The sequence below is a fragment of the Variovorax sp. LjRoot84 genome (genome assembly GCF_964254305.1).
GTDB lineage: Bacteria > Pseudomonadota > Gammaproteobacteria > Burkholderiales > Burkholderiaceae_C > Variovorax.
In genome coordinates, this window is sequence record NZ_CAXUTE020000001.1 from 4,508,504 (window position 1) to 4,729,797 (window position 221,294).

Genomic DNA, 221,294 nt, shown 5'->3' on the forward strand with positions numbered 1-221,294 from the left:
CCGGCGTCACGGTGCAGCAAGACGCGCAGGTATGGGCGGCGTTCTCGCCGCAGCAGGTCGGCGCGCTGATCGACGGGCACGCGACCGTCATCGGCTGCAGGCAGCTCGTGATCGCACCCGGCGCCTACGAGCGCCCGGTGCCTTTTCCCGGCTGGACGCTGCCGGGCGTGATGAGCACCGGCGCCGCCCAGACGCTGGCGCGGGCCTACCGCGTGGCGCCGGGCCAGCGGGTGGTGATTGCGGGCAACGGGCCGCTCAACCTGCAGCTGGCCGCGGAGTTGCTGGCCGGCGGCGCCGAGGTCGCCGCGGTGCTCGAATCGGCCCGCCCTTCCCTGGCCCAATGGCGGCAACTGTGGACGGCCGCGCGCACCGCACCCGATCTGCTGCGCGATGGCTGGCGCTACATGCGACAACTGCGCGCCCATCGCGTTCCATTGTTGTGGGGCCACGCGGTGGTCTCAGCCGAAGGCGAGGACGAACTGCGCGCCGTGCAGGCCGCGGCGATCGACGGGCAATCGGCGACGCTGCGCTTCGAGGCCGACACGCTGTGCCTGGGCTACGGCTTCATTCCCTCCACCGAGCTCGCACGCATGCTGGGCTGCGAACACCGCGCGGTGGATCGCCATCTCGGCTACCTCGCCACGGTGACGCGCGAAGACGGCGCCACCAGCCTGCCCGGCGTGTTCGTCGTGGGCGACGGCGCCGACATGGGCGGCTCACGCGTCGCTCTGGCACGCGGCACCCTGGCCGGCACGGCGGCAGCACGCAACCTCAACCTGCCCGCGCCTGAGCCGCGCAAGGAGCTCGGCCAATTGCGGAAGGCCGAGCGCTTCCAGCAGGCGCTGTGGTCGCTCTACCAAGCACCACCGGTCTCGCTGTCCACGACACCCGACGACACGCTGCTGTGCCGCTGCGAGGAAATCACTTTCGGCTCGGTGCGCGAACAAATCCGCGCCGGCCGCGACACACTGGCCGCACTCAAGCGCAACACGCGCCTGGGCATGGGCCGCTGCCAGGGCCGCTACTGCGCAGTGACCGCCGCGAAGCTCGTGAGCGAGCTGACGGGGCGGCCGCCCGAGGTCGAGCAGTACTTCGCGCCACGCCCGCCGGCCAAGCCGGTGCCGGCCGGTGCGCTGGGCTTCGAGAAGCCCGAATGGGGCGGCCATAAGCCTGCCATCACCCCCAACCTCGCCCGGCCCGTGGAGCACGCGCCATTCGCGCCGCTGCACACCGAGGTGCTGGTGATCGGCGCCGGCGTGCTCGGATCGTGCCTCGGCTACTACCTGTCGAAGGCCGGCCGGGACGTGACGGTGGTGGAGCGCGACGACATCAACCTGCAGGCCTCCGGCGCCAACGCGGGCAGCCTGCACGTGCAGCTGCTGTCCTTCGACTTCGGCGCCAAGGCACAGGAAGGCGGCGGCCCGGCCGCGGCCACGTTGCCGCTCGGGCCGATGTCGGTGCGCCTCTGGCAGCAGATCGAGGCCGACTGCGGCGAGGACCTCGAGATCAAGATCACCGGCGGCCTGATGGTGGCCGACAGCGTGGCCGGCATGCGCTTCATCGAGGCCAAGGCCGCGCTGGAGCGCAGCCATGGCATCGATGCGCAGGTGATCGACGACGCCGAACTGCGGCGGCTCTCGCCCGCGCTTTCGGAACAGCTGCTGGGTGCGGAACTGTGCCCGATGGAAGGCAAGATCAACCCGCTGCGCGCGACCTATGCGGTGGCGACGCGCGCGCAACAGCAAGGCGCGCGCATGCTGCGCGGCTGCAACGTGCAGGACATCGAGCGGCTGCCCGGCGATGGCGCCGGCTTCACGGTCCACACCTCGCGCGGCACCATTCATGCGGGCCGCATCGTCAACGCGAGCGGCGCCTGGTCGAGCACCGTCGGCGACATGCTGGGCGTGAAGATCCCCGTCAAGGGCGCGCCGCTGCAGATGATCGTCACCGAGCCGGCGCCGCCGCTGGTGGACCACCTGATCGCGCATGCCGACCGGCACCTGAGCCTCAAGCAGGCGGCCAGCGGCGGACTCATCATCGGCGGCGGCTGGACCGCTGCCTTCCACGAAGGCATGCGCCTGAACCGCGCCGAGCGCGCCAGCATCGAGGGCAGCCTGTGGGTGGCGCGCCGGGTGCTGCCCGCCGTGAGCGGTCTGCACATGGTGCGCTGCTGGGCCGGCATGAACGTCAACATCGACGGCGCGCCGATCCTCGGCGAGGTGCCCGGCGTGCCCGGCTTCTACAACGCCGTCAGCTCCAACGGCTACACGCTGGCGCCCGTCGTTGCGCGCCTCGTCACCGAGCTGATCGTGCACGGCCGCACCGAGATCGACATCACCCCGTTTCGCATCGACCGTTTTCTCTGACCTCCCCACCATGACCGACTCTTCTTCCGCGCGCGACACACTGCGCCAGTTCATCGACACGCATTTCGACGGGCAGGTGCGCACGCTCGCGCAACTGGTGCAATGCCCTTCCGACAATCCGCCCGGCGACTGCGCGCCGCATGCGGAGCTCACGGCCCGCCTGCTCGAGGCCATGGATTTCGATGTCGAAAGGCATGCGGTGCCGGCCGAATTCGCAGCGGCGCACGGCGTGCGAAGCATCACCAACCTGATCGTGCGCGAACGCTTCGGCGACGGTCCCGTGGTGGCGCTCAACGCCCACGGCGACGTCGTGCCGCCGGGCTCGGGCTGGAGCGTCGACCCTTATGGCGGCGAAGTGCGGGACGGCTGGCTCTACGGCCGCGGTGCAGCGGTATCGAAGTCCGACTTCACGACCTATGCCTTTGCCCTGCGCGCGCTGAAGCAGCTGCACGCATCCGGCATGCCGCTGGCCGGCACGGTCGAACTGCACTTCACCTACGACGAGGAAACCGGCGGCATGACCGGGCCGGGCTGGATTCTTTCGCAAGGCCTGAGTCGTCCCGACTACGTGCTCTCGGCAGCCTTCTCGCACCACGTGGTGGTGGCCCACAACGGCTGCCTGCACCTCGAGGTGACGGTGCGCGGCAAGTCGGCCCATGCCGCGCGCCCCGACACCGGCCACGATGCCATCGAGGCCGCGGCGACGCTCCTGCCCGCGCTCTACCGCTACCGCGATGCACTCGCCGGCCGGCCTTCGCAAACACCCGGCATCACGCATCCGACGATGGTGGTCGGCCTCATCGACGGCGGCATCAACACCAACGTGGTCGCCGACACGCTGAGCTTGCGAATCGACCGGCGCATCGTTCCGGAGGAAGTGCCCGAAGCCGCGGAGGCCGAGCTGCGCAGCGTGATCGAGGACGCCTGCCGCGCGCTGCCGGGCATCTCGGTCGAGATCAGGCAGATCCTGCTGGCCCGGCCGTTCGCACCGGCGCCCGGCGCCCAGGCGCTGGCCGATCTCGTGTGCCGCGAGGCCGCCGCCGTGATGGGCAAGCCGGTGACGCCGATCGGCGTGCCGCTCTATACCGATGCGCGCCTCTACAGCGAGGCTGGCATCCCCACCGTGATGTACGGCGCCGGCCCGCAGACGCTGCTCGAAGCCAACGGCCACCGCGCCGACGAGCGCGTTCCGCTGGACGAACTGCACAAGGCGACGCTGGTGGTCGCCAACACCCTGCTGCGGCTGCTGGCCCCCTGAATTTCAGTGCTGCGTGGTCGGCCGCCCGGCCTCCACCCAGGCTTCGAGTCCGCCGGCCAGCGGCCGCGCGCGCACGAAGCCGCGCGCCATCAAGGCCTGCGCGGCCAACGCGGCCGACACCTCGTTGGGGCAGCTGCAGTACAGGATGATCTCGCGCCCCCTGTCCTCGAAGGGCAGGTCCGCTCGCCGCTGCTGCAGCGCCTTCAGCGGGATCGGCAGCGCGCCCGGGATGCGTCGCGGATCGACCTGGACGCCGGCCTCGCCGCGCACGTCGACCACGATCGGCGGCGCCTCGCCTTCCATCAGGGCAAACAGCTCGTCGATGGTGGCGCGCGGCATGCTGGTGATGCGCAGCATGGCGCGACGGCGCCACCAGCGCAGCGCCAGCATGGCGGCCAGCACGATCACCAGCGCCGCGGTCGCGACGCTGCCGGCATTGGCCAGGGCATCGAGCACCGCCTGGATCTGCTCGCGAAACAGCCAGCCCAGGCCCAGGAACACGCCGGCCCACAGCAGCGCGGCCGCCGTCTCGAAGGCGAGGAAGCGCGGCGTCGACATGCCCAGCGCACCCGCCATCGGCGGCGCCACCACCGAGACGCCGGGCACGAACTTGGCAGCCACCAGCGACATGCCACCCCAGCGGCCGATCAGCGTTTCGCTGCGCCGCACGCAGGAGTCCGGCGAGATCGAGATCTTGCAGAGCAGGCGCATGAAGCGGTAGCCGTAGGTGCGGCCGGTATAGAACCAGACGCCGTCGCCCAGCACGTTGGCGAGCACCGCGGCCAGCACCATGGTTGCGAGGAGGGCCGGCTCCGCCACGGCCGCCAATCCGCCGGCCACCACCAGCACCGGCGCTGCCGGCACCGGCAGCCCGACGCGGGCCGCGAAGCTCACGAGGAACACCACGGCGATCGCGTGGTCGACCATCAGAGCTATCAATTCCTGCATGCCCGGAGCGTACCGCCAACGGGCGCGGCCGGCCCGCGGGCGCACTCAGATCGCGACCAGCTGGCGCACGCCCTGCGCTTCCATGTCCTTGCCGAGACCGCGCGCGATCACTTCACCGCGCTCCATCACGAGGTAGTCGTCGGCCAGGTCCTGCGCGAAGTCGTAGTACTGCTCGCACAGCACGATGGCCATGTCGCCGCGCTCGGCCAGCATGCGGATCACGCGGCCGATGTCCTTGATGATGCTGGGCTGAATGCCCTCGGTCGGCTCATCGAGGATCAGGAGCTTCGGGTTGGGCGCGAGCGCGCGCGCGATCGCGAGCTGCTGCTGCTGCCCGCCCGAGAGATCGCCGCCGCGGCGGTTGAGCATCTGCTTGAGCACCGGGAAGACTTCGTAGAGTTCGGGCGGCACCGGCGTCGAGCCCGGCCTGTAGGCCAGGCCCATGCGCAGGTTCTCCTCGACCGTGAGCCGCGCGAAGATCTCGCGGCCCTGCGGCACGAAGCCCATGCCGGCACGGGCGCGGTCGTAGGGCGTCTTCTTGTGGATAGGCGCGCCGTCGAACTCGATGCTGCCGCTCTTGATCGGGACCAGGCCCATCAGCGACTTGAGCAGCGTGGTCTTGCCGACGCCGTTGCGGCCGAGCAGCACGGTGACCTTGCCGGCGTGGGCTTCGAAGCTCACGTCGCGAAGGATGTGGGAGCCGCCGTAGTACTGGTGGATGTTCTTGACTGAAAGCATAGTCACCTTCCCAGATAGACCTCAATGACGCGCTCGTCCGCCTGCACCTCGTCCAGCGTCCCCTGCGCCAGCACCGACCCATCGCACAGCACCGTCACGATCTCGGAGATGGTGCGGATGAAGCTCATGTCGTGCTCCACCACCATCAGCGAGTGCTGGCCCTTGAGCTTGAGGAAGAGCTCGGCGGTGCGCGCGGTCTCCTCGTCGGTCATGCCCGCCACCGGCTCATCCAGCAGCAGCAGCTTCGGATCCTGCATCAGCAGCATGCCGATCTCGAGCCACTGCTTCTGCCCGTGGCTCAGGTTGCCCGCCAGGCGCAGCACGCTGCCTTCGAGATGGATGGTGTGCAGCACCTCGGCCAGCCGGTCGCTCTGCGCCGAATCGAGCTTGAACAGCATCGAGGCCTTCACGCCCTTGTCGGTCTTGAGCGCAAGCTCGAGGTTCTCGAACACGGTGAGGTGTTCGAACACGGTCGGCTTCTGGAACTTGCGGCCGATGCCGAGCTGCGCGATCTCGGCTTCCTTGTGGCGCAGCAGGTCGATGGTGCTGCCGAAGAAGACGGTGCCTTCGTCGGGCCGGGTCTTGCCGGTGACGATGTCCATCATCGTGGTCTTGCCGGCGCCGTTGGGGCCGATGATGCAGCGCAGCTCGCCCGGCGCGATGTCGAGCGAGAGCTTGTTGATGGCCTTGAAGCCGTCGAAGCTCACGCTCACGTCCTCGAGGTAGAGGATGCGGCCGTGCGTGGTGTCGACCTCGCCCGCCGTCGCATGGCGACCGTAGCCGGCTTCGCGGCCGCCCGATTCGGTCAGGCTGGCACGGTCGCCGTGGCCGTGCCGCGCGATGCGCTCCGCGCCCGCTTCCATCAGATCGGGCGTCATGCGCGGGCTCCCTTCGCTTCCACCACCAGCGGCGCGAGCGCAGAGGGCTCGACGCCCTGCTCCGCAGCCATGGCACGTTGCGCCTCGCGCCGGCCTTCGCTCGCCGGCGCCTTCTCCCTGGCCGCCCATTTCTTGACCAAGCCCACGATGCCGTTCGGCAGGAACAGCGTGACAGCAATGAAAAGTGCACCCAGGAAGTAGAGCCAGTACTCCGGGTAGGCCACCGTGAGCCAGCTCTTGGCGCCGTTGACGATGAAGGCGCCGAGGATCGGGCCGATCAGCGTGGCGCGGCCGCCGACCGCGGCCCAGATCGCGATCTCGATCGAGTTGGCGGCGCTCATTTCGCCGGGATTGATGATGCCCACCTGCGGCACATAGAGCGCACCGGCCACGCCGCACATGATGGCCGAGATGACCCAGATCGTGAGCTTGTAGGGCAGCGGGTTGTAGCCCGAGAACATCACGCGCGACTCGGCATCGCGAATCGCCTGCAGCACGCGGCCGAACTTGCTGCCGATCAGCCACCTGGCGAACAGGAAGAAGCCGAGCAGCGTGAGGCCGGTGAGCGCGAAGAGCGTCATGCGCATCTCCTGCGTCGCGATAGGCACGCCGAGGATGCGCTTGAAATCGGTGAAGCCGTTGTTGCCGCCGAAGCCGGTCTCGTTGCGGAAGAACAGCAGCATCGCCGCGAAAGTCATGGCCTGCGTGATGATCGAGAAGTACACGCCCTTGATGCGCGAGCGGAAGGCGAAGAAGCCGAACACGAAGGCGATCAGGCCCGGCACCGCGACGATCAGGATCAGCGTGGCGACGAAGCTGTCGCTCAAGCTCCAGTGCCAGGGCAGCGTCTTCCAGTCGAGGAAGACCATGAAGTCCGGCAGCTCGCTCTTGTAGTTGCCGTCGCGGCCGATCTGGCGCATGAGGTACATGCCCATCATGTAGCCGCCCAATGCGAAGAAAAGGCCGTGGCCCAGCGAGAGGATGCCGGTGTAGCCCCAGATCAGGTCCATGGCCAGCGCACAGATGGCGTAGCACATGATCTTGCCGACCAGCGCCACCGCGTAGTCGCTCATGTGCAGCGGGCTGCCCGCGGGCACCAGCAGGTTGAGCACCGGCGCCAGCGCGCAGACGGCGATCAATGCGATGAAAAAGGCGGTCCAGCCCTTGCCGCTCAGGAGCGGGCCCTTGGAAGGAAGTGCGACTCGGGTCATGCCTCGGCGCTCCGGCCTTTGACTGCGAAGATGCCCTGCGGCCGCTTCTGGATGAAGATGATGATGAAGACCAGCACCGCGATCTTCGCGAGCACCGCGCCGGCCCAGCCTTCGATGAACTTGTTGAGCACGCCCAGCCCCATGGCCGCATACACGGTGCCGGCGAGCTGGCCGACGCCGCCCATCACCACCACCATGAAGGAATCGACGATGTAGCTCTGGCCGAGGTCGGGGCCGACGTTGCCGATCTGCGAGAGCGCGCAACCCGCGAGCCCCGCGATGCCGGAGCCGAGCGCGAAGGCATAGGTATCGATGCGCGCCGTGTTCACGCCCATGCAGGAGGCGATCGGCCGGTTCTGGGTGACGCCGCGCACGAAGAGGCCCAGGCGCGTCTTGCCGATGAGCCAGCCCATCGCCAGCAGCACCAGCCCCGCGAAGATGACGATGCAGATACGGTTCCACGGCAGCGTGACGTTGCTCAGCATCGTGAAGCCGCCGCTCATCCAGGCCGGGTTCTCGACACCGACGTTCTGGGCGCCGAAGAGCGAGCGCACCAGCTGCTGCAGCATCAGGCTGATGCCCCAGGTGGCGAGCAGGGTCTCGAGCGGCCGGCCGTAGAGGAAGCGGATCACGCCGCGTTCCAGCACCGCGCCGACCAGCGCCGAGGCGACAAAGGCGACCGGAATCGCAGCCACCAGGTACCAGCCGAAGGCCGCCTCGGGCATGTAGCGCTGGAAGATGCCCTGCATCACGTAGGTGGCGTAGGCGCCGATCATCATCAGCTCGCCGTGCGCCATGTTGATCACGCCCATCAGCCCGTAGGTGATGGCGAGGCCCAGCGCGGCGAGCAGCAGCACCGAACCGAGGCTGATGCCGCTGAAGATCGCGTTGATGCGGTCGCCCCAGACCAGCGCGCCGTCGATGCTGCGGATGGACGCGTCGATGACGGCCTTGACCTCGGGGTCGGTCTCGTCGGCAAGGCGCTGGTTGAGCAGCAGCTTGGTGTCGGGATTGCGGCTCTCGCCGAGCGCCTTGGCCGCGGCGATGCGCTTGGCCTTGTCGGCGCTGCTCAGCATGCTGGCGGCGCGCACCAGTTCGAGCTGGGCCTTGATCTTGGCGTTGGTCTCGGCGGCCAGCGCCTTCTCGACCAATGGGAGGCGCGACTCGTCGGGCTCCTTGAAGAGGGCCTGCGCCGCTTCGGCACGCACCGCTTCGTCCTTGCTGGTGAGCTTGAGTGCGGCCTGCGCGGCATCGAGCGCGCCGCGCATCAGGTTGTTGTTGACCACGTCCTCGGCGTTGTCGGGCAGCTTCTGCTCGGCGCCGGTGACAGGGTCGAAGGCCTTGTCGTCCCTGATGAGGAACACGCGGTCTTCGGTGTACTTGACCGCATCGTCGGCCATGGCCTGAATGAAGGCCGAAGTCTTCTCGTCGGCCGTGGCGACGGCCTTGTTGAGCGCGGCAATGCGGTTTTCGGAATCGCCCGAAGCGATGGCCTTCGCCTCGTCGGCGGTCAGCGCGTGGGCAGGAGCGGCGGCGAGCAGCGCGAGCGCCGCCGCGCAGCAGTAGATGGAGCGCAAGAATGTGTACACGGCGTTCTCTGTTCCAGGAACACCGCGGATCCGGCTCCGCCGGTCCGCTGGTGTTGCCCCCTGCAAGGGGGTTGGCGTAGCGACACGAAGTGCGCGCAGCCTGAGGGTGTTACAAAGATTTCCCTGCCGGCTGGTCCGGCTTTTTGTCGTTGCCTTCGATGTACGGGCTCCACGGCTTGGCCTTGACCGGACCCGGCGTCTTCCACACCACGCCGAACTGGCCGTCGGCCTTGATCTCGCCGATGAACACGCTCTTGTGCAGGTGGTGGTTCTTCTCGTCCATCTTCGAGACGATGCCCGAAGGCGCGGTGAAGGTCTGGCCGGCCATCGCCGCGATCACCTTGTCGGTGTCGGTGCTCTTGGCCTTCTCGACCGCCTGCTTCCACATGTGGATGCCGATGTAGGTGGCTTCCATCGGGTCGTTGGTGAGCGGCTTGTCCTTGTGGCCGGCGATGTTCTTGGCCTTGGCGTAGTCGCTCCACTGCTTGATGAAGGCGGTGTTGGTCGGGTTCTTGATCGACATGAAGTAGTTCCATGCGGCCAGGTGGCCGACCAGCGGCTTGGTGTCGACGCCGCGCAGCTCTTCCTCGCCGACGGAGAAGGCGACCACCGGCACGTCCTTGGCCTTCAGGCCGGCGTTGCCGAGTTCCTTGTAGAAGGGCACGTTGGAGTCGCCGTTGATGGTCGACACCACGGCCGTCTTGCCGCCGGAAGAAAACTTCTTGATGTCGGCCACGATGGTCTGGTAGTCGCTGTGGCCGAAGGGCGTGTACTTCTCGTCGATGTCGGTGTCCTTCACGCCCTTGCTCTTCAGGTAGGCGCGCAGGATCTTGTTGGTGGTGCGCGGATAGACGTAGTCGGTGCCCAGCAGCACCCAGCGCTTGGCGCCGCCGCCGTCCTTGCTCATCAGGTAGTCGACCGCGGGAATGGCCTGCTGGTTGGGCGCGGCGCCGGTATAGAACACGTTCTTGCTGAGCTCTTCACCCTCGTACTGCACGGGGTAGAACAGGAGGCCGTTCATTTCCTCGACCACCGGCAGCACCGACTTGCGCGACACCGAGGTCCAGCAGCCGAAGATCACCGAGACCTTGTCCTGGCCGAGCAGCTGCTTGGTCTTCTCGGCGAAGAGCGGCCAGTTGGAGGCCGGATCGACCACCACGGGCTCGAGCTTCTTGCCGAGCACGCCGCCCTTGGCGTTGATCTCGTCGATCGCCATGAGCACGGTGTCCTTGAGCACGGTTTCCGAGATCGCCATCGTGCCCGACAGCGAGTGCAGCACGCCGACCTTGATGGTGTCGGCGGCGAAGGCCGGCACGGCGGACAGGCTGGCAAGCGCCACGGCGGCGGTGAGCGCCTTGAGGGTGAAACGACGTTGTTGCATGAAGACTCCTTCTCCTGGTGGTTTGAACGATGGAGGGGAGTCTGCGGAATCGGTCACGGAGCGGGAATACGCCGGGTGGCGTACGAGGCCTCAGCGGCGCAGAAGATCCGGATGATTTCTTTTCGGATGCTTCTTCAGGGACACCATCTCAAGTGCGGTGGCGACGTGCGCCTTGAGCCTTCCGATGCTCAACACTCTCGGCCCAATGTCGCCTGGGCTTCGGTCAAGGCCAACGCGACATCCGCGAATCGTGCGCTTCCCAGCACCATCACGTCGACGTCGCTGCGTGGGCTCTCCGTGCCCGAGGCCATCGAACCGTAGACGAAGGCCAGCGACACGGATTCGCCTAGAGGAAAAAGTGCGTCACGCAGTACGGGCGACCCCGGCCGTCTTCCGAAGCAAACCGGCGAGGTCATTGAACACCGGGCTTTGCGTGTTCGCCTGGTAGTGAACCTGGCGGCCGACCTCGCTGCGCAGTAACAGCCCGGCGTCGCTCAGGCCGCGCAACTCTCGATGCAGCGAGCCGGCCGATGCGCCTGTCAGGCGTGCCAGCTCTCGTACGTGCAGCGCCTTCTCCGGGTGCAGTAACAGGGCGGCCAACACGCGCGAGCGTGTCTGGCCCAGCAGATATTCGGCAATACCGGGCATGTTCTCAATTTTGCTTCAATTGTAGCAATTATGAGAACGAATTTTCCTGCATCACGCGAAGAACGCTCTCGCATAGTTGATCGGCGCATGATCCGCCAGGTCGCGCAGCAGCACGGCGCCGCGGCGCCATGCATGGTCGATCACGTAGCGGGTGCGGCCCTGGGTGCGGTCGGCCTCGATGAAGCTGGCGTCGGGGTTGTGCAGGCACTCGCCGGCGCAGGTGATATAGCTGGTGGCCCCCGCATGCGCATAGAGCGAGAAGGCAGGCGGCAGCTGCGTCACGAGATCGCAGCCGTCGACCAGGCGCACGATCTCGATCCCGGCGAGGGCCGCGACGAACTCGGTGTTGCCCACGCGCGGCGAGCCCAGCGTGACCAGCAGGGTCGGCGGCAGGAGGGTCGCGATCAGCATCGCGAGCGCGCCGCCGAGGCTGTGGCCGGTCATGATCAAGGCGCTGCGGCCGGCGGCCTCGCCTTCCGCCCACTCGCGCACCGCGGGCCACAGGGCGCGCGCCGAACGCGCGAAGCCCGCGTGCACACGGCCGCCGGCTTCGGCCCAGTCGACCTGGTGCGCCTGCAGGTTGGTCGCGTGATCGCGAATCTCGTCGGGCTGCGTGCCGCGGAATGCGAGCAGCGCGCTGCCGTCGGCATGCAGGGCGGCAAAGGCGAAGCCGTGGGTCTCGGCGTGCGCGATGAGCTTCGGCGCGCCGAAGCCGGCGTGGCGCAGCGCCTCGGTCAAACGCAGCCGCTCGGCCTCCGAAGTCTCGGCGCGGTAGTAGGCCAGCCGTGCGGCCTCGACGGCCCACTGCGCGGGCGTGTAGCTCTGGCCGGGCTCGAACAGCGTCTCGTGCCGCTCGGGCGAGTAGAGCGCGGTGCGACTGGGGTCGTACGGAACGCCGGGCATGGCCTCAGACCGCCGCGGCCACCTTGAACTGCTTGGCCGCGAAGGCCCAGATCAGGCGCGTGGCGCTCGGCCCGGCTGCATCGCTGAAGGGCAGCCGCGGCGCCCCGCCGCTCCATGCATGGCCCAGGCCGGCCACTTCGCACAGCATCACGAAGGTGCGGCCGCCGCGCTTGAATTCGGTCACGCGCATCGCATGCCGCTTGCCGCGCTGCAGCGTACGCTCCGCGCCGGGCTTGGCGCCGGTGGCCGTGGCCCAGACCTCCGCCGTGCTGCCCGCATTGCTGGCCGAGACCACGACGTCGGCATCGCCGTGCAGCACCAGCAGGGGCGGCAGCGTGGTGAAGACGGCGGCGGCGCCCATGGCCTTGCCGACGGCGGTCGCCGGCATGGGCGGCACGTGGCGCCCGCGCATGGCGCCCAGCGCGGTGGCCGGCGATCTGGCGGCGCCGGGCGCCACGCCGGAGTGCATGGCTACCGCCTTGAAGCGCACCGGGTAGCGCGTGGCCAGCAAGGCGGCCATGCTGGCGCCGGCGGAGAGGCCGGCCACGGCGACACGCTCGCGGTCCACCGGATAGAGCGTGCAGGCCTGGTCGAGCGCGGACATCAGGGTCGCGGCTTCGGCGTCGGCCTTGCCGGAACGCCGGTCGTACCAGTTCCAGCAGCCCTGCGGATGAGCGAGCCGGTCCTGCTCGGGGTAGAGCACGAAGAAGCGCTCGCGCGCCGCGAGCAGGTTCATGCGCGTGCTGACCGCGAAGTCGCGCCCGGTCTGCCCGCAGCCGTGCAGCATCACCAGCAGCGGCAGGCGTTCACCGGGCTGGATATCAGGCGGCCGGTACAGGTGATAGCGGCGCGCGCCACCGGGGCCGATGGCCATGCCGGACAGCCAGTCGCCGGGGCCGCGCGGCGGCTTGAGCTGCTTGGCGGCGGCGCGCGTCACCTCGCCCGCGATGCGCGTGCCGCTGCGCAGCGTGGCATTGGTGAGCGCTTTCAGGCTGCGCTGGTAGGCGCGCGTGAATGCCGAAGCGGCGAAGGTCGGGGGACGACGGGCCATGGTGAATGCGTGGGCCGGATTCACCGGCCCGGTACACCTTAGCAGCTTCCGCGCCCGGCCTGGGCTAGTACACCTCGGGCACGTACATCGACTCCGGCACCGGCTGGCGCAGGTAGTCGGCATTGCGCACCCGAGCCGGCAGTTCGATGGGCGGGTGCGGCACCTCGTGGTAGGGCAGCTGGCCCAGCAGGTGGCTGATGCAGTTCAGGCGCGCCTTTTTCTTGTCGACGGCCTGCACCACCCACCAAGGCGCCTCCTCGATATGGGTGCGCTCGAGCATGGTTTCCTTGGCCTTGGTGTATTCCTCCCAGCGGCGGCGGGATTCCAGGTCCATCGGGCTCAGTTTCCACTGCTTGAGCGGGTCGTGGATGCGGCCCAGGAAGCGCATGTGCTGCTCTTCGTCGGTGATCGAGAACCAGTACTTGATGAGCTTGATGCCCGAGCGCACCAGCATGCGCTCGAAGTCCGGGACGGTGCGGAAGAACTCCTCGTACTCGTCGTCGGTGCAGAAGCCCATCACGCGCTCGACGCCGGCGCGGTTGTACCAGCTGCGGTCGAACAGCACGATCTCGCCCGCGGCCGGCAGATGGGCCACATAGCGCTGGAAGTACCACTGCGTGCGCTCGCGGTCGTTGGGCGCCGGCAGCGCCGCCACGCGGGCCACGCGCGGATTGAGCCGCTGGGTGATGCGCTTGATCACGCCGCCCTTGCCCGCCGCGTCGCGGCCCTCGAACAGGATCACCACCTTCTGCCGGCTGTGCTGCACCCAGTCCTGCAGCTTGACCAGTTCGCCCTGCAGGCGGAAGAGCTCCTTGAAATAGGCTTGGCGCGCGGCCTTGTCGGCGGTGCGGCCCGATTCGAGCTCCTCGAGATTGCGATCCTCGATCTCGAGCTCGAACTCCTCGTCGTAGCTGTCGACCAGGTCGCGCGCGATGCGCTCCATCAGGTCGTTGTGGTCGCTGAGGGTGCTGGGCAGCGTCATGGTCGGCTCGAATCAGGGGAAAAGACCATGCTGCCCCGCCTGCATGACGAACACGTGACAGAAAAGGCGCTTTCGGCGTGTCGTCACGATACTGACATATGAGACGCACAGCATTGGCGGGATTCGCCTGCCTTCCGACCCCCTGACGTTCTGAACCGCTCCGCCTTGCCCTCACCCCGGGATATCGCCACCGCATCGTATGGCGGGGACGAAGCAGGCCTGATCTGCGGCTACCTCTTCGACGCAGCGGCCGAAGAGCCGGCGAGCGCCATCGATTCCGCCGCTGCGGCCGATTGGCTGCAGCAGGCCGAGCCGCCGGCCGGCGCCTTCCTGTGGCTGCACTTCAACCTGAGCCACGCGCAGGCCGAGCGCTGGCTGCAGCGGCATGCGGACCTGTCCGACACCTTCTTCGAGACGCTGAAGGAAGGCCTGCATTCGACCCGCATCGAGCGCGCCGACGATTCGCTGATCGCGGTCATCAACGACGTGCATTTCGAGTTCAGCTTCGAGCCCTCGGACATCTCCACCCTGTGGATCAGCGTCGGCCCGCGCCTGGTGGTGACGGCGCGCGCCAAGCCGCTGCGCTCGGTCGACGCGCTGCGCACGGCGGTGAAGGCCGGCGATGCGCCGCGCTCCACCACCGAGCTGCTCGAACACCTGCTGCGCGCGCAGGCCGAGGTGCTGGTGAACATCGTGCGCGGCGTGACGGCGCGCATCGACACGATCGAGGACGAACTCCTGGCCGGCCGACTCGACCACAAGCGCGCCCGGCTCGGCGCGATGCGCCGCCTGCTGGTGCGGCTGCAGCGCCTGCTGGCGCCCGAACCGGCGGCGCTGTTCCGGCTGCTGCAGCGCCCGCCCTCCTGGATGGCCGAAGCCGATGCCCAGGAACTGCGCGGCTCGACCGAGGAGTTCTCGGTGGTGCTGCGCGACATGGGTGCGCTGCAGGAGCGCATCAAGCTGCTGCAGGAAGAGATCGCGGCCAACGTCAACGAGGACAACAACCGCAGCCTGTTCGTGCTGACGGTGGTGACCGTGCTGGCGCTGCCGATCAACATCCTGGCCGGCCTGTTCGGCATGAACGTGGGCGGCATCCCGCTGGCCGAGGACAAGCACGGCTTCTGGGTGGTGGTGGCGATCGTGCTGAGCTTCACCGCGATCGCGGCCTGGGCGGCATTCCGCAAGAAACGCTGAAAAGACGAAAAGAATAAGATCGTGGCGTGTCTTCCATCCTCAATGCAGACCTGCACTGTCACTCCGTGGTGTCCGACGGCACCCTGACCCCCGAAGAGCTGGCCGCCCGGGCCGCCGCCAACGGCGTCGAACTCTGGGCCCTGACCGACCATGACGAAATCGGCGGCCAGCACCGCGCAGCCGCGGCGGCCCGCGAGCAGGGCATGAAGTACCTCACGGGCACCGAGATCTCGGTCACTTTCGCCAATGAAACGGTGCACATCGTGGGCCTGGGCTTCGACCCCGAGGACGCGGCGATAACCGAGGGCCTCTACGACACGCGCGGCGGCCGCGGCAAACGCGCCATAGCGATGTCCGAAGGCCTGGCCAAGGTCGGCATCCATGGCGCCTACGAAGGTGCGCTCAAGTTCGTCGGCAATCCCGAGCTCATCTCGCGCACGCATTTCGCACGCTTCCTGGTCGAGCAGGGCCACTGCCGCGACACCAACGAGGTGTTCCGCAAGTTCCTCACCGAAGGCAAGCCCGGCTACGTGCCGCACCGCTGGGCCACGCTGAAGGACGCGGTGCGATGGATTACCGGCGCCAAGGGGCTGGCCGTGATCGCGCACCCCGGCCGCTACCGGTTCACTGCCAACGAGGAGTACGCCCTGTTCCTCGAATTCAAGGAGCACGGCGGCCGGGCGATCGAGGTCGTCACCGGCAGCCACTCGCCGGCCGAATACGAAGAGTACGCCGACAAGGCGCTGGAGTTCGGCTTCGCCGCCTCGCGCGGCAGCGACTTCCACAGCCCCGACGAGAGTCACTGCGACCTGGGCAAACTTCCCTGGCTCCCCGGCAAACTGACGCCGGTGTGGGAGCTGCTGGAGCACCGCATCCAGTGACCGGGCCGTCGACGAGCGGCGGCCTGGCCGTCCGGAAGAGCACGCGCGACATCGCATCCGAGCGCATCCTGGCCGGCATCGGCCTGGTGCTCTTGGCCGTCGCCTGCTTCGCAACGCTGGACACCGCCACCAAGCTCTCGACCGCCGGCGTGCCGATCCTGATGGGCGTGTGGTTCCGCTATGCCTTCCAGGCGGTCGCGACCACGGTCGTGCTGCTGCCCAAGCACGGCCCCGCGCTGCTGCGCACCCAGCATCCCAAGTACCAGCTGCTGCGCGGCGCCCTGCTGCTCGCGTCGAGCACGCTGGCCTTCCTCAGCCTGCGCTACATGCCGCTGGCCGAGTTCACCTCGGTGGTACTGATCGCGCCGCTGGTCATCACGCTCCTGGCCGCGACCACGCTCAAGGAACAGGTGTCGCCACTGCGCTGGGCGCTGGTGGCGGGCGGCTTCGCCGGCACGCTGGTCATCCTGCGCCCGGGTGGCGAAGCCTTCAGCTGGGCGGTGCTGCTGCCGATCGGACTGGTGCTCACCAACGCCTGGTTCCAGGTGCTGACCAGCAAGCTGGCGCAGACCGAGAACCCGCTCACGATGCACTTCTATACCGGCTGGGTCGGCACGCTGATCGCCTCCCTCACCCTGCCCTTCGCGTGGGCAGCACTGCCGGGCTGGCACTGGTGGGCCTTGCTGTGCCTGATGGGCTTCATGGGCACGGTCGGCCATTTCATCCTGATCCTGGCCTACCAGCGCGCGCCAGCCTCCACCCTCACGCCCTACCTCTACGCGCAGATCGCCTTTGCGATGCTGGGCGGCTGGCTCATGTTCTCGCAGGTGCCGGACCGGCTCTCGCTGATCGGCATCGCGACGATCGCGATCTGCGGCGCGGCCGGCGCCTGGCTCACGGTGCGCGAGCGCCGCGTGCCGATCGAGCCGGCCGAATCCTAGGCAGAATGCGCAAGGCCATGGCCCAGTACTTCGAACTCCACCCCGACAACCCGCAGCAGCGCCTTCTCAAGCAGGCCGCCGCCCTGCTGGCGCGCGGCGAGATCGTCGCGGTGCCGACCGATTCGAGCTATGCGCTGGCCTGTCACCTGGACGACAAGGATGCGGTGGACCAACTGCGCCGCATCCGCCAGGTCGACGAGAAGCACCACCTGACGCTGATCTGCCGCGACCTGAGCGAGCTCGCCGCCTATGCGCGGGTCGACAACAAGCAGTACCGGCTGCTCAAGGCGGCCACGCCCGGGCCCTACACCTTCCTGCTCGAAGCCACCAAGGAAGTGCCGCGGCGCGTCAGCCATCCGCAGCGCAAGACCATCGGCCTGCGCGTGCCCGACCACAGGGTGCTGGGTGAACTGCTCATGCTGCACGGCGAGCCGCTCCTGGCCACCACACTGATCCCGCCCGGCGAGACCGAGGCGCTCAACGATGCGCAGCTGATCCGCGAACGCTTCGAAAAGCAGATCGGCGCCGTGATCGACGCCGGCGCCTGCCCTTCGGAGCCGACCACGGTGGTCGACCTCACGCCGATGGGCATGGGCGGCGATCCGGTCCTGGTGCGGCAGGGCCGCGGCGCGCTGGCGGTGCTCGGCCTTTGAGCCCGGCCTCCCTGGCCGGTCTGAGACAATGGGTTGGTGGATATTTCAAACCTGATTCAAACCGTGCTGATCTACGCACTGCCCGTGGTCTTCGCGATCACGGTGCACGAGGCGGCCCACGGTTACGTGGCACGCTACCTCGGCGACAACACGGCCTACGTGCTGGGGCGCGTGACGCTCAACCCGGTCAAGCACATCGACCCCATCGGCACCATCCTGATGCCGCTCCTGCTGTACTTCGCGACCTCCGGCGCCTTCCTGTTCGGCTATGCCAAGCCGGTGCCGGTCAATTTCGGCCAGTTGCGCAATCCGAAACGCGACATGATCTGGGTGGCGCTGGCGGGGCCGGTCTCGAATTTCATCCAGGCCATCCTGTGGGCGCTCTTGCTGGTCGGCCTGGTCGCCGCGGGCGTCGACGAAACCTTTTTCATCAAGATGGCCCAAGGCGGCGTGCTGGTCAATCTCGTGATGTGGGCCTTCAATCTGTTTCCGCTGCCCCCGCTCGACGGCGGCCGGGTGCTGGCCGGCCTCCTGCCGCGCGGCGGCGCGCAGGAGTTCCTCGCGCGCATCGAACCCTACGGCTTCTTCATCGTGATGGGCCTGGTCATCGCCGGCATCGTCAGCACCTGGTGGCTGCGCCCGCTGATGAGCTTCGGCTACCAGGCGATCAACCTGCTGATCTCCCCCCTCACGGCCCTGCTGCGCTGAGTTTTCCCCCATGGCAACGTCCTCCACCGCTCCCGTCCGCTTCCTCACCGGCATCACCACCAGCGGCACGCCGCATCTGGGCAACTACGTCGGCTCGGTGCGGCATTCGGTGCGCTTCAGCCGCCAGGCCCATGTGCAGAGCTTCTACTTCCTGGCCGACTACCACGCGCTGATCAAGGTCGACGAGCCGGCGCGCATCCAGCGCTCGACCCTCGAGATCGCCGCCACCTGGCTGGCCTGCGGGCTCGATCCGGAGCGCGTCACCTTCTACCGCCAGTCCGACATTGTCGAGATTCCCGAACTCACCTGGCTCCTGACCTGCGTCACCGGCAAGGGCATGCTGAACCGCGCCCATGCCTACAAGGCGCAGATGGACAAGAACATCGCGCGCGGCGAGGACCCGGACGCCGACGTGAGCGCCGGCCTCTTCATGTACCCGGTGCTGATGGGCGCTGACATCCTGTTGTTCAACGCCCACAAGGTGCCGGTGGGCCGCGACCAGGTGCAGCACATCGAGATGGCGCGCGACATGGCGCAGCGCTTCAACCATCTCTATGGCGAGCACTTCACGCTGCCCGAGGCCGAGATCGACGACGCGGTGGCCACGCTGCCGGGCCTCGACGGCCGCAAGATGAGCAAGAGCTACGACAACACGATCCCGCTCTTCACCCCGCGCGCCCAGCTGCAGAAGCTGATTGCCGGCATCGTGACCGACTCGCGCGCACCCGGCGAGCCCAAGGACACCGAGGGCTCGGCGCTGTTCCAGATCTACCAGGCCTTCGCCGACGGCGAGGAAACCGAAGCGTTGCGCAAAGCCTACGCCGACGGCATCGGCTGGGGCGATGCCAAGCAGATCCTGTTCGAGCGCATCGACCGCGAGGTCGCGCCGATGCGCGAACACTACGATGCCCTGCTCAATGACCCGGCGCAGATCGAGAAGATCCTCCTGGCCGGCGCCGACAAGGCGCGAGCGCTCTCCCGCCCCTTCATGGCCGAGCTGCGCCATGCCGTCGGCCTGCGCAATCTGGGGGCCGGGAGCCAGGGCACGGCCCGCAAGGCAGCCAAGGCCGCGCGTCCGAGTTTCAAGCAATACCGCGAAAAAGACGGGCTTTTTTATTTCAAGCTGCTCGACGCGAACGGTGCACAACTGATACAAAGTCTAGGTTTCGCGTCGCCGCAGGAGGCGGGCCGGGCCATCGCCACGCTGCGCGAGCAGCGCGGCGCCGGACTGACCCTGATCGCCGCGCAACTCGAACCCATCGACAATGCCGGCATGCGTACGGCAACGGACGCATTGGAGGCGCTTGCAGGGACTGCAAACGAAAAGAACTAGGGAAGATTCCGCGCGACAACGGCCGGCACCGCCGGCCAGCGCGCACACAGTGAGAAAAAAGTTATGAGTATTTATGTCATCGACGATCACCCCTTGATGCGCGACGCCATCGTGATGGTGCTGCGGCGCCTGCGGCCGGCCGAGAACATCGTGGAGCTGGAACGGCTCGACAAGCTGGCCAGCGCCGTCAAGCAGCATGGCGCGCCGGGCCTGTTCTGCCTCGACCTGAAACTGCCCGATGTGACAGGCGTTTCAGGCGTGATCGCGGTGAAGCAGATCTACCCCGACGTTCCGGTTGCGGTCTACTCGGCCTCGCCGGCAGCCGATATGGAAGAGGCCTGCATCGAGGCCGGTGCCGACACCTACATCGAGAAGTCGGCCAGTTCCGCCGAACTCACCGCCGCGCTGCGCGGCCTCCTGATGGCCGACACCGACGCCGAGGAGCCGGTGGCCGCCGCCAACAGCAAGCTGTCGAAGCGCCAGACCCAGCTGATCGCCATGCTCGACCAGGGCATGAGCAACCGCGACATCGCGACCGAGCTCGACATCAGCGAGCACACGGTGAAAGTGCACCTGTGGCGCCTGTTCCGGCGCCTCGGCGTGAAGAGCCGGACGCAGGCGCTGCACCACGCCCGCACGAACGGATTGCTCTCCAGCAACCCCTAAAAAAACCGGGCTCGTGGCCCGGTTTTTTTATCCTACGGCGCCCGAAATACGCGTCTGCGCCTGGGATTCGTCGGCGTCGTGCAAGGCGACTCGGAACACGCTCCCCCGGCCCAGCCTGGAGCGCACGCTGACCGGATGCCCGAGCGCATGCGACAGCCGCGCCACGATCGCCAGGCCCAGGCCGAAGCCATCGGACGTGCCGGCATGGTCGGCCACCTTGTAGAACTCCAGGAACACGTCGCGCAAGTGCTCGCGCGCGATGCCGATGCCGGTGTCCCACACCTCCACGCGCAGGCCGTCGCGCGTGTGCCGCGAGGCCAGCAGGACGCCGCCCTCGGCGGTGTACTTGATCGCGTTGGCCAGCAGGTTGCCGATCATGCGGCGCACGCGGATCGGGTCGGTCAGCACGGTGCCGGAGCTCACGTGCATGCGAAAGGTCAATCCCTTGGCCTCGGCCACCGGCCGGTACTGCAGTTCGAGATCGTGCAGCAGCTGGGCGACATCCACCCGCTCGATGTGCAGCCGCACCTGGCCGGAATCGATGCGCGCGAGGTCGAACAGCGAGTCGAACAGCGCATTGACTGCATGCGTCGCGCGCACGATCTTCGGCGCGATCTCGGCCACCAGCTCGGGCTCGTTGCGCAGCCAGTCGGCGTAGAGCGAGAGCGCCAGCACGGGCTGGCGCATGTCGTGCGCGGCACTGGCGAGAAAGCGGTTCTTCATGGCCACCGCCGACACCGCCGCCTGCCGTTGCTGCGTAAGCGAGTTGATCAGGATGTGGTTATGGAACAGCAGTTCGAAGCTGTTGCGCGCCGTCTCGTGGATGCGCCGCCCCGCGCGCAGCAGCAGCCACCAGTGCAGCCCCGGCAAGAGCAGGAAACCGTAGTGGAAATGCGGCCGTTCAAACTTGAGTTCGATCACGCGGAAGACGACCGCCAGCAGCATGGTGACGAACAGCGTGTTGACGTAGCGCTTGAGCAGCGGCGGATGCAGCGCCAGCCCGTTGAGCGGAAAGGTCGCCACGCCGGCGACGATCAGCCAGCTCATGAACTGGTTCACCAGCGGCGTGCGCTCGAAGAAGATCAGGATCGACAGGCCCCAGGCGAAGGCGCTGGCGCTCCAGAGAAAGCGGTAGCGCTCGACGAAGTACTGCTGGGCGGCCGAGTCGCGGTCGGCGTAGTGCCGGCCGTAGAGCTGCTCGCCCCAGATGCGGCAGGCGGTGGCGCCGATGCCGATGGCGAGCCAGGCGAACAGCTGCCAGGGCGGCACATGGCCCCAGCTCAGGCCGACCATGGCCGGCATCAGCGCCGCGGCCAGCAGGTAGGAGCCGCGGGACACCCGCATCAGGCTGCGGATCAACTCGCCGCGCACCCACGGTTCGGCCTCGTCGGCGGATGCCGGTGCCGGCGTGAGGCTCGCGAATGACGAGTTGCCCAACCCTGCGAATGACGAATTACCCATCATGGCTCACTGCCCTCTCCCACTGTCAGTTCGGCCATTAAAAAGCCCCTCGCGAGGGGCCCGGCATCCCACCGCCTGCGGCGGTCGGCGGTGACAAGCGATCTTAACTGCGCACGAAGGAGGATCCGCTATTCGCCGCCGAAGTAGCGCAGCGCCGTGCGACCGAGCGGCGTGACCGCGTTGACGACCGCGGCCGCCCCGTCGTCCATCGGGATGTCCGCCTTGACATAGCCCGCGTCGCGCAGGATGCGCAGGTGTTCGATGTCCTCCGCGTGCGTGACCGTCATCGGCAGCCCGCCCGCGATGATCCTCCTCAGCAGCTCGTACGCCATCTCTCCTCCTTACCCGCTGTTGTTTCTCTTCTTGACGGGATTGTGCGGCATCGGAATGCGTGAAGCGGCAAGCGGCGATCGGGCCTTACCCTGATCGTCAGGCCGGGTGGCAAGGCCAGTCGAGGACCACCGACGTGCCGCCGTCGGCACCCGCTTCGATTTGCAGCGTGGCACCGATCGCCATCGCTCGCGCCCGCATGTTCGCCGTGCCGTGACCCGTGGCGCCGAGCATTGCCGGCGCGTCCTGGATGCCCACGCCGTTGTCCGTGAGCACGATGCGCACGCGGGGCGGCGCGCCGTCGCGCCAGCTCGCATGCATGAAGATCCGCGAGGCCCGCGCGTGCTTCAGCACGTTGGTGAAGGCTTCCAGCAGAATGCGCTGGAACTGAAGCGCCACCTGGGCCGTGAACGAGGCGACCGGTGGAATCGCCGCGACATCCCAGTCCAGTGCAATGCCAGCCGCGTCGAGGCGGGGCTGCAACCGGTAGCGCAACGTGGCCAGCATCGTCGCGAGGTCGTCGTGCGTGGGTTGCAGGGAATCGACGGCCATGCGCATCTCGTCCAGCGCCAGCTTCACGTGCTCCTCCAGCACCGCCGTGCTGGAGCCGCGCTGCGTCACCATGTTGAGCAGGCCGACCAGTTGCGAGCCGACGCCGTCGTGGATCTCCCGCATGATGCGCTGCCGCTCGATCAACACCGCCTGCTCCTGCTGCTGCGCACGCAGCTCGTCGAACGCACCCCGCAACTGCTGCTCGCGCTCGGCCACGCGTTCCGCCAGGTTGGCGTTCAGCGCCCGGTAGTCGGTCACGGAGCGGCTGTAGCGCTCGATCACCACGCCAGCCAGGATCAGCACGAAGAAGAACATGGCGTGCGAGGTCAGCGTGAATTCGGCGCCACCGAAGAGGCCGATGCGCACGGCGAGCAGATCGTGGGCACCCGCCGTGACGGCCAGGGTGCCGGCCGCCACCAGCACCCACGCGATGCGCCGGCGCGCGACGAAGGCCTCGCGCAGCACCAGCGGCAGACAGGCCATGCTGGTGAGCTGGAGCAGGATGAGGCTGGCGGTCCAGAGGGCCGGCCGCGCGAGCCCGAAGGAAGCGCAGGCCAGCACGACGGCGGTGCCCAGCACCGTGTGGATGGTCCTGACGAGCCAGGGCGGATTGCGGTCCAGGACCAGCAGCACGAAGCGGGCGATGAAGCCGATGTGGCACGCATAGCCCACCGCCACCATCGCGCCCCAGAGCGGCCAAGGCACGGGAACGTCGAGCCAGGCGCGATCGAGGTTGCGGATCACGCCCGAGAAGGCCGCCAGGCTGAAGCAGCCGTAGAGTGCATCGCGCTGCCGCCACCAGAGGCCCGCCGCCAGCCCGCCCATGAGCAGCAGGCTCACGGCGTAGACGATGGACGAGGTGTGCCGCCATCGCCGCTGCGCCGCCTCGAGGGGCTCGATCGCGGCTTCGGAGCCGTACCTGACCGCGCTCAGCCCGGCGCCCCGCTGGCGCTGTACCGTCGCCTCGATCAGCAACTCGTCGGGCTGGCCGGCATGCAGCAGCGCCGCGGGAATCCGGATCAGGTGGCTCGCCTTGGAGGCGTCGTACCCGCGCTCGCCGAGGATGCCGAGGCGGGCGACGACGGTCCCGTTCAGGGAGATGGCAGCCTGGTTGCCGACACCGGACAGCAGCAGTGCCAGCGGCCCGCCGTCCAGCGTGGCGCCGGGAGGCAGCGTGATCCGGTAGCTGACCGTTCCACCGCGCCCCGGGTATTCGCGGTCCCAGCGAAACGGAAGCTCGACCTCCCGGCTGGCGGACGGCAGTCCCTCGGGCCGGAGGGTCGCCGTGGCCGCGCCCACGCTGTGGATCTCGGCGGCGGCGGGGCCGGCAGCGACCGCCGTCAGCGCGGCGATCGCCAAGGCGAGGCAGCGCGTCACGGCGCGGATGGCGCCCTGCATGGCGCCGCGGCTACGGAAGCCAGCCCAGGCTTCGCGCCTCGAACACTGCTTCCGACTTGTTGTGGACATCCAGCTTTCCATAGATGTTGCGGATGTGGGTCTGCACGGTGGAGACCGATACGCCCATGCGCACCGCCACTTCCGCATAGGGAAAGCCTCGGGACACCAGGTCGAGCACCTCGAACTCCCGCGGCGACAGGCGCTCGTGCGGAGAGGAGGCTGCGGCGGCCTGGGGCGCGACGGCCGCCGGCGGCTCCTGCTGCTGATGGGCCTGCCAGCGGCGCAGCAGCTGCCGCGCGATGACGGGCGACATCGGCGATCCGCCGGCGCGCAGGTTGCGGATGTGGGTGGCAAGATCGGCTTCGGTGCCGTCCTTCAGCAGGTAGCCGCTCGCGCCGGCCTCGAAGGCCTGAACCATGTTGCCCTCGTCGCCGAAGATCGAGACCACCATCACCGCGCAAGCGGGCTGCGTGCGCCGGCAGTCGCGGATCACGTCGAGGCCGGATCGATCCGGAAGGCCCAGGTCCACCAGCAGCACGTCGACCGGATTCTCGGCCAACCATTCGAGGATCTCCCGTGCCGTGCCGGCACTGTGGGCCAGCTCGAGGGACGGGTCGGCCCTGACCACGCGCGCAATGCGCTCGCGCATGCTGAAGTCGTCTTCGACGAGGGCAATTCGTGTCTGGGGCATGGTGGGCGGAACGCTCGATGCGGCGGATTGTTGCATCAGAAATGGCATGACACCCGTACGCCGGCACGGGGCGGCAAGACTAGGTCCACGTGGCGCGGTCGATGCTGCCGGCGTACTGAGTCACGCCCGATTTGAAGATCTCGATGCCCACCCGATTCGCGTCGACGTTCAGCAAGCCCCAGTTGCGCTGCTCGGCGCCGACGGTGACGGCCGTGCACACCGCGGCGCCCGACGAGGTGGCCTCGAACAGGAACCGCCCGTTGGTCAGGCGATAGGAGGCCAGGTTGTTGTCGTGAATGTCGCCGCTCAGGATGAGGATGCGATGGTTCATGGCCAGCGCCTGCATCCGCCCGTACTCGTCCTTGCAGTCGAGCCAGGTTTCGCCATTGCGCGCATCGAACACGATGCCCGATGCGATGAGGTGAACGGTGGACGGATCGGCGGCGTTGCAGGCCGCCTCGATCGCACTCATCTGGGCGGCACCCAGCAAGGCCTTGCGGCCGCGCCGCGTCTTGTAGCTGCGTCCGTCGGTGAGGTGCAGCAGCACGTTTTGGCCGAGCGCGACATTGCTGTAGCCGGGCTCGGGGGTCGTGGCATCCCATATGAATGGCGCGGGCGGGAAGCTGCCCGGGGCCAGGCGCGCCGCCAGCGCCTTGCGGTAGGCCGCGAACACGGCCCGGCTCGGCGGGATCAGGTGGCTGAGGTGCGGCTGGCCGGCGATCTCGGCGCCGCAGGCGCCGTTCCAGAGAAAGTCGTGGTCGTCCCAGATCGCGTGGGTCGTGAGCTGGGGTTGGGCAACGAGCGCCTGAAAGCTGGGCCGCGCGATCTGCCGCGCGAGCCGCCCATGAGCGTGCACGGCGAAATCGTGCGCGCTCATGCTCTTCACCTGCGACATGCTGGCGCCGTCGGCATCGTAGTAGGCGGAGTCGCCCAGGAGCACCAGCACGTCCGGCTGGCGCGCCGCGATCTCGTCCCATGCAGATTGATCGGGGAAGCGGAAAGAAGTCATGCAGGAGGCGAAGGCGATGCGCATGGATGCTCCTTGGATGGGGCCGGCGGTCGAAGCTTAGGCCGCCGACACGATGGCTGCCATCCTGCGTTTGGGGGACCCCCTCGCCTGGCGTGCCCTGCTATCCCAGCGCCCGCAGCTCCCGCAACGCCACCGCCAGCATCGCCGCATCGGGCGCCGCCACGGCGCGCAGTTCGCCCAGCAGCTGCGCCGCGCGCTCGAGCGTGCGCCCGTTGCTGGCCCGCCAGGCCTCGACCAGCGCCGCCGGCGACTCGCCCTCGCCGCCGCCGGCCAGCACCGCGCCGGTGATCGAGCGCTGCAGTCCCGACAGATCGTCCTGCATCGCGCCCTTGGCCAAGGCCTGCCAGTGCTGGTCGCCCGGGAGCGCCGCAATCCGGTCGCGCAGCCAGGGCATGCCCAACCGGTTGGCAAGATCGAAGTAGATCGCCGCCACCAGTTCCACCGGCCAGCGCGCGCTGCCGGCGATCTCGGCGATGTCGAGCGTGGCGTAGAGCGTGCCGAAGGTGACCACGCGCTCGGCCAGTTCGCGCGGCACGCCCTTGGCAACGTAGTGCGCCATCGCCGCATCGACGCGGCTGCGTTCGTCGGCGTCGAGCAGCTGCGGCAGCCGCGCCGACAGCGCCTCGACGTTGGGCTTGAAGTGCTCGATGGTCGCGGACATGTCCTCGGCCAGGCGCCGCGAGCGCAGGAACCACATGGTGCCGCGTTCGAGCTGCCGGCTGGTGTCGATCAGCATGCTCGACTGCACCTCGTCGTCGACCTGGTTGTCCAGCGCCTCGATCGCCAGCCACAGCGGCACCATGCCGAAGATCTCGCGGTTCATCAGGTAGGCGCGCACGATCTCGAAGGCGCGCGCGCCGGTGGTCTCGGCCAGCCGGTGCACGAAGGTGCTGCCGACGCGGTTGACCGTGCTGTTGGTCACGTGGGTGGCGATGATCTCGCGCTTGAGCGGATGGCGCGGCATGTAGCCGGCGAACTTGGTCGCCAGCAGCGCCGGGAAGTAGCGTTCGAGTGCCGTCGCGACCCAGGGGTCGTCGGGCAGCGTCGAGGCCAGCAGCTCGTCGTAGAGCCAGATCTTGCTGTAGGCCAGCAGCACCGCGCGCTCGGGGCTGGTCAGGCCCTGGCCTTGGGCGCGGCGCTCGGCCAGTTCCTCGTCGGAGGGCAGGTACTCGATCGCGCGGTTCAAGCGCCCGCCCTTCTCGAGGTACTGCATGAAACGCGTCTGCGCATCGAGCAGCTGCGGCGCGATGCGGCCGGTGACCGACAGCACCTGGGTCTGGAAGATGTTGTCGCGCAGCACCAGCGCGGCGACATCGTCGGTCATCTCCGGCAACAGCGTGTTGCGCTGCTTCTCGGTGAGCTCGCCCTCGGTGACCGGCAGGCCGAGCAGGATCTTGATGTTGACCTCGTGGTCGGAGGTGTCGACGCCGGCCGAGTTGTCGATCGCGTCGGTGTTGATGCGTCCGCCGGCAAGCGCGTAGTCGATGCGCCCCAACTGCGTGCAGCCGAGGTTGCCGCCCTCGGCGAAGACCTTGCAGCGCAGCTCGCGGCCGTTGACGCGCAGCGCGTCGTTGGCACGGTCGCCGACCTGCGCGTGGCTCTCGCTCGTCGCCTTCACGTAGGTGCCGATGCCGCCGTTGTAGATCAGCGCCACCGGCGCCTTGAGGATCGCGTTGACGAGCTCGGTGGGCGTGAGCGCATCGGCCGTGATGCCGAGCACCTGTTTCACCTCGCGCGTGATCGGAATCGACTTGGCGCTGCGCGCATGGATGCCGCCGCCCTCGGAGATCAGCTTGGCGTCGTAGTCGGCCCACGAAGAGCGCGGCAGCTTGAACAGGCGCTCGCGCTCGGCGAAGCTCTTGGCCGCGTCGGGGCTCGGGTCGAGAAAGATGTGCCGGTGGTCGAAAGCCGCCACCAGCAGGATGTGCGGCGACAGCAGCATGCCGTTGCCGAACACGTCGCCCGACATGTCGCCGATGCCGGCGACCGTGAACTCGGTCGATTGCGTGTCGATGCCCATCTCGCGGAAGTGCCGCTTCACCGACTCCCAGGCGCCGCGCGCGGTGATGCCCATGACCTTGTGGTCGTAGCCCACCGAGCCGCCGGAGGCGAAGGCGTCGCCGAGCCAGAAGCCGTATTCCTTGCTGATGCCGTTGGCGTAGTCGCTGAAGGTGGCCGTGCCCTTGTCGGCCGCGACCACGAGGTAGGGGTCGTCCTCGTCGTGCCGGCGCACCTGCGGCGGCGGCACGATCGCGTCGCCGACCCGGTTGTCGGTGATGTCGAGCAGGCCGCGCAGGTAGTCCTGGTAGCAGGCCACGCCTTCGCGCATGAAGGCATCGCGGTCGCCCGCAGCGGGCGCGCGCTTGAGAACGAAGCCGCCCTTGGAGCCCACCGGCACGATCACCGTGTTCTTGACCATCTGCGCCTTGACCAGGCCCAGCACCTCGGTGCGGAAGTCTTCCAGCCGGTCCGACCAGCGCAGCCCGCCGCGCGCGACGCGGCCGCCGCGCAGATGCACGCCTTCGAAGCGCGTCGAGTAGACGAAGATCTCGAACATGGGCTTCGGCGCCGGCAGGTCGGGCACCTTCGACGAATCGAACTTGAACGAGACGAAGCTGCGCCGCTTCCCTGCCGCATCGCGGCGCCAGAAGTTGGTGCGCGTGGTGGCCAGCATCAGCGCCAGGTACTGGCGCAGCACCCGGTCTTCCGAGAGGTTGGCCACCTGCTCGAGCGCGGCCTCGATCTCGCGCACCTTGTCGTCGGCGCCGTCGGCCTGCGCCGGATCGAAGCGCAGCTTGAACAGCTCGACCAGCGCGCGCGCGATCGGCCCATTGGCGACCAGCGTGCCTTCGATGAAGGACTGCGAGAGCGCGAAGCCGATCTGCCGCATGTACTTGGCATAGGCGCGCAGCACCACGATCTCGTGCGCCGGCAGACGCGCCGCGAGCACCAGGCGGTTGAAATCGTCGTTCTCGACCTCGCCGCCCAGCACCGCGCCGAAGGCTTCCTCGAACACCGGGCGCAGCGCGTCGATCTCGATGTCGGCATCACCGATCGTGCTCTGCAGGCCGAAATCGTGGATCCAGATCGGCGCTGCGCCCTGCGGCGCGAGCCGGTGCGGATGCTCGTCGAGCACCTTCATGCCCAGGTGCTCGAGCATCGGCAGGCTGGCCGAGAGCGTGAGCGGCTCGCCGCGCCGCAGCAGCTTGAAACGCAGCGTGCCGGGCGGCGCCTCGAGCGGCCGGTAGAGGTTCATGCCGAGCGGCTGCGCGTCGCTCAGCTGCGCCATCAGCTCGATGTCGTACACCGCGGCGCGCGCCGCGAACTCGTCGCGGTAGCCGGCGGGGAAGGCGCCGCCGAAGCGGCGCAGCAATTCGTTGCCGCGCGCCTCGCCGGCCGATTCGATCAAGGCCGACTTCAGGTCGTCGTCCCAGCGCCGCGCCGCTGCCACCAGGCGCTGCTCGACCTCGCGCACATCGAAGGGCGGGATGCTGCCGGGCTTGGTGCGCACGGTGATGTGGATGCGCGCCAGCACCGACTCGGACAAGTGCACGTTGAACTCGGAGCCGATGCCGTTGAACTCGCGCATCAGGATGTCCTGCCACTTCTGGCGCAGCTCGGTGGTGTAGTTCTCGCGCGGCGCGTAGATCAGGCAGGAGAGGAAGCGCTCGAAGGGATCGCGCCGCACGAACAGCCGGAAGCGCTGGCGCTCGCCCAGGTGCAGGATGCCGGTCGCGGTGTGCAGCAAATCGTCGTCGCTGGTCTGGAACAGCTCGTCGCGCGGATAGGTCTCGAGGATATTGATCAGCGCCTTGCCCGAGTGGCTGCCCGCGGCCAGGCCGGCGCGCTCGACCACGTCGGCGACCTTGCGCCGCAAGAGCGGAATCTCGGCCGGGTTGGCGCTGTAGGCGGTGGAGGTGAAGAGGCCCAGGAAGCGGTCTTCGCCGCACACCTGGCCCGCGTCGTCGAAGCGCTTGACGGCCACGTAGTCGAGGTGGCCGGGGCGATGCACGGTGGAGCGCGAGGTGGATTTGGTCACCACCAGCAGGTCGGGACGGCGCGCATGGGCGCGCACCTCGGGCGGCAGCGCGGCGAAGGCGGCGTTGGCGCTCGGCGTCGGGCCGTCGCGCAGGATGCCCAGGCTCGAATCGGGCACGATCTTCAGCACGTCCTCGCCATCGATCTTGTCCAGCTCATGGCTGCGGCAGCCGAGAAAGGTGAAGTGGTTGTCGGCCAGCCAGCGCAGGAAGGCCTGGCCTTCGGCAAGCTCCTGCGGCGGAATCGGCGGCGCGCGCTCGTCGAGGCCGCGGACGATGTCCAGCACGCGCTCCTGCATCTTCTTCCAGTCGACCACGGCCAGGCGAACGTCGCCGAGCACGCGCGCCAGGTCGGCGGCCAGCGCCTCGAGCCGGGCCGGCTCGGGCACGCGGTCGACCTCGACATGGATGAAGGATTCGCGCCGCGCATCGGGCGAAGCGCCCTCGCCCGCCAGCCCCTGAAGCGTACCGTCGCTGCCGCGGTTCACGGCCACCAGCGGATGAATGATCAGGTGCAGCGTCAGCCCGTTTCGGTTGACTTCCATCGTCACCGAATCGACGAGAAAAGGCATGTCGTCGTTGACGATCTCGATGATGGTGTGCGTGGACTGCCACCCATGCTCCGCGATCGTCGGGTTGAACACCCGAAGCTTCGCGCGCCCCGGCTCGCGCTTTCGCGCGAAGCTCCAATGCGAGAGCGCCGCGCCGTACAAATCGGCCACCTGGCGCTCGGCCAGGTCCTCGGGATCGACCTGGCCGAAGTACTGGCGCGCGAAGGCGGCGAGTTCGTCCGCCGCCTCGGCCGGGACCTTGGCCCGAATCAGTTGCACCACTTCTTCGAGGCGCTCGTCCCTGCGCCCTGATTCGACTGTCTGGGTGGTCATCAGCATGCTTGTCTCCGGGTTGGCGTCGTAAATCTACATCGCAATGCGGGCAAAAGAATGACTTGCGCTGCCGCGGCCGGCGTTGGAGACTGGAAAACTCGAACGGAGGGCCACGCCATGAGCACCGAACTTCAAGCCACTGTGGACGCGCTGGTTCAGAAGGGCAAGGGCATTCTTGCCGCCGACGAAAGCGGGCCGACGATCGCCAAGCGCTTCAAGGCGATCGGCGTCGAGTCGACGGAGGAGAACCGGCGCGCCTGGCGCAGCCTGATCCTGGCGGCGCCGGGGCTGGGCCAGTACATCAGCGGCGTCATCCTCTACGAAGAGACGCTGACCCAGCGCAGCGGCGAAGGCGAAGCGCTGCCGCAGCTGGCCGCCCGGCAAGGGATCGTGCCGGGCATCAAGGTCGATGCCGGCAAGATTCCATTGGCGCTGGCGCCGGGCGACGAGATCACGCAGGGCCTGGACGGGCTCGCGCAGCGCCTCGACGGCTACAAGCAGCACGGCGCGCGCTTCGCCAAATGGCGCGCGGTCTACAACGTCTCCGACGTGCTGCCGAGCCGGGCGGCGATCGAGGCCAATGCCGAAGCGCTCGCGCGCTACGCGGCGATCTGCCAGGCCCAGGACGTGGTCCCGATCGTCGAACCCGAAGTGCTGATCGACGGCGATCACACGCTGGCGCGCTGCGCCGAGGTTACGCAGGCCGTGCTGCTCGAGGTCTTCCACGCGCTCTACCGCCACCGGGTGGCGCTCGAGCACATGCTGCTGAAGCCGAGCATGGTGGTGCCGGGCAAGGCCCATGCGCAGCAGGCTGCGCCGGATGAAGTTGCGGCCGAGACGCTCCGCGTCCTGCGGCGCACGGTGCCGGCGGCGGTGCCGGGCATCAACTTTCTTTCCGGGGGCCAGTCGCCGGCCGAAGCGACGGCCAACCTGGACGCGATGAACCGCATGGGCGCCCAGCCTTGGCATCTGAGCTTCTCATACGGACGTGCATTGCAGGACACCGCGATGCAGGCCTGGCAAGGACAGCCGGCCAACGAACGCCGGGCTCAGGATGCGCTGCAGAAGCGCGCGCGATTGAACGCCGCGGCATCCATGGGAAAGTACAGCGCTTCGATGGAAAGCACCGACTAGGGCTTGCGCCAAACGCTCGCCAGCCACGGCTGCTGTTCGAGCGGCAGGCCGGCGGGACGGTAGTAGTGAGCGACTTCGGCGAATCCGGCGACCGACATGTGGCTACGCCACGCCTCCAGATCATGAAAGGCGCTGTAGCGCGCACCGCTCCAGCCTTCCTCGCCAACGCCGCGCGGGTTCGAGCTGAACAGCACGCCGCCCGGCTTCAGCGTCGCGTGCAACTCCCGCAGCACGCGCGGCAACTCCTGCGTGGGGACATGGAACAGCGCTGCATTCGCGAACACGCCGTCGAAGCGGCCTGGCGGCAAATCCAGCGCAAGAAAATTCTGCTGCAGCACCTCGCAGCCGCTGTAGGCGCGTGCCATCTCCGCCAACCGCGGCGCTCCCTCCAGCCCGGTCGCGAGATGCCCGAGCCGCTTGAAGGCCAGCAGATCGCGCCCAGGCCCGCAGCCGAAGTCGAGTATCTCGAACGGCGGCGGCGCCTCGATCGCCCCGAGCAGCGCCGCGATGTTCTGGCTCACGTCGTGATCGTGCGTGGCGGCCCAGAAATCTTCGGCCCGCCGGTCGTAGTGCGAGAGCGTCGACGCGGCGATCCGTTCGAGGTCTTCGGCCGTCAGGGTCACAGCGTCGCAACGCGGCCGGAGATCAGGCGCGCTCCCCGGTGATGTAGTGCTGCAGCTGTTCGATGATGAACTTCTGCTCCGAGATGATGCCCTTCACCAGGTCGCCGATCGAGATCAGGCCGGCAAGCTTGCCCTCGTCGATGACCGGCAGGTGGCGCACACGGCTCTGGGTCATCAGGGCCATGCACTCCTCGCTGGTCTGGTCGGGGCGCACGTAGATGACCGAGGTCGTCATGATCTCGCGCAGCGGCGTGTCCTTGGACGAGCGCGCCATCAGCACGACCTTGCGCGCATAGTCGCGCTCGGTCAGCATGCCGACGATGCGGCCCTGCTCCAGGACCAGCAGCGCCCCGATGTTCTTCTGCGCCATCCGCTCGACGGCTTCGAACACCGAGGCCGTGGGTTCGATGGTGTGAACCGTCCGGTCGCCTTTTTCCTTGAGGATTTCTGCCACGGTCTTCATAGGTCATTTCTCCGCAAAGGGCGTTGCGCCTCAGACTACTCCAAGCTCGAAATCAATGCACGGAGGCTTCATGGATCTTCAATTGAACGGCAAGCATGTACGCATCACCGGCGGCGGCCGCGGCATCGGCCTGGCCTGCGCGCGCGAGTTCCTTCGCGAGGGTGCGAAGGTCAGCCTGGTCGGCCGCACCGCGGCCCATCTGGACGACGCGGTGGCCCAGCTGCGAACGGAAGGGCACACCGAGGTTCGCGGCCACAGCGCGAATCCGAGCGACGCAGACGCTGCGCTGGCCATGCTCGACGCTGCGGAAGCGGAGCTCGGCCCGATGGATGGCGCTGCGACGCCGATGGTGGTTTGAAGGAAGAGCCGAGGCGGCTAACGCAACCCCTGGAACGATCCGGCGTCCTTGGTCGCGGGCCGTGTTTCGATGAGCCAGTCGACCGGTTCGCCGGCCTTGCGCGTGTCTGCGAAATCAGCCATCGGCACCGCCGGCCATCCGGGGCTCCGACTCATCAGACGACGGTGCTCGAACATGGAGAGCAGGTACTTGACGCGTGCCGCGCCCAGATAGGGGAATCGCATGTGTATCTCCGTCCTGGCTTTTCGACGCTTGCGTACACGACAACCCGGTGAGGCGGGCTGCGGGACTGGGATCTCCCTGGCGAGGCGCAACAATAGCGGAACGCGGCCCGAACGCCAAGTCGGAAGATGTGACTAATTGGAGAGCCGCCCTTCATCTGCCGGAGAGGTGGCCGTGAAGGTCGTGCAAGTGGCCGACGGTCCGGGAGGCCCTGCCACCCGGCCAATTGGCGACGCGCGCCGCGGCCAGCCTGTCGATCCGGTCCTGCCGCTTCAGCGCGCACTCGATTGCGGCCCGCGTGCGCTCTCTTCGAATTTCGAGCCAAGCCAGCGGCGTCGCGATGACGAGGCCCGCGAAGGACGCGAGCGCCGCCACCAGCGCGGCAACCACCACCAGCAGTTGCAGGTCGTGCAGGTCGAAAGCGCTGGGATTCACGGTCCCCGCCGGAACAGCGGCCGGAACAGGCGGGGGCGGGAAGGCAAGCTCTACCCAGAACATGCCAAGCGCCAGCATCGTCGCGAACACGAACGTCCAGGCGAAAAATCGCTGGTATCTCTTGCGCACCACCACGGCTGAATCCATTGCGCGCTCTCCGGGCTCGACGGAAGCTCGATGGTGCGAGGTGGCGAGGCGGATGCTGTCAGACAAAGTAAGCACCAACCGCCGGACCGTGTCGAATCACAATATCGCGATAGTCGCCGGCATCGCGCGGCGGCTCTGCTAGAATCCCGCCTCCCCGAAACGCCCTGGCCTCTTTCGGGATCGCCTGCGCAGGCAACGCCGAATCTCACGGCGGCACGTCGAACCAGAGCCACCACGACGAAAAAAACAAACGGTGACTCCTGCATGTGAATGTGCCGTAACGTGGGCCGCGTAAGTGCCCACGGCCAACATCCAAAGCCCGCCTCCGCGCGGGCTTTTTCATGCCCTGAGAACAGGCCGCCGCTCGGACCGTGCGCGCACACGCCGCATGTACTACGAAATGTGTACAACTTTGCCGCGCGTTGTGTTGGTTGCGTCAAAACCGAGTGGAAGATTCTCCACCGCGGCAGTGGACAAGACTGTGGAAAAGGATGTGCGCATCGCTGCAGACCGTTGCCACGCGGGCGTCACGATGCTGTGCCTGCAAAAGCGACACCTGGCCCTTGGCCTTTCTCCCAAATTACTCCCAACTCGGGGCCTACATTGACACCTGTCAGCCCTGGTTCCTCCAAACCCTCCTTTCATCTGTGAAGGGCTGACCTTGGCCCGCTTCGGCGGGCCTTTTTTTGCCCCAGCGCCAACCGACTCGGCTGCAGGCATGTGAAATATTCACATTTCTTAACCACTTCTTGTATATTGATACGCCGCTGTACGCCAAAGCCATTAAGGAGCCACGCGATGGACTCGGATTTTCATCTTCGCAAGGTACAAACGCTCAGCCCCAAGGCAGCAAAGATCGCATTGCGGATACTGGACGCTGACCCCAACATTCCTGCCGAATCAATCCTGGCGCTGCGCCCTGCCCTGGTTGAGCGATGCAGCGAATCGCAGTCTTTCGGAACCACCGACTGGATGACGATCGCTGCGATCGAGCGCCCCGCCATCCGTCGCTTCACCGAACGCTTCGAAAGCCGCGAGCAACGCCATGCTCGACTTTGGGTGACGAGTCTTCGCCAGGAGTCGCGGAAAGCCCCTCGTCCGTCGCTTGCCGACAGCGCCTACGGCTCACTTTGACGGGGTTTGTTCACGCACTCTCGGCTGGGCGTTCAACTCACTGAAGAAGGTGAGGTCTTGCATTCGGCGGTGTCGGCTGGCTTCAGCCAGATGGAGACGGCGCTGCGCGAGATCAGGCGCCGCCGTGCAGATCGGGGCACTGTCACGCTGTCGTTGTCAAGCGCGTTCATCTCCCACTGGTTGATGCCGCGGTACGCACGTTTTCAACAGGCCGTCCCGCACATCAACCTGCGCTTCGAGGTGATCAGCGGCGTTCTCCGTGGCGATGTCGACGAGGTGGACCTGGGATTGCGCTTGTACGACCCCACGAGGAAGTGGCAGAGCTGGGAGTTCTTTCCGGAAGTGGTGCTCCCGGTCTGCAGCCCGGAATACCTGCATCGGGTGGGTGCCGTCGGTGAATCTGCCGATGTGAGCCAGCACACCCTGATCCATCTGACCACGACGACCATGGATTGGGAAGAATACGGGGCTCGCACCGGCCTGGACTGCCGCCGCCCCGGCAACTCCCTCAGCTTCTCCGATTCGGCACTCGTGCTGCAGGCCGCCTTGCTCGGTCAAGGGATTGCGCTCGGTTGGGTGTCGGCGGTATCCGGTGCGCTGCGCGAGGGCCTTCTGGTGCCGGCCTCCAGCCGCCTGATCCGCACCGAAAAGGAGTACCGGCTGGTGGCAAGGCCCGGGTCGATTCGACAAGAAGTGCGCCGCGTGCTGGATTGGCTCGTCAGCGAAATGCGCGAAGACGTTGCGGCCATCACGCAGCAGTACGCATTGTTCCGGGACACTTGACCGACGTGTGCATCGCCCCCCACTGCTGCCTGCCAGCAGGTGTCGAATGTGACCTAACGCCAGTCTTCGGCCCTTCGAAGCGGCACCTGTACTTCGGCTGCGCGCGCCCTCAACTGACCGCACCCGCCGTCGACATCCTGGCCAGCCGAATAGCGCAGTTTCGTCAGAATGCCCCGCTGGTGCAGCGTGCGAGCAATCTGTTCGCAGCGCTCCCACGACGGGCGACTGAACGCCACGCCATCCACCGCGTTGAAGGGGATCATGTTCAGCACGCCGTACCTGCCGGAGAGCAGTCTGACGATGCCTTCAATCTCCTCTTCCCCGTCGTTCACACCTTCCAGCAGCGTCCACTGGTATTGAATCGGGTAGCCGGTGGCCCGGGCATAGCGTTCGGATGCGGTGACCAGTTCCTCGGGAGTCATATTCGGCGCGCGCGGAAGGAGTTTTCTGCGCAGCTCAGCCTTGGTCGTGTGCAACGAGAGTGCCAGCGCAGGTCTGACGCTTCCCTGGTGCAGCCTCTCGAACACGCGTGGATCGCCCACGGTGGAGAACACCAGGTTCTTGTGTCCGATGTTGCCCGCCGTGCCGAGCAGGTCGATCGCCTCCATCACGTTGTCCAGGTTATGGGCCGGTTCGCCCATGCCCATGAACACGACCTTGCGTACCGGCCGGCGCAGGCGCGCGAGGGCGACCTGGGCAATGATCTCGGCGCTTCCCAGTTGGCGCAGCAATCCGTCGCGACCCGTCATGCAGAACTGGCACCCGACGGCGCACCCGACCTGCGACGAGATGCACAGACCGTCCCGAGGCAGCAACACGCTCTCCACCGTCTGACCATCCGCGAGGGCAACGAGCAACCGCTCGGAACCATCGGCACCGGGATGGACCGCGTGGATGCGCGCCAGTCCCGCAAGCTCAGCTTCAATAGACGGCAGCGCAGCCAGCAGCGACGACGGAAAGAAGCTCTCTGGTCGACGCTTGCCGCTGTTTCGGGGTAGAGCATGGGACCACAGCCGCAAGATCCGGTGCTCGTGGATGGGGCCCGCTCCGGCTTCCCGCAGTCGCCGTTTTAGTTCGTGGATTCGCATGCACTGCCTAGGGCAAATGGACTCCTGGACACATCAGTGATCCAGTCGTGCTGGCGTCCAGGACGTACAGAGAGTGATGGTCGACATGCGACAGATTGTGCACGGCAGCTCGAGTGGGGTTCATGCGGCGCGGGTCGCCCGCGTCGCGCTCAGCAGCAATAGGAATCCGGCCACGGCGGCCAGCCCATGGACGACGACAAGCCACTTCGACAGCGGCAACTGCTTCCAGTGGTAGTTCAGGTTGAGGACGGCACCCCCCCGCTGCCGCCAGGAGAAAGAGAACAAGCGCGCCGAGGGCGGTCGCAGGCAAGCCTACGGTCGCTGCCGCGTAGAGCAGCAAGGTCACGGCCGCGGCGGCCAAGAACCTACTCTGACCCACCGTTGAAACGAAAAAGCCCTGGCTGTTTCCAGTCAGGGCAAGAAGGTCGGTGGTCGACCTTGGAGAACGGTATCTCCCTTAGGCTTTCAAATTGAGCCCAAGTTCCCAACGTCTCCCTGGCCGGACGCTTGTTGCTCGACGCCATGGCCCTGGCAAGTCTGCAGAACGAAGAAGCGAAAGTCGAAGGTTCTTCATGGTGACCAGCTGGCCACACCTGGACCGGGAGTTCGATTGTGCAGCGACAATCCGCGGATGGCCCAAGGCAAGCGCATCTCGGCAGACATTGGTGGCGACGCCCTGCAGGCGATCAAGGACATGGGTGCCGCGGCCAAGCTGGCCCGCACCAGTGCCGGCGACGGCCAAGCCGCCGCTGCCGCCCGATTGGGCGTTCACGTCCAGACGATCGCCCGGATTGAATCAGGTGAACCAGGCGTCGCGATCGGGCACGTGCTGGGCATGCTTGCGCTCTACGGCATCGCAACGAAGTTGCAGCCGCCAGACAGCGGCCAGCTCGCATCCTGAGTTGTTCCAACTGCTGAGCGAGGGTACGTAACGTCTGCGGGCCTCTCTCGCGGCCCTCAACCTCGCAGCGCGCCAGTTGCCCCCATGGAAGACGTGCGAACGCCCCGACCATAATCGGGCAAAGCTTCCTTCGATGTCCTCCGCATCCCACTCCCTTTGGTCCCCGTTGCGCCTGCCCGCATTCCGGGGCCTGTGGACCGGCAGCGCCATCTATTTCACCGGAAACGCCATGCAGGTCATGGCGGCTTCGTGGCTCATGGTGGAGCTCACGGGCTCCTCTTTCCTCGCAGCGTTGGTGCAGACCGCCGTGTTCCTGCCAATGTTCCTGCTGGCACTGCCGGCCGGCGTGCTGGCCGACACCACGGACCGGCGGCGGCTGATCCTGAATGCGCTGGCCGTTCAGGTGGCCGTCGTCGTTGTCCTGTCCCTGCTCGCATTGGGGGGGTGGGCGGGACCGGCGACCTTGCTGCTGTTCACCTTTGCCGCCGGCTGCTGCACGGCGCTGCTGTCACCAGCCTGGAACACCAGCGTGGCGGACACGGTGCCGCGCGAAGACATGCCACAGGCCATCACGGCGATGTCGATCGCCTGGAACAGCGCGCGGGCATTGGGGCCGTCAGTCGCGGGCTTCGTGTTCGCATGGCTCGGTGCAGGCTGGGTCTTCGTGGTCGCAGTGGTGAGCGCACTGCTGATGATGCAAGCGGTGCGGCGCTGGCCCCCTGCCCCACATGCGAAGTCGCCCCTGCCGGCGGAGCGCCTCTGGAGCGGCACCGTCGCGGGCCTGCGCTATGCAAGGCACTCGCCGATGATCCTGGCTCAGTTACTGCGCACCGTCGCCTACAGCGGCGCGGGCTCGGCGCTGTGGGCGCTGTTGCCGGCCATCGCGGCGCAACAACTGAAGTTGGGCGCCGCCGGATTCGGTTTTCTCATGGGATGCCTGGGCACAGGCGCGGTTGCTGCGGGCCTGGTACTGGGCAAGTTGCGTGCGCACCTGGGGCTTGAGCGCCTCGTCGCCCTGGGGTGCATGGTCTTCGCCGCTGTGATGCTTATCGCTGCGTTCGTGCGCATTCCCACCGTGGTATTCGTGGCGCTTGCCATCGGCGGCGCCGCCTGGATGGCGGTCATGGCCACCTTCAACACGGCCACGCAGTCGAGCGCCCCGCCCTGGGTCCGTTCGCGCGCCGTGGCACTGCACACGGTCAGCGCGCTGGGCTCGTTCGCCATCGGCTCGGCATTTTGGGGCGCGGTTTCCGGCATCACCGGGCTGCCGATTGCTTTGAGCATCGCAGCCCTCACCATGACAGGAGGCATCTTTCTCGCCCGCTGGCTGCCGCTGCGGATGGGCGCTTCGCCGGAGGTCACGCCCGTCGCGCTCTGGGAAGATCTTTTCATCAAGGATCAGCCGCTTCCGGACGATGGCCCGGTGTCGGTGGAGATCGGCTATCGCATTCGCGTTGGCGAAGCCGAGGAGTTCTTGAACGCCGTGACCCAGCTGCGCGCCTCGCGGCGCCGCGACGGCGCCACCCTATGGCGCGTCTATCGAGACCTCGGCGATCCATCGCGCTATGTCGAGCGATTCATCGTCGCCTCCTGGGCCGACTACCTGCACCAGCGCGCCCGGGCCACGCTGGCCGACCAGGAGGTGGAGGCTCGTGTACGGGTATTCTTGCGCGACGGCGAGGCGGTGACGACCCAGCACTACATCGCTGAGCGGTGAAATCGCATTCTCGAGCGGCTGGCTTGCAGCGTGAGCGGACATTTTCCAGGCTCGCACCCAGCTGATCTCTCGGATCGGGCGAAAGATGGGTCGCCGGAAGCGTGGCCCGGGACTAATATTCAATCGTCCGACGCGCGGCTTGACACGAGGCTGCCGCGGGCTAATTGCTCACTCGTTCAAGGAGAGTAGTGATGGCAAGCCCGATGAATGTCACCAAGCTCCAGACGAAATCCCATGACGAACCGGATGAGGTTCGGGAGCCGGAAAAGACTCGGGTCGAAGTGGTCCGCCTCGAGGGGTACACGCTTGGACGCTTCAAGTTTCAGCCCGGGTGGCGCTGGTCGAAGTGCATCAAGCCGGTCGTCGGCACGGATAGTTGCCAAGTAGCTCACGTTGGGTACGCGGTTTCCGGTCGAATCACCGTGCAAATGAATGACGGCTCGAAGACCGCAATTGAGGAAGGCATGTCGTACACCATTCCTCCGGGCCACGACGCATGGGTCGAAGGCAACGACCCGTTCGTTGGCTTCGAGATGATGAGCGCAGAGGAATACGCAAAGCCCAAGAGCTGACCCCGACTGGTCTGACCCCCTTCAGTGATGAGCGGATGGAGCCGCGAGCCACTTGAGCCGGCGGCGGCTCGCACGGCTACTGGGCCTGACAAGCCGGTCCCAACCCTGAACTGAAGGCATCGAAGGTCCAGCCGCGTCATAGATCCGGAACGCCCGCATGTGCGCACGTCCTTCAGGCGAAGCCAGGGCTGCCCAATCGAGCCGCTAATTGCCCGCGAGAAGCGTAATATGCACCGGCCATCCTTCCCCTATGGAGTCGGCGCAGGTGAACTCGGCTGATCTCAGGCAGCACTTGGTGGCGATCCTCGCAGCGGACGCCGCGGGCTATTCGCGCCTGATGGCCGTAGACGACCGTGCTACCGTGGCCGCCCTCGACGCGGCTCGTGCCGTGTTCCGCAGCCGCATCGAGGCCAATCATGGCCGCGTGATCGACATGGCCGGGGACTCGGTACTCGCCATATTCGGAGCGGCGACCGGCGCGGTGGCGGCGGCGATCGTCGTCCAGCGGGAGCTGGGCGCGTCCATCGACGTCCTGCCGCAGGACCGGCGAATGCTCTTTCGCATCGGCATCCACATGGGCGACGTGATCGAGAAGGCGGACGGCACGGTGTACGGCGATGGCGTGAACATCGCCTCCCGGCTGTGCGGCGTGGCCGAGCCGGGCGGCATCTTCGTGTCCGACGCGGTGTACGGCGCCGTGCGGGACAGGATCGGCGCGAGCTTCGTCGACCAGGGCGAGCAGCCGATGAAGAACATTTCGCACCCGGTCCACGCCTTCAAGCTGACGCCCGCCGCGCCGTTGTCCTCGCGAACGCCGGCGCTGCGCTTGCCGGATCGGCCTTCGCTGGCGGTGCTGCCGTTCACCAACATGAGTGGAGACCCAGAGCAGGAGTACTTCGCGGACGGCATCACCGAGGACATCATCACCGACTGCTCCAAGATTTCGGGCCTGTTCGTGATCGCGCGCAACTCGACATTTACCTTCAAGAAGCAGAACGTCGACATCCAGGAGGTCGGGCGCAGGTTGGGCGTGCGGCACGTGCTTGAGGGCAGCGTGCGGCGCGCCGGCATGAGAGTGCGCATCAACGTGCAGCTCATCGATGCCGAATCCGGCGGGCATGTCTGGGCCGACCGCTATGACCGCGAGCTCGAGGACATCTTCCTGGTACAGGACGAGGTCACTCGCAAGATCGTGGAGACGCTCGAGGTAAGGCTCACCGGCAACGAGGAGGAGCGCCGGCAGGAACGCGGCAAGGTCAACGGCGAGGCCTACGACTATCTAATTCGCGCGAAGAGCTGCATCGTGCAATTCACGGCGCCAGCCCTGACCGAGACACGCGAGATGCTGGAGCGCGCACTGGCGATCGATCCGGGCATGGCGCTGGCCTATGCCTACCTGGCGATCGCCCGCGGCGTCGAGTACGCCAACGCCTGGAACGGCCGGACAGCCGACGATCTGCAAGAGAACCTGGCGTTGGCGCGCAAGGCGTGCGAGTGCGACCCTCTTGAGCCCATGGCACACCATGCGCTTTCCAACGCGCTGATGTGGCTACGCAGGCTGGACGATGCCGAGCGCGCCGCACGGCGCTCGGTCGCGCTCGACCCGAATTCCTCCCAGAGCTATGGGACGCTGGGCATCATCCTGGATTTCGCCGGGCGCCACGAGGAGGCGATCGAATCGCTCTCGAAGGCGTTGCGCCTCGACCCGCAATTCAGCCTGTGGCGGCATGCGCAGGGGCGGGCCCAATTCGTCCTCGCACGCTATGCAGAGGCCGAAGCGAGCTTTAAGCGTCGCCTCATCCACATGCCGGGTTCGGACGTCACGCGCGCCTACCTGGCCTCGCTCTACGGTCATACCGGTCGCCATGAGGAGGCGCGCCAAATCTGGAGCGAGCTGATGGACATCCATCCCGAATATGCAATCGAACTCACGCTGCGCGTTCTGCCCTACAGCAGCCCGGCGCCTCTTGAGCAGTTCGTGGCGGGCCTGCGCAAGGCCGGGTTGGCGGCCTGAACGCACGACCCCCCGCTCCTCTGTCGCTGCCACCTCTCCCGAGGGGTTTCACCCAGGACCTTCGCCACCGGCCCTCGTCGGCACAAAGCGTTGAATGTGGCTGGTTGCGGATCCAAGCGCGGCCAAATCTTCACGCATGGCAGCCCCGCCTGCGTCGCAGGCGGAGGCGACCGCCCTCGTCTTTCACTACGAGTCCCGGGCTACCGCGGCAAGGATCGCTTCGAGGACATCTTCGGGCGCCTTTCCGCTTGTATCCACCACATGATCGCGAACTCCTCGCTCATTGCAGGACCGTCTCTTCAGCAGCGAACGCCGTCTTTGCCGGCAGAATGCTGAACTTCACCAATCGCGCCCAGTAGCAATGCGGAGGTTCCCAATGAACGGCGATCGGCTTTCGCACGGCCTGTGGGAGGCCTCGGCGCCGCTGGCGCCGAGGATGCAACCGCTGACGCAGCGGATAACGGTCGACGTCGCGATCATCGGCGGGGGGTATACCGGATCATCGGCGGCACTTCACCTCGCCGAGGGCGGCGCGAGCGCCGCGGTGCTCGAGGCGTTCGACATCGGCTTTGGCGCCTCCGGCAGGAACGTGGGCCTCGTGAATGCCGGCATGTGGGTCATGCCATCCGTGCTGCTGGGTGAGCTCGGCAAGTCGCACGGCCAGCGCCTGCTGGACATCCTGGGCAATGGGCCTTCCATCGTTTTCGATCTGATTGCCCGCCATGGCATCGAGTGCGAGGCCGTCCACAACGGAACGTTGCATTGCGCAGCGGGTAAACGCGGCGTCGCCGAGATTGCCGAGCGCGCGCGCCAGTGGCTGGAACTCGGCGCCCCGGTGGAAGTCCTCGATGCGCAGCGGACCCTGGAACTCACCGGAACTCGGGCCTATCCGGCTTCGTTGCTGGACCGCCGGGCCGGCACCGTCCAACCGCTCGCCTATGTGCGAGGCCTGGCCGATGCCGCACTGCGTGCGGGTGCGCGCATCCACACGCAGACGCGCGTGACAGCGGCCGAGCGCGTCGGGTCCCGGTGGCAATTGGCAACGGGCAGCGGCGGAATGGTGTCCGCGAGATGGGTCATCGTCGCCACCGATGCTTACACCGAGAGCGACGGGCTGTGGCCCGGCATCCAGGCAGAGCAGGTGCGATTGCCCTATTTCAACTTCGCCACGGCGCCGCTGCCGCGGGCAAGCGCAGAAAGCATCCTGCCCGAACGCCAAGGCGCATGGGATACACGCCAGGTTCTGTCCTCGTTCCGTCTCGACGCCGCGGGGCGGCTCGTCTTCGGCAGCGTCGGCGCTTTGCGGGGGATGGGACGGGAGATCCACCACGACTGGGCGCGACGCGCGCTCGCCAGGATCTTTCCGCAGCTGAAGGACGTGCCGTTCGAGCATGAGTGGTATGGAACGATCGGCATGACGAGCAACGCCCTCCCCCGATTTCACGAGCTTGACCACAACGTGGTTTCGTTCAACGGTTTCAATGGCCGGGGTATCGCACCGGGAACGGTGTTCGGCAGGGAACTCGCGAAGCTCGTGCTGGGCGCGGTCCGCCGCGATGACCTGCCGTTGCCGGTGACACAAGTGGCCCCCACGCTGTGGCGCAACGCGAAGGCGCTGGGCTATGAAGCGGGCGCCCGCGCATTCCACTTGGTAGACGCGCGGATCTAAGGATCACCCAGGAGTTCGTGCAGGCTGCCGTTGAGACGGGCTAGGCCGCCTGCACGGCAGCGAGCCAGAGCTGCGCTCCTTGCTGCGGCGTCGAAGCCCAGGTCACGTTGTAGGTACCGGCCACACTCACCTGCCTGACGGCAACGGCGCACTGCACCAATGCACCAGAAGCCAGTACCGAATCGACCACCGTGAAGCCGCTGTCGGGCACGGCCGTCTTGTCCAGGTCGACACCTGCATCGCCCCACCACCATGCGACGAGCAGCGCAGGGCCGGTGGTGGTGACACTGGCGCTGGTCAAGGGCTGGCCAGACAGCACCTCGCGCCACTGCACATCGCGCACGAAGCCGCCTCCGGTGATCTCGACAACGCTCAGGGTCGTTTCGTCGGTGACTTTAGGCTTCACCACGGTGACCGCGTGGCCGACCATGCCCCGGGCCTGCTCGCAGGCATACAAGGCCGTCCCTGAGTTTGGCCAGAGGGTGTAGGTGTGCGCCACATCGAGCTGAACGAAGGCATTGCCCACGTTGTCTGTCGGCGCGATGGCAGAAAGCAAACCCCGCCCGACGCAGGCCAACAGGGTGCTTCCGGTCGTGCGCGTGGACATGCCGGAAGTGGACAGCGATGAGGACGACACGCCGTCACGGTTGAAGTCGAGCGCGTGGGCGCCGAGGGCGGGCGCCGTTGGAGCAGGTGCAGGTGCAGGTGCAGGTGCGGGTGCAGCGGCAGGGGCAGGAGCGGCTGCAATTGCAGCTGCAGCTACTGTTGTCTGGGCGCCGGAGCCTCCGCCGCAGGCCGTGAGCGCCGCACTTCCAGATGCCATGCTGACCATCGCAAGCGCCCACATACGGCGCAACAGGTCGCGGCGCTCGTTCAGCAGTGCAAGTGCCTCACTGTCGGAGGGTTCATTCATGGAGGCACCCCGTTCTCTTTGGCCTCCGATTGTGAAACACCGCGGTCTGCGAACCAACCTACATCCGCCGCCCAGGTGTTACCGACAGTCAGTTGCCGACGAATTCGAACCTGAGCTTCTCAAGCTTCGCGTCCCTTCAGGCGAATGCCCTGTGCCTGGCGTTCGATGTATTGGTCGCTGGAGCGCGTGCTTGCTGGCGAGGTTGAGCTGAGCGGCGCGCGTTCACTTCAGCAGGTGGCCGAGAGGCCGCGGAGTTTGGTGGGCAACGCCGCGGTGCGCTTCCTATGGGCACTTGGGCGCACACACGAGATGGTTCTTGCCGAGAAAGCGCCGCGAAGTCATCCCGGTGCGAAGAACGAACTTCCCGCACTTGAAGCAGGACATCATGGCTTCGGCGCGCGGCGTGGTGATGATGGAGCCTGGCGCCTTCTTGACGTAGCGCAGGCCATCCTGCGTGAGTTGGGTGTTGGACATGCGGCATTTTACCCGGACGCAATTTGACACAGGTGCCTTGAGAGCACCAGGCTTCCCCCGGAAAAGGAGCCTTCACCAGTCGCCACGACAGGCGGAGAAGGACATGGTGAACTTCGGAAGGCGTTATGCCGCATCGCGGATCTTGAAGAGCCTGATCATGAACAAGGTGCTGGTGCCGGAGTTCTCTCAGCGTGCTGCGGCGAACCATCCCCAGATGGTGGTCTTCTCGTCGGACCTGATCGGCCAGGGCATCAATATGTACGGCTACTGGGAGTTTGAGGAACTCGAGGTCCTCGCGCAGTGGCTCAAGGCGAACGGCCACGTAGGCGGTGTGATGCTCAGACGTCGGCGCGAACATCGGCAACCACAGCATCTTCATGTCGCGGTACTTCGAAGCCGTTCACGCGATCGAGCCGAACCCCAGGTCGTACGAGGTCCTTGCCCTCAACTCAAACTTGGCAGAGAACATTCACTGCCACCAGGTTGCAGCATCGGACACAAACGGGACGCTGCGCTTCGAGCAGGAGGCGGGAAATATTGGAGGCACGTACGTGCTTCCAGAGGGCTGGCAGCCAGGCGTGCGAGTTGATCCTAGTGAGACTGTCACCCTTAACCATCAGTTAAGACCGACTAAACAAGATGCGAATTGTGGGCGTGCCTCCGAATCGTGAGGATGCAAGGCGCCGACGCCGTCGGACCACCACAAAAAGCAGGAGACAGCATGCACCCCAGAAGCCTGATCGGGCGTCAGTCACGCCTGCGCTGGCTCGCGGCGGCGGCCAGCACGGCGATCGTTGCTGCCGCGCCGGCCGACGCCCGCGTCACTCGCATCGTGATCGACAGTGTCACGCCACTCACGGGGCAGGCGATCCTGTACGAGCAAATCCGCGGCCGCGCCTTCGGCGAGCTCGACCCGAACGATCCGCACAACAGCGTCATCACCGACATCAAGCTGGGAACGGACGCCGATGGCAAGGTGCGCTACGAGACCACATTCAATCTGGTGAAGCCGGTCGACATGAACCGCTCCAGTGGTTTCCTCTGGCATGACGTGGCCAACCGTGGCGGCGCCGGCACCATCGTCGTCGACGAACGCGAGCTGGGCGATATCGGCTTGCGCAGCGGCTGGCAGGCGGACAACGCCGGCAATACAGGCATTGCCGCCAATCGCGCGGCGGGTACCAATCACTGGGTGGCAGTGCCCATCGCGAAGATCGACGGCACGGCGGTCACCGGCAACGTCTTCGCGCGCATCGTCAACCAGAGCGGTGCGGACTCCAAGCCGCTGACGGTGCAATCGAACCCTATGCCCTACCTTCCAGCAACGCTGGACACGACCAAGGCGACACTGAAGACGCACACCAAGGAAACCGTCGACGGCGTCATCACCGAGGGTCCGAGCATCGCCGCGGGCGACTGGGCGTTCGCGAAATGCGACGCCAGCAATCCGTTCCCCGGTACTCCGATCGACAACAACCCCGCCAACGCGCCCGGCAATCTGCCCGTGCACATCTGTTTGCGGAACGGCTTCGATCCCAACCTGCTGTACCAGGTGGTGTACCCGGCGCAAAACGCTTACATCCTGGGCGTGGGTATGGCCGCATTCCGCGACGTCGGGACCTTCTTCCGCTACGAGACCGCCGACGACTTCGGCACGCGCAATCCGATCGCCGGCTTCGTCAAGGGCACGGCCGTGCGGGGCGTGTCGCAGTCCGGAAACATGGTGCGGCAGTTCATCTTCATGGGCCTGAACCAGGACGAACGCAACCGCAAGGTCTACGACGGGGCCTGGCCGATCATCGCGGGCCGCCGGGTGGCCGCCAACTCGCGCTGGGCCCAGCCGGACGGCGTGCTGGAGCTCTACCAGCAGGGCAGCGAAGGCCCGCAGTGGTGGGCGGACTGGGCGGACCCGGTGCGCAAGCAGCCCACCGGCAGCATCTTCTCGCGTTGCAACACGAACGACACCTGCCCCAAGGTGATCGAGCATTTCGGGTCGGCCGAGGTGTACGCGCTGAAGCTGACACCCGAGTGGATCGGCACGGCCGGCGACGCGGACATCCCGCTTCCTGGCAACGTGCGCCGCTACTACGTGCCGAGCAGCCATCACGGCGGCGGCGCGGGCGGCTTCACGCACATTCCGGCGACCCCCACCGGCCCCACCTGTCCCGGCAACAGCTTCGGCCGCGGCACGTTGGCGGCGAACCCGGTACCGCACACGGAGATCACCAATGTGCTGCGCCTGGCCCTGCGCGACTGGGTGCTGAAGGGGACGCCACCGCCGCCAAGCCGGTGGCCCACCCTCACCGACAAGACGTTGGTCGACGCGAACAAGGCGTCGATGGGCTTTCCGAGCGGCGTGCCCGGCATCCCGGATTCGATCTTCCTGCCTGAGAACTTTGCGTTTCCGGTGTTCGACTACGACTGGGGCCCGCAATTCAACCACGCGGAAGCTTCCGGCGTGCCCACCAACGTGCCGCCGCCCATCAAGAAGGTCATCCCGATGAAGGTGCCGAAGGTCGATGCCGACGGCAACGAGATCGGGGGCGTACCCACCGTGCTCGTGATGGCTCCGCTGGGCACCTACCTGGGCTTCAACATCACCGCCGCGGGCTTCCATCAAGGTCAGGTGTGCAACTATGTGGGTGGCTACGTGCCGTTCGCACGGACGCGTGCCGAGCGGATCGCCCGTGGCGACCCGCGCCTGTCGCTCGAGGAGCGCTATGGCAGCCACGAGGGCTACGTCGCCGCGGTGCGAGCCGCCGCCGAGAAGGCCTCCGCCGAGGGCTTCCTTCTCCCGGCGGACCGTGAGCGCCTCATCCGGCAGGCGTCCGACAGCGCCGTGCTTCGCTGACGAGGAGAGCAATGCGCTGCCAGCATCGCCCTGCACGATTCAAGAAGTGCTGGTGGAGACGCTGCTGAGCGAAGCCGCGCTTTCGATCATTTCCACGAGCGCGGCTGCGGACGTCGACAGTTCCGAGCGGCTGCGCATTGCCAGCAGCAGCACGCGTTCCGTTTCGATGCCCTCGAGGTCGATCTGCACGAGATTGAGGGCTTCCGCATAGAGAGCGGCAGCCGCGCGTGGCAGGATCGCCAGGCCGAGCCCGCATGCAACCATGCGGCACATCGAATCGAAGCTGCGCACCTGCACCCGGATGCGGGGTGTGCGCTTCACCGCGTCGGCCGCCGCCATCACCTTGCGCGTGAGCGATGCGCTTCGCGCCAGAGTGACCAGGTCATAGTCGAACACGTTCACTGTGGAGGCGTTCTGCTGACTGCCCAGCGCGTGACCTGCCGGCACGAGCAGGACCAGCTGGTCGACATTGCAGACGATTGTCTCAAGGCCTTCGTGCGGCACGTTGTCGCCAATGACGGCAAGCTCCGCCAAGCCTTTCTGCACGGCGCGGATACCGTCCTCGCTCAGGGCATCTTCCATGTCGATCACGACATGGGGGTAGCGGCGAGCGTACTCTGCCAGCACGCTTGGCAGGAAGCCTCCGAAAGCGGAAGGATTGGCGCACAACCGCAGGTGACCGGTGGCACCCGAGCGGAAATCGTCGACGGCCTGCACGAGCTGTTCCAGGCGCGCGATCACCTCGATCGCGTGTCGGTGCAGGGCCTGTCCCTCCGGCGTAGCGGTCACGCCGCGCTGCCCCCGCTGGAGCAGGGCGATGCCGCAATGCCGTTCGAGATCGGCGATGCGCTTGCTGGCCGCTGGGAGCGAAACGCCGAAGCGATCTGCGCCCGCGGTCAGGCTTCCTGCATCGACGACCGCGACGAAAAGGCGCAGGGAGACGAGATCGAAACGATTCAGGTTGATCATGACGAGTGGATTTGACCACTGCGCCGAGTGAGAGATGCAGTACACCGCCCGTGCGCAGCATCTAGGGTTGTGGGCCGATAGGGAGCCCCTGGCGCCGTGGGAACGGCGGAAGGTACAGCGCGGCGGCTGACGCTGGTGATGTTGGGCAGTGGAGGTGTCTGTACCATCATGAGCGCAGCCCAATACATATGTCCATCCAAGCCCCCTTAACCTCTGAAGAACAGGCGGTTCGCGACGAGGCGATTCAATGGGCGAGGGCTAACCGAACCAAGTTCGCCGCCGACTTCACCAATATCGAAAAATACCCGGGTGAAATAGCGCCTGTCGCGCTGTTCATGGCTGGCTCCCCGGGCGCTGGCAAGACTGAAGCCTCCAAGGCTTTGGCGGAAGAGGTCGGCTCGTTCCTGCGGATAGATCCCGATGATTTCCGGGCATTTGTCCCTGGATACGACGGACAGAACTCGTGGCTGGTCCAGGATGCGGTCACGATGCTCGTAGAGAGGGTGCTAGACCGAGCTTTCAAGCAAAAGCAGAGTTTCCTGCTCGACGGAACGCTCTCGAGCCTGGCTGTTGCCGATAGGAACGTTGGTCGTTGTGTGGATCGGGGCCGGTCGGTACAGATAATCTACGTCTATCAGGAGCCGGCGTTGGCTTGGAACTTCGTAAATGCCCGCGAGCTTAAAGAAGGGCGGCGCATCCCGCCCGAGCGGTTCGTCCACCAGTTTTTCGCCTCGCGTGACGTGGTTAACGCTTTGAAGGTAAAGTTCGGGCAGTCCATCAAGATTGATGTGATCATCAAGGACATTGACGGAACTCACCGACGCTACCATGCGAACGTAAGTGACTTGAATCACGTCGCTCCGCTGCAATATTCCAAGGAAGAAGTCGAAAAAATCGTTCGCTCCTAGACTTGAGGCTGCAATGTTTAACCTATTTCGTCACTCACGTCTTCTCGAGGCTACCTCTCTCTCCCGTTTCGTCCGAGACACGTCGTCGGCGGAGAAGAAGCGCATCTATGCGAACGTGATCTCGAAAGCCTCTTTGGAGCAGCGCCTCCTGATGGAGTCGGTAGCGGCGAACAAAGGGGATCATGAGTCCAAGCAAGGTACTAGTACCCACGGCGCAGCGTAACTCGCCCGCTGCCCGACAGACGGCCCGCTTCGGCGGGCTTTTTCATGCCTGTCTGGTAGTGCACATGTATGCACGCCACCCAGGCTCGCCAAGTCGCCAAGTGAGCGTTTCGCGTTCTTGCAGGCGGTGTCGGTGAGCGGCATCTGGGGGCATTTTCGAGGGGCACCACTCGGATCGCGGTTTATGCCCCCAATTGCGCCCTCGTTTTGGCTCGGCTGTCAAAGCACTTTGGCGGACAACATAGGCAACAAAAAAGCCCTAGAGCGTTGATTCTCAAGGGCTTTTCGGTCGTCCGTGGCGCTTGTCGGCGCTACTTCTGGAGGAGAGGGAGGGATTCGAACCCTCGGTCCGTTCGCACGGACGCCTGATTTCGAGTCAGGTACATTCGACCACTCTGCCACCTCTCCGGTGTCTGTCGAGCCCGCGATTCTAGCAGAGGCTTTGGGCGCTTTTCAGGCCCGCAGCACGCCCAATCCGCCCAGATAGGGTCGAAGCGCCTCCGGCACGGTGATCGAGCCATCCGCGTTCTGGTGGTTCTCCAGCACCGCAACCAGCGTGCGGCCGACCGCCAGGCCCGAGCCGTTGAGGGTGTGCACCAGCTCGTTCTTGCCTTGTGCGTTCTTGAAGCGGGCCTGCAGGCGGCGGGCCTGAAAGGCCTCGCAGTTCGAGACCGAGCTGATCTCGCGGTAGGTGTTCTGCGCCGGCAGCCAGACCTCGAGGTCGTAGGTCTTGGTGGAACCGAAACCCATGTCGCCGGTGCACAGCAGCACCACCCGATAGGGCAGTTCCAGCGCCTGCAGCACGGCCTCGGCATGGCCGGTCATGGTTTCGAGCGCCTCGTAGCTTTTTTCGGGATGCGTGATCTGCACCATCTCGACCTTGTCGAACTGGTGCTGGCGGATCATGCCGCGCGTGTCGCGGCCCGCGCTGCCGGCCTCGGAGCGAAAGCACGGCGTGTGCGCGGTGAGCTTGATGGGCAGTTGCGACTCGGCCACGATCTCGTCGCGCACGAAATTCGTGAGCGGCACTTCGCTGGTCGGGATGAGATAGAGCGCCGAATGATCGGGCGCCGGCTCGCCGTCCTGCCCGCCCTTCTTGGCGGCGAACAGGTCGCCTTCGAACTTGGGCAGCTGGCCGGTGCCGCGCAGCGTTTCGGCGTTGACGATGTAGGGCACGTAGCACTCGGTGTAGCCGTGCTGCTCGGTCTGGATGTCGAGCATGAACTGGGCGAGCGCCCGGTGCAGGCGCGCGATCGGCCCCTTCATCACGGTGAAGCGCGAACCTGCGAGCTTGACGCCGGTCTCGAAGTCCAGTCCCAGCGGCGTGCCGAGATCCACATGGTCCCTGGCCTCGAAGCCGAGCGCGGGTGCATCGGCGCCGTTGCCGCCCTTCGGGCTCCAGCGCCGGACCTCGAGATTCGCCGTTTCGTCATCTCCGACCGGCACACTCGGATGCGGCAGATTCGGGACCGCGAGCAGCAGAGCCTGAAGTTCGGGCTGAATGGCGTCGAGCCGCACCGCCGACGACTCCTGTTCGGCCTTGAGCGCATTGACCTCGGTCATCAGCGCATCAACCGATTCGCCCTTGGCCTTCAGGGGCCCGATCTGCTTGTTGAGCGCGTTGCGGCGCGCCTGCAGTTCCTCGGTGCGGGTCTGCAGGGTCTTGCGCTCGGCCTCGAGTGCGCTGAAGCTGGCCACGTCGAGAAAGGTCTGGTTCTTCTTGCGGGTTTCGAGGCGGGCAACGACCGAGGCGAGGTCCTTGCGTAACAGAGTGATATCGAGCATCGGGCGATTTTAGGCGGGGCGTAGGATCGCTCTCCCCCTTTCAACTGACTCAAGGAGATTCGATGGAAGCCTATCTGTCCTTCAACGGAAATGCGGCCGAGGCACTGGCCTTCTACGCCAAGAGCCTGGGCGGAAAGATCCTCTTCAGCATGAGCTTCGGCGAAAGCCCGATGGGCGCCGAAACGCCGGCCGACCACAAGAACAAGATCATGCATGCCACCCTCGAAGCCCGCGGCAAGCAGATCATGGCCTCGGACTTGCCGCCCGGCATGGCCTTCGACGGCTACAAGGGCTTTTCGCTCTCGGTGCAGGCCAAGGATGTGAAAGAAGGCGAACAGCTCTTCAAGGCGCTGTCCGAGGGCGGGAAAGTCACCATGCCCTACGCCGCCACTTTCTGGTCCCCCGGCTTCGGCATGCTGGAAGACAAGTTCGGCGTGCCGTGGATGGTCAACGTCGACCAGCCGCCGGCCTGAGGGCCTGTTCAGTCCCTAAGCCAGGCTCGCCGGGTCCACGTTCGCGCCGCAGACGATCAGGCAGAGCTTCTCGCCTTCGCGCGGTACATAGGCGCCGCTTTGCAGCGCGGCCAGCGGCAAGGCGGCCGCCGGCTCGACGGCCAGCTTGAGCTCCTTCCAGAGCCACAGCTGCGCCGCGCGGATCGCCTCGTCGGGCAGGAGCAGCGCATCGCGCACATGGCGCTGCGTGATGTCCCAGGCGATCGCGCCGATGCGCCTTGCGCCGAGCGAATCGGCCGCGACGCCGCCGACCTCGACATCGACCGGCTCGCCCGCTTCGCGCGCCCGATACAGCGTCGGCGCGCGCTCCGGCTCGAGCGCGACCACGCGGCTGCGCTGCTCGAACCAGGCCGCCAGCCCGCCGATCAGCCCGCCGCCGCCGACGCTGACCAGCACCGCGTCCGGCAGGCCGCCCTGCTGCTCGATCTCGCGACCGAGCGTACCGGCGCCGGCCACCACCTCGGGCTGGTCGTAGGCATGGGTGAGCAGCGCACCGCTTTCGCGCTGCCGTTCGAGGCAGGCGGCCAGCGCATCGCCGTACATCTCGCCGCCCACCACCACCGTCGCGCCAAGCGCACGCAGGCGCGCGCGCTTGGCTTCGGGCGACACCGTGGGCAGGAACACCTCGCAATGCACGCCGAGCGCGTGCGCGGCCGCCGCTGTGGCAATGCCGGCATTGCCGCCAGAAGCCACGATCGCGCCGCTTTCCGGAATCTCGTTGGCCAGCAAACGATTCATCATGCCGCGCGCCTTGAAGCTGCCGCTGGCCTGCAGATGCTCGAGCTTGAGCCAGACTTCGACGCCCGGCACTTCCACACCCAGCGCACGGCCCGACAGCTTCCACAGCGGCGTCTCGCGCAAAAAATGCGGCGCGCGCTCGTGCAGGCGGCGGGCGGCGGCCTCGATGTCGCGGCGCCAGTCGATGGTTGCGGCGCCGCTCACGAGATATGACCCGGTGCGGGAATGTCGTCGAGCTTCAGGCCCTTGGGCAGCGGGAACTTGAGCGTCTCCTCGATGCCGTCCATCTTGCGCACCGACACCGCCCCCAGCGCCTTGACGCGCTCGATCACCTCGCGCACCAGCACCTCGGGCGCCGAAGCGCCGGCCGTCAAGCCGACACGGCTCTTGCCCTCGAACCATTCGGGCTGGAGCTCAGCGGCCGAATCGACCATGTAGCTCTCGGTGCCCAGCCGTTGCGCCAGCTCGCGCAGCCGGTTGCTGTTGGAGCTGGTCGGGCTGCCCACCACGATCACCAGGTCGACCTGCGGGCTCAGCAGCTTCACGGCGTCCTGCCGGTTCTGGGTGGCATAGCAGATGTCCTGCTGCTTGGGCTCGCGCACGTTCGGAAAACGCGCGCGCACCGCGGCCGAGATCTCGGCCGCATCGTCGACCGACAGCGTGGTCTGCGTGACGACGGCCAGCTTGTCGGTCTGCGCGGGCGATACGTGCGCGACGTCATCCACGTCTTCCACCAGGTGGATGCCGCTCGACAGCTGCCCCATCGTGCCTTCGACCTCGGGGTGGCCCTTGTGGCCGATCATGATGAACTCGTAGCCTTCCTTCGCGAGCTTGGCGACCTCGACGTGCACCTTGGTCACCAGCGGGCAGGTGGCATCGAAGACCTCGAAGCCGCGCTCGCGCGCCTCGGCCTGCACCGCCTTGCTGACGCCGTGCGCGCTGAACACCAGCGTAGAGCCCGGCGGCACCTCGGCCAGGTCCTCGATGAAGATCGCGCCCTTGGCCTTGAGCTCGTTGACCACGTAGGTGTTGTGCACGATCTCGTGGCGCACGTAGATCGGCGCGCCGAACTTGGCGAGCGCGCGCTCGACGATCTCGATCGCGCGGTCGACGCCGGCGCAGAAGCCGCGCGGTTCGGCCAGGATGACCTCTTGCACGCCGGTTGAACTGACCCCCACGCTCGGCACTGGCGTGTCCTCGCTGCCCCCCGAGGGGGCCTTCGCACCTTGGGGCGGCCCGGCGGTGCTCACAACACGCCGATCAGTCGGACCTCGAAGGTCACGGGCTGACCTGCGAGCGGATGGTTGAAGTCGAAGCGCACCGCGGTCTCGTTCGACTCGATCACCGCGCCGGCGTAGCTGCCGCTGCCATCGGGCGTGGGGAACTGCACCACGTCGCCGACCGCGTACTGCTCGTCGGGGTCGCCCATCTGAGCGAGCAGCTTGCGCGCCACCCACTGCTGCATCTCGGGGTTGCGCTCGCCGAAGGCGTCGCCGGCCGGCAGCTCGAAGGTGGCGTGCGTGCCTTCTTCCAGCCCCAGCAGCCGCTGCTCGACCGCGGGCGAGAGCTCGCCGGTGCCCAGCGACAGCGTGGCGGGCTTGTCGTTGAAGGTGTTGATGATGTCGCCCGCCGGCCCGGCCAGCCGGTAGTGCAGCGTGAGAAAGGAGCCGGGCGTGACGACGGCGGTGGTGGTGGAGGACAAGATGGGGGATCGCTATAGACTGGGCCTGTATTTTAGGGAGGGGCCCTTGAGCCCGCATAAATCATGTCTTTCAAGGATCTGCCGGCCGGGGCGCGCGCCCGCGCGAAAAGCTCATCGCGCAGGGCGCCGCTGCGCTCGGCGATGCCGAGTTGCTGGCCCTGCTGCTGCGCACCGGCGTGGCGGGCAAGAACGTGCTGCAGCTCGCCCAGGAGCTGCGCGACAGCTTCGGCGGGCTGGCCGGGCTCCTCCATGCCGGGCTCGACGACCTCAAACGCATCAAGGGCCTGGGCCCGTGGCCAGACCCTGTCGATGGCCGAGCGCGGCCTGGTCTGAGCAAGAGACGACGAAGCCTTATCCTGAGCTCCATGCCTCTCCCACCCAAAGCCATCAAGAGTCTCGCCGACCTGAAAACGCTGCAGCACACGCTGGCCGAACAGCGCGAGCGCGAAGCCGCCGCGGCCGCTGCGCGCGCGGCCGCCGAGAAGAAGCGCCTGGCCGAACAGGACCTGTTCGCGCGCGCGATCGGCGCCACCCAGCCGCTGCGCCGCAAGGCCGCCGTGCCGCTGGCGCCCGAGCCGCCGGCGCCGATCCCGGTGCAGCATCAACTGGACGAAGAGCGCGTGCTGCGCGAATCGCTGTCCGACGAGTTCGACGTCACCACGCTGCTCGATGCCGACGATGCGATGAGCTTCCGCCGCCCGGGCATCCACACCGACGTGACGCGCAAATTGCGCGCGGGCGAATGGTCGATCCAGCGCCAGATCGACCTGCACGGCATGCGCAGCGACGAGGCCCGCGAGGCGCTCGGTGCCTTCATCCGCGATGCCTACAAGCAGGGCCTGCGCTGCGTGCGCGTGGTGCACGGCAAGGGGCTGGGCTCGCCGGGACGCCAGCCGGTCCTCAAGGCCAAAGTGCAGCGCTGGCTGATCCAGAAGAGCGAGACGCTGGCTTTCGTGCAGGCCAAGCCGGCCGCGGGTGGAGCCGGCGCGCTGCTGGTGCTGCTGGCGCCGGCGCGGCGCTAGCCGCTTCTGTTTCGCATCCAGTCGGCGGTCTGGAAGAAAGAGTCACGAAGCCGGGCACGCAAGGCTTCCGGCACCCCTGTCTCCCCCATCGCCTGGTCCATGCAGGCCAGCCACTGGTCGCGCTCCTTGATGCCGATCGAGTGGCCGCCGATGCTCTGCGGCAGGTGCCGCGCACGCAGCATCGGGTGGCCGAAGCGATCGGTGTAGTGCTGCGGGCCGCCGAGCCAGCCGCAGAGAAACCAGAACAGCCGCTGGCGCGCGTTGTCGAGCGTCGTGCCGTGCACGGCGCGCAGTTGCGCATAGGCCGGTTCCAGCTCCATCAGGTCGTAGAAGCGCTCGACCAGCGCGTGGACCTTGGCTTCGCCGCCGATCCATTCGAAGGGCGTGTCGAAGGGCGGCTTGTCTTGAATCTGCATGCCGGCAGTATGCATATGTGAAAGAGCTATTTCTCGGCGCAGGCTTTTGTTGCTATGGTGCGGGCCGACTTCCGCTGGAGATAACAACATGCGTTTCCGAATCGCCGCTTCCGCCTTCGCCGCGGCCGCCCTGCTCCTGGGCACCGCCGTCCATGCCGACCAACTCGACGATATCAAGAAAAAGGGCCAACTGGTCGTCGGCGTGCTCGGCACCGACGAGCCCGCCACCTTCATCGATCCCAAGACGCGCGAGATCATCGGCTACGAGGTCGATCTGGTGAACGCGATCGCCAAGAAGATCGGCGTCAAGCCGGTGCTGAAGCAGATCGCCGTCGCGGCGCGCATTCCCGAGCTGCAGCAGGGCCATGTCGACCTGGTGGCCGCCGGCCTCACGCACAACAAGGAGCGCGAGGCGCAGATCGACTTCTCGCTCACCACCTTCGTCACCGGCCAGAAGGCCATCGTCAAGAAGGACAGCGGCATCACCGGGGTGCCGCAGCTCTCGGGCAAGAAGGTGCTGACCATCCGCGGCGGCACGCAGGAGCCCAACATCAAGAAGGCCGTGCCCGGCGCCGAAGTCGTGACCTTCGACACCAGCCAGCAGGCCTTCCAGGCGCTGCAGCAGGGCAAGGGCGTGGGCTATGTCGACGACGAGGCCGCGCTGCTCAACAGCTACGCCAAGCTCGGCCCGCAGAAGGCCCAGTACGTGGTGCTGCCGCAGAACCTCAGCACCGAGGCGCTCGCCATCGGCATCAGGAAGGGCGAGACCGGCCTCAAGGCGGTGGTCGACGAGACGCTGCGCGAGCTCGAGAAATCGGGCGAGGCCGAGAAGATCTTCTTCAAGTGGTACGGCCCGAAGACCAAGTCGGGCTTCGACAAGCGCAGCTTCAAGATCGAGACCGACAAGATCGACAGCTGAGCCCGCGCCGGGCATCCGCGGCGCCGGATGCGTAGGATGTGCCCCGCGCCCGTACGACGCGGGCGCCGACGTATCCGTTCATGCTGCCCTTCGACTACTCCCTGCTCATCACGGGGAAGTACCACGACATGCTCGTCGCGGGCTTCCTGCTGTCGCTGCAACTGCTGGCCGCCTCACTGATGCTTGCGCTGCCCATCGCGCTGGTGGTGGCGCTGCTGCGCCTGGCGCCGGCCGCGCCGCTGCGCTGGCTGGGCTTCGCCTATGTCGAGTCGATCCGCAACATCCCGCTGCTCGCGCATATGCTCTTCTGGTACTTCGGCGCGCCGGAGCTGCTGCCCGAAGACATCAAGCAGCGCCTCTACGCCGGCCGCATCGAGGCGATGAGCGCGGTGGTCGCGCTGGGCCTCTACACCGCGGCCTACATGGCCGAAGACATCCGCAGCGGCATCCGCGCGATCCCCGCGGTGCAGATGGAAGCCGGCCGGGCGCTCGGCTTCGGCTTTCTCGCGACCATGCGCCGCATCATCCTGCCGCAGGCGCTGCGCGTCACGATCCCGCCCCTGATCTCGCAGACGCTCAATCTCTGGAAGGGCACCAGCATCGCGACCGTGATCGGCGTGGCCGAGCTCATGTACCAGGCCGGGCAGGTCGAGAGCGCGACCTTCCGCAGCGCCGAATCCTTCGCCTTCGCCACGGCGGCCTATCTCACGGTGTCGATGATCATCACCGGCGCGGCCAGCTGGTACCAGCACCGCTTTCCGCCGAGGGCCGCATGATCGAGCTGGTCCAGACCTACTGGGTCTACTTCCTGATCGGCCAGTACCCCAACGGCCCGCTGGGCGGCCTCGCGCTCACGGTGCTGCTGGCCGCGCTGGGGCTGGTGCTCGCCCTGCCCTTCGGCCTGCTGCTGGGCCTGGCGCGCGTCGCCCCCTGGCGCTGGCTGCGATGGCCGGTCACCACCGTGGCCTTCGTGGTGCGCGGCACGCCGCTGCTCATGGTGGTGTTCTGGGCCTACTTCTTCCTGCCCAGCGTGACCGGCGTCAAGACCGACCAGTTCAGCACCATGCTGATCGCGCTGGTGGTGTTCGACGGCATCTACATCGGCGAGATCGTGCGCGCCGGCATCCTGGGCGTGCCGCGCGGCCAGGTCGAGAGCGCGCGTTCGCTGGGCCTGGGCTACGGCCGCGCGATGCGCTTCGTGGTGCTGCCGCAGGCGCTGCGCAGCATGCTGCCATCGCTGGTGAACCAGTTCGTCTCCACCATCAAGGAGACCTCGCTGGGCTACATCATCGGGCTGGCGGAGGTGTCCTTCATCGCCTCGCAGATCAACACCCAGGTCTTCACCAAGCCGGTACAGGTCTACCTGGTGCTCGGCTTCACGTACTTCGTCATGTGCTTCGGCCTCTCGCGCTTCGCCTACTGGCTGGAGGCGCGCACCAGCCGGCGCACGCTCGTCCGCTCTGCACCGAAAGCACCCGCATGATCCAGTTCGACAACGTCAACAAGTGGTACGGCGACTACCAGGCGCTGGTCGAGGTGAACGAGACCATCGCCCGCGGCGAGGTCGTGGTGGTCTGCGGGCCTTCGGGCTCGGGCAAGTCCACGCTGATCCGCACCATCAACCGGCTCGAGCCGATCCAGTCGGGCCACATCACGGTCGATGGCCGCGACATCCATGCGCGCGGCATCGACCTCAACGACTTCCGCTCGCACATCGGCTTCGTGTTCCAGCAGTTCAACCTGTTCCCGCATCTCACGGTGCTCGGCAACTGCACGCTGGCGCCGATCCAGCTGCGCGGCCTTTCGCGCGCCGAGGCGACGGAACGCGCGATGGCCCTGCTCGATCGCGTCGGCCTGGCCCACAAGGCGAGCGCCTTTCCGTCCGAACTCTCGGGCGGCCAGCAGCAGCGCGTGGCGATCGCACGCGCGCTGGCCATGCAGCCGCCGCTGATGCTCTTCGACGAGCCCACCAGCGCGCTCGACCCCGAGATGGTCGGCGAAGTGCTGCTGGTGATGCGCGACCTCACGCGCGAAGGCATGACCATGGTGGTCGTGACGCACGAGATGGGCTTCGCGCGCGACGTGGCCGATCGCGTGCTCTTCATGGACGCCGGCCGCGTGCTCGAACGCGCGACGCCCGACGACTTCTTCAACCGGCCGCAACACCCGCGCGCCCAGCAGTTTCTTGCCGACATCCGCACGCCCTTCGCGCATGCCGTTTGATACCCTGGACATCGCCATGACTTCGCTGCCCCTGATCGACATCGCGCCGCTCACCGCATCGACGCGCGAGCGCGCCGCGGTCGCCGCGCAGATCGGTGAGGCCTGCCGCGCGCACGGCTTCTTCTACATCGCCGGCCACGGCATCGACCCCGCGCTGACGCAGCGGCTCGAAGACCTGAGCCGCGCCTTCTTCGCGCAGGACGAAGCGACCAAGATGCAATGGCGCATGGAACTCGGCGGCCGTGCCTGGCGCGGCTACTTTCCAGTCGCGGGAGAACTCACCTCGGGCCGGCCCGACTGGAAGGAAGGGCTCTACCTCGGCACCGAGCTGCCCGACGACGATCCGCTGGTGCTGGCGCGCACGCCGGTGCACGGGCGCAACCTGTTCCCCGACCTGCCCGGCTTCAAGACCGCGATCCTCGACTACATGCAGGCTGCCACGCGGCTCGGCCACACGCTGATGGAAGGCATCGCGTTGAGCCTGGACCTGCCGGCCTCCTACTTCGCCGAGCGCTACACGGCCGACCCGCTGATCCTGTTCCGCATCTTCAACTACCCGACGCAGCCGGTGCCCGCGAACCTCGACGTGCAATGGGGCGTGGGCGAGCACACCGACTACGGCCTGCTCACCATCCTGCGGCAGGACGACATCGGCGGACTGCAGGTGCGCACGGGCCAGGGCTGGATCGATGCCGCGCCGGTGCCCGATGCCTTCGTCATCAACATCGGCGACATGCTCGACCGCATGACCGGCGGCCTCTACCGCTCGACGCCGCATCGCGTGATCCGCAACACCTCGGGACGCGACCGGCTTTCGTTCCCGCTCTTCTTCGACCCCAACTTCCATGCGCGCGTGCGGCCGATCGAAGGCCTGCCGAAGCCCGCCGTGGTCGACGACAGCGCCACGCGCTGGGACCGCGCCAACGTGCATGCCTTCAACGGCATCTATGGCGACTACCTGCTCGACAAGGTGTCGAAGGTGTTCCCGCAACTGCGCAGCGCGGTGCTGTAGGCGCGCGGCAGCCCGGACTCAGATCTTCGCCAGCGCCTGCTGCAGATCGGTGCGCAGATCGTCCAGGTCTTCCACGCCCACCGACAGCCGCACCAGCCCATCGCCGATACCCAGCCGCGCGCGCGTCTCGGCTGGAATGGTGGCGTGGGTCATGATGGCCGGGTGCTCGATCAGGCTCTCGACGCCGCCCAGGCTTTCGGCCAGCGAGAAGACCTGCACCGCCTCGAGAAAGCGCCGCGTGCCGGCAAGGTCGCAGCGCAGGTCGATCGAGATCATGCCGCCGAAGCCCTCCATCTGGCGCCGGGCCAGCTCGTGCTGCGGATGCGAAGGCAGGCCCGGGTAGTGCACCCGCGCGACCTGCGGCTGGCGTTCGAGCCACTGCGCGAGCACCAGCGCGCTGCTGCAATGCCGCTCCATGCGCAGCGCCAGCGTCTTCACGCCGCGCAGCGTGAGGAAGCTGTCGAAGGGCCCGGCGATCGCACCCACCGAGTTCTGCAGGAAGCCCAGGCGCTCGCGCAGCGCCTCGTGCCGCGCTTCCCGGCCGACGATGGCGACGCCGCCGATCACATCCGAATGGCCGTTGAGGTACTTGGTGGTCGAGTGCACCACGACGTCGAAGCCCGCCTCCAGCGGACGCTGCACCCACGGGCTCGCGAAGGTGTTGTCGGCCACGCTCAAGATCCCGCGTTCGCGGCAGATCTCGGCGATGGCGCGCAGGTCGGCCAGGCGCAAGAGCGGGTTGGTCGGCGTTTCGACCCAGACCATGCGCGTGTCCGGCCGCAGCGCGGCGACGAGCCTGGCGGGATCGGTGAGGTCGACGAAGCTGAAGCGATGCCCCGCGCTGCGCGCCCGTACGCGCTCGAACAGGCGAAAGGTGCCGCCGTAGACGTCGTCGCCCGAGACGATGTGCGAATTGGCGTCCAGCAATTCGAGCGTGGTCGAGATCGCGGCCAGGCCGGAGGCGAAGGCGAAGCCCGCCGAGCCGCCCTCGAGGTCGGCGATGCAGCGCTCCAGCGCCCAGCGCGTGGGGTTGTGCGAGCGGCCGTAGTCCAGCCCCTTGTGCACGCCGGGGCTCTGCTGCACATAGGTCGAGGTCGCATAGATGGGCGGCATGATCGCGCCCGTCGAGGGGTCGGGCGACTGGCCGGCATGGATCACGCGGGTGGCGAAACCCTTCTTCGGGGTGTTGGGGGGGTCCTGGGTCATTTCAAGCTTCTCCGCAGGTGATTCAACAGGTCGACGCGGGTGATGAGGCCGTGGAATCCGGACTCGTCCGCGATCATCGCCACCAGGCCGCGGTCGAGCACGGCCTCGAGCTCGGCCAGGCTGGCGCCGGCCGGCAGAGTCTCGGGCACGTCGGTCATCGCGCTCTTCACGCTCGAACGGAAGCGGCCGGCGTCCGCATGCACGGCCAGCAGCAGATCGGATTCGTCGATCACGCCGACCAGTTGCGCGCCTTCGAGCACCGGCAGCTGCGACACGTCGGCCAGCCGCATGCGCTGGAAGGCGGTGAGCAGCGTGTCCTCGGGGCCGACGCTGATCACGCTGCCGTCCTCGAAGCGGCGCGAGACCACGTCGCGCAGATCGCCATGGCGCTCGCGCACGAGCAGGCCCTGGTCGAGCATCCACTGGTCGTTGTAGACCTTCGAGAGATAGCGCGTGCCGGTGTCGCAGACGAAGGTGACGACGCGCAGCGGCCGCGTCTGCGCGCGGCAGAAGCGCAGCGCTGCAGCCAGCAGCGTGCCGGTGGAGGAGCCGGCGAGGATGCCCTCGGCACGCAGCAGCTCGCGCGCGGTGCCGAAGCTTTCCAGGTCGGTGATCGAATACGCATGCTTCACGCCCGACAGATCGGCGATGCCCGGGATGAAGTCCTCGCCGATGCCCTCGACCGCCCACGATCCGGCTTCGCCCACCGTGCCGCTTCGCGTGTACTCCGCGACCACCGAGCCCGCCGGATCGGCCAGCACGAAGAAGAGCTGCGGCTGCAGTTCGCGGAAGTAGCGCGTGAGCCCGGTGATGGTGCCACCCGAGCCGACGCCGACCACGATCGCATCCACGTCGTGCCCGCATTGCTGCCAGATCTCGGGGCCGGTGCTGGACTGGTGCGCGAGCGGGTTGTCGGGGTTGTTGAACTGGTCGGCGAAGAAGGCGCCGGGGATCTCCTTCGCGAGCCGCGCGGCGAAGTCCTGGTAGTAGTCGGGATGGCCCTTGCCCACGTCCGAGCGCGTGGTGTGCACCTCGGCGCCGAGCGCCTTGAGGTGCAGCACCTTCTCGGTCGACATCTTGTCGGGCACCACCAGCACCACGCGATAGCCCTTGGCGCGCGCCACCAGCGCCAGGCCCAGGCCGGTGTTGCCGGCCGTCGCCTCGACCACGGTGCCGCCGGGTTGGAGGCGACCGTCGCGCTCGGCCGCATCGATCATCGAGAGGCCGACGCGGTCCTTGATCGAGCCGCCGGGATTCTGCGACTCGAGCTTGAGGAACAGCGTGCAGGGGCCGGTGTCCAGCCGCGTGACCTGCACCAGCGGCGTGTTGCCGATCAGGTCCAGCACCGCGGGTCGGGTTTCAGTCGTCATGTCGTCCACCTTGTGCAGTCGACATGATCGTAGTCGCCCTGCGCCTACTCCGCTGCCCGCCGCAGCGTGTCGACCACCGGCCGGCGCAGCACTTCGCGCAGGCCCCACCAGCCGGCCGCGAGCGCGAGCACGGCGCCGGCCAGCGAGCCGGCGATGGGCACCAGCGGCGAAGCGGTCCAGGTGAAGTCGAACACATAGCGCGCCAGGCCCCAGCCGATCAGCGAGGCGACGATGCTCGCGAGGAAGCCGGCCAGCAGGCCCACGCCCACGAGTTCGGCGCGCTGCACCTGGCGCAGCAGGCTGCCGCGCGCGCCGACTGCGCGCATCACGGCGAATTCGCGCGCGCGCTCCTCGCGCGTGGCGGTGACGGCCGCGAACAGCACCACGAGGCCGGCCGCGAGCGTGAAGCCGAACAGGAACTCCACCGCGCGGATCACCTGGTCGAGCACGCGCTGCACCTGGCCGATGGTGGCGCTCATGTCGACGTTGGTCACGTTGGGGTAGCTGCGCACCAGCGCGTTGTCGAAGCCCTTCACGTCCGGCGCGCGGAACGCGCCCATGTAGGTGACGGGCACCTCGGGCAGCGCATCCACGGTATACATGACGAAGAAGTTGGCATGCAGCGAACCCCAGTCGACCTTGCGCAGGGAGGTGATGCGCGCATCGTTCTGCATGCCGCCGATGTCGAAGCGCAGGCTGTCGCCGAGCTTCATCCCCAGGGTCTCGGCCAGCCCTTCCTCGACGCTCAGCTCGCCGGCGGCGCCGGGCTTCCATGCGCCGGCCGTGACGACGTTGTGCGCCGGCGCCTCGGCGCTGGTGCTCAGGTTGAACTCGCGGTCGACCAGCCGCTTCGCGCGGTCGTCCGCGTAGTCGTCGGGCGAGACCGACTTGCCGTTGATGGCGACGAGGCGCCCGCGGATCATGGGATACCAGTCGAACTTCCTCACGCCGTTGTCGCGCAGGGTCTTCTGGAAGCCCTCGCTCTGGTCGGGCATGACGTTGATCACGAAGCGGTTCGGCGCGTCGGGCGGCGTGGCCTTGCGCCAGCTGGCCACGAGATCGGTGCGCAGCAGCACCAGCAGCACCAGCGCCAGCAGGCCCACCGCCAGCGCGCTGACCTGCACCACCGCATAGGCCGGCCGCGCCGAGATCTGGCGCGTCGCCAGCACCAGCCAGCGCGGCGCCGTCGTTTCGTTGACGCTGCGGCGCAAGAGCAGCACCGCGATCCAGCTCAGGAGCGCGAACACCGCCACCGCCGCCGCGAAGCCGCCGACCGCGATCAGCCCCAGCTTCAGGTCGCTGCTGGCCGCCACCAGCAAGGCGGCAAAGCCGGCCACGCCGAGCGCCAGCACCGCGATCGAGGCCGGCTTCAGGTTGCCGACGTCGCGCCGGATCACGCGCAGCGGCGGCACCTGCGCGAGCTGCAGCACCGGCGGCAGCCCGAAGGCGAACAGCAGCGTGAGTCCCATGCCGAGGCCGAAGGCGACGGGCCAGAGGGTGGCCGCGGGCAATGCGGTCTCGACCAGGCCCGCGAGCAGCAGCACGAAGACATAGTGCACGCTGTAGCCGATGGCCACGCCGAGCGCGCTGGCGAAGAGGCCGATGGCGGCGAACTCGAAGGCATAGGCCTGCGCGATGGTGCGCTGGCTCTGGCCCAGCACGCGCAGCATGGCGCAATCGTCCAGGTGGCTGGCCGCGAAGCCGCGCGCGGCCAGCGCCACCGCCACGGCCGACAGCAGCGCCGCCAGCAGCGCCACCAGGTTGAGGAACTTCTCGGCCCGGTCCAGCGTCTGGCGCATCTCGGGGCGGCCGCTTTCGAAGGAGTCGAGGCGCAGGCCACGCAGCTCGCCCTTCTTGATCGCCGCGTCGGCCCAGTCGCTGAAGGTCTTGACGGCGCGCGCCTCGCCGGCCACGGCAAAGCGATAGCTGACGCGGCTGGCCGGTTGCACGAGGCCGGTGCGCGGCACGTCGGCCTGGTTGAGCATCACGCGCGGCGCGAAGCTCATGAAGCCGGCGCCGCGGTCGGGCTCGAGCGTGATCACGCGCGCGATGCGCAGGCCGGCGTCGCCCAGGAGCAGCGTGTCGCCCACCTTGAGCGCCAGCGATTCGAGCAGCGACGCATCGACCCAGGCGTCGCCCGGCGCCGGCACGTCCCGCGTCGGCCGGCCCGGCACGCCAGGCTCGGTGCTCACCTGCAGGCTGCCGCGCAGCGGATAGCCGTCCTCCACCGCCTTGAGCGCGACCAGCTTGCTGGCGCCGCCCTGCTCCTCGCTGGCGCGTGCCATGGTCGGAAAACCGTAGGTGCTCGCGTCCTGCAGCCCGAGCGCACGTGCACGCTCGACGAAAGCCTTCGGCGTCGGGTTGTCGCTCGCGAGCACCGCATCGCCGCCGAGCAGCTGGCGCGCATCGCGCTGCAGTCCGCCCTTGAGCCGATCGGCGAAGAAACCGACCGCGGTGAGCGCCGCCACGGCAAGCAGCACGGCCACGATGAGGAGCCGCAGTTCGCCGGCGCGCAAGTCGCGCCAGAGGGTGCGCCAGCCTAGGCGAAGGGAAGCGTTCATGGGCCAGACGATAGCCGAGCCGCAAGGCCCGGCCAAACCGAAGGGCTTAGGCGGCGCTCGTGACGCGGGCGCCCGCGAGCTCAGGCTGCAACACCAGCCGCTCGGCGCCGGCATAACAGACGAAGCGCTTGTTGGTCGCGCGCCCGATCGCGCACAAGCCCACGCGCATCGCGACCTCATGACCCATCTGCGTGATGCCGCTGCGCGAGACCACGATGGCCACGCCCATCTGGGCCGACTTGATCACCATCTCGCTCGTGAGGCGCCCGGTGGTGTAGAACACGCGGCCGCCCGTAAGCCTTTCTGCGGGCTGCATCGCGATCCAGCCGGCGATGGTGTCGATCGCGTTGTGGCGCCCCACGTCCTCGACGAAGCACTGCATGTGCGCTTCATCACCGTGGCCGAGCGTGAACAGCGCGCAGCCATGCACCGAGCCGGCCGACTTGTAGGTGCTCTCCTGGAGCCGGATGACGTTGACGAGCGCATAGAGCTGCGCCTGCCGCATGCGCGTGCCGGGCAGCTCGAGCTTGTCGATGCCGGCCATCAGCTCGCCGAACACGCTGCCCTGGCCGCAGCCCGTGGTCACCACCTTCTTGGCGGTGCGCTCCTCGATGCGGTCGATGCCGGCATGGGTCTTCACAGCGGCCGCACCCACCTCCCAGTCGACCGTGATCGATTCGACGTCGGCCGCGGACTCGATGAGCCGCTGGTTCAGCAGGTAGCCCAGCACCAGCAGCTCGGGCTGGGCGCCGAGCGTCATCAGCGTGACCAGTTCGCGGCGGTCGACGTAGACCGTCAGGTCGCGTTCGGCCGGGATCGAGACGACGCCGCGTTCGCCGTGCTCGTCGACGATCTCCACTTCGCGCGTGAGTTCGGCGCGGGCCGAAGTCAGGCGCGGAAGCGGCAAGGCAGTCGTCACTGTTTCGGCGTGGGATTCGTCGCCGCCGCTGGCTGGGCGGTGCTCGGCGGCGCAGCTGCCGTGGCGGCCGGCGAATGGGCACCCGCGGCCTCGATCGGCTTCTGCTCGGCCGGCGGCACGAAGGCGAAGGGGCCGGGGTCGGTGCAGGCGGGCGTCGCCGGCGCCGGTGGCAACTGCTTGCCGGCCGCTGCCGCGCTGGCGCGGTATTTGGCCGTCACCTTGTCCTGCGCCTGGCAGAGCTGGTAGGCATCGACCTTGCCTGTCCATGCGGTCTTGGCCGCGGTCTCCGCGGCCTTGAGCTTGGCCTCGGGCGTGGAAGGCGGCGCCGGCAGCTTGGCGAAAGCGGTGGAGGCCAGGCCCAGGGCCAGGCCGCAGACGATCAGCATCTTCTTCATGAGGGGCTTCCTTCGACCCGGACGGTCTTCGCGGGCGCGGCGCCCGAGACCTCGGCGCTGCGCTGGACGGGAATCTTGCCGGCAGCGATGTCGTCGTACCAGAGCTCGTGATGTTCGCGGGCCCAGGTCTCGTCGACATAGCCGTGGCGCATGGCGCTGAAGGCGCCCTTCATGCCCAGCGTGCCGATGTAGATGTGACCCATGATCATCGCCATCATGAGCAGCGTGGCCACCGCGTGGACCATGTGCGCGATCTGCATCTCGCCGCGCGTGTAGACGAAGCCCGGCAGCAGCTTGTCGAGGAACAGGCCCGAGCCGGCCACGATGCTGCCGAGCACGAGGATGCCGCCCCAGAACACCACCTTCTCGCCGGCGTTGAAGCGGTGCGAAGGCACTTCCTTGCCGCCGAACAAGCCGCCGAAGTGGGCTAGCCACTTGAGGTCCATCCTCGTCGGGAAGTTGTCGCGCACGAAGGTGATGAACATCAGGATGAGCGTGACGACGAACAGCGGGCCGACGAAGTTGTGCACGGTCTTCAGCGCATAGGTCAGCCAGCCGAACAACGCGGCGCCGATGATGGGCAGCAGCAAGAACTTGCCGAAGGCCATCACCAGGCCCGAGACGGCCAGCGTGACGAAGGCGATCGCGTTCGACCAGTGGGTGGCGCGCTCGAAGGGCGTGAAGCGCTCGATCTTGCGGCCGGTTTCGGTGCCGTGCAGGCCGATCGCGCCGCGCGTGAAATAGAAGATCGCGATCGCCAGCAGCATCACGAAGAGCAGCGCCGCGCCGTAGGGAATGATCCAGTCGTTGCGCACCTGGCGCCAGGCTTCGCCGGCGTTGGTGTAGCGCGAACCCGGGTACTGCACGAAGCGCTGGATCAGGTTGCCGGCTTCGGGCGCCTGCGCACGCGGCAGGCTGCTGTAGCCTGTCACGCCTTCGCCCACCTGCCGCCACATCGGCGCGTTGTTGCCGGGCTGCACCTTCGCGCGCTCGGCATTGCTTTGCTGCAGGTAGTTGGGATCGGCGCTCGCCTCGGGCTTGACCTCGAAGATGTTCTGGCTTTTGATGCCGCCGGCCTGCTGCTGCGGCGCCGCAGCGGCGGCAGGCGCCTCGGCGACCGCGCCGCCGGCAGCCGGGTTCGGCGCCTGGGCCAGGGCCGGGCCGGCGGCCAGCGCGGCGATGAGCACCAGGGCGTTCAGAAGAGCCTTGTTCATGCAGCCTTCCTTCCGCTCAGTTGTCTCTGACGTAGTCGTTCTGGCCGTTCTGCGCGCGCGTCTTGAGCTGCTGCTGCCAGGCGTTCTTGTCGCCGACCTGCCAACCCGACGCGGTGAATGCCGTGCCCGCGTTCTGCTGCGTACCGGTGCCGGTCCAGGGCGCGGCATCGAGCTTGACGCCCTCGGCGTTGGTCTGCGGCTTCTCGCCGCAGGCCGCCAGCAGCAGCGCGGCCGAGCCGAGCGCCATCGTCAATGCCAGTGCGCGCCTCATTTCGTGCCTCCGCTGGTCGGCGTGCCGGCCTGCTTCGAGCCGTAGGCCGTGCCCCAGCCCCAGACTTCGGCGCCCTTGCCGCGATGCAGCACGCGGGTGCGGAAGATGTCGGCCACCACGTCGCCGTCGCCGGCCAGCAGCGCCTTGGTCGAGCACATCTCGGCGCAGGCCGGAAGCTTCCCTTCGGCCAGGCGGTTGCGGCCGTACTTCTCGAACTCGGCCTGCGAGCCGTTGGCCTCGGGGCCGCCGGCGCAGAAAGTGCACTTGTCCATCTTGCCGCGCGCACCGAAGGTGCCTTGCGAGGGGAACTGCGGCGCGCCGAAGGGGCAGGCGTAGGAGCAGTAGCCGCAGCCGATGCAGACATCCTTGTCGTGCAGCACCACGCCTTCTTCGGTGCGGTAGAAGCATTGCACCGGGCAAACCGCCATGCAGGGCGCGTCGGAGCAGTGCATGCAGGCCACCGAGATCGACTTCTCGCCCGGCACGCCGTCGTTGAGCGTCACCACGCGGCGGCGGTTCACGCCCCACGGCACCTCGTTCTCGTTCTTGCAGGCCGTGACGCAACCGTTGCACTCGATGCAGCGCTCGGAATCGCAGACGAACTTCATTCTTGCCATATCGATTCCTCTTTATGCTTTCTCGATGTTGCAGACCGTGGTCTTGGTCTCTTGCATCATGGTCACGCTGTCGTAGCCGTAGGTGGTCGAGGTGTTGATCGCCTCGCCGCGCACCACCGGCGCCGCGCCCTTGGGGTAGTAGGCGAGCATGTCCGCCCCCTGCCAGTGGCCGGAGAAGTGGAAGGGCATGAACACGGTGTCGGGACCCACGCGCTCGGTGACCAGCGCCTGCACGTTGAGCTTGGCGCCGGTGGGCGTGTGCACCCAGGCGCGCTCGCCGTTGCGGATGTTCTTCTCGGCCGCTACCTTGGGGTTGATCTCGATGAACATCTCCTGCTGCAGCTCGGCGAGCCAGGGGTTGGAGCGGGTTTCCTCGCCGCCGCCCTCGTACTCGACCAGCCGGCCCGAGGTCATGATGAAGGGGAACTTCTCGGCCACCTTGTCGGCGATGTTCTTCTGCTGCACGCTCTTGTAGAGCGTGGGCAGGCGCCAGAAGGCCATCTTGTCGTCGTGCGTCGGGTACTTGGCCATCAGGTCCGGCCGCGTGCCATAGAGCGGCTCGCGGTGCTGCGGGATGGCATCGGGGAAGTTCCACACCAGCGCGCGCGCCTTGGCGTTGCCGAAGGGATGGCAGCCGTGGTTCTTCATGAACACGCGGATCATGCCGCCCGAGCTGTCGGTCTTCCAGTTCTTGCCCTCGGCCTTGGGCTTCTCGGCCGCGGTGAGCTCGTCCCACCAGCCGAGCTTCTTGAGCAGCAGGTGGTCGAGCTCCGGATAGCCGGTGGTGATCTCGGCGCCCAGCGAATGCGAGCCGTCCTCGGCCAGCAGGTTCTTGCCGTTGCGCTCGACGCCGAAGTTCGCGCGGAAGTTGCCGCCGCCGTCCATCACGTGCCGCGTGGTGTCGTAGAGGTTCGCGCTGCCCGGATGCTTGAGCTCGGGGGTGCCATAGCAGGGCCACGGCAGCCCGAAGTAGTCGCCCGAGAGGTCGTAGCCGTTGACCTTGTCCTTGCCCGACTTGGCCCTGAGCGTGCGCACGTCGAAGGCGCCCATGTTGCGCATGTGGGCCTGCAGCCGCTCGGGGCTCTGCCCGGTGTAGCCGATGGTCCAGACGCACTTGTTGATCTCGCGCAGGATGTCGTCCGGCACGGGCTCGTCCATGCCCTTGACCTTCTGCATCTTGTAGTTCTTGCTGAGCTCCTTGCCGAAGCCGAGCCGGTCGGCGAACTGCTGCATGATCATGTGGTCGCTGCGGCTTTCCCACAGCGGCTCGATCACCTTCTCGCGCCATTGCAGCGAGCGGTTCGAGGCGGTGACGGAGCCGCTGGTTTCGAACTGCGTGCAGGCCGGCAGCAGATACACCGCGCGATTCGGATTCAGGTCTTCCGAGCGGCCCGGCATCGCCGCCATCGCCGCAGTGGCCGAGGGGTACGGGTCCACCACCACCAGCAGGTCCAGCTTGTCCATGGCCCGCTTCATCTCGAGGCCGCGGGTCTGCGAATTGGGCGCATGGCCCCAGTAGAAGACGCCGCGCAGATTCGAATCCTGGTCGATCAGCTCGTTCTTCTCGAGCACGCCGTCGATCCAGCGCGAGACCGTGAGGCCCGGCTTGGCCATCATCGCGGGCGAAGCGAAGCGGCCCTTGATCCACTCGAAGTCCACGCCCCAGGTGGCGGCGAAATGCTTCCACGAGCCTTCGGCCAGGCCGTAGTAACCGGGCAGCGAATCGGGGTTAGGGCCGACGTCGGTGGCGCCCTGCACGTTGTCGTGGCCGCGGAAGATGTTGGTGCCGCCGCCCGACTTGCCCACGTTGCCCAGCGCCAGCTGCAGGATGCAGGAGGCGCGCACGATCGCGTTGCCGATGGTGTGCTGGGTCTGGCCCATGCACCAGACGATGGTGCCGGGGCGGTTCTCGTTGAGCCAGGTCGCGACCTTCAGCACCTGGGCTTCCTTGACGCCGCAGGCTTCCTCGACCTTGTCGGGCGTCCATTTGGCCATCACGTCGGCGCGCACCTCGTCCATGCCGAAGACGCGGTCGTTGATGTACTTCTTGTCTTCCCAGCCGTTTTTGAAGATGTGGTACAGGATGCCGAAGAGGAAGGGAATATCCGAACCCGAACGGATGCGCACGTACTCGTCGGCCTTGGCCGCGGTGCGGGTGAAGCGCGGGTCGACCACGATCATCTTGCAGCCGTTTTCCTTGGCATGCAGCATGTGCAGCATGCTCACCGGATGGGCCTCGGCCGCGTTCGAGCCGATGTAGAGCGCAACCTTCGAATTGCGCATGTCGTTGTACGAGTTCGTCATGGCGCCGTAGCCCCATGTGTTCGCCACGCCGGCGACCGTGGTCGAGTGGCAGATGCGCGCCTGGTGGTCGCAGTTGTTGCTGCCGAAGAAGCTCACGAACTTGCGCAGCAGATAGGCCTGCTCGTTGTTGTGCTTGCTGGAGCCGATCCAGTAGATCGAATCGGGGCCGCTGGCCTTGGTCAGTTCCTTGAGCTTGGCGGTGATCTCGTCGAGCGCCGTGTCCCAGCTGATGCGTTCGTACTTGCCGTTCACCAGCTTCATCGGATAGCGCAGCCGGTACTCGCCGTGGCCGTGCTCGCGCAGCGCCGCGCCCTTGGCGCAGTGCGCACCCAGGTTGAGCGGCGAATCGAACACCGGCTCCTGCCGCACCCAGACGCCGTTCTCGACCACCGCGTCCGAGGCGCAGCCGACCGAGCAGTGCGTGCAGACCGTGCGCTTGATCTCGATCTTGCCGGCGCCGACCGCAGCCGGCTTGCCATCCCCGGCGGCTTCGGCCTTGCGCATCAGCGTGAGCTGGCCCGCAGCCAGACCCACGCCGACACCCAGCCCGGAGCGCCGCAGGAAGGCGCGCCGGTCCATGGTCGGCAACGCATTGGCGAGGCCGCGCCGCAGGCTGTGGACGAAGGGCGAGGAGGAGGAAGAAGAGGAACGGGAAGAGGCACTGTCGAGCGCAGCGCCGGTCGCTTTCCGGGTCAACAACATGGTGGTGTTCGTCCTCAGGCCGAAGTGGTCTTGTAGTAGTGCTTGACGTGCTCGCTCAGCGTGTAGCCGCCGCCCTTCTCGGGCGCAGGCTTCGGAACGGGTGTGGCGGCGGAAACGGGCTCCGGCGCGACTTTGGGCAGCACCGTGACGGCTGCTGCAGCTGCGCCGACCGAGGCGGCACCGAAAAAGAACCCGCGGCGGGACGCCGGCTTGGGACCGGCGGATTGGCTGTCCTGCATTAACAACTCCAGGAGTGGCTGGGTGGAACTAGATATGAAACCAGTTACATATATTTGGATACTAGTCGAGACCCTGATATTTCGTAAATCTATTTCCCTCAGACTCAGTTCAGCATGTCGAAACCCTGCGCTTCGACCTCTGCGAATGCGCGCGTCAGCACCGCCAGCGCGGCATAGAAGTTCGCCTTCGGATGCTGCGCCACCGCATCGCACATGGCGGGCAGCCAAGACTGAACATGGGTCGAGAAGAAGGTCTGCTGCTGCGTGAGATTGGCGACCGCGACGTCCTCGCCCGCGATCAGGTAGCGCATCACTTCGAACAGGCAGGCGATGTGGTCCTCGGTCTCGGAGACCGCCTGCTCGCGCGCCAGGCCGAGCCGGTCGAGGTCGGTACGCAGCTGGGCCAGCGGCTTGTCGTTGAGAAAGCCGCTCAGGTAGTGCGAGCCGAACAGGTAGACCTCGGGCTTGCCGATGCCGCCGAAGAGCGCGTCGTACTCGCTCTTCGCCGCGGCGGCGTCGATGCCGCGCGCCACGCCCACGAGCTGGCGCCAGGGCTCTTCGAGAAAGGCGCCCGCGGCCGGCGCCTCGGTCGGCGCGACCTGGAAGGCGCCGAGCAACTCGGCATCGGGCGCCGCATACCAGAGCCGCGCCAGCAGGCCGTAGAGCTCGGCGCGCGCAAGCTCCTCGTCGAGCGCGGAGGAAACCGGAAAACTATCGCTCATAACTGCGTGATCTTCATTTCGTTCTGCGCGCTGTACAGGTCGATGACCCGGCAGTCGCTGCACATCTTGAGCCGCTCGAGCGCCTCGCCCTGGAACATCGCGTGGCCCGCGAGCTTGCCGAGCATGGACTCGATCGCCTTCTGCGTGCCGAAGGGCTTGCCGCAGCGGATGCAGCTCCAAGGCTTGGCTTCGTTGAGCACCACCGGCTGCTTGCGCTCGGCCGCGACCAGCAGCCGCGGCACCAGCGAGATCGCGTCCTCGGGGCAGGTGGTTTCGCAAAGACCGCACTGCACGCAGTTCTTCTCGACGAAGCGCAGCTGCGGCGCGTTCGGGTTGTCCTGCAGCGCACTGGCCGGGCAGGCGCTGACGCAGGCCAGGCACATCGTGCACTTGTTCTTGTCGACCTCGATCGTGCCGAAGGGCGAGCCTGCCGGCAGCGGAATCGCGAGTGGCGCTTCGGGCGCCGCCTTCAGCGCCGGCGCCGCGTCGATCAGGTGGTCGAGCGCGAGTTCGAGCGTGCTGCGTTTCTCGGTGCCGACCGCGAAGCGCGCCGCCGTGGCCGGCCGCTGCTGGCGCGTGTCGCGCAAGGCGGCCAGCGCGGCATCCAGGGCCGCGGGCGTCGCCGCCTCGATCAACCGGAAGTGAGTGCCCGTGTAGCCCAGTCCCAGCAGCAGCGCCTGCGCGATCGCCATCTGCTTGCGCAGCGCATCGAGGTAGGCCGGCGCCTCCTCACCGGTCGCGAGCACGGCCACCTGCGAAGCGCCGAAGGCGACCGCGCTGAGCCAGAGGTCGATGCCGGTGCTTGCGGCATGCCAGAGGCCGACCGGGATCACGTTTGCGGGCACGCCCTGCGCGCGGCCGAGCTGCGCGTCGCGCCCGAGCCGTTCGACCAGCGCCTGCCCGCCTTCCTGGCTGTGCAGCAGCAGCACGGCATCGCGCCCGCCCGCGCCTGCATAGGTGGAAAGCAGCGTGCGCAGCTTCAGGCCTTGGTCGGGCGTGCGCGGATAGGTGTAGCCGAGCGCTCCGGTCGGGCAGACGGTGGTGCAGGCGCCGCAGCCGACGCAGAGGTTCGGGTTGACGACGATGCGCTGGCGTTCCTTGTCGCTCGTCACCGCATGCGCGGAGCAGACCTCGATGCAGGCATTGCAGCCGACCACTTCGTTGCGGCTGTGCGCGCAAAGCTTCTGCTTGTAGTCGAAGAACTTCGGCTTCTCGAACTCGCCGACCAGCTCGCGCAAGCGCAGCAGGGTTTGCAGGCCCTGCGCATGCGCGAGGCCGCCGGCCAGGTGGAAATAGCCCTGCGGCGGCGCATGCCAGTCGATGAGCGGCGCGGCGCCGAGATCGAGCACCAGGTCGAAGGCGCCGTCGAGTTGCGCGGGCGCGCGGCTGAAATCGATCGCGCCGGCCACCGTGCAGGCGCGTTCGCAGTCGCGGTGCGAGGTGCACTTGGCGTTGTCGATCTGGTAGTCGAAGCCGATGGCCTGTTCCGGGCAGACGGCGAGGCAGGCGTTGCAGCGCGTGCAGAGATCGAGGTCGATCGCGTTGTCGCGCGTCCACTGCAGCTTGAAGGCGCCGAGCCAGCCGGCGAGCGCATCGATGCGGCCCGCGATCACCGGCCAGCGGCGCTCCTGCGCACCGCCGAGCATGCCGGGGCCCTGCGAAAAGATCGTGACGTCCAGCGCGTCGCCCACCAGCGCAGCCGCCTTCTCCGCTTCGTCGAGCGCACCGACGATCAGCAAGCGGCCCTGGCTCGCATAGCTGACCGTCGACACGGGATCAGGCTCGGGCAGGCTGGCGGCGGCGAGCAGCGCGGCGATCTTCGGCATCGCGCTCTTCGCGTCGCGGCTCCAGCCGCCGGTTTCGCGGATGTTGACGAAGCGGATCGGAGACACCGCATCCGGGGTCTGTTGCGCGAGCTCGCCGAACAAGCGCTTCTCCTGCGTGCAGGCCACCACCACCTCGTCGCCGGACTGGATCGCGCGCTGGAAGGCCGGCGCCTCGCGCCGGCACAGTGCCGAATGGAGAGGCAGGTTCTCAGCCAGTGCCGTCCCGAGCGTCTTCGGCTCGAGGGGCATCGTCTTGTTGCAGTCGCAGATCAGCGTGGTGGTCATCGGTCTCTTGGCTGGCGGGTTGCGCATCGGCAACCGGCGGGCTGGGAACTTCCTCGGGAGGCATCGACTGTGCCACGTCCGGGGGTGTGTGGGCCTCAGGGTCTTCTTTCGATTCTTCTTCCTCGAACAGGTTCAGGAACTTCGCGCTCGCCATCTGGCGCAGCACGCTCTCGGGCACCGGGGTCGACTGGGAGTAGTCGTCGATGTAGGTGTCCAGCCCGTCCATCACATTGAAATGCGGATCGGCGAACAGCTTCTTGAAGGCCGCGTTCTTGACCTCCGGCGCGACGTTCTTCGCGACGAAGGGCTTGAAGTCGGAGTCGATGGTGAGCGCTTCAGCATCAGCCAGCGTAGGCGGCGGCGGTGGCATCTCTCCTTCCCCCTCAGGGGGAAGGTTGGGATGGGGGCCAGGCGTCTCCACAAGCGCAGGCGCCACAACCGGCACGGCCGCCACCGGCTCAGGCGGCGGCACCTCCCCTTCCCGCACCTGCTGCTTGCGCCGCGACCAGCGATCGAAGAAGCCCTCAGACATCGCCCGCTCCCCGGCCGCGCTTCTTCTCGGTCGACACGCTGGCCGCATTGCCGAAGCGGTCGACCAGCGGCTTGAAGCTCTCCGGCCGCTTGCGGCGCTTGGGCTCGAGCACATAGTGTTCTTCGACGAAGGCGCGCAGCCACGCCACCACTTCTTCGGGTGCCGGCACCTGCTCGACGTTCTCCTGCGCATCGAGCCAGCGGCCCGCTTCGTTGTAGCTCAGCGTCACCGTCAGCGGCCGCGCGATCGGCTCCGGCGCGAGGGTCGCCTCTTCTTCCATGCGCCACATCACGAACCAGCAGGGCGCGGGCGTTGTTGCGTTGAGCTGGTAACCCTCTGCTTCATCGCGAAACAATTCGACCTGGAAGCCCGGGTGCAGCCAGCGCTGCGCGCCCTCGTCGTCGCGCAAGAGCCGCGGCGCGTCGCCGAAGCCCGGCTCGTCGGGCACCACCTCGTCGAGCGTCCAGCGCCAGGGCTGCCAATGGCTCGACGGGCCGTGGAGCCGCTCGCGCCGCATCACGACCGCCACGGCGAGACAAGGGTGTGCGCCCTCGGATGGGGTTTCGGATGGGACCATGCGGCGGACGATAGCCGATGCGCCGCCGGCGACATGCAAGCGGGGTTTCGCGCCGGCGCAGCCGCTTCCCAAGCTCAAAGGCGAACCTTGCCGTCCTGCGTCAGCATCGACAGATCGACGTAGCTCGATGCCGCGTGATTGCGGGCACTGAAGTCGACGCGGAAGCCGCCGAAGTCGGCGTTCTGGATCGACTCCAGGCCGGCGACCAGCGCATCGCGCGTCGGCGCCCGGCCCGCGCGGCGAAGTCCCTCGGCCAGCACCTTGGCGGCCACGTAGCCTTCCATGCTCGAATAGTTGGGCTTGGCCTCAGGGCCGGCCTTGCGCGTGGCCTCCAGGTACTCGCGCGAGATCGGCGTGTTGGTCGAGAACGGCGAAGGCATCACCTGGCTGACCATGATGCCGCGGGCGTCCTTGCCGAGCTCGTCGCCCAGCGCCTCGGTGCCGACGAAGGACACGTTGAAGAAGGTGCCGCCGTAGCCGGCCTTGCGCGCTTCGCGGATGAAGGCCGCGCAGGCCTTGTAGGCGCCGATCTGCACCACGGCCGTGGGGGCCGCGGCCGTGATGTCCTTCACCGCCTGCGCCACGTCGACCGAATTGCGCTCGACCTTGCCCACGGCCACCGGCTCCAGGCTCGACGGCTTGAGCGCACGCTTCACGCCCTCCAGCCCGGCCTGGCCGTAGGCATCGTTCTGGTGGAACACCGCGATCTTCCGCAGGCCCAGCGAGGTGAGCTGCTTCACGATCAGCGCGGTCTCGTCGTAGTACGAGGCACGGACGTGGAACACCGTCTTGCGGAACGGCTCGCGCAGGGCCTCGGCGCCGGTGAACGGGCCGAAGAACGGAATCTTCGCCGCATCGACCAGCGGCATCGCCGCCAGGCAGGTGGGCGTGCCCACGTAGCCGAAGAGCGCGAAGACCTCGTCCTTGATGAGCTTGTCGGTGTTGGTCTTGCAGCGCTCGGGCTCGTAGCCGTCATCGAGCGTGCGCAGTTCGACGCTGCGGCCGTTGATGCCGCCCGAGGCATTGAGCGCATCGAAGAAGATGCGCGCGCCCTTGTTCATCTGAATGCCCAGCTGCTCGGCCGGGCCGCTGAATGCGGCCGATTGCCCGAGCACGATGCGCGCCGGCTGGGCCCAAGCCGGAAGTGCCAGCGCGGCGCTCGCGGCGGCAAGGCGTTGGATCGCGTGCCGGCGTTGAATCGGTTTTTCCATCGAGTAAGTGAGTCAGGCGCTCATGTAACTAGTAGTCACTTACTGTAACTTAAAATCGATGAGACCCAGGGTTAACCCTAGATCAACGGCAGGCATCGTCCGACGCCTCAGGCCGCGAGCGCCGCGATCTCAGCTGCGCTCAACGCGCCGCTGTAGATACGAAGGTCCTGCATGCGCCCGTTGAAGCAAGGGTCGGCCGGGTACTGCGAGCGGCCGAGCCAGTTCTGGGTGGTGTCGCCGAGCTGGAAGGGCGCGAGCGCAATCGCGTTGTTGCTGCCGGCGGCCACGCCGTCGACGTACAGCGTGCCGGTGGTGCCCGACAGGGTGACCGCCAGGTGCACCCAGCGGCCGGTGGGCAACGCGCTCGCCACGATGCTCTGCTCGCCGTACCAGGTGGTGCCGGTCACCGTGAAGCGCATCGAGCCGCCGGCATCGCGCGGCAGCAGTGCGAGGTAGGCGATGTCGCTGGAGCCGAAGTCGAACACGCGTGTGTTGGTGACGGCGGCATTCCAGTACACCCACAGCGCGATCGTGAAGTCGCCCAGGCTGGAGAGCACACCGGTGGGCAGCGCGAGGTGGCCGCTGCTGCCGTCGAGCGCCAGCGCGCGGCCGCCGCTGCGGCCTTCGCCCCAGCTGGCGCCGCCCTGCAGCGTGCCGTTTTGGCCGTTGCCGCTGCCATCGGCGGCCGTGGTTCCGCTGGCCGCATCCAGCGGCAGTTGCGCGCGCAGCTCGCTGGGCAAGGCCACGCGCGCCACGTTGGAGACGCTGCTCTCGCCGCTTGCGCTCACCGTGGTGACGACGTAGTGCCAGACGCCGTTGCCCGGCGTGTCGGTGTAGGTGCGAGGGTCGGTGACGCTGGCGACGGTGGCGAAAGGCCCGTTCGCCGAAGTGCCGCGCTTGACCTTGTAGCTCGTCGCGCCTGCACTGCCCCACCACGACAGCAGTACCTGGCCAGCGGTGACGTAGGCCGTGAGGCCGCTCGGCGGCGTGCCCGCGGCTGCGGGATCGCGGCTGTAGGTCAGCGTGCCGAAGCTCGGCTGGTCGCCGCCCCATTCGCTGCGCTCGGGGCGTAGCTGGGCGGCGATGGTTGCCACCCAGGGCGCCGCAAGCCCCTTGCGATTGACGTAGTGGTTGTAGATCGACTCCCAGCACGGGCGCAGATTGGGCTGCCCGGCCGTCGACACCACGGTGAAAGTCCCCTGCCTGTTGACGTAGGTCGAGAACGGCGGCGAGTAGTACTGGCCGTTGCCGTCCTGCAGGTTCGACATGGCCACGTACTCGGCGGCGGCGAGGAAGCGGTTGTTGCCGTAGCCGTAGAGGTCCTCGCCCTGGCTCCAGGCCATTTCGCACAGCAGGCCGGTCAACGCCATGCCGAGCGTGGCGTGTCCCTGGTCCCGGCCGCTTTCCTGCCATTGCCCCAGGTAGCCGGGGTGGAGCATGTAGACGTTGTGTGCCGCCGCCCCGTTGCCGCGGCCGGTCTTGTAGTAGGCGATGGCCTCGTCATAGAGGTCGGTGCGATCGCAGAAGACGCCGATGGCCAGGATGGCGCAGATGGCGCACAGATCCCAGTTGGCCCAGTAGTTGGTGATGTTCGCGTCGTTGTGCTTGATCAGGAAACTGTGGCTGAGCGGATAGAACACCTCCAGCAGCAGCTTCTGGAAGCGCGCGACGCCTTCGGACGACCAGCCCGGATAGCTGCGCATCATCTCGGCCGCATTGGCCCATTGGTAGCCGTAGATGCCGGCGGCCAGGAAGCGGTCGGAGTTGCCGTTGAGTGCCGTCATCGTCGACGACCATGCGTCGAGGTATTGCACCGCCAGGTCCGCGTAGGCGGTGTTGCCGGAGACCTTCCAGCGCAGCGCGAACTGGTAGGCGCGCTCCATGTCCTCGACCATGGTGCGGTGGTTCTCGCCGTCGCCGCCGCGCACCACCGTTGCCAGCGGCACGGGCGCGCGGCCGAGCTGGGCACGGCTGCTGGAGGTGAGCGCGTTCCAGCCGTCGACCCAGGGCTGGGCGCCAGCCGCGATCTTGGTTCGCATGCGCTCGAAATCGGCCTCGGTGTGCAGCAGACCGGGATGCGTGAACTTTCGCGCTTGCGACGTCAAGGTGGAGTTGGTGACAGGCTCGGTCGCAGCGACTTCGGTGGACGTGGCCGTCGAAGTCGCCGCATTCTGTTGCGTGCTGCCGAGCGCGCCGGCGCTGCCGAAGCCGCTGCTTCCACCGTCTCCGCAGGCCGCGGTTCCCAGGGCTGCGAAGCTCACTGCGCCCACGCAGAAGAGGCGGCGATCCAATGAAATGTCGTTGTCGTTTTTTGGCTGGTCCACGTTTGACTTGGCGTTGTTATGTGCTGGATAAGTTACGGCCAGCAACATATATGCCAGTCACTCGAGCCAAGGTCCTCGCGCAGGGCCGCGCCTGGCATGCGTGCCCGCGGTGCGACGTCCGGCGTCAGAAAGACGCTCGATATGCCAAAAATGTCACATCACGATGCCGCTTTTCAATGCGCCGTCGCCGTTTCCACCGTTGCCACCGCCCCGGTTCCATAGCCCGCGGCCGCCACCGGCACGCCGCCGCGCAGCACCTGCACCGCGCAGTACTTGAACTCCGGGATCTTGCCCATGGGATCGAGCGCCGCATTGGTCATCAGGTTGGCTGCCGCCTCGTAGTAGGCGAAGGGCACGAACACCGCGCCGTTCGGCGTGCCGTCGTCGCGGCGCACGTGGATCGCCACCTCGCCGCGGCGCGAGCGGATCGTGACCACGTCGCCCGCCTGCAGGCCCAGGGTCTCCAGGTCGCTCTGGTTCATCGACGCCGTGGCCATCGGCTCCAGCGCATCGAGCACGGTGGCGCGGCGCGTCATGCTGCCGGTGTGCCAGTGCTCGAGCTGGCGCCCGGTGATCAGCACGAAGGGGTACTTGGCATCGGGCCGCTCGTCGGCCGGGATGATGTCGGCCGGCACCAGCTTCACGCGGCCGTCGGCGGTCGGGAAGTCGTCGATGAAGACAGTCGGCTGGCCCGGATCGTCCGCGTCCAGGCAGGGATAGGTCACGCTGGATTCGCGCTGCAGCCGCTCCCAGGTGATGCCACTGATGGCCGCATGCATGGCCTGGCGCATCTCTTCGTAGACGGCGGCCACGCCGGACTCCTCGCCCTCGTAGTTCCAGGCCAAGCCCATGCGTTTTGCGATCTGCTGGATGATCCAGAGATCGGGCTTCGCCTCGCCGGGCGGGTTGAGCGCCTTCTTGCCAAGCTGCACCATGCGATCGGTGTTGCTCACGGTGCCGGTCTTCTCGGGCCAGGCAGTGGCCGGCAGCACCACGTCGGCCAGCCACGCGGTCTCGGTCATGAAGATGTCCTGCACCACCAGGTGTTCCAGGCTCGCGAGCGCATGGCGCGCATGGTTGAGGTCCGGGTCGCTCATCGCGGGGTTCTCGCCCATGATGTACATGCCGCGGATCTTGTGCGGATCGCTATCCGGCGCCAGCGCCTTGTGCATGATCTCGACCACCGTGTAGCCCGGCTTCTCGTCGAGCGGCATGCCCCAGAAGTTCTCGAACCAAGCGTGCACGCCCGGGTTGTCGACGCGCTGGTAGTTGGGGAACATCATCGGGATCAGCCCCGCATCGCTCGCGCCCTGCACGTTGTTCTGGCCGCGCAGCGGATGCAGGCCCGAGCCGGGCTTGCCGATCTGGCCGGTGACCGTGACCAGCGCGATCAGGCAGCGCGCGTTGTCGGTGCCGTGCACGTGCTGGCTGATGCCCATGCCCCACAACACCATCGCGCCCTTGGCCTTGGCGAAGGCCCGCGCCACTTCGCGCAGCATCTCGGCCGGAATGCCGCAGATCGGCGCCATCGCCTCGGGGCTGTAGCCCTTGACGTTCTCGCGCAGCGCCTCGAAGTTGCTGGCGCGGTCGCGCACGAAGGCCTCGTCGACCAGGCCCTCGTCGATCACCGCGTGGATCAGCGCATTGAGCATCGCGACGTCGGTGTCGGCCTTGAACTGCAACGTGCGCCAGGCGTGCCGGCCGATGTCGGTGACGCGCGGGTCGGCCAGCACGATCTTCGCGCCGCGCTTGGCGGCGTTCTTCATCCAGGTGGCGGCCACCGGATGGTTGGCGGTCGGGTTGGAGCCGATGATGAAGATCAGGTCCGCATGCTCCACGTCGTTGACCTGGTTGCTCACCGCGCCCGAACCCACGCCTTCGAGCAGCGCCGCCACGCTGGAGGCATGGCACAGCCGCGTGCAATGGTCGACGTTGTTGCTGCCGAAGCCGGTGCGCACCAGCTTCTGGAACAGGTAGGCCTCTTCGTTGCTGCCCTTGGCCGAGCCGAAGCCGGCCAGCGCCTTCTTGCCGTGCGTGTCGCGCAGGCTCTTGAGCTTGCCCGCGGTGAGCGCGAGCGCCTCTTCCCAGCTGGCCTCGCGGAAGGCGTCGTGCCAGTCGCCGGGCCGCGGTGCGTCGTTGAAGTCCTTGGGCACGCCGGGCTTGCGGATCAGCGGCTTGGTCAGGCGCTGCGGATGGTGCGCATAGTCGAAGCCGAAGCGGCCCTTGACGCAGAGCCGGCTGTGGTTGGCCGGGCCGTCGCGGCCGTCGACGCTGACGATCTTCTCGTCCTTGACGTTGTAGGTGATCAGGCAACCCACGCCGCAGAAGGGGCAGACCGAATCGACCTTGCGGTCGACCTGCTGCGAGCCGATCTGGCTCTTGGGCATCAAGGCGCCGGTCGGGCAGGCCTGCACGCATTCGCCGCAGGCCACGCAGGTGCTGTCGCCCATCGGGTCGTCGAGGTCGAACACGATCTTCGAATCCCCGCCGCGCATCGCGTAGCCGATCACGTCGTTGACCTGCTCCTCGCGGCAGGCGCGCACGCAGCGGTTGCACTGGATGCAGGCATCGAGGTTGACGGCCATCGCGGGATGCGAGACATCGGCCTTGGGTTGCTCGCGGCGCAGGGCCTTGAGTTCGGGGCGAACGGAGATTCCGAGGCGTTCGGCCCATTCGCTGAGCTCGCCGTGCTGGCCGACGGGGAAGCCCCCACCCCCGCCCTCCCCCAGAGGGGGACGGAGCAACTCCGGACTCGCCCCCTCCCCCTTTGAGGGAGGGTTGGGGTGGGGGCTCGCAGCCTTCGCCCCCGCCTCGTCGTTCCACTTGTACCCGCGGTCCGGCATATCGGACAGGAGCATCTCGACCACCATCTTCTGGCTCTTCAGCGCCCGCTCGCTGCTGGCCTGCACCTCCATGCCCGCCGTCGCATTGCGGCAGCAGCTCGGCGCGAGCGTGCGCTCGCCCTTCACTTCGACCACGCAGGCGCGGCAGTTGCCGTCGGGGCGCAGGCCCTCCTTGTAGCAAAGGTGCGGGATGTCGACGCCGTGGCGCTGCGCGGCCTGAAGAATGGTCTCGCCTTCGAAGGCCTGGACGGCGCGGCCGTCGAGCTTGAACTCGATGGTCTGCGGAATCACTTCGGCAAGTCGTGTGGGAGCGTTCACGCGATCTCCTCGGGGAAGTACTTCTGGATGCAGCGGATCGGATTGGGCGCGGCCTGCCCCAGCCCGCAGATCGATGCATCTCCCATGACCTGCGCGAGGTCTTCCAGCGTGGCGTTGTCCCACACCGGCGCCTGCATCAGCGCCGCCGCCTTGGCGGTGCCGACGCGGCAGGGCGTGCACTGGCCGCAGCTCTCGTGTTCGAAGAAGCGCATCATGTTCAGCGCCGCATCGCGCGCGCGATCGTGCTGGCTCAGCACCATCACGGCGGCCGAGCCGATGAAGCAGCCGTAAGGCTGCAGCGTGTCGAAATCCAGCGGGATGTCGATCATGCGCGCCGGCAGGATGCCGCCCGAGGCGCCGCCGGGCAGATAGCCGTAAAGCGTGTGGCCGTGCAGCATGCCACCGCAGTATTCGTCGATCAGCTCCTGCACCGTGATGCCCGCCGGCGCGAGCTTGACGCCGGGGTTCTTGACGCGCCCGCTCACGCTGAAGCTGCGCAGCCCCTTGCGCCCGTGGCGGCCGAAGCCGCTGAACCACTGCGGGCCTTTCTCGACGATGTCGCGCACCCAGTAGAGCGTCTCGAAGTTGTGCTCCAGCGTCGGCCGGCCGAACAGGCCGACCTGTGCGATGTAGGGCGGGCGCATGCGCGGCTCACCGCGCTTGCCTTCGATGCTCTCGATCATCGCGGACTCCTCGCCGCAGATGTAGGCGCCGGCGCCGCGCCGCAGCTCGATGCGCGGCAGCGTGCAGGGGGGGGCGGCCTTGAGCTTGGCCAGCTCGGCCTCGAGCAGCCGGCGGCAGTCGTGGTATTCGTCGCGCAGGTAGATGTAGCAGGCCTCGGTGCCCACGACCTGCGCGGCCACCAGCAGCCCTTCGAGGAAGCGATGCGGATCGCGCTCGAGGTAGGTACGGTCCTTGAAGGTACCGGGCTCGCCCTCGTCGATGTTCACCGCCATGAGTTTCGGCGCCGGCTGCTCGCGCACGATGCGCCACTTGCGCCCGGCCGGAAAGCCCGCGCCGCCGAGGCCGCGCAGGCCCGAGTCTTCCATCGCGCGGAGCACGGCCTCGGCGTCCTCTTCGCCGTTGACCAGCGCGGCCGCGAGCGCATAGCCGCCGTTGGCGCGGTAGGTGGCGTAGTCCGTGAAGGCGGGGATCTCCGCGATCCCTTCGGGCGGTGGCGAGACGCTTTTCTCGGCCAGCGCCGCCGGCACGAAGTTGAAGGTCTCCGGCGCTGACGGCCTGGCGTCCAGCGCCTGCAGCAGCCGGTCGGTGGTCGCCAGCGGCACGGCGCGCTGGTGCACCGCCGCGGCCGGCGCCTGCTCGCAGCGGCCGATGCAGGGCGCGGAGATCACGCGCACGTCGTCGCGTCCCGCCGCGCCCAGCAGCGCAGGCAGCCGCGCGAGCAGGTCCTGTGCGCCGGCCAGCTCGCAGGCCAGGCCATCGCACACGCGGATCGTGAGCCCGGGTGCCTGCTCGTCGCCGCGCAGCACTTCGAAGTGGTGATAGAAGGTCGCAACCTCGTAGACCTCGGCCATCGGAACGTTGATGAGCGAGGCCAGCGCCACCAGGTGGCGGTCGTGCAGCCCGCCGTGCGCATCGTTGAGCAGGTGCAGCTGCTCGATCAGCAGGTCGCGCCGCCAGCCGTCATCGGGCCGCGGGCCGATGAGCGCGCGCACCTCCGCCAGCGCCTCGGTCTCGGGCTGCCGGCCCTTGAGCTTGCTCTTGCGGCGGATGCGCTCGCGCAGTTGATCGGGGGTCGCGAGCGGGATCGCCTGGACGGCGTTCTGGGTGCCTGGGTAGTTCATTGCCTCGGCCGTTGTTGCGGACTGTCCGGCCGCGCGAAGGCACGGCTTGCCCGACTGTCGCCCCGCTTGCGGTTTTCGGCAAATTGAATCCGCACATGGGGCGATTCAATAAAGAAATGATGCGGCACACCTAACTAACTAGCCGCGCAGCGCTCCGCTGTGCGCCGCGACTTCCTGCTGCCAGGCCGGGCTCTGGACCAGCGCCAGCGCCGCATCGAGGGCGCGCGAGGGCCGCACGGCCGTCTGCGTCATGAAGCCGATCGGCGTGCGCACCTCCGGCGCCACCAGGGGCAGCGCCTCGAGTTCGCCGTGGCTGCGCACGGCATCGACCATGCCGCCGGGCAGCACGGCGCAAACGTCCCCGGCGCTCACGCTGAGCGCCAGCGTCAGCACCGAATTGGTCTCGATGGCCGGCTTCACCGAGACGCCGGCATCGGCGAAGGCCTGGTCGACGATGGAGCGGTTGTGCATTTCCGGCGTCAGCAGGCACAGGGGCAGACGCCCCGCTTCTGCCCAGGCGATGGGCGCGCCGAACTGCAGCGCCGGCTTGCCGGCGCTCGCCGACCGGCGCACCAGGTAATAGTGCTCGATGCTCTGCGGCCAGGCCGTGAGCTTGACCTCGCCGCTTCGCATGCGCTCGGTGTAGCCGAGGGCCAGGTCGAGCGACAGGTTCTCCAGCCCGGTTTCGAGCTCGAGCGAACTCATCGACAGCACCGTCGGCACGATGCCCGGATGGCGCGCCCGCAGCCGTCCCGCGAAGCGCGCCAGCATCGGCATCGCGGTCGGCACCGCGGCCATGCGCAGGTTGCCGCGCGGACGGTCTTCTTCGCTCTTGAGCAGCTGCTGCAGCACCTCGTTCTCGTGCAGCATGCGGTGGGCCGCGGCCAGCACGGCCTCGCCCTCGTGCGTCAGCCCGGAATAGGTGCGCCCGCGCTTGACGATGACGACGCCGAACTCGGCCTCCAGCGCACGCAGCGCGTTCGACAAGGCCGGCTGCGTGATGTGGCAGGCCTGCGCGGCGCGGCCGAAGTGGCGGTGCTCGTGCAGCGCGCTGAGGTAGCGCATGGACGCGAGCAGGTTCATGAGCGCTTGATCAGGTGTTCTTGCTGACCGTGATGGTCGGGAACTTGGCCGAGAAATCCTTCGCCTTTTCGGCAATGCCGACCGCCACGCGGCGCGCCACCGACTTGTAGATGCCCGCCACCTCGCCGTCGGGATCGGCCACCACCGTCGGCTTGCCGCTGTCGGCCTGCAGGCGGATGTTGATGTCCAGCGGCAGCGCACCGAGGTACTCCATGTTGTATTGCGCGGCCATCTTCTTCCCGCCCTCGGCGCCGAAGATGTGCTCGACGTGGCCGCAGTTCGAGCACACGTGCACCGCCATGTTCTCGACGATGCCGAGGATCGGCACGCCGACCTTCTCGAACATCTTGATGCCCTTCTTGGCGTCGAGCAGCGCGATGTCCTGCGGCGTGGTCACGATCACTGCGCCGGTCATCGGCACGCGCTGCGAGAGCGTCAGCTGGATGTCGCCGGTGCCGGGCGGTAGGTCGACGATCAGGTAGTCGAGCTCTTTCCAGTTGGTCTGGCGCAGGAGCTGCTCCAGCGCCTGGGTGGCCATCGGGCCGCGCCAGATCATGGCCTCGTCCTGGTCGACCAGGAAGCCGATCGACATCACCTGCACGCCGTGGTTTTCCAGCGGCTCCATGGTCTTGCCGTCCTCGCTCTCGGGACGGCGGTCGATGCCCAGCATCATGGGCAGGCTCGGGCCGTAGATGTCGGCATCGAGCAGGCCGACGCTGGCCCCTTCGGCCGCCAGCGCCAGCGCCAGGTTGGCCGCGGTGGTGCTCTTGCCCACGCCGCCCTTGCCCGAAGCCACGGCGATGATGTTCTTGACGTTGGGCATCAGCTGCACGCCGCGCTGCACGGCATGGCTGATGACCTTGGTCGCGATGTTGACCGACACGTTCTCCACGCCGGACACGCCCTTGGCCGCGGCCACCAGCGCCTTGCGCATCGCCGGCACCTGGCTCTTGGCCGGGTAGCCGAGCTCGATGTCGAAGGAGACGTCGCACTCGTGGATCTGCAGGTTTTTCAGCGCCTTGGTGCTGACGAAGTCCTTGCCCGTGTTGGGGTCGAGGACGGTCTTGAGCGCTTCGGTGAGCGCCGCCTGGGTAACTGCCATTGGTAACTCCTAATGACAGATAGTCTAGTCCGCCGCGTCGCGGCGCCTATTCAGAGCACACGAAAGCCGTGCGTGCCGTCGGACTCCAGCTGCGCCACCAGGCCGAACTCCCAGTCGAGGTAGGCCTGCATCGCCTCGGGCGGCGCGTCGGTGCCTTCGTAGGGCCGGCGGTAGCGGCCGGTCGCAGGCGTCGCGGCCTTGGCCGGTGCCGGACCCTTGTCACTGCGCGCCGACGCGGCCTGCGGCGCCAGCACATGCACCTCCCACCCCATCTGCGCCAGCCACGAGGCCGTCATCGGCGCCCGCACGCCGTCGTCATCGGCCAGCACGATGCGCGCGCCGCGCACCGGCACGTGGTGATCGGTCTCCTGCACCAGCTGCCCGCCCGGCGCGCTCGCGAAGCCGGGCAGGTGGCCGGCCTCGTACTCCTCGGGCGTGCGCACGTCGAAGCGGTAGAGCGTGCGGCCAGGCGCTTCGAGGGTGGCGAGCGCGTGGAGATCGACCCAACGCACGCCGGCACGCCGTGCCACGTCTTCCGCCGAAGCCCGCGCCGCGGCACGGTTCGCTTCACCTGCTTCGGGCGCCCGGCGCGTGGCGCCGTGGTCGAGCACCTGCCCCGCCAGCTTCCAGCCAATCGTCCCGTTGCGCAGCGCCGCCACCGGATTGGGGATGCCCGCATTCACCAGCGACTGGGTGCCGATGATGCTGCGCGTGCGGCCCGCGCAGTTGACGATCACGCGCGTGGCCGGATCGGGGGCGAGCTCGCGCACGCGCAGCACCAGCTCGGCGCCGGGCACGCTGGTCGCGGTGGGGATGCTCATGGTCTGGTATTCGTCGAAGCGGCGCGCGTCCAGCACCACCACGTCGGCCTTGGCATCGATCAGCGCCTTCACCTCCTCGGCCGCGAGCGAGGGCGTATGGCGCTCATGCTCGACCAGTTCGCCGAAGGCCTTGCTCGGCACGTTGACGTCGCGGAACAGCTCGCCGCCGGCTTGGCGCCAACCCTCGAGCCCGCCTTCGAGCAAATGCACGCGCGTGTAGCCGAGCGCTTGCAGTCGCTCGTCCGCGAGCGGCGCGAGGTCGATGCCCTCGTGCTCGCCATAGACCACGATCAGCGTGTCGCGGCGCGGAATGCGGCGCCGGGCATCGAGCTCGATGCGCGACAGCGGCAGGTTCGCGGCCCACAGCGGATGGGCCTGTGCGAAGGGGTCTTCCTCGCGCACGTCGAACAAGGCGATCTCGTCGCCCGCAAGCAGGTGGGCGCGCACGGCGACAAAGGACAGCGTGGCAGTCATGGATGGTGATGTTCGGCGGATCGGTCCCAGAGATTGGGCAGTTGCGTATTCGAGTAGCCGGAGACGAAGGGCTTGCGCCCGCCGCCCGCAGGGTAAGTATGGCGCCGCACCGCACCGATGTTGGCGCCGTAGACATGGATGCTGATCGACACGCGGTCGTCGTAGGCGTTGTGCACGCGGTGCACGTCGGCGATGCGAGGCGACACGGCCTCCACGTCGCCCGGCGCAAGCCACGAGGGCTCGCCCTCGGGGCGCAGCTCGCCATGCCGCTCGCGGTAGGCCTGGCTGTACTCGGCCCCGCGCAGCATGCCGATCAGCCCCCACACCGTGTGGTCGTGCACCGGCGTGGCCTGGCCCGGGCCCCAGACGAAGCTGACGACCGAGAAGCGCTCGGTCGAGTCGGCATGCAGCAGGAACTGCTGGTAGCGCTCGGGGTGCGGCCGGGCATAGGCATCGGGCAGCCAGTCGTCGCGCGCCACCAGCCGGCGCAGCAGCGCACCGCCCTCCTCCAGGATGCGCGGTTCGCCGGGATGCGTATCGAGCAGGCGGCCGAAATCGACCACGAACTCGCGCAGCGGCGCCAGCGCGCTCACGCTGCCGGCTTCCAGACCCGCGTGTCGGTGATGGCCCGCACGTCCACGCGCAGCGGCAGGATGCCGTCGCGCGCCGAGCGGTCGGCCACGGCCTGCAGCGCGACGATGTCGGCCTCGCTGACGGGCCGGCCCGTCACGGCCGCGCGCGCGGTGATGGTGCGCGAGGTCTCGAGCGGCAGCCGCGTGAGTTCCGCATAGACCTTGGCATAGGCCTCGGCGTTGGCCTTGGCCCATTCGCCGGCGCGGCCCAGCCGCTGCAGGAAATCGGCGATGGCCGCGCGCTTGGCGGCGTCGGCCAGCGCCGACTCGCTCGCGGTGATGAAGGCCAGCGCGGTGTTGATGCCGCGGCCGTCGCGCAGGATGCGCCCGCCCTGCTGCAGCGCGATCGCGTAGTAGGGATCGAAGATGGCCCAGGCGTCGATCTGGCGCGAGGCGAAGGCGGCCGCCGCATCGGTCGGCAGCACGAAGCGCAGGTTGACCTCCTCGCGCTTCACGCCCGCCTCTTCGAGTGCGCCGTAGAGCTGGTACTGCGAGATGCTGCCGCGCGCGGACGACACCACCACGCTCTGGCCGCGCAGGTCGGCCACGCGGCGCAGCGGCGAGTCGGGCTGCACCACGATCCCCAGCGCCTCGGGCTTGCCGACGCGCGTGGCGACGATCTTGAGCGGCGTCCTGCCCACAGCCGCGGCGAGCACCGGCAGGTCGCCCGCGACCGCCGTGTCGACGGCCGCGCTGCGCTGGGCTTCGAACAGCGGCGCGGCGCCCTGGAAGTTGGCCCAGCGGTACTGGAAGGGTGCGCCTTCGAGTGCACGCGAAGCTTCGAACAAGGCACGCAGGCCGCCGGCCTGGTCGCCGAGCACCAGGGTCGTGGGCGCGCGGCCTTGCGCCAGCGCGCTCAGCGGGCCGGCCAGCGAGAGTGCGGCGCCCTGCTTGAGCAAGTGACGGCGCGAGCTCATGAACGCACTCCCAGCGCCGCCTTGCCCGCGCCCCCCAGGATCGCATCGTTCTGCGGCGTATGGATGCGGCTGCACAGCACGTCGCGGTAGTGGCGCTCCAGCGGGTTCTGCCGCGCCAGGCCGTGGTTGCCGGTGAGCTGCAGCGCCAGCTCGACGGCGCGGATGGCGTTGTTCGTGACCGTGTACTTCAAGAGGCCGCTGTCGGTGGCGGCCGGCGCATGGCCGGCGTCGACCTCGGCGGTGGCCTGATCAAGCAGCACGCGGTTGCCGCGCAGCAGGGCCTCGATCTCGCCCACGTGTTCCTGCACGCGCGGCAGGCTGGCGAGCGAGGCGCCCAGCGAGCTCGGCGCGCGCCGGTTCAGGAAGCCGACGAGCCAGTCGCGCGCGGCACGCGCCGCGGCGTCGTAGAGCGTGCCCAAGAGCACCACCATCCAGGCGTGCTGCGTGGCATGAGCGTCGATATCGGTCTGGCTGCCGGCATCGGGCGCCCACTCGGCCGGCGCGCGCAGATCGACCGCGTGATCGAGCGGGATCGCGACCTCCTCGAACAGCACCTCGTGGCTGCCCGAGGCGCGCAGGCCCAGGTGGTCCCAGCTGGCCACCACGCGAATGCCGGGCGCGCCGCGCGGCACCAGGAAGAAGCCGGTGCGCGGCGCCGCCTCGTCGTCGGTGCGGGCCCAGACGGCGAGCCACGTCAGCCCTTCGATGCCGGTGGTGTAGAGCTTGTGGCCGTTGATCTTCCACTGGGCGCCTTCGCGCCGCGCCGTGGTGGCGGGCAGGCCGCCGCGTGCCGGCGACCCGAGTACAGGCTCCACGCGCAAGGCATTGATCAGCGCGCCCTCACGCACCGCATCGCGCAGCACGCGCTCGCGCAGGTGGGCCGGCCAGCGGCTGTCGGTGCGGCCGATCGCATGCTGCTGCAGCCAGCTCATGGTGAGGATCAGCGCGGTCGCGGGCTCGCCCCAGGCCACGGCCGCGAGCACGCGGCGCGCCGCCGCCAGCGAGGCACCGCCGCCGCCATGCGCCTGCGGCGCGACCAGGCCGATCAGCCCCTGCGCCTGCAGCTCGGCGAAGTTCTCGCGCGGGAAGGCGCCGCTCCTATCGTGGTCGGCCGCGGTCTCGGCAAACAGGGCGGACAGGCGGGCCAGCAGCGCGGCGTCCGTTGCGGGGTCGGCCGGCAGGCGGCGCAGGACTTGAGAACTCATGGTGCGGCACCTTAAAGGCCGCACCGGGTGCGGGGAACGACGAATCCCGCATATCCAAACTCGCATTTCTGCGTTCTCTTCGGCCGCGGCGCGCATTACGGTCACGCCTCCCCAAGGTCCACGAGAAGAGCGCTTTCCATGACATCCATCCTTTCTGCCTGGTCGCGCCGGCAATGGCTGCAAGCCGCCGGCACGGCCGCGGCCTTCGGCGCCGCCGGCCCGTGGGCACAGGCCGCCGCGCCCACCGATCTCTCCGGCCTCACGCTGCGCATCGGCACCTACAAGGGCCTGTGGCGCCCGCTGCTCGAGGCATCGGGCCAGGGCAAGACGCCCTACAGGATCGACTGGCGCGAACTCAACAACGGCGTGCTCCACATCGAGGCCATCCAGGGCGATGCGCTGGATCTTGGCTCGGGCAGCGAGATCCCGGCCACCTTCGCGGCGCGCCAGAAGGCCAAGGTGCGCTTCGTCGCCGTGATCCATGAAGACCTGAACAACCAGGCGACGCTGGCGCGCAAGGACGCACCGATCAAGACCATCGCCGACTTCAAGGGCAAGCGCGTCGGCTACGTGCGCGCCACCACCGCGCACTACTACCTGAGCAAACAGCTGGCCGAGGTCGGGCTCAGCTTCAACGACATCCAGCCCATCAACCTGAGTCCGGCGGACGGCCTCTCGGCCTTCGCGCGCGGCGACCTCGATGCCTGGGCCATCTACGGCTACAACGGGCAGCTGGCCCGCATCCAGTACGGCGCGCGCACCATCAAGACCGGCAAGGGCTATCTCTCGGGCAACTTCCCGGTCTATGCCAATCCGCGCGCGGTGGACGAGCCGCTGCGCCATGCCGCCATCACCGACTTCCTGCTGCGCCTGCAGCGCGCCTACGCCTGGGCCAACGGCAACTACCTCGAGTACGCGCAGGCGCAGTCGGCAGAGACGCGGGTGCCGGTGGGCGACCTGATCGAGCTCTTCAACGGCCGCAGCAACGACTACGCGCTGGGCCCGGTCACCAACGCCGCGGTGCGCAGCCACCAGGAGGTGGCCGACACCTTCCAGAAGCTCGGCGTGCTCGACGGCCCGGCCGAGGTGGCGCCGCTGTGGGACCGCAGCTTCGGCGCCGCCCTCTCGCGCAACAGCAACCCGGCCTGACCACTTTTTGCATCGAAGGAAGAAACACCCATGAGCGACAGCATCGAATTCATCGGCATGATCCAGGCCCAGAAGGTCTCGGAAATCCATCCCGCGCGCGGCCCGGCGATCGACCGCGACTACGTGCGCGCCTTCGCGCAGGCGCACGAAGCGGCCGGCTTCGACCGCGTGCTGGTGCCGCACCACTCGACCAGCCCCGACGCCACGCTGACCGTGGCCTATGCGGCCTCGGTCACCGAGCGTATCCACTTCATGCTGGCGCACCGCCCCGGCTTCGTGGCGCCGACGCTGGCGGCGCGCCAGTTCGCCTCGCTCGACCAGTTCAGCGGCGGACGGCTTGGCGTGCACTACATCTCGGGCGGCTCCGACGAAGAGCAGAAGCGCGACGGCGACTGGCTCGACCACGACCAGCGCTATGCGCGCACCGACGAGTACCTCGAGGTGCTGCGCAAGGTGTGGACCAGCGACAAGCCTTTCGACCATGAGGGCGCGCACTACCGCTTCAAGGATGCGTTCTCCGAAGTGAAGCCGGTGCAGACACTGAACGGCCGGCCGCACGTGCCGGTGTATTTCGGCGGCGCCTCGGAAGCCGCGATCCCGGTGGCCGGCAAGCATGCCGACGTCTATGCGCTGTGGGGCGAATCGCTGGCCCAGGCGGCCGAACTTACGGGCCGCGTGCGCGCCGAGGCCGCGAAGCAGGGGCGCAACGTGCGCTTCTCGGTCTCGTTCCGGCCGATCCTGGCCGAGACCGAAGCCAAGGCCTGGGAGCGCGCCGACAACATCCTGACCGAAACCCGGCGGCTTCGCGTGGTGCAGGGCTTCGGCCGCGGCGGTCCGCAGCAGAGCGAGGGTGCGAAGCGCCTCTTGGCCGCGGCCGAGCATGGCACGCGGCTCGACAAGCGGCTGTGGACCGCGGTCGCGCAGGAGATCGGCGGACGCTCGAACAGCACCGCGCTGGTCGGCACGCCGGAGCAGGTGGCCGATGCGCTGCTCGACTATCACGCGCTCGGCGTCACCACCTTCCTGATCCGCGGCTTCGATCCGCTCGAGGACGCGATCGACTACGGCCGCGAACTGATTCCGCGCACGCGCGAACTGGTGGCGCAGCGTGTGGCCGCGCAGCGCAAGGCGGCCTGAGCCATGAGCGCCGTTCTTTCCATCGACCGCCCGGCCGCCAGATCGCAGCAACTTCAACTCAATCCGAACCCGCAGCAGAAATACTGGTTCGATCCGCCTGCGCAACGCCCCAGCATCGAAGCCGAGCGCCGCCATCGCCAGGAGCGGCTGGCCGGCGCCTTCCGCCTGTTCGCGCGCTTCGGCTTTGCGCAGGGGCTGGCAGGCCACATCACGGCACGCGACCCGGAGCTCACGGACCATTTCTGGGTCAACCCGCTGGGCGTGCACTTCTCGCGCATCAAGGTGTCGGACCTGCTGCTGGTCAATTCGAAGGGCGAGACAGTGATCGGCGAGCGCCCGCTCAACAAGGCGGCCTTCGCGATCCATGCGGCGATCCACGAATACAACCCGAAGATCATCGCGGCCGCGCACACGCATTCGACCTACGGCAAGGCCTGGTCGACGCTGGGCCGCAAGCTGGACACGCTGACGCAGGACAGTTGCGTCTTCCATGACGACCACGCGCTCTTCGACGATTTCACCGGCATGGTGGTCGACGAGAGCGAGGGGCTGCGCATCGCGAAGGCGCTGGGCGATCGCAAGGGCGCGATCCTCAAGAACCACGGCATCCTGACGGCCGGCCCGACCGTCGAGGCCGCGGCCTGGTGGTACATCGCGCTCGACAACGCCTGCCACACGCAGCTCCTGGCCGAGGCCGCCGGCACGCCGCATCCCATCGACGAAGCGGTCGCGCGCCACACGCACGGCCAGATCGGCGGGCCCGAAGGCGCGCTGCATGCCTTCGAAAGCCTCTACGAAGGGCTGGTCGAGGCCGAGCCTGAACTTCTTCTTTGATCCGAGGCCCTTCGCCATGAACACATCCTTTTCGCGCCGCCGCGTGCTGCGCGCCGGCGGCGCCGCTGCCGTCATCGCATCCAGCGGCCTGCTCGCCTCGCGCGCCTGGTCGCAGCCGCGCAAGCTCAGCTTCGCCTGGAACGCCACCGCCTTCTGCCTCTCGCCGGTGGTGGTGGCGCAGGAGCGCGGCTTCTTCGAGAAGAACGGCCTGCAGGTGGACCTGGTCAACTACACCGGCTCCACCGACCAGCTGCTCGAATCGCTCGCCACCGCCAAGGCCGACGCCGCGGTGGGCATGATCCATCGCTGGCTGAAGCCGCTCGAATCGGGCTTCGACGTCAAGATCGTCGGCAGCTCGCACGGCGGCTGCGTGCGCCTGGTGGGCGTCAAGGAAGCCGGCATCACCGACCTGCAGAAGCTCAAGGGCAAGACCATCGGCGTCTCGGACATCGCGAGCCCGGGCAAGAACTTCTTCTCGATCCTGCTGAAGAAGAACGGCATCGATGCGGACCGCGATGTGACCTGGCGCCAGTACCCGGCCGACCTGCTCGACATCGCGGTCAACAAGGGCGAGATCCAGGCGATCGCCGACGGCGACCCGACGCTCTACCTGATCGAGAAGCGCAACAAGGACCGCTACGTCCAGCTGGCCTCCAACCTCTCGGGCGAATACAAGGACAAGGTCTGCTGCATCGTCGGCGCGCGCGGCGAGCTGGTGCGCAAGGAGAAGCCGGTGGTCGCGGCATTGGTGCGTGCGATCGTGCAGGCCTCGGACTTCGTGGCCGAGAACCCGAACGAGTCGGCCAAGCTCTTCGCCAAGTACTCGCCCAAGGTGCCGGTCGAGGATCTGCAGGCGTTGCTGGGGACGCTGACGCATGGGCACCACCCCGTCGGCAAAAGCCTGCGCGACGAGGTCGAGTTCTATGCGCGCGACTTCCGCTCGGTCGGCGTGCTGAAGCAGAACACCGATCCGGCGCGGCTCGCGAACCACGTGTCGGTGGATGTGCTCGCATGACCACGGCCGAGCAGGTACTGGACGCGCCGCCGGCGCAGCTGCTTGCGCTGCGCGAACCGGTACTCGCCGGCGTTTGGCGCGCCGGCACCGTCGCGGCGGCCGCGTGGCTCGCGCTCGGTGCAGTCACGCTGATCTGGCCCAACAAGGAGGTCGGCTTCAGCGACTGGAATTTCACCACCGAATTCGGCGGCGCCGCGATCGCGGTGGCGCTGCTGCTGCTCGCGATCGCGCTGCTCGGCGCGCGCGCCGGCCGCATCGGACGCGTGCTTCGCCCGGCCGGCCAGTGGCTGGTCGCGGCCCCGCTGCTGCTCGCGCTGTGGGAGGTGGCGACCGCCAAGCTGGGCCTGCTGCCACCGCCCTTCTTCGCCCCGCCGCAAAGCCTGATCGACGTCGCCTACGAGGACTGGCGCCGGCTCGGCCTCTCGACCGCGCATTCGGCGCGCCTGCTGGCGCACGGCTTCGTGCTCGGCGCGGGGGTCGGCTTCGCGACCGGCGTGTGGATCGGCTGGTCGCGCATCGCCGGCTACTGGGTGCATCCGCTGCTGCGCTTTCTCGGGCCGGTGCCGGCCTCGGCGCTGCTGCCGCTGGCCTTCTTCTTCGCGCCCTCGAGCTATGCGGCCGCGGTGTTCCTGATCGGGCTCGCGACCTTCTTCCCGGTGGCGGTGCTGAGCTGGTCGGGCGTGGCCTCGGTCAACAAGAACTACTACGACGTGGCGCGCACGCTGGGCGCGCCCGAATGGTTCCTGGTGCTGCGCGTGGCGGTGCCGGCTGCCCTGCCGCAGGTCTTCGTCGGCCTCTTCATGGGGCTCGGTGCTTCGTTCTCGGTGCTGGTCACGGCCGAGATGATGGGCGTGAAGGCCGGCCTCGGCTGGTACCTGCAGTGGGCCCAGGGCTGGGCCGCCTACGCCAACATGTATGCGGCGCTGCTGGTGATGGCGGTGCTGTGCTCGGGCCTCATCACGCTGCTGTTCGCGGTGCGTGACCGCGCGCTCTCGTGGCAGAAGGGGACGGTCAAGTGGTAGCCGCAGCGACGACAACCGCCGGCGCACGCATCGAGGTGCGCAACGTCGGCCACTGGTTCCAGCTGTCGGCCGGCGTGCTGCAGGTGCTAGACGGCATCGACCTCACGGTGCAGCCGGGCGAGTTCGTCGCGCTGCTGGGGCCCAGCGGCTGCGGCAAGTCGACGCTGCTGCGGCTGGTGGCCGGGCTGGAGCCAGCCACCACCGGCAGCATCACGCAGGACGGCGAGCGCATCGCGCGACCCGGTCCCTCGCGCATCGTGGTGTTCCAAGACCCGACGCTCTATCCGTGGCGCAACGTGTGGGACAACGTGGCGCTCGGGCTGCAGGCGCGCGGCCTGCTGAAGACGCAGCGTTCGCGCGTCGACGATGCGCTCAGGCTCGTGGGCCTTGCCGACTTCGCGAAGAGCTTTCCCCATCAGCTCTCGGGGGGCATGGCGCAACGCGTCGCGCTGGCGCGGGCGCTGGTCAACGATCCGCAGCTGCTGGTGCTCGACGAGCCGCTGGGCAAGCTCGACTCGCTGACGCGCATCGCGATGCAGAGCGAGCTGGTCAACCTGTGGCAGCGGACGGGCTTCTCGGCGCTGCTGGTCACGCACGATGTCGAAGAGGCGTTGTTCCTCGCCAATCGGGTGATCGTGCTGAGTGACCGGCCGGCGCGCATCACGGCACAGCTCGAAGTCGACCTGCCCTACCCGCGTCATCGCGGCCATCCGAGGCTGGCCGAACTCCGGCACGAAGCACTGCGTCATCTAGGTTTGGATGCGACCTGGTAGATCCCGATGACACCGCTGGCCGAGGCCGATGGGCTCAACGCGTTGATCGGTTTTCTGCAGGCTGCGCAACTCGGCCTGCTGCGGCTGCTCGCGTGGCTCGGACTCGCGGGCACCAGCCATGGCCAGCCGGCTTGGCCATGGGCGTTGCGCCTGTCGGGCGAGAACCTGTTGATCGATCTCGGCCAGGCACGGCGGCTCGCGCTCACGCTGCTGGTGCTCGCGGCTGCGCTGCTTGCCTTGTTGCTCGCGCTGGTCTGGCGCCGGCGGCGGATCGTGCTCGTCGCGATGGTTCCGCTGCTGCTGGCCGTCGCACCCTGGCCCGAGGCCCATGTGGTACTGGTGCCGGCCTATCCCGCGAGCTTCCATCGCTCGCCCACCGGCTTCAGCGCGGCCTCCATCGCACAGGGACGCGCGCTCTATGCGCAGCACTGCATCGGCTGCCATGGCGCGGACGGGCGCGGCCAAGGTCCGCTGGCAGCCGCACAGCCCGTGTGGCCGCCGAACCTCAGCGGCCCGCTCCTGTGGCGGCGCGCCGATGGCGACCTGCTGTGGCGCGTGCTCCACGGCATGCAGGACCGGCACGGCGCGCCCACCATGCCGGCCTTCGACGGGCTGTTCGGTGCGCGCGAGGCCTGGGCGCTGATCGATTTCATGAAGGCCCAGGGCGCGGGCCAGAGCCTGCGCGCGACCGGCCTCTGGGCCCAGCCCATCGGCCTGCCCGATGTCGCCGTGCGCTGCGAAGGCCGCACACCACGCACGCTCGCGAGCTGGCGCGGCCAGCGCCTGCGCATCGTGGCTTCGGCCGCGGCGGCGCCTTTGCTCGAAGACCCGCGGTTGGTGACCGTGCTGTTGCGACCTCCGGGCGACACCTCCTCGCAGTCCGGCATCGACTGCATCGCCGACCCAAATGCCTGGGACGCCTTTGCACTGGTCGCAGGCACGGAACAACTGGCCGGCACGCAACTGCTGGCGGACCGCGGCGGCTGGCTGCGCGCCCGCAGCGCGCCGGGCCAGGCCGGCTGGTCGGAGGACGACCTGCTGTGCCGCACCGAGGCGGTGCCGCGTGACGCGCAAGACGCTTCGCTCACCGACGGCCTCGGCGCCCTGATCGCGCGCATGGACGCCGAGCCGGTGCGCTTCGTCAAGGGCGGCTTCGTGCACTGAGCCCGCCCTCTTTCATCACATTCAAGGAGTCTTCTTCATGACCCAAGCATCCCGCCGTCGCTTCATCACCCACACGCTCGCCGGCGCCACCAGCCTCGCGCTGCCGGCCCCCGCGCTGCATGCGCAATCGCGCCCCGTGCTCAAGGCCGGCGACCAGAAAGGCGGCCTGCGCGCGCTGCTCGAAGCGGCCGGCAGCCTCGAAGGCCTGAGCTACGACATCCAGTGGTCCGAGTTCCCGGCCGCCGCGCCGCTGGCCGAAGCGCTCAATGCAGAAGCCGTGGACTCGGGCCCGATCGGCGATGCGCCGCTGATCTTCGCGCTCGCGGCCGGCACGCGCGTCAAGGCGATCGGCGCCAACCGTTCCGATGCCTACGGCACGGCCGTGCTGGTGCGGCCCGACTCGCAGCTGAAGACCGCCGCCGACCTCAAGGGCAAGAGCATCGCGACCAACCGCGGCTCGATCGGCCACTACATCACGCTGAAGGCCATCACGACGGCCGGCCTCAAGCCGGAGGACGTGAACCTGCGCTTCCTCGCCCCGGCCGATGCCAAGCTCGCGCTGACGCAGGCCTCGGTCGATGCCTGGGCCACCTGGGAGCCCTACACCGCGCTGGCCGAAACCAGCGGGCATGCGCGGGTGCTGGCGAGCGGCCGCGGCCTGCTGCCGGGCCTGAGCTACCTGGCCGCCACCGATGCAGCGATCGCCGCCAAGCGGCCGGTGCTGCAGGACTTCCTGCAGCGCGTGGTGCGCGCGCAGCGCTGGTCGTACCGCAATGTCGATGCCTTCTCGGCCACGCTGGCACGCATCATCGGCATCCCGGCCGACGCCGCGAAGCTGCAGTTCGAGCGTCGCCAGCAGAAATGGGTGGCCATCGATGCGCGGGTGATTGCCGACCAGCAGGGCACCGCCGATTTCTACAGCCAGGTCGGACTCATCAAGCAGCCGCTGGATGTGCGTTCCACCTTCGACCTGTCCTTCTCTGCGAACGGTTAGATGAGTTGATTATTTGGAATCAACGAATCGGTCGTTCCCAGATCCGAGGCCTCTGCGGACAATGGCGCGCCACGCCCCTTGCGGCGCCGTTCTCCGTTCGAGCCCTATGAATTTCCAACAACTGCGCTCGGTGCGCGAAGCCGTGCGCTGCGGCTTCAACCTCACCGAAGTCGCCCACACGCTCCACACCTCCCAGCCCGGCGTGAGCCGGCAGATCCGCGAACTCGAGGAAGAGCTTGGCATCGAGCTCTTCGTGCGCGCCGGCAAGCGCCTGACCGGCCTGACCGAACCCGGCGGCCATGTGCTGCCGATCATCGAGCGCATGCTGATGGAGAGCAGCAACCTGCGGCATGCGGGGCAGGAATTCGTCGCGCGGCAAAGCGGCCTGCTCTCCATCGCAGCCACGCATTCGCAGGCGCGCTATGCGCTGCCGGTGGCGGTGCAGGAGTTCCGCAGCCACTTCCCCGACGTCAAGCTCCATCTGCACCAGGGCTCGCCCAAGCAGATCGCGCAAATGCTGATCGACGGCGAGGCGGACGTCGGCATCGCGACCGAGGCGCTGGGCGACTATCCACAGCTGGTCGCGCTGCCCTGCTACCGCTGGACGCATTCGGTGATCGTGCCGCCGGGCCATGCGCTGCTCGATGCAGCGCTCACGCTGGAGGCGCTGGCCCGCTATCCGCTGATCACCTACGACACCGGCTTCACCGGCCGCACGAAGATCGACCGCGCCTTCGAGGATGAAGGCCTCGCGCCCGGCATCGTGCTGACCGCGATGGACGCCGACGTGATCAAGACCTATGTGCAGCTCGGCATGGGCGTGGGCATCGTCGCCGGCGTCGCCTACGAGGCCGAGCGCGACACGCAGCTGCGCGCGCTCGACGCCGGCCCGCTGTTCGGCATCAACCTCACCAAGCTCGCGGTGCGGCGCGGCAGCTACCTGCGCGGCTATGTGCATGCCTTCATCGAATCCTTTGCGCCGACGCTGACGCGCGAGGTGGTGGAGCAGGCGCTGGCTGCGGATTCGCCGGTGCACGACGAAGCCTAGCAGGGTGCTGAAATACCTCTCCCGCCGGTCGGCGTGTGACGGCCCTCAAGCGTTGGAAGTTGATCCCCCGACAGTTGCAAGACAAGACCCCAGACGATGCGCGGAGCCGACACCTTCACCGAGAGCTTGTTCACGATGCGCCGCCTGGAGGACTTCGTACCCGCGAATCATCCTCTGCGCCCGATCCGCGCGATGGTCAATGAAGCGCTGCTCAAGATGGACAACCTATTCGCCGGCATGTATGAGGCCGACATCAAGGGCGGGCGTCCCAGCATCGCACCAGAGAAGCTGCTGCGCGCGATGCTCTTGCAGATCTTCTTCAGCGTCCGCTCGGAGCGTCAACTCATGGAGCAGACCCAGTACAACCTCTTGTATCGCTGGTTCATTGGCTTGGCCATGGACGATGCGGTCTGGGTGCCCAGCGTCTTCACCAAGAACCGCGAACGGCTGATCGCGCACGACGCGATCATCGAACTGTTCAACCACATCGTCGAAACCGCGGATCGCAAGGGCTGGCTGTCGGGCGAGCACTTCAGCGTCGATGGCACCCTTATTCAGGCGTGGGCCAGCCACAGGAGCTTTGTGCGCAAGGACGGCGGCGACGATGATGCGGGCAACAACACAACGGGTAGCACCAGCTTCAAAGGCCAGAGCCGCAGCAACGACACTCACGCCTCGCGCACCGATGGCGATGCGCGTCTGTACCGCAAGGGCAAGACCGCCAGCGAGTTGCGCTACATGGGTCATACCCTATCGGACAACCGCCATGGCCTGATCGCCAACGCGATGGTCACACAGGCTGACGGCTTTGCCGAGCGCGAAGCGGCCAAGGTCATGATCAAGGATGCCCGTCAAGCGGCCGCGAGTCCGGATACCGAGGTCACACTCGGTGCAGACAAGGGCTACGACGCGCAGGAGTTCGTCCAGGCATGTCAGGACATGGGCGTGATACCGCACGTAGCCCAGAACACTTCGGGGCGGCGCTCCGCGGTGCCCGATGCCATCGCTGCGAGCGAAGGCTATGCGCTGTCACAGCGCAAACGAAAACTCATCGAGCAGGGCTTCGGCTGGGCCAAGACGGTGGGCGGAATTCGTCAGGTGATGGTGCGTGGACTCAAGCGCGTGGACCACCTGTTCGTGCTGACGATGACGGCCTACAACTTGACGCGCATGCGTTCGCTGGGACAAATCCGTCCGCAGGGGCTCTGAGGCAACCAGAGGCGCGCAAAACATCCTCAAATCAGAGAAAACGGCTCGCAAAACCCTGCCTGACGCACCATGTGAAAAGCGAACCCTCGGCCGGCAGGGAGGACTCGCTTTGAAGGGGAGTATTTCCGCACCCTGCTAGGGCCGGAGCGGGTACGCTTGGGCGCCCTTCATGCCCTCGCCAGCCCCCGCTCCCTTGCCCGCCACCGGCCTGCTGCTGACCGGCGGCGGCGCCCGCGCCGCCTACCAGGTCGGCGTGCTCGAAGCCATTGCCGACCTGCGGCTCGCTGCGGGTGCTGGGACACAGGGCAATCCCTTCGCCGTGATCACCGGCACCTCGGCCGGCGCCATCAACGCCGCGGCGCTGGCCTGCGGCAGCGACGACTTCGATGCCACCGTGCGGCGCATCGCCGACGTGTGGCAGGGCTTTCGCACCGAGCAGGTGTACCGCGCCGATTCGCTGGCCATGCTCGATGCCGGCGCGCGCTGGCGCCTGCTGCTGGGCGTGGGCCAGTTGCTGCGCAAGTGGCTGCGCCTCGCACCGCGCTCGCTGCTGGACAACGCGCCGCTGGCCGAGCTGCTCGAGCGCATGGTGCCGCTGGACCGCCTTCCGCAACTGATGCGCGACGGCCACCTGCAGGCACTGGCCGTGACCGCATCGAGCTACAGCTCGGGCGAGCACGTCACCTTCTTCGATGCGGCCGCACCGATGGAACCCTGGGTGCGCTCGCAGCGCATCGCGGTGCCGGGGCACATCACGCATGCGCATCTGCTGGCCTCCTCGGCCATTCCCTTCGTATTCCCGTCCACCGGCCTGGACCTGGGCGGCCATACCGAGTACTTCGGCGACGGCTCGATGCGCCAGTCGGCGCCGATCGCGGCCGCCATCCACCTGGGCGCGCAGCGCATCCTCGCCGTGGGCGCCGGCCGCATGAGCGAGCCGCGCGAAGCGCCCGCACCCAACACCTTCACCGGCTATCCGACCATGGCGCAGATCGCGGGCCATGCACTGTCGAGCATCTTCCTTGATGCGCTGGCGGTCGACGTCGAGCGCCTGCGGCGCATCAACCAGACGCTCGCGCTGATCCCGCCCGATGCGCGGCAGAACACGAGCCTGCGGCCGGTCGAGCTGCTGCTGATCTCGCCCTCGGAGCGCATCGACGCAATCGCCGCGCGCCATGTGGGCGCCTTGCCCGGCGCGGTGCGCCGCCTGTTCGGCGGCCGCGACGCGCTCTCGGGCCACAACGAGGTCAAGGGTGCGGCGCTCGCGAGCTACCTGCTCTTCGATCAGGGCTTCACGCGCGAGCTGATGGCGCTCGGGCGGGCCGATACGCTGAAGCAGCGCGACGAAGTGCGTCGCTTCTTCGGCTGGGCGCCGGCCTGATCAGCCGTCGTTGGCGATGCCGAGCTCGGAGCAGATCCGCGCCGTCAGGGTCTTGAGCGCGGCAACCTCCGCCTCGAGCCGCGCCACGTTGAGTTTCAGCGCCGCCACTTCACCGAGCGAGGCATCCTGAGGACCGCTCGCGGTGCGGGTCTCCGGCGTGCTCTCGGGCGGCTCGCCGGCGAGCAGATGGGCCCAGCGGCTCTCGCGTGCTCCGGGCAGGCGCGACATCTTCAGCACCAGCGCGCCGGCCGGCCGCGCCGCCAGCTCGTCGAGGAAAGCCTCGACCGAGGAGATGTCGGCGAAGTTGTGCATGCGCTCGCAGGCGATGCGCAGTTCGCCGGCGGTCTGCGGGCCGCGCAGCATCAGCACCGTCAGCAGGATGGCCGACTGCGAGGGCACGCGCAGCACCCGCTCGATGTTGTGCTCGTAGCGCGAGACGCGCCCGCCGCTCGTCTCCATCACCAGGCTGTAGCCCTTGAGGCTGTCGAGCGCGGCCTGCACGTCGGTGTCCGAGGTCTCCATCAGCGGGTTGCGGCTGGTCTTCTGGTTGCAGCCGGCCACCAGCGCATTCAAGGTCAGCGGATAGCTGTCGGGCACGGTGCGCTGCTTCTCGGCCAGCACGCCGAGCACGCGGGTTTCGATCAGGGAGAGGGTGGGGAGGGTCGGAGTCATGACCGAGTCAACTCGCGGAGCTGGGACGCCGCTTGCGCGCGGCGGCGCGCGGCGAGGGAGTGGTGCGTTCGGGCTGCTCTGCCAGGCGGCCCGTGACGTACTTGTGAAGCACGCTGGCAATCAAGGTTTGATAGGGCATGCCTTCTTCGAGGGCCTTGACCTGGATGTCGTTCAAGTCGCCGGAGGAAAGGCGGATATTGACGCGCCGATCCTTGATGGCGGTGGCCCGCGCCACCGCCTTGAACTTGGCAAGCTCGCTCTTGGTGGCGACCGACTTGAGTTTTCCCTTGTCGTAGGCGCTGGAAATTTCGCTTTCGTTGTCGTCAATGTTCTGCATCTGATTCACCCGCATTCAAATAGTCGCGTGTCGCTTTGCGGCTCGGGATGACGGTCTTCAAGAAGAAATAGTCTTCCTCTTCGACAAACGGCACCAAATACGCATAGCCGTCATAAGCCACGACGAGTACTCGCTGCCTCGGATATTTCACCTGATTGGGGTGGGCCAGGATATCCAGCAAGCCGCCCGATTCGATAGCGACAACAATGCTCTCGAAAGAGACTCCTCGATCTGCCCTGAGCATGTCGTTTTTCTCCGGGCTCCACCGAAAAGACTTCATGCCGGCATCCTAACCTGCTGTGTGCCTTTTGTCACCACACCGCACCCAAGGTTGGTTTGCTAGGCGGCTCAGCAATGCTTCTCGACCAGCCGCACGACCGTGTTCCAGGCCCGCGTGCTCGCCGGTGCGCCCAGCAGCTTTTCGAGGAAGGCGTTCGGGCTGCCCGGCGTGTTGCCGACGACGCGGCTGATGCTGAAGGCCTCGCCCTCGGTGGCGTGAAGGACTTCGACGTCCTGGCGCTTCGAGACCAGCGGCAGCGCGGGCAGCGCCCCGCGCCTGGCGCCGAGGAAGGACACGCAGACTTCGTAGACGCTGCCGCGATCGACGGCTGCGAAGGGATCGAGAGCCACGAGCTCGGCCAGATGGTCCACGCTGCGCAGGAAGGCCGGCTCGCGCAATCCGCACTCGGCCGCAAGCGCTTCGCAGGCCTGCGCCAGCACCTTGCGCGCCTCGGTCTTGTTTCGCGCTTCGAAGACCAGCGTGCCGTTGGTGAGGAAGGAAAAAGCCGACCCGGCACCGGCCGCCAGGAAGGCGGCCTCGAACTGCGCCCGGGTCGGGCAGTTCGGCCGGCCCAGGTTGAGGTTGCGGAAGAAGGCGGCGTGCTTCATGTCCCGCGGAATCTATCAGCAGCGCCCGGCCGCCTAAAATGCCCCTCCCGCCGGCTCCTCCGTTCCCCCAGAAAGCGCCTCCCCGATGTCCCAGCGCAAGCTTTTCGTCACCACCGCCCTGCCGTATGCCAACGGCAAGTTCCACGTCGGCCACATCATGGAATACATCCAGGCCGACATCTGGGTGCGGTTCCAACGCATGCAGGGCCACATGGTGCACTTCGTGGGCGCCGACGACGCGCATGGCGCGCCGATCATGATCGCGGCCGAAAAGGCCGGCAAGACGCCGCAGGAATTCGTCGGCGAGATCGCCGCGGGCCGCAAGGAATACCTCGACGGCTTCCACATCCGCTTCGACAACTGGCACTCGACCGACAGCGCCGAGAACACCGAGCTGGCGCAGGGCATCTACAGGAAGCTCAAGGCGGGCGGCATGATCGCCACGCGCACCATCGAGCAGTTCTACGACCCGGTGAAGGGCATGTTCCTGCCCGATCGCTACATCAAGGGCGAATGCCCGGTGTGCCACGCCAAGGACCAGTACGGCGACGCCTGCGAGGTCTGCAGCAGCGTCTATGCACCGACCGAGCTGATCAACCCCTATTCGACGCTCACCGGCGCAACGCCCGAGCTGCGCAGCTCCGAGCACTTCTTCTTCAAGCTCTCCGACCCGAAGGTGGTCGACTTCCTGAAGAAGTGGACGCAGGACGGCAAGCTGCAGCCCGAGATGGCGAAGAAGGCCAGCGAGTGGTTCGAGGCCGGCATGGCCGATTGGGACATCTCGCGCGAGGCGCCCTACTTCGGCATCGAGATTCCCGATGCGCCGGGCAAGTACTTCTACGTCTGGCTCGATGCGCCCGTGGGCTACCTCGCGAGCCTGAAGAACCACTTCGACAAGGGCCAGGCCGCCGCCCACTGGCACGAGGCTTCGCGCACATCGCAAAGCTTCGACGAGTTCGTCGCCGATCCGGCGGTGGAGCAGGTGCACTTCATCGGCAAGGACATCGTCTACTTCCACACGCTCTTCTGGCCCGCGATGCTGCAGTTCAGCGGCCGCAAGACGCCGAGCCAGGTCAACGTGCACGGCTTCATCACGGTCTCGGGCGAGAAGATGAGCAAGAGCCGCGGCACCGGCATCGACCCGCTCAAGTACCTCTCGATCGGCATGAACCCCGAATGGCTGCGCTACTACATCGCGGCCAAGCTCAACGCCAAGGTGGAAGACGTCGACTTCAATCCCGACGACTTCATCGCACGCGTGAACGCCGACCTGATCGGCAAGTACATCAACATCGCGAGCCGTGCAGCCGGCTTCGTCGCCAAGCGCTTCGGCGGCCATCTGGGGCAGGTCAGCAGCGACGGCCTGCATGTGCTGGAGGTGCTGCGCCTCGAAGCGGAGAACATCCGCGCCCTCTACGACAGCCGCGACTTCGCGCGCGCGCTGCGCGAGATCATGGCGCTGGCCGACCATGTGAATGCGTACGTCGACGCCAACAAGCCGTGGGAGCTCGCGAAGCAGGCAGGCCAGGAGGCGCGGCTGCACGACGTATGCTCGGCCTGCATCGAGGCCTTCCGGCTGCTGACGCTCTACCTGAAGCCCGTCTTGCCGACGCTCGCAAGCAAGGTCGAAGAATTCCTGAAGATCGATCCGCTGGCGTGGAGCGACGTCCATGCGCCATTGCGCACGGGTCACCCGATCGGCGAATACAAGCACCTGATGCAGCGCGTCGACGCCAAGCAGCTCGACCAGCTGTTCGAGCCGCCCGAGCCGGCCCCGGAAGCCGCTCCCGCCACGGCCCTCCCCGGCGGCGAAGGCATCGCCCCGACCATCACCATCGACGACTTCGCAAAGATCGACCTGCGCATCGCGAAGATCGTGGCCTGCCAGAAGGTCGAAGGCTCGACCAAGCTGCTGCACCTGACGCTCGATGCCGGCGAGGGCAAGACCCGCAACGTCTTCTCCGGCATCGCCTCGGCCTACGAGCCCGAGCAGCTGGTCGGCAAGCTCACGGTGCTGGTCGCCAACCTGGCGCCGCGCAAGATGAAGTTCGGCATCTCCGAAGGCATGGTGCTGGCCGCCAGCCATGCCGACGAGAAGGCCGAGCCCGGCATCTACGTGCTCGAGCCGACGAGTGGCGCAACGCCCGGCATGCGGGTACGCTAGCGCCGCTCATGAACCGCTTCTTCCCGATCGCCGCGCTGATCCTGGCTTTCTGCCTGCCCTTGGGCGGCTGCGCAGTGGTCAGCGTCGCCAGCACGGTGGTGAGCGTGGGCGCCGGCGCGGTCGGCCTGGCGGCCGATGCGGCGATCGGCACCGCCCGCATCACGGGCAAGGCAGTAGGCGCCGCGGCCGATGCCGTGCTGCCCGACAGCGAAGACCGTTGAGCGAAAAAGGCGCATCCACAATAGCGTCATGACCTCGCCATTGAAGCTTGCGCCCTTCCGCCCCCGACTGATCGACGCGCTGGCCGGCTACGACAGGGAACGCTTCTTCAAGGACCTCGGCGCCGGCGCCACGGTGGGCATCGTGGCGCTGCCGCTCGCGATGGCCTTCGCGATCGCCTCCGGCCTCAAGCCCGAGGCCGGCATCTGGACCGCGATCATCGCCGGCTTCCTGATCTCGGCCCTGGGCGGCTCGGCGGTGCAGATCGGCGGGCCGGCGGGCGCCTTCATTGTGATCGTCTACGGCATCGTCGAGCGCTACGGCGTGGCGAACCTGTTGATCGCCACCGCTTGCGCGGGCCTGCTGCTGCTGCTGATGGGGCTGTTCCGGCTCGGCAACCTGATCCGCTACGTGCCGGTGTCGATCGTGATCGGCTTCACCAACGGCATCGCGGCGCTGATCCTGATCTCGCAGCTCAAGGACTGGCTCGGCCTCTCGATCGCCAAGATGCCGGCCGACATGTTCTCCCAGCTGCACACGCTGGCCAAGAACCTCGGCAGCTTCAATCCCTACGCCTTCGGGCTCGGCCTGGTCTGCCTCATCGGCCTGTTCGCCTGGCCGAAGCTCCTGCACGACAAGACGCGCTTCGGCTACGCGGTGCACCTGGTGCTGGGCCGCATGACCGAGCTGCGCGCCGTGCGCGCCGGTTCGCGCATGCCGGGGCCGATCGTCGCGCTGGTCACGCTGACGCTGGTGTCCTGGGGCTTCAGCCTGCCGGTGGAGACCATCGGCACGCGCTTCGGCGGCATTCCCGAAGGCGTACCGGGCTTCGCACTGCCCGATTTCTCATGGGAAACCGTCAAGCAGTTGGTGACGCCCACGATCACCATCGCGCTGCTCGGCGCGATCGAGTCGCTGCTGTGCGCGCGCGTGGCCGACCAGGCCAGCGGCCAGCCGCGCCACGATCCCAACCAGGAACTGATGGCGCAGGGCATCGCCAACCTGGTCACGCCTTTCTTCGGCGGCATGCCGGCCACCGGCACCATCGCGCGCACCGTGACCAACGTGCGCGCCGGCGCCAGCTCGCCCATCGCCGGCATCGTGCACGCGCTCACGCTGCTGGTGGTGGTGCTGGTGGCAGCGCCGCTCGCGCAGCACGTGCCGCTGGCGGTGCTGGCCGGCATCCTGGTCTTCGTGGCCTGGAACATGGGCGAATGGCACGAGTTCTCCCCCTACATGCTGCGCCGCTTCAGCCAGCATTACCGGTTCCTGATGCTCGGCACCTTCTTCCTCACCGTGGTGTTCGACCTCACGGTGGCGGTGCAGGTGGGCATCGTGCTGGCCTGTGCCTTGTTCATCCGGCGCATGAGCACGCTGTTCAGCATCGAGATGGTGTCGCTGCAGCCGCCGGTGCTGACCTTCAGGCTCTACGGTGCGCTGTTCTTCGGCGCCGCAGCCAAGCTGGACCCGACCGTGCAGGCCGTCGAGCGGGCGCCGCGCGGGATGACGGTGGTGCTCGATGCGATGCAGCTGATTTCGCTCGACGCCACCGGCCTGGACGCGCTGCGCCAGCTGCACAAGGCAGTGCTGGCGCGCGACGGCGTGCTGCGCATCGAGTCGCTGCAGCCGCAACCGCTCGAAGTGATCGTGCGCTCGGGCTTCGCGGACGAGATCACCTCGGGCGCGCCGGGCCAGGCCGCGCACTAGTTCGAATTGGCTTCGGTGCTGCGGTCGGGCGAAGAACCGGTGCGCACCACGCGCTGGTCGTCATTGAGCGTGGCGACGAACACCATCGGCGAATTCGGCGGCTGGAGCCAGCGCCATTCCCAGGCGGTCTCGTTCCTGAGCGGGTACGGCGTACGCCGCGCCGGCTTGCCCAGCAGCCGGCGCAGTTCTTCCATCGCCATGCCGGGCTGCACCCGGGCGAAGTTCTCGGGCGTGAGCACCTGGCGCAGCGCGCTCATCTTGCCGTCGGGGCCGATAGTGATCATGTAGTTCTTCTGGCCCTGGGGCTGGCGGTTGTACTCGAAGACACGGCCGCCCGGCGCGTCCCAGATGTTTTCCGGCTGGCCGAAGCGGGTCCGCACATCGGCCTCGGTCGAGACGCCTTCTTCAAGCTCACTGATGCGCTGTCGATCGCAGCCCCCCAGGCACAGCACCGCCGCCAAAGCGGCGAAGTGGGCAAGCCTGGGGGTGAGCCTCATTTATTGTGCGAAGCAATACATCAAGCCGCCGCCGCCGGTTGACTTGAGAGCGTCCAGGCTGCAGCCGCTGGTGGGGTGCGAGGAGTTCCAGGACTTCGCGGGCGCACTGTCGTCCAGCCCCCTGCGGTCGTGGTGACCCACGATGGCCGATCCCTCGCCACCCTTGGTCCAGTTGCCGCAGGTGTTGTCCTTGCCGTCGCTCACGGCACGGCCGTCGGGCGAGGAGCCGGTCAGGATGTCATGCAGGGTGACCGCGTCGCCGCTTCCGCTGATGGTTTCGCCCTTTTCCGTCAGCGCCGTCTGCTTGCTGAGCTTGTTGTCGGGACCGTGCAGCCCGTCGACATTGCTGGCGATCTGCTCGCCCTTGGCATTGAGCCAGGGGCCGTTCCCGATGCGGTCGCGCGCATTCACCGCCGGGCTGCCGGCCGCGGCGCTCGTGCTCAGGTAGGCGCGCCAGGTCCGGCCGCCGGCGCCCGCGCTCGCCGCCAGGCTCTGGCAGTAGCGGTCGGCGCCCGCGAGGCCGCCGAAGTCGGCGCCCTTGCCGGGGTTCGTGCTGGTCAGGAAGAAGCTCATCTTGCTTTGCGGTGCACGGCTCATGCCGCTGCAGGCGCCCAGTGCAATGGCCGCCGCGGCCGTCGAAGCGAGGTACAGCGAAAGTCGGCGCATGAGCAGTCTCCTTGTGGTGTTGGGGAGCCGCCACGCTAGCGCACGGCGACCCCTCCAACAATGAGGAATCCACCGGTGCCGGATGGCCGGGATTGAGCCCCGGTAAAATTCGCCGCAAAGGTCCAAACCCCCATGTCCATCTTCGCCCGCCCTCACTACACCTCCGAGATCACGAACTTCATCGAAGAGATGAAGGAAAAGAAGCCGACGCTCGAAGCCGAACAGCGCGCCGGCCGCGCACTCCTGTGGGACAAGCACCTCGACCGCGACGCGCTCGAGGAGTACGGCCAGGCCAATGTGCCGCAGCAGCCCTACGTCTACCAGACGCGCGTGAAGTAACAAGTGCCCATCCGGCCTGTAGCGCACTCCCGGGCCACCATGGCGGGCGACGATGCCCGTGCCGTGGAGGCAGAGGACGTCGTCGACGACGACGCGCCGCCGATCGCCGCGATGCCCGAGGTGATCGACCAGGTCGCGCTCGCGCGGCTCTACGGCGAGCCGCTGTTCGCGCTGCCCAACGACCTCTACATCCCGCCCGAGGCGCTGCAGGTCTTCCTCGAGGCCTTCGAAGGGCCGCTGGACCTGCTGCTCTACCTGATCCGCAAGCAGAACTTCAACATCCTCGACATCCCGATGGCGGGACTGACGCGGCAGTACCTGACCTATGTGGACCAGGTGCGCCAGACCAACCTCGAGCTCGCGGCCGAGTACCTGCTGATGGCCGCGATGCTGATCGAGATCAAGTCGCGCATGCTGCTGCCACCCAAGAAGACGGCCGAGGGCGAGGAGGTCGAGGACCCGCGCGCGGAACTGGTGCGCCGCCTGCTCGAGTACGAGCAGGCCAAGCTGCAGGCCGCTTCGATCAGCGCGATGCCGCAGGCCGGGCGCGATTTCTGGAAGGCGCAGGTCTACATCGAGCAGTCGCTCAAGCCGCGCTTTCCCGACGTGAACGTGGTCGACCTGCGCGAGGCCTGGGCCGACATCCTGAAGCGCGCCAAGCTCGTGCAGCACCACAAGATCTCGCGCGAGGAGCTCAGCGTGCGCGAGCACATGAGCATCGTGCTGCGCCACCTGCAGGGGCGGCAGTTCGTCGAGTTCGAGAAGCTGTTCGACGTGACGCGCGGCGTGCCGGTGCTGATCGTCACCTTCATCGCGATGCTCGAACTCGCGAAGGAAACGCTGATCGACATCACGCAGGCCGAGGCCTTCGCGCCGATCTACGTGCGGCTGGCCTACGCCCCGGCATGATGTTGCTCTATTCAGCGCGCCGGCCGGCCGTTGCCCGACGCGTGGTCATCAATTCGAGGCCGGCGAAGCCAGGCCCATTCGGGAGACACCGCGGAACCGGCTTCGCCGGGCCGCTGGTGTCGCCCCCGGTGAGGGCGGTGGCGGCCACACGAAGTGGGCAAGCCTGGGGGTGAGCGATATATGCATGAGTTCGACGTCCTCATCGTCGGCAGCGGTCTGGCCGGCCTCAGTGCCGCGCTGCACCTGGCGCCCACGCACCGCGTGGCCGTGCTCACCAAGCGCGCGCTGAACGACGGTTCCAGCCAGTGGGCGCAGGGCGGGATCGCGGCGGTGCTGGGCGAAGACGACAGCCTGCAGTCCCACGTGGACGACACGCTGGTCGCCGGCGCCGGGCTCTGCGACCTGGCCGCCACCCGCTTCGTGGTCGAGCACGCGCCCGAGGCCATCGCCTGGCTGCGCGAACTCGGCGTGCCCTTCTCGCTCGAGAACGGCGAACTGCACCTGACGCGCGAAGGCGGCCACAGCCAGCGCCGCATCGTGCACGTGACCGACGCCACCGGCGCCGCGGTGCAGCGCACGCTGATCGAGGTCGTGCGCCGCACGCCCGGCATCACACTGTTCGAAGAACACACGCTGGTCGACGTCATCACGGGCCGCAAGCTCGGACTGGCCGACCCGGCCTGCCTGGGCCTCTATGCGCTGAACGCAGTGACCGACGAGGTGGTCACCTTCCGCGCACCCCACACCATCCTGGCCACCGGCGGCGCCGGCAAGGTCTATCTCTACACCACCAACCCCGACACGGCCACCGGCGACGGCATCGCCGCGGCCTGGCGCGCGGGCTGCCAGGTGGCGAACATGGAGTTCATCCAGTTCCACCCAACCTGCCTCTACCACCCGCATGCCAAGTCCTTCCTCATCAGCGAGGCGGTGCGCGGCGAGGGCGGACTGCTCAAGCTGCCCGACGGGACCCGCTTCATGCCCGCGCACGATGCGCGCGCCGAGCTGGCGCCGCGCGACGTGGTGGCGCGCGCCATCGACTTCGAGATGAAGAAGCACGGGCTGGACTGCGTGCACCTGGACATCTCGCACCAGAGCCCGGCCTTCCTGCAGGAACACTTTCCCAACATCCTCGCGCGCTGCGCCGAACTGGGCATCGACATCACGCGCGAGCCCATTCCCGTGGTGCCGGCCGCGCACTACACCTGCGGCGGCGTGCTGAGCGACCTCGCCGGCCGCACCGACGTGCCGGGCCTCTACGCCATCGGCGAGACCGCCTGCACCGGCCTGCACGGCGCCAACCGGCTGGCCAGCAACTCATTGGTCGAATGCATGGTGTTCGCACGCGCGGCCGCACAGGCCATCGCCGAGGCGCCGGCGCACGCCGGCGCCGAGCTGCCGCCCTGGGACGACAGCCGCGTCACCGATGCCGACGAGACCGTGGTCATCTCGCACAACTGGGACGAGCTGCGCCGCTTCATGTGGGACTACGTGGGCATCGTGCGCACCAACAAGCGGCTGGAGCGCGCGGCTCACCGTATCGCGCTGCTGGACAGCGAGATCCAGGAGTTCTACGCCCACTTCCACGTCACGCGCGACCTGCTGGAGCTGCGCAACCTGGTGCAGGTGGCCGAGCTCATCGTGCGCTCGGCGCAGGCGCGGCGCGAGAGCCGCGGCCTGCATTTCAGCCGCGACTATCCATCGCTCGCCGCACCCGCGGCACCGACCATCCTGGTACCGCCGGCCGCCTGAGGCGCCGCCCGGTTCGAACCTACGGCGCGCTGCGCCACTGTTGAAGAAGCCCACCATGTCGAACGCCGCCGGCTCCGCCACCCCCTACGGCACCCTGCCGCCCGCCTCCCCGCCCTCGCTGCGCAAGCCGCTCAGCCTGCCGCGCCTGGCGGACCTGCATGCGCGCGGCGAGAAGATCACCATGCTGACCGCCTACGACGCCACCTTCGCCGCCATGGCCGATGCGGCGGGCGTCGAATGCCTGCTGGTCGGCGACTCCGTGGGCATGGTCTGCCAGGGCCTTCACAGCACCGTGGGCGTGACGTTGGACACGATGCGCTACCACACCGAGAGCGTCTTTCGGGGGCTGCGCCGCGCGCAGGGCACGGCCTGGCTGGTCGCCGACCTGCCCTTCGGCAGCTACCAGGAATCGCGCGAACAGGCGCTCGCCAGCGCCACGGTGCTGATGCAGGCCGGCGCCCACATGGTCAAGCTCGAAGGCGGCGGCTGGACCACCGAGACCGTGCGCTTCCTGGTCGAGCGCGGGATCCCGGTGTGCGCCCACCTCGGCCTCACGCCGCAGACGGTGCACGCGCTGGGCGGCTACCGCGTGCAGGGCAAGGGCGAGCAAGCGGCAGCCCTGCTGAAACAGCAGGCCCATGCGCTGCAGGACGCGGGCGCGGCGATGCTGGTGCTGGAGATGGTGCCGGCCGCGCTGGCCGCCGAGCTCACCGGCGAGCTGAAGCACTGCGCCACCATCGGCATCGGCGCCGGCCGCGGCACCGCCGGCCAGGTGCTGGTGTTGCACGACATGCTGGGCATCAACCTCGGCAAGATGCCGAAGTTCGTGCGCAACTTCATGGCCGATGCGCCCGGCATCGCAGAGGCTCTTGCGGCCTATGTGCGCGCGGTGAAGGACGGCAGCTTCCCCGACGACCAACTCCACGCCTGGTAGGCAGATCACCACCATGCACATCGCCCGCACCCTCCCCGAACTGCGCGAATACCTGAGCCGCTTCCAGCGCCCGGCCTTCGTTCCCACCATGGGCAACCTGCACGAGGGCCACCTGGCCCTGGTGCGCCAGGCCAAGCCGCTGGGCGACGTCACGGTGGCCAGCATCTTCGTCAACCGGCTGCAGTTCCTGCCGCACGAGGACTTCGACACCTATCCGCGCACCTGGGACAGCGACTGCGAGAAGCTGCGCTCGGCCGGCTGCGACCTCCTGTTCGCGCCCGACGAAAAGGCGCTCTACCCCGAGCCGCAGACCTGCAAGGTGCATCCGGGTCCGGCACTGGCCGACATCCTCGAAGGCCATTTCCGGCCCGGCTTCTTCGTCGGCGTCTGCACCGTGGTGATGAAGCTCTTCAGCTGCGTGCAGCCGCGCGTCGCGGTGTTCGGCAAGAAGGACTATCAGCAGCTGATGGTCATCCGCCACATGGTGCGGCAGTTCGCGCTGCCGATCGAGATCGTGGGCAGCGAGACCCGGCGCGCCGAAGACGGCCTCGCGCTGTCCTCGCGCAACGGCTACCTGAGCGAGGCCGAGCGCGCGGAAGCGGTGCAGCTGTCGAAGGCGTTGCAAGCCATGGACAGCGCGCTGCGTTCAGGCGAACGCGACTTGGCTGCGATCGAAGCGCGCGCGATGCAGTCATTGAAAGAGCGCGGCTGGCAGCCCGACTACCTGGTACTGCGCCGCCGCGCCGACCTGCAGGCGCCGGCGGCGCCCGGCGAGCCGCTGGTTGCGCTGGCCGCGGCGCGCCTGGGTGCCACGCGGCTGATCGACAACCTGGAAATCGACCTCTGAGTCTTCATGAGTTACAGCGTCAAGGAAATCTTCTACACCCTGCAAGGCGAAGGCGCCCAGGCCGGCATGCCGGCCGTGTTCTGCCGCTTTGCCGGCTGCAACCTGTGGAGCGGCCGCGAGAGCGACCGCGAGAGCGCCATCTGCCGCTTCTGCGACACCGATTTCGTCGGCACCGACGGCACGCTGGGCGGCAAGTTCGCCAACGCCGAGCTGCTTGCCGACACCATCGCCGCGCAATGGCCGGCCGGCGACGCCGAGCACCGGATGGTCGTGCTCACCGGCGGCGAACCGCTGCTGCAAGTGGACGCGGCGCTCATCGCCGCGCTGCATGCGCGCCGCTTCCGGATCGCGGTGGAAAGCAACGGCACCGTCCTTGCGCCCGAAGGCATCGACTGGCTTTGCATCAGCCCGAAGGCCGGCGCGCCCTGGGTCCAGCGCACGGGGCAGGAGCTCAAGGTGGTGTGGCCGCAGCCCGGCCTCGACCTGGACGCGCTGCAGGCCGACAGCCACTTCGCGCACCGCTTCCTGCAGCCGATGGACGGTCCGGCACAGGCCGAGAACACGGCCCTGTGCATCGACACCTGCATGCACCGCCCCGGCTGGCGGCTCAGCCTGCAGACCCACAAACTGACCGGGATCCGCTGAAATTTAGCTCTCCCCCAGGCTCCCCCACTTCGTGTGGTCCGCCAACCCCCTCTCCGGGGGCAACACCAGCGGCCCGGCAAGCCGGTTCCGCGGTGTTCCCCGACTGACGCCAATGTCCACCCAACTCACCATCAGCCAGCGCTTCTTTTTCGACGCTGCCCACACCCTGCGGCGCGAGATCGACGCCGAAGGCAGCCGCCGCATCCACGGCCACACTTACCACGCGGAGGTCGCCGTCAGCGGCCCGCTCAATGTCGAAACCGGCATGGTCATCGACCTCGGCGTGTTGCGCGGACATCTGAATGCCGTACGCGAGCAACTCGACCATCACCTGCTCGACGATGTGCCGGGCCTGGGCATCCCCACGTTGGAAAATCTTTGCCTGTTCATCGCCAAGGCCCTGGCCGGCATGCGGCCGCCGCCCTCGCGGGTGCGCGTCTGGCGCGATGCGCTGGGCGACGAGTGCGTGCTGGAGCTCGGCGCCTGACGCCGGAGGCTCGGCTCAGGCCGCGCCGATGCCGGCGACCAAGCTGCCGGCCGGCTGGCCGTTTTTCAGCCCCGCCGTGAAAGCCAGCATGCGATCGATCGGCACGCGTGCGCGAAGGCCCAGCGCCGGGTCGACATGGACCTCGCCGGCGCCCGTTTCGAGCACCCGCGCCAGGTCGGCCAGGCCGTTCATGGCCATCCAGGGGCAGTGCGCGCAGCTCTTGCAGGTGGCGCCGTTGCCGGCCGTGGGCGCCTCGATGAAGATCTTGCCGGGATTGAGCGTGCGCAGCTTGTGCAGCATGCCGCTGTCGGTGGCGACGATGAACTCGGCTGCATCCATGCGCTGCGCCGCATTCAGGATGCCGGAGGTCGAGCCCACCGCATCGGCCAGCGCGATCACGTCGGCCGGCGCTTCTGGATGCACCAGCACCTTGGCCCGCGGATGGGCCTCTTTCAGCAGTTCCAGCTCGAGCGCCTTGAATTCGTCGTGCACGATGCAGGCGCCTTCCCAGCTCACCATGTCGGCGCCGGTTTCGCGCCGGATGTAGTCGCCCAGGTGCCGGTCGGGCGCCCAGAGGATCTTGCGGCCCTGCGCCGCCAGCGCACGCACCACGTCGAGCGCGCAGCTTGAAGTCACCAGCCAGTCGGCGCGCGCCTTCACGGCCGCGCTGGTGTTGGCGTAGACGACCACCGTGCGGTCCGGATGCCGGTCGCAGAAGGCGCTGAAGGCATCGGCCGGGCAGCCGAGATCGAGCGAACAGGTGGCGTCGAGATCGGGCATCAGCACACGCTTTTCGGGCGACAGGATCTTGGCGGTCTCGCCCATGAAGCGCACGCCCGAAACCACCAGCGTCCTTGCCGCATGGTCGCGGCCGAAGCGTGCCATCTCGAGCGAATCGCTCACCAGGCCGCCGGTTTCTTCGGCCAGGTCCTGCAGGTCGGGATGCACGTAGTAGTGCGACACCATCACCGCATCGCGCTCGCGCAGCAGGCGGCGGATACGCTGCTTCAGCGCTGCGCGTTCGGTTGGCGACGGCTCGGGCGGGACGCGCGCCCAGGCATGGCGCGTGTCGCAGGCGGCACCGGCTTCGGCCGGCTGCTCGTAGTCGACGCTGATGACGGAAGTCGCCACGGCTCAGCCCTCCTGGAAGCGCATCGAAAAATCGATGGCCTTGATGTCCTTGGTCAGCGCGCCCACCGAGATGCGATCGACGCCGGTCTCGGCCAGGGCACGCACGCTTTCGAGTGTGACGCCGCCGGAGATCTCCAACACCGCGCGGGTCTTTCTGGCCGCCTCGTTGCGGCGCACGGCTTCGCGCAGGGTCGGCAGGTCCATGTTGTCCAGCAGCACCATCCGCGCGCCCTGGGCCAGCGCCTCGTCGAGCTGGTCCAGCGTCTCGACTTCGATTTCGACGAACTTTGCCTGGCCGGCCACGCGCGCGGCGGCTTGCAGCGCGGCGCTGACGCCACCCGCGGCGGCGATGTGGTTTTCCTTGATCAGGATGGCGTCGTACAAGCCGATTCGGTGGTTGGTGCCGCCGCCGACGCGTACCGCGTACTTCTGCGCCAGACGCAGGCCCGGCAGGGTCTTGCGGGTGTCGACGATCGCGGCGCGCGTGCCGCGGACCGCTTCGACGTAGGTGGCGGTGCGCGTCGCGACGGCGCTCAGCAGCTGCAGGAAGTTGAGCGCGGTGCGTTCGGCAGTGAGCAGGGCCCGCGCATCGCCCGAAATTTCGAGCACGGTCTGCTCGGCCGCGCACTGTGTGCCTTCTGCACCATGCCACACGATGCGGGCCTGCGGATCGAGCTGCAGCACGACCGCCTCCACCCACGGTGCGCCGCACAGCACGGCGGGCTCGCGCAGCAGCACTCGCGCCGTGGCGCGCCCGCCGGCAGGCACCAGGCCGGCCGTGAGGTCGCCGTCGCCGGCGTCCTCGCGCAACGCCCGCGCGGCATCGGCCTGCGCGAGCTCGGCCACGCGGGCCGGGGAAAAATCGAAAAAGTTGTCGTCCATTGTTCTGTTTGCTTAGCCGGGCCACACGGGTTTCATCCGGATTCCACGCCCGGCTCGCGCCCCATCAGTTCAGCGACTGCCTCCGCAGGCCGCACGCGGCCGTCAAGCAGCGCAACCACGCTGTCGGCGATCGGCATTTCGACGCCCAGATGGCGCGCGCGCTGCACCACGGTGCGCGCGCAGTAGACGCCCTCGGCCACGTGGCCCAGCGAATCCACCGCCTGGGCCAGCGTCCGGCCCTGGGCCAGCAGCAGGCCGACCTTGCGGTTGCGCGAGAGATCGCCGGTGGCCGTGAGCACGAGGTCGCCGAGGCCGGAGAGCCCCATGAAGGTATCGGCCCGGGCGCCGAGGGCGACGCCGAAGCGCGTCATTTCGGCCAGGCCGCGCGTGATCAGCGCGGCGCGCGCATTGAGGCCGAGCGCCAGGCCGTCGGCCAGGCCGGTCGCGATCGCCAGCACGTTCTTGACGGCGCCGCCGACCTCGACGCCCACGATGTCGTCGTTGGCATAAACGCGCAGGGTCGGGCCGTGGAAGGCCGCGACCAGCGCATCGCGCAGCTGCGTATGGAGACTGGCGGCAACCAGCGCCGTGGGCCGGCCTTGCGCGACTTCCTGCGCAAAGCTCGGGCCGCTCAGCACGCCGGCCATCAGATCGGGCGCGACGACGGCCTGGATCTCGTGGCCCAGCAGCCCCACGGCGCCCGGGTCCGCGCGCGCCGGCTCGACGCCTTTGCAAAGCCAGGCCACCGGGTAGGCGGCGTCGCGCAAAAGAACGAGCTGTTCGCGCAAGGCCGCCATCGGCGTCGCGACGATCGCGAGATCGGCGCCCTCGAGCGCGGCGAGCGCATCGCCGGCGCGAATGGTGAGTGAGGGCGGCAGCGCAATGCCGGGCAGATAGCGCTGGTTCTCGCGCGCCGCCGACATGGCCTCGGCCTGGGCCGCATCGCGCGCCCACAGGGTGACCGGATGGCGGCCGGCCGCATTGACCGCCAGCGCCGTGCCCCAGGCACCGGCGCCGAGCACGCAGATCTTCATCGGCGGCGGCGCAGTTACGTTGCGCTTACTGCGTGACGATCGGCGAGGGCTGGCCCGCCGCCTGGGCCTGCTGCTGTTCGAACATGGCCTGGAAGTTGATTTCGGCCAGGTGAACCGGCGGGAAACCGCCGCGCTGGATCACGTCGGCCACGTTGCCGCGCAGGTAGGGGTAGACGATCTGCGGGCAGGCGATGCCGAGGATCGGGCCCATCTGGTCTTCGGGCAAGTTGCGGATCTCGAAGATGCCGGCCTGCTTGGCCTCGACCAGGAACACGGTCTTGTCCTGGATCTTGGTCTGCACGGTGGCCGAGACGGTGATCTCGAAGATGCCGTCGGTCACGGGCTGGGCATCGACGCCGAGTTGGATGTCGACGGTCGGCTGCTCCTGCTCCAGCAGGATGGCAGGCGAATTGGGCTGCTCGAGCGACAGGTCTTTCAGATAGACGCGCTGGATCTGGAAGACGGGATCTTGGGCTTGCTGGTCGGCCATGGCTGAACTTTCGAGGGTCAAAACAACGCCCGCCGGGGAGAAGGTCCCGAGAGCGGGCTGGAGGATGGGTCTGCGAGGATGCGAAAGGGGCGATTATCGCCCCGCTGCTTCAGGCGCCCTGCAGCAGCGGGATGAGGCCGCCGCGGCCGTCGAGCGCGATCAGCTCATCGCAGCCGCCGACGTGGATGTCGCCGATGAAGATCTGCGGCACGGTGCGCCGCTGGGTGGTGTTCATCATCGCGATGCGGGCCTGGGGGTCGCTGTCGACGCGGATCTCCTCGATCTGATCGACGCCCTTGGCCTTGAGGATTTGCTTGGCTCGAATGCAATAGGGGCAAACGGCGGTGGTGTACATCTTGACGGCTTGCATCGTGCGTATATCCGGGAAGTTCAGGCTTTTTCAATCGGCAGGTTAGCCTCTTTCCAGGATTTGAGTCCGCCGGCCACCGCTTGCGCTTGCTCGTAGCCGAGTTTCTTGGCCGTGGCCACCGCGCGCTGGGCCCGCGCACCGGTGGCGCAGATCAGAAGCAGCGGCACCGATTTGTTCTTGACCGCGGCACCGAGTTTTTCGCCGAGCTGGTTGAGCGGCACGTTCTTCGCGCCGGTCACATGACCGGCTGCATACTCCTCGGGTTCGCGCACGTCGACCACCACCGCGCGTTCGCGGTTGATGAGCTGCACCGCGCCCTGCGCCGTGAGCGATCCGGCGTTGGCCCCGCGCAGCAGCGGCCAGGCCAGCATGCCGCCCGAGCTGAGCGCGATCAGGATCAGCATCCAGTTGTCGACGATGAATTTCACGGTGTTCCTTGAGTAGCAAACCCCGGATTTTAGAATGTCGACTTTTCGCTTGCGTTCCAAAGGCCTTCCCCCATGCATAAACTGGTACTGATCCGCCACGGCGAATCGACCTGGAATCTCGAAAACCGCTTCACCGGCTGGACCGACGTCGACCTGACGGCCACCGGCATCGAGCAGGCCAAGCAGTCCGGGCGGCTCCTGAAGGCCGAGGGTTACGACTTCGACGTCGCCTACACCAGCGTGCTCAAGCGCGCCACCCGCACGCTCTGGCATACGCTGGACGAACTCGACCGCACCTGGCTGCCGGTGGTGCACTCCTGGCGCCTCAACGAGCGCCACTACGGCGCGCTGCAGGGCCTCAACAAGGCCGAAACCGCCAAGAAGTACGGCGACGAGCAGGTGCTGGTCTGGCGCCGCAGCTACAGCACCCCGCCGCCGCCGCTGGAGCCGAACGATCCGCGCTGCGAACGCGCCGACGTGCGCTACGCCAAGCTGCCGCCGGAGCAGGTACCGCTGACCGAATGCCTCAAGGACACCGTGGCGCGCGTGCTGCCCTTCTGGAACGAATCGATGGCGCCGGCGATCCGCGCCGGGCGCCGGCTGGTGGTGTCGGCGCACGGGAATTCGATCCGGGCGCTGGTGAAATACCTCGACGGCATCTCCGACGACGACATCGTGGGCCTCAATATCCCGAACGGCATTCCGCTGGTCTACGAGCTGGACGACGAGCTCAAGCCGCTGCGGCACTACTACCTCGGCGACGCCGCGGCGGCCGAAAAAGCCGTGGCCGCGGTGGCAGCGCAAGGCAAGGCGTGACGAAAACCGCTCCAGCTTCGACGGGTACGCGGAACCCCGGCAGACAACTTGCTTCCAAGCTGTGTATATTGGATTGACAGGCGACAAGGACATTTACACATGGGCCAGAAATTGAAAATCACCGGCTGGGTTGCAGCCGGCGCCGTGGCCGGCGCGCTGACCACCGTCTCGTTGCAAACCGTTGCACGAGGCTCCCTGGCCCCTCTACCTCTCGAAGAACTGCAGCAGCTCGCTGCGGTGTTCGGCATGGTGAAGAGCGACTATGTCGAGCCGGTCGACGAGAAAAAGCTCATCTCGGATGCGATTTCGGGCATGGTCGCCGGGCTCGATCCGCATTCGCAGTATTTCGACAAGAAGTCCTTCAAGGAATTTCGCGAGGGCACCACCGGCCGCTTCGTCGGCGTGGGCATCGAGATTTCGCAGGAGGACAACCTGATCAAGGTGGTGTCGCCGATCGAGGGCTCCCCCGCCTTCCGCGCCGGCCTCAAGCCGAACGACCTGATCACCAAGATCGACGACACCGCGGTGCGCGGCCTCTCGCTCAACGAGGCCGTCAAGCGCATGCGCGGCGAGGCCAACACCAAGGTGCTGCTCACGATCTTCCGCAAGGACGAGAACCGCACCTTCCCGGTGACCATCACGCGCGAGGAGATTCGCACGCAGTCGGTGCGCGGCAAGGTGATGGAGCCGGGCTACGGCTGGATCCGCCTGTCGCAGTTCCAGGAACGCACGGTCGACGACTTCGTCAAGAAGGTCGACGAGATCTACAAGCAGGAACCCAACCTGAAAGGCCTGGTGCTCGACCTGCGCAACGATCCGGGCGGCCTGCTCGATGCGGCGGTGGCCATCTCGGCCGCCTTCCTGCCCGAGAACGTCACCGTCGTCTCCACCGACGGCCAGCTGTCCGAGAGCAAGTCGGTCTACAAGGCCGCGCCCGAGTTCTACCAGCGCCGCGCGGGCAGCGATCCGCTGCGCACCCTCCCTGCGGCGCTCAAGACGGTGCCGCTGGTGGTGCTCGTGAACGAAGGCTCGGCTTCCGCCAGCGAAATCGTGGCCGGCGCCCTGCAGGACCACAAGCGTGCCATCGTGATGGGCAGCCAGACCTTCGGCAAGGGTTCGGTGCAGACGGTGCGCCCGCTCGGCCCCGACACCGGCCTCAAGATCACGACGGCGCGCTACTACACGCCGAGCGGCACCTCGATCCAGGCCAAGGGCATCGTGCCGAACGTGCTGGTCGACGAAAGCGCCGAGGGCAGCCCCTTCGCCGCGCTGCGCATGCGCGAGGCCGACCTCGAAAAGCACCTGGCGAGCGGCCAGGGCCCGGAGAGCAAGGACCCCGAGCGCGAAAAAGCCCGCGACGAGGCCCGTAAGCGGCTCGAGGAAGAAGCCAAGAAGCCGCCGCAGGACCGCAAGGTGCCCGAGTTCGGCACCGACAAGGACTTCCCGCTCATGCAGGCCTTCAACCGGCTCAAGGGTCAGCCCGTACTGGTGAGCAAGACGCAGGTGATCGTCGAGAACAAGGAAGAAAAGAAGGAAAACTGATCCCGGGCGGCTCCCCGCGGGAGCCACCGCCCCCCGGCGATCGACCGCGCAGCGCATGGAAGACCAAGACCTGCTGCGCTATTCGCGCCACATCCTGCTCGAAGAGTTCGGCATCGACGGCCAGGCGCGCGTCAGTGCGGGCCATGCGCTGGTGATCGGTGCCGGCGGGCTCGGCTCTCCGGTGCTGCTCTATCTCGCCGCGGCCGGCGTCGGCCGCATCACGCTGGTCGACGACGACGAGGTCGATCTCACCAACCTTCAGCGCCAGATCGCCCATGGCACGGAGCGGGTGGGCATGGCCAAGGTCGAATCGGCCGCCGAGGCGATGCGCGGCATCAATCCGGACATCCGCATCGAGACGCACCGCCTGCGCGCCGACGATGCGCTGCTCGCGCGGCTGGTCGCCGAGGCCGACGTGGTGATCGATTGCAGCGACAACTTCAGCACCCGGCATGCGGTGAACCGGGCCTGCGTCGCCCATGCGAGGCCGCTGGTGGCCGGCGCGGCGATCCGCTTCGACGGCCAGCTGAGCGTGTACGACGCGCGCGATCCGGCCTCGCCCTGCTATGCCTGCCTGTTTCCGCCCGATGCCCACTTCGAGGAAACGCGCTGCGCCGTGCTCGGCGTGTTCGCGCCGGTGGTCGGCACCATTGGCACCTTGCAGGCCGGCGAGGCACTGAAGCTGCTGGCCGGCATCGGCCCCTCGCTGGCCGGCAGCCTGCTGATGTTCGACGGGCGCCGGACGGCTTTCGACACCCTGCGCGTCGCCCGCGATCCGGGCTGCAGCGTGTGCGGGCACCGGCCGGGTGCCGGCTGAAGAAAAGCTACTGCTTCTTTGCCTTGGCAGCGCCGGCGGCTGCCTCCCGGGATACCGGCCGCTTCGCCAGGGCCAGCACCTCCTGGCAATCGGCATCGACGCCGGGGCCGGTTTCGACGGTCGCGGCGAGCGCGAGCAAGGGGTTGATCGTGCCCAGCGCCAGCGCAGCGATGCCGCGCGTCGCCAACGGGCCGGCCTGGACGCCCGCCGACGGCGATGCAAAGGTGCCGCCGACAACCAGCGGACCGCGCAGCGAGAGGATGCTCTTGTCCTTGGGTTGCGGCCGGATCACGAAATCCAGCGTCTCGTTCGCGAGGCTGGCATGGCCACTCACGTTGAAGACCGTGTCCTCGGTGTCGAACACCAGGCTGCGGCCGTTCATCGTGCCCTTGTCGACATCGAAGGCGAGCGCCGCGCAGCGCAACACGACGTTCCGGTCGCCGCGCAGCAAGAACTTGATGATCTCGCCGCCGTCCAGGCCCATGAATTCCAGCAGCAGGTTGCTGAACTGCCCGCGGCCCGTGAGAGCGGCCACATCCCCGGAGGCGCTGCCCAGCCAGCCCGCGACCGAGTTTCCGCGCCCGGACAGGTTGATCCGCCCATCGAGTTTTCCGAAGCTGGTGCGCAGGGTCTCGACCTTGGGAATCAGGCGGTTGAGCTGCATGGCGCGCACGTCCAGCGCCGCTCGGATGTCGGCCGGATTCTGGGTGGCATCGATGCGGATCGCGCCGGCCAGCCTGCCGTTGGCGACGCCCACATCGAGCGGGTCGAGCGTCAGCACGCCATCCTTCAGCTTCACCTGCACGCTGCCCTTGTCGAGCGGCAGCTCGCGCACGTTCCGGATGCGGTCGGCCACGTACTTCACCTCGGCATTCATGGCGCGCAGGCGCTCGAAGTCCAGCGTGGCGGTGGGCAGCACCTTGCGCCCGGGATCGCGCTGCGCGCGCTTGACTTGGGCAACGCTGGGCGGCGGCGCCACACCTTCGACTGCATTGGCCGAACGGGCCGTCGGCGGCAAGCCGATCAACGGGCCGAGGTCGTCCATGTCCATCACGCGCGAGCGGAGGCTGCCCGCGAGATAAGGCGGCTTCTGCGACTGGTCGAACCGCATGTCGCCGGCGATGTCGGAGAGGCCCAGCTTGCCCTTGAGGCCTTGCACCTCCCACAGCTTCGCGCGCTTTTTCAGCTCGCCGCTGAGGGCGTAAGGGGAAGTCTGGGGCAGCGCGATGCCCAGCAACCGGTACAGATCGCCGAGGTTCTGGCCCTTGAGTTCGAAGCGGGCGTCGACGCCATCCAGGCTGGCGAGTTCGGTCACCGTGCCTTGCGCCTTCAGCCGGGTGTGACCCGCGGCCGCACTGATCTCGAGCGGGAACGGCGGCTGGCCCGCCGCGTTGAGCTGCAGCACGTTGCCGGTACGGCCCTCCGCCGTGAGCGGCTGGCGCTGGTAGCGGCCCTTGATGCGGTAGCTGAGCGGCATGTCGCCGCGGCTGGTGTCGAAGCTGAAATCGGCGTGCAGGTCCACGCCCCAATGCTCCGCAAGGAAGTCGAGCCCGCCGCCGTCGATCTGCAGGAGGCCGATCGTCGGCACTGTCGCTTCGTCCGAAGTGTCCTTGCCCAGCGCCCAGGTGCGCCGCCCGTCCTCTTCCATCTGAAGGCCCAGCGACGGCGAAACCAGGGCCAGGCGCGGAATCACGACCTTGCGCGCCAGGAGCGGCCACAGCCGGAGGTCCAGTTCGGCGCTCTGCGCACGCACGAGATAGGGGTCGCGGGCCCAGGAAGGATTCGCGAATTCGATGCCGTCGAGCTTGACGGTGGCGCCGCGCCAGCCGAGATCGACATCCAGCCGCCGCGTGATCTCGAACTTGCGGCCGGTCTTGTCGCTGACGTAGCGGTTGATCGGCTCCCGCAGCGCGTCCCAGGGAAAGAAAGCCAGCACCAGCAGGAGGGCCACGAACAGCCCCAGCAGCACCGCGCCGAGCTTGATCCAGATCGAGCGGCGCGGCGTGTGGGCGGTGGTCGGGGTCACGGTGCTGGCATCTTCTTGTCCGGCGTCGAGGTGATGGATGCAGGGGATGCGAGGAAGCAGATGGCGGTGATGCCGACCGCGGCCGCGTTTTTCGCCGCTTCGGCGAGCTTCAGTTCGGCGTTCGCGGGCTCGCCGATCACCACGACTGCGGCGGCCGCCAAGGTCAAGAGGCCGACGGCCACGTAGTTCCACACGATGTTCATCTCGGCGCCTTCCGTTGGAGAAAGGATGCGAAGGCATGGAGCGATCCGCATCGGGATCGAGGGTACGGGGGCGCATCCGGCGCCGGGGTCGGCGCTCGACCGCAGCCGCTGTGGGGCAAAGCCTACGGCCGCAAATCGTTCAACGTCGTAAGAACAAACCTACAGCCGCAGGGCGTCGAACGCTGCATGATGCGGGGCTGTTGATTTGTAGCATTTTGCGAAACGGCTTTCGCGGGGACCCACGGTCCACGGAGCTCGATCGCCAGAGAGACGCGCCGGTTCTCCAATGGACCCCAGATTGAACACCTACATCGTCGAAGACAACGTCACGATCCGCGAGAATCTCGTCGGTACTCTGGAGGAGCTCACCTGGATCTCAGCCGTCGGTTTCGCCGAAACCGAGACGGAAGCCGTCCGCTGGCTGACCGAGAACAGCGACCAGTGGGAACTGGCCATCGTCGATCTGTTCCTGAAACAAGGCAGCGGCCTGGGCGTGCTGCAGGCTTGCGTGTCGCGCCGGCCCGACCAGAAAGTGGTGGTGCTCAGCAACTACGCCACCCCCGACATACGCAAACGCTGCGCCCAGTTCGGTGTCGATGCCGTGTTCGACAAATCGAACGAGATCGACGCGCTGATCGACTTCTGCATCGGGCAGTCCTCCGCGCTTCGCCAGCCGTCCAGCTCGAGCTGACGCCCCGCATCGCGAACGATGGTCTTTTCCAGCATGCGGCAGCCCCGCAGGGATGGAGCCGCCGCCGGAATCTCAATCGATCAACTTGTTCTTCAGCGCGTAGTACGTCAGGTCGCTGTTGGAAGAGAGATTCATCTTCTCCATCAGGCGCGTGCGGTAAGTACTGACGGTCTTGACCGAAAGCGAAAGCGTCTTGGCAATATCGCCCGCCGTCTCACCCTTGGCCAGCTTGAGAAACACCTGAAACTCGCGCTCGGACAATTGCTCGTGCGGCGCCGCGTCGTCCTTGCGGTCGAGCTGGCGCGCCAGCAGCTCGGCCACCGCCGGCGTGATGTAGCGGCGGCCCAGCGAGATGGTGCGGATCGCGTTCACGATCTCCATCGGGTCGCACTCCTTGTTGAGATAGCCGCTCGCGCCCTGGCGGATCAGGTTCATCGCGTAGTGCTCCTCGGGGTAGCCGCTCAAGATGAGGATGCCCACGTCCGGCGCTTTGGCGCGGATCATCGCCAGCGCATCGATCCCGCTCTGTCCGGGCATCGAGAGATCCATCACGAGCACATCCAGCTCCGTGGTGCGCACCAGCTCGATCGCTTCGCGTCCGCTGGCCGCCTCGCCCGCCACGCGCAGGTCGACGTGTTCCGAGAAGAACTGGCGCAAGCCGGAGCGCACGATGGCGTGGTCGTCCACAATTCCGATCTTGATCATCTGGTACCTTCTTTGTCGTATCGCGGTTTCTTGCGTCGCGGCATGCCGCCCCCTGATCCACGTCGATTATTCCCGAATTTGAACTGCCCGCATCCCGCGGAGACCCCATGCGCTGGTTAGCTTTCCCGAAGATGGCCCTCGGCCTCACGCTCGCGACGCTCGCCGCGCTCGTGCTCGTGGGCATCAACGAGGCCGGCTACCGCCAGTCCACCCGGGCCCTGACCGAAGTCGGCGAGGCGCAGCGCGTGCGCCAGGTGCTCAACATGCTGCTGCAGAACATCATCGATGCCGAAACGGGTCAGCGCGGCTATCTGTTGACGGGCGAGGCGCGCTACCGTGAGCCGTATGACGTTGCCGTGAAGCAGGTGGATGGTCAACTGGCCGCCCTGCAGGTGCTCTATGCCGGAAAGCCCGTCGAGACGGCGCGCCTGACCCAGCTCTCGAAGCACGTCTCGCGCAAGCTCGCGGAGATGGACATGAGCGTGCGGCTGCGACGCGACGGCAACGACGACGCCTGGAAGTTCGTGATCACGACCGACGTCGGCCGCGAGGAGATGGAGGCCATTCGCCAGCAGGCCGGCGAACTGATTTCGATCAGCAACGAGGCGCTGATGCTGGGCCAGGTCCAGATCGCGAAGTCGCTGCGCTTTGCGCGCATCGGCATCGGGCTGGTGGCATTGGCGGGCCTGCTGGCCTTCTACCTGTATTTGCGCCAGGCCCATGCGCTGCGCTCGGCCGGCGAGCGGCAGCAGGAGGCGCTGCAACGCGAACGCAATGCCCTGGAGGACGAGGTCCGCGAACGCACCGCGACGCTGGCCGAGCTCGCCACCCACCTGCAGCAGGTGCGGGAAAGCGAGCGCGGCTTCCTGGCGCGCGAGCTGCACGACGAGCTGGGCTCGCTGCTGACCGCGGCCAAGCTGGACGTCGCACGCCTGAAGTCGCGCCTCATCGATTCGCCGGACGCGATCCAGCGGCTGCAGCATCTGAACGAGCTCCTCAACAGCGGCATCGCGCTCAAGCGCCGCATCATCGAAGACCTGAGGCCCTCGTCGCTGGCCAACCTCGGGCTCATCGCTTCGCTCGAAATCCTCGGCCGCGAATTCGCCGAGCGCTCGGGAATGGAAATCGAGATGGTGCTCGAGCCGGTGGCGCTCAACGAAGCCGACCAGCTCACCATCTATCGCATGGTCCAGGAAAGCCTGACCAACATCAGCAAGTACGCGCAGGCGACCGAAGCCAGCATCGTCATGAAAAACTACGGCAACCACGTGATCGTGGAAGTCGCCGACAACGGCAAGGGCTTCGACGCCCGCAGCACCCGGCCTTCATCCCATGGCCTGGCAGGCATGCGGCATCGCGTGGAAGCCGCCAAGGGCAAGCTCACCATTTCGTCGGCGCCCGGCCAGGGAACGCGCCTGAGCGCGATGCTCCCCGCCTCCCCGCCTCCCTCCTCCAAAGCAGCCTGAATACGCGGCTCGGGAGCGGCCCGACCGTGATTCGACCCTCTCCTACGCCCCCAGGCCGCTGCTGCTGACAGGGCTTCGGCGCCCCCCCACTTAACGTGAATCCCACGCGGTTTCACCCTCTGAACCGGCCGGCCGCCATTCACAACGACGAGACCATCCTCCAAAGGAGTTCAGCATGTTGTATTACGCAGTCGTATTCCTGGTCATCGCCCTGATCGCCGCGCTGTTCGGCTTCGGCGGCATCGCGGCCAGCGCCGTCGGCATCGCGAAAATACTTTTCGTGATCTTCATCGTGCTGGCCCTCGCCAGCTTCATCGCGGGCTTGATGCGACGATGACAGCCTCGTTACGATGAGCAGGTTCTCACAACAATCTCCGGAAGGACTATTTTCATGAACACGACCACCAAGACCCCTTCGCAGATCGCCGAAGAGGCGCGCCAGACCGCCGCTGACGCGATCGACACCACGCGCGCCTACGCGCAGAACGCAGTGAACGCCGCCGGAGAGAAGGTTCGTGACCTGCGCCGCGACGCGGAGCCCGCCGTGGAGCAGATCGCGGCACGTGTGCAGCAGGCGGTACAGCGCGGCCTGGATGCCGCCTCGACGACCAGCGCGCGTGCGCAACGCCGCTTCGAGCAGGCTGCCGACGTCACGGGCAAGTACATCGCCGACCAGCCGGTTCGCTCCGTGCTCGTCGCCGCCGCGGCCGGTGCCGCCATCACGGCGCTGATCGTCCTCGCCAGCCGTCGCAGCAGCCGGGACGACTATTGATCTGAAATTCCGCTTCCCGCTGCCTGTCGCACCATGCTTCATCCCATTTTCTCCACGGTGCTCGGGCATCCGGAGCTGATCGCGGATCACGTCGCCAACTACGCTGCGCTGGCCAGGCTGGAAACGGCGCAGGCGAGCCGGGGCCTGATCGCGCGGGTCGTGGCAGGCGCGCTTGCAGCCGCCAGCGCGATGCTCGCCCTGGGGCTGATCGGCGTCGCCGCCATGCTCGGCGCGCTGCACGGAAGCTTTCACTGGGTGCTGGTCGTCGTTCCGGGCATCGCGGTACTGGTCGCGCTCGTCTCGGCCTATGTTGCTTCGCGCCCGAGCGAATTTCATGCTTTCAGCGATATCCGCGCCCAGCTCGACGCGGACGTCCAGGCGCTGCATCTGGCGGGAGAAGGTCGTGGCCATTGAGCGCCAGGACCTGACGCCGCAGCAACGGCTCGCGATCTCCCGCCGGGCGCTGGTGCAGCAGCTGCGAGGGAGCGAAGCCGCAGCCGATGCACCACGGCCAGCCTCGGGGCGGCGCCCGGCGCAGCGCGAAAGCGTGCTCGACCGGGTCGACTGGGCGTCGGTCGCGCGCAATGCGACCCGGCGCTGGTGGCGCAGGCACCCCGCCAACGCCGTCGGCCAATTGGCGCGACCGCTGCTCGACCGCTATGCGCGCGAACAGCCCGCCAAGCTGATGGCGGCGGCAGCGGCGGCGGGTGCGCTGGTCGTGCTGGTCAAGCCCTGGCGATTGCTGTCGATCACGGCAGTGCTCGCCGCGGCCCTCAAGACATCGGACGTGGCCGATCTCGTGACCACGCTGATGCACAAGAACCCCAGCCCCTCACGAAAGGATTCCCCATGAATACCGCAGTCAAGGAGCGCCCGTAAGTTCTGACGCTCGACCAGACCGCCATCGACGCGGCGTCCAAGCACCTCGACGACGGCGCCGTGACGCCCAGCTACGGGCCGTGGCGCGACGACATCGTCAAGCTGCTCAATGACGCGCTGGCCACCGAGCTGGTCTGCGTGCTGCGCTACAAGCGCCACTACTTCTCCGCCAACGGCGTGGCCTCGCCGGCGATCGCCGACGAGTTCCTCGTGCATGCGAACGAAGAGTCCGCCCATTCCGACAAGATCGCGGAACGCATCGTGCAGCTCGGAGGCCAGCCCGACTTCAATCCGAAGACATTGCTCGACCGCAGTCATGCGGACTACGACGAGGCGACGGAGCTGCAGGCCATGGTGCGCGCCAACCTCGTGGCCGAACGCATTGCCATCGAGACCTACCGGCAATTGATCTCGCTCATCGGCGACAAGGACCCAACGACGCGCCGCATGCTCGAAGAAATCCTCACCGACGAGGAAGAGCACGCCGACGAGCTGAAGGACTGGCTCGGCCATTGAACGAAGTCCAACTACCCAAAGAAAAAGCCCGGCTAGCCTCAATACTGGTGGTTCGACCGAGCCACTGAAAACCAATCTAGCGAGCCCGCATAGGCCCCGCGTGCCGAAACCGGCTTGATCTGCTGCAGGACTTCAGGCGGTGAGAATCCAGCCCTCCAGCGGGTCCATCGCCGCCGGCAGGCCATAGCCCGGACCGGCGCTCGACTTGCGGGCCGCACCCCAGGCGGCCTGCACGAGGCAGAGCACCGCGTCGATGCAATCGCCCTTGGCATCGGCCAGCAGCTGATCGCGCTCGGCAGCGCCGAGAAAGAAACGAAGGCCGAGACGCGTGGAACCTCTTTCGAGCGCGGCGAGCAGATCGATCCTCGCCGCGCGCCGCTGCGCGCTCTGGGCAGCGGCATCGTCGCTCTTGTAGCTGCGCCGCCCGATCAGCTCGCGCGCAAGAAGCCCCGGATAGCCCTCCAGCGCAACACGCGCCGTGCCGCCGCCGGCCGGCGCGTGCAGTCCCGGCAATGCGGCACCTGCCGCGAGCAGCCGCGGCACGCCGGCGTGCAGCATGAAGGCGACCGGTGGGTTGATCCATTTCATCGAGGGACTGGAGCCCGCCGGGCCGTCCGTTGCGCGGTGCGCGAACTTCCCGCCGGCGGGGCGCGCCGCGCAGAAGGCAGCGAAAGTCTCGCGGATGCTGTCGCGGCTCAAGCCGGCATAGTGCGCGATGAGCGCCCGCCATTGCGGCGGCCATCCGAGCTGTGCGACCAGTTCGCGCGGCAAGCCGAAGGGGAAGTCGAAGGCGCCGACCCATTCGGGCGTATCCGCCAGCCATTGGCGCCAGGCGTCGAGAGTCGCGAAGCGTTCGAGCCGCGAGAGCCGGACGCCGCCCTCCTGCGCGACCCCGAGCGCGAGCACGATGGGCTTGCGCGAAGTCGGCGCGCTCGAGAAATCGCAGCCCAGCAGCAGCATGGCCGATGCAGCCTCGGCCGCCGCGCGCGACTCAGTGCCGGCCGACGATGGCGGCGGTGGCCATCAGTTCCTCGAGCAGCGCGAGCGATACCTTCCCGGAGACCGAATACGGATCGAGCTCCGGCTTCTCCGAGTACTTGAGCAAGGTCGAGATATTGAGCTTGGACAGATTGACCTGCCCCATCGTCCAGCCGCCGAAGCGGCGCTCGGAGATTTCTTCGTAGTGCAGCAGCACCACGTCCTTGTGGCGGGGATCCCGCTGGATGTGGCCATACAGCTCGCTGATCGCCGTGCGGCCGCCTTCGATGGCCTGCAGGAACACGCCTGCGCCATAGCAAAGGATGCCGGTGATGCCGCACGCAGTGTTGTGCGAGCGCGATTGCGCGAGGATCGCTTCGATGGCGTCAGAGCTGGTATCGACGGCGCGGCTCACATAGAGAAGTCGTACGAGCATGGCGTTCAACTCCGGCGGGGAAGAAGGGAAAGGAATTCGCGGCGCAGGTTGGAGTCTTTCAGGAACGCGCCGCGCATCACCGAATTGATCATCTTGCTGTCCATCTCCTTGACGCCGCGCCACTGCATGCAGAAATGCTCGGCCTCGACCACCAGCGCCAGGCCGTCGGGCTGCGTGCGCTCCTGAATCAGGTCGGCCAGCTGAACCACGGCTTCTTCCTGGATCTGGGGCCGGCTCATCACCCACTCGGCCAGCCGCGCGTACTTCGACAGGCCGATCACGTTGGTCTGCTCGTTGGGCATGACGCCGATCCAGAGCTTGCCGATGATCGGGCAGAAATGGTGCGAGCAGGCGCTGCGCACCGTGATCGGGCCGACGATCATGAGCTCGTTGAGGTGCTCGGCGTTCGGGAATTCGGTGAGCGAGGGCTGGGCCACGTAACGCCCCTTGAACACCTCGTTGACGTACATCTTCGCGACGCGGCGGGCCGTGTTGTCGGTGTTGTGGTCGTTGTCCAGGTCGATCACCAGGCTCTCGAGCACATGCTTCATCTTGCCTTCGACCTCGTCGAGCAGGCGCTCGAGTTCGCCGGGCTCGATGAACTCCGCGATATTGTCGTTGGCATGGAAGCGCTTGCGGGCGGCCAGAAGGCGCTCGCGGATCTTCACGGACACGGGCGTGCCCTCGTCCTCGGCCCCTTCGTCGGGGCGCTCTACGGCGTCGGTTTTCCTTAGCATGAGAGCATCCTAACAGTGAATGTATTCAGGGCGAATGACCCTGCAGCGCGCTTCCCGCCTGCGCGCAAAGCTATTGTTTTGATAGCACGAAATCCGTCACCAGCGGCAGGTGATCGGACATGCGCGCCCAGATCGGCCCGCGCGGCACCGTGGTGGCGACCGGCTCGACCTGGCGGCCGTAGATGAAGTCGAGCTGGGTCACCGGCAGGCGCGAGGGATAGGTCAGCGTGCGCGGTCCGCGCAGGTCGCCGGTGTCGCGCAGCCCCATGGCGTTCATCGCGTAGCGCATGCGCGCGCCCCAGTCGTTGAAATCGCCGGCCACGACCAGCGCCTCGCCGGGCGGGATCTCGCGCTCGATGAATTCCCGCAGCAGCGCGACCTGGCGCACACGGCTGCCCTTGATGAGGCCCAGGTGCAGCACGATCGCATGCACCGGCTGGCCCGCGACGTCGATCGCCACGTGCAGCAGGCCGCGCTGCTCGAAGCGATGGTCGGAGATGTCCTGGTGGGTCTTGCGCAGCACCGGCCAGCGCGTGAGCAGCGCGTTGCCATGCTCGCCGTGCCGCGTGATGGCGTTGGTCTCGTAGACGGCCGTGTAGCCCTCGGGCGCGAGGAAGTCGGCCTGCGGCAGCTCGGGCCAGTGCCTGAAGCGGGCGGCGGCCTGCCGGTTCATCTTGCGCACTTCCTGCAGGCAGACGATGTCGGCATCGAGCTGCTCGATGGCATGGCCCAGGTTGTGGATTTCGAGGCGCCGTGCGGGGCCGATGCCTTGCACACCCTTGTGGATGTTGTAGGTCGCCACCCGGATGCTGTTGGTCGGCGCGTTCATTGCGCAAATTGTGGCAGCAGCAGGATCGCTTCGGCGTTCGAAGGGGAAAAACAGGCGTCGGCCGCCTCGCGGTAGGGCAGCCAGCGCCAGGCCGTGTGTTCGCGCGGGTCCAGGCGCGGCGTCAGGCGCTCGGGCACGCAGAGGCCGAACAGGTGCTCGGTGTTGTGGGTGACGCCCGGCGCATAGCGGGCGCGCCAGCGGGGGTAGATCTCGTAGATGTTCTGGAGCCGCCAGTCGCGCAGCTGCGAGGCGAGCGCGCTGCCTTCGCCGCAATCGATGCCGGTCTCCTCGGCCACCTCGCGCGCAGCCGTCAGCACCAGCGGCTCATCGACATCGTCCTTGCTGCCGGTGACGGACTGCCAGAAATCCTCCGCGTCGGCACGCTGGATCAGCAGCACGTCGAGCGCCGGCGTGTGGATCACGACCAGCACCGACTCGGGAATCTTCCAGGGCCGCCCGCTCACTAACCAACCTTCGCGCCGCGCGCTTCGGTATTCGCCTTGGGGGCGGCCCGGCGGCTCATGCTTGCGCCCCGGCCCGCTCAGGCGGCCAGCTGGGCGTTGCGCAGCCGGATGTGCAGCTCGCGCAGCTGCTTCTCGTCGACCGGGCTCGGCGCCTGCGTCAGCAGGTCCTGCGCGCGCTGGGTCTTGGGGAAGGCGATCACGTCGCGGATCGATTCCGCACCGCTCAGGAGCATCACCAGACGGTCCAGGCCGATCGCGATGCCGCCGTGCGGCGGTGCGCCGTACTGCAGCGCGTCGAGCAGGAAGCCGAACTTGTTCTGGGCGTCCTCGGCACTGATCTTGAGCGCGCGGAACACCTTGCTCTGCACGTCCTCCCGGTGGATACGGACCGAGCCGCCGCCCATCTCGATGCCGTTGAGCACCATGTCGTAGGCCTTGGAGATGCACTTCTCGGGCGCGGTGTCCATGAGGTCTTCATGGCCGTCCTTGGGCGCGGTGAAGGGATGGTGCACGGCCGACCAGCGCTGGCCTTCCTCGTCGAACTCGAACATCGGGAAGTCGACGACCCAGAGCGGCGCCCAGCGGTCCTCGAACAGGCCGTTTTTGCGGCCGAAGGCGCTGTGGCCGATCTTCACGCGCAGCGCGCCGATGGCGTCGTTGACGATCTTTTCCTTGTCGGCGCCGAAGAACAGGATGTCGCCGTTGCGCGCACCGGTGCGCGCGATGATCTCGGCCAGCGAGGCATCGTTGAGGTTCTTGACGATCGGGCTCTGCAGGCCCTCGCGCCCCTGCGCCGCGTCGTTGACCTTGATGTAGGCCAAGCCCTTGGCGCCGTAGATCTTGACGAACTCGGTGTAGGCATCGATGTCGCCGCGCGACAGGCCGCCTTCGGCGCCGCCGCCGGGCACGCGCAGCGCCACCACGCGGCCGCCGGGGGTGCTGGCGGCCTGCGCGAAGACCTTGAACTCGACGTTGCGCATCACGTCGGTCAGTTCGGTGAACTCGAGCTTGACGCGCAGGTCGGGCTTGTCGGAGCCGTACTTGAACATCGCGTCCGCATAGCTCATGACCGGGAACGGCGGCAGCTCGACTGCGGCCGCCGCGCGAAACACCTTGCGGATCATGCCTTCGAACATCTCGCGAATCTCTTCCTCGGCCATGAACGAGGTTTCGATGTCGATCTGCGTGAACTCGGGCTGGCGATCGGCGCGCAGGTCCTCGTCGCGGAAGCACTTGACGATCTGGTAGTAGCGGTCGTAGCCGGCCACCATCAGCAGCTGCTTGAAGAGCTGGGGCGACTGCGGCAGCGCGAAGAAGCAGCCGTCGTGCACGCGGCTCGGCACCAGGTAGTCGCGCGCGCCTTCGGGCGTGGACTTGCCGAGCATCGGCGTCTCGATATCGATGAAGCCGTTGGCGTCGAGGAACTTGCGCACCTCCATCGTGACCTTGTAGCGCAGCATCATGTTGCGCTGCATCGCGGGGCGGCGCAGGTCCAGCACGCGGTGCGTGAGGCGGGTGGTTTCCGAGAGGTTGTCGTCGTCCAGCAGAAAGGGCGGCGTGACGGAAGGATTGAGCACCTTCATCTCCTGGCACAGCACTTCGACCTTGCCGCTCTTCAGGTTCTCGTTGACCGTGCCCTCGGGCCGCGCGCGAACCAGGCCGGTGACCTGTACGCAGAACTCGTTGCGCAGGCCCTCGGCCGTGGCAAAGGTGGCGGCGCGATCGGGATCGCACACCACCTGCACGTACCCTTCGCGGTCGCGCAGGTCGATGAAGATCACGCCGCCATGGTCGCGGCGGCGGTTGACCCACCCGCACAGGGTGACGGTTTGGCCCAGCAGGGCTTCGGTCACGAGACCGCTGTAGTGAGAACGCATGGCCATAGGTGGATTCCGGCGCCGACAGTGGCGCGTTTTATTTGATCGCGATGGTTGCGGGGCCGCCGGGAACGACCACGCCCATCGACACGATGTACTTGAGCGCGTCGTCCACGCTCATCTTGAGTTCGATGCAGTCGCTGCGCTTGAGCATCACGAAATAGCCGCCCGTCGGATTGGGCGTGGTCGGCACGTAGACGCTGAGGTAGTCGCCGCCGCCGAGGTGCTCCACCACGTCGCTGCCGGGCGCACCGGTCACGAACGCGATGGTCCACACGCCTTCGCGCGGCCACTCGACCAGCACCGCGGTGCGGAACGCATTGCCGTTCTCGGAGAACAGCGTGTCCGACACCTGCTTGACGCTGGAGTAGATCGAGCGGACCACCGGAATGCGGCGCACCACGGCATCGCCCCATCCCAGCAGGCGCTTGCCGACGAAATTGCTCGCGATCGCGCCGACCGCCAGCAGGATCGCCAGCGTCAAGAGCACGCCCAGCCCGCGCACCCTGTGGTCGTTGAGCCACTTCTGCCAATCTTCCGGCAGCAGCCACAGCGTCTGGTCGAGCGTGCCGATGATCCAGTTCAGCACGCCCAGCGTGATGACCAGCGGCACGATGACCAGCAAGCCGGAAAGCACCCATTTGCGCAGCGCGAGCATGGCGTGTGCGGCTCGATCAGTCGTTCTTGGCCGCGGCAGCGGCAGGCGCCGGCGCCGGCGCGGGGGATGCGGCAGGCGCAGCGGACGGTGCCGGCGCGCCCGCAGTTTCGGCCGGCTTCGCGGCAGTTCCGTCGGCCGGCGCGCCCGCACCGTCAGCGCCCTTTTCAGCGCCCTTCTTGCCGCCGCCGTCGCGGAAATCGGTCACGTACCAGCCCGATCCCTTGAGCTGGAAGCCGGCGGCGGTGAGCTGCTTGCTGAACGCACCCACGCCGCAGCTCGGGCACTCGGTCAAGGGCGCATCGGACAATTTCTGCAGCACGTCCTTGGCAAAGCCGCAGGCGCTGCACTTGTAGGCGTAGATAGGCATGGGGTCGGGGGGCGGATGAGCGGCCGGCGGCCGCTCGCAAAGCTCTCGATTATAAGCGCCGCCCCACCGCCGCTCAGGCGGGGTCGACGGCCAGCGGACGATGCGGCGTGCGGGTGTTGGAGACCCACTGTGGCGCCAGCGAGCCGGCGAACATGCCGGCGAAGGCCGCCAGCACACCGGCCAGTTGTGCCGGGAACTGCTCGCCCCAAGGCATGGCCAGGAACAGCAGCCAGACCCCGATGCCCAGCACGACCGCCGCAATGGCGCCCTGGGTCGTCGCGCGCTGCCAGTACAGGCCGCAGACCAGCGGCACGAAGGCGCCCACCAGCGGCACCTGGTAGGCGCCCGAGACCAGCTCGTAAATCGGCGTGCCCTGCATGCGGATCGCATAGGCGAGCACGGCGACGCTGAAGAGCAGCACCGTGATGCGCATCGTCATCAGGTTGGATTTGTCGCTGCCGGCCGGCCGGAACTGGCGCCAGATGTTCTCGGTGAAGGTCACGCTCGGCGCCAGCAGCGTGGCCGAGGCCGTCGACTTGATGGCCGACAGCAGCGCGCCGAAGAAGAACACCTGCATCACGAAGGGCATCTTCTCGAGCACCAGCATGGGCAGCACCTTTTGCGGGTCTTCCTTCAGCAGCGTCGCAGTCTGTTCCGGCATGATCAGGAGCGCGCTCGCCACCAGGAACATCGGCACGGCGGCGAACAGGATGTACGCGACGCCGCCGATCACGGGCCCGCGCGTCGAGGCCTTCACGCTGTTGGCCGACATGACGCGCTGGAACACGTCCTGCTGCGGGATCGAGCCGAGCATCATGGTGATCGCGGCGGCGAAGAAGAAGATGATGTCCTTGAAGTTCGGCTCCGGCCAGAACCGGAACAGGTCCTTGCTGGCGGCGAAGGCGATCACCTTGTCGGCGCCGCCGGCCATGTTGCCGGCGAACATCGCGATCACCGCCAGGCCCAGCACCAGGATGATCATCTGGATGAAATCGGTCACCGCCACCGACCACATACCGCCGAACAGCGTGTAGGCCAGGATCGAGACCACGCCGATCACCATGCCGATCGGGATGCTGATGACGCCGCCCGACAGCAGGTTGAACACCAGCCCGAGCGCCGTGACCTGCGCCGACACCCAGCCGAGGTAGCTCAGCATGATGATCAGCGAGCAGGCGATCTCGATGGTGCGGCCGAAGCGCTCCCGGTAATAGTCGCTGATGGTGAGCAGCGTCATGCGGTAGAGCTTGCCGGCGAAGAAGAGCCCGACCAGGATCAGGCAGGTGCCGGCGCCGAAAGGATCCTCGACCACGCCGTTCAGGCCCCCTTCGATGAACTTGGCCGGGATGCCGAGCACCGTTTCGGAGCCGAACCAGGTGGCGAAAGTGGTCGTCACGATCATGTAGAGCGGCAGATGGCGCCCGGCGATCGCGAAATCGGTGGTGTTCTTCACGCGCTTGGCCGCATACAGGCCGACGGCGATCGTGAGCAGCAGGTAGATGATGACCAGGGTCAGCAGCACGACGAAATCTCCTCTCAGAAAAGACGCACGCGCACCAGCACCTGCATCGCGATCAACCCCAATACAAAACCTATGCCACCGTAGATGATGGCCTGCAGGAGCCGGTTGGTCCGCTTTTGAGCGGCCAGCAGTTCCATCAGTTCGCGCCGGTGGTCGGCCGGCCGATTTTCGAGGAAATCGTGCAGAAGCCGAGGCAATTGGGGCAGCAGCTTGGCGTAGCGCGGCGCCTCGGCGCGCAGCTGCTCCAGCAGCTTGCGCGGGCCGATCTGGTCGCTCATCCACTTCTCGAGGAAAGGCTTGGCCGTGTGCCAGAGATCGAGTTCGGGATCGAGCTGGCGGCCCAGGCCCTCGATGTTGAGCAAGGTCTTCTGCAGCAGCACCAGCTGCGGCTGGATCTCGACGTGGAAGCGGCGCGAGGTCTGGAACAGCCGCATCAGCACCATGCCGAGCGAGATCTCCTTCAGCGGGCGATCGAAGTAAGGCTCGCAGACGGTGCGGATCGCGCCCTCGAGTTCGTCGATGCGCGTGCCCTCCGGCACCCAGCCGCTCTCGAGGTGCAGCTCGGCCACGCGCTTGTAGTCGCGCCTGAAGAAGGCGGCGAAGTTCTGCGCCAGGTACTCCTTGTCGGACTCGGTCAGCGTGCCGATGATGCCGAAGTCCAGCGAGATGTAGCGCCCGAAAGTGGCCGGGTCCAGGCTGACCTGGATATTGCCCGGATGCATGTCGGCATGGAAGAAGCCGTCGCGGAACACCTGCGTGAAGAAGATGGTGACGCCGTCGCGCGCCAGCTTCGGGATGTCGACGCCGGCCGCCCGCAGGCGGTCGAGCTGGGCGATGGGCACGCCCTTCATGCGCTCCATCACGATCACCTCGGGATGGCAGAAGTCCCAGAGCATCTCGGGGATCATCACCAGTTCGAGCTTGCTCATGTTGCGCCGCAACTGGGCGGCGTTGGCGGCCTCGCGCACCAGGTCGAGCTCGTCGTGCAGGTACTTGTCGAACTCGGCCACCACCTCGCGCGGCTTGAGTCGCTTGGCATCGGCCGACAATCCCTCCACCCAGGCGGCCATCATGGCCATGAGTTCCAGGTCCTTCTCGATCACGCCGCGCATGCCGGGCCGCAGTACCTTGACCGCGACCTCGCGCACGGCGCCGCCGGTGTCGCGGATGGTCGCGAAATGCACCTGCGCGATCGACGCGCTGGCCACCGGCGTCTCGTCGAACTGCACGAAGATCTCGCCCACCGGCCGGCGGAAGGCGCGCTCGATGGTCGCGATCGCGACCTTCGAATCGAAGGGCGGCACGCGGTCCTGCAGCCAGGCCAGCTCGTCCGCGATGTCGGCAGGCAGCAGGTCGCGCCGCGTCGACAGCACCTGCCCGAACTTCACGAAGATCGGCCCCAGGCTCTCCAGTGCTTCGCGCAGGCGCTGGCCGCGCGGCGCGTCGAGATTGCGGCCGATCGAGACGACGCGCGCCACCACGCGCAGCCAGGGCTTTTGGAAGCTCGTGAGCACGAGCTCGTCGAGGCCGTAGCGCAGCGCGACCAGGACGATGACGATGCCGCGGTAGAAACGCCTCATTCGGGGCCTGCGGGCCCGGCGGCCTTGCCGCCGCGCTCACCGACGAACTGCCGCAGTGCCGCCACCACGCGCCCGGCGCCGGTGGCAATGGTGTGGGCGGGAACGTCGCCGATCACGCGCGCCAAGTCATCCTCGACGTCCCAGCGCACGTGGTCGACCAGCCAGTTGACCTCGGCCGCCAGTTGCACGTCGCCTTCGATGCGCACCGGCGGCTTGTCGCCGCGGAACGCGGCCCGCGCGAGGCCGAACGGGGATTCCTCGGTCACCGCGAGCGTGAGCTCGGAGAGGGCGTCCTCGGGCGCCAGGTCGAGCAGGCCGGCCGGCGTGGCCACGAACTTCATCGTGACGAAGCGCCATTCGAACTGGACCACCCGCCCCTGCTGGCGCATCAGCCGCTGCTGGGCCTCGGGTTCCTGCTGCAGCACGTGGTTGAGAAACAGCACGGCGCGGTGCTGGACCTCGTGGACGACCCAATCCGGCGGCTGCAGGCGGCTGCCGACGCGGTTGACGAAGTCGTCGAGAAAAGAAAATGGGGACGATGGTGTGACCATGTCCCCATTATTCCTGAGCCGTCGGCCTCCCGGCCGCGGCGCTGCGTGCTTTTACTGCAGAGCTTGCACGCCGGCCACCAGCCAGCCGCTCGTGCCGCTGGTCGGCTTGGTCATGTTCCAGACTTCGCGGAAGGGGCTCGGGCCGGAGGACACGTCCTCGCGGATCATGCCGGAGAACTCGACGCTGGCCAGGTAGGCATCGGGCAGTTCCTCGATGCCCAGCAGCTTGGCATCCAGCATCACGACCTCGGTCTTGTTCGGCTGGCCGCCGGTGTGGTTCTCGCGCTCGGCCAGCTGCTGGCGGATCTCGCCGACCATGCCGTCGGTCATCATCGAACGCAGGGTTCCGATGTCGGCGCGGTCCCAGGCGTCCTGCAGGGTCACGAAGTTGCGCTTGGCAGCGGCGAGGAAACCGTCGACATCGAAGCCGGCCGGGATGCCCCAGGACTGCGAGCCGCCCAAGGCCGAACCGATCAGGCTGCCACCGGCCGCTGCCGCGCCCGCCATCGACGAACCGCCGGTGCTGCGCTCGGCCGGGTGATCGGGCTGCTGCGCCGGGCTGGCGTCGAAGGCCGCGGTGTTGCGCTCCCACGGACGGGCCGAGGCGTCGTTGCCGACGTTGTTCGGGCTGTACTGCGAAGGCGCCGTGGCGTCAGCGGGATGGCCTGCGCCCTGGAACGCGAAGCCGCCGCTGCGGGACGCGCCGTTGGCGCGCGAACGCGCCGCGAAGATGCGCCACACGACCACGGCCGCGACCACCAGCAGGAGGATCAGCAGGATGTTGCCGAAGGCTGCGCCGAGGCCGAGCGAATGCGCAAGCCAGGCCAGGCCGAGGCCCGCGGCCAGGCCGCCGAGCATGCCGGCCCACGGACGCTTGGGCGCCGCCGCAGCGGGCGCGGCCGCGGCCGGCTTGGCCGCAGCGCTGTTCACGTTCTGTGCGGGGGCGCCGGGCGCGGCCGGCGCAGTGGGCGTTGCCTCGCGCTGCGTCACGTTGCCCGACTGCTTGCCGATCGACGTTCCGCCGCCCAGGCGGCGTGCGTCGGCGTCGATGCTCACAGCGGCCAGCGCGCACACCAGCAAAACGGACCAAAAACTCTTCATGACGTCTCCTCTTTCGGCAAAAAATTTCTTCATCAGCACTTGATTCCAACATGCAGGGCGACAACGCCACCGGTCATGTTGTGATAGTCCACATGTCCGAAACCGCCCTCTTTCATGAGGGTCTTGAGCTCCTCTTGCGAGGGATGCATCCGGATCGACTCGGCCAGGTAGCGATAGCTCGCATCGTCGCCCGCCACCACCTTGCCGAGCAGCGGCAGCACCTTGAACGAATACCAGTCGTAGACCTTGGAAAGCGGCTTGGCGACCTTGGAGAACTCGAGCACCAGGAGCTTGCCGCGCGGCTTCAGCACGCGGTTCATTTCCTTCAGTGCGAGGTCCTTGTGCGTCATGTTGCGCAGGCCGAAGGCGACGCACACGACATCGAAGTGATCATCCGGGAAGGGCAGCTTCTCGGCATCGCACACCAGCGTGGGCAGCGCGACGCCGCCATCGAGCAGCCGGTCGCGGCCGGTGCGCAGCATGGCTTCGTTGATGTCGGTGTGCACCACCTCGCCGCTTGCGCCCACCTTCTTCGCGAAGGCCAGTGCGAGGTCGCCCGTGCCGCCCGCGATGTCGAGCACCTTCGAGCCCTCGCCCACGTTGGCGACCATCACCGTGTAGGCCTTCCAGGCACGATGCAGGCCCGCCGACATCAGGTCGTTCATGAGGTCGTAGCGTGTTGCGACCGAGTCGAACACGCCGCGCACGCGCCGTGCCTTGTCGCTTTCCTCGACCGGTTCGAAACCGAAATGGGTACTGCTCATGCACCCGATGTTAGGCCGGAAGCGTTCACATCAAGCCGACGACCCCGCAGGGACGGCGGTCATTCGTTGCTTTGGGCCAAAGAACGCGGCGCTCAGTGGCTGCCACAGGCGTGGCCGCCCTTCTCGGCCATCGGCGCATCGCGGTCGACGCCTGCAGCGGCCAGGCGCCGCTCGTACTCGGCCCAGAGTTCGTCCTGCTTGGCGCCGAGTTCGTACAGCAGGTCCCACGAGAAGATGCCGGTATCGTGGCCGTCGGAGAAGCTCGGTTGAACCGCGTAGTTGCCGACCGGCTGCAGGTCCAGCAGACCGACGTTGCGCTTGCCGGTCTGCAGCACTTCCTGGCCCGGCCCGTGTCCCTGCACCTCCGCCGAGGGCGAATAGATGCGCATCAGCTCGAAGGGGATGCGGAAGGTGGCACCGTCGGAAAAGCCCACTTCGAGCACGCGCGACTGGTTGTGCACGGTGATCGATTGCGGCGTCGGCGCGCCGGCTTGCAAACCTGCCATCAGAAACTCCTTGTCGCCAGGCGCTGGATCATCTCGCGTTCCAGCGATGGCAGTTTGACTTCGATCCCGGCCTCGCGTTCCGGATTGGGCTCGCGCTGCACTTCGGCCCAGACCGACCCCGGGAAACGCGGGTCCCAATCGAAGCGCGCGATCACGTGCCAGTGCAGGTGGGGAACCATGTTGCCCAGCGCCGCGAGGTTGATCTTGGCCGGCGTCAGGGCGTTGCGCAGGCTTTGCTCCACGGCGACCACCGCATCCATGCACAACGCGCGGTCTTCCGGCCCCAGATCGGACCACTCGGCCACGTGGTCTTTCCAGACGATGCGATAGAACGCGGGAAAGCCCGCTTCCGCAGCATGGATGACACGAAACTTCGCAGCCTCGAAGACCAGACGTCCGCCAGGCGCGTCGCACAAAGGGCAGCCAGCCGCGCGCGTCATACCAGCACGCGTTCGATGCCGCCCTGATTGGCCGCGGCCACGTACTCGGGCATCCAGTCGTCGCCGAGGATCTTGTTCGCCATCTCGACCACGATGTAGTCGGCTTCGAGCAGGCCGTTGTTCAGGTCGTTGCCGTAGCGGCTCAGGCCCTGCAGGCAGCTCGGGCAGCTGGTGAGGATCTTGACGTTGGCCTTGGGCCCCACCATGCCACTGTCGCGCAGCGCGGCCTCGCCCTTCTTCAGCTCCTCTTCCTTGCGGAAGCGGATCTGCGTCGAGATGTCCGGGCGCGTCACGCCCAGCGTGCCGGACTCGCCGCAGCAGCGGTCGTTCTTGAGCACGTTGTCGCCGACCAGCGCCTTGACGGTCTTCATCGGATCCTGCAGCTTCATCGGGCTGTGGCAGGGGTCGTGGTACAGGTAGCCGCCACCAGCGGCGTCACCTAGCGTGATGCCCTTCTCGAGCAGGTACTCGTGGATGTCGATGATCCTGCAGCCCGGGAAGATCTTGTCGAACTGATAGCCCTGCAGCTGGTCGTAGCAGGTGCCGCAGCTCACCACCACCGTCTTGATGTCGAGGTAGTTCAGCGTGTTGGCCACGCGGTGGAACAGCACGCGGTTGTCGGTGATCATCTTCTCCGCCTTGTCGTACTGGCCGCTGCCGCGCTGCGGGTAGCCGCAGCACAGATAGCCGGGCGGCAGCACGGTCTGCACGCCCGCATGCCACAGCATCGCCTGCGTGGCCAGGCCCACCTGCGAAAAGAGACGCTCCGAGCCGCAGCCCGGGAAATAGAACACGGCCTCGGTCTCGGAGGTGGTCGCCTTCGGGTTGCGGATGATCGGCACGTAGTCGGCATCCTCGATGTCCAGCAGCGCGCGCGCGGTCTGCTTGGGCAGCCCGCCCGGCATCTTCTTGTTGATGAAGTGGATCACCTGCTCCTTGACCGGCGCCGGGCCCAGCGTGGCCGGCGGTGCCGCGGTCTGCTTCTTCGCCAGGCCCCGCAGCAGGTCGTTGGCCAGGCGTTGGGCCTTGAAGCCGATATCGACCATGCCGGTGCGCATCATCTTGATGGTCTGCGGATTGGTGGCGTTGAGGAAGAACATCGCCGCCGCATTGCCGGGCCGGAAGGACTTCTGGCCCATCTTGCGCAGCAGGTTGCGCATGTTCATCGACACGTCGCCGAAGTCGATGTCGACCGGGCAAGGCGTCAGGCACTTGTGGCACACCGTGCAGTGGTCGGCCACGTCCTCGAACTCTTCCCAATGCTTGATGCTGACGCCGCGCCGGGTCTGCTCCTCGTAGAGGAAAGCCTCCACCAGGAGCGAGGTCGCGAGGATCTTGTTGCGCGGCGAGTAGAGCAGGTTGGCGCGCGGCACGTGCGTCGCGCACACCGGCTTGCACTTGCCGCAGCGCAGGCAGTCCTTCACGCTGTCGGCAATGGCGCCGATGTCGCTCTGCTGCATGATCAGCGATTCGTGGCCCATGAGGCCGAAGCTGGGCGTGTAGGCGTTGGTCAAGTCGGCATGCAGCGGGCCGCCATCGCCGAGCACGGGACGCAGCAGCTTGCCCTTGTTGAAGCGCCCTTCCGGGTCGACCCGCTTCTTGTAGTCGGTGAAGGGCTGCAGCTCCGCGTCGGAAAGGAATTCGAGCTTGGTGATGCCGATGCCGTGCTCGCCCGAGATCACGCCGTCGAGGCTGCGTGCCAGCACCATGATGCGTGCCACCGCGGCATGCGCGGTCTGCAGCATCTCGTAGTTGTCGCTGTTGACCGGGATGTTGGTGTGCACGTTGCCGTCGCCCGCGTGCATGTGCAGCGCGATCCAGACGCGGCCCTTGAGCACGCGCTGGTGGATGGCATTGCACTCGGCCAGGATCGGCGCGAACTCGGCGCCGCTGAAGATGGCCGCAAGCGGCGCACGGATCTGCATCTTCCAGCTCGCGCGCAACGAGTGGTCCTGCAGCTGCGGGAACAGCGCTTCGATGTCATCGAGCCAGCCCTGCCACATCGCCCGCACCTCGCGCACCAGCGCCGCGGCCTGGGCGGCGCGGTCTTCCAGCAGCTCGGCCGACGCAATCTCGCTGGCATCGTCGCTTCTGCCCAGCGGCAGGTTGCCGCGCACGAAGAAGGCTTCGAGCTCGTCGGCGAGCGCAAGCTTGTTCTGAAGCGAGAGCTCGATGTTGATGCGCTCGATGCCGTCGGTGTACTCGGCCATGCGCGGCAGCGGGATCACCACGTCCTCGTTGATCTTGAAGGCGTTGGTGTGTTTGCTGATGGCGGCCGTGCGCTTGCGGTCGAGCCAGAACTTCTTGCGCGCCTCGGGGCTGATCGCGATGAAGCCTTCGCCGCTGCGCGAGTTGGCGATGCGCACCACCTCGGAGGTCACGCGCGCGACCGCATCGGCATCGTCGCCGGCGATGTCGCCGAACAGCACCATCTTCGGCAGGCCACCGTGCTTCTTGGACTTGGTCGCGTAGCCCACTGCCTTCAGGTAGCGGTCGTCCAGATGTTCGAGACCGGCCAGCAGCACCCCGGAGCGCTTCTGCTCCGCGAACATGAAATCCTTGATCTCGACGATGCTGGGCACCGCGTCCTTGGCATTGCCGAAGAACTCCAGGCAGACAGTGCGCGTGTGCGCCGGCATGCGATGCACCACCCAGCGCGCGCTGGTGATGAGGCCGTCGCAACCTTCCTTCTGGATGCCGGGCAGACCCGAGAGGAACTTGTCGGTCACGTCCTTGCCGAGGCCTTCCTTGCGGAAGGTCTTGCCGACGATCTCGAGCCGCTCGTTGCGCAGCTTGGTCTTCCCGTCGGCCGCGAAGTACTGCAGATCGAAGACCGCGCTGTCGGCGTCGTGGATCTTGCCGAGGTTGTGGCCGATGCGCGTGACTTCGAGCCACTCGGCCTCGGGCGTCACCATGCGCCAGGAGGCCAGGTTGTCGAGCGCGGTGCCCCAGAGCACCGCCTTCTTGCCGCCCGCGTTCATCGCGACGTTGCCGCCGACGCAGGAGGCTTCGGCCGAGGTGGGGTCGACCGCGAACACGAAGCCCGCGCGCTCGGCCGCATCGGCCACGCGCTGGGTGACCACGCCGGCTTCGGTCCAGACGGTGGGCACCGGCGCATCGAGCCCGGGCAGCGAGACCATTTCGACCTCGGTCATCGCCTCGAGCTTCTCGGTGTTGATGACGGCGCTGTTCCAGGTCAGCGGGATCGCGCCGCCGGTGTAGCCGGTGCCGCCGCCGCGCGGAATGATGGTGAGCCCCAGCTCGATGCAGCCCTTGACCAGCCCGGCCATCTCGACCTCGGTGTCGGGCGTGAGCACGACGAAGGGGTATTCGACCCGCCAGTCGGTCGCATCCGTCACGTGCGACACGCGCGAGAGGCCGTCGAACTTGATGTTGTCCTTGGCCGTGAGCCGGCCCAGCGCGCGCGTGGCCTTGCGCCGGAGCGCCGCCACATCGCGGAACATGGTGTCGAAGGCCTGCACCGCCTGGGCCACCAGCGCGGTCAGCTCGCCGACCAGCGCGTCGCGCTGCGCGGCCGCGTCCGGCGTGCGGCGCTTCTGCACCTCGGACAGGCGGTGGTTGAGCGCATCGACCAGCTGGCCGCGCCGGCGCGGGTTGTCCAGCAGATCGTCGACCAGGTAGGGATTGCGCTGCACCACCCAGATGTCGCCCAGCACCTCGTAGAGCATGCGCGCCGAACGGCCGGTGCGGCGCTCGGCCCGGAGCGTCTGCAGCAGTTCCCAGCCGCGCTCGCCCAGGAGGCGGATCACGATCTCGCGATCGGAAAAACTCGTGTAGTTGTAAGGGATCTCACGCAATCGCGCGGGCTCTTCGGCCTGCGACAACAACGCCGTCAACGCGGTCGGAGCATTCATCGGGGAGTGGCCTCGGTCGGGCGCTGCGCGCCCATGAACCAGGGGCATGAATTTTAAGTCAGCCCCGCGCACCTTGCCCGGGGGTCTAGAAGAGGACCCGGCTGCGAATGGTGCCGGGCACCTTCGCCAGCTTTTCGAGCGCGAGATCGGAGTACGCGGCATCGATGTCGGTCACCACGTAGCCCACCTTCTCGTTGGTCTGCAGGAACTGCGAGGCGATGTTGATGTTGTTCTCGGCGAACACGCGGTTGATATCGGACAGCACGCCCGGCACGTTGCGGTGGATGTGCAGCAGCCGGTGCTTGCCCGGGTGCGCCGGCAGCGCCACCTCGGGGAAGTTGACCGAGGAGGTCGAGGTGCCGTTGTCGCTGTACTTCACCAGTTTCTCGGCCACTTCGAGGCCGATGTTGGCCTGCGCCTCCATCGTCGAGCCGCCGATGTGCGGCGTGAGGATCACGTTGTCCAGCCCGCGCAGCGGCGACTGGAATTCGTCCTTGTTGCTGCGCGGCTCGACCGGGAACACGTCGATCGCGGCGCCCAGCAGCTTCTTTTGCTTGAGCGATTCGGCCAGCGCATCGATCTCGACCACGGTGCCGCGCGAGGCGTTGATCAGGATCGCGCCCGGCTTCATGGCCGCGAGTTCGGCCGCGCCGATCATCCATTGCGTGGCCTGGGTCTCCGGAACGTGCAGGCTCACGATGTCGCTTTGCGCCAGCAGATCGTGCAGCTCGCGCACCTGGCGCGCGTTGCCCAGCGGCAGCTTGGTGACGACGTCGAAGAAAGCCACCTGCATGCCGAGCGCCTCGGCCAGCACCGACAGCTGCGCGCCGATGGAGCCGTAGCCCACGATGCCCAGCGTCTTGCCGCGGATCTCGAAGGCGTTCTCGGCCGACTTGAGCCAGCCGCCGCGATGCGCCACCGCACTCTTCTCGGGCACGCCGCGCAAGAGCAGGATGGCCTCGGCCAGTACCAGCTCGGCCACCGAGCGCGTGTTGGAGTAAGGCGCGTTGAAGACCGCCACGCCGTGCTCGCGCGCCGCATCCAGATCGACCTGGTTGGTGCCGATGCAGAAGGCGCCGACTGCGACCAGCTTCTGCGCAGCGGCAAACACGTCGGCCGTCAGCTGCGTGCGCGAGCGGATGCCCAGGAAGTGCACGTCGGCGACGCGGGCCTTGAGCTCCGCCTCCGGCAGCGCGCCGGCGAGCGTCTCGATGCTCGTGTAGCCCGCGGCCCGCAGCACCTCGACCGCCGAGGGGTGGATGCCTTCGAGCAGAAGGAACTTGATCTTGCTTTTGTCGAGGGAGGTCTTGCTCATGGAAGCCCCGGCGACGGGCTGAAAAATCGGAGGGCGATGCTAGCATGGTGCGGCGCAGCAAGCGGGGTGTGCGGCCATGCGCCAAAAGGGTTTCCCCGGTTGGACGAGCCCCCTCGCCGTGCGACAAATGTGACGCAGCCGTGTCATACGCGCCGCCTAGCATCCGCGCTTTTCTTTCCCCTCAGGAGTCTTCATGCGATTCAATACGCTCGCCGTCGCCTCGGCGTTGGCCGCCACGCTGTCCATCCCGGCGCACGCCCAAACCGAGATCCAGTGGTGGCACGCCATGAGCGGGCCCCTCGGCGAATGGGTCACCGACCTCGCCAAGCAATACAACGAGAGCCAGAAAGAATACAAGGTCGTGCCCGCCTACAAGGGCACCTACGATGAATCGATGACCGCCGCCATCGCGGCATACCGCTCGGGCAATGCGCCCCACATCCTGCAGGTGTTCGAAGTCGGCACCGCGACCATGATGGCTTCCAAGAACGCCATCAAGCCGGTGGGCGATGTGATGAAGGAAGGCGGCGCCAAGTTCGACCAGAAGGCCTACATTTCGGCCGTCGCCGGCTACTACACGGCACCCAACGGCCAGATGCTGAGCTTCCCGTTCAACAGCTCGACGACCATCTTCTATTACAACAAGGACGCCTTCAAGGCCGCCGGCCTCGATCCCGACAAGGCGCCGACGACCTGGCCCGAAGTGGTGGCCGCGGCGGCCAAGCTCAAGGCCAGCGGCCACAAGTGCCCCTTCACGACCAGCTGGATGAGCTGGACCCAGCTCGAGAGCTTCTCGGCCTGGCACAACACGCTGTTCGCAACGCAGAACAACGGCTTCGGCGGCACCAATGCCCGCCTCGCATTCAACTCGCCGTTGCACCAGCGTCACTTCGAGAACCTCGCGAACATGGCCAAGCAGGGCCTCTTCGTCTACAAGGGCCGCGGCAACGTGCCGGACGCCGCCTTCCCGGCCGGTGAATGCGCGATGTTCACGGGCTCCTCCGGCCTGTACGCGCGTGTCTCCAAGGACGCCAAGTTCGCCTACGGCATTTCGACGCTGCCCTACTACCCCGACGTGCAAGGCGCGCCGCAGAACACTGTGATCGGCGGCGCCAGCCTGTGGGTGATGGCGGGCAAGAAGCCGGCCGAATACAAGGGCGTGGCCGACTTCTTCAACTTCCTGTCGAAGCCCGACGTGCAGTCCGCCAGCCACAAGCGCACGGGCTACCTGCCCATTACCACTGCGGCCTACGAGCTGACCGACAAGTCCGGCTTCTACAAGGAGAAGCCGGGCACCGACGTGGCGGTCACGCAGATGATCCGCAAGACGACCGACAAGTCGCGCGGCATCCGGCTCGGCAACTTCGTGCAGATCCGCACCATCATCGACGAGGAGACCGAGCAGATCTGGTCGGGCAAGAAACAGCCGAAGGAAGCCCTCGACGCCGCGATCCAGCGCGGCAACGAGCAGCTCGAGCGCTTCCAGAAAGCGAACAAGGGCTGACGCCTTTGCCGGCCTGGACGTCAGGCGCCGTGAATTCGGCGCCGCAGTAGACTCTCGCCCGCCTCGCTCCACCCGGAGCCCGGCGGGTTTCTTCATTCGAAGGCTTCATGGAAAAACGCGTTCTGTTCCGCTCCTCGTGGCTGCCGTGGCTGCTCATCGCGCCCCAGATGGCGGTGATCCTGGTGTTTTTCTTCTGGCCGGCGAGCCAGGCCGTCATGCAGTCGATGCAGTCGGAGGACGCTTTCGGCACCTCGACCGTCTGGGTGGGCCTCGAGAACTTCAAGACCCTGTTCGAAGACCCGGCCTACGTCGAGTCCTTCCAGATCACCGCGCTGTTCTCTGCCCTGGTGGCGGGCTGCGGCATCGCGATCTCGCTGATGCTCGCGATCTTCGCCGACCGCATCCTGCGCGGCGGCCTGTTCTACAAGACCTTCCTCATCATTCCCTATGCCGTCGCACCGGCCATCGCGGGCGTGCTGTGGATCTTCATGTTCTCGCCGGCCATCGGCATCGTGGCCTACGGGCTCGGCCGCATGGGTTTCCAATGGAACCACCTGCTCAACTCGAACCACGCGATGTCGCTGATCGTGGTGGCCGCGGTGTGGAAGCAGATTTCCTACAACTTCCTGTTCTTCCTCGCCGGCCTGCAGTCCATTCCGAAGGCGCTGATCGAAGCCGCGGCCATCGATGGCGCCGGCCCGCTGCGGCGCTTCATCACGATTCAGTTTCCGCTGCTTTCGCCGACCACCTTCTTTCTGCTGGTGATCAACATCGTCTATGCCTTCTTCGACACCTTCGCGATCGTGCATGCGACCACCGAGGGCGGCCCGGGCCGCGACACGGCGATCCTGGTCTACAAGGTCTGGCACGACGGCTTCCGCGCCCTCGACCTCGGCGGCTCGGCGGCCCAGTCGGTGGTGCTGATGGCGATCGTCGTGGTGCTGACGATCATCCAGTTCCGCTATGTCGAGAAGAAGGTCCAGTACTGAAATGAAAGCGAACCATGGTTGAGCGCCGCCCCGGCCTGACGCTGCTGTCGCATCTGGTGCTGATCTTCGGCATCCTGATCGTCGTCTTCCCGATCTACCTGGCCTTCGTGGCCTCGACCCACACGCGCGACGAGATCGTGCAGGTGCCGATGCCGGTCACGCCGGGCAGCCACCTGGTCGAGAACTACAAGGCGGCGCTCACCGGCACGGCCGAGACGCAGGGCTCCAAGGCGGCTGTGGGCCGAATGATGTGGGTGAGCCTGGTCACGGCGCTGGTCATCAGCATCGGCAAGATCGCGATCTCGCTGCTCTCGGCCTTCGCGATCGTCTATTTCCGATTTCCGTTCAAGAAGCTGGTCTTCTGGATGATCTTCGTGACGCTGATGCTGCCGGTGGAGGTGCGGATCCTGCCCACCTACAAGGTGTTGTCCGACCTCAACATGCTCAACACCTACGCCGGCCTCACCATCCCGCTGATCGCCTCGGCCACGGCCACCTTCCTGTTCAGGCAGTTCTTCCTGAGCGTGCCCGACGAACTGGTGGAGGCGGCGCGCATGGACGGCGCCGGGCCGATGCGCTTCTTCAAGGACATCCTGGTGCCGCTGTCGCAAACCTCGATCGCGGCGCTGTTCGTGATCCAGTTCATCTACGGCTGGAACCAGTATCTCTGGCCGCTGCTCGCGACCACTACCGAGGACATGTACCCGGTGGTGATCGGCATCAAGCGCATGATCGCCAGCGGCGATGCGGCCAACGACTGGAACATCATCATGGCCACGGCCATTCTTGCGCTGCTGCCGCCCGCGGTGGTGGTGGTGCTGATGCAGCGTTGGTTCGTCAAGGGCCTCGTGGACACAGAGAAGTAATCGAAAAAGCAACGACACAATGGCTGCCATCTCTCTTCGCAACGTCATCAAACGCTACGGCCACGGGGCCAAGGCCAATCAGGTCATCCACGGCGTCTCGGCCGACGTCAACCACGGCGAGTTCGTCGTCATCGTCGGCCCCTCGGGCTGCGGCAAGTCCACGCTCCTGCGCATGGTCGCGGGCCTGGAGGAAATCAGCGCGGGCGAGATCGCGATCGGCAACCGCGTGGTCAACAACATCGAGCCGGCCCAGCGCGACATCGCAATGGTGTTCCAGAACTACGCGCTGTACCCGCACATGTCGAACTTCGACAACATGGCCTATGGGCTCAAGATCGCGAAAGTGCCCAAGGACGAGATCAAGGCGCGCGTGGACAAGGCCGCCAAGATCCTCGAACTCAGTCACCTGCTCGAACGCAAGCCGCGCGAGCTCTCCGGCGGCCAGCGCCAGCGCGTGGCGATGGGCCGTGCAATCGTGCGGCAGCCGCAGGTGTTCCTGTTCGACGAGCCGCTCTCCAACCTCGACGCCAAGCTGCGCGCGCAGACCCGCCTCGAGATCCAGAAGCTGCATCGCGAGCTGGGCATCACCTCGCTCTTCGTCACGCACGATCAGGTCGAGGCCATGACGCTCGCGCAGCGCATCATCGTGATGAACGCCGGCGTGATGGACCAGTTCGGCACGCCCGAGGAGGTGTATGCGCGCCCCGCCACCACCTTCGTCGCGAGCTTCATCGGTTCGCCGCCGATGAACCTGCTGAAGCACGCGCCCGGCGTGCGGCCGGGCACCATCCTCGGCATTCGTCCCGAGCATCTGACCCTCGATGCGGACGGCTGGTCGGTGCAGGTCGAGTACGTCGAACTGCTGGGCGCCGAGCGGCTGATCTACGGGCGCATCGGCGACGAGCAGTTGGTCATGCGCACCGACGAAGGCCAGACGCCACCGGTCACTGGCGACACTGTCCGGATCGCCGCGCGCCAGGACAAGCTGCATTGGTTCGATGCAGGCTCGGGCAAGCGCACGGCATGACCCCCTGGCCCTACCCTTTCTGGATCGCCCACCGCGGCGCCGGCAAGCTGGCCCCCGAGAACACGCTCGCCGCCTTCCGCCTCGGTGCCGAGTACGGCTACCGCATGCTCGAGTGCGATGCGAAGCTCAGCGCCGACGGCGTCCCTTTCCTGTTGCACGACAGCACGCTGCAACGCACCAGCAACGGTCATGGCGTCGCCGGTGAGCGTGCGTGGTCGGAGCTGACTCAGCTCGACGCCGGCGCCTGGCATTCGCGCCGCTACGCCGGCGAGCCGCTTGCCAGCCTCGAAGCCCTGATCCGCTTCTGCCTCGCCAACAGCTACGCGCTCAACATCGAGATCAAGCCGACGCCGGGCGTCGAACTGAACACCGGCGGACGCGTCGCGCAGCTCGCCGCTCGGCTGTGGGCCGGCTCGGCCGTCGCGCCGCCCCTCCTGACCTCCTTCGCGCCCGAATCCCTGGAGGGTGCGCGGTCTGCCCAGCCCGAACTGCCGCGCGGCCTGCTGCTCGACACGCTGCGGGAGGGCTGGCTCGACACCGCGCGCCGACTCGATTGCGCGGCGATCGTCTGCAACTATGCGCTGTGGGACGCCGCCACCGTGGCGCAGGTGCATGCCGCCGGCTTGCGCGCGCTGAGCTATACCGTCAACGACGAGTGGTTGGCGAAGCGGCTGATCGAGCTCGGCACCGACGGCATCATCACCGACCGCGTCGATCGATTCAGTCCTGCGGCCTGAGTCCGCGCGCGGGGCGGATGCGAAGCCCTTCTATGATGAAGCCATGAGTTGGATGCACCGCCTCGCGGCCCTGCTGCTGGCCGCCGTCCTCTGCGGCGGCGCCTTTGCACAGAGCACCGCCGCCCCGCCGGAAGCCACGGTGGCCGATCTGCGGGCCCAGCTCGACCGCATTCCCGACTCCGTCGAGAGCAACGCCGAGGTGCGCGAGCTCATCGCCCGCATCAACGCCATCGGTGTCCAGGCCGACAAGTTCATCGCCTCGCGCACCGGGCAGCTCAACGACCTCAACGCGCGTCTGGGCGAGCTGGGCAACCCGCCGGCCGAAGGCGCCGCGGCCGAAGATCCCGACATCACGCGCCAGCGCGCGGCGCTGCTGAAGGATCGCAACGCGCTCGACGCCGACATCCGCCTGGCGCGCCTGGTCACGGTCGATGCGCAGCAGCGCGGCAGCGAGCTGCTGGCCAAGCGCCGCGCGCTGTTCGAGGCCCAGCTCACCGAGCGCGCGCCCTCGCCGCTCGGCCGCCAGTTCTGGTTCGACATCAGCGACGCCTGGCCTGCCGACGTGGAACGCCTGGCCACGCTCGGCGACGAGCTCCGAGCCAGCTTCGACACCGCGCTGGAGCCGGCGCACCGAACGGCAGCGCTGGCGAGCATGACCGTGGCGCTGCTGCTCGTGCTGCTGGGCAACTGGGCCGCCGAGCGCGGGCTGGCGCAACTGGCGGCGCGCGTGCTGCCGGCCGGGCGGCTGCGCCGCTCGCTGCTGGTGCTCGCGATCGTGGCCGTCAACGTGCTGCTGGTGGCGCTGGCGGCGCAGGGCGTGTTCGCCACGCTCGACCGCCACGGCATATGGGGACCGCAGATCCGCAAGCTGGCCCAGGCGGTGGTGCAATCCATCATCTTCATCGCCTTCGTGGTCGGCCTGGGCCGCGCGCTGCTGTCCAACAGCCGGCCTTCGTGGCGGCTGCCGCCGATCCCCGACGAGATGGCCCGGCGCCTGGCGCCCTTCCCCTGGCTCACCGCGCTGATCGCCGTGCTGGTCTGGGCACCGACCCAGATCAATGCGGTGGTGGACGCCAGCTTCGCGGCGGTGGTCGCGACGCACGTGGTCACCGCGCTGGCACTGACCGCGCTGATCGGCACGATGCTCTGGCGCCTGCGCGAGCCGCAGGCTGCGCCCGCGGCCGCCCCCACGACGGAAGCGGCCCAGCCGCCGCCCGCCGAGCCCGAACGACCGATGTGGATCAGCTTCCTGCTGAGCGCCGTGGCGCTGGCGGTGATCGTGATCTGGATCCTGGTGGCGGTCGGCTACGTCGCGATGGCGAGTTTCCTCGCCAGCCAGCTCACCTGGACCGGCATCGTCGCATCGGCCTTCTACGTGCTGTTCAAGTTCGCCGACGACCTGTTCATGGCGCTGGTGTCTTCGCGCAGCGACTTCGGCCAGAAGCTGCAGAAGAGCTTCGGCTTCGCGCCGCGCACGCTGGACCAGGCGGCCGTGGTGCTCTCGGGCCTCAGCCGCGTCGCATTGTTCTTCTACATGGTGATCGCGCTGGCCACGCCGCTGGGCACCAGCCCGGGCGAGGTGTTCCAGCGCAGCGGCAAGTTCGGCACCGGCGTGAAGATCGGCGAGTTCGAGCTCGTCCCGGGCGCGATCTTCAGCGCGGTCGCGGTGCTGGCGGTCGGCTTCGTCGCGCTGCGCGTGATCAAGAAGTGGCTGGAGGCCCACTACCTGCCGCAGACCGCGCTCGAGCCCGGCATGCAGAGCTCGATCACGACGCTGCTCGGCTATGTGGGCGGCATCCTGGTGGTCGCCTTCGCGCTGTCGGCGCTGGGCATCGGCATCGAACGCATCGCCTGGGTGGCGAGCGCGCTGTCGGTCGGCATCGGCTTCGGGCTGCAGGCGATCGTCCAGAATTTCATCTCCGGGTTGATTCTGCTGGCCGAGCGCCCGGTCAAAGTCGGCGACTGGGTGGTGCTGGGCAATGCCGAAGGAGATGTGCGGCGCATCAACGTGCGCGCCACCGAAATCCAGCTGGGCGACCGCTCCACGCTGATCGTGCCGAACTCGGAGTTCATCACCAAGACCGTGCGCAACATGACGCTGGCCAACGCCGAGGGCCGCGTGCTGATCCGCCTGCCGATGCCGCTCAACACCGACGCCCAGCGCACGCGCGAGCTGATGCTGGCGGCCTGCGCCGATCATGCCGGCGTGCTGCCCTCGCCCGCGCCCACGGTCACGCTCGAAGGCATCGAGAACGGCATGCTGATCTTCCAGGCGATCGCCTACGTGCAGAGCCCGCGCCTCGCCGGCGGGGTACGCAGCGACCTGCTCTTCGCCATTCTCGACCTGCTCAAGGAGGCCGGGCTGCCGCTGGCTGTGCCCACCATGGTGATGTCGCCGACGGAGCCGCCGGCGCCGCCCGCGCCGACGCCGCCCTTGCCGGTTTGAGCCAAAGGCCGGTTCAGCCGCGCCAGCCGCGCAGGAGCCACCATTGGACGGTGCCGCAGACCGCCACCAGCGCGGCATAGGTCGCGATCTGCCCGTCACGGCCGAAGAAGATCAGGCCGGCGATCAGCACGGCCAGACCGGCAGCGAAGTTGACGGCAAGCTGCGTCCACAGCCCGGTCGCGGCGCTGCGCTTGTGCATGGCAAGCCGAAACAGCAACGCGAGCAGGAGCGCGACGAAAAAGGCCGGCGCCGCGAAGTTGAGCAGGTGAATCAGGAAATCGAGCGCGGACATGGAAGGCAAAGGCGCCGCGGGTTTTGGGGGCCATCCGCAAATGCGGCGACCCATGGCGGCGGCGGATTTTATAATCAGCCGTTATGACAGTCTGGGCTCTCGGCTTGAACCACACGACCGCGCCGCTCGACCTGCGCGGTCGGTTCGCGTTCGCGATCGACCAGATAGCCCCCACGCTGCAGAGCCTGCGGCATTCCTTCGGCTCCCACCGGCATCCCGACGTGGAGGCCGCCATCATCTCGACCTGCAACCGCACCGAGATCTACTGCGCCGCCGAGCACCCGGCGCTCGACCACACGGTCGAATGGCTGGCCGAGAGCGGCGGCGTCGCCCCGGCCCTGCTGCGCTCGCATGCCTACACGCTGCACGACGACCAGGCTGCCCGCCACGCCTTCCGCGTCGCTGCCGGCCTCGATTCGATGGTGCTGGGCGAGGCCCAGATCCTCGGCCAGATGAAGGACGCCGTGCGCGCCGCCAAGACGGCCGGCTCGCTGGGCAGCACGTTGAACCAGCTGTTCCAGCGCTCCTTCGCCGTCGCCAAGGAAGTGCGCACCGCCACCGAGATCGGCGCCCACTCGATCAGCATGGCGGCCGCGGCCGTCCGGCTGGCCGCGCAGCTGTTCGAGGATCTGAAGCAGACGCGCGTGCTGTTCGTGGGCGCCGGCGAAATGATCGACTTGGCGGTGACGCATTTCGCGGCCAAGGAGCCGAAATCCATCGTCATCGCCAACCGCACGCTGGAGCGCGGCGAAAAGCTGGCCTCGCGCTTCGGCGGCGAAGCCATGCGGCTGGCCGATCTGCCCGCGCGCCTGGCCGAATTCGACATCGTCGTGAGCTGCACCGCGAGCACCTTGCCGCTGATCGGGCTCGGCGCGGTCGAACGCGCGCTGAAGCTGCGCAAGCACCGCCCGATGTTCATGGTCGACCTCGCGGTGCCGCGCGACATCGAGCCCGAGGTCAAGGCGCTCGAAGACATCTATCTCTACACGGTCGACGACCTGGCGCAGGTCGTGCAGCAAGGCCACGCCAGCCGCCAGGCCGCGGTGGCGGAGGCCGAAGTCATCATCGACGCCGGCGTGCGCAGCTTCATGCACTGGCTGGATCAGCGCGGCACCGTGCCGCTGATCCAGCAGCTCAATGCCCAGACGGACGAATGGCGCGCCATGGAACTGGCCCGCGCGCGCAAGCTGCTGGCCAAGGGCGAGCCGGTCGAGGCCGTGCTGGAGGCGCTGTCGCGCGGCCTCACGCAAAAGATGCTGCACGGCGCGATGGCCGAGCTGCATGCCGGCGACGCCAGTGCCCGCGAGCACACGGCGCAGGCCATTTCGCGGCTGTTCCTGCGCAAAGAGCGTTAGCGACGCCGGCCGTGCCCGGTTGCGCACGCCGCAACCCACGCCCCGTCGCCGTGCGCATCGCGCGGCCTGTTCTTCCCGCTTTCCGCCCGCCTCCCTTGAAACCCTTTCTCCGCCACCAACTCGAGCGCTACGCGCAACGCCTCGGCGAACTCGACTTCCTGCTCTCGCGCGAGGACATCATGTCCGACATGACGCAGTACCGGACCATCTCGCGCGAGCATGCCGAAGTGACACAGATCGCGGGCCGCTACGCGCGCTACCTGCAGCGCGAGTCGGACCTGGCTGGCGCGCGCGAGATGCAGGACGATCCCGACATGGCCGAGATGGCGCAGGAGGAGATCGCGAGCGCCGAAGCCGAGCTGCGGCAGCTCGAGGACGAACTCCAGCGCCTGCTGCTGCCCAAGGATCAGGAGGACGCGCGCAACGCCTTCCTCGAAATCCGCGCCGGCACCGGCGGCGACGAGTCGGCGCTGTTCGCCGGCGACCTGCTGCGCATGTACACGCGCTACGCCGAGCGCACCGGCTGGCGCTGCGAGATCGTGAGCGAAAGCGAGAGCGAGCTCGGCGGCTACAAGGAGGTGGTGGTGCGCATCGCGGGCGACGAGGTCTTCGGCAAGCTGCGCTTCGAGTCCGGCGGTCATCGCGTGCAGCGCGTGCCCGCGACCGAGACCCAGGGCCGCATCCACACCAGCGCCTGCACGGTCGCCGTGCTGGCGGAGCCCGACGAAACGCAGGCCGTGCAGATCAACCCCACCGACCTGCGCATCGACACCTACCGCGCCAGCGGCGCCGGCGGCCAGCACATCAACAAGACCGATTCGGCGGTGCGCATCACGCACATCCCCACCGGCATCGTCGCCGAGTGCCAGGACGACCGCAGCCAGCATCGCAACAAGGCCAAGGCGCTGCAGGTGCTGTCGGCCCGCATCCAGGAAAAAGACCGCAGCGAGCGCGCGGCCAAGGACGCCGCGCTGCGCAAGGGCCTGATCGGCAGCGGCGACCGCTCCGACCGCATCCGCACCTACAACTTCCCGCAGGGCCGGCTCACCGACCACCGCATCAACCTCACGCTCTACAAGCTGCAGGCGATCATGGAAGGCGACCTGGGCGACGTGCTGGCAGCGCTGCAGTCGGCGCGCGAGGCCGAACAGCTGGCGGAGCTGGAAGCGAGCCTGCCCGCGTGATGCCGCCGGTTCCGAATTCGCCCTCCACCGCGGCAGAGATGCTCGCCGCGGCCGCGGCGCTGGGCGTGGAGCGGCTCGATGCCCAGCTGCTGCTGCTGCATGTGCTGGGCCGGCCCTTGGACGACCGTGCCTGGCTGCTGGCGCACGACACGGATGCGCTGCCGGAAAGCGCCTGGCTGCGCTTCCCCGAACTCTGTGCCCGCCGCGTGGCCGGCGAACCGGTCGCCTACCTGGTCGGCGAGAAGGAGTTCCACGGGCTCGGCCTGCAGGTCGACGCGCGCGTCCTGGTGCCGCGGCCGGACACCGAAACCCTGGTCGACTGGGCACTGCAATGCCTGGAAGGCCGCGCAGCGCCGTCGGTGATCGACCTCGGCACGGGCAGCGGCGCGATCGCGCTGGCCATCCGGCACGCCCGCCCCGATGCGCAGGTCACGGCGGTCGACGCCAGCGCGGATGCCCTGGCCGTTGCCCGCGCCAACGCGCAGCGGCTCGGCTTGGCCGTCCGCTTCGTCGAAGCCGACTGGCTGGACGGCGCCGGCACCAGCTACGACCTGGTGGTTTCGAACCCGCCCTACGTCGCGGCCGATGATGCCCATCTGGCCGCCCTGCGCCACGAACCGCGGGGCGCCCTGGTTTCGGGGCCGGACGGTCTAGCCGACACCCGCCGCATCGTCCAGGCGGCGCCCGAGCACCTGCGCGACGGCGGCTGGCTGCTGCTCGAGCACGGCTACGACCAGGCCGCCCCGGTCCGGGAACTGCTGGCAGTCCGCGGTTTCGCCGAAGTCCAAAGCCGCGACGACTTGGCAGGCATCGCGCGCTGCTCCGGCGGGATCTGGCGCACGGTGAAATAATCCGCCCAGCTAATTTTCAGGAGCCCCCCATGTCCGAAGCCCAGCAACGCATCGACGACCTCGTCAAGACCAACGAGCTCGTGCTCTTCATGAAGGGCAACGCCAGTTTTCCCATGTGCGGCTTCTCCGGCCGCGCGATCCAGATTCTCAAGGCCGTGGGCGTCGACACGCGCACGCTCAAGACCGTCAACGTGCTCGAGGACGACGCCATTCGCCAGGGCATCAAGGAATACAGCAACTGGCCGACGATTCCGCAGCTGTACGTGAAGGGTGAATTCGTCGGCGGCTCGGACATCCTGATGGAGATGTACGAGTCGGGCGAACTGCAGCAGATGCTCAACGGCAGCCCGGCCTGAGCTTTTTCTCGGCCGGTCCATGAGCCACGATCACGCCGATCACGGTGATCCCGCCTGGAAGCACGACGGCGTACGCGTGATTCCAGGCAACCAGCTCGATACCAATACGGCCCAGACGCCCGGCATGAACCGGGCCGCGGCGATCAACTTCGCGCGCGTCGGCGCCCAGAAGCTCTGGGCCGGCACGGTGACCATCCATGCCAATGCGAAGACCGGCGCCCACCACCACGGGCACCTCGAATCCGTGATCTACGTCGTGCGCGGGCGCGCGCGCATGCGCTGGGGCGAGCACCTCGAATTCACGGCCGAGGCCGGGCCGGGCGATTTCATCTACGTGCCGCCCTACGTGCCCCATCAGGAAATCAACGCCAGCACGACCGAGGCGCTCGAATGCGTGCTCTGCCGCAGCGATGGCGAGGCGGTGGCGGTCAATCTCGACATCGAACCGGTCGAGAAGCCCGAGTCGGTGCTGTGGGTCGACCCGACACACCCGCACGGTGGCGTCTGAAGTCCCGGCCACAAAACCCCAAAAGCGAGAAAACATAGACACGCACGGACATCGGGCACGGCTTATGCTGTACCCGAGTGTTCGAAGTCGGAGGTGTCCCATGGATTCCCGCATGTCCCGCGATCTGGTTCCCGCGTCCTTCCAGCTGCCGGTGGCCCACCTGCGCAGCGTCTTCCGCACGCACGACGTCGAGCGCAAACTCGCCAAGCTCCCCGAGCGCGACCACGACCACCTGCGGACCACCTACGAGCGCATGCTCGAACGCGGCCCCGAACGCTTCCAGGTCAAGCCCAGCGGTGTCCCCGAGATGGCTGCGCTCTACGCCCAGTTGCCCAACTTCACCGAAGTGCTCGACGACGTGCGCCGCCATGTCGCGCTGGCCCAGGACAGCCGCGACGGGCTCGAAGTCACGCCGATGCTGCTGCTCGGCCCGCCCGGCATCGGCAAGACCCACTTCGCGAAGAAGCTGGCCGAACTGCTGGGCACCGGCATGTCGCTGGTGCCGATGAACTCGATGACCGCCGGCTGGCTGCTCTCCGGCGCATCGTCCCAATGGAAGGGTTCCAAGCCGGGCAAGGTGTTCGAGACGCTGGTCGACGGGCAGTACGCCAACCCGGTGATGGTGATCGACGAGATCGACAAGGCCGGCGCCGACGCCCAGTACGACCCGCTGGGCGCGCTCTACAACCTGCTCGAGCACGACACCGCCCATGCCTTCGTCGACGAGTTCGCCGAAGTGCCGATCGATGCCAGCCAGGTGATCTGGATCACGACGGCGAACGACTTGCGCGGCATCCCCGAGCCCATCCTCAACCGCATGAACGTGTTCGAGGTCGATGCGCCCTCGCCCGAGGCGGCGCGGCAGATCGCGCGCCAGCTCTATGCCTCGATCCGCAAGGAGCACGACTGGGGCCGGCTCCTGGCCGAAGAGCCTTCCGGCGACGTGCTCGACCACCTGGCGACGCTCGCGCCGCGCGAGATGCGCCGCGCGCTGATGACCGGCTTCGGCAACGCCCGGCTGGCCGGCCGCGACGAGGTGCGCATCGACGACCTGCCGCGTGCGAGCGCCGGGCGCAGCCGGATCGGCTTCGTCCAGTAAGTCCTGCGGTCATGGCACCATGGCGGTCCTCGTCGACCGATCCATGATTCTGTGACCCTGACCCAAAGCCTGCTCGTCATCGTCGCCCTGATTGCGACGAGCGCTTTCTTTTCCCTGGCCGAGATCGCGCTGGCCGCCTCGCGCCGCCTGCGCCTGCGCCAGATGGCCGACGAGGGCGACGCACGTGCCGACCGCGTGATGCGCATGCAGGAGCAGCCCGGCCCCTACTTCACGGTGGTGCAGATCGGACTCAATGCGGTCGCGATCCTCGGCGGCGTGGTCGGCGAAGGTTCGCTGAGTCCCTACTACGCACGGCTGTTCGAGCTGTGGCTCGGATCCGAGGCCGCGCAGACCATGGCCTTCCTGGCCTCCTTCATCACGATCATCGCGGTGTTCCTGGTGTTCGCCGACCTGTTTCCCAAGCGGCTGGGCATGAACGATCCGGAGCGGCTCGCGGTGCGCATGGTCGGGCCGATGCAGGTGCTCATCACCACCTTCAAGCCGCTGGTCTGGCTGTTCACGCACTGCACCGACCTGCTCTTCAAGCTGCTGCGCATGCCGATGCAGCGCGACGACAAGATCACCTCGGCCGACATCCTCGCCATGACCGAGGCCGGTGCGCGCGCCGGCGTGCTCGCGGTGCGTGAGCAGCAGGTGATCGCCAACGTGTTCGAGCTCGACACGCGGCTGGTCAGCAGCGTGATGACCTCGCGCGACCGCATCGCCTGGTTCCTGAAAGACGATTCCGAGGCGGTGCTGCGCGCACGCATCGTGGCGGAGCCCTTTTCGGCCTATCCGGTGTGCGAGGGCGACATCGACCACGTGCTGGGCTACGTCGACGCGAAAGACATGTTTCAGCGCGTACTGAGCGGCCAGCCGCTCTCCTTCGACCAGGGGCTGCCGCTGCACAAGGCGCTGGTCATCCCCGACCGGCTCTCGCTCACCGAGGTGCTCGAGCAGTTCCAGCAGGCGCACGAGGACTTCGCGATCATCGTCAACGAATACAGCCTGGTGGTCGGCGTGATCACGCTCAATGATGTGATGAGCACGGTGATGGGCGACCTGGTCGGGCCGCAGGACGAAGAGCAGCAGATCGTCAGGCGCGACGAGAACTCCTGGCTGATCGACGGCGTGACGCCGATCCAGGACGTGCAGCGCGCGCTCGATATCGATGCGCTGCCGCACGCCGACGAGTACGAAACGCTGGCCGGCTTCCTGATGGTGATGCTGCGCCGCGTGCCCAAGCGTACCGACAGCGTGAGCTGGAGCGGCTACACCTTCGAGGTGATGGACGTCGACAGCCACCGCATCGACCAGGTGATGGTCACCCGCGCCGGCGCAGGCGCGGCGGCCTCAGGCTGAAGCCGAGTCCGAACGCCGGTCGTCGAAGGCCCAGAGCCGCTGGTTGGCGAACACCGCATTCGGGTACGGCGCCCTGCCCCGGCTGCCGTTGTAGCGGCCCAGCGTCATGAACAGGTCGCCGGCCTCGCGGTCGAGGTAGTGGCGCAGGATCACGCATCCGAAGCGCAGGTTGGTCTGCATGTGGAACAGCTTGGCCGGGTCGCTGTCGCCGATCACGCGCGTCCAGAAGGGCATCACCTGCATGTAGCCGCGCGCACCGGCGCTCGAAACCGCGTACTTGCGGAAATTGCTCTCGACCTGGACCAGGCCCAGCACCAGGCTGACGTCGAGGCCGGCGCGGCGCGATTCGTACCAGACCGTCTGGAGGAATTCCTTGCGCGTCGGCCAGTCGACCAGCTTCTTCTTGAGGCGTTCGCTCATGGCGCCGAGCCAGCGCAGGTAGGCGAGCCGCGCCTCGGTGTTGCTGAACTCGGGGATCGGCGGCGCCTTGTTGTGAATGGCCGAGCTCAGCGCGGTGCGCACCGAATCGATCAAGGGCTCTTCGATCTGCGCGCCCGCCAGCGCCGGCTGCGGCAGCACCAGCGACAGGGTTCCGGCGGCGGCGCCGCACAGGTACGCGCGGCGCGACAAGCTCATGCTGCGAGCTTGCCTTTGATGAACTCCGCGATGCCGGCCGCCGGCACCTTGGTCGCGGCCGTGTCGCGGCGATGCTGGTATTCGAGCTGGCCTTCCTTCAGGCCGCGGTCGGAAATGACGACGCGGTGCGGCACGCCGATCAGTTCCCAGTCGGCAAACATCGCGCCGGGGCGCTCGCCGCGGTCGTCGAGCAATACGTCGACGCCGGCTGCGAGCAGTTCCTCGTAGAGCGCTTCGGCAGCCGTCTTGACCTCGGCGCTGCGGTCCATGCCGATCGGGCAGACCACCACGGTGAAAGGGGCGATGGCATCGGGCCAGATGATCCCGCGCTCGTCGTTGTTCTGCTCGATGGCCGCCGCGGGCAGCCGCGTGATGCCGATGCCGTAGCAGCCCATCTCGAGGAACTGCGGCTTGCCGGCCTCGTCGAGGAAGGTGGCGTTCATCGGCTTGCTGTACTTGGTGCCGAGCACGAACACGTGGCCGACCTCGATGCCGCGCTCGATCGCCAGCACTCCCTTGCCGTCGGGCGAGGCGTCGCCGGCGACCACGTTGCGGATGTCGGCCACCGCGTCGGGCTCGGGCAGGTCGCGGCCCCAATTGACGCCGGTCATGTGAAAGTCGACTTCGTTGGCGCCGGTGATCCAGTCGGCCATCACCGCCACTTCGCGGTCGGCGACGATCTTCACCGGCTGCTTCAGCGCGAGCGGCCCGAGGTAGCCGGGCTTGCAGCCGAAGTGATCCTCGATCTCGGCATTCGTCGCGAAGCGGAAGCCGTTGTCCAGGCCCGGCACCTTGCTCACCTTGATCTCGTTCATGTCGTGATCGCCGCGCACCAGCAGCAGCCAGACCTGGGAACCCTTGGGATTGCCGGCAGCATCGACGATGTCGGTCGCGAGCACCAGCGACTTCACCGTGGTCGAAAGCGGTACGCCCAGCAGCAGCGCCACATCCTCGCAGGTGCTCTTGCCCGGCGTGGGCGTCTTGGCGAGCGGCTCGGTCGCCGGACCGCGCGGCACGGCGGGCGCGAGCGCCTCGGCCTTCTCCATGTTGGCCGCGTAGTCGCTGTCGGGGCAATAGACGATCGCATCTTCCCCGGTCGCCGCGATGACCTGGAACTCCTGGCTCACGTCGCCGCCGATCGCGCCGCTGTCGGCCGCAACGGCACGGTAGCGCAGGCCGAAGCGGTCGAAGATCTTGCGGTAGGCGTCCGCCATCACCTGGTAGCTGGCCTTCGCGCCTTCGAGGTCGCGGTCGAAGCTGTAGGCGTCCTTCATGACGAACTCGCGCCCGCGCATCAGGCCGAAGCGCGGCCGGCGCTCGTCGCGGAACTTGGTCTGGATCTGGTAGAGGTTCTTCGGCAGCTGCTTGTAGCTGCGGATTTCCTGTCGCGCGATGTCGGTCACGACCTCTTCGCTGGTCGGCTGCACGACGAAGCCGCGCTCATGGCGGTCCTTGATACGCAGCAGCTCGGGCCCGTAGCCCTGGAAGCGGCCGCTCTCCTCCCAGAGTTCTGCCGGCTGCACCACCGGCATCGCGAGCTCGACGGCACCGGCGCGGTTCATCTCCTCGCGCACGATCGCCTCGACCTTGCGGATCACGCGCAGGCCCATCGGCATGTAGGTGTAGATGCCCGTGCCGAGCTTCTTGATCATGCCGGCGCGCATCATGAGCCGGTGGCTCGCGACCTCGGCATCGGCCGGCGCTTCCTTGAGGGTGGAGATAAAGAATCGGGAAGCTTTCATCGGTCGCGAGAGAGGGTTCCAGGTACAGGGGCAAGGGGCGAGCCACGAGAGGGCCCGGAACCGGTCGCTTGCCGAGTGCAACCCGGCATGCATAATCGACTCAGTTCAAAAAATTGGGGTTTGATTATGCTCGACCGGGACGGCTTCAGGCCCAACGTCGGCATCATCTTGCTCAACCAGAGAAACCAGGTTTTCTGGGGCAAACGCATCCGCACCCATTCCTGGCAGTTCCCGCAAGGCGGCATCGATCGCGGCGAGAGTCCCGAACAGGCCATGTTCCGGGAACTGCACGAAGAGGTGGGTCTCCAGCCGGAGCATGTGCGCATCGTGGCCCGTACCCGCGACTGGTTGCGCTACGAGGTGCCGGATCGGTTCATCCGCCGTGACGCACGGGGCCACTACAAGGGCCAGAAGCAGATCTGGTACCTGCTGCAGCTGATCGGCCACGACTGGGATCTCAATCTTCGCGCCACCGACCATCCGGAGTTCGACGCCTGGCGCTGGCACGACTACTGGGTCCCGCTGGACGTGGTGGTCGAATTCAAGCGCGGCGTCTATGAAATGGCGCTGACCGAACTCGCACGCTACCTGCCTCGGCAGGATTTCCGCAACCGCTTCCTGCGCAGCAATGTGCGCGCTCGCGAATTCGAGCGCCACCCGCCCGCTGCAGGCCATGAACCCAACTTCGAACTGCCCCCCGGGGCGAGTTTCGACCCGAATCCCAATGCCCCTCATCAATCGCCCGACCCAACCGATCCTCTTCATGTGCCGCGCTAGGCACGTTCTTGCCTTCACCTTCGCATGCGTGCTCACCGCATGCGGCTCGGGTCCGAGAGACACCGACAATCCGGACTGGGCACAAGCCGGCATGCCGCCACCGCCAAAGGTGACGGCTCAGGCTGACGAGTGGAAGGAAGGCGAAGTGCCGCCCCCCCCCGCTTTCGACGAAAAGCGGCTGCTCCCGATCGAGATGCCGCCCTACCTGAGCCTCAAGTACGGCGTCGATCCGGCCACCATCACCCTGGGCGGCGACGGCATGGTGCGCTACGTGGTCGTGGCCAGCAACAAGGCTGGGGGGGCCACCAATGCCTTCTACGAAGGCGTGCGCTGTGCGTCCGAGGAGGTGAAGCAGTACGCCCGCTACAACCAGGGCGCCTGGCACCACGTGCCCAAACCGGAATGGAAGCGCATCGACGATCGCAACTCGCGTTATGCCAAGGAGCTGTCTGCGCAGGCCCTGTGCCGCGGCCACGCGCCGCGTGCCTCTGTGAGGGAGATGGTTCAGCAGATCAAGAACCCGCTGCGCGAGCTCCCCTGAGGCCTCAGCGGCTGTCGGGCATCAGCACCATGTTATCGCGGTGCACCATCTCCGGCTCCGCCACGTAGCCCAGCAGCCGCTCGAACTCGATTGAGGGCTTGCGGCACAACAGCCTGGCTTCGGCGCTCGAGTAGTTGGCCAGCCCGCGCGCCAGTTCGATGCCCTGCGCGTCCCGCACGGCGATGACGTCGCCGCGCGAAAACTCGCCCTCGACGCTGGTCATGCCGATCGGCAGCAGGCTCTTGCCCTCGCCCCGCACCTTGGCGGCGGCACCGGCATCCACCGTGACCGCGCCGCGCAACTGCAGGTGATCGGCCATCCAGCGCTTGCGCGCCTGGTGCTTGGCGGTCTGCGCCAGCAGCAGCGTGCCGATCGGTTCGCCGTGCGCAAGGCGCAGCAATGCGTCGTGCTCGCGGCCCCATGCGATCACTGTCGAGGCACCGGAACCTGCGGCGCGCTTGGCCGCCAGGATCTTCGTGATCATGCCGCCGCGGCCGATGCTGCTGCCGGCGCCGCCGGCCATGGCTTCGAGCGCAGGATCGCCCGCGGCCGCCTCGTGCACGAAGCGCGCGTCGGGATTCTTGCGCGGATCGGCGGTGTAGAGGCCCTTCTGGTCGGTCAGGATCACCAGCGCGTCGGCTTCCACCAGGTTGGCGACCAGCGCGCCCAGCGTATCGTTGTCGCCGAACTTGATCTCGTCGTTGACCACCGTGTCGTTCTCGTTGATGACCGGCACCACGCCGAGCGCGAGCAGGGTCACCAGCGTCGAGCGCGCGTTCAGGTAGCGCTCGCGGTCGGCCAGGTCGGCGTGTGTCAGCAGCACCTGTGCACTGCCCATGCCGTTCTCGCGCAGCTTGGTCTCGTAGATCTGCGCCAAGCCCATCTGCCCGACCGCCGCGGCGGCCTGCAGTTCGTGGATCTCGTGCGGGCGCGTGCGCCAGCCGAGCCGCTTCATGCCTTCGGCGATGGCACCGCTGGACACCATCACGACCTCGCGGCCGTCGCGCACCAGCGTCGCGAGCTGCCGGCACCATTCACCGATGGCGTTTTCATCCAGGCCCCGGCCCTCGTTGGTGACGAGGCTGGAGCCCACCTTGACGACGATGCGGCGCGCGTCGCGCAGGGCGGTGGAACCGGTGGTCGAGCTTGAAGTCATGTCAGGCAAAACGAGGATCGATCTCCGTCGGCGGTTGCTCGGCGACCTGTTGCGCCTTGACGTGCTGGTAGATCGCCTGCACCAAGGGCTCGCAGCCTTCGCGCGTGAGCGCGGAGATCTCGAATACCGGACCCTTGAAGCGCAGCCGCTTGACGAAGTCCTTCACACGCGCGGCGCGCTCGTCGTCCTGCACCATGTCGAGCTTGTTCAGCACCAGCCAGCGCGGCTTTTCGTACAAGGCTGCATCGTATTTCTTGAGCTCACCGACGATCGCCTTGGCCTGCGCGACCGGATCGGCGTCGTCGAAGGGCGCGATGTCGACCACGTGCAGCAGCAGCCGGGTGCGCTGCAGGTGGCGCAGGAACAGATGGCCGAGGCCGGCGCCTTCGGAGGCACCCTCGATCAGGCCCGGGAGATCGGCGACGACGAAACTCTGCTCCGGACCGACGCGCACCACGCCGAGGTTCGGATGCAGCGTGGTGAAGGGGTAGTCGGCGATGCGCGGGCGCGCATTGGAAATCGCACTGATGAGGGTGGACTTGCCGGCGTTCGGCATGCCCAGCAGGCCCACGTCGGCCAGCACCTTCAGTTCGAGCTTGAGGCTCTTCTTCTCGCCGGGCCAGCCGGGTGTCTTCTGGCGCGGTGCGCGGTTGATGGCGCTCTTGAAGCGCATGTTGCCGAAACCGCCGTCGCCGCCCTTGGCGATAGTGATCACCTCGCCCGGCGTCAGCAGCTCGTACAGCACCTCGCCAGTTTCGGCGTCGGTGATGATGGTGCCGACCGGCATCTTGAGCGTGATGTCGTCGCCGGCGGCACCGAACATGTCCGAGCCCATGCCGTGCTGCCCGCGCTTGGCATCGTGGCGGCGCGAAAAGCGGAAATCCACCAGGGTGTTCAGGCTCGGATCGGCCACGGCGAACACATGGCCGCCGCGCCCGCCGTCGCCGCCGTTCGGGCCGCCGAACTCCTTGTACTTCTCATGCCGGAACGACACGCAGCCGTTGCCGCCATCGCCGGCGGCGATGTCGATGAAGGCTTCGTCCACGAACTTCATGAGATGTCCAGTTTACAAATGAAGAAGCCCCGGCAAAGCGGGGCTTCGAGCAGATCGAAGTGACTGGCTTACGCCGGGGTCACGTTGACCGTGTGCTTGTTGAGCGCGCCCTTGGTGCCGAAGGACACCTGGCCGTCGACCAGGGCGAACAGCGTGTGGTCCTTGCCCACGCCGACGTTGACGCCGGGGTGGAACTGGGTGCCGCGCTGGCGCACGATGATCGAACCGGCGCTGATCAGTTCGCCGCCGAAAGCCTTCACGCCGAGCATCTTGGGCTTGGAATCGCGCCCGTTTCGCGTTGAGCCGCCGCCTTTTTTCTGTGCCATGGTGTTCGCTCCTTAGCCGGCGATCGCACCGATTTGCAGCTCTGTGAACTGCTGGCGATGGCCTTGACGTTTCTGATAGTGCTTGCGACGGCGCATCTTGAAGATGCGAACCTTGTCGTGCTTGCCGTGCGACAGCACAGTGGCTGTCACAGATGCGCCGGACACCAGGGGCGTACCGACCTTGATTGCGCTGCCGTCGCCGACTGCGAGCACTTGGTCGATCACGATTTCCTGGCCTACGTCCGCAGCAATCTGTTCTACTTTAATTTTCTCGCCGGAAGCAACGCGATACTGCTTGCCACCGGTTTTTATGACCGCGTACATGTGGACCTCTTGGAATAAGATGGTTCTACGGCGAATTCCGCAGAGCCCAAGATTCTAGCACGGAGGCCACCTGCCGGCATAGAGCGCCGCCGCGCCGCATTGTCTGGGTACCCGGCTCCCTATAATCTGCGCCTTCCGGCCCTGCGCCATCGTCGTCCCTCACGCAGCGCACAAAGCGCCCCTGCCTTGTCAGTTCCCCCCGCCGACACCTCCCCCGCTGCCGCCGTACTCAGCCTGATTGCAGAGGACATGGCAGGGGTCGACCTCGTGATCGCCCGCCGCCTCGATACCGGCGTCCCGCTGGTGCGCCAAGTCTCCAAGTACATCATCTCGGCCGGCGGCAAGAGGCTGCGCCCCGCGCTGCTGCTGCTCATGGCCGGCGCTTTGGGCTATCGCGGAGAACAGCGCTTCAACCTGGCCGCCGTGGTGGAATTCATCCACACCGCGACCTTGCTGCACGACGACGTCGTCGACGAATCCACGCTCCGGCGCGGCCGCCCGACGGCCAACGAGTCCTTCGGCAATCCGGCCAGCGTGCTGGTCGGCGACTTCCTCTACTCTCGCGCATTCCAGATGATGTTGGATGCCAACAACGTCCGGGTCATGGAAATCCTGGCCGAGGCGACCAACGTGATCGCCGAGGGGGAGGTACTGCAGCTCATGAACATGCACGACGCCTCGCTCGATGAGGAGGCTTACCTTCGGGTGATCCGCTCGAAGACGGCCAAGCTGTTCGAAGCCAGCACCCGGCTCGCCGCGGTATTGGCGGGCGCGACGCCGGAGGTGGAAGCAGCATGTGCCGCCTATGGACAGGCGCTGGGCACCGCCTTCCAGGTGATCGACGACGTGCTCGACTACGCAGGCGATGCGAACGAGACCGGCAAGAACGTCGGCGACGACTTGCGCGAAGGCAAGACGACGCTGCCGCTGATTCTGGCCATGCAGCGCGGCACCCCGGCACAGCGCGAATTCATTCGCGCCGCCATCGAGGCGGGCGATACGGCGCAACTGCCGCAGATCGTCGCCATCGTGCGAGAGACGGGTGCGTTGGACGCTACGCGGGCAGCAGCAGCGGCCGAAGCGCAACGCGCGATGGATGCGCTTGCCGGCTTTCCCGCGAATTCGCACTCTGCCGGTTTGCTACAATTGGCGGCTCAGTTGCTTGAGCGACGCGCCTAGACACCTCACGACAGTGGGCACCCGGGACGAATCTTTTTCTTGCAACCATCGGGGTGTAGCTTAGCCTGGTAGAGCGCTACGTTCGGGACGTAGAGGCCGGAGGTTCGAATCCTCTCACCCCGACCAGTTTGGAGACCGTTCCCATCGAGGGAAACCGGCGTTTTCACTGGTGAGATTAAGTCATCCAAGGCATCAGCGAGTCGAGGAACTGTGTCAAGTTGCCGCGATCTGCAATGATGATGCCCGACGACGACATGACTCGATTGCCGACCGGCGTTGCCCTGAGAGGCGGCGTCTATCAGAGTTGCGCATAGGCGCCCCCGCAGACCTTCAGCACATCTACGGCCCGAACGCATGGCGCGGCAGCCTGAAGACGAGCGACAAGCCGACCGCAGCCCGACTGGCCCACGCGAAGCTCGCCGAGATGCATACAGAGTTCGAGCGGCGCCGCGCTGAGTTGAAGCCAAGGACCATTCCGGCGAATGCCAAACTCGCTGAGGCGATTGCAGAGCACCTATACCGCTCCATCTTGAGCGACGACGACCTGAACCGAGCCGCCGGCCACCCCCTCGCGCACATCCCGCTGGACCCGGAAGACCTTGGCCTCACTGAGCTTTCGGCGGACCTGTGGGAGCGCCAAGAGCAGGTCGCTACAGCAATGCACGATTACGCGGAGGCTCTCGCTTCTTTGGTCGCCATGGGCGACTACGGCATGACGGAAGACTATGCGGCAATGGCAGCCAAGGAGATGGGCATTCCACGTGTGGATTGGAGCGTTGAGCGGGTGCTGCTGGCAAACGTCGGCCGCGCCATGGTGCAGGCGTACCGCGATGCAGCGAAGCGGGCACAAGGCGATGTGATCCCGACGCCCCCGGAGCCGGCGAAGTCGACCATAGCCGCCCTTGCGACAGAAGCACCGGGAAACACCAGCGGCTCCGGGCAGACCCTCCGCGATGTGATCCCAGAGTGGAAGGCCCGGACCCGTGCAAAGCCGAATGCGATACAGCGGACGGAGAAGGCGCTGACGCTGTTCGAGCAGGCGGTCGGCGTGCTCCCCCTGACCGCGCTCGACAAACGCGTTGGAGCGCGTTTCCTTGCGTTCCTGATGGACTCCAAGGTGCGGGGCTTCGGCGACAGTACAGCGGCCAACCATGCAGCGGCAGTGAACGCACTGGTGAACGTAGCGGTGAAGGTGGACATGATGCCGAAGAACCCCTTCGACCTCGCGTTTGAGATCAAGGACGCGGAAAGCCGGGATGCCTGGACCACGGAGGAACTGGCTCTGATCTTTGGGGCGAAGGAGTTCACGGTGCCGGCCTTGGCACCTGTCGTGCGCTTGGTTGACCCAGCGGCCCCGGCAATGGTCCTGCGGTGCCTGCTATTCACAGGCGCTCGGGTCGGCGAACTGGCCCAGTTGGCGACCAAGGATGTGCAGGTCAGGGATGGCATTGCGGTGATGGATCTTCACAGGAAAAACGGCACGCTGAAGACTGACGCAAGCGACCGGTACATCCCCGTTGCGGCGGGGCTGGAGACGGCCGGGTTCCTGGCGTTCGCGGAGATGCGCAGGGAGGCTGGCGAGCGGTGGCTGTTTCCCTCGTTGAACAGGGGCGGCGCGGTGACGCCGGGCGATCAGTTCGGCAAGTGGTTCGCGAGGTTCCGGGAAACCCATGGTCTGCCTGCTGGCCCCTTGAACGGGAGCCACCGGTTCCGCCACCTGATGCGCAGCACTCTCGCGGGCATGGGAGTCGGCGTCGAGACGGCGGACGCGCTAACGGGCCACGCAGCCATCGGGAGCACAGGGCGCACTGTGTACACGGCAGTGCCCATGAGCGCGGTGAAGGCGGCAGTGGATAGGCTGACGTGGCCTGTCTCTGTACCCCCGTGGACGGCCTCTTAAGAGAGGGCGTTCAGTTTGACGTTGGGAGTAGCTTAGGGGCGCCCTGCCGCTACGACAGCGTCGGAGACGCGGCGCTTGCCCGGCGAACTTGTCCTTAGGACGGGTTCTGGCTTATCCACCTAGCCATCAGATCCTGAAGGTCGTTTGCGTACTCCCAGGAGCTAAGTTCGCTCAGCTTGACATTGTTTGTCTTGGCGGACAGCGCCAGGGTGCCTCGGAACGCGAGGTAGCGCTTAGTCACATGAGCAGCCCCCGCCAGCGAAAGCGTGGACTTCTTGCGGAGAAAGTCCCGAACACAACTAATTGCCTTGGTGGGATCGTCCTCATGAACCTTGGTGTCCAGCCCCGCAAGGTCGCTGATGCTCGCGTTGTGTTGGTACTGAACGCCATCCAGGATGCCGATGTGGTGGTCCCGTTGGTAGGGGTTCATAGCATGCACTGCATAGGCGATTCCCGCCTCGAAGGGCATGTTGAAGCGAGGTAGCTTGTTCTTCCCCAACTGCACCCGGCTCATGTCATGGAGCGAGTACTTGGAGGTTGCGATCTCGCTAGCGATGCGCTCCACGCGCACAACGGAGGAATCGTCGATCAACGCATGCCGAGCCTGGAAGCCAAGATCGTGAATCGTAAAGACGATTGCGTCGAATAGAGGCTTGAACTTACCGTCGAACGGGCAATTGAGGAAGACGCGGGATTCGTAGTTAGCCGGCCTCGCAACTGAGAGAGCCATCAGTTCAGCACCATCGAGGCCAAAAGCAACTTTCGCGTTTTCTCGTCGAGCTTCAGCTTGCTCTTCGGCGCCGGAAGGTGCTTGACCTCTGGGTGTTTGCCCACTAGCTTGCGCCGAGACAGGTCCAGCGTCACAAACTTCCCCGGTGCCGAAGTGGTAGTCGCCTCGAACACCTTGCCGGGAGACGAGGTGACAGTCGTCTTGGATCCCTTATTGGAGAGCGAGGTGAGGGTCACCGTGTAAACCTTGCCTGCCCGAGACGGGGCGAGCGCTTGTTTCGCCGGCAGCGAGGCTCCCTTGGACGCTGCGCGACCTGACAGCACGGCACCTGCCAACGCCTTAGCTGACGTTTTCCCGGCGCCTACGCCAGAACTGGCGGTCTTTTCGGCCACAGTTTCCCTGCTTGCCGAAGCCTGTTTGCGGACGGTATTCGTTGCCATATGTTAGATGATAAGCCCCAACTGGTAGATCGTCATTCCGACAAAATCTTGGGCTGCAAGATCGAGTCCGCGGGTGGGTGCGAGGCACGTAAACGTTCTGGCATGCGCAGCGCCCCCTCGATTCCTGTCAGAAAAATTCGCGAGGCTTGCTCGCACCCTTGCGCCTCCCAGCCGCCCCCGTACCCCCCCGCCGCTTTGCTATCGCTGTCAGCTACTCCATCAGTCGAAACCAGTCACGCACAGTGAGTTGAAGGCGAAGCTGCTCGTCCTCCGCAAGCGGGCAGCAATGAGCGATCGGGTTTCGGAGGGAGTTGAGACTGGCCATGACCTTCTCTACCGCTCGCCGCTTCGTGAAGAGGCCGCGGCAGTTGGTCGAGATTCCCTTGGAGGCGTGGCGCGAGCGGGCCGAGGAGTTCGCCCAGATCAGCCGCCAGCGCGTGGAGTTCATGCGCCAGCAGGCGGACATGTTGCGTGAGATGTGGGAGGACGTTGGTCTTGACCTCACCAACTGCGATGCGGCCTTCCGTGGCAACACGGCGGCCAAGAGGGCTTGGCGAGTCGCGGCGGGGCTTGAGGCACCGGGTGACCCCAAGAGCCGCCCGATCACGGACACGATGCGCAGTGAGGCCAAGCGGTGGGCGCGGGAGCGGCACGAGTTCGCGGCAGCCGAGCAGCGCGACCAATTGATGAAGGTGGCGCCCCGGCATTTCCTGAGGTCTCCCGGACGGACAATGACGGAGCAGCAACGGCGTGAGAAAGCCGAGAAGGCTGCGAACTGGGTTCTTGACCACGGTCTGGAGGGCTTTGCGGTTGGTCACGGTTACGACGTGGCCGAACTGATGCTGGACCACAAGGCCCAGATCGACGCGACCGTGGCAGCGCTCAAAGCCGCTCTCGCCAGGGTGCCGGGGGTAGGCCGCGACGACACTGAGATGCGGGCAGCACTGGCCGATGCGGTGTTGGCTCGAATGCAGGAGGAGCACACGCGGGCCGTCCTTGACGAACCCATAGGTGACGGGGACGACCTGAGCCTCGTGCGAGCGAAACAGATGCACCAGCAGCGGATGGCTCGCCTCGATGCCGAGATGCCGAGATGCCGAGATGCCGAGATGCCGAGATGCCCGATTTTTAGGCAAGAGACAGGGCGCCGAATAGCGCCCCAATTATTTCTTGCCACATGTAATAGGACACTGAAACGGGCATTTCCGCATCTCGCGGCGCCCGGCCACCCTACTGCCGAAGAACCGCTGCCGGACCGTGTGGTAGCCTCCGCTTTGGTGCGTCAACAAGACGCGGTTCACGACATTGACGCGACTGCTGACTTTCCCTCTGTAGAGGGTCGTGGCTGAGGAGGTTCGAATCCTCTCACCCCGACCAGCCTTTTCGGCTGTAAATGCAAAATGCTCCGCGGTGTGTTGCTGCGAAGCGATTTACAGCCCTTGGGGGATCAGCGATGATCGTGAAGCAATTTTTCACGTCTTGTTACATTCGTTGAATGGCCGCTGCTGAACCCCTCGTCAAAGAAAGCTCGTCGATCGCCCTGCCGGGACTCGCGCGGGCCTTGATTTCGGCCGGCAAGCTTCCGGCAAAAGCAGCCGAAGACATCTATCAGAAGTCGCTCAGCGGGCGGACCAGCTTCATCGCGGAGCTGACCGGCACGGGCGCCGTCTCGGCCGCCGACCTCGCGCACACCCTGTCGAGCGCCTTCGGTGCGCCGCTGCTCGACCTCGATGCGATCGACCCGCAGCGCCTTCCCAAGGACCTGCTCGACCCCAAGCTGTGCCAGGCCTATCGGGTCGTCGTCCTGAGCAAGCGCAACAATCGTCTCATTGTTGCAACAGCCGATCCTTCGGATCAGCAGGCAGCCGAAAAGATCAAGTTCGCGTCCCAGATGGGCGTGGACTGGGTCATCGCCGAGTACGACAAGCTCTCGCGCATGATCGAGGCGGCCGCAGTGAGCGCGTCCGAAACCATCGACAGCATCGTCGGCGCCGAATTCGAGTTCGATGAAGTTTCGGCGGATACCTCGAGCGACAGCAACGACCCGGCGGTGGCCGAGGTCGAAGACGCACCGGTCGTCCGCTTTCTGCACAAGATGCTGCTCGACGCATTCAGCATGCGCGCGTCGGACATCCACTTCGAACCCTACGAGCATCAATACCGCGTGCGCTTCCGCGTCGACGGCGAACTGCGCGAAATCGCAAGCCCGCCCACGGTCATCAAGGACAAGCTGGCGTCGCGCATCAAGGTGATTTCGCGGCTGGACATCTCCGAAAAGCGGGTGCCGCAGGACGGCCGCATGAAGCTCAAGATCGGTCCCGACCGCGTGATCGATTTCCGCGTGAGCACCTTGCCCACCCTGTTCGGCGAAAAGATCGTGATCCGTATTCTCGATCCGAGCAGTGCACGCCTGGGCATCGACGCACTGGGTTACGACGCGGATGAAAAGGAACGATTGCTCACTGCCATCGGGCGTCCCTACGGCATGGTGCTGGTCACGGGCCCGACCGGCTCCGGCAAGACGGTGTCGCTCTACACCTGCCTGAACCTGCTCAACAAGGCCGGCGTCAACATCGCCACGGCGGAAGACCCGTCGGAAATCAACCTGCCCGGCGTGAACCAGGTCAACGTCAACGAAAAGGCGGGGCTGACCTTCGCGACCGCGCTGCGCGCCTTCCTGCGCCAGGATCCGGACATCATCATGGTCGGCGAAATCCGCGACCTCGAAACCGCCGACATCTCGATCAAGGCTGCGCAGACGGGCCACCTGGTCTTGTCGACCCTGCACACCAACGACGCCCCCACGACACTCACGCGCATGCGCAACATGGGCATCGCGCCGTTCAACATCGCGTCGAGCGTCATCCTGATCACCGCGCAGCGGCTTGCGCGCCGCCTCTGCACGGTTTGCAAGGTGCCGGCCATGGATGTGCCGAAGGAGGCGCTGCTCGATGCCGGCTTCAAGGAAAGCGATGTGGACGGTACCTGGAAGCCCTATCGCCCGGTCGGCTGCTCGGCCTGCAACGGCGGATACAAGGGGCGCGTTGGCATCTACCAGGTGATGCCGATCTCCGAAGAGATCCAGAAGATCATTCTGCGCGATGGCAGCGCCCTCGATATCGCGAAGCAGTCCGAAGCCGAAGGCGTGCGCTCGCTACGTCAATCGGGACTGAAGAAGGTCATGCAGGGCCTGACCTCACTTGAAGAAGTGCTCGCGGTCACCAACGAATAGCATTGAGAAGCGGAGCTCGAATGGCAACGGCAGCAGCAGCATCTACCCGAACGCTCAAGGAATACGTCTTCGAGTGGGAAGGCAAGGATCGCAACGGCAAGGCGGTACGCGGCGAGGTCCGCGCTGCCGGCGAAAACCAGGTCCAGGCGGCGCTGCGGCGCCAGGGCGTGCTCGCCACGAAGATCAAGAAGCGGCGCATGCGCTCCGGCAAGGCCATCAAGCCAAAGGACATCGCCATCTTCACGCGCCAGCTGGCGACGATGATGAAGGCCGGCGTTCCGCTGTTGCAGGCCTTCGACATCGTGGGCCGCGGCAACGCGAATCCGAGCGTGGCCAAGCTGCTCAACGACGTTCGCAGCGACGTGGAAACGGGTACCTCGCTGTCCGCCGCCTTCCGCAAGTTTCCCAAGTACTTCGACAACCTCTACTGCAACCTGGTCGAAGCCGGCGAAGCCGCAGGTATCCTGGAAGAACTGCTCGATCGCCTGGCCACCTACATGGAAAAGACCGAGGCGATCAAGTCGAAGATCAAGTCGGCGCTGATGTACCCGACCTCCGTGGTCGTCGTCGCGTTCGTCGTGGTGGCGATCATCATGATCTTCGTGATTCCGGCCTTCAAGCAGGTGTTCACCTCCTTCGGCGCCGACCTGCCGGCCCCGACGCTGATCGTCATGGCCATCAGCGAATTCTTCGTCGCGTACTGGTGGCTGATCTTCGGCGTGATCGGCGGCGGCCTCTACTTCTTCATGCAGGCCTGGAAGCGCAACGAGCGCGTTCAGCGGGTCATGGACCGGCTGCTGCTGCGCCTGCCGATCTTCGGCACGCTGATCGACAAGTCCTGCGTCGCGCGCTGGACCCGCACCTTGGCCACCATGTTTGCCGCCGGCGTGCCGCTGGTCGAGGCGCTCGACTCGGTCGGCGGCGCATCCGGCAATACGGTGTACGCCGATGCCACGGCCAAGATCCAGCAGGAGGTCTCGACCGGCACCAGCCTGACGTCGGCCATGACCAACGCCAACCTGTTCCCCTCCATGGTCCTGCAGATGACCGCGATCGGCGAGGAGTCCGGGTCGATCGACCACATGCTGGGCAAGGCCGCCGATTTCTACGAGTCGGAAGTCGACGACATGGTGGCCGGCCTCTCGAGCCTGATGGAGCCCATCATCATCGTGTTCCTCGGCGTGATCATCGGCGGCATCGTGGTCTCGATGTATCTGCCCATCTTCAAGCTCGGCCAGGTCGTCTGATGCTGGTTTCGCAGGGGGTGGACGCCGCATTGGCCGGCGTGCTGGGGTTGTTGATCGGCAGCTTCCTCAACGTCGTGATCTATCGCCTGCCGAAAATCCTGGAGCGCCAATGGGCCGCCGAATGCGCGAGCCTCAACGGCGCGGAACCCGCTGCGGCCGAGCCCTTCAATCTGATGGTGCCGCATTCGCGCTGCCAGCAGTGCGGCCACGCGATCCGCTGGTACGAGAACGTGCCCGTCTTGAGCTACCTGTTTCTTCGCGGCAAGTGCTCGGCGTGCAAGACGCCGATCAGCCTGCGCTATCCGCTGGTCGAGCTGGCGACCGGCGCCCTGTTCGCCTGGTGCGTGTGGCGCATGCCGGGTCAGTTCGGCGGCCTGGCCTGGTGCGGCTTCGCGGCTGCGCTGATCGCGCTCGCGCTGATCGACTGGGACACCACCCTCTTGCCCGACGACATCACGCTGCCCTTGCTTTGGGCCGGCCTGCTCGCTGCCCTCGCGGGTTTCACGGGCGTGAGCCTGACCAACGCCGTCTGGGGCACCGTGGCGGGCTATGTCTCGCTGTGGGCGGTCTATTGGCTGTTCAAGCTGAGCACCGGCAAGGAAGGCATGGGTTACGGCGACTTCAAGCTGTTCGCCGCCTTCGGCGCATGGTTCGGATGGCAAGCACTGGTGCCCATCATCCTGATGGCATCGGTGATCGGTGTGATCGTCGGCATTGCACTCAAGCTCAACAGCGGATTGCGCGAAGGCGGCTACGTGCCCTTCGGCCCTTTCCTCGCGGGTGCGGGCTTCACGGCCATGCTCTTCGGCCCGGACGCGATCCTTCGCGTGGCCGGCCTCTGACAAGCAAAGGCGCGCGTGCCATGCGCATCGGACTGACCGGCGGCATCGGCAGCGGCAAGAGCACTGTCGCGTCCATACTGGTCAGCGCCGGCGCCACGCTGATCGACACCGACGCCATTGCACGTGCGATCGCCCAGCCTCATGGGGCCGCCATGCCCGCAATCGAAGCCGAATTCGGCCCCGCAGTCATCGCTGCGGATGGCGGTCTGGACCGGGCGCGCATGCGGGACCTGGTGTTTGCCGACACCGGCGCCAGGAAACGGCTCGAGGCAATCCTGCATCCCTTGATCAGCGCGGAGTGCGAAGGCCAGGCGTCGGCCGCGGCCGGGCAGCTAATCGTCTTCGATGTGCCGCTGTTGGTCGAATCGAAGCGTTGGCGCGCCCTGGTCGATCGCGTGCTGGTCGTCGACGCGACCGAAGAAACCCAGGTGCAGCGCGTGGTGGCGCGTTCGGGCTGGACGCCCGAAGCCGTTCGCGCCGTAATTGCTCAGCAGGCCGACCCCGCGCAGCGCCGCGCCGCAGCCGATGCGGTGATCTTCAACGAGAAAATGTCGCTGGCGGAACTCTCCGCCGACGTCCGAAATCTGTGGGAACGGTGGACCGGCGCAGGCACGCGATAATCCCGGGCTGACTGCCGCCACACGCGCGAAACAACAACAAGGCGGCGCGCTCGAATGGGCCATGCGACGCAGCCCTCCCCAAGATGCTTTTCAATTCGTACGCATTCATCTTTCTCTATTTCCCGATAGTTCTTGTCGGGTTCTTCCTGATCGCAAAGCGCAACGCGCGTGCGGCCGCCGGCTTTCTTGCGCTCGCATCGCTGTTCTTCTATGGCTGGTGGAGCGTCATGGCCTTGCCGCTGCTGGTGGGCTCGATCTGCGTCAACTACTGGTTCGGACTGCGCCTCACGCCGAACCCGGGACGCGACGACCGTCAGCGCAAGCGCATGCTGATCGCTGCGCTCGTCGTCAACCTCGGGGTGCTGGCGGTCTTCAAGTACGCCAACTTCTTCGTCTCGAACGTGAACGAGGGGCTGGCTGCCGCAGGACTGGCGCCGATTCCGATGCTCCATATCGCACTGCCGATCGGGATTTCGTTCTATACCTTCACGCAAATTGCCTTCCTGGTCGACTGCTGGCAGGGCAAGGTTCACGAGCGCAGCTTCATTCACTATGTGCTGTTCGTCACCTACTTCCCGCATCTGATCGCGGGTCCGGTGCTGCATCACGCGCAGATGATGCCGCAGTTCGCCAACCCAGCCATCTACCGGATCGATGCGAACAAGCTCGCGCTCGGCATTGCGATCTTTAGCTTCGGTCTCGCGAAGAAGCTGCTGATCGGCGACAAGATGGGACAGTACGCCGACCTGATGTTCAACGGCGTGCACAACGGCATCGCGCCCTCGCTTTACACGGCATGGTTCGGTGTGCTGGCCTACACGCTGCAGATCTACTTCGACTTCTCAGGCTATTCGGACATGGCGGTCGGGCTGTCCTTGTGCCTGGGCGTGCAGTTGCCGCTCAATTTCCGATCGCCCTACAAGTCGACCAACATCATCGAGTTCTGGCGGCGCTGGCACATTTCGCTGTCGACCTTCCTGCGCGACTACCTGTACGTGCCGCTGGGCGGCAACCGCAAGGGCGAGGCGCGCCGCTACCTCAATCTGTTTCTCACCATGCTGCTCGGCGGCCTCTGGCATGGCGCGGCGTGGACCTTCGTGATCTGGGGTGCGTTGCACGGCGCATTCCTGATGATCAACCACCTGTGGAACGCCAAGGTGCTGCGCAATGCCACACCGAGCCGCTTGAGGCGCGCGGCCGGCTGGTTGCTGACCTTCCTGTGCGTGATGATCGCCTGGGTCGTGTTCCGCGCCGAGAGCGTCGCCACGGCGCTCGAAATCTACAAGGGCATGCTCGGCATGCACGGAACGCCGCCGAGCGCATTCGGCGAATTCGCGGTTCCGTATCGCAAGCCCGAGTTCTTCCAGACCTTGCTGCTCGGCCTGTTCATCTGCCTGGCATTGCCTCCCACGATCGCGTTGGAGCGCTGGGTGCCTGGTCCGATCGCGCTGGCGGGGCGTCCGCGCTCGATGCGGGCGGTCACGGCACTGATCGCCGCTTTCGTGGTCGTGCTGTTCGGCATGTGCGTGTCCCAACTGGGCGTCTACAGTCCCTTCCTTTATTTCCAGTTCTGACATGACCCCAGCGAAACTCTGGCTGCGGATCTTTTTCGCGGGCTTTGCGGTGATCGTGGCCCTGCTGCTGGTCACCCTGTTCACACCGGTTCCCTACGGCGACCTGTCGCGCATCGGGCGGGTATCCGATCACGAATTCGGGTGGCGCAAACCGCCACCTCCTCTTCCGCTCGAGTCCATGCGCGGCGTCCCGATGGACCAGGCCGACATCCTCGTCATCGGCGACAGCTTCTCGATGACCCTCACATGGCAGAGCGTGCTCGTGAAGGCCGGCTACCGCGTCACGACGATCTACTGGGGACAACTTCCCTTCATCTGCAAGAATTTCAGCCAATGGGTCGAGGGCACCGGTTTCCGCGGCAAGCTGATCGTGATCGAGAGCATCGAGCGCCTGCTTGCCGAGCGCCTCGACGACAGCGAGACCTGCGGCGCGATGTCGAAGAAGCCCCTGTCGGTCAAGAAGGAGCCCTTCGTGCCGCCCCTCACCCAGGTTCCGGGCTTCGAACTCAACACCAACGCCAAGCTGACCACCGGCCTGAACACCTATCGCAACACGCAGCGCGCAATCGCATCGCCCGACGTCCAGTTCGGCGAGCGCGCGCGGGTGCGCACCGTGCCCGACGGCTGCACCTATTTCAGCCACAGGCTCTGCGACAAGGCACTGTTTTTTCCCGATGACACCAAGGCGGCCGAATTGTCCGAGCGGACGGTCAGGCAGATGGAAGCGATCAACCAGGCGCACCCGTCGTTGCCGATCCTATGGATGGTGTTGCCCGACAAGACGACGACCTACGTGGAACCGAAGCACTCGGCCAGTTTCGTGGCCGCGCTCAACAAGACCAAACTCGGCCCCGACTTGTTCACCGCGGCGAGGGAGGCCCGCACGACCGTGCGCGATCTGTATTTCCCCAACGACACGCACCTGTCGATGCACGGTCAGCTGTGGGTCGGCGACCTGATGCTGAGGGAGGTGCGCGAGTTCCTCTCTCCCGGTCGACACAACGCGCCGTAGGACGGATGCCAGTTCCCATCCGCTGCGGCGCGGCAGCGAGTCTTCCGGCTATCATCGTGCGACTGGAAGCCGACGCGTGATTCTGTACGAGTACCCCTTCAACGAGCGCATCCGGACCTACCTGCGGCTGGAGCACCTGTTTCGCCGTCTCGGCGAATTGGTGCCTGCCGATTCGGCGCTCTCCCACCACTACGCCCTCGTCACGATCTTCGAGATCATGGACGTGGCGGCGCGCGCCGACCTCAAGGCCGACGTGATGCGGGATCTCGACAAGCACAAGAATGTCTTCAACAGCTATCGCGGCAATCCGGCCATCTCTGAAGCCGTGCTCGACCAGGTCGTCGGCAAGCTCGAAAGCAATTTCACGACCCTCAACACGGTGCCTGGCAAAGCCGGCCAGGCATTGACCGAGAACGAGTGGCTGATGAGCATCCGCAGCCGCGCGGGCATTCCCGGCGGCACCTGCGAATTCGACCTGCCGGCCTACTACGCCTGGCAGAACGGCAGGGCCTCCGATCGGCGCGCCGACCTGGAACGCTGGTCCTCCACGCTCGCGCCGCTGGCCGAATCGATCTACCTGCTGCTGAAGCTGTTGCGCGACGCCGATGTGCCTTACAAGGTCATGGCCGCGGGCGGCCAGTTCCAGCAGAACCTGCCCCAGGGCCGCAGCTTCCAGCTGCTGCGCCTGCGCATCGACCCGAAACTCGGACTCATTCCCGAGATCAGCGGCAATCGGCTCATGGTGTCGGTGCGGCTGATGCGGCAGGAGGCCGATCGCCTGCACCAGAGCGCGGACGACACGCCGTTCGAGCTGACCCTCTGCGCATGATGACCCAGGTCAATGCAGCCGGCGAGCGCATCGTCCGGTGTCCGGCGTGCGGGAAAGACAGCGTCTACGCGCCCAGCAACCCGTACCGGCCCTTCTGCAGCGCGCGCTGCAAGGGCATCGACCTCGGCGCCTGGGCGAGCGAAGAATTCAGGATGCCGGCCGAGGCGCCGCCCGACGACGAGCCTTTCGGCGACCCGAAGCTTCAGTGACCGTCCGGCAGGCCGCGCTCTTCGGCCAGCCATCCGAGCACCGGCAGCGCGCCCGGCAGCACCGGCGTCACATCGAGCGGCAGCTGCTGCCAGCGCATGGACTGGCCTTCGCGCATTTCGAACTCGCCCCGCCACGCCCGGACCTTGCACCAGTGCAGGCGCACCAGCGCATGCGGGTAGTCGTGTTCGGTGGTCTTCCAGACTTCGGCGCCGGCGATCGTGATGCCGAGCTCCTCGTGCAGTTCGCGCCGCAGCGCTTCCTCCACCGTCTCGCCGGTCTCGATCTTGCCGCCCGGAAACTCCCAATAGCCCGCGTAAGGCTTGCCCTCGGGCCGCGTCGAAAGAAGCAGGGCGTCGTCTTCGCGGATCAGGATGCCGACCGCCACCTCGGTGTGTTTGCGCGTGTCCGTCATGGCCGGGTTCAGCTGCGGCCCGCGTAGTCGCGCGCGAACTGGTAGGCCACGCGGCCGCTGCGCGAACCGCGCTCGAGCGCCCACACCAGCGCCGCGGGGCGCGCCGCCTCGATCGCCTTCGCATCGACGCCGAAGGACGAGAGCCATTGCGCGACGATCGTCAGGTATTCGTTCTGGCTGAAGGGATAGAAGCTGACCCAGAGGCCGAAGCGCTCCGACAGCGAAGTCTTCTCCTCGATCACCTCGCCGGGATGCACCTCGCCGTCCTCGGTGTGGGTGTAGCTCAGGTTGTCCTTCATGTACTCGGGCAGCAGATGGCGCCGGTTGCTGGTCGCGTAGATCAGCACATTGGGTGTCGCCGCGGCGATCGACCCGTCGAGGATCGACTTGAGCGCCTTGTAACCCGGCTCGCCCTCGTCGAAACTCAGGTCGTCGCTGAACACGATGAACTTCTCGGGCCGCTGTGAAACCACCTCGACGATGTCCGGCAGGTCGGTCAGCTCCGCCTTGTCGACCTCGATGAGGCGCAAGCCCTGCGGCGCATAGGCCTGCAGGCAGGCACGGATCAGCGAGGACTTGCCGGTGCCACGGGCCCCGGTCAAGAGCACGTTGTTGGCCGGCTTGCCCTCGACGAACTGGCGCGTGTTGCGCTCGATCTTTTCCTTCTGGAGGTCGATTTCCTTCAATGCGTCCAGCGACATGCCCGCCACATGGCGCACCGGCTCTAGCGTGCCGTGCCCCGAACTGCGACGGCGGTAGCGCCAGGCGATCGAGGCGTTCCAGTCGGCGGGCGCCGCCAGCGGCTGGGGAAGGATCGACTCGATGCGGCCGATCAGCTGTTCGGCACGCTCGATCAGCCTTTCAAACTTCTCGTTCATATCGATTAGCTATGAAGCTTGTCTGTTCGGGGGACACCGCGGAACCGGCCTTGCCGGGCCGCTGGTGTCGCCCCCCGCTGAGAGGGTTGGCGAAGCGACACGAAGTGCGCGAAGCCTGGGGGGAGGTCAAGATCTGTAGTCGGCGTTGATGGAAACGTAGTCGTGGCTCAGGTCGCAGGTCCACACCGTATCTGCGGCCTCGCCGCGGCCGAGGCCGATGCGCACCATGATCTCGCTCTGCTTCATCACGCGCTGGCCGTCTTCTTCGCGGTAGCTCGGATTGCGCCCGCCCTTGACGGCGACGTGCACGTCGTCGAGATGGAGGTCGATGCCGGTCTGGTCGAGGTCGGCGATGCCCGCGTAGCCGACTGCCGCGAGGATGCGCCCGAGGTTGGGGTCGCTCGCGTAGAACGCGGTCTTGACCAGCGGCGAATGCGCGACCGCATAAGCCACCTGGCGGCACTCGGCGGCGTCGCGCCCGCCTTCGACGCGGATGGTGATGAACTTGGTCGCGCCCTCGCCGTCGCGCACGATGGCCTGGGCCAGCTGGCGCGCGACCGCCTGCATCGCGTCCAGCAAGGCGCGGCCTTCCACGGAATCGAGTGAGGTGATGGTGCCGTGCTCGGCTTTCTGCGTGGCAATCACCACGAAGGAATCGTTGGTCGAGGTGTCGCCGTCGATGGTCACCCGGTTGAACGAGGCCTCGGCCAGGGCCTTGGCCAGCGGCTGGATCAGCGACGGATCGATCTTCGCGTCGGTCGCCATGAAGCCGAGCATGGTCGCCATGTTCGGCCGGATCATGCCGGCGCCCTTGCTGATGCCGGTGACGGTGACCGTGACGCCGCCGATCTGCAGCTGCCGGCTGAAGGCCTTGGGCACGGTGTCGGTGGTCATGATGCCTTCGGCCGCGCGCGCCCAGTTGGCGGGCGCCGCGTCGGCCAGCGCGGCCGGCAGCCCGGCCTCAATGCGGTCGATCGGCAGCGGCTCCATGATCACGCCGGTGGAAAAGGGCAGGATCTGCTCGGGCGCGAGGTTCAGCTTGCGCGCCAGCGCGATGCAGGTCGCGCGCGTGCGCGCCAGGCCGTCCTCGCCGGTACCGGCATTCGCATTGCCGGTGTTGATCAGCATGGCGCGAATGCCGAAGTCCCGGGCCAGGTGCTCGCGGCACACCTGCACGGGTGCAGCACAGAAGCGGTTCTGCGTGAACACGCCGCCGACGGCGGCGCCTTCGTCGATCAGCACGACCGTCAGGTCCTTGCGGTTGGCCTTGCGCACGCCCGCCTCGGCCACGCCGATGCGGATGCCGGGTACCGCATGCAGCTCGGCGGGATCGGGAGCGGAGAGATTCACTGGCATGGCGAATTCCTGCTGTGCATCAATTGAGTTTGCCGTGGCAATGCTTGAACTTCTTGCCGCTGCCGCAGGGGCAGGGGTCGTTGCGGCCGACGCGCGCAAAGGCGGCGGCGCCAACGCTCAGGCCCGAGGTGGCCTGGCGGCGCAGGCTTTCTTCGTCGACCCGCACTTCGACCTCGCCGGTCTCGGTCGGCGCGGTGTAGGTGATGTTGGACAGGTTCTCGCCGCGGCTTCCCAGCGCCTCCGCCGCTTCCTCGAACTGCTCGCCGGTCTGCACGCGCACCGTCATGAGCTGGCGCGTGACCTCGTTCTTCACCGAGTCGAGCAACTGGCCGAAGAGCTCGAAGGCCTCGCGCTTGTATTCCTGCTTGGGCTGCTTCTGCGCGTAGCCGCGCAGGTGGATGCCCTGGCGCAGGTAATCCAGCGAAGCCAGGTGCTCGCGCCAATGGGTGTCGATGCTCTGCAGCAGCACCATGCGCTCGAACTGGGTGAAGTTCTCCTGCCCGATCAGCGCCACCTTGGCGTTGAAGGCTTCGTTGGCCGCGGCGACCACCTTCTCGACGATGTCCTCATCGCCTATGGCACTCGAAGCCTCCACGTCCTTCTGCAGCGGGATGTCGATGCCCCACTCGGCCGCCAGCACCTTCTCGAGGCCGGCGAGGTCCCATTGCTCTTCGACCGATTCGGCCGGCACGTACTGGCGAACCAGGTCGGTGAAGCAGCCTTCGCGCAGCGCCTCGATCTGCGCCGTGAGATCGCCGGCGTCGAGGATGTCGTTGCGCTGCTGGTAGATCACCTTGCGCTGGTCGTTGGAGACGTCGTCGTACTCCAGCAGCTGCTTGCGGATGTCGAAATTGCGCGCCTCGACCTTGCGCTGCGCGCTCTCGATGCTGCGCGTGACGATGCCGGCTTCGATGGCTTCGCCGTCCGGCATCTTGAGGCGGTCCATGATCGCCTTGACGCGGTCGCCCGCGAAGATGCGCATCAGCGGATCGTCCAGGCTCAGGTAGAAGCGCGAAGAGCCCGTGTCGCCCTGCCGGCCCGAGCGGCCGCGCAGCTGGTTGTCGATGCGCCGCGACTCGTGCCGCTCGGTGGCGATGATGCGCAGGCCACCGACCGACTTCACGAACTCGTGGTCCTTGTCCCACTCGGTGCGCAGGCGTGCAATTTCGGCCGCCTTGGCCGAAGGATCGAGCGCCTCGTCGGCCTCCACCGCCTCGATCGCCTTCTCGACGTTGCCGCCGAGCACGATGTCGGTACCGCGACCCGCCATGTTGGTCGCGATCGTGATCATCTTGGTCCGGCCCGCCTGCGCGACGATCTCGGCCTCGCGCGCATGCTGCTTGGCGTTGAGCACCTGGTGCGGCAGGTCGACCTTGGCGAGCAGGCCGTCGATGATTTCGGAGTTCTCGATCGACGAGGTACCGACCAGCACCGGCTGGCCGCGCTCGTAGCACTCGCGGATGTCCTCGATGGCCGCGTCGTACTTCTCGCGCGTGGTCTTGTAGACGCGGTCCAGCTGGTCTTCGCGCCGGCTCGGGCGGTTGGGCGGAATGATCGTGGTCTCCAGACCGTAGATCTCCTGGAACTCGTAGGCCTCGGTGTCGGCCGTGCCCGTCATGCCCGCCAGCTTGGCGTAGAGGCGGAAATAGTTCTGGAAGGTGATCGAGGCGAGCGTCTGGTTTTCGGCCTGGATCTCCACGCCTTCCTTGGCTTCGACGGCCTGGTGCAGGCCGTCGCTCCAGCGCCGGCCGGTCATCAGGCGGCCTGTGAACTCGTCGACGATCACCACTTCGCCCTGCTGCACCACGTAGTGCTGGTCGCGGTGGTAGAGATGCCGCGCACGCAGCGCGGCATTGAGGTGATGCATCAGCGTGATGTTGGCCGGATCGTAGAGCGAAGCGCCCTCGGGCAGCAGCTTGAATTCGGAGAGGATTTGCTCCGCCTTCTCGTGGCCGTCTTCGGTCATGAACACCTGGTGCGTCTTCTCGTCGACCGTGAAGTCGCCCGGCTTCGTGACGCCCTCGCCGGTGCGCGGATCGGCCTCGCCCTCTTGCTTGGTCAAGAGCGGCACGACCTTGTTGATCGCGAGGTACAGCTCGGTATGGTCCTCGGCCTGGCCGCTGATGATGAGCGGCGTGCGCGCCTCGTCGATCAGGATCGAGTCCACCTCGTCGACGATGGCGTAGTTCAGCCCGCGCTGCACCCGGTCCTGCGTCTCGTAGACCATGTTGTCGCGCAGGTAGTCGAAGCCGTACTCGTTGTTGGTGCCGTAGGTGATGTCGCTGCCGTAGGCCTGCTGCTTCTCCTCGCGCGGCATCTGCGGCAGGTTGATGCCGACCGAGAGCCCGAGGAAGTTGTAGAGGCGGCCCATCCAGCGGGCGTCGCGGTTGGCGAGGTAGTCGTTCACCGTCACCACGTGCACGCCCTTGCCGGTCAGCGCATTCAGGTACACCGGCAACGTCGCGGTGAGCGTCTTGCCCTCGCCGGTGCGCATTTCGGAGATCTTGCCGTTGTGAAGCGCCATGCCGCCGAGCAGCTGCACGTCGAAGTGGCGCATCTTCATGACGCGCTTGGAGCCTTCGCGCACCGTCGCAAAAGCCTCGGGCAGCAGGTCGTCCAGCGTCTCGCCGCGCCCCAGCCGGTCCTTGAACTCCTGGGTCTTGGCACGCAGCGCATCGTCGCTGAGCTTCTCGAAGTCGGGTTCGAGCGCATTGATGCGTTCGACCGTCTTGCGATACTGCTTGAGGAGCCGGTCGTTGCGACTGCCGAAAATCTGGGTCAGGAAGTTGGTGGCCATGCGAGCAGGGTCGACAGGAACCCCAACGCATGCGGGCACCGCGACCGAAATTCCTAAGATAGGTGAAAGCAGGTGGGCGCGCCTGGCGCAAAATCAACACGCCAAGGCAAACGGACCCCGCCGGCGCGAACGCCGGCAAACCGGGCATTTTAGCCGCGTTGCCACTCTGAGGCTCCCCCGTCTTCCCCGATGAACCGCCGTTTCAATCCCGTCAGTTTGCAGCAGGCCGCACAGGATTCGCCCACCCTGGCCAGCCTCGCCGCGCGCGCGCGCGACGCGAGCGAGCGATTGCAGGCGGTGCAGGAACTGATTCCGCCCGAGCTGCGCCCCGCCGTGCAGGCCGGTCCCGTCGAAGGCGGCACCTGGTGCCTGCTGGTGCAGGGCAGCGCCGCCGCGGCCAAACTGCGCCAGCTGGTGCCTTTGCTTCAGACGCGGCTGAAATCCAGAGGCTGGGACGACGTGACGCTTCGCATCAAGGTGCTCGCGCGCCGCTGAAGGCAAGAGCGTCAGCGGCCGCCACTCGCGCGTGTCGTCGACGCCGTGCTCCAACGGATAATCGCGCCTCCCATGTCCTGCGTACCCCGGATCCGCCTGCTCAAGCTCGGCCGCTTCGTGCTGCTGTGGTTCGCGCTGTCGCTGGGCGTGGCGGTCGCCTCGCCGATCGTGAATCCGCAGGCGGTGGAGCTGGTCTGTTCCAGTGCCGGCGCCGGCGCCGTCAAGATGGTCGTGCACACCGACGACGGCGCGCAGGAGCTGGGCATGAGCCACATGGACTGCCCGCTGTGCGTGTTGACCGGCGCGCCGCCACCCGCAGCAGCGGTAGCGCTGCCGAGTCCTCTCCCGCTGGCCCATGCGGTCCAGCCCATTCCGGCCGCACGCATCGCCGCGGCCACCGCCGCGCCGCTGCCCGCGCGCGGGCCTCCAGCGCTCTGAGCCTGCCTTCGAACCGGTAGCGCATCGCGCCCCGCAGGACGGGCGCTGGCGCCCGGACTTCCTTGCTTGCCATGCATCGGCGCTCCACGGCGCCGAAGAGCCCTTCCATGAATTCAATGACCCATGAGGCACCCGCGCGCGCCGGTGCTGCCGACGGCCTCTATCGCGCCGTATGGCGCTGGCACTTCTATGCCGGCCTGCTGGTGCTGCCCTTTCTGATCTGGCTGGCCATCACAGGCGGCTTGTATGTCTTCAAGGCAGAGATCGATGGCTTCTTTCATCGCGAGCTGAAGACCGTGCCGGTCGCCAGGGGGTCCATGCGGCCCCATGGGGAGGTGGTCGCCGCAGCCTTGGCGGCACATCCCGGGCGGCTGCTCAAGTACACGCCCGCAAGCGCAGCGACCGACTCGGCGGAAGTCGGCATCGCGACCGCCCAGGGCGAACAGCTCGCGGTGTTCGTCGACCCTTATTGCGCCGCGGTGCTGGGCGCCTTGCCCGATCGCGGGACGGTGGCCTGGACCATCCGCCGACTCCACAGCCTGAAGTACTTCGGGCCGGTGGCGCGCGGGGCGATCGAGATCGCGGGCGGCTGGGCCATCCTGCTGGTGCTCACCGGCATCTATCTCTGGTGGCCGCGCGGGCGCAGCGGCGGGGTGCTCTCGGTGCGCGGCCGGCCGCGCCAACGCGTGTTCTGGCGCGACCTGCATGCCGTGACGGGCCTGGTGGTCGGCGGCGCGCTGGCCTTTCTGGCCTTCACCGGCATGCCCTGGTCGGTGCTGTGGGGCGCAAAGGTCAACCAGTGGGCCAACGGGCACAACTTCGGCTATCCCGCCGGCGTGCGCGTGCAGGTGCCGATGTCCACGCAGCGGCTCGGCGACCAAGCGCCCACCGCCTGGTCGCTCGAGCAGGCCCGCCTGCCTCGGTCCGCACCGGACGGACATGAGGATCACGCAGGGCATGGCGCGCCGCCGCAGCCGGCCGCGGCGGCGGCTTCGCCCCAGGCCATCGGCCTCGACGCTGCCATCGCGATCGTCGAAGGGCTGGGCATCGCCCGCGGCTACACCATCAGCCCGCCGCGCGGGCCCACCGGCGTCTACACGGCTTCGGTCTATCCCGACGATCTGTCGCAGCAGCGCGTCATCCACCTCGACCAGTACAGCGGCCGGCGGCTCATCGACATGCGCTATGCCGACTACGGGCCGCTGGGCCGCTGGCTGGAGTGGGGCATCAACGTCCACATGGGCCGGGAGTTCGGCGTGCCCAACAAGGTCGTGCTGGTGGTGGTCTGCCTGGCGATCGTGCTGCTGTGCGTGAGCGCCGGCTTGATGTGGTGGAAGCGCCGGCCGGCCGGTGGCCTGGGCGTACCTCCGATGCCCACCGACCGCCGCGCGTTGCGCGCCGTCGTGGCATTGCTGGCCGTGGGCGGCGTCGTGTTTCCGCTGGTCGGCGCTTCGCTGCTGATGATGCTGCTGCTCGATGCCTTGCTCGTGCAAGGACACCAGCGTCCTGCGGGCGCTGCCTGAAGCAGCAATGACTTTGCATCTCCGGGCACGGCGCGCAGCGCAGCACCTCCGGACTGTCTGGTGGTGCCGCTTGTCGGAATCGAACTGACGACCTACCGCTTACAAGGCGGTTGCTCTACCAACTGAGCTAAAGCGGCGTGGGGGTACGGATGGATTTTAGCGGTGCGGCGCCTGCCGCTCGGCCCGCTACTTGATGCGCTTGAGCGAGGGCCGGGCGCCGCCGTTGGTCGGGGGCCTCGGCGGGTCTTCGGGGTCCGAAGGCGTGGCGCCCGCCGTCGTCGTTGCCGCCGCGTCATCCGCGGAAGCCTCGCCGCTGACCAGATGGACGACCTTGCTCGCATCGCCTTCGGTGCCGCGGGACGCGTCTCGCAAGGGCGTGCGCGCCGCGGGCGACGTCGTGGCCGTGCTGTGGTCCTCGATGGCCGGCACTGCGGCGGGTGCGGGCGCCGGAAAAGCCATGCCCTGCCCGTTCTCGCGCGCATAGATCGCGATCACGCGGCCCACCGGCACGCTGATCTCGCGCGCGGTGCCGGCGAAGCGGGCCTTGAACTCGATGAAGTCGTTGCCCAGCTTGAGTGAACTGGTCGCATCGAAGCTGATGTTCAGCACAATCTCGCCGTTCTTCACGTACTCGCGCGGCACCTGCACGGTGTCGTCGACCTGCACCGCCACGTAGGGGGTGAAACCGTTGTCGGTGCACCACTCGTACAGGGCCCGTATCAGGTAAGGGCGGGTGGAAGAAGACTCGAGCGCGTTGATCATGAGAAACGAAGCTGCAGGTACTACTTGCGCATCACCTTTTCGGACGGCGTCAGCGCTTCGATGTAGGCCGGGCGCGAGAAGATGCGTTCAGCGTACTTCAGGAGCGGCGCGGCGTTCTTGCTGAGGTCGATGCCATAGTAGTCCAGGCGCCAGAGCAGCGGCGCGATCGCGACGTCGAGCATCGAGAAATTGTCGCCAAGCATGTATTTGTTCTTGAGAAACACGGGCGCGAGCTGCGTGAGCCGGTCGCGGATGTGCGAGCGCGCCTTCTCGATCGCCTTCTCGTTGCCCTTGGCGGTGCGGTTTTCCAGCGTGGAGACGTGCACGAACAGTTCCTTCTCGAAATTGAGCAGGAACAGGCGCACGCGCGCGCGGTCGACCGGGTCGCCGGGCATCAATTGCGGATGCGGGAAGCGCTCGTCGATGTACTCGTTGATGATGTTCGACTCGTACAGGATCAGGTCGCGCTCGACCAGGATCGGCACCTGGCCGTACGGGTTCATCACGCTGATGTCTTCGGGCTTGTTGTAGAGATCGACGTCGCGGATCTCGAAATCCATGCCCTTTTCGAACAGCACGAAGCGGCAGCGATGGGAAAAGGGGCAGGTCGTTCCTGAATACAAAACCATCATGGCGAAAGACTCCTAAAAATTAAAAAGAGTGGGCATGCCGGGCGGCAACCCACTCCACAAGGACGCGCGCCCGGCGAAGCCGGACCGCGTTCTCAGCTTCGTTACTTCACGTCTTTCCAGTACGAGGCGTTCAAGCGCCATACGAAGACCAACGCCATGACGAGAAACAGCAGCACCCAGACGCCGACGCGGATGCGCGTGTTCTGCGCGGGTTCGGCCATCCATTGAAGGTAGCTCACGAGGTCGCCGATCGCCTGGTCGTACTGCAGCGGCGTCATCGTCCCGGGCGCGACCTGCTCCCAGCCCTTGAATACCTCGGCGGCGTGGCCGTGCGATTCGATCTTGTCGAACACCGGCCGGCGGTCACCCTGCAGCTCCCACATCACGTGCGGCATGCCGACGCTCGGGAACACGAGATTGTTCCAGCCGGTCGCCTTGGTGTCGTCGCGGTAGAAGGTGCGCAGGTAGGTGTAGAGGTAGTCGGCCCCCGTGCCGCCGTGGCCGGCGCGCGAACGGGCGACCAGCGTGAGGTCGGGCGGAATGCCGCCGAACCATTCCTTGGCCTGGCGCGGATCGAGGTTGGCCTTCATCGTCTCGCCGACCTTGTCGGTCGTGAACAGGAGGTTGTCCTTGATCTGCTGCTCGGTGATGCCGATGTCCTGCAGCCGGTTGTAGCGCATGAACGCCGCCGAATGGCAGTTGAGGCAGTAGTTGACGAACAGCTTGGCGCCGTTCTGCAGCGCGGCCAGGTCGTTGGTCTTGTTCGGTGCCTTGTCCCAGGCGATGCCGCCCTCGGCGGCATGTGCGCCGGCCACGAAGCCGAGCGCTGCAATCAACGTGAGGATCAGTTTCTTCATTCTTGTGTGCTCCCGGTCAGTGCGCGCTGAAGGTCACGCGCTCGGGGACCGGCTTGAATTCGCCGAGGCGGCTCCACCACGGCATCAGGAGGAAGAAACCGAAATAGAAGAGCGTTCCGACCTGCGACACGCGCTCGCCGATCGGCGACGGCGGCTGCACGCCGAGGTAGGCGAGGATCACGAAGTTGACGACGAACACGCCGTACACAAACCAGTGCCAGCCCGGACGGTAGCGGATCGACTTGACCGGGCTGTTGTCCAGCCAGGGCAGGAAGAACAGGATGATGACGGCGCCGCCCATCACGAGAACGCCCCAGAACTTGGCGTCGATCTGCAGCATCATCGCCGCGACGATGACCGCCGCGATCACGATCGCGCCCTTGATCAAGGCGATGACACGCGCTTTCCAGACGCCGAAGACGGCGCCGGCCACGACGCAGGCGATCAGCACATACATCATCTCGCTGGTGATCGCGCGCAGCATCGAATAGTAGGGCGTGAAGTACCAGACCGGTGCGATGTGGTTCGGCGTCTTCAGCGAATCGGCCGGGATGAAGTTGTTGTACTCGAGGAAGTAGCCGCCGGCTTCGGGCGCGAAGAAGATCACGGCCGAGAAGATCGTGAGGAACACCACCACGCCGAAGATGTCGTGCACCGTGTAGTACGGATGCGACGGAATGCCGTCCAGCGGATGGCCGTCGGCGTCGAGCTTGGCCTTGATCTCGATGCCGTCGGGGTTGTTCGAACCCACTTCGTGCAGCGCGATCAGGTGGGCGACCACCAGGCCCAGCAGCACCAGCGGCACCGCGATCACGTGGAAGCTGAAGAAGCGGTTGAGGGTGGCGTCGCTCACCACGTAGTCGCCGCGGATCAGGAGCGCGAGGTCAGGGCCGACGAAGGGGATCGCCGCGAACAGGTTCACGATCACCTGCGCGCCCCAGTAGCTCATCTGGCCCCAGGGCAGCAGGTAGCCCATGAAGGCTTCGGCCATCAGGCACAGGAAGATCGCGCAGCCGAAGATCCAGATCAGCTCGCGCGGCTTGCGGTAGCTGCCGTAGATGAGGCCGCGGAACATGTGCAGGTACACCACGATGAAGAAGGCCGAGGCGCCCGTCGAGTGCATGTAGCGGATCAGCCAGCCCCAGGGCACGTCGCGCATGATGTACTCGACCGACGCGAAGGCCTGCGCTGCGTCGGGCTTGTAGTGCATCGTCAGGAAGATGCCGGTCACGATCTGGATCACGAGGACCAGCATCGCGAGCGAGCCGAAGATGTACCAGATGTTGAAGTTCTTCGGGGCGTAGTACTTGCCCCACTGCTCGTTCCAGAGCTGGGTCAGCGGGAAGCGGTTGTCGACCCAGTTGAGCAGCTTCTCGCCGGTGGGGGCGTTGGGCGAGATTTCCTTGAATTCAGCCATGTTCTTGTTCCCCTCAGGCCTTCTTGTCTTCGCCGATCAGCAGGCGCGTGTCGGAGATGTACATGTGCGGCGGTACCGGGAGGTTGTCGGGCGCGGGCTTGTTCTTGAAGACGCGGCCGGCCAGGTCGAAGGTCGAACCGTGGCAGGGGCAGAGGAAGCCGCCTTCCCAGTTGTCGGGCAGCGAGGGCTGGGGGCCGGACTGGAGCTTGTCGATGGGCGAGCAGCCGAGATGGGTGCAGATGCCGACGACCACCAGCACCTCGGGCTTGATCGAGCGGCCTTCGTTGCGCGCGTATTCGGGGGTGAACTCGTCGGGGTTGCGCTTGGACTGCGGATCGGCGAGCTGGCTGTCGAGCTTGGGCAAGTCGGCGACCTGGGCCGGCGTGCGCTTGAGGATCCACACCGGCTTGCCACGCCATTCGACGGTCATCTTTTCGCCGGGCTGCAAGCCACCGATATCGACCTCGACCGGCGCACCGGCTGCCTTGGCTTTCTCCGAGGGCTGGAAAGTGCTCACGAACGGGATGGCGGTTGCCACGCTTCCCACTGCGCCGGCACAGCCGGATGCGATCAACCACGTCCGCTTGCTGCTGTCGATCCGTTGTTGGCCGACGGAGATGTCACTCATGGGGGTCCTCAAATCTTCTTCGCTGGGGGCTTGGAGTCAACCGGCGATTGTAGCGGAGCGTCACAAGCGAATTCAACGCGAGCGCAGGCCCCGCATGCAGGGCAACGCGGCCTCTATACTGCCGCGGTCCAACAACAATGACGCGAGGTAAGCGACATGAGCGTTCTGAAGGAATTTCGCGAGTTCGCGGTCAAGGGCAACGTGATCGACCTCGCGGTCGGCGTGATCATCGGCGCGGCCTTCGGCAAGATCGTCGACTCGCTGGTCGCAGACGTCATCATGCCGCTGGTCGGCATCGTGTTCGGCAAGCTCGACTTCTCGAACCTCTACATCGTGCTGGGCACCGCGCCGGCCGGCGTGGCCAACAACCTGGCAGATCTGAAGAAGGCCGGCGTGCCGGTGCTGGCCTACGGCAACTTCATCACCATCGCGGTCAACTTCGTGATCCTGGCCTTCATCATCTTCATGATGGTCAAGCAGATCAACAAGCTGCGCAAAACGCAAGAAGCAGCACCCGCTGAAGCCGCACCGCCGGAGGACATCGCGCTCCTGCGCGAGATCCGCGACAGCCTCAAGCGCTCCTGAAGGCCAGCGCGCGCGCCATCCGGATCGCCTCGATCAGGCTGGAGGCATCGGCCATGCCCTGGCCCGCGATGTCGAACGCCGTGCCGTGATCGGGACTGGTGCGCACCAGCGGCAGGCCCAGCGTCACGTTCACCCCCTTCTCCACGCCCAGATACTTGACCGGGATCAGGCCCTGGTCGTGGTACATCGCGATCACCACGTCGAACTCGCCCGCCCCTTGGCGCTTTGCGCGGGCGCGCATGAAGACGGTGTCTGGCGCATGGGGCCCGTCGGCATCGATGCCTTCGGCGCGCGCGGCCGCGATGGCCGGCGCGATGATCTCACGCTCTTCCGAGCCGAACAGGCCGCCCTCCCCCGCATGCGGGTTGAGCCCCGCGACGCCGATCTTCGGCGCGCGCCCCAGCACCGCCGCCAGTGCGCGGTGCGCGATGCGCAGCGTCTGCAGCACGCTGTCGACCGTCACCGCCTCGATCGCATCGCGCAGCGACATGTGGATGCTCACGAGCACGGTGCGCAGCTCGTCGTTGGCCAGCATCATGCGCACCGGCAGCTCGGCCGGCGACCGGCCCAGATGGGCCGCGGCTTCGGCCTGCAGCAGTTCGGTGTGGCCGGGAAAGGCGAAGCCGGCCGCTGCCAGCGCCTCCTTGTGCAGCGGCGCGGTGACGATGGCCGCGAGTTCGCCGCGCAGCGCGGCGCGCGCCGCCCACAGCACGCAGTCGCCGGCGATGCGGCCGGCGGCGGCGCTGATCTCGCCGAGCGCGATGGGCGACGGCGGCGGGCTCGCAGCCTGCAGCACGGGGATGCAGCGCGGCGGCATCGCGGCCAGGTCTGCCGGCGCATCGATCAGCGCCACGGGCAGCGCCGGGCTGCCCGGCGCTGCGAGCGCCTGCGCTGCGCGGCGCACGGTGTCCACGTCGCCCGCGACGAAGCAGCCCTGCGTGATGCCGGGCGCATCGCGAAAAGACTTGACGATGATCTCGGGCCCGATGCCCGCGGGATCGCCGAGCGTGATCGCGATCGGGGCGGTGTCGCGCTTCACGCCGGGTTGTCGATGTCGATGAACTGGTGCGCCAGGCCCAGCTGCGCGGCCACGTGCGCCGCCACCGCGGGTGCGCCGTAGCGCTCGGTGGCATGGTGGCCGCAGGCGAGGAAGGCGACGCCCATTTCTCTCGCGTAGTGCGCCTGCGGCTCCGAGATCTCGCCGGTGATGAAGGCATCGGCGCCGGCCGCGATGGCCGCCTCGAAATAGCCCTGCGCGCCGCCCGTGCACCAGGCGATGTTGCGGATCGGGCGATGCGCCGTGTCGAGCAGGACGACCGGCTTGCCGAGCGCCTTCTCGACGTGGGCGGCCAGCGCCTTCGCGCTCGCGAAGCTCTCGCCGTTGTCGCGCGCGCCCAGGAAGCCGATCTCCTGCTCGCCGAAGCGCCCAGTCGAACCGGCGTGCGCGACCAGGCCCAGCTTGAGACCGAGCTGCGCGTTGTTGCCGAGCTCCGGATGCGCATCGAGCGGCAGGTGATAGGCGAACAGGCTCACGTCGTCCCCGAGCAGGAGGCTGAGCCGCTGCTTCATCCAGCCGGTCACGCGGCCGTCCTGGCCGCGCCAGAACAGGCCATGGTGCACGAAGATCGCATCGGCCTCGGCGTGGATCGCGGCCTCGATCAGCGCGCGGCTCGCGGTGACGCCCGAGACGATCTTGCGCACCGTGGTGCGGCCTTCGACCTGCAAGCCGTTGGGGCCGTAGTCCTTGAAACGCTCGGGCGCGAGCAGGAGATCGAACGCATGCAGCAGCTCGTGGCGGGTCGTACTCATCGCGCCATTGTGGACCCGAGCGGCGCAGGCCGTCTCGCACAGCTGCGCCCGGAGAGCCCGGTCAGGGCCGCAGGCCTCAGGGTTTTCACCATGTAGACGGAAACAGTCCGATTCACTCAGGCGCGAGTCTGCGGAACGAGGCAGCAGATCCATTGAGGGACAATGCAGTCTTCGGCGCCAGCCGCGCTTCCCCCACTTCAACGTCCTTCTTTTCTTGTTTTTCATGAAACGCACCTGGCTGCTGTTCGCCCAGACCGTGACCGTCCTGCTCGCGGCCTATTTCGTCGTCGCGACGCTCAAGCCCGAATGGGTCGGCCAGCGCACCACCTCGCTCGGCGGCGTGGTCTCGGTGATCGAGGCGCCAGCCGCCAATCCGACGGCGATCGCGCCCGGGAGCCTGAGCGCCGCCGCCAAGAAGGCCTCGCCGGCGGTGGTCAGCATCAACACCAGCAAGGCGGCGCGGCGCAGTCCGCGCAGCGACGACCCGTGGTTCCGCTTCTTCTTCGGCGACCAGGGCGTCGACCAGCCCCAGGTCGGCCTGGGCAGCGGCGTCATCGTCAGCACGGACGGCTACATCCTCACCAACAACCATGTGGTGGAGGGGGCGGACGAAATCGACGTCACGCTCAACGACAGCCGTCACGCGCGCGGCAAGGTGATCGGCACCGACCCCGACACCGACCTCGCCGTGCTCAAGATCGAGCTCGACAAGCTGCCGGTGGTCGTGCTGGGCAACTCCGACAACCTGCAGGTCGGCGACCAGGTGCTCGCCATCGGCAATCCCTTCGGCGTCGGCCAGACCGTCACCAGCGGCATCGTCTCGGCGCTGGGGCGCAACCAGCTCGGCATCAACACCTTCGAGAACTTCATCCAGACCGATGCGGCCATCAATCCCGGCAATTCGGGCGGTGCGCTGGTCGACGTCAACGGCAACCTCGAAGGGATCAACACCGCGATCTACTCGCGCTCCGGCGGCAGCCTGGGCATCGGCTTCGCGATTCCGGTTTCGACAGCCAAGCAGGTGCTGGAAGACATCGTCAAGGAAGGCAAGGTCACGCGCGGCTGGATCGGCGTGGAACCCAACAACCTCTCGCCCGAACTGGCGGAGACCTTCGGCATCAAGGCGAACAAGGGGGTCATCATCACGGGCGTGCTGCAGAACGGCCCGGCCGCCCAGGCCGGCATCCGCCCCGGCGACGTGATCACCGGCGTCGGCGACCAGCGCATCGACAACGTGCAGGAACTGCTGACCGCGGTGGCGGGGCTCAAGCCCGGCAATGCGGCGCGATTTGCGCTTCAGCGCGGCAGGGACAAGTTGGAACTCAACGTCACGCCGGGCCCGCGGCCGCGGAGCCCGATCCGCCGCGCCCCGGGCGAGCCCGAGTAGGCGGCGAGCTGCTGCTGTCGCGCGGCCCGCTCAGGGCTGCGCGGAATCGGCGCTCTCGTTTTCCTCGGGCGCCTTGCTGTGCTTCACGAAGTAGCGCGCGGCCACGATGCCGACTTCGTAGAGCAGGCACATCGGTATCGCCAGCGCGAGCTGCGAGACCACGTCGGGCGGCGTGAGCACCGCCGCCACGACGAAGGCCAGCACGATGAAATAGCCGCGGAAGCTCTTCAGCTTCTCGATCGTGACCATCTCGAAGCGCACCAGCAGCATCACGACGATCGGCACCTGGAAGGCGACGCCGAAGGCGAGATAGAGCGACAGGATCGCCTCGACGTAGGACGCGATGTCGGGCGTCGCCGCCACCGCTTCGGGCGTGAACTTCTGGATGAAGCCGAACATCTTGTCGAGCACGAAAAACTGCACGAAGGCGATGCCCGCGTAGGCCAGGAAGCTGCCAAAGATGATGAGCGGCAGCGCGAACTTCTTCTCGTGGCTGTAGAGGCCGGGCGCCACGAACATCCAGCACTGGTACATGAGCCAGGGCAGGGTCAGCAGCACGGCGGCCATCATCAGCGCCTTCAGCGGCACGAAGAAAGGCGAGAACACGCCGACCGCGATCAGCTTGGCATCGGGAGGCATGTGGGAGCGGATCGGCACCGCGATCAGGTCGATCAGCCCGCTCGGGCCGGGCCAGATCGCCAGCAGGATGCCCGCCACCGCGAGGCCGTAGACGCAATAGAGCAGGCGGTCGCGCAGCTCCATCAGGTGCTGAACGAAAGGCTGCTCGGTGCCGGCCAGTTCGTCTTCTTTGTTCTTGTCGGGGGAATCGGCCATGTGGGGGCGCTGCGGGCGGGCGTCCGGCATGCGCTGCGCGCGGCCGGATCGGCGTTGCGGCTAGTTGATTTTGTGGGGACGGTAGCGAGCCACGCGCGCTGCGCCCGAAAGCGCCCGGGTGCGAACGCCGTTGCGCGCCTTGTACCACTGCGGCGTAGCGCCCTGCTTCAGGCGCCAGTTCTTTCCGGGATGCTTGTACTCGGGGTAGGACGGTGTGGGCTCGGCCAGTTCCGACAGGGTCTGGCCGCTTTCGGAGAACTGCTTCTCGAACTCGCTCGCGCCGGTCTGGATGCTGTGCTCGACGTCGCGGGCGGCTTCCTGCACCGTGTCCTTCATCTTGCGCAGTTCGTCCAGGTCCATCGACCGGTTGACCTCGGCCTTGACGTCGTTCACATAGCGCTGTGCCTTGCCCAGCAGGGTGCCGACGGTGCGTGCCACGCGCGGCAGCTTCTCAGGGCCGATGACGATCAGCGCCACCGCGCCAATCAGCGCGATTTTCGAGATGCCGAGGTCGATCACGGACGGATGCGTCTCAAGACTTTTGACGCGCTTCGACGTCGATCGTCGACTTGTCGGCGGCGGTGGTGTTGCCGGTCACCTGCGGATTCGGGGCGGCGGGCGATTCGGCGGTTGCCGAACCGTCCTTCATGCCGTCCTTGAAGCCCTTGACGGCGCCGCCGAGGTCGGAGCCCATGTTGCGGAGCTTCTTGGTGCCGAAGATCATCACGACGACGAGCAGCACGATCAGCCAGTGCCAGATGGAAAGTGAACCCATGGATTACTCCTGAAGAATGTGTTTGATTTTAGTCGGCGCAGATGTCACAACCCGCGGCAATGGCGAATATCAACCCTTGAGCCAGGGCCGGGGGCCACCCATGACGTGGACATGGAGATGGTGGACCTCCTGCCCACCCTCGGCACCGGTGTTGACGACGATGCGGAAGCCGCCCCGCGGATAGGGCCGGCAGCCCTGCTCGATGGCCAGCCTGGGCGCCAGCGTCATGATTTTTCCCAGGAGCGCCGCGTCGTCCGGCGTGACCTGCGCCATCGACGGGATGTGGCGCTTGGGCACCAGCATGAAATGCACGGGCGCCCAGGGCGCGATGTCGTGGAAGCCGAAAAGATCGTCGTCCTCGTACATCTTTCGCGAGGGAATCTTGCCTTCGATGATCTTGCAGAAGATGCAGTTCGGATCAGAGGACATTCGCAGGCTCCATCGGTCGTCCGGCATTCATGCGCACCATCCCCTTGACGATGCGATAGAGGAACCAGAGGGAAATCAGCGCCCAGGCGATCCAGCCCGGCAGGAGCAGCAGCAGCCAGAGCCAGGAGGTCAGCAGGTACAACACGCCGGCCCACAGCACCGAGCGGATGCGCCAGCTGAAATGCGTCGCCTGCCAGGTGCCGGCGGCATCTTCGCGCTTGACCAGATCGATCACCAGCGCGATCAGGAGCAGCGCGATGGAAGCCTGCGCGCCGGGCAACACGGCGCCGACGGCCACCACCAGATGCAGGATGTAACTGATCCAGCCCCAGGTCTTGAGCGAGCTGTCGGGCTCCACGGTCACGATGTCGTTGGGCATGGCGTCCTCTCAGTCGTTGGAAGCTTCGCGATCCTGCGCCTTGCGCAGGGCCTTTTCCTCGATGCCGCTCAAGCCTTCGCGGCGCTCGAGCTCGGCCACCACGTCGCGCGGCGAAAAGCCGTAGTGGGCCAGCGCCACCATGCTGTGGAACCAGAGATCGGCCACTTCGTTCACTATTTTCGTGCGCTCGCCGCCATGGTCGGCGTCCTTCGCGGCCATCACCACCTCGGTCGCTTCCTCGCCGATCTTCTTGAGAAAGGCGTCGGGGCCGCGGTGCAGCAAGCGTGCCACGTAGCTCTTCTCGGGGTCGCCGCCGCGCGCGGGCAGCCGACTTTCGATCACGGCGGCCAGTCGCGCGAGCGCGTCTTCGGCATTGCGTTCGGGGGCGTCGGCGCTCATCTTGGGGACGATGTGTAGATCGATTCGGGGTCTTTCAAGACCGGCTCGGTCACGGTCCACTGGCCGTTCTCGTACTTGCTGAAAAAGCAGCTGTGGCGCCCGGTATGGCAGGCGATGCCGGGCTCGTGGCCGCGCTGGGTGACCTGGAGCAGCACCACGTCGTTGTCGCAGTCGAGCCGGATCTCGTGCACGGTCTGCACGTGGCCCGATTCCTCGCCCTTGAACCAGAGCTTGCCGCGCGAGCGGCTGAAATACACGGCGCGGCCCAGCTCGGCCGTCCTGGCCAGCGCCTCGCGGTTCATCCAGGCGAACATCAGCACGTCCTTGCTGCCCTGTTCCTGCGCGATCACGGGCACCAGGCCGTTCGCATCCCACTTCACTTCGTCGAGCCAGTTCATCGGGGTATTGTCGGTCACAGGCGCACAGGAATGCCGCGCGCCGCCATGCAGGCCTTGGCCTCGCCGACGGTGTATTCGCCGTAGTGGAAGATGCTGGCCGCCAGCACGGCATCGGCGCCGCCGGCCTGGATGCCGTCGGCCAGGTGCTCGAGATTGCCGACACCGCCGGAGGCGATCACCGGCACGCTGACCGCATCGCTGACGGCGCGCGTGAGCTCGAGGTCGAAGCCGCTCTTGGTGCCATCCCGGTCCATGCTGGTCAAGAGAATCTCGCCGGCGCCGCGGCGCGCCATTTCGACAGCCCATCGCACCGCGTCGAGCCCCGTGTTCTTGCGGCCGCCATGGCTGTAGACGTCCCAGCCGGGCCCGCGCAAGGCCGCATCCTCGGCCGAGCGCCGCTTGGCGTCGATCGCGACCACGATGCACTGGGCACCGTACTTGCGCGACGCGTCGTCGATCACCTGCGGGTTCGCGATGGCGGCCGAGTTGAAGCTGGTCTTGTCGGCGCCCGCGTTGAGCAGGCGGCGCACGTCCTCGACAGTGCGCACGCCGCCGCCGACGGTCAGCGGAATGAAGACCTGCGAGGCCACCGCCTCGATGATCGGCAGGATCAGGTCGCGGCCGTCGCTGGTGGCCGTGATGTCGAGAAAGGTCAGCTCGTCGGCGCCCTGCGCGTTGTAGCGCGCCGCGATCTCGACCGGATCGCCGGCATCGCGCAGCTCGACGAAGTTGACGCCTTTGACGACGCGGCCGCCGGTGACGTCGAGACAGGGAATGATGCGTTTGGCGAGCATGGCGGGTTCAGGGTTTGCGGGAGATTCAAAGGATGGTGAGCTGCTGCCAGCCCTGCCATGCGGCACCCGGCGCGAGCAGCACGGGCTCGTCGATGCGCGCCGCCTCGACGCAGAGCATGTGGCGCCAGCCGTCGTCGGGCAGGTCGGCCAGCTGGGCGCTCAGCGCCGGGCCGGGGTTCCACACCACCGTTTCGGTGCAGCTCGCGCTTTGCGCGATCTCGAGCGTGCCGGAAGGCTGTACCAGCCGCAGCGGCCGCGCGGGCGCCGTGTAGACGCTGTCGAATTCGGTGCCGAAGCGCAGCGCGGGCGCCAGGTCGACATGCCGGTCGTCGCGCACCGCGTCCCAGCGATTGGCGCCCTGCAGCCCTTCCAGCGAGGCGGCGGCAATGTCGTCCACGCGCAGGTAGCTGTGCAGCGCGGCCGCAAAGGACCAGGGCCCGCGGCCGGTGTTGTCGATCGACAGCGCGATGCGCAGCGAATGCGGCGCCAGCGTCACAGCCAGCCGTGCGTGAAAGGCGTGCGGCCAGATGGCGCGGGTGGCCTCGTTGTCATGCAGCGAGAGAACGAGCGTGTCGCCCTTGCCGCCGGCGGTGGGCGCCTCGGCCTGCCATGCGAGGTTGCGCACGAAACCGTGCTTGGGCAGCGGCCCGCGCTGGTTGAACTGCGGCCAGCAGATCGGCACGCCGCCGCGGATCGCGCTCTGGCCGTCGAAGCGCGCCTCGGGGCTCAGGTAGAGACGCTCGACGCCGTCGGCCGTGGTCCACGACAGCAGGTGAGCGCCGTGCCTCGCCACGGTGCAGGCGCTGCCCCCCGGCAGGGCGAGGTGCAGTGCAGGCTGGCCGCGGAAGACGATCTCTTTGAAGGACATGACCCGATTCTAGGTTTGGCCCGTGTCACCCCAGGCCGCAACGGCATGGCCGCAGGCCGAATTCGCATTGCAGCCGGCATGGTTTTGGCATGAAATCGCGACAGCCGGCGGCCGCGGCATGCGGATTGGCGGTGAGGGACGTCATCTCCACATCACTTGTTCAACAAGAAGGGGCTCGCACATGAAAAGGAAATTGCCGCCGGCAGCCTGGATCCTGATCGCGATGGTGATCGGCATCTTGATCGGCTACATGATCTTCATCAACTTTCCCGACAAGAAGGTGGCCACGCAGATCGCAGGCTACATCTCGATCATGTCGGACGTGTTCCTGCGGCTGATCAAGATGCTGATCGGCCCGCTGGTGTTCTCCACCCTGGTGGTGGGCATCGCCCACATGGGCGACGCGGCCTCGGTGGGGCGCGTCTTCGGCAAGGCGCTGGGCTGGTTCATCACCGCGTCCCTGGTCTCGCTGGTGCTGGGCCTGATCATGGCCAATCTGCTGCAGCCGGGCCTCAACCTGGGCCTGCCGCTGCCCGACATCGGCGCCTCGGCCAACCTCGCGACCTCCAAGTTCACCCTGAAGGACTTCGTCAGTCACCTGGTGCCCAAGTCCTTCGCCGAGGCCATGGCCAACAACGAGATCCTGCAGATCGTGGTGTTCTCCATGTTCTTCGGCGTCGCGCTCGCCTCGCTCGGCGACAAGGCCAAGACCCTGGTCAACGCGATCGACGAGCTCTCCCACGCCATGCTGAAGATCACCGGCTACGTCATGAAGCTGGCGCCGCTGGCCGTGATGGCCGCCATGGCCGCCACCGTGGCGGTGAACGGGCTGGAGATCCTGCTCAAGTTCGCAGTCTTCATGGGCGACTTCTACATCGGCCTGTTCCTGCTGTGGGGCGTCCTGATCTTCGCCGGCTTCGCCTTCCTCGGCCCGCGCGTGTTCAAGCTGCTGGTGCTGATCAAGGAGGCCTTCCTGCTGTCCTTTGCGACGGCGAGCTCGGAAGCGGCCTATCCGAAGATCCTGGACGCGCTCGACCGCTTCGGCGTCAAGCGCAAGATCTCGAGCTTCGTGATGCCCATGGGCTACTCCTTCAACCTCGACGGCTCGATGATGTACTGCACCTTCGCCGTGCTTTTCATCGCCCAGGCCTACGGCATCGAGCTGTCGCTCGGCACCCAGATCACGATGCTGCTGATCCTGATGCTCACCTCCAAGGGCATGGCCGGCGTGCCGCGCGCCTCGCTGGTGGTGATCGCCGCCACGCTGAACCAGTTCAACATCCCCGAGGCCGGGCTGCTGCTGATCCTGGGCGTGGACACTTTCCTCGACATGGGCCGCTCGGCCACCAACGCGGTGGGCAACTCGATCGCCACGGCGGTGGTGGCCAAGTGGGAGGGCGAGCTGCTTTCGGAGAGCGATGCCGCGGCCAACGCCAGCAAGATCGACGAGGAATTCAAGGCCACGCTGGCCCACCCGGTTCATGCCTGAGGCACGGCCATGAAGCCCACCTGGAAATCGTCGCTCGCTGTTGCGCTGTTCGCGGCAGCACTCGGCATGTCTGCAATGGCCCGCGCGCAGCCCGAGCCCGCCCCGGCGGCGCCCGCAGCGCTGACGGGCACGCTGGCCAAGGTGCGCGACGCCGGCGCCATCACGATCGGCTACCGCGAATCGTCGATCCCGTTCTCCTACCTGTCGCCGCGCAACGAACCGATCGGCTACTCGATCGAGCTGTGCCGCGCGCTGGTGGCCGCGATCGAGGAGGCAGTACACAAGAGCCTGGAGATCAAGTGGGTGCCCGTCACCTCCGAGTCGCGCATCGATGCGGTGGAAAAGGGCCAGGTCGATCTCGAATGCGGCTCCACCACCAACAACCTCGAGCGCCAGAAGCGCGTGGCCTTCTCGCCCACGATCTTCGTTTCGGGCACCAAGGTGCTGGTGAAGAAAGGTTCGCCGATCAAGGGATTTCGCGACCTGGCCGGCAAAAAAGTGACCGTGACGCGCGGCACGACCAACGAGAAGACGATGCAGGACCTGTCGCAGAAATTCAAGCTCAACTTGAACCTGATCGTGATGCGCGACCATGCGGAGTCTTTCGCGCAGGTGGTGGCCGGCCAGGCCGATGCCTTTGCGACCGACGACGTGCTGCTCTATGGCCTGATCGCGCAGAACAAGGGCAAGGTGCAGGGCGAGTACCAGGTGGTCGGCGACTTCCTCTCCTACGACCCCTACGGCATCATGTACCGCAAGGGCGATGCGCAGCTGGCCAAGGTGGTGAACGACAGCTTCCAGGCGCTGGCCATCGACGGCGAGATCGAGCGCCAGTACAAGCGCTGGTTCCTGCAGAAGCTGCCTCTTTCGAGCACCAGCATCAATCTGCCGATGAGCCCGCAGCTGGAGACCATCATCCAGACGCTGGCGGTAAAAACAGAATAGGTGAGCTATTGCTCTGCGAGTTCGTCGGCGCGCGCTTGCGCAGCGGCGAAATCGAGGTCGCCCGAGTAGATGGCCCGACCGCAGATCACGCCCTCGATGCCGTCCGATTCGACCGCGCAGAGCTTGTCGATGTCGGCCATGTTCGAGAGCCCGCCCGATGCGATCACCGGGATGGTGAGCGCCTGGGCCAGCTTCACCGTGGCCTCGATGTTGATGCCCGAGAGCATGCCGTCGCGGCCGATGTCGGTGTAGATGATCGATTCGACGCCGTAGTCCTCGAACTTCTTGCCCAGGTCGGCCACCTCATGGCCCGTGAGCTTGCTCCAGCCGTCGGTCGCGACCTTGCCGTCCTTGGCGTCGAGGCCGACGATGATGTGGCCGCCGAAGGCACTGCAGGCATCCTTGAGGAAGCCGGGGTTCTTGACCGCAGCCGTGCCGATGATCACGTAGCGCAGGCCGTCGTCGATGTAGCGCTCGATGGTGTCGAGGTCGCGGATGCCGCCACCGAGCTGCACCGGGATGTCGTCGCCGACCTCCTTCAGGATCGCCTTGATCGCCGCATGGTTCTGCGGCTTGCCGGCAAAAGCGCCGTTCAGGTCGACCAGGTGCAGCCGCCGTGCGCCGGCTTCGATCCATCTGCGCGCCATCGCGGCCGGGTCTTCGCTGAAGGTGGTGGACTGGTCCATGTCGCCTTGCTTGAGGCGAACACAATGGCCGTCCTTGAGATCGATCGCAGGAATGAGGAGCATGGTGCGGGATTGCGTGGAACGAGCGATGAAGCGCAGGAACTGCTTCCTCAGGGATTCCAGTGGAGAAAGTTTCTATAGAGCTGCAGCCCGTGGTCCGCACTCTTCTCGGGGTGGAACTGGGTCGCAAAAATATTATCGCGTGCAATGGCGGCGGTAAAGCGCTCGCCGTATTCTGCTTCGCCCGCGCTGTGGCGGGCATCCGCCGGCCGCGCATAGAAGCTGTGCACGAAATAGAAGTAACTCTGGTCCGGCACGCCCGTCCACACCGGGTGCGGCCGCATCTGCATGACCTGGTTCCAGCCCATCTGCGGCACCTTGTAGCGGCTGCCGTCCGGCTGGAGACGGCCCGCCAGCTCGAACTTGCGCACTTCGCCGGGAATCAGGCCCAGGCCCTCGGTTGGCCCCTCGTCGCTCGTCGACAGCAGCATCTGCATGCCGACGCAGACGCCGAAGAGCGGCTTGGCGGCGGCCGCTTCGAGCACCGAATCCTGCAGGCCGGAGTCGCGCAGTTCGCGCATGCAGTCGGGCATGGCGCCCTGCCCCGGCAGCACGACGCGCGTGGCGCGGCGCACGACCTCCGGGTCGGAGGTCACGAAGACCTCGACCCCGACCTGGTCGGCCGCGTGCTGGACGGCCTGCGATACCGAGCGCAGGTTGCCCATGCCGTAGTCGACGACGGCGACGGTGTTTTTGGTCAGAGCGAGCCCTTCGTCGAAGGAATGACGCCGGCCGAGCGCGGATCGAGTTCGAGCGCCGCGCGCAGCGCGCGCGCGAAGGCCTTGAACACGGTTTCGCACTGGTGGTGGGCGTTGACGCCCTTGAGGTTGTCGATGTGCAGGGTCACGAAGGCGTGGTTGACGAAGCCCTGGAAGAACTCGTAGGTGAGCTGGCTGTCGAAAGTGCCGATCATGCCGCTGGTGAAGGGCACGTGCATGACCAGGCCCGGACGGCCGGAGAAATCGATCACGACGCGGCTCAGCGCCTCGTCGAGCGGCACGTAGGCGTGGCCATAGCGCCGGATGCCCTTCTTGTCGCCGACCGCTTTCGCGACCGCCTGGCCGAGGGTGATGCCCACGTCTTCCACCGTGTGGTGGCCGTCGATGTGCAGGTCGCCCTGGCAATCGATGTCGAGGTCGATCAGGCCGTGGCGGGCGATCTGGTCGAGCATGTGGTCGAAGAAGCCGATGCCGGTGGACAGCTTCGAGCGGCCGCTGCCGTCGAGGTCGACGCGGACCGTGATCTTCGTCTCCGCGGTGTTGCGCGTGACGGTGGCCGTGCGCGCGCCGGCGGCGACGACTGCTTCGGGTGCCGAGGGGGTGTTCATAGGGATGCTTCGAGGGCCGCAAGCATCTGCGCATTCTCGTCGATGGTTCCGACGGTCAGGCGCAGGCAGTTAGCGAGCAATGGGTGCATTTTAGAAACGTTCTTGACCAGCACGCCGCGCGCCTTCATTCCCTCGAAGGTCCGGGTGGCATCGGGCACGCGCACCAGGATCATGTTGGCGTCGCTGGGCCAGCTCTTCACCGCAGGCAGCCGGGCCAGCGCCTCGAAAATGCGCTGGCGCTGGGCGCGGATCTCCGCCGCCTGCCCGGCAAACACCTCGGCGTGCTCCAGCGCGAACAGCGCGCACTCGCAATTGAGCACGCTGATGTTGTAGGGCGGGCGCACCTTGTCGATCTCGGCGATCAGGGCCTGGGGGCCGATCAGGTAGCCCAGCCGGACGCCCGCCAGGCCGAACTTGCTGAGCGTGCGCATCAGGAGCACGTGGCCGTGGCGCGCGATGCGGTCGATCCAGCTGCGGCCGGCGAAGGGCTGGTAGGCCTCGTCGATCACCACCAGGCCGCCCTGCGCGCCCTGGGCCTCGATGATCTTTTCGATCACGGCATCGTCCCAGAGGTTGGCGGTCGGGTTGTTGGGATAGGCGAGGTAGACGATGGCCGGCTTCTCGCGCGCGATGGCCTCGAGCATGGCGGCCTCGTCGAGCTCGAAATCAGCCGTCAGCGGCACGCCGGCGAAGCGCAGGCCCTGCAGCTGGGCGCTGATCGCGTACATCACGAAGCCGGGCACCGGCGCCAGGATGGCCGCCCCCGGCAGGTCGCAGGCCATGGCGAGCAGCGAGATCAGTTCGTCCGAACCGTTGCCGAGCATCAGCCCGAAGCCCTCGGGTATGGCGGCATAGGCCGCCAGCGCGCGCTGCAGGTCGGCGCCGCGTGCGCCGGGATAGCGGTTCAGCGCGAGTGCGCCCAGCCGCTGGCCCAGCGCGGCCTGCAGCGCGGGCGGCAGGCCGAAGGGGTTCTCCATGGCGTCGAGCTTGATCAGCCCGCGCGCATCCTGCACGGCGTAGGCATGCATGGACTGGACGTCGGCGCGGATGCGGCCCAGCGTGCGTTCGGTGGTGGCGGCAGAAGAAGATGTCATACGGTTCAGGGTGCGCAGCGGTAGCTGTTGCGCAGCGCGGCCGAGATCACGAGCTGCACCGGCATGTCGGCCTCGTAGCTGTCGGCATTGCGCGTCAGTTCGGTTTGGTAGAGCGAGCGCGCCATCGCGGGCTCGAGACGGCGGCCGTTGATGCAGAACGGTGGCTTCTGGCCCGCGCGCTGGGCCATGTCGCCGGCCTCGCGCAGGCCCTCGACCACGCCGACGAGATAGTAGTTGGCGTAGAGCTTGCCGTCCTTTTCATTGGCTTCCAGCGAGCGCAGCTCGCGGATGCTCATGGCCTGGCAGGCGGCGCCGAAGGTCAGCAGCGCGAGGGCCAGGCCAGGCCCGAACGATAGCATTCGCATCGCTTCGCCCCCTTCAGCGCAGGCGCAGGCGGGCCGCTTCGGCGTGCGCGGGCAAGCCCTCGCCTTCGGCCAAGGTCACGGCGATGCGGCCCAGGGCTTGCGCCCCCTCCTCGCTGACCTCGATCAGGCTCGAGCGCTTCTGGAAATCGTAGACCCCCAGCGGCGAGCTGAAACGCGCGGTGCCGCTGGTGGGCAGCACGTGGTTGGGACCGGCGCAGTAATCGCCGAGGCTTTCGCTGGTGTAGGCGCCGAGGAAGATCGCGCCGGCATGCTTGAGCAGCGGCTCCCAGCGCTGCGGCTCGCGGCTGCTGACCTCCAGGTGTTCCGGCGCGATGCGGTTGCTGATCGCGCAGGCCTCTTCCATGCTGCGCGTGTGGATCAGCGCGCCGCGGCCGTTGAGCGAGGCCGCGATGATCTCGGCGCGCGGCATCGAGGGCAGCAGGCGGTCGATTTCCTGCTGCACGCGATCGATGTAGGCCGCGTCGGGGCTGAGCAGGATGCTCTGCGCGAGTTCGTCGTGCTCGGCCTGGCTGAAGAGGTCCATCGCCACCCAGTCGGCCGGCGTGCTGCCGTCGGCCAGCACCAGGATCTCGCTCGGGCCGGCGATCATGTCGATGCCGACGGTGCCGAAGACGCGCTTCTTGGCACTGGCGACATAGGCATTGCCGGGGCCGGTGATCTTGTCGACCTTCGGGATGGTTTCCGTGCCATAGGCCAGTGCGGCCACCGCCTGCGCGCCGCCGATGGTGAAGGCGCGCGTCACGCCGGCCACGTGCGCCGCAGCCAGCACCAGCGGATTCTTCTCGCCGCCGGGCGTGGGCACGACCATGATGATTTCGCCGACTCCCGCCACGTGCGCGGGAATGGCGTTCATGAGCACGCTCGACGGGTAGGCGGCCTTGCCGCCCGGCACGTAGATGCCGACGCGATCCAGTGGCGTGACCTTCTGGCCCAGCAGCGTGCCGTCGGCATCGCGGTAGCTCCAGCTTTCGCCGTTGGCCTTCTTCTGCGCCTCGTGGTAGCCGCGCACGCGGCGGGCCGCGGCTTCGAGCGCTTCGCGCTGCACTGCGGGCAATGCATCGAAGGCGGCGCGCAATTCGTCGGCCTTGAGTTCCAGCGTTTCCATGCCGGCCACGTCGAGCCGGTCGAAACGGCGCGTGTACTCGAGCACCGCCGTGTCGCCGCGCCGCTGGACGTCGGCCAGGATGTCCGCGACCACCTGCTCGATGGCGGCATCCGCTTCGGCCGACCAGTGCAGCCGCGCCTTGAAATCGGCTTCGAAGCCGGCCGAGGCGGTCGACAGGCGTGCGGGAGAGGCTTTCAGGTTCATCGTCAGGCGGAAGGAATGGCCGAGGCGAAGGCGTCGATGATGCGGCGGATCGGCGCTTGCTTGAGCTTGAGCGCGGCCTGGTTGACCACCAGGCGCGCGCTGATGTCCATGATGCGCTCGACCTCGACCAGATGGTTGGCCTTGAGCGTGTTGCCGGTCGACACCAGGTCGACGATGGCGTCGGCCAGGCCGGTGAGCGGCGCAAGCTCCATGCTGCCGTAGAGCTTGATCAGGTCGACGTGCACGCCCTTGCTGGCGAAGAACTCGCGCGCCAGGCCGACGTACTTGGTCGCGACCTTGATGCGCGAGCCCTGCTTGACGGCCGATTCGTAGTCGTAGTCGGCGCGCACGGCCACGCTCAGGCGGCAGGCCGCGATGCGCAGGTCGAGCGGCTGGTAGAGGCCCTGGTTGCCGTACTCGAGCAGCACGTCGAGCCCGGTCACGCCGAGATCGGCGCCGCCGTACTGCACGTAGGTGGGCACGTCCGAGGCGCGCACCAGCACCACGCGCACGTCAGGCCGCGTGGTCGCGAGAATCAGCTTGCGCGATTTCTCGGGGTCCTCGGTCACCTCGATGCCGGCCGCGGCCAGGAGCGGCAGCGTTTCCTCGAAGATGCGGCCCTTGGACAGGGCGAGCGTGATCACGGCTGCATCTCCGCCGGCCCGGCCACGCGCTCGATGTCGGCGCCGAGGCCGCGCAGCTTGCTTTCCATGCGGTCGTAGCCGCGGTCCAGGTGGTAGATGCGGTCGACCAGCGTTTCGCCGTCGGCCACCAGCCCGGCGATCACGAGGCTGGCCGAGGCGCGCAGGTCGGTCGCCATCACGGTCGCGCCCGAGAGCTGCGCAACGCCTTCGATCACGGCGACCTTGCCGTCGGTCTGGATCTTGGCGCCCAGGCGCAGCATCTCGTCGACGTGCATGAAGCGGTTCTCGAAGATCGTCTCGGTCACGGTCGAGGTGCCTTCGGCGATCACGTTGAGCGCCATGAACTGGGCCTGCATGTCGGTCGGAAAACCCGGGTATTCGGTGGTGCGGAAGCTCTGCGCCTTGAGGCGGCCCTGGCTCTGGACGCGGATGCCGCCGTCCACCGCGGCCACCTGGGCACCCGCCTCGCGCAGTTTCTCGATCACCGCATCGAGGTGGTCGGCGCGGCCATGCTTCAGCACGACATCGCCGCCGGTGGCCGCGACGGCGCACAGGAAAGTGCCGGCCTCGATGCGGTCGGCCACCACCTGGTGCGTGCAGCCGTTGAGCTTGTCGACGCCCTGGATGCGGATGCGGCTGGTGCCGTGCCCTTCGATCTTCGCGCCCATCTCGATCAGCATCTCGGCCAGGTCGGAGATCTCGGGCTCCTGGGCCGCGTTTTCCAGCACGGTCTCGCCGTCGGCCAGCGCGGCGGCCATGAGGAAGTTCTCGGTGCCAGTGACGGTCACCATGTCGGTCGTGATGCGCGCGCCGTGCAGGCGCTTGGCGCCGCCCGCGAGGCTGGCCACCATATAGCCGTGCTCGACCACGATCTCGGCACCCATGGCCTGCAGGCCCTTGATGTGCTGATCGACCGGCCGCGAACCGATGGCACAGCCGCCCGGCAGCGACACCCTGGCCTTGCCGAAGCGCGTCAGGAGCGGTCCGAGCGCGAGCACCGACGCGCGCATGGTCTTCACGAGCTCGTAAGGCGCCTCGGCCGTGTGCAGCGGTCCGGCGTCGATGCGCACGGTGCCTTTGTCGTCGCGCTCGGCCGCCACGCCCATGTTGCGGATCAGCTTGAGCATGGTCGTGACGTCGTTCAGGCGCGGCACGTTGTGCAGCGTGACGGGCCGGTCGGTCAGCAAGGCCGCACAGAGTTCGGGCAGCGCGGCGTTCTTCGCGCCGGAAATGAGCACCTCGCCGCGGAGCGTGCGCCCGCCGCGAATCAGAAGTTTGTCCATGAAAGATCCAGCGAGAGAACTAGGAGTTTTGGTCCGCCCATTCGGCGGGCGTGTAGGTCTTCATCGAAAGCGCATGCACTTCGTCGGTGTGCATTTTGGCACCGAGGGTGGCGTAGACCCGCTGATGTCGCTGGATCGCGCGCTTGCCCTCGAACTCGGCAGAAACGATGGTGGCGTACCAATGGCGACCATCGCCCTCGAGCGCGATGTGCTGGCAGGGCAGGCCGGCCTGGATGATTGATTGGAGCTCTTCGGCAGTCATGGTCATCCTCGGATCTTGTAGCCGATGCGAAGCAAGTGAACGGCGACGGCGCTGACGACGAGCCAGGCGCTGCCGACGATCGCCAGGCTCAGCCAGGGCGAGGCGTCGCTGACGCCGAAGAAGCCGTAGCGGAAGCCGTCGATCATGTAGAAGAAGGGATTCAGGTGGCTCACGGTCTGCCAGAACGGCGGCAGCGAGTTGATCGAATAGAACACGCCGGAGAGAAAAGTCATCGGCATGATCAGGAAGTTCTGGAACACCGCCATCTGGTCGAACTTCTCGGCCCAGAGGCCGGCGATCAGGCCCAGTGTGCCGAGCATGGCGGCGCCCAGGAAGGCGAACACGAGGATCCACAGCGGGGCGACGAAGCTCGGCATGGCAAACAGTGCGGTCACCGCGAACACGCCCACACCCACCGCCAGGCCGCGCAGGATCGAGGAACCCACGTAGGCGAAGAACCAGCCCCAATGCGACAACGGCGTCAGCAGCACGAACACCAGGCTGCCCATGATCTTGCTCTGGATGATGGACGAGGAGCTGTTGGCAAATGCGTTCTGAAGCACGCTCATCATCACGAGGCCGGGCACCAGGAAGGCCGTGTAGCTCACCGTCCCGTAGACCTTGACGTGGTCTTCGAGCACGTGGCCGAACACCATCAGGTAGAGCACCGCGGTCAGAACGGGGGCGCCGACGGTCTGGAAGCCGACCTTCCAGAAGCGCAGCGTTTCCTTGTAGAGCAAGGCACGCCAGCCGAGCGCACCGACCATCATCGCGCCACCTCCAAGGGAGTCTGCTCACCGGCCATCAGGTCGATGAACACGTCTTCGAGATCGGCCTTGCGCATCTCGACGTCTTCCACGTCGAGCCCGGCCTCCCGAATGGCGGCGAGCATCTGTTCGACCTCGCGGGCGTTCTGCGCCGGCAGTTGCACGATGCGGCCGGTGATGCGGGCGTGCTGCGCGAGAGCCCAGGGCAGCATGCCGTCGGTCTTGAAGCGCAGCACGTTGCTGGCGGCCGAACGAAGCAGCTCGCTCGTGCGGTCCAGCGCGATCACGCGACCCTGCTTGAGCATCGCGATGCGATGGCACAGCGCCTCGGCTTCTTCGAGGTAGTGGGTGGTCAGCAGCACGGTGCTGCCCTGCTTGTTGAGCTTGGCGACAAACTGCCACAGGGTCTGGCGCAGCTCGACATCGACGCCGGCGGTCGGCTCGTCGAGCACGATCACGGGCGGCTTGTGCACCAGCGCCTGCGCCACCAGTACGCGGCGCTTCATGCCGCCGGAGAGCTGGCGCATGTTGGCGCCGGCCTTGTCGGCGAGACCGAGGCTGAGCAGGAGTTCGTCAATCCAGTCGTCGTTGTTCTTGATGCCGAAGTAACCCGACTGGATGCGCAGCGACTCGCGAACGTTGAAGAAAGGGTCGAACACCAGTTCCTGCGGCACCACGCCGAGCTGGCGGCGCGCCTGGGCGTAGTCGCGCTGGACGTCGAAACCATGGACGCTGATGGCGCCCGAGCTCGGCCGCGAGAGGCCGGCGAGCATGCTGATCAAGGTGGTCTTGCCGGCACCGTTGGGGCCCAGCAGGCCGAAGAACTCGCCCTCTTCGATCTGGAACGTGACCTCGTCGACCGCGCGCAAGCCGGGCTTTCCCTGGGCGCGTTGCTGGCGTGAGGCAGGATAGGTCTTGGAGACCGATTGGAAGGAGATCGCGGGCATGGGAACCCGCGATTTTACGGGGCGACGTCGCAAGCTGCCTCGCAACGGTCTTATTGCCGGATGCCGCCGCCGCCGGGCCGCCCCAAGGCGAGCCGCGCCTCCCCCTCGGGGGGGTGGCGAATTACACGCAGCGAAGCGGAGTGAAAAGCCGGGGGGCTGACATCTTCTACGGTGCGGCCGGCAAAAGGCCTGCCACACCGTACAGCGACGCGAGCTCGCGCAGGCGCGACGGCAAGCCCTTCACCGCGAAGCCGCGACCGAGCGCACTCGACTCGCGCCGGCATTCGAGCAGCACCGCGAGTGCCGACGAATCGAACTGCGCCAGCGCGCTGGCATCGACCACGGTGGACGAACCCGTCTGCCCTGCGAGCCCCTGCCGGAGCATGAGCACGCACGCGGGCGCGTCGTCGTGCGTCAGCTTGGGCGGCAGGACCAGCATCGGGCGCTCTTTCCTGTCACTTCTTGCCGTTGAGCTTGTTGCGCTCCACCAGCTTGGCGATCAGGCCGTCGATGCCCTTGGCGTTGATTTCCTGCGCGAACTGGCTGCGGTAGGTATCGACCAGCCACACGCCGAGCACGTTCAGGTTGTAGATCTTCCAGCCGCCGGCCTCGCCGGGCGTCTTCTCGAGCCGGTAATCGAGTTGCACCGGGTCGCCGCTGCCGCGGACCTCGCTGCGCACCAGCACTTCCTTGTCGTCGGGCGAGCCGCGGAAGGGGCGCACGGTCACGGACTGGTCGCTCACCTGGTCGAGCGCGCCCGCATAGGTGCGCACCAGCAGCTTCTTGAATTCTTCCTGGAGGCGCTGTTGCTGCTCGGGCGTGGCCTGGCGCCAGGCCGGGCCCACCGCCGAAGCGGTCATGCGCTGGAAGTTCACGTTCGGCATGATCTTGGTGTCGACCAGGACCATGATCTTGTTGACGTCGCCCGCCTTGATCGTCTTGTCGGCCTTGATGGTTTCGAGCACATCGGTCGAGAGGCGCTTCACCAGCGCGTCGGGCGCTTCGTCGGCAGCGTGGACAGGCCGCACGAAGGCGGCGGCGCCCGCGAGCAGCAGGCCGGCCAGCATCAGGCGTCCGAAGGAGCGGCGTTGCAGGATCTGGTTCATCGATAAGTCCCTTGTTTGAAGTTTCAGGTCAGACGACCGTGGCAAATTGGAGAAACGGTTCGCCTGCACGGTTCCCGCTCGGAGGTAAAGGGCCGCAACGGGATGCAAGCGCCGGACTCACTCGTTGCCATCATTCGGCAGGTTGCCGTCGTGCACTTCGTTGCGCCGGCGCTGCAGGAAGGCATCGCGGGTGAACGAATACTTGTCCAGCGCGGCATCATCGAGCAGCTGGCCTGCACGCAGCAGGCTGGCCCGGCCATCGATCACGCGCAGCACATACAGCGAGTTGCGCACCGGAATGTCGTTCAACGCGCGCAGCAGATCGCCCCGCCGATCGATCGGCCACGCCGCCGTGTCGCGCAAGGTCGACGATCCGAACAGCGGCAGCACCACGTAAGGACCGCTCGGCACGCCCCAGCGGCCCAGGGTCTGGCCGAAGTCTTCGCTGTGGCGGTCGATGCCGGCCTCGGTGGCGATGTCGAGCAGGCCGCCCAGTCCGAAGACGGTGTTGACGTTCACGCGCATGAAGGTCTCGGCGCTGTTCTGCAGCTTCAGCTGCAGCACGCTGTTGACGAAGCTCCAGACGTCGGACAGGTTGCCGAAGAAGTTGTTGACGCCCGTGCGCACCGGCGAGGGCAGCACTTCGCGGTAGGCCGTCGCGGCGGGACGCAGCACTGCGTCGTCGACGGCGTCGTTGAAGCGTGAAACCCCGCGATTGAAAGGCTCGAAGGGATCGGCCGGATTGGGGTGGGGACCGGTCGCGCAGCCGCTCGCGATGGCGAGAAGGGCAAGCGCGCCGAGGCGGCGCAGAACAGAAGCGCCGCGGATCGCGGACGAAAAGTTGGAAGTGGATCGCGGTTTCATTTCTTGTTGGCGTTACCCGATGGCGTGCTGCCCTCGGACGCCTTGTTGTAGAGAAACTGACCGATCAGGTTCTCCAGCACGACGGCCGATTGCGTTGCGGTGATGGTGTCACCGGCTTGAAGGTTCTTCTCCTCAGCCCCCGCTTCGATCCCGATGTACTGCTCGCCGAGCAAGCCACTGGTCAGGATCTTGAGGGAACTGTCCTTGGGGAAACTGTAACGGCTTTGCAAAGCGAGCGTGACGCTGGCCTGAAAGTTCTTGTCGTCGAATGTGATCGATTCGACACGCCCGACCACCACGCCCGCGCTCTTGACCGCGGTTTGCGGCTTGAGTCCGCCGATGTTGTCGAAGCGCGCATTGACGGGATAGGTCTTCTGGAAGCTGAGGCTCAGCAGGTTGGCTGATTGCAGCGCAAGAAAGAGCAGCGCCGCCGCGCCGATCAGCACGAACAGGCCGACCCAGATGTCGTTGTTGGAACGTTGCATGTATGTGCCTTCCGTCTTAGCTAGATACTGAACATCATCGCGGTCAGCAGGAAATCGAGCCCGAGCACCGCGAGCGAGGCGGCGACCACAGTGCGGGTGGTGGCGCGAGACACGCCCTCGGGCGTCGGCTGGGATTCGTAACCCTGCAGCAGTGCGATGAAGGTCACCGTGAAGCCGAAGACGATGCTCTTGACCACGCCGTTGCCGACGTCGCGCCAGACATCGACGCCGCCTTGCATCTGACCCCAGAAGGCGCCCGGATCGACGCCGAGCATCAGCACGCCGACCACGTAGCCGCCGCTCACGCCGACTGCGCTGAACACGGCCGCCAGCAGGGGCATGGTGATCACGCCGGCCCAGAAGCGCGGCGCGAGGATGCGCTGCACGGGATCGACCGCCATCATCTCCATCGCGCTTAGTTGTTCGCCGGCCTTCATGAGGCCGATCTCCGCCGTCAACGAGGTGCCCGCGCGGCCCGCGAACAGCAAGGCCGCGACCACCGGACCGAGTTCGCGCACCAGGCTCAGCGCGACCAGCAGGCCGAGCGCTTCCGAAGAGCCGTAGCGCTGCAGCGTGTAGTAACCCTGCAGCCCGAGCACGAAGCCCACGAACAGCCCCGAGACCGCAATGATCGCGAGCGAGTAGTTGCCGAGGAAGTGGATCTGGTCGCGCACCAGGCCGAAGCGGCGCAGGCTGCGCGCGCCCCGGAACACCAGGCGCAGGAACAGGTGGGCGCCCAGCCCCAGGTCGGCGAGCTTGGAGCGCACGGCAAAACCCACGTCGGCGGGCCGGTACCAGCTCATTCGCGCTCTCCGTGGGTGTTGCCGAAATCGTCCTCGACGCCGACGCCGGGATAGTGGAAATGCACCGGCCCGTCGGGCAGCGCGTTGACGAACTGGTGCACCAGAGGATCGCCGCTCTGGCGCACCTCCTGCGGCGTACCCTGGGCGGCAATGCCGCCGTTGGCCAGGATGATCACGTGGTCGGCGATGCGAAAGGTCTCTTCGAGATCGTGCGAGACCACGACGCTGGTCAGCCCCAGCGTGTCGTTGAGCTGGCGGATCAGGCGCGCCGCGGTGCCGAGCGAGATCGGGTCGAGCCCGGCGAAGGGCTCGTCGTACATCACGAGATCCGGGTCGAGCGCGATCGCACGGGCCAGCGCCACGCGCCGCGCCATGCCGCCCGAGACCTCGCTGGGCATCAGGTGCCGCGCGCCGCGCAAGCCAACTGCATCGAGCTTCATGAGCACGATGTCGCGCACCAGGGCTTCGGGCAACTGCGTGTGCTCGCGCAGCGGAAAGGCGACGTTGTCGAACACGCTCATGTCGGTGAACAGCGCGCCGAACTGGAACAGCATGCCCATGCGGCGCCGCGCGGCGTAGAGCGCATCGGTCCCGAGCTTGCCGACATCCTGTCCGTCCACCAGCACCTCGCCGCGCTGCGCACGCAGCTGGCCGCCGATCAGCCGCAGCACGGTGGTCTTGCCGCCGCCGGAGGCCCCCATCAGCGCCGTCACCTTTCCGCGCGGCACCGAGAACGAGACGCCATCGAGGATGGGCCGCTCGCCGTAGCCGAAGCCGAGGTCGCGAAATTCAACGAGGGAGGTGGTGGATGGGTCCATATCAAACAGAAAAGCCGGGGCGCCTTCAGGCATCCCGGCTCGCGGTTGCACCCATGATAAATGAAGCACGGGTCATGCCCATGCCCCGAAGTGGGGGCCTAATCCAGGCCTAATTCAGCGCGGCAGATCGCTGAATCCCATCAGGAATTCGTCGACGGAGCGCGCCGCCTGGCGCCCTTCGCGGATCGCCCACACCACCAGCGACTGGCCACGGCGGATGTCGCCCGCGGCAAACACCTTGGGCACGTTGGTTGCGTAGCCGCCGACGAAGTCGACGCTGGCCTTGGCATTGCCGCGCGCATCTTTCTCCACGCCGAAGGCATCGAGCACGTTGCCGACCGGGCTCACGAAGCCCATGGCCAGGAGCACCAGATCGGCCTTCAGCACTTCTTCGGAGCCGGGGACCTCGACCATCTTGCCGTCCTTCCACTCCACGCGAACGGTCTTGAGGCCGGTGAGCTTGCCCTTCTCGCCGATGAACTCCTTGGTCGAGATCGCGAACTCGCGCTCGCAGCCCTCTTCGTGGCTGGAGCTGGTGCGCAGCTTGTAGGGCCAGTAGGGCCAGGTCAGCGGGCGGTTTTCTTCCTCGGGCGGCTGCGGCATCAGTTCGAACTGCGTGACGCTGGCAGCGCCGTGGCGGTTGCTGGTGCCCACGCAGTCGGAGCCGGTGTCGCCGCCGCCGATCACGATCACGTGCTTGCCGGAGGCAGAGATCTGGCCCTTCACCTTGTCGCCGGCGTTGACCTTGTTCTGCTGCGGCAGGAACTCCATGGCGAAATAGATGCCATCGAGATCGCGGCCCGGCACCGGCAGGTCGCGCGACTGCTCGGCGCCACCGGTCAAGATAACCGCATCGAACTCGCGGTCGAGCTGCTCGGGCGTGACGATTTCCTTGGCCCAGTTCGTGACCTTGGAGCCCTTGCCGAGCGGATCCTTGGCGGCGCCGACCATCACGCCGGTGCGGAAGACCACGCCTTCGGCCTTCATCTGCTCGACACGGCGATCGATGTGCACCTTCTCCATCTTGAAGTCGGGGATGCCGTAGCGCAGCAGGCCGCCGATGCGGTCGTTCTTCTCGAACAAGGTGACGTCGTGGCCGACGCGCGCGAGCTGCTGCGCAGCCGCCATGCCGGCCGGGCCGGAGCCGACCACCGCGACCTTCTTGCCGGTCTTGTGCTTGGCCGGCCGCGGTGCGACCCATTTTTCTTCCCACGCGCGATCGATGATTGCGTGCTCGATCGACTTGATGCCCACCGGGTCGTCGTTCACATTGAGCACGCAGGCGGCCTCGCAGGGCGCGGGGCAGATGCGGCCGGTGAACTCCGGGAAGTTGTTGGTCGAATCGAGCACCACGAAGGCGCTCTGCCAGTCGCTTTGGTAGACCAGGTCGTTGAAGTCCGGAATGATGTTGTTGACCGGGCAACCGCTGTTGCAGAAGGGCGTGCCGCAGTCCATGCAGCGCGCACCCTGCACCTTGGCCTGGGCCTCGTCGAGCCCGACAACGAATTCCTTGTGATGCTTGACGCGCTCCTTGACGGGCTTGTAGCCCT

225 protein-coding genes, 3 tRNA genes and 1 pseudogene (2 of these 229 running past the window's edge) are annotated in these 221,294 nt (G+C 67.1%); 94 read left to right on the plus strand and 135 right to left on the minus strand.

Annotated elements, in window-relative coordinates; all coding sequences use genetic code 11:
* Positions 1–2,366, plus strand: partial view of an FAD-dependent oxidoreductase gene (locus tag ACSQ9I_RS22405; protein ID WP_436314520.1) — the 3' portion only. Its footprint begins 562 nt before the window's first position; only the last 2,366 of its 2,928 coding nucleotides appear in the window; the start codon falls outside the window, past its left edge; it ends in the stop codon at positions 2,364–2,366.
* Positions 2,367–2,376: 10 nt separating this feature from the next.
* Positions 2,377–3,624, plus strand: a complete 1,248-nt coding sequence (locus tag ACSQ9I_RS22410; protein WP_436314521.1) for a M20/M25/M40 family metallo-hydrolase — start codon at positions 2,377–2,379, stop codon at positions 3,622–3,624.
* A gap of 3 nt (positions 3,625–3,627) precedes the next feature.
* Here ACSQ9I_RS22410 and ACSQ9I_RS22415 read toward each other — a convergent pair whose 3' ends face one another.
* The 11 genes from ACSQ9I_RS22415 to ppk2 all read right to left on the minus strand — a co-directional run bounded on the left by ACSQ9I_RS22415 (position 3,628) and on the right by ppk2 (position 13,953).
* Positions 3,628–4,551 (minus strand): rhodanese-like domain-containing protein, encoded by a 924-nt coding sequence (locus ACSQ9I_RS22415; protein ID WP_436294981.1) that lies wholly within the window; start codon positions 4,549–4,551, stop codon positions 3,628–3,630.
* Between the two features lie 66 nt (positions 4,552–4,617).
* Positions 4,618–5,310: an urea ABC transporter ATP-binding subunit UrtE gene (gene urtE / locus ACSQ9I_RS22420; RefSeq protein ID WP_093111180.1), complete on the minus strand. Its 693-nt coding sequence runs from the start codon at positions 5,308–5,310 to the stop codon at positions 4,618–4,620.
* A gap of 2 nt (positions 5,311–5,312) precedes the next feature.
* A complete protein-coding gene (urtD, locus tag ACSQ9I_RS22425) occupies positions 5,313–6,188 on the minus strand; it encodes an urea ABC transporter ATP-binding protein UrtD (protein ID WP_436314522.1) in 876 nt (291 codons plus the stop codon).
* Positions 6,185–7,399, minus strand: a complete 1,215-nt coding sequence (gene urtC, locus ACSQ9I_RS22430) for an urea ABC transporter permease subunit UrtC (RefSeq protein ID WP_436294979.1) — start codon at positions 7,397–7,399, stop codon at positions 6,185–6,187. Before urtC ends, urtD begins: the two co-directional genes overlap by 4 nt.
* Complete coding sequence (gene urtB / locus ACSQ9I_RS22435; protein ID WP_436315801.1) at positions 7,396–8,940, minus strand: urea ABC transporter permease subunit UrtB; 1,545 nt, start codon at positions 8,938–8,940, stop codon at positions 7,396–7,398. The genes urtC and urtB overlap by 4 nt, the downstream gene beginning before the upstream one ends.
* A gap of 157 nt (positions 8,941–9,097) precedes the next feature.
* Complete coding sequence (gene urtA / locus ACSQ9I_RS22440) at positions 9,098–10,369, minus strand: urea ABC transporter substrate-binding protein (RefSeq protein WP_093111174.1); 1,272 nt, start codon at positions 10,367–10,369, stop codon at positions 9,098–9,100.
* Positions 10,370–10,557: 188 nt separating this feature from the next.
* Entirely contained in the window at positions 10,558–10,707 is a 150-nt protein-coding gene (locus ACSQ9I_RS22445) for a nucleotidyltransferase domain-containing protein (protein WP_436314523.1), read from the minus strand.
* 25 nt (positions 10,708–10,732) lie between these two features.
* Positions 10,733–11,017 (minus strand): winged helix-turn-helix domain-containing protein, encoded by a 285-nt coding sequence (locus ACSQ9I_RS22450; protein WP_244504087.1) that lies wholly within the window; start codon positions 11,015–11,017, stop codon positions 10,733–10,735.
* A gap of 51 nt (positions 11,018–11,068) precedes the next feature.
* Complete coding sequence (locus tag ACSQ9I_RS22455; protein ID WP_436314524.1) at positions 11,069–11,920, minus strand: lipase family protein; 852 nt, start codon at positions 11,918–11,920, stop codon at positions 11,069–11,071.
* Positions 11,921–11,924: 4 nt separating this feature from the next.
* Complete coding sequence (locus ACSQ9I_RS22460; protein WP_436294976.1) at positions 11,925–12,971, minus strand: extracellular catalytic domain type 1 short-chain-length polyhydroxyalkanoate depolymerase; 1,047 nt, start codon at positions 12,969–12,971, stop codon at positions 11,925–11,927.
* Between the two features lie 64 nt (positions 12,972–13,035).
* Entirely contained in the window at positions 13,036–13,953 is a 918-nt protein-coding gene (gene ppk2 / locus ACSQ9I_RS22465) for a polyphosphate kinase 2 (protein ID WP_436314525.1), read from the minus strand.
* A gap of 165 nt (positions 13,954–14,118) precedes the next feature.
* Here ppk2 and ACSQ9I_RS22470 point away from each other — a divergent pair, with 165 nt between their 5' ends.
* The 7 genes from ACSQ9I_RS22470 to ACSQ9I_RS22500 all read left to right on the plus strand — a co-directional run bounded on the left by ACSQ9I_RS22470 (position 14,119) and on the right by ACSQ9I_RS22500 (position 20,329).
* On the plus strand, positions 14,119–15,147 hold the full coding sequence (locus tag ACSQ9I_RS22470) for a transporter (protein WP_436314526.1): 1,029 nt from the start codon (positions 14,119–14,121) through the stop codon (positions 15,145–15,147).
* 26 nt (positions 15,148–15,173) lie between these two features.
* On the plus strand, positions 15,174–16,028 hold the full coding sequence (locus ACSQ9I_RS22475; protein ID WP_436314527.1) for a 3',5'-nucleoside bisphosphate phosphatase: 855 nt from the start codon (positions 15,174–15,176) through the stop codon (positions 16,026–16,028).
* Positions 16,025–16,969 (plus strand): DMT family transporter, encoded by a 945-nt coding sequence (locus tag ACSQ9I_RS22480; RefSeq protein ID WP_244504086.1) that lies wholly within the window; start codon positions 16,025–16,027, stop codon positions 16,967–16,969. Before ACSQ9I_RS22475 ends, ACSQ9I_RS22480 begins: the two co-directional genes overlap by 4 nt.
* A gap of 17 nt (positions 16,970–16,986) precedes the next feature.
* Entirely contained in the window at positions 16,987–17,622 is a 636-nt protein-coding gene (locus ACSQ9I_RS22485) for an L-threonylcarbamoyladenylate synthase (RefSeq protein WP_093111282.1), read from the plus strand.
* 36 nt (positions 17,623–17,658) lie between these two features.
* Positions 17,659–18,330: a site-2 protease family protein gene (locus ACSQ9I_RS22490; protein ID WP_436294974.1), complete on the plus strand. Its 672-nt coding sequence runs from the start codon at positions 17,659–17,661 to the stop codon at positions 18,328–18,330.
* 10 nt (positions 18,331–18,340) lie between these two features.
* Positions 18,341–19,663, plus strand: a complete 1,323-nt coding sequence (locus ACSQ9I_RS22495; protein WP_436314528.1) for a tryptophan--tRNA ligase — start codon at positions 18,341–18,343, stop codon at positions 19,661–19,663.
* Between the two features lie 63 nt (positions 19,664–19,726).
* Positions 19,727–20,329, plus strand: coding sequence for a response regulator transcription factor (locus ACSQ9I_RS22500; protein ID WP_436314529.1), 603 nt, complete (start codon positions 19,727–19,729; stop codon positions 20,327–20,329).
* A gap of 27 nt (positions 20,330–20,356) precedes the next feature.
* Here ACSQ9I_RS22500 and shkS read toward each other — a convergent pair whose 3' ends face one another.
* The 6 genes from shkS to ACSQ9I_RS22530 form a co-directional block, all read right to left on the minus strand.
* On the minus strand, positions 20,357–21,793 hold the full coding sequence (shkS, locus tag ACSQ9I_RS22505) for a surface-behavior sensor histidine kinase ShkS (protein ID WP_436314530.1): 1,437 nt from the start codon (positions 21,791–21,793) through the stop codon (positions 20,357–20,359).
* Positions 21,794–21,918: 125 nt separating this feature from the next.
* Entirely contained in the window at positions 21,919–22,122 is a 204-nt protein-coding gene (locus tag ACSQ9I_RS22510; protein WP_436314531.1) for a hypothetical protein, read from the minus strand.
* A 97-nt stretch (positions 22,123–22,219) separates the two neighbouring features.
* Entirely contained in the window at positions 22,220–24,070 is a 1,851-nt protein-coding gene (locus ACSQ9I_RS22515; protein ID WP_436314532.1) for an ATP-binding protein, read from the minus strand.
* A 10-nt stretch (positions 24,071–24,080) separates the two neighbouring features.
* On the minus strand, positions 24,081–24,761 hold the full coding sequence (locus ACSQ9I_RS22520) for a response regulator transcription factor (RefSeq protein WP_436314533.1): 681 nt from the start codon (positions 24,759–24,761) through the stop codon (positions 24,081–24,083).
* 79 nt (positions 24,762–24,840) lie between these two features.
* The gene (locus ACSQ9I_RS22525) at positions 24,841–25,794 is read right to left on the minus strand and encodes an alkaline phosphatase D family protein (RefSeq protein WP_093106116.1); all 954 of its coding nucleotides are present in this window, start codon (positions 25,792–25,794) and stop codon (positions 24,841–24,843) included.
* A gap of 97 nt (positions 25,795–25,891) precedes the next feature.
* Entirely contained in the window at positions 25,892–30,712 is a 4,821-nt protein-coding gene (locus ACSQ9I_RS22530) for an NAD-glutamate dehydrogenase (RefSeq protein WP_436315802.1), read from the minus strand.
* Positions 30,713–30,829: 117 nt separating this feature from the next.
* Between ACSQ9I_RS22530 and ACSQ9I_RS22535 the strand changes: the two genes are divergently transcribed.
* Complete coding sequence (locus ACSQ9I_RS22535) at positions 30,830–31,846, plus strand: class I fructose-bisphosphate aldolase (RefSeq protein WP_436314534.1); 1,017 nt, start codon at positions 30,830–30,832, stop codon at positions 31,844–31,846.
* On the opposite strand, the gene ACSQ9I_RS22540 is transcribed toward ACSQ9I_RS22535, so the two are convergent.
* Complete coding sequence (locus ACSQ9I_RS22540) at positions 31,843–32,469, minus strand: class I SAM-dependent methyltransferase (RefSeq protein WP_436314535.1); 627 nt, start codon at positions 32,467–32,469, stop codon at positions 31,843–31,845. The two genes, ACSQ9I_RS22535 and ACSQ9I_RS22540, sit on opposite strands and share 4 nt — an antisense overlap.
* A gap of 22 nt (positions 32,470–32,491) precedes the next feature.
* Complete coding sequence (locus ACSQ9I_RS22545) at positions 32,492–32,932, minus strand: CBS domain-containing protein (RefSeq protein WP_093106108.1); 441 nt, start codon at positions 32,930–32,932, stop codon at positions 32,492–32,494.
* A gap of 70 nt (positions 32,933–33,002) precedes the next feature.
* Here ACSQ9I_RS22545 and ACSQ9I_RS22550 point away from each other — a divergent pair, with 70 nt between their 5' ends.
* Positions 33,003–33,290: an SDR family NAD(P)-dependent oxidoreductase gene (locus ACSQ9I_RS22550; protein WP_436314536.1), complete on the plus strand. Its 288-nt coding sequence runs from the start codon at positions 33,003–33,005 to the stop codon at positions 33,288–33,290.
* Between the two features lie 17 nt (positions 33,291–33,307).
* On the opposite strand, the gene ACSQ9I_RS22555 is transcribed toward ACSQ9I_RS22550, so the two are convergent.
* Together ACSQ9I_RS22555 and ACSQ9I_RS22560 are read right to left on the minus strand one after the other, a co-directional pair.
* Positions 33,308–33,514, minus strand: a complete 207-nt coding sequence (locus tag ACSQ9I_RS22555) for a hypothetical protein (RefSeq protein ID WP_093106102.1) — start codon at positions 33,512–33,514, stop codon at positions 33,308–33,310.
* Between the two features lie 151 nt (positions 33,515–33,665).
* Positions 33,666–34,094: a hypothetical protein gene (locus ACSQ9I_RS22560; protein ID WP_436314537.1), complete on the minus strand. Its 429-nt coding sequence runs from the start codon at positions 34,092–34,094 to the stop codon at positions 33,666–33,668.
* 798 nt (positions 34,095–34,892) lie between these two features.
* On the opposite strand from ACSQ9I_RS22560, the gene ACSQ9I_RS22565 reads away from it, so the two are divergent.
* Complete coding sequence (locus ACSQ9I_RS22565) at positions 34,893–35,228, plus strand: hypothetical protein (RefSeq protein ID WP_436294958.1); 336 nt, start codon at positions 34,893–34,895, stop codon at positions 35,226–35,228.
* 57 nt (positions 35,229–35,285) lie between these two features.
* Entirely contained in the window at positions 35,286–36,011 is a 726-nt protein-coding gene (locus ACSQ9I_RS22570) for a LysR substrate-binding domain-containing protein (protein WP_436314538.1), read from the plus strand.
* Positions 36,012–36,064: 53 nt separating this feature from the next.
* Here ACSQ9I_RS22570 and ACSQ9I_RS22575 read toward each other — a convergent pair whose 3' ends face one another.
* Complete coding sequence (locus ACSQ9I_RS22575) at positions 36,065–37,099, minus strand: RNA methyltransferase (protein ID WP_436314539.1); 1,035 nt, start codon at positions 37,097–37,099, stop codon at positions 36,065–36,067.
* Positions 37,100–37,730: 631 nt separating this feature from the next.
* Here ACSQ9I_RS22575 and ACSQ9I_RS22580 point away from each other — a divergent pair.
* The 5 genes from ACSQ9I_RS22580 to ACSQ9I_RS22600 all read left to right on the plus strand — a co-directional run bounded on the left by ACSQ9I_RS22580 (position 37,731) and on the right by ACSQ9I_RS22600 (position 43,972).
* Positions 37,731–38,000, plus strand: a complete 270-nt coding sequence (locus ACSQ9I_RS22580) for a helix-turn-helix domain-containing protein (protein ID WP_093106066.1) — start codon at positions 37,731–37,733, stop codon at positions 37,998–38,000.
* A 133-nt stretch (positions 38,001–38,133) separates the two neighbouring features.
* Positions 38,134–39,717, plus strand: coding sequence for an MFS transporter (locus ACSQ9I_RS22585; protein ID WP_436314540.1), 1,584 nt, complete (start codon positions 38,134–38,136; stop codon positions 39,715–39,717).
* Positions 39,718–39,908: 191 nt separating this feature from the next.
* Positions 39,909–40,289, plus strand: coding sequence for a cupin domain-containing protein (locus tag ACSQ9I_RS22590; RefSeq protein WP_214697029.1), 381 nt, complete (start codon positions 39,909–39,911; stop codon positions 40,287–40,289).
* A gap of 208 nt (positions 40,290–40,497) precedes the next feature.
* On the plus strand, positions 40,498–42,303 hold the full coding sequence (locus ACSQ9I_RS22595; protein WP_436314541.1) for an adenylate/guanylate cyclase domain-containing protein: 1,806 nt from the start codon (positions 40,498–40,500) through the stop codon (positions 42,301–42,303).
* 376 nt (positions 42,304–42,679) lie between these two features.
* On the plus strand, positions 42,680–43,972 hold the full coding sequence (locus tag ACSQ9I_RS22600) for an NAD(P)/FAD-dependent oxidoreductase (RefSeq protein WP_436314542.1): 1,293 nt from the start codon (positions 42,680–42,682) through the stop codon (positions 43,970–43,972).
* Positions 43,973–44,012: 40 nt separating this feature from the next.
* On the opposite strand, the gene ACSQ9I_RS22605 is transcribed toward ACSQ9I_RS22600, so the two are convergent.
* The gene (locus ACSQ9I_RS22605; protein WP_436314543.1) at positions 44,013–44,885 is read right to left on the minus strand and encodes a hypothetical protein; all 873 of its coding nucleotides are present in this window, start codon (positions 44,883–44,885) and stop codon (positions 44,013–44,015) included.
* 282 nt (positions 44,886–45,167) lie between these two features.
* A complete protein-coding gene (locus ACSQ9I_RS22610) occupies positions 45,168–45,359 on the minus strand; it encodes a hypothetical protein (RefSeq protein ID WP_093106038.1) in 192 nt (63 codons plus the stop codon).
* A 377-nt stretch (positions 45,360–45,736) separates the two neighbouring features.
* Between ACSQ9I_RS22610 and ACSQ9I_RS22615 the strand changes: the two genes are divergently transcribed.
* Together ACSQ9I_RS22615 and ACSQ9I_RS22620 are read left to right on the plus strand one after the other, a co-directional pair.
* Positions 45,737–46,030, plus strand: coding sequence for a hypothetical protein (locus tag ACSQ9I_RS22615; protein WP_436314544.1), 294 nt, complete (start codon positions 45,737–45,739; stop codon positions 46,028–46,030).
* Between the two features lie 50 nt (positions 46,031–46,080).
* The gene (locus tag ACSQ9I_RS22620) at positions 46,081–48,210 is read left to right on the plus strand and encodes an alpha/beta hydrolase domain-containing protein (RefSeq protein WP_436314545.1); all 2,130 of its coding nucleotides are present in this window, start codon (positions 46,081–46,083) and stop codon (positions 48,208–48,210) included.
* A gap of 39 nt (positions 48,211–48,249) precedes the next feature.
* On the opposite strand, the gene ACSQ9I_RS22625 is transcribed toward ACSQ9I_RS22620, so the two are convergent.
* The gene (locus ACSQ9I_RS22625; protein ID WP_436314546.1) at positions 48,250–49,179 is read right to left on the minus strand and encodes a LysR family transcriptional regulator; all 930 of its coding nucleotides are present in this window, start codon (positions 49,177–49,179) and stop codon (positions 48,250–48,252) included.
* Positions 49,180–49,367: 188 nt separating this feature from the next.
* Here ACSQ9I_RS22625 and ACSQ9I_RS22630 point away from each other — a divergent pair, with 188 nt between their 5' ends.
* The gene (locus ACSQ9I_RS22630; protein WP_436314547.1) at positions 49,368–50,087 is read left to right on the plus strand and encodes a zeta toxin family protein; all 720 of its coding nucleotides are present in this window, start codon (positions 49,368–49,370) and stop codon (positions 50,085–50,087) included.
* A 540-nt stretch (positions 50,088–50,627) separates the two neighbouring features.
* Here ACSQ9I_RS22630 and ACSQ9I_RS22635 read toward each other — a convergent pair.
* Both ACSQ9I_RS22635 and serS read right to left on the minus strand, forming a co-directional pair.
* Positions 50,628–50,717, minus strand: a tRNA-Ser gene (locus ACSQ9I_RS22635).
* A 45-nt stretch (positions 50,718–50,762) separates the two neighbouring features.
* Positions 50,763–52,094: a serine--tRNA ligase gene (gene serS / locus ACSQ9I_RS22640; protein ID WP_093106025.1), complete on the minus strand. Its 1,332-nt coding sequence runs from the start codon at positions 52,092–52,094 to the stop codon at positions 50,763–50,765.
* A 62-nt stretch (positions 52,095–52,156) separates the two neighbouring features.
* Here serS and ACSQ9I_RS22645 point away from each other — a divergent pair, with 62 nt between their 5' ends.
* Positions 52,157–52,567, plus strand: a complete 411-nt coding sequence (locus ACSQ9I_RS22645) for a VOC family protein (protein ID WP_093106022.1) — start codon at positions 52,157–52,159, stop codon at positions 52,565–52,567.
* Positions 52,568–52,582: 15 nt separating this feature from the next.
* Here ACSQ9I_RS22645 and ACSQ9I_RS22650 read toward each other — a convergent pair whose 3' ends face one another.
* From ACSQ9I_RS22650 to ACSQ9I_RS22660, 3 genes are all read right to left on the minus strand, one after another.
* Positions 52,583–53,548: a threonine/serine dehydratase gene (locus ACSQ9I_RS22650; protein ID WP_436305065.1), complete on the minus strand. Its 966-nt coding sequence runs from the start codon at positions 53,546–53,548 to the stop codon at positions 52,583–52,585.
* A complete protein-coding gene (ispH, locus tag ACSQ9I_RS22655; protein WP_436296417.1) occupies positions 53,545–54,501 on the minus strand; it encodes a 4-hydroxy-3-methylbut-2-enyl diphosphate reductase in 957 nt (318 codons plus the stop codon). Before ispH ends, ACSQ9I_RS22650 begins: the two co-directional genes overlap by 4 nt.
* 89 nt (positions 54,502–54,590) lie before the next feature.
* Positions 54,591–55,046: an FKBP-type peptidyl-prolyl cis-trans isomerase gene (locus ACSQ9I_RS22660; protein WP_093106017.1), complete on the minus strand. Its 456-nt coding sequence runs from the start codon at positions 55,044–55,046 to the stop codon at positions 54,591–54,593.
* Between the two features lie 56 nt (positions 55,047–55,102).
* On the opposite strand from ACSQ9I_RS22660, the pseudogene ACSQ9I_RS22665 reads away from it, so the two are divergent.
* A pseudogene (locus tag ACSQ9I_RS22665) lies at positions 55,103–55,327 on the plus strand (UPF0758 domain-containing protein); the annotation flags it as partial.
* Between the two features lie 84 nt (positions 55,328–55,411).
* Positions 55,412–56,068: a Smr/MutS family protein gene (locus ACSQ9I_RS22670; RefSeq protein ID WP_436315803.1), complete on the plus strand. Its 657-nt coding sequence runs from the start codon at positions 55,412–55,414 to the stop codon at positions 56,066–56,068.
* Here the strand turns inward: ACSQ9I_RS22670 and ACSQ9I_RS22675 are convergent.
* Complete coding sequence (locus tag ACSQ9I_RS22675; protein ID WP_093106012.1) at positions 56,065–56,484, minus strand: group II truncated hemoglobin; 420 nt, start codon at positions 56,482–56,484, stop codon at positions 56,065–56,067. The genes ACSQ9I_RS22670 and ACSQ9I_RS22675 overlap by 4 nt on opposite strands.
* 88 nt (positions 56,485–56,572) lie before the next feature.
* On the opposite strand from ACSQ9I_RS22675, the gene ACSQ9I_RS22680 reads away from it, so the two are divergent.
* The 5 genes from ACSQ9I_RS22680 to ACSQ9I_RS22700 all read left to right on the plus strand — a co-directional run bounded on the left by ACSQ9I_RS22680 (position 56,573) and on the right by ACSQ9I_RS22700 (position 60,638).
* Entirely contained in the window at positions 56,573–57,403 is an 831-nt protein-coding gene (locus ACSQ9I_RS22680; protein WP_436314548.1) for an ABC transporter substrate-binding protein, read from the plus strand.
* A gap of 80 nt (positions 57,404–57,483) precedes the next feature.
* Entirely contained in the window at positions 57,484–58,179 is a 696-nt protein-coding gene (locus tag ACSQ9I_RS22685) for an amino acid ABC transporter permease (RefSeq protein ID WP_436315804.1), read from the plus strand.
* A complete protein-coding gene (locus ACSQ9I_RS22690) occupies positions 58,176–58,886 on the plus strand; it encodes an amino acid ABC transporter permease (RefSeq protein ID WP_436314549.1) in 711 nt (236 codons plus the stop codon). The genes ACSQ9I_RS22685 and ACSQ9I_RS22690 overlap by 4 nt, the downstream gene beginning before the upstream one ends.
* The gene (locus tag ACSQ9I_RS22695) at positions 58,883–59,626 is read left to right on the plus strand and encodes an amino acid ABC transporter ATP-binding protein (RefSeq protein WP_436293392.1); all 744 of its coding nucleotides are present in this window, start codon (positions 58,883–58,885) and stop codon (positions 59,624–59,626) included. Before ACSQ9I_RS22690 ends, ACSQ9I_RS22695 begins: the two co-directional genes overlap by 4 nt.
* A 16-nt stretch (positions 59,627–59,642) precedes the next feature.
* On the plus strand, positions 59,643–60,638 hold the full coding sequence (locus ACSQ9I_RS22700; RefSeq protein ID WP_436314550.1) for an isopenicillin N synthase family dioxygenase: 996 nt from the start codon (positions 59,643–59,645) through the stop codon (positions 60,636–60,638).
* Positions 60,639–60,656: 18 nt separating this feature from the next.
* Here the strand turns inward: ACSQ9I_RS22700 and ACSQ9I_RS22705 are convergent, their stop codons facing one another.
* The 24 genes from ACSQ9I_RS22705 to ACSQ9I_RS22820 form a co-directional block, all read right to left on the minus strand.
* Positions 60,657–61,844 carry a trans-sulfuration enzyme family protein gene (locus ACSQ9I_RS22705; RefSeq protein ID WP_436314551.1) on the minus strand — a complete coding sequence of 396 codons (1,188 nt, stop codon included), beginning with the start codon at positions 61,842–61,844 and terminating at the stop codon, positions 60,657–60,659.
* Positions 61,841–63,214, minus strand: coding sequence for a pyridoxal-phosphate dependent enzyme (locus ACSQ9I_RS22710; protein WP_436314552.1), 1,374 nt, complete (start codon positions 63,212–63,214; stop codon positions 61,841–61,843). The genes ACSQ9I_RS22705 and ACSQ9I_RS22710 overlap by 4 nt, the downstream gene beginning before the upstream one ends.
* A gap of 44 nt (positions 63,215–63,258) precedes the next feature.
* The gene (locus ACSQ9I_RS22715) at positions 63,259–65,775 is read right to left on the minus strand and encodes an ABC transporter permease (RefSeq protein ID WP_436314553.1); all 2,517 of its coding nucleotides are present in this window, start codon (positions 65,773–65,775) and stop codon (positions 63,259–63,261) included.
* Positions 65,776–65,821: 46 nt separating this feature from the next.
* A complete protein-coding gene (locus ACSQ9I_RS22720) occupies positions 65,822–66,682 on the minus strand; it encodes a formate dehydrogenase accessory sulfurtransferase FdhD (protein WP_436314554.1) in 861 nt (286 codons plus the stop codon).
* Between the two features lie 8 nt (positions 66,683–66,690).
* Complete coding sequence (locus ACSQ9I_RS22725; RefSeq protein WP_436309595.1) at positions 66,691–67,089, minus strand: hypothetical protein; 399 nt, start codon at positions 67,087–67,089, stop codon at positions 66,691–66,693.
* Positions 67,086–68,303 (minus strand): formate dehydrogenase subunit gamma, encoded by a 1,218-nt coding sequence (locus ACSQ9I_RS22730; RefSeq protein WP_436314555.1) that lies wholly within the window; start codon positions 68,301–68,303, stop codon positions 67,086–67,088. The genes ACSQ9I_RS22725 and ACSQ9I_RS22730 overlap by 4 nt, the downstream gene beginning before the upstream one ends.
* A gap of 16 nt (positions 68,304–68,319) precedes the next feature.
* Positions 68,320–68,574: a hypothetical protein gene (locus tag ACSQ9I_RS22735; protein ID WP_436314556.1), complete on the minus strand. Its 255-nt coding sequence runs from the start codon at positions 68,572–68,574 to the stop codon at positions 68,320–68,322.
* Positions 68,571–69,191, minus strand: coding sequence for a formate dehydrogenase FDH3 subunit beta (gene fdh3B / locus ACSQ9I_RS22740; protein ID WP_436314557.1), 621 nt, complete (start codon positions 69,189–69,191; stop codon positions 68,571–68,573). The genes ACSQ9I_RS22735 and fdh3B overlap by 4 nt, the downstream gene beginning before the upstream one ends.
* A gap of 12 nt (positions 69,192–69,203) precedes the next feature.
* On the minus strand, positions 69,204–72,197 hold the full coding sequence (locus tag ACSQ9I_RS22745; RefSeq protein WP_436314558.1) for a formate dehydrogenase subunit alpha: 2,994 nt from the start codon (positions 72,195–72,197) through the stop codon (positions 69,204–69,206).
* Between the two features lie 14 nt (positions 72,198–72,211).
* Positions 72,212–72,436 carry a formate dehydrogenase gene (locus ACSQ9I_RS22750; RefSeq protein ID WP_093105975.1) on the minus strand — a complete coding sequence of 75 codons (225 nt, stop codon included), beginning with the start codon at positions 72,434–72,436 and terminating at the stop codon, positions 72,212–72,214.
* A 104-nt stretch (positions 72,437–72,540) separates the two neighbouring features.
* Positions 72,541–73,158, minus strand: a complete 618-nt coding sequence (locus ACSQ9I_RS22755; protein ID WP_436314559.1) for a TorD/DmsD family molecular chaperone — start codon at positions 73,156–73,158, stop codon at positions 72,541–72,543.
* On the minus strand, positions 73,155–75,233 hold the full coding sequence (locus ACSQ9I_RS22760; protein WP_436315805.1) for a 4Fe-4S dicluster domain-containing protein: 2,079 nt from the start codon (positions 75,231–75,233) through the stop codon (positions 73,155–73,157). Before ACSQ9I_RS22760 ends, ACSQ9I_RS22755 begins: the two co-directional genes overlap by 4 nt.
* Positions 75,193–75,801, minus strand: a complete 609-nt coding sequence (locus ACSQ9I_RS22765) for a DUF3306 domain-containing protein (RefSeq protein ID WP_436314560.1) — start codon at positions 75,799–75,801, stop codon at positions 75,193–75,195. The genes ACSQ9I_RS22760 and ACSQ9I_RS22765 overlap by 41 nt, the downstream gene beginning before the upstream one ends.
* Positions 75,794–76,378 carry a DUF3305 domain-containing protein gene (locus ACSQ9I_RS22770; protein ID WP_436314561.1) on the minus strand — a complete coding sequence of 195 codons (585 nt, stop codon included), beginning with the start codon at positions 76,376–76,378 and terminating at the stop codon, positions 75,794–75,796. The genes ACSQ9I_RS22765 and ACSQ9I_RS22770 overlap by 8 nt, the downstream gene beginning before the upstream one ends.
* A 74-nt stretch (positions 76,379–76,452) precedes the next feature.
* On the minus strand, positions 76,453–77,589 hold the full coding sequence (locus ACSQ9I_RS22775) for an ABC transporter substrate-binding protein (protein ID WP_436314562.1): 1,137 nt from the start codon (positions 77,587–77,589) through the stop codon (positions 76,453–76,455).
* 107 nt (positions 77,590–77,696) lie between these two features.
* The gene (locus ACSQ9I_RS22780; RefSeq protein WP_436314563.1) at positions 77,697–79,913 is read right to left on the minus strand and encodes a LamG-like jellyroll fold domain-containing protein; all 2,217 of its coding nucleotides are present in this window, start codon (positions 79,911–79,913) and stop codon (positions 77,697–77,699) included.
* Positions 79,914–80,086: 173 nt separating this feature from the next.
* Positions 80,087–83,074: a formate dehydrogenase subunit alpha gene (gene fdhF, locus ACSQ9I_RS22785; protein WP_436314564.1), complete on the minus strand. Its 2,988-nt coding sequence runs from the start codon at positions 83,072–83,074 to the stop codon at positions 80,087–80,089.
* Positions 83,071–84,879, minus strand: coding sequence for an NADH-ubiquinone oxidoreductase-F iron-sulfur binding region domain-containing protein (locus tag ACSQ9I_RS22790; protein ID WP_436314565.1), 1,809 nt, complete (start codon positions 84,877–84,879; stop codon positions 83,071–83,073). The genes fdhF and ACSQ9I_RS22790 overlap by 4 nt, the downstream gene beginning before the upstream one ends.
* A 138-nt stretch (positions 84,880–85,017) precedes the next feature.
* Complete coding sequence (locus tag ACSQ9I_RS22795; RefSeq protein ID WP_436314566.1) at positions 85,018–85,962, minus strand: LysR family transcriptional regulator; 945 nt, start codon at positions 85,960–85,962, stop codon at positions 85,018–85,020.
* A 10-nt stretch (positions 85,963–85,972) separates the two neighbouring features.
* Entirely contained in the window at positions 85,973–87,064 is a 1,092-nt protein-coding gene (gene apbC, locus ACSQ9I_RS22800; RefSeq protein WP_436314567.1) for an iron-sulfur cluster carrier protein ApbC, read from the minus strand.
* Between the two features lie 50 nt (positions 87,065–87,114).
* Positions 87,115–88,359, minus strand: a complete 1,245-nt coding sequence (locus ACSQ9I_RS22805; RefSeq protein ID WP_436314568.1) for a rhodanese-like domain-containing protein — start codon at positions 88,357–88,359, stop codon at positions 87,115–87,117.
* Positions 88,356–88,952 (minus strand): cysteine dioxygenase, encoded by a 597-nt coding sequence (locus ACSQ9I_RS22810; protein ID WP_436314569.1) that lies wholly within the window; start codon positions 88,950–88,952, stop codon positions 88,356–88,358. Before ACSQ9I_RS22810 ends, ACSQ9I_RS22805 begins: the two co-directional genes overlap by 4 nt.
* A complete protein-coding gene (locus ACSQ9I_RS22815; RefSeq protein ID WP_436314570.1) occupies positions 88,949–89,908 on the minus strand; it encodes an ABC transporter substrate-binding protein in 960 nt (319 codons plus the stop codon). Before ACSQ9I_RS22815 ends, ACSQ9I_RS22810 begins: the two co-directional genes overlap by 4 nt.
* On the minus strand, positions 89,905–91,113 hold the full coding sequence (locus tag ACSQ9I_RS22820; RefSeq protein WP_436314571.1) for an acyl-CoA dehydrogenase family protein: 1,209 nt from the start codon (positions 91,111–91,113) through the stop codon (positions 89,905–89,907). Before ACSQ9I_RS22820 ends, ACSQ9I_RS22815 begins: the two co-directional genes overlap by 4 nt.
* A 138-nt stretch (positions 91,114–91,251) precedes the next feature.
* Between ACSQ9I_RS22820 and ACSQ9I_RS22825 the strand changes: the two genes are divergently transcribed.
* The 11 genes from ACSQ9I_RS22825 (at position 91,252) to ACSQ9I_RS22875 (ending at position 102,839) form a co-directional block, all read left to right on the plus strand.
* Positions 91,252–92,262 (plus strand): ABC transporter substrate-binding protein, encoded by a 1,011-nt coding sequence (locus ACSQ9I_RS22825; RefSeq protein WP_436314572.1) that lies wholly within the window; start codon positions 91,252–91,254, stop codon positions 92,260–92,262.
* A gap of 30 nt (positions 92,263–92,292) precedes the next feature.
* Complete coding sequence (locus tag ACSQ9I_RS22830; protein WP_436314573.1) at positions 92,293–93,399, plus strand: LLM class flavin-dependent oxidoreductase; 1,107 nt, start codon at positions 92,293–92,295, stop codon at positions 93,397–93,399.
* A gap of 3 nt (positions 93,400–93,402) precedes the next feature.
* Positions 93,403–94,233 (plus strand): class II aldolase/adducin family protein, encoded by an 831-nt coding sequence (locus tag ACSQ9I_RS22835; protein ID WP_436314574.1) that lies wholly within the window; start codon positions 93,403–93,405, stop codon positions 94,231–94,233.
* Between the two features lie 16 nt (positions 94,234–94,249).
* Complete coding sequence (locus ACSQ9I_RS22840; RefSeq protein ID WP_093105937.1) at positions 94,250–95,248, plus strand: ABC transporter substrate-binding protein; 999 nt, start codon at positions 94,250–94,252, stop codon at positions 95,246–95,248.
* The gene (locus tag ACSQ9I_RS22845; protein WP_436314575.1) at positions 95,245–96,270 is read left to right on the plus strand and encodes an ABC transporter permease; all 1,026 of its coding nucleotides are present in this window, start codon (positions 95,245–95,247) and stop codon (positions 96,268–96,270) included. Before ACSQ9I_RS22840 ends, ACSQ9I_RS22845 begins: the two co-directional genes overlap by 4 nt.
* On the plus strand, positions 96,264–97,043 hold the full coding sequence (locus tag ACSQ9I_RS22850) for an ABC transporter ATP-binding protein (RefSeq protein WP_093105932.1): 780 nt from the start codon (positions 96,264–96,266) through the stop codon (positions 97,041–97,043). The genes ACSQ9I_RS22845 and ACSQ9I_RS22850 overlap by 7 nt, the downstream gene beginning before the upstream one ends.
* Before the next feature lie 6 nt (positions 97,044–97,049).
* Positions 97,050–98,207, plus strand: coding sequence for a c-type cytochrome (locus ACSQ9I_RS22855; RefSeq protein WP_436293377.1), 1,158 nt, complete (start codon positions 97,050–97,052; stop codon positions 98,205–98,207).
* A 37-nt stretch (positions 98,208–98,244) separates the two neighbouring features.
* Complete coding sequence (locus tag ACSQ9I_RS22860) at positions 98,245–99,201, plus strand: ABC transporter substrate-binding protein (protein WP_436314576.1); 957 nt, start codon at positions 98,245–98,247, stop codon at positions 99,199–99,201.
* Positions 99,202–99,307: 106 nt separating this feature from the next.
* Positions 99,308–100,249 (plus strand): CysB family HTH-type transcriptional regulator, encoded by a 942-nt coding sequence (locus tag ACSQ9I_RS22865; RefSeq protein ID WP_436296423.1) that lies wholly within the window; start codon positions 99,308–99,310, stop codon positions 100,247–100,249.
* A 96-nt stretch (positions 100,250–100,345) separates the two neighbouring features.
* Positions 100,346–101,458 (plus strand): IS5 family transposase, encoded by a 1,113-nt coding sequence (locus tag ACSQ9I_RS22870; protein ID WP_436311868.1) that lies wholly within the window; start codon positions 100,346–100,348, stop codon positions 101,456–101,458.
* Positions 101,459–101,627: 169 nt separating this feature from the next.
* Entirely contained in the window at positions 101,628–102,839 is a 1,212-nt protein-coding gene (locus ACSQ9I_RS22875) for a patatin-like phospholipase family protein (RefSeq protein ID WP_436314577.1), read from the plus strand.
* On the opposite strand, the gene ACSQ9I_RS22880 is transcribed toward ACSQ9I_RS22875, so the two are convergent.
* From ACSQ9I_RS22880 to ACSQ9I_RS22895, 4 genes are all read right to left on the minus strand, one after another.
* Positions 102,840–103,511 (minus strand): YceH family protein, encoded by a 672-nt coding sequence (locus ACSQ9I_RS22880; protein ID WP_436314578.1) that lies wholly within the window; start codon positions 103,509–103,511, stop codon positions 102,840–102,842. It abuts the gene before it with no gap.
* A 7-nt stretch (positions 103,512–103,518) separates the two neighbouring features.
* Positions 103,519–103,848: a hypothetical protein gene (locus ACSQ9I_RS22885; protein WP_093105917.1), complete on the minus strand. Its 330-nt coding sequence runs from the start codon at positions 103,846–103,848 to the stop codon at positions 103,519–103,521.
* Positions 103,835–104,128, minus strand: coding sequence for a hypothetical protein (locus tag ACSQ9I_RS22890; RefSeq protein ID WP_436314579.1), 294 nt, complete (start codon positions 104,126–104,128; stop codon positions 103,835–103,837). Before ACSQ9I_RS22890 ends, ACSQ9I_RS22885 begins: the two co-directional genes overlap by 14 nt.
* Positions 104,129–104,196: 68 nt before the next feature.
* Positions 104,197–104,736, minus strand: coding sequence for a DUF1697 domain-containing protein (locus ACSQ9I_RS22895; protein WP_436314580.1), 540 nt, complete (start codon positions 104,734–104,736; stop codon positions 104,197–104,199).
* A gap of 85 nt (positions 104,737–104,821) precedes the next feature.
* Here ACSQ9I_RS22895 and metG point away from each other — a divergent pair, with 85 nt between their 5' ends.
* Genes metG through ACSQ9I_RS22910 form a run of 3 tightly spaced genes read left to right on the plus strand, consistent with a single transcriptional unit; the run spans position 104,822 to position 108,826 of the window.
* Entirely contained in the window at positions 104,822–106,900 is a 2,079-nt protein-coding gene (gene metG, locus ACSQ9I_RS22900; protein WP_436314581.1) for a methionine--tRNA ligase, read from the plus strand.
* Between the two features lie 8 nt (positions 106,901–106,908).
* Complete coding sequence (locus tag ACSQ9I_RS22905; RefSeq protein ID WP_093105907.1) at positions 106,909–107,121, plus strand: hypothetical protein; 213 nt, start codon at positions 106,909–106,911, stop codon at positions 107,119–107,121.
* 28 nt (positions 107,122–107,149) lie between these two features.
* Positions 107,150–108,826 carry a SulP family inorganic anion transporter gene (locus ACSQ9I_RS22910; RefSeq protein WP_436314582.1) on the plus strand — a complete coding sequence of 559 codons (1,677 nt, stop codon included), beginning with the start codon at positions 107,150–107,152 and terminating at the stop codon, positions 108,824–108,826.
* On the opposite strand, the gene ACSQ9I_RS22915 is transcribed toward ACSQ9I_RS22910, so the two are convergent.
* Together ACSQ9I_RS22915 and ACSQ9I_RS22920 are read right to left on the minus strand one after the other, a co-directional pair.
* The gene (locus ACSQ9I_RS22915) at positions 108,823–109,323 is read right to left on the minus strand and encodes an outer membrane protein assembly factor BamE (RefSeq protein WP_436314583.1); all 501 of its coding nucleotides are present in this window, start codon (positions 109,321–109,323) and stop codon (positions 108,823–108,825) included. The two genes, ACSQ9I_RS22910 and ACSQ9I_RS22915, sit on opposite strands and share 4 nt — an antisense overlap.
* Positions 109,324–109,989, minus strand: coding sequence for a hypothetical protein (locus ACSQ9I_RS22920; RefSeq protein ID WP_436314584.1), 666 nt, complete (start codon positions 109,987–109,989; stop codon positions 109,324–109,326). It lies immediately after the preceding gene.
* A gap of 132 nt (positions 109,990–110,121) precedes the next feature.
* Between ACSQ9I_RS22920 and ACSQ9I_RS22925 the strand changes: the two genes are divergently transcribed.
* The 7 genes from ACSQ9I_RS22925 (at position 110,122) to ACSQ9I_RS22955 (ending at position 115,902) form a co-directional block, all read left to right on the plus strand.
* The gene (locus ACSQ9I_RS22925) at positions 110,122–110,328 is read left to right on the plus strand and encodes a DUF3460 family protein (protein WP_093105897.1); all 207 of its coding nucleotides are present in this window, start codon (positions 110,122–110,124) and stop codon (positions 110,326–110,328) included.
* 111 nt (positions 110,329–110,439) lie between these two features.
* Complete coding sequence (locus ACSQ9I_RS22930; RefSeq protein ID WP_093106164.1) at positions 110,440–111,237, plus strand: segregation and condensation protein A; 798 nt, start codon at positions 110,440–110,442, stop codon at positions 111,235–111,237.
* A 180-nt stretch (positions 111,238–111,417) separates the two neighbouring features.
* Entirely contained in the window at positions 111,418–112,989 is a 1,572-nt protein-coding gene (gene nadB / locus ACSQ9I_RS22935) for an L-aspartate oxidase (RefSeq protein WP_436314585.1), read from the plus strand.
* 55 nt (positions 112,990–113,044) lie between these two features.
* Positions 113,045–113,923, plus strand: a complete 879-nt coding sequence (panB, locus tag ACSQ9I_RS22940; protein WP_436314586.1) for a 3-methyl-2-oxobutanoate hydroxymethyltransferase — start codon at positions 113,045–113,047, stop codon at positions 113,921–113,923.
* Between the two features lie 13 nt (positions 113,924–113,936).
* A complete protein-coding gene (gene panC, locus ACSQ9I_RS22945) occupies positions 113,937–114,770 on the plus strand; it encodes a pantoate--beta-alanine ligase (RefSeq protein WP_436314587.1) in 834 nt (277 codons plus the stop codon).
* A 6-nt stretch (positions 114,771–114,776) separates the two neighbouring features.
* A complete protein-coding gene (gene queE / locus ACSQ9I_RS22950) occupies positions 114,777–115,415 on the plus strand; it encodes a 7-carboxy-7-deazaguanine synthase (RefSeq protein ID WP_436293363.1) in 639 nt (212 codons plus the stop codon).
* A gap of 112 nt (positions 115,416–115,527) precedes the next feature.
* Positions 115,528–115,902 carry a 6-carboxytetrahydropterin synthase gene (locus tag ACSQ9I_RS22955; protein ID WP_436314588.1) on the plus strand — a complete coding sequence of 125 codons (375 nt, stop codon included), beginning with the start codon at positions 115,528–115,530 and terminating at the stop codon, positions 115,900–115,902.
* A gap of 15 nt (positions 115,903–115,917) precedes the next feature.
* Here the strand turns inward: ACSQ9I_RS22955 and nadA are convergent, their stop codons facing one another.
* The 6 genes from nadA to ACSQ9I_RS22985 all read right to left on the minus strand — a co-directional run bounded on the left by nadA (position 115,918) and on the right by ACSQ9I_RS22985 (position 120,237).
* On the minus strand, positions 115,918–117,033 hold the full coding sequence (gene nadA, locus ACSQ9I_RS22960; protein WP_436314589.1) for a quinolinate synthase NadA: 1,116 nt from the start codon (positions 117,031–117,033) through the stop codon (positions 115,918–115,920).
* Between the two features lie 3 nt (positions 117,034–117,036).
* A complete protein-coding gene (gene nadC / locus ACSQ9I_RS22965; RefSeq protein WP_436314590.1) occupies positions 117,037–117,915 on the minus strand; it encodes a carboxylating nicotinate-nucleotide diphosphorylase in 879 nt (292 codons plus the stop codon).
* A gap of 32 nt (positions 117,916–117,947) precedes the next feature.
* Positions 117,948–118,949 carry an NAD(P)H-dependent glycerol-3-phosphate dehydrogenase gene (locus tag ACSQ9I_RS22970; RefSeq protein ID WP_093105879.1) on the minus strand — a complete coding sequence of 334 codons (1,002 nt, stop codon included), beginning with the start codon at positions 118,947–118,949 and terminating at the stop codon, positions 117,948–117,950.
* A gap of 25 nt (positions 118,950–118,974) precedes the next feature.
* On the minus strand, positions 118,975–119,439 hold the full coding sequence (gene secB, locus ACSQ9I_RS22975) for a protein-export chaperone SecB (RefSeq protein ID WP_093105876.1): 465 nt from the start codon (positions 119,437–119,439) through the stop codon (positions 118,975–118,977).
* 109 nt (positions 119,440–119,548) lie between these two features.
* The gene (gene grxC, locus ACSQ9I_RS22980) at positions 119,549–119,809 is read right to left on the minus strand and encodes a glutaredoxin 3 (RefSeq protein WP_436314591.1); all 261 of its coding nucleotides are present in this window, start codon (positions 119,807–119,809) and stop codon (positions 119,549–119,551) included.
* Positions 119,810–119,829: 20 nt separating this feature from the next.
* Complete coding sequence (locus tag ACSQ9I_RS22985) at positions 119,830–120,237, minus strand: rhodanese-like domain-containing protein (protein ID WP_436315806.1); 408 nt, start codon at positions 120,235–120,237, stop codon at positions 119,830–119,832.
* Positions 120,238–120,309: 72 nt separating this feature from the next.
* Here ACSQ9I_RS22985 and gpmA point away from each other — a divergent pair, with 72 nt between their 5' ends.
* The 3 genes from gpmA (at position 120,310) to ACSQ9I_RS23000 (ending at position 123,412) form a co-directional block, all read left to right on the plus strand.
* Complete coding sequence (gpmA, locus tag ACSQ9I_RS22990) at positions 120,310–121,053, plus strand: 2,3-diphosphoglycerate-dependent phosphoglycerate mutase (protein WP_093105867.1); 744 nt, start codon at positions 120,310–120,312, stop codon at positions 121,051–121,053.
* Between the two features lie 99 nt (positions 121,054–121,152).
* Positions 121,153–122,595, plus strand: a complete 1,443-nt coding sequence (locus ACSQ9I_RS22995; protein WP_093105864.1) for a S41 family peptidase — start codon at positions 121,153–121,155, stop codon at positions 122,593–122,595.
* A gap of 55 nt (positions 122,596–122,650) precedes the next feature.
* On the plus strand, positions 122,651–123,412 hold the full coding sequence (locus ACSQ9I_RS23000) for a HesA/MoeB/ThiF family protein (RefSeq protein WP_436296432.1): 762 nt from the start codon (positions 122,651–122,653) through the stop codon (positions 123,410–123,412).
* A gap of 7 nt (positions 123,413–123,419) precedes the next feature.
* On the opposite strand, the gene ACSQ9I_RS23005 is transcribed toward ACSQ9I_RS23000, so the two are convergent.
* A complete protein-coding gene (locus tag ACSQ9I_RS23005) occupies positions 123,420–125,438 on the minus strand; it encodes an AsmA family protein (protein WP_436314592.1) in 2,019 nt (672 codons plus the stop codon).
* Positions 125,435–125,641 (minus strand): hypothetical protein, encoded by a 207-nt coding sequence (locus ACSQ9I_RS23010; RefSeq protein ID WP_436314593.1) that lies wholly within the window; start codon positions 125,639–125,641, stop codon positions 125,435–125,437. The genes ACSQ9I_RS23005 and ACSQ9I_RS23010 overlap by 4 nt, the downstream gene beginning before the upstream one ends.
* Before the next feature lie 286 nt (positions 125,642–125,927).
* Between ACSQ9I_RS23010 and ACSQ9I_RS23015 the strand changes: the two genes are divergently transcribed.
* Entirely contained in the window at positions 125,928–126,332 is a 405-nt protein-coding gene (locus tag ACSQ9I_RS23015; protein ID WP_436314594.1) for a response regulator, read from the plus strand.
* 72 nt (positions 126,333–126,404) lie between these two features.
* On the opposite strand, the gene ACSQ9I_RS23020 is transcribed toward ACSQ9I_RS23015, so the two are convergent.
* The gene (locus ACSQ9I_RS23020) at positions 126,405–127,037 is read right to left on the minus strand and encodes a response regulator (RefSeq protein WP_015866882.1); all 633 of its coding nucleotides are present in this window, start codon (positions 127,035–127,037) and stop codon (positions 126,405–126,407) included.
* A 107-nt stretch (positions 127,038–127,144) separates the two neighbouring features.
* Between ACSQ9I_RS23020 and ACSQ9I_RS23025 the strand changes: the two genes are divergently transcribed.
* From ACSQ9I_RS23025 to ACSQ9I_RS23050, 6 genes are all read left to right on the plus strand, one after another.
* A complete protein-coding gene (locus ACSQ9I_RS23025) occupies positions 127,145–128,503 on the plus strand; it encodes a CHASE3 domain-containing protein (protein ID WP_436314595.1) in 1,359 nt (452 codons plus the stop codon).
* A 175-nt stretch (positions 128,504–128,678) separates the two neighbouring features.
* Entirely contained in the window at positions 128,679–128,840 is a 162-nt protein-coding gene (locus tag ACSQ9I_RS23030) for a DUF1328 domain-containing protein (protein ID WP_093105850.1), read from the plus strand.
* Between the two features lie 54 nt (positions 128,841–128,894).
* Positions 128,895–129,275: a hypothetical protein gene (locus ACSQ9I_RS23035; RefSeq protein WP_093105847.1), complete on the plus strand. Its 381-nt coding sequence runs from the start codon at positions 128,895–128,897 to the stop codon at positions 129,273–129,275.
* Between the two features lie 33 nt (positions 129,276–129,308).
* On the plus strand, positions 129,309–129,689 hold the full coding sequence (locus ACSQ9I_RS23040) for a hypothetical protein (RefSeq protein ID WP_436293353.1): 381 nt from the start codon (positions 129,309–129,311) through the stop codon (positions 129,687–129,689).
* Positions 129,679–130,128 (plus strand): hypothetical protein, encoded by a 450-nt coding sequence (locus tag ACSQ9I_RS23045; protein WP_436293352.1) that lies wholly within the window; start codon positions 129,679–129,681, stop codon positions 130,126–130,128. The genes ACSQ9I_RS23040 and ACSQ9I_RS23045 overlap by 11 nt, the downstream gene beginning before the upstream one ends.
* Positions 130,129–130,157: 29 nt before the next feature.
* Positions 130,158–130,670 (plus strand): ferritin-like domain-containing protein, encoded by a 513-nt coding sequence (locus ACSQ9I_RS23050; RefSeq protein WP_436315807.1) that lies wholly within the window; start codon positions 130,158–130,160, stop codon positions 130,668–130,670.
* 132 nt (positions 130,671–130,802) lie between these two features.
* Here the strand turns inward: ACSQ9I_RS23050 and ACSQ9I_RS23055 are convergent, their stop codons facing one another.
* From ACSQ9I_RS23055 to serA, 17 genes are all read right to left on the minus strand, one after another.
* Complete coding sequence (locus ACSQ9I_RS23055; protein ID WP_436314596.1) at positions 130,803–131,630, minus strand: DUF429 domain-containing protein; 828 nt, start codon at positions 131,628–131,630, stop codon at positions 130,803–130,805.
* A gap of 31 nt (positions 131,631–131,661) precedes the next feature.
* Positions 131,662–132,084 (minus strand): BLUF domain-containing protein, encoded by a 423-nt coding sequence (locus tag ACSQ9I_RS23060; protein WP_093105833.1) that lies wholly within the window; start codon positions 132,082–132,084, stop codon positions 131,662–131,664.
* A 5-nt stretch (positions 132,085–132,089) separates the two neighbouring features.
* Positions 132,090–132,821, minus strand: coding sequence for a GTP cyclohydrolase I (gene folE / locus ACSQ9I_RS23065; protein WP_093105830.1), 732 nt, complete (start codon positions 132,819–132,821; stop codon positions 132,090–132,092).
* Positions 132,822–132,891: 70 nt separating this feature from the next.
* Complete coding sequence (locus ACSQ9I_RS23070; RefSeq protein WP_436314597.1) at positions 132,892–133,650, minus strand: endonuclease/exonuclease/phosphatase family protein; 759 nt, start codon at positions 133,648–133,650, stop codon at positions 132,892–132,894.
* Positions 133,647–134,114 (minus strand): dihydroneopterin triphosphate diphosphatase, encoded by a 468-nt coding sequence (gene nudB / locus ACSQ9I_RS23075; protein WP_436314598.1) that lies wholly within the window; start codon positions 134,112–134,114, stop codon positions 133,647–133,649. The genes ACSQ9I_RS23070 and nudB overlap by 4 nt, the downstream gene beginning before the upstream one ends.
* 77 nt (positions 134,115–134,191) lie before the next feature.
* A complete protein-coding gene (gene aspS / locus ACSQ9I_RS23080; protein WP_436314599.1) occupies positions 134,192–135,997 on the minus strand; it encodes an aspartate--tRNA ligase in 1,806 nt (601 codons plus the stop codon).
* A gap of 31 nt (positions 135,998–136,028) precedes the next feature.
* On the minus strand, positions 136,029–136,649 hold the full coding sequence (locus tag ACSQ9I_RS23085) for a DUF502 domain-containing protein (protein WP_093105821.1): 621 nt from the start codon (positions 136,647–136,649) through the stop codon (positions 136,029–136,031).
* 16 nt (positions 136,650–136,665) lie between these two features.
* The gene (locus ACSQ9I_RS23090; protein ID WP_093105818.1) at positions 136,666–137,016 is read right to left on the minus strand and encodes an FmdB family zinc ribbon protein; all 351 of its coding nucleotides are present in this window, start codon (positions 137,014–137,016) and stop codon (positions 136,666–136,668) included.
* A gap of 73 nt (positions 137,017–137,089) precedes the next feature.
* Complete coding sequence (locus tag ACSQ9I_RS23095) at positions 137,090–138,538, minus strand: sodium:solute symporter family protein (RefSeq protein ID WP_093105815.1); 1,449 nt, start codon at positions 138,536–138,538, stop codon at positions 137,090–137,092.
* Between the two features lie 14 nt (positions 138,539–138,552).
* Positions 138,553–140,118, minus strand: a complete 1,566-nt coding sequence (gene ubiB, locus ACSQ9I_RS23100) for a ubiquinone biosynthesis regulatory protein kinase UbiB (RefSeq protein WP_436314600.1) — start codon at positions 140,116–140,118, stop codon at positions 138,553–138,555.
* Entirely contained in the window at positions 140,115–140,669 is a 555-nt protein-coding gene (locus ACSQ9I_RS23105; protein ID WP_436314601.1) for a ubiquinone biosynthesis accessory factor UbiJ, read from the minus strand. The genes ubiB and ACSQ9I_RS23105 overlap by 4 nt, the downstream gene beginning before the upstream one ends.
* A 51-nt stretch (positions 140,670–140,720) precedes the next feature.
* Positions 140,721–141,770 carry a Tim44 domain-containing protein gene (locus ACSQ9I_RS23110; protein ID WP_436305132.1) on the minus strand — a complete coding sequence of 350 codons (1,050 nt, stop codon included), beginning with the start codon at positions 141,768–141,770 and terminating at the stop codon, positions 140,721–140,723.
* A 32-nt stretch (positions 141,771–141,802) separates the two neighbouring features.
* A complete protein-coding gene (gene ubiE, locus ACSQ9I_RS23115; RefSeq protein WP_436314602.1) occupies positions 141,803–142,534 on the minus strand; it encodes a bifunctional demethylmenaquinone methyltransferase/2-methoxy-6-polyprenyl-1,4-benzoquinol methylase UbiE in 732 nt (243 codons plus the stop codon).
* A 92-nt stretch (positions 142,535–142,626) separates the two neighbouring features.
* Positions 142,627–143,040: a gamma-butyrobetaine hydroxylase-like domain-containing protein gene (locus tag ACSQ9I_RS23120; RefSeq protein WP_093105804.1), complete on the minus strand. Its 414-nt coding sequence runs from the start codon at positions 143,038–143,040 to the stop codon at positions 142,627–142,629.
* Positions 143,040–143,480 carry an HIT family protein gene (locus tag ACSQ9I_RS23125; protein WP_436314603.1) on the minus strand — a complete coding sequence of 147 codons (441 nt, stop codon included), beginning with the start codon at positions 143,478–143,480 and terminating at the stop codon, positions 143,040–143,042. The genes ACSQ9I_RS23120 and ACSQ9I_RS23125 overlap by 1 nt, the downstream gene beginning before the upstream one ends.
* Positions 143,477–147,355 carry a DUF3683 domain-containing protein gene (locus tag ACSQ9I_RS23130; RefSeq protein WP_436314604.1) on the minus strand — a complete coding sequence of 1,293 codons (3,879 nt, stop codon included), beginning with the start codon at positions 147,353–147,355 and terminating at the stop codon, positions 143,477–143,479. Before ACSQ9I_RS23130 ends, ACSQ9I_RS23125 begins: the two co-directional genes overlap by 4 nt.
* Before the next feature lie 85 nt (positions 147,356–147,440).
* Positions 147,441–148,670, minus strand: a complete 1,230-nt coding sequence (gene serA, locus ACSQ9I_RS23135; RefSeq protein WP_436293341.1) for a phosphoglycerate dehydrogenase — start codon at positions 148,668–148,670, stop codon at positions 147,441–147,443.
* Between the two features lie 193 nt (positions 148,671–148,863).
* Between serA and ugpB the strand changes: the two genes are divergently transcribed.
* The 6 genes from ugpB (at position 148,864) to ACSQ9I_RS23165 (ending at position 156,239) form a co-directional block, all read left to right on the plus strand.
* Entirely contained in the window at positions 148,864–150,174 is a 1,311-nt protein-coding gene (gene ugpB / locus ACSQ9I_RS23140; protein ID WP_436314605.1) for a sn-glycerol-3-phosphate ABC transporter substrate-binding protein UgpB, read from the plus strand.
* Positions 150,175–150,281: 107 nt separating this feature from the next.
* Positions 150,282–151,163, plus strand: coding sequence for a sn-glycerol-3-phosphate ABC transporter permease UgpA (gene ugpA / locus ACSQ9I_RS23145; protein ID WP_436314606.1), 882 nt, complete (start codon positions 150,282–150,284; stop codon positions 151,161–151,163).
* A 14-nt stretch (positions 151,164–151,177) separates the two neighbouring features.
* Positions 151,178–152,029 carry a sn-glycerol-3-phosphate ABC transporter permease UgpE gene (ugpE, locus tag ACSQ9I_RS23150; protein ID WP_436293339.1) on the plus strand — a complete coding sequence of 284 codons (852 nt, stop codon included), beginning with the start codon at positions 151,178–151,180 and terminating at the stop codon, positions 152,027–152,029.
* Between the two features lie 19 nt (positions 152,030–152,048).
* On the plus strand, positions 152,049–153,056 hold the full coding sequence (ugpC, locus tag ACSQ9I_RS23155) for a sn-glycerol-3-phosphate ABC transporter ATP-binding protein UgpC (RefSeq protein WP_436314607.1): 1,008 nt from the start codon (positions 152,049–152,051) through the stop codon (positions 153,054–153,056).
* Positions 153,053–153,793, plus strand: coding sequence for a glycerophosphodiester phosphodiesterase (gene ugpQ / locus ACSQ9I_RS23160; RefSeq protein ID WP_436314608.1), 741 nt, complete (start codon positions 153,053–153,055; stop codon positions 153,791–153,793). Before ugpC ends, ugpQ begins: the two co-directional genes overlap by 4 nt.
* A 43-nt stretch (positions 153,794–153,836) precedes the next feature.
* On the plus strand, positions 153,837–156,239 hold the full coding sequence (locus ACSQ9I_RS23165) for a DUF3772 domain-containing protein (protein ID WP_436314609.1): 2,403 nt from the start codon (positions 153,837–153,839) through the stop codon (positions 156,237–156,239).
* Between the two features lie 13 nt (positions 156,240–156,252).
* Here ACSQ9I_RS23165 and ACSQ9I_RS23170 read toward each other — a convergent pair whose 3' ends face one another.
* Positions 156,253–156,531 (minus strand): hypothetical protein, encoded by a 279-nt coding sequence (locus ACSQ9I_RS23170; protein ID WP_093105779.1) that lies wholly within the window; start codon positions 156,529–156,531, stop codon positions 156,253–156,255.
* Positions 156,532–156,614: 83 nt separating this feature from the next.
* Between ACSQ9I_RS23170 and hemA the strand changes: the two genes are divergently transcribed.
* The 7 genes from hemA (at position 156,615) to ACSQ9I_RS23205 (ending at position 163,246) form a co-directional block, all read left to right on the plus strand.
* Positions 156,615–157,886 (plus strand): glutamyl-tRNA reductase, encoded by a 1,272-nt coding sequence (gene hemA / locus ACSQ9I_RS23175; protein ID WP_436314610.1) that lies wholly within the window; start codon positions 156,615–156,617, stop codon positions 157,884–157,886.
* Positions 157,887–157,981: 95 nt separating this feature from the next.
* Entirely contained in the window at positions 157,982–159,070 is a 1,089-nt protein-coding gene (prfA, locus tag ACSQ9I_RS23180) for a peptide chain release factor 1 (protein ID WP_436314611.1), read from the plus strand.
* Positions 159,070–159,921, plus strand: a complete 852-nt coding sequence (gene prmC, locus ACSQ9I_RS23185; protein WP_436314612.1) for a peptide chain release factor N(5)-glutamine methyltransferase — start codon at positions 159,070–159,072, stop codon at positions 159,919–159,921. The genes prfA and prmC overlap by 1 nt, the downstream gene beginning before the upstream one ends.
* A gap of 29 nt (positions 159,922–159,950) precedes the next feature.
* Positions 159,951–160,277: a Grx4 family monothiol glutaredoxin gene (gene grxD / locus ACSQ9I_RS23190; protein WP_093105770.1), complete on the plus strand. Its 327-nt coding sequence runs from the start codon at positions 159,951–159,953 to the stop codon at positions 160,275–160,277.
* A 19-nt stretch (positions 160,278–160,296) separates the two neighbouring features.
* Positions 160,297–160,785, plus strand: a complete 489-nt coding sequence (locus tag ACSQ9I_RS23195; protein ID WP_436305148.1) for a cupin domain-containing protein — start codon at positions 160,297–160,299, stop codon at positions 160,783–160,785.
* Between the two features lie 112 nt (positions 160,786–160,897).
* Complete coding sequence (locus tag ACSQ9I_RS23200) at positions 160,898–161,884, plus strand: AAA family ATPase (RefSeq protein ID WP_436314613.1); 987 nt, start codon at positions 160,898–160,900, stop codon at positions 161,882–161,884.
* A gap of 51 nt (positions 161,885–161,935) precedes the next feature.
* Positions 161,936–163,246, plus strand: coding sequence for a hemolysin family protein (locus ACSQ9I_RS23205; protein WP_436293331.1), 1,311 nt, complete (start codon positions 161,936–161,938; stop codon positions 163,244–163,246).
* On the opposite strand, the gene ACSQ9I_RS23210 is transcribed toward ACSQ9I_RS23205, so the two are convergent.
* Together ACSQ9I_RS23210 and ACSQ9I_RS23215 are read right to left on the minus strand one after the other, a co-directional pair.
* Positions 163,238–163,882, minus strand: a complete 645-nt coding sequence (locus ACSQ9I_RS23210; RefSeq protein ID WP_436305150.1) for a lytic transglycosylase domain-containing protein — start codon at positions 163,880–163,882, stop codon at positions 163,238–163,240. The two genes, ACSQ9I_RS23205 and ACSQ9I_RS23210, sit on opposite strands and share 9 nt — an antisense overlap.
* Positions 163,879–165,624 (minus strand): proline--tRNA ligase, encoded by a 1,746-nt coding sequence (locus tag ACSQ9I_RS23215; protein ID WP_436314614.1) that lies wholly within the window; start codon positions 165,622–165,624, stop codon positions 163,879–163,881. Before ACSQ9I_RS23215 ends, ACSQ9I_RS23210 begins: the two co-directional genes overlap by 4 nt.
* Positions 165,625–165,750: 126 nt before the next feature.
* Here ACSQ9I_RS23215 and ACSQ9I_RS23220 point away from each other — a divergent pair, with 126 nt between their 5' ends.
* Entirely contained in the window at positions 165,751–166,401 is a 651-nt protein-coding gene (locus ACSQ9I_RS23220; RefSeq protein WP_436315808.1) for an RNA pyrophosphohydrolase, read from the plus strand.
* A gap of 91 nt (positions 166,402–166,492) precedes the next feature.
* Complete coding sequence (locus tag ACSQ9I_RS23225) at positions 166,493–166,942, plus strand: CNP1-like family protein (RefSeq protein WP_280142629.1); 450 nt, start codon at positions 166,493–166,495, stop codon at positions 166,940–166,942.
* Between the two features lie 4 nt (positions 166,943–166,946).
* On the opposite strand, the gene proB is transcribed toward ACSQ9I_RS23225, so the two are convergent.
* The 4 genes from proB to rplU all read right to left on the minus strand — a co-directional run bounded on the left by proB (position 166,947) and on the right by rplU (position 169,802).
* Positions 166,947–168,098, minus strand: coding sequence for a glutamate 5-kinase (gene proB / locus ACSQ9I_RS23230; RefSeq protein WP_093105750.1), 1,152 nt, complete (start codon positions 168,096–168,098; stop codon positions 166,947–166,949).
* Between the two features lies 1 nt (position 168,099).
* On the minus strand, positions 168,100–169,152 hold the full coding sequence (gene cgtA, locus ACSQ9I_RS23235; RefSeq protein WP_093105747.1) for an Obg family GTPase CgtA: 1,053 nt from the start codon (positions 169,150–169,152) through the stop codon (positions 168,100–168,102).
* A gap of 68 nt (positions 169,153–169,220) precedes the next feature.
* Positions 169,221–169,478: a 50S ribosomal protein L27 gene (gene rpmA / locus ACSQ9I_RS23240; protein WP_436305153.1), complete on the minus strand. Its 258-nt coding sequence runs from the start codon at positions 169,476–169,478 to the stop codon at positions 169,221–169,223.
* A gap of 12 nt (positions 169,479–169,490) precedes the next feature.
* A complete protein-coding gene (gene rplU, locus ACSQ9I_RS23245; protein WP_093105742.1) occupies positions 169,491–169,802 on the minus strand; it encodes a 50S ribosomal protein L21 in 312 nt (103 codons plus the stop codon).
* 186 nt (positions 169,803–169,988) lie between these two features.
* Here rplU and ACSQ9I_RS23250 point away from each other — a divergent pair, with 186 nt between their 5' ends.
* The 3 genes from ACSQ9I_RS23250 to ACSQ9I_RS23260 all read left to right on the plus strand — a co-directional run bounded on the left by ACSQ9I_RS23250 (position 169,989) and on the right by ACSQ9I_RS23260 (position 172,881).
* Positions 169,989–170,981, plus strand: coding sequence for a polyprenyl synthetase family protein (locus ACSQ9I_RS23250; protein WP_436315810.1), 993 nt, complete (start codon positions 169,989–169,991; stop codon positions 170,979–170,981).
* Positions 170,982–171,030: 49 nt separating this feature from the next.
* Positions 171,031–171,107 (plus strand) — tRNA-Pro (locus ACSQ9I_RS23255).
* 43 nt (positions 171,108–171,150) lie between these two features.
* Positions 171,151–172,881, plus strand: coding sequence for a tyrosine-type recombinase/integrase (locus ACSQ9I_RS23260; RefSeq protein ID WP_436314615.1), 1,731 nt, complete (start codon positions 171,151–171,153; stop codon positions 172,879–172,881).
* A gap of 94 nt (positions 172,882–172,975) precedes the next feature.
* Here the strand turns inward: ACSQ9I_RS23260 and ACSQ9I_RS23265 are convergent, their stop codons facing one another.
* A complete protein-coding gene (locus ACSQ9I_RS23265; protein WP_436314616.1) occupies positions 172,976–173,611 on the minus strand; it encodes a hypothetical protein in 636 nt (211 codons plus the stop codon).
* A complete protein-coding gene (locus ACSQ9I_RS23270; RefSeq protein WP_436314617.1) occupies positions 173,611–174,051 on the minus strand; it encodes a hypothetical protein in 441 nt (146 codons plus the stop codon). The genes ACSQ9I_RS23265 and ACSQ9I_RS23270 overlap by 1 nt, the downstream gene beginning before the upstream one ends.
* A gap of 323 nt (positions 174,052–174,374) precedes the next feature.
* Between ACSQ9I_RS23270 and ACSQ9I_RS23275 the strand changes: the two genes are divergently transcribed.
* The 9 genes from ACSQ9I_RS23275 to ACSQ9I_RS23315 all read left to right on the plus strand — a co-directional run bounded on the left by ACSQ9I_RS23275 (position 174,375) and on the right by ACSQ9I_RS23315 (position 183,616).
* Positions 174,375–175,400: a hypothetical protein gene (locus ACSQ9I_RS23275; protein ID WP_436314618.1), complete on the plus strand. Its 1,026-nt coding sequence runs from the start codon at positions 174,375–174,377 to the stop codon at positions 175,398–175,400.
* A gap of 146 nt (positions 175,401–175,546) precedes the next feature.
* A complete protein-coding gene (pilB, locus tag ACSQ9I_RS23280; RefSeq protein ID WP_436314619.1) occupies positions 175,547–177,283 on the plus strand; it encodes a type IV-A pilus assembly ATPase PilB in 1,737 nt (578 codons plus the stop codon).
* Between the two features lie 20 nt (positions 177,284–177,303).
* On the plus strand, positions 177,304–178,530 hold the full coding sequence (locus ACSQ9I_RS23285; RefSeq protein ID WP_436314620.1) for a type II secretion system F family protein: 1,227 nt from the start codon (positions 177,304–177,306) through the stop codon (positions 178,528–178,530).
* Positions 178,530–179,372 (plus strand): prepilin peptidase, encoded by an 843-nt coding sequence (locus tag ACSQ9I_RS23290; protein ID WP_436314621.1) that lies wholly within the window; start codon positions 178,530–178,532, stop codon positions 179,370–179,372. The genes ACSQ9I_RS23285 and ACSQ9I_RS23290 overlap by 1 nt, the downstream gene beginning before the upstream one ends.
* Positions 179,373–179,392: 20 nt before the next feature.
* Entirely contained in the window at positions 179,393–179,992 is a 600-nt protein-coding gene (gene coaE / locus ACSQ9I_RS23295; RefSeq protein WP_436314622.1) for a dephospho-CoA kinase, read from the plus strand.
* An 83-nt stretch (positions 179,993–180,075) separates the two neighbouring features.
* Positions 180,076–181,566 carry an MBOAT family O-acyltransferase gene (locus ACSQ9I_RS23300; RefSeq protein ID WP_436314623.1) on the plus strand — a complete coding sequence of 497 codons (1,491 nt, stop codon included), beginning with the start codon at positions 180,076–180,078 and terminating at the stop codon, positions 181,564–181,566.
* Position 181,567: 1 nt separating this feature from the next.
* The gene (locus ACSQ9I_RS23305; RefSeq protein ID WP_436314624.1) at positions 181,568–182,578 is read left to right on the plus strand and encodes a hypothetical protein; all 1,011 of its coding nucleotides are present in this window, start codon (positions 181,568–181,570) and stop codon (positions 182,576–182,578) included.
* Between the two features lie 76 nt (positions 182,579–182,654).
* A complete protein-coding gene (gene zapD / locus ACSQ9I_RS23310) occupies positions 182,655–183,407 on the plus strand; it encodes a cell division protein ZapD (RefSeq protein ID WP_436305161.1) in 753 nt (250 codons plus the stop codon).
* On the plus strand, positions 183,407–183,616 hold the full coding sequence (locus ACSQ9I_RS23315) for a DNA gyrase inhibitor YacG (protein WP_436315811.1): 210 nt from the start codon (positions 183,407–183,409) through the stop codon (positions 183,614–183,616). The genes zapD and ACSQ9I_RS23315 overlap by 1 nt, the downstream gene beginning before the upstream one ends.
* Here the strand turns inward: ACSQ9I_RS23315 and mutT are convergent.
* From mutT to secA, 4 genes are all read right to left on the minus strand, one after another.
* Positions 183,610–184,029 carry an 8-oxo-dGTP diphosphatase MutT gene (gene mutT / locus ACSQ9I_RS23320; protein ID WP_093105718.1) on the minus strand — a complete coding sequence of 140 codons (420 nt, stop codon included), beginning with the start codon at positions 184,027–184,029 and terminating at the stop codon, positions 183,610–183,612. The two genes, ACSQ9I_RS23315 and mutT, sit on opposite strands and share 7 nt — an antisense overlap.
* 8 nt (positions 184,030–184,037) lie before the next feature.
* On the minus strand, positions 184,038–184,907 hold the full coding sequence (locus tag ACSQ9I_RS23325) for an ATP-binding protein (RefSeq protein ID WP_093105716.1): 870 nt from the start codon (positions 184,905–184,907) through the stop codon (positions 184,038–184,040).
* Between the two features lie 126 nt (positions 184,908–185,033).
* Positions 185,034–186,263: a bifunctional glutamate N-acetyltransferase/amino-acid acetyltransferase ArgJ gene (gene argJ, locus ACSQ9I_RS23330; RefSeq protein WP_436314625.1), complete on the minus strand. Its 1,230-nt coding sequence runs from the start codon at positions 186,261–186,263 to the stop codon at positions 185,034–185,036.
* A 19-nt stretch (positions 186,264–186,282) separates the two neighbouring features.
* Complete coding sequence (secA, locus tag ACSQ9I_RS23335; RefSeq protein ID WP_436314626.1) at positions 186,283–189,060, minus strand: preprotein translocase subunit SecA; 2,778 nt, start codon at positions 189,058–189,060, stop codon at positions 186,283–186,285.
* Between the two features lie 189 nt (positions 189,061–189,249).
* On the opposite strand from secA, the gene ACSQ9I_RS23340 reads away from it, so the two are divergent.
* From ACSQ9I_RS23340 to ACSQ9I_RS23350, 3 genes are all read left to right on the plus strand, one after another.
* Positions 189,250–189,555, plus strand: a complete 306-nt coding sequence (locus ACSQ9I_RS23340) for a DciA family protein (RefSeq protein ID WP_436305166.1) — start codon at positions 189,250–189,252, stop codon at positions 189,553–189,555.
* Between the two features lie 72 nt (positions 189,556–189,627).
* The gene (locus ACSQ9I_RS23345) at positions 189,628–189,993 is read left to right on the plus strand and encodes a DUF2946 family protein (protein ID WP_436314627.1); all 366 of its coding nucleotides are present in this window, start codon (positions 189,628–189,630) and stop codon (positions 189,991–189,993) included.
* Between the two features lie 107 nt (positions 189,994–190,100).
* Positions 190,101–191,516, plus strand: a complete 1,416-nt coding sequence (locus tag ACSQ9I_RS23350; RefSeq protein WP_436314628.1) for a PepSY-associated TM helix domain-containing protein — start codon at positions 190,101–190,103, stop codon at positions 191,514–191,516.
* A gap of 61 nt (positions 191,517–191,577) precedes the next feature.
* On the opposite strand, the gene ACSQ9I_RS23355 is transcribed toward ACSQ9I_RS23350, so the two are convergent.
* The 6 genes from ACSQ9I_RS23355 to petA form a co-directional block, all read right to left on the minus strand.
* A tRNA-Thr gene (locus ACSQ9I_RS23355) sits at positions 191,578–191,653 on the minus strand.
* 49 nt (positions 191,654–191,702) lie between these two features.
* Entirely contained in the window at positions 191,703–192,278 is a 576-nt protein-coding gene (locus tag ACSQ9I_RS23360) for a ClpXP protease specificity-enhancing factor (protein WP_436314629.1), read from the minus strand.
* A 20-nt stretch (positions 192,279–192,298) separates the two neighbouring features.
* A complete protein-coding gene (locus ACSQ9I_RS23365; protein WP_093105691.1) occupies positions 192,299–192,910 on the minus strand; it encodes a glutathione S-transferase N-terminal domain-containing protein in 612 nt (203 codons plus the stop codon).
* A 101-nt stretch (positions 192,911–193,011) separates the two neighbouring features.
* A complete protein-coding gene (locus ACSQ9I_RS23370; protein ID WP_093105689.1) occupies positions 193,012–193,767 on the minus strand; it encodes a cytochrome c1 in 756 nt (251 codons plus the stop codon).
* 16 nt (positions 193,768–193,783) lie between these two features.
* Positions 193,784–195,184 (minus strand): cytochrome b, encoded by a 1,401-nt coding sequence (locus ACSQ9I_RS23375; protein WP_436314630.1) that lies wholly within the window; start codon positions 195,182–195,184, stop codon positions 193,784–193,786.
* A 13-nt stretch (positions 195,185–195,197) separates the two neighbouring features.
* The gene (petA, locus tag ACSQ9I_RS23380) at positions 195,198–195,812 is read right to left on the minus strand and encodes a ubiquinol-cytochrome c reductase iron-sulfur subunit (protein ID WP_436314631.1); all 615 of its coding nucleotides are present in this window, start codon (positions 195,810–195,812) and stop codon (positions 195,198–195,200) included.
* 156 nt (positions 195,813–195,968) lie between these two features.
* Between petA and mscL the strand changes: the two genes are divergently transcribed.
* On the plus strand, positions 195,969–196,397 hold the full coding sequence (gene mscL / locus ACSQ9I_RS23385; protein WP_436314632.1) for a large conductance mechanosensitive channel protein MscL: 429 nt from the start codon (positions 195,969–195,971) through the stop codon (positions 196,395–196,397).
* On the opposite strand, the gene pdxA is transcribed toward mscL, so the two are convergent.
* Positions 196,384–197,436, minus strand: coding sequence for a 4-hydroxythreonine-4-phosphate dehydrogenase PdxA (gene pdxA / locus ACSQ9I_RS23390; protein ID WP_436305175.1), 1,053 nt, complete (start codon positions 197,434–197,436; stop codon positions 196,384–196,386). The two genes, mscL and pdxA, sit on opposite strands and share 14 nt — an antisense overlap.
* Positions 197,433–198,206, minus strand: a complete 774-nt coding sequence (locus ACSQ9I_RS23395; protein ID WP_436293304.1) for a Nif3-like dinuclear metal center hexameric protein — start codon at positions 198,204–198,206, stop codon at positions 197,433–197,435. The genes pdxA and ACSQ9I_RS23395 overlap by 4 nt, the downstream gene beginning before the upstream one ends.
* 223 nt (positions 198,207–198,429) lie before the next feature.
* On the opposite strand from ACSQ9I_RS23395, the gene ACSQ9I_RS23400 reads away from it, so the two are divergent.
* The gene (locus ACSQ9I_RS23400) at positions 198,430–199,593 is read left to right on the plus strand and encodes a S1C family serine protease (protein WP_436314633.1); all 1,164 of its coding nucleotides are present in this window, start codon (positions 198,430–198,432) and stop codon (positions 199,591–199,593) included.
* 30 nt (positions 199,594–199,623) lie between these two features.
* Here ACSQ9I_RS23400 and tatC read toward each other — a convergent pair whose 3' ends face one another.
* The 9 genes from tatC to ACSQ9I_RS23445 form a co-directional block, all read right to left on the minus strand.
* Positions 199,624–200,427: a twin-arginine translocase subunit TatC gene (gene tatC / locus ACSQ9I_RS23405; RefSeq protein WP_436314634.1), complete on the minus strand. Its 804-nt coding sequence runs from the start codon at positions 200,425–200,427 to the stop codon at positions 199,624–199,626.
* Positions 200,428–200,487: 60 nt separating this feature from the next.
* Entirely contained in the window at positions 200,488–200,946 is a 459-nt protein-coding gene (tatB, locus tag ACSQ9I_RS23410) for a Sec-independent protein translocase protein TatB (RefSeq protein ID WP_093105673.1), read from the minus strand.
* Between the two features lie 13 nt (positions 200,947–200,959).
* On the minus strand, positions 200,960–201,202 hold the full coding sequence (gene tatA, locus ACSQ9I_RS23415) for a Sec-independent protein translocase subunit TatA (protein ID WP_436305176.1): 243 nt from the start codon (positions 201,200–201,202) through the stop codon (positions 200,960–200,962).
* Between the two features lie 69 nt (positions 201,203–201,271).
* Positions 201,272–201,631 (minus strand): histidine triad nucleotide-binding protein, encoded by a 360-nt coding sequence (locus ACSQ9I_RS23420; protein WP_093105668.1) that lies wholly within the window; start codon positions 201,629–201,631, stop codon positions 201,272–201,274.
* A complete protein-coding gene (locus ACSQ9I_RS23425; RefSeq protein WP_436314635.1) occupies positions 201,621–202,010 on the minus strand; it encodes a DUF4870 family protein in 390 nt (129 codons plus the stop codon). Before ACSQ9I_RS23425 ends, ACSQ9I_RS23420 begins: the two co-directional genes overlap by 11 nt.
* Before the next feature lie 9 nt (positions 202,011–202,019).
* Positions 202,020–202,409: a phosphoribosyl-ATP diphosphatase gene (locus ACSQ9I_RS23430; RefSeq protein WP_436305177.1), complete on the minus strand. Its 390-nt coding sequence runs from the start codon at positions 202,407–202,409 to the stop codon at positions 202,020–202,022.
* Positions 202,406–202,807, minus strand: coding sequence for a phosphoribosyl-AMP cyclohydrolase (hisI, locus tag ACSQ9I_RS23435; protein ID WP_436314636.1), 402 nt, complete (start codon positions 202,805–202,807; stop codon positions 202,406–202,408). The genes ACSQ9I_RS23430 and hisI overlap by 4 nt, the downstream gene beginning before the upstream one ends.
* Positions 202,808–202,821: 14 nt before the next feature.
* On the minus strand, positions 202,822–203,601 hold the full coding sequence (gene hisF, locus ACSQ9I_RS23440) for an imidazole glycerol phosphate synthase subunit HisF (RefSeq protein WP_093105660.1): 780 nt from the start codon (positions 203,599–203,601) through the stop codon (positions 202,822–202,824).
* 25 nt (positions 203,602–203,626) lie between these two features.
* Positions 203,627–204,469: a D-hexose-6-phosphate mutarotase gene (locus ACSQ9I_RS23445; protein WP_436296441.1), complete on the minus strand. Its 843-nt coding sequence runs from the start codon at positions 204,467–204,469 to the stop codon at positions 203,627–203,629.
* 181 nt (positions 204,470–204,650) lie between these two features.
* Here ACSQ9I_RS23445 and ACSQ9I_RS23450 point away from each other — a divergent pair, with 181 nt between their 5' ends.
* Together ACSQ9I_RS23450 and ACSQ9I_RS23455 are read left to right on the plus strand one after the other, a co-directional pair.
* A complete protein-coding gene (locus ACSQ9I_RS23450) occupies positions 204,651–205,958 on the plus strand; it encodes a dicarboxylate/amino acid:cation symporter (protein ID WP_436314637.1) in 1,308 nt (435 codons plus the stop codon).
* 9 nt (positions 205,959–205,967) lie between these two features.
* Complete coding sequence (locus ACSQ9I_RS23455; RefSeq protein ID WP_436314638.1) at positions 205,968–206,903, plus strand: amino acid ABC transporter substrate-binding protein; 936 nt, start codon at positions 205,968–205,970, stop codon at positions 206,901–206,903.
* A 5-nt stretch (positions 206,904–206,908) separates the two neighbouring features.
* On the opposite strand, the gene hisA is transcribed toward ACSQ9I_RS23455, so the two are convergent.
* The 18 genes from hisA to ACSQ9I_RS23545 all read right to left on the minus strand — a co-directional run.
* Positions 206,909–207,652, minus strand: coding sequence for a 1-(5-phosphoribosyl)-5-[(5-phosphoribosylamino)methylideneamino]imidazole-4-carboxamide isomerase (gene hisA, locus ACSQ9I_RS23460; protein WP_093105649.1), 744 nt, complete (start codon positions 207,650–207,652; stop codon positions 206,909–206,911).
* A 47-nt stretch (positions 207,653–207,699) separates the two neighbouring features.
* Positions 207,700–208,350, minus strand: coding sequence for an imidazole glycerol phosphate synthase subunit HisH (hisH, locus tag ACSQ9I_RS23465; RefSeq protein WP_436315812.1), 651 nt, complete (start codon positions 208,348–208,350; stop codon positions 207,700–207,702).
* On the minus strand, positions 208,347–208,976 hold the full coding sequence (gene hisB / locus ACSQ9I_RS23470) for an imidazoleglycerol-phosphate dehydratase HisB (protein ID WP_093105644.1): 630 nt from the start codon (positions 208,974–208,976) through the stop codon (positions 208,347–208,349). Before hisB ends, hisH begins: the two co-directional genes overlap by 4 nt.
* Positions 208,973–210,070: a histidinol-phosphate transaminase gene (hisC, locus tag ACSQ9I_RS23475; protein WP_436314639.1), complete on the minus strand. Its 1,098-nt coding sequence runs from the start codon at positions 210,068–210,070 to the stop codon at positions 208,973–208,975. The genes hisB and hisC overlap by 4 nt, the downstream gene beginning before the upstream one ends.
* A gap of 5 nt (positions 210,071–210,075) precedes the next feature.
* Positions 210,076–210,435 (minus strand): hypothetical protein, encoded by a 360-nt coding sequence (locus ACSQ9I_RS23480; RefSeq protein WP_436314640.1) that lies wholly within the window; start codon positions 210,433–210,435, stop codon positions 210,076–210,078.
* Positions 210,436–210,448: 13 nt separating this feature from the next.
* Complete coding sequence (hisD, locus tag ACSQ9I_RS23485; RefSeq protein WP_436314641.1) at positions 210,449–211,765, minus strand: histidinol dehydrogenase; 1,317 nt, start codon at positions 211,763–211,765, stop codon at positions 210,449–210,451.
* A 2-nt stretch (positions 211,766–211,767) separates the two neighbouring features.
* A complete protein-coding gene (gene hisG / locus ACSQ9I_RS23490; RefSeq protein WP_436314642.1) occupies positions 211,768–212,409 on the minus strand; it encodes an ATP phosphoribosyltransferase in 642 nt (213 codons plus the stop codon).
* Positions 212,406–213,692 carry a UDP-N-acetylglucosamine 1-carboxyvinyltransferase gene (gene murA, locus ACSQ9I_RS23495; protein WP_436305183.1) on the minus strand — a complete coding sequence of 429 codons (1,287 nt, stop codon included), beginning with the start codon at positions 213,690–213,692 and terminating at the stop codon, positions 212,406–212,408. The genes hisG and murA overlap by 4 nt, the downstream gene beginning before the upstream one ends.
* 19 nt (positions 213,693–213,711) lie before the next feature.
* The gene (locus ACSQ9I_RS23500) at positions 213,712–213,954 is read right to left on the minus strand and encodes a BolA family protein (RefSeq protein ID WP_093105629.1); all 243 of its coding nucleotides are present in this window, start codon (positions 213,952–213,954) and stop codon (positions 213,712–213,714) included.
* 2 nt (positions 213,955–213,956) lie between these two features.
* Positions 213,957–214,721 carry an ABC transporter permease gene (locus ACSQ9I_RS23505; protein WP_436315813.1) on the minus strand — a complete coding sequence of 255 codons (765 nt, stop codon included), beginning with the start codon at positions 214,719–214,721 and terminating at the stop codon, positions 213,957–213,959.
* Complete coding sequence (locus tag ACSQ9I_RS23510; RefSeq protein ID WP_436314643.1) at positions 214,721–215,668, minus strand: ABC transporter ATP-binding protein; 948 nt, start codon at positions 215,666–215,668, stop codon at positions 214,721–214,723. Before ACSQ9I_RS23510 ends, ACSQ9I_RS23505 begins: the two co-directional genes overlap by 1 nt.
* 166 nt (positions 215,669–215,834) lie before the next feature.
* Positions 215,835–216,107: an STAS domain-containing protein gene (locus tag ACSQ9I_RS23515; protein ID WP_093105624.1), complete on the minus strand. Its 273-nt coding sequence runs from the start codon at positions 216,105–216,107 to the stop codon at positions 215,835–215,837.
* Positions 216,108–216,123: 16 nt separating this feature from the next.
* Positions 216,124–216,735, minus strand: coding sequence for an MlaC/ttg2D family ABC transporter substrate-binding protein (locus ACSQ9I_RS23520; protein ID WP_436315814.1), 612 nt, complete (start codon positions 216,733–216,735; stop codon positions 216,124–216,126).
* A 156-nt stretch (positions 216,736–216,891) separates the two neighbouring features.
* On the minus strand, positions 216,892–217,638 hold the full coding sequence (locus ACSQ9I_RS23525) for an MlaA family lipoprotein (RefSeq protein ID WP_436314644.1): 747 nt from the start codon (positions 217,636–217,638) through the stop codon (positions 216,892–216,894).
* On the minus strand, positions 217,635–218,123 hold the full coding sequence (mlaD, locus tag ACSQ9I_RS23530; protein ID WP_436314645.1) for an outer membrane lipid asymmetry maintenance protein MlaD: 489 nt from the start codon (positions 218,121–218,123) through the stop codon (positions 217,635–217,637). Before mlaD ends, ACSQ9I_RS23525 begins: the two co-directional genes overlap by 4 nt.
* Positions 218,124–218,143: 20 nt before the next feature.
* Positions 218,144–218,926 carry a lipid asymmetry maintenance ABC transporter permease subunit MlaE gene (mlaE, locus tag ACSQ9I_RS23535; protein WP_436305189.1) on the minus strand — a complete coding sequence of 261 codons (783 nt, stop codon included), beginning with the start codon at positions 218,924–218,926 and terminating at the stop codon, positions 218,144–218,146.
* Positions 218,923–219,777: an ABC transporter ATP-binding protein gene (locus ACSQ9I_RS23540; RefSeq protein WP_436293290.1), complete on the minus strand. Its 855-nt coding sequence runs from the start codon at positions 219,775–219,777 to the stop codon at positions 218,923–218,925. The genes mlaE and ACSQ9I_RS23540 overlap by 4 nt, the downstream gene beginning before the upstream one ends.
* An 81-nt stretch (positions 219,778–219,858) precedes the next feature.
* Positions 219,859–221,294 carry the 3' portion of a glutamate synthase subunit beta gene (locus tag ACSQ9I_RS23545; protein ID WP_436314646.1) on the minus strand. 43 nt of this gene lie beyond the right edge of the window, so 1,436 of the gene's 1,479 nt are visible here — the last part of the coding sequence; its start codon lies off the right edge, out of view — the gene reads right to left on this strand; the stop codon is at positions 219,859–219,861.

Coding starts and splice junctions, on each gene's coding strand:
- ACSQ9I_RS23430 (WP_436305177.1), bottom strand. CDS start 202,409: ATGAGCGCCGACGCCCCCGAACGCAATGCCGAAGACGCGCTCGCGCGA.
- ACSQ9I_RS22690 (WP_436314549.1), top strand. CDS start 58,176: ATGATCGAGCTGGTCCAGACCTACTGGGTCTACTTCCTGATCGGCCAG.
- ugpB (WP_436314605.1), top strand. CDS start 148,864: ATGCGATTCAATACGCTCGCCGTCGCCTCGGCGTTGGCCGCCACGCTG.
- ACSQ9I_RS22580 (WP_093106066.1), top strand. CDS start 37,731: ATGGCCCAAGGCAAGCGCATCTCGGCAGACATTGGTGGCGACGCCCTG.
- ACSQ9I_RS22555 (WP_093106102.1), bottom strand. CDS start 33,514: ATGCGATTCCCCTATCTGGGCGCGGCACGCGTCAAGTACCTGCTCTCC.
- ACSQ9I_RS22770 (WP_436314561.1), bottom strand. CDS start 76,378: ATGGTCCCATCCGAAACCCCATCCGAGGGCGCACACCCTTGTCTCGCC.
- ACSQ9I_RS22590 (WP_214697029.1), top strand. CDS start 39,909: ATGGCAAGCCCGATGAATGTCACCAAGCTCCAGACGAAATCCCATGAC.
- ACSQ9I_RS23285 (WP_436314620.1), top strand. CDS start 177,304: ATGGCAACGGCAGCAGCAGCATCTACCCGAACGCTCAAGGAATACGTC.
- ACSQ9I_RS22745 (WP_436314558.1), bottom strand. CDS start 72,197: ATGTTGTTGACCCGGAAAGCGACCGGCGCTGCGCTCGACAGTGCCTCT.
- urtA (WP_093111174.1), bottom strand. CDS start 10,369: ATGCAACAACGTCGTTTCACCCTCAAGGCGCTCACCGCCGCCGTGGCG.
- ACSQ9I_RS22705 (WP_436314551.1), bottom strand. CDS start 61,844: ATGACCCAGGACCCCCCCAACACCCCGAAGAAGGGTTTCGCCACCCGC.
- ACSQ9I_RS23360 (WP_436314629.1), bottom strand. CDS start 192,278: ATGATCAACGCGCTCGAGTCTTCTTCCACCCGCCCTTACCTGATACGG.
- ACSQ9I_RS22560 (WP_436314537.1), bottom strand. CDS start 34,094: ATGGATTCAGCCGTGGTGGTGCGCAAGAGATACCAGCGATTTTTCGCC.
- ACSQ9I_RS22535 (WP_436314534.1), top strand. CDS start 30,830: ATGAGCACCGAACTTCAAGCCACTGTGGACGCGCTGGTTCAGAAGGGC.
- ACSQ9I_RS22725 (WP_436309595.1), bottom strand. CDS start 67,089: ATGAAGAAGATGCTGATCGTCTGCGGCCTGGCCCTGGGCCTGGCCTCC.
- ACSQ9I_RS22565 (WP_436294958.1), top strand. CDS start 34,893: ATGGACTCGGATTTTCATCTTCGCAAGGTACAAACGCTCAGCCCCAAG.
- ACSQ9I_RS22820 (WP_436314571.1), bottom strand. CDS start 91,113: ATGAGTTCTCAAGTCCTGCGCCGCCTGCCGGCCGACCCCGCAACGGAC.
- prmC (WP_436314612.1), top strand. CDS start 159,070: ATGCCGCCGGTTCCGAATTCGCCCTCCACCGCGGCAGAGATGCTCGCC.
- ACSQ9I_RS23025 (WP_436314595.1), top strand. CDS start 127,145: ATGCGCTGGTTAGCTTTCCCGAAGATGGCCCTCGGCCTCACGCTCGCG.
- ACSQ9I_RS23395 (WP_436293304.1), bottom strand. CDS start 198,206: ATGAGTACGACCCGCCACGAGCTGCTGCATGCGTTCGATCTCCTGCTC.
- ACSQ9I_RS22510 (WP_436314531.1), bottom strand. CDS start 22,122: ATGGCGTACGAGCTGCTGAGGAGGATCATCGCGGGCGGGCTGCCGATG.
- ACSQ9I_RS22515 (WP_436314532.1), bottom strand. CDS start 24,070: ATGCAGGGCGCCATCCGCGCCGTGACGCGCTGCCTCGCCTTGGCGATC.
- ACSQ9I_RS22815 (WP_436314570.1), bottom strand. CDS start 89,908: ATGAGCTCGCGCCGTCACTTGCTCAAGCAGGGCGCCGCACTCTCGCTG.
- ACSQ9I_RS22790 (WP_436314565.1), bottom strand. CDS start 84,879: ATGAACTACCCAGGCACCCAGAACGCCGTCCAGGCGATCCCGCTCGCG.
- ACSQ9I_RS22575 (WP_436314539.1), bottom strand. CDS start 37,099: ATGCGAATCCACGAACTAAAACGGCGACTGCGGGAAGCCGGAGCGGGC.
- ACSQ9I_RS22610 (WP_093106038.1), bottom strand. CDS start 45,359: ATGTCCAACACCCAACTCACGCAGGATGGCCTGCGCTACGTCAAGAAG.
- ACSQ9I_RS22995 (WP_093105864.1), top strand. CDS start 121,153: ATGGGCCAGAAATTGAAAATCACCGGCTGGGTTGCAGCCGGCGCCGTG.
- ACSQ9I_RS23015 (WP_436314594.1), top strand. CDS start 125,928: ATGGACCCCAGATTGAACACCTACATCGTCGAAGACAACGTCACGATC.
- petA (WP_436314631.1), bottom strand. CDS start 195,812: ATGAGTGACATCTCCGTCGGCCAACAACGGATCGACAGCAGCAAGCGG.
- ACSQ9I_RS23450 (WP_436314637.1), top strand. CDS start 204,651: ATGAAAAGGAAATTGCCGCCGGCAGCCTGGATCCTGATCGCGATGGTG.
- ACSQ9I_RS22530 (WP_436315802.1), bottom strand. CDS start 30,712: ATGACCACCCAGACAGTCGAATCAGGGCGCAGGGACGAGCGCCTCGAA.
- ACSQ9I_RS22500 (WP_436314529.1), top strand. CDS start 19,727: ATGAGTATTTATGTCATCGACGATCACCCCTTGATGCGCGACGCCATC.
- ACSQ9I_RS22970 (WP_093105879.1), bottom strand. CDS start 118,949: ATGAAGATCTGCGTGCTCGGCGCCGGTGCCTGGGGCACGGCGCTGGCG.
- ACSQ9I_RS23350 (WP_436314628.1), top strand. CDS start 190,101: ATGAATTCAATGACCCATGAGGCACCCGCGCGCGCCGGTGCTGCCGAC.
- ugpC (WP_436314607.1), top strand. CDS start 152,049: ATGGCTGCCATCTCTCTTCGCAACGTCATCAAACGCTACGGCCACGGG.
- hisC (WP_436314639.1), bottom strand. CDS start 210,070: ATGACATCTTCTTCTGCCGCCACCACCGAACGCACGCTGGGCCGCATC.
- ACSQ9I_RS23130 (WP_436314604.1), bottom strand. CDS start 147,355: ATGAATGCTCCGACCGCGTTGACGGCGTTGTTGTCGCAGGCCGAAGAG.
- aspS (WP_436314599.1), bottom strand. CDS start 135,997: ATGGCCATGCGTTCTCACTACAGCGGTCTCGTGACCGAAGCCCTGCTG.
- metG (WP_436314581.1), top strand. CDS start 104,822: ATGTCCCAGCGCAAGCTTTTCGTCACCACCGCCCTGCCGTATGCCAAC.
- ACSQ9I_RS23165 (WP_436314609.1), top strand. CDS start 153,837: ATGAGTTGGATGCACCGCCTCGCGGCCCTGCTGCTGGCCGCCGTCCTC.
- ACSQ9I_RS22735 (WP_436314556.1), bottom strand. CDS start 68,574: ATGAGGCGCGCACTGGCATTGACGATGGCGCTCGGCTCGGCCGCGCTG.
- ACSQ9I_RS23265 (WP_436314616.1), bottom strand. CDS start 173,611: ATGGCTCTCTCAGTTGCGAGGCCGGCTAACTACGAATCCCGCGTCTTC.
- ACSQ9I_RS22865 (WP_436296423.1), top strand. CDS start 99,308: ATGAATTTCCAACAACTGCGCTCGGTGCGCGAAGCCGTGCGCTGCGGC.
- ACSQ9I_RS22840 (WP_093105937.1), top strand. CDS start 94,250: ATGAACACATCCTTTTCGCGCCGCCGCGTGCTGCGCGCCGGCGGCGCC.
- ACSQ9I_RS22845 (WP_436314575.1), top strand. CDS start 95,245: ATGACCACGGCCGAGCAGGTACTGGACGCGCCGCCGGCGCAGCTGCTT.
- ACSQ9I_RS23520 (WP_436315814.1), bottom strand. CDS start 216,735: ATGCTGGCCGGCCTGCTGCTCGCGGGCGCCGCCGCCTTCGTGCGGCCT.
- fdh3B (WP_436314557.1), bottom strand. CDS start 69,191: ATGGCAAGAATGAAGTTCGTCTGCGATTCCGAGCGCTGCATCGAGTGC.
- coaE (WP_436314622.1), top strand. CDS start 179,393: ATGCGCATCGGACTGACCGGCGGCATCGGCAGCGGCAAGAGCACTGTC.
- ACSQ9I_RS23070 (WP_436314597.1), bottom strand. CDS start 133,650: ATGAACGCGCCGACCAACAGCATCCGGGTGGCGACCTACAACATCCAC.
- ACSQ9I_RS23200 (WP_436314613.1), top strand. CDS start 160,898: ATGTCCCGCGATCTGGTTCCCGCGTCCTTCCAGCTGCCGGTGGCCCAC.
- ACSQ9I_RS22415 (WP_436294981.1), bottom strand. CDS start 4,551: ATGGTCGACCACGCGATCGCCGTGGTGTTCCTCGTGAGCTTCGCGGCC.
- ACSQ9I_RS23030 (WP_093105850.1), top strand. CDS start 128,679: ATGTTGTATTACGCAGTCGTATTCCTGGTCATCGCCCTGATCGCCGCG.
- mlaE (WP_436305189.1), bottom strand. CDS start 218,926: ATGAGCTGGTACCGGCCCGCCGACGTGGGTTTTGCCGTGCGCTCCAAG.
- ACSQ9I_RS22855 (WP_436293377.1), top strand. CDS start 97,050: ATGACACCGCTGGCCGAGGCCGATGGGCTCAACGCGTTGATCGGTTTT.
- ACSQ9I_RS22805 (WP_436314568.1), bottom strand. CDS start 88,359: ATGACTGCCACGCTGTCCTTTGTCGCCGTGCGCGCCCACCTGCTTGCG.
- ACSQ9I_RS23275 (WP_436314618.1), top strand. CDS start 174,375: ATGACCTTCTCTACCGCTCGCCGCTTCGTGAAGAGGCCGCGGCAGTTG.
- ACSQ9I_RS22795 (WP_436314566.1), bottom strand. CDS start 85,962: ATGAACCTGCTCGCGTCCATGCGCTACCTCAGCGCGCTGCACGAGCAC.
- ACSQ9I_RS22615 (WP_436314544.1), top strand. CDS start 45,737: ATGTCGCGGTACTTCGAAGCCGTTCACGCGATCGAGCCGAACCCCAGG.
- ACSQ9I_RS22585 (WP_436314540.1), top strand. CDS start 38,134: ATGTCCTCCGCATCCCACTCCCTTTGGTCCCCGTTGCGCCTGCCCGCA.
- urtE (WP_093111180.1), bottom strand. CDS start 5,310: ATGCTTTCAGTCAAGAACATCCACCAGTACTACGGCGGCTCCCACATC.
- ACSQ9I_RS23090 (WP_093105818.1), bottom strand. CDS start 137,016: ATGCCTATCTACGCCTACAAGTGCAGCGCCTGCGGCTTTGCCAAGGAC.
- ACSQ9I_RS23480 (WP_436314640.1), bottom strand. CDS start 210,435: ATGCGAATGCTATCGTTCGGGCCTGGCCTGGCCCTCGCGCTGCTGACC.
- ACSQ9I_RS22685 (WP_436315804.1), top strand. CDS start 57,484: ATGCTGCCCTTCGACTACTCCCTGCTCATCACGGGGAAGTACCACGAC.
- serA (WP_436293341.1), bottom strand. CDS start 148,670: ATGAGCAAGACCTCCCTCGACAAAAGCAAGATCAAGTTCCTTCTGCTC.
- ACSQ9I_RS23370 (WP_093105689.1), bottom strand. CDS start 193,767: ATGAAGAAACTGATCCTCACGTTGATTGCAGCGCTCGGCTTCGTGGCC.
- ACSQ9I_RS22495 (WP_436314528.1), top strand. CDS start 18,341: ATGGCAACGTCCTCCACCGCTCCCGTCCGCTTCCTCACCGGCATCACC.
- queE (WP_436293363.1), top strand. CDS start 114,777: ATGAGTTACAGCGTCAAGGAAATCTTCTACACCCTGCAAGGCGAAGGC.
- ACSQ9I_RS23210 (WP_436305150.1), bottom strand. CDS start 163,882: ATGAGCTTGTCGCGCCGCGCGTACCTGTGCGGCGCCGCCGCCGGAACC.
- tatA (WP_436305176.1), bottom strand. CDS start 201,202: ATGGGTTCACTTTCCATCTGGCACTGGCTGATCGTGCTGCTCGTCGTC.
- ACSQ9I_RS23505 (WP_436315813.1), bottom strand. CDS start 214,721: ATGGTCGGTGCGCTCGGCTGGCGTGCCTTGCTCTACAAGGAAACGCTG.
- gpmA (WP_093105867.1), top strand. CDS start 120,310: ATGCATAAACTGGTACTGATCCGCCACGGCGAATCGACCTGGAATCTC.
- hemA (WP_436314610.1), top strand. CDS start 156,615: ATGACAGTCTGGGCTCTCGGCTTGAACCACACGACCGCGCCGCTCGAC.
- ACSQ9I_RS23040 (WP_436293353.1), top strand. CDS start 129,309: ATGCTTCATCCCATTTTCTCCACGGTGCTCGGGCATCCGGAGCTGATC.
- ACSQ9I_RS23020 (WP_015866882.1), bottom strand. CDS start 127,037: ATGATCAAGATCGGAATTGTGGACGACCACGCCATCGTGCGCTCCGGC.
- ACSQ9I_RS22830 (WP_436314573.1), top strand. CDS start 92,293: ATGAGCGACAGCATCGAATTCATCGGCATGATCCAGGCCCAGAAGGTC.
- ACSQ9I_RS23425 (WP_436314635.1), bottom strand. CDS start 202,010: ATGCCCAACGACATCGTGACCGTGGAGCCCGACAGCTCGCTCAAGACC.
- ACSQ9I_RS22825 (WP_436314572.1), top strand. CDS start 91,252: ATGACATCCATCCTTTCTGCCTGGTCGCGCCGGCAATGGCTGCAAGCC.
- ACSQ9I_RS22545 (WP_093106108.1), bottom strand. CDS start 32,932: ATGAAGACCGTGGCAGAAATCCTCAAGGAAAAAGGCGACCGGACGGTT.
- ACSQ9I_RS22680 (WP_436314548.1), top strand. CDS start 56,573: ATGCGTTTCCGAATCGCCGCTTCCGCCTTCGCCGCGGCCGCCCTGCTC.
- ubiE (WP_436314602.1), bottom strand. CDS start 142,534: ATGAGCAGTACCCATTTCGGTTTCGAACCGGTCGAGGAAAGCGACAAG.
- ACSQ9I_RS22625 (WP_436314546.1), bottom strand. CDS start 49,179: ATGATCAACCTGAATCGTTTCGATCTCGTCTCCCTGCGCCTTTTCGTC.
- panC (WP_436314587.1), top strand. CDS start 113,937: ATGCACATCGCCCGCACCCTCCCCGAACTGCGCGAATACCTGAGCCGC.
- ugpQ (WP_436314608.1), top strand. CDS start 153,053: ATGACCCCCTGGCCCTACCCTTTCTGGATCGCCCACCGCGGCGCCGGC.
- ACSQ9I_RS23105 (WP_436314601.1), bottom strand. CDS start 140,669: ATGGTCACACCATCGTCCCCATTTTCTTTTCTCGACGACTTCGTCAAC.
- ACSQ9I_RS23220 (WP_436315808.1), top strand. CDS start 165,751: ATGCTCGACCGGGACGGCTTCAGGCCCAACGTCGGCATCATCTTGCTC.
- ACSQ9I_RS23085 (WP_093105821.1), bottom strand. CDS start 136,649: ATGCTCGCGCTGCGCAAATGGGTGCTTTCCGGCTTGCTGGTCATCGTG.
- ACSQ9I_RS23325 (WP_093105716.1), bottom strand. CDS start 184,907: ATGAACGAGAAGTTTGAAAGGCTGATCGAGCGTGCCGAACAGCTGATC.
- ACSQ9I_RS23510 (WP_436314643.1), bottom strand. CDS start 215,668: ATGCCCGCGATCTCCTTCCAATCGGTCTCCAAGACCTATCCTGCCTCA.
- ACSQ9I_RS22605 (WP_436314543.1), bottom strand. CDS start 44,885: ATGAATGAACCCTCCGACAGTGAGGCACTTGCACTGCTGAACGAGCGC.
- ACSQ9I_RS23445 (WP_436296441.1), bottom strand. CDS start 204,469: ATGTCCTTCAAAGAGATCGTCTTCCGCGGCCAGCCTGCACTGCACCTC.
- ACSQ9I_RS23375 (WP_436314630.1), bottom strand. CDS start 195,184: ATGGCTGAATTCAAGGAAATCTCGCCCAACGCCCCCACCGGCGAGAAG.
- ACSQ9I_RS23345 (WP_436314627.1), top strand. CDS start 189,628: ATGTCCTGCGTACCCCGGATCCGCCTGCTCAAGCTCGGCCGCTTCGTG.
- ACSQ9I_RS23225 (WP_280142629.1), top strand. CDS start 166,493: ATGCCGCCACCGCCAAAGGTGACGGCTCAGGCTGACGAGTGGAAGGAA.
- secB (WP_093105876.1), bottom strand. CDS start 119,439: ATGGCCGACCAGCAAGCCCAAGATCCCGTCTTCCAGATCCAGCGCGTC.
- ACSQ9I_RS23125 (WP_436314603.1), bottom strand. CDS start 143,480: ATGACGCGCGCGGCTGGCTGCCCTTTGTGCGACGCGCCTGGCGGACGT.
- ACSQ9I_RS23215 (WP_436314614.1), bottom strand. CDS start 165,624: ATGAAAGCTTCCCGATTCTTTATCTCCACCCTCAAGGAAGCGCCGGCC.
- ACSQ9I_RS22410 (WP_436314521.1), top strand. CDS start 2,377: ATGACCGACTCTTCTTCCGCGCGCGACACACTGCGCCAGTTCATCGAC.
- ACSQ9I_RS23110 (WP_436305132.1), bottom strand. CDS start 141,770: ATGAAGAGTTTTTGGTCCGTTTTGCTGGTGTGCGCGCTGGCCGCTGTG.
- ACSQ9I_RS22905 (WP_093105907.1), top strand. CDS start 106,909: ATGAACCGCTTCTTCCCGATCGCCGCGCTGATCCTGGCTTTCTGCCTG.
- grxC (WP_436314591.1), bottom strand. CDS start 119,809: ATGCAAGCCGTCAAGATGTACACCACCGCCGTTTGCCCCTATTGCATT.
- hisA (WP_093105649.1), bottom strand. CDS start 207,652: ATGCTCCTCATTCCTGCGATCGATCTCAAGGACGGCCATTGTGTTCGC.
- ACSQ9I_RS23290 (WP_436314621.1), top strand. CDS start 178,530: ATGCTGGTTTCGCAGGGGGTGGACGCCGCATTGGCCGGCGTGCTGGGG.
- ACSQ9I_RS23540 (WP_436293290.1), bottom strand. CDS start 219,777: ATGCCTGAAGGCGCCCCGGCTTTTCTGTTTGATATGGACCCATCCACC.
- ACSQ9I_RS23060 (WP_093105833.1), bottom strand. CDS start 132,084: ATGCTCGTACGACTTCTCTATGTGAGCCGCGCCGTCGATACCAGCTCT.
- folE (WP_093105830.1), bottom strand. CDS start 132,821: ATGCTAAGGAAAACCGACGCCGTAGAGCGCCCCGACGAAGGGGCCGAG.
- rpmA (WP_436305153.1), bottom strand. CDS start 169,478: ATGGCACAGAAAAAAGGCGGCGGCTCAACGCGAAACGGGCGCGATTCC.
- ACSQ9I_RS22860 (WP_436314576.1), top strand. CDS start 98,245: ATGACCCAAGCATCCCGCCGTCGCTTCATCACCCACACGCTCGCCGGC.
- ACSQ9I_RS22920 (WP_436314584.1), bottom strand. CDS start 109,989: ATGCGCCGACTTTCGCTGTACCTCGCTTCGACGGCCGCGGCGGCCATT.
- tatC (WP_436314634.1), bottom strand. CDS start 200,427: ATGGCCGATTCCCCCGACAAGAACAAAGAAGACGAACTGGCCGGCACC.
- ugpA (WP_436314606.1), top strand. CDS start 150,282: ATGGAAAAACGCGTTCTGTTCCGCTCCTCGTGGCTGCCGTGGCTGCTC.
- ACSQ9I_RS22895 (WP_436314580.1), bottom strand. CDS start 104,736: ATGAAGCACGCCGCCTTCTTCCGCAACCTCAACCTGGGCCGGCCGAAC.
- ACSQ9I_RS23305 (WP_436314624.1), top strand. CDS start 181,568: ATGACCCCAGCGAAACTCTGGCTGCGGATCTTTTTCGCGGGCTTTGCG.
- ACSQ9I_RS22525 (WP_093106116.1), bottom strand. CDS start 25,794: ATGCGCATCGCCTTCGCCTCCTGCATGACTTCTTTCCGCTTCCCCGAT.
- argJ (WP_436314625.1), bottom strand. CDS start 186,263: ATGCCAGTGAATCTCTCCGCTCCCGATCCCGCCGAGCTGCATGCGGTA.
- ACSQ9I_RS23055 (WP_436314596.1), bottom strand. CDS start 131,630: ATGCTGCTGCTGGGCTGCGATTTCTCGAGCGCGCCGACTTCGCGCAAG.
- ACSQ9I_RS22890 (WP_436314579.1), bottom strand. CDS start 104,128: ATGAAGTCTTTTCGGTGGAGCCCGGAGAAAAACGACATGCTCAGGGCA.
- ACSQ9I_RS22455 (WP_436314524.1), bottom strand. CDS start 11,920: ATGCCCGGCGTTCCGTACGACCCCAGTCGCACCGCGCTCTACTCGCCC.
- ACSQ9I_RS22955 (WP_436314588.1), top strand. CDS start 115,528: ATGTCCACCCAACTCACCATCAGCCAGCGCTTCTTTTTCGACGCTGCC.
- ACSQ9I_RS22710 (WP_436314552.1), bottom strand. CDS start 63,214: ATGACGACTGAAACCCGACCCGCGGTGCTGGACCTGATCGGCAACACG.
- ACSQ9I_RS22620 (WP_436314545.1), top strand. CDS start 46,081: ATGCACCCCAGAAGCCTGATCGGGCGTCAGTCACGCCTGCGCTGGCTC.
- ACSQ9I_RS23515 (WP_093105624.1), bottom strand. CDS start 216,107: ATGCTGGTCCTGCCGCCCAAGCTGACGCACGACGACGCGCCCGCGTGC.
- hisF (WP_093105660.1), bottom strand. CDS start 203,601: ATGCTCGCCAAACGCATCATTCCCTGTCTCGACGTCACCGGCGGCCGC.
- ACSQ9I_RS23300 (WP_436314623.1), top strand. CDS start 180,076: ATGCTTTTCAATTCGTACGCATTCATCTTTCTCTATTTCCCGATAGTT.
- ACSQ9I_RS22485 (WP_093111282.1), top strand. CDS start 16,987: ATGGCCCAGTACTTCGAACTCCACCCCGACAACCCGCAGCAGCGCCTT.
- hisD (WP_436314641.1), bottom strand. CDS start 211,765: ATGAACCTGAAAGCCTCTCCCGCACGCCTGTCGACCGCCTCGGCCGGC.
- hisI (WP_436314636.1), bottom strand. CDS start 202,807: ATGAACTGGCTCGACGAAGTGAAGTGGGATGCGAACGGCCTGGTGCCC.
- grxD (WP_093105770.1), top strand. CDS start 159,951: ATGTCCGAAGCCCAGCAACGCATCGACGACCTCGTCAAGACCAACGAG.
- ACSQ9I_RS23455 (WP_436314638.1), top strand. CDS start 205,968: ATGAAGCCCACCTGGAAATCGTCGCTCGCTGTTGCGCTGTTCGCGGCA.
- ACSQ9I_RS22675 (WP_093106012.1), bottom strand. CDS start 56,484: ATGCAGATTCAAGACAAGCCGCCCTTCGACACGCCCTTCGAATGGATC.
- ACSQ9I_RS22670 (WP_436315803.1), top strand. CDS start 55,412: ATGCCTCTCCCACCCAAAGCCATCAAGAGTCTCGCCGACCTGAAAACG.
- ACSQ9I_RS23270 (WP_436314617.1), bottom strand. CDS start 174,051: ATGGCAACGAATACCGTCCGCAAACAGGCTTCGGCAAGCAGGGAAACT.
- ACSQ9I_RS23195 (WP_436305148.1), top strand. CDS start 160,297: ATGAGCCACGATCACGCCGATCACGGTGATCCCGCCTGGAAGCACGAC.
- urtD (WP_436314522.1), bottom strand. CDS start 6,188: ATGACGCCCGATCTGATGGAAGCGGGCGCGGAGCGCATCGCGCGGCAC.
- ACSQ9I_RS23525 (WP_436314644.1), bottom strand. CDS start 217,638: ATGAAACCGCGATCCACTTCCAACTTTTCGTCCGCGATCCGCGGCGCT.
- ACSQ9I_RS22550 (WP_436314536.1), top strand. CDS start 33,003: ATGGATCTTCAATTGAACGGCAAGCATGTACGCATCACCGGCGGCGGC.
- mscL (WP_436314632.1), top strand. CDS start 195,969: ATGAGCGTTCTGAAGGAATTTCGCGAGTTCGCGGTCAAGGGCAACGTG.
- ACSQ9I_RS23315 (WP_436315811.1), top strand. CDS start 183,407: ATGACCCAGGTCAATGCAGCCGGCGAGCGCATCGTCCGGTGTCCGGCG.
- rplU (WP_093105742.1), bottom strand. CDS start 169,802: ATGTACGCGGTCATAAAAACCGGTGGCAAGCAGTATCGCGTTGCTTCC.
- ACSQ9I_RS22760 (WP_436315805.1), bottom strand. CDS start 75,233: ATGCCCCTCGAGCCGAAGACGCTCGGGACGGCACTGGCTGAGAACCTG.
- nadC (WP_436314590.1), bottom strand. CDS start 117,915: ATGGACGACAACTTTTTCGATTTTTCCCCGGCCCGCGTGGCCGAGCTC.
- ACSQ9I_RS22835 (WP_436314574.1), top strand. CDS start 93,403: ATGAGCGCCGTTCTTTCCATCGACCGCCCGGCCGCCAGATCGCAGCAA.
- urtC (WP_436294979.1), bottom strand. CDS start 7,399: ATGACCCGAGTCGCACTTCCTTCCAAGGGCCCGCTCCTGAGCGGCAAG.
- ACSQ9I_RS22910 (WP_436314582.1), top strand. CDS start 107,150: ATGACCTCGCCATTGAAGCTTGCGCCCTTCCGCCCCCGACTGATCGAC.
- ACSQ9I_RS22925 (WP_093105897.1), top strand. CDS start 110,122: ATGTCCATCTTCGCCCGCCCTCACTACACCTCCGAGATCACGAACTTC.
- ACSQ9I_RS23120 (WP_093105804.1), bottom strand. CDS start 143,040: ATGGCAGGTTTGCAAGCCGGCGCGCCGACGCCGCAATCGATCACCGTG.
- proB (WP_093105750.1), bottom strand. CDS start 168,098: ATGACTTCAAGCTCGACCACCGGTTCCACCGCCCTGCGCGACGCGCGC.
- ACSQ9I_RS22450 (WP_244504087.1), bottom strand. CDS start 11,017: ATGCCCGGTATTGCCGAATATCTGCTGGGCCAGACACGCTCGCGCGTG.
- shkS (WP_436314530.1), bottom strand. CDS start 21,793: ATGATGGGTAATTCGTCATTCGCAGGGTTGGGCAACTCGTCATTCGCG.
- ACSQ9I_RS22885 (WP_093105917.1), bottom strand. CDS start 103,848: ATGCAGAACATTGACGACAACGAAAGCGAAATTTCCAGCGCCTACGAC.
- ACSQ9I_RS23010 (WP_436314593.1), bottom strand. CDS start 125,641: ATGAACATCGTGTGGAACTACGTGGCCGTCGGCCTCTTGACCTTGGCG.
- murA (WP_436305183.1), bottom strand. CDS start 213,692: ATGGACAAACTTCTGATTCGCGGCGGGCGCACGCTCCGCGGCGAGGTG.
- ACSQ9I_RS23420 (WP_093105668.1), bottom strand. CDS start 201,631: ATGTCCTCTGATCCGAACTGCATCTTCTGCAAGATCATCGAAGGCAAG.
- secA (WP_436314626.1), bottom strand. CDS start 189,060: ATGGCCACCAACTTCCTGACCCAGATTTTCGGCAGTCGCAACGACCGG.
- ACSQ9I_RS23400 (WP_436314633.1), top strand. CDS start 198,430: ATGAAACGCACCTGGCTGCTGTTCGCCCAGACCGTGACCGTCCTGCTC.
- hisB (WP_093105644.1), bottom strand. CDS start 208,976: ATGAACACCCCCTCGGCACCCGAAGCAGTCGTCGCCGCCGGCGCGCGC.
- ACSQ9I_RS23500 (WP_093105629.1), bottom strand. CDS start 213,954: ATGACTGCCGAAGAGCTCCAATCAATCATCCAGGCCGGCCTGCCCTGC.
- ppk2 (WP_436314525.1), bottom strand. CDS start 13,953: ATGACGCTGCCCAGCACCCTCAGCGACCACAACGACCTGATGGAGCGC.
- ugpE (WP_436293339.1), top strand. CDS start 151,178: ATGGTTGAGCGCCGCCCCGGCCTGACGCTGCTGTCGCATCTGGTGCTG.
- ACSQ9I_RS23000 (WP_436296432.1), top strand. CDS start 122,651: ATGGAAGACCAAGACCTGCTGCGCTATTCGCGCCACATCCTGCTCGAA.
- ACSQ9I_RS22750 (WP_093105975.1), bottom strand. CDS start 72,436: ATGCAGGACAGCCAATCCGCCGGTCCCAAGCCGGCGTCCCGCCGCGGG.
- mlaD (WP_436314645.1), bottom strand. CDS start 218,123: ATGCAACGTTCCAACAACGACATCTGGGTCGGCCTGTTCGTGCTGATC.
- ACSQ9I_RS22755 (WP_436314559.1), bottom strand. CDS start 73,158: ATGAGCGATAGTTTTCCGGTTTCCTCCGCGCTCGACGAGGAGCTTGCG.
- ubiB (WP_436314600.1), bottom strand. CDS start 140,118: ATGAGGCGTTTCTACCGCGGCATCGTCATCGTCCTGGTCGCGCTGCGC.
- ACSQ9I_RS22715 (WP_436314553.1), bottom strand. CDS start 65,775: ATGAACGCTTCCCTTCGCCTAGGCTGGCGCACCCTCTGGCGCGACTTG.
- ACSQ9I_RS22930 (WP_093106164.1), top strand. CDS start 110,440: ATGCCCGAGGTGATCGACCAGGTCGCGCTCGCGCGGCTCTACGGCGAG.
- ACSQ9I_RS22460 (WP_436294976.1), bottom strand. CDS start 12,971: ATGGCCCGTCGTCCCCCGACCTTCGCCGCTTCGGCATTCACGCGCGCC.
- ACSQ9I_RS22875 (WP_436314577.1), top strand. CDS start 101,628: ATGCCCTCGCCAGCCCCCGCTCCCTTGCCCGCCACCGGCCTGCTGCTG.
- ACSQ9I_RS23035 (WP_093105847.1), top strand. CDS start 128,895: ATGAACACGACCACCAAGACCCCTTCGCAGATCGCCGAAGAGGCGCGC.
- ACSQ9I_RS22695 (WP_436293392.1), top strand. CDS start 58,883: ATGATCCAGTTCGACAACGTCAACAAGTGGTACGGCGACTACCAGGCG.
- serS (WP_093106025.1), bottom strand. CDS start 52,094: ATGCTCGATATCACTCTGTTACGCAAGGACCTCGCCTCGGTCGTTGCC.
- ACSQ9I_RS22630 (WP_436314547.1), top strand. CDS start 49,368: ATGTCCATCCAAGCCCCCTTAACCTCTGAAGAACAGGCGGTTCGCGAC.
- ACSQ9I_RS23170 (WP_093105779.1), bottom strand. CDS start 156,531: ATGTCCGCGCTCGATTTCCTGATTCACCTGCTCAACTTCGCGGCGCCG.
- ACSQ9I_RS22870 (WP_436311868.1), top strand. CDS start 100,346: ATGCGCGGAGCCGACACCTTCACCGAGAGCTTGTTCACGATGCGCCGC.
- ACSQ9I_RS22600 (WP_436314542.1), top strand. CDS start 42,680: ATGAACGGCGATCGGCTTTCGCACGGCCTGTGGGAGGCCTCGGCGCCG.
- ACSQ9I_RS22520 (WP_436314533.1), bottom strand. CDS start 24,761: ATGCCCCAGACACGAATTGCCCTCGTCGAAGACGACTTCAGCATGCGC.
- pilB (WP_436314619.1), top strand. CDS start 175,547: ATGGCCGCTGCTGAACCCCTCGTCAAAGAAAGCTCGTCGATCGCCCTG.
- ACSQ9I_RS23365 (WP_093105691.1), bottom strand. CDS start 192,910: ATGATGGTTTTGTATTCAGGAACGACCTGCCCCTTTTCCCATCGCTGC.
- ACSQ9I_RS23340 (WP_436305166.1), top strand. CDS start 189,250: ATGAACCGCCGTTTCAATCCCGTCAGTTTGCAGCAGGCCGCACAGGAT.
- ACSQ9I_RS22880 (WP_436314578.1), bottom strand. CDS start 103,511: ATGACTCCGACCCTCCCCACCCTCTCCCTGATCGAAACCCGCGTGCTC.
- cgtA (WP_093105747.1), bottom strand. CDS start 169,152: ATGAAGTTCGTGGACGAAGCCTTCATCGACATCGCCGCCGGCGATGGC.
- apbC (WP_436314567.1), bottom strand. CDS start 87,064: ATGGCAGTTACCCAGGCGGCGCTCACCGAAGCGCTCAAGACCGTCCTC.
- nadB (WP_436314585.1), top strand. CDS start 111,418: ATGCATGAGTTCGACGTCCTCATCGTCGGCAGCGGTCTGGCCGGCCTC.
- panB (WP_436314586.1), top strand. CDS start 113,045: ATGTCGAACGCCGCCGGCTCCGCCACCCCCTACGGCACCCTGCCGCCC.
- ACSQ9I_RS22645 (WP_093106022.1), top strand. CDS start 52,157: ATGGAAGCCTATCTGTCCTTCAACGGAAATGCGGCCGAGGCACTGGCC.
- ACSQ9I_RS22765 (WP_436314560.1), bottom strand. CDS start 75,801: ATGTCTGAGGGCTTCTTCGATCGCTGGTCGCGGCGCAAGCAGCAGGTG.
- mutT (WP_093105718.1), bottom strand. CDS start 184,029: ATGACGGACACGCGCAAACACACCGAGGTGGCGGTCGGCATCCTGATC.
- ACSQ9I_RS22915 (WP_436314583.1), bottom strand. CDS start 109,323: ATGAGGCTCACCCCCAGGCTTGCCCACTTCGCCGCTTTGGCGGCGGTG.
- ACSQ9I_RS22730 (WP_436314555.1), bottom strand. CDS start 68,303: ATGAACAAGGCTCTTCTGAACGCCCTGGTGCTCATCGCCGCGCTGGCC.
- ACSQ9I_RS22775 (WP_436314562.1), bottom strand. CDS start 77,589: ATGGAAAAACCGATTCAACGCCGGCACGCGATCCAACGCCTTGCCGCC.
- ACSQ9I_RS22700 (WP_436314550.1), top strand. CDS start 59,643: ATGACTTCGCTGCCCCTGATCGACATCGCGCCGCTCACCGCATCGACG.